We start from the raw sequence: 223,871 nt of genomic DNA, 5'->3' as shown, positions 1-223,871 counted from the left end.
TCTGCGCGCCCGTCTACCCGAAGTCGCGGGCCAGAAAAACCCCGGCTTTCGCCCAGATGTCATTTTCGACACGCAGAGGCGGTGAAAACGCAAGGTGCACAGGGTTTCGAATTGCGCCCGACTGGCAAGGCACAATACCCATAAGTTGTATAGTGGAATCACAACCTCTTGAATTTGCGCGATGAGTACCCATCTATTGGGTATACAAAAGTATACAATAGACGAGGGCAACCTGCTGATGTTTGACTTTTTGCTTGAGGGTGCGTTTGCGCCCTTTACCTTTGCGCTTGCGCTGCTGTTCGGCCTGCTGGCGCTTGAACTGGTGGCGCTGGTCATCGGTGGCAGCCTGCTGGCGGGTGAGGGCGAGGTCGATCTGGATATTGACGCCCCCGATCTGGACGTGGCCGATCTGGATCTGGATATCGATGCCGATATTGATCTGGGCGACTATGAGCTGGCCGAGGTTGAGGCAGACGCTCCCGGTGGCGCGCCCTCAGGGCCGCTGTCTTGGCTGGGGATCGGCAAAATGCCCTTCATGATCTGGCTGGCCGTGCTGCTGGCGGGGTTCGGCCTGTCGGGCATGGGTCTGCAACTGGCGCTGCGCGATCTGCTGGGCTTTGACCTGCCGTCCTGGATGGCCGCAATCCCGGCGGGTGCCTTTGGTCTGTGGTTCGCGCGCGGCTTTGGCGGTGTCTTCGCCCGCCTTCTGCCCAAGACCGAGACCGAGGCTATGTCGGAACGGATGCTTGCCCGCAGGCGTGGCGTGATCACGCAGGGCACCGCCTCCCGCGGGCGTCCGGCCGAGGTGCGCATCATGGATCGCTTTGGCAACACCCATTACCTGCGCGCTGAGCCGCTGCAGGATAACGAGACGCTGGAGCAGGGCACAGAAGTCCTTGTTCTGCGCGACAGACGGCGCGACCGGTTCGTTCTGGTCGGCTTGTCAGTCTAACCAAATTTCAAACCCCAACTCGGAGGATTTTGCATGGAACTTCCATTCCTGGCCGTCACAATTGTGACCATTCTGGCCGTACTCTTGTTCATTGGCCTTGTTCTTGGCCGTCTTTACCGCCGCGCGACCCGTGAGATCAGTCTGGTGAAAACCGGTGCAGGCGGTAAGAAAGTCATCATGGATGGCGGCGTCATCATCGTGCCGCTGCTGCATGAGGTCAGCCCCGTCAACATGAAGACCCTGCGCCTTGAGGTGCAGCGCAGCGGCGAGGCTGCCTTGATCACCAAGGACCGGATGCGCGTGGATGTGGGCGTTGAGTTCTACGTCTCGGTCATGGCGACCGAAGAGGGCATCGCGCGCGCCGCGCAGACACTTGGCGACCGTACCTTTGATGTCGAGCAACTGCGCGAGATGATCGAAGGTAAGCTGATCGATGGTCTGCGCGCCGTGGCTGCTCAGATGACCATGGACGGGCTGCATGAAAACCGCGCCGACTTTGTGCAAGAAGTGCAGAATGCCGTGTCCGAAGATCTGCTGAAAAACGGTCTGTCGCTGGAATCCGTCTCGCTGACCGCGCTGGACCAGACGCCGTTCGAAGCTCTGGATGAGAACAACGCGTTTAACGCCGTGGGTATGCGCAAGCTGGCCGAGGTAATTGCAACCTCGAAGAAAGAGCGCGCGCAGATCGATGCCGAGGCTGAGGTTGAGGTGCGCCGCGCCGCCATGGAAGCAGAACGTCAGAAGCTGCTGATCGAACAGGATGAGGCGCAGGCGCGGATTGAGCAGACCCAGAAAGTTGAAACCATGCGTGTCGCGCAAGAGGCCGAGATCGCGGCCCGGACCGAAGACTCGGTACGTGAAACCGAGCGCGCCCGGATCGCCCGCGAAGAGGCCATTCGTTCGGCAGATATTGAGCGGGAACGCAAAATCCGCGACGCCGAGATCGCCAAAGAGCGTGAGATCGAAGTGGCCGAACAGGAACGCCAGATCATCATCGCGCAGAAATCCGAAGAGGAAAGCCGCGCGCGTGCATCTGCTGATCTTGCCCGTGCCGAGGCGACCAAGGCGACCGAAGCCGTGGCGACCGCCCGTGAGGTGGCCGAGGCCGAGCGTCAGAAGCAGATCGCCCTGATCGAAGCCACCCGCGAGGCGGAACGTCAGGCCACCGCCATCCGTCTGGCCGCACAGGCCGAGAAAGAGGCCGCCGCCGACCGCGCCGAAGCCCGCCGTGAAGAGGCACAGGCCGAGGCGGATGCGCTGAACATCCGGGCCGAGGCCAAGAAGAACGACATGCTGGCCGAAGCGGAAGGTAAGCGCGCGATTGTCGAGGCCGACAATGTCCTGTCCGCGGCGCAGATCCGCATGAAGGTTGATCTGGCTCGGATCGAAACCATGCCCTCGATCATCTCGGAAATGGTCAAGCCTGCGGAAAAGATCGACTCGATCAAGATCCATCAGGTGGGCGGTATCGGGGCAGGTGCCTCGGGTGGCGCGGCCAACAGCGACAAGCCGGTTGTCAATCAGGCGCTGGATTCGATCATGGGTATGGCGGTGCAGATGCCCGCGCTCAAGAAACTGGGCGAAGAACTGGGCCTGTCGATGGAGAATGGCGTCGGCGGCGTGGTGAACGGGGCGTTGGAGCAAACGCAGGACCCCGCCGAGGGGTCAGAGGATGAGACCTCTCCGATCCAGTAACAAATGGAAGGGCCGGGATTTCCCGGCCCTTTATTCTTCGCGCGACCGTTTCAGCAAGCGCCCGATGGTAAAGGACGTGCGCGGCGCATAGACATAATTCGTACGCGCATCCGGTGTCGGGCGCGAGCGCATTCGGGCAAGGCCGAACAGGATAAGCCCCAGATGGCCGACTGCGACAAAGGCGAACAGCGCGCCCGGCCCAAACTGCTGGATCAGCGTGGATGAAATATAGGGCGATGCAATCGCCCCCAGCGCGTACCAGAACATCAGTGCGGCCGACAGCTCAACCCGCTGTTCGGTGGTGGCAAAGTCATTGGCGTGGGCAGAAGAGACCGAGAAGATCGGGAAAGTGGTCAGCCCAAAGAATCCGGCCGCCAGCATGACGCCCAAGGTGCCCGAGCCGCTGGCCGCCATGGTGATGCCGCAGCTGAGCACGGCGGCGGCTGACAGCCAGATCAGCACCCACCGCCGGTCATATTTGTCGGCCAGCCATCCCAGCGGATATTGCGCCAGCGCGCCGCCGAGAACGAAAGACGCCAGGAAAAAGGCGATCTGATCCACGCCCAGGCCCACCTCTTGCCCATAGACCGGGCCGACCATGCGAAACGAGGCTGAGCTGAGCGCCGACACAATCACCCCGGCCACGGCCAGGGGCGAATTGGCCCAGGCCAGTCTGGGCCGCAGGCGCGGTGCCTCGGGTGTCTTGGGTTGGCTGGCCCGCGTCAGGGCCAGGGGCAGCAGCGAGGCACAGCACAAAATGGCCAGCAGGTTGTATGATACGTAAGAGGCAGGCGGCAGCACCGCGATGATTAACTGCGCGCAGAGCGACGCACCCAGATCGGCGATGCGGTAGCTACCCATGACACGACCGCGCGACTCGTTTGTGACCTTGGCGTTCAGCCATGCTTCGATCACCGTATAACACCCGGCCACACAGGTGCCCGATGCGATCCGCAGGATGGCCCAGATATTCGGGTTCTCGGTCAGGGTATGGCCCAGCAGACCCATCGCGCCCAAGGCCGTGCACACGGCAAAGGCGCGGGAATGGCCGACACTGCCCATCAGACGCGGGGCCCACCAGCATCCGACAAAGAACCCGATGAAATGCGCAGAACCCAGCAGACCGATCTGCTCGGTCGAAAAGTCCAGCGTCAGCCCCGATATGGCATCCAGAGGCCCAACGCCTCCGGTCGACAGCTGCAAGAGAATGACCGACAGAAACAAGGCTGCAAAGGAAATGATCGTGCGCATAGTGACACCAGCTTGTGGCTTTCGGGGTGAAATGCGCGCGGCTTATCGACCTGTCGGCGTCGTTTTTGACCTATTCCGCGCGTTTGATTTCGGCCCGGATGTCCAGCCCCACGGTGTCCTGCACCAGATCGGGATAGCCGGATGCCCCGAAATCATGACGGTTCAACGCGCCGGTCAGGCGAATGGACAGATCGTCGAGATTGTCGGCGGCGCTGCCGGGGGGGCGGTGCAGGGCGGCCCTTAGGACAATCGGTCGGGTGACGCCGCGCACCGTCAGCTCACCCGTTATCGTGGCCCCGCCCGAGATGCGCCCGCTTTCGCCAAGCTGCACGTCGGTCGAAACGAATTGGATCACTGGAAACTCCTTGGCGTCCAGCACGCTTTCGCTAAGCATAGGTTTGCGCGCAAAGGGCAGTTTTGTGCGGGCTTTGGCCACGTTCAGAACGACGTCCACGCGGCTGTTGAGCAAGTCGTTCAGGTCGATCTCGATCTCGGCGGACTCGATCGGCATGGTGCCTGATTGCGATATGCCTGACAGGTCAAAGGTGAAATCGACCGATGTCTCATCCGGGACAAGCTCATAGGCGTCGGGGGCGGCAAATGCAGGCCCGGTCAGGGCAAGCCCGGTCAGAATGGCAAGCAATGTGCGTCGTGTCGGGTGTATCATGCGAGAACCTCTTGCCTGCGGGGCCGTGAGCGGTGGAGCAGCATCAGCAGAATGGCGATATTGATCCCGTTCCAGAGAATGCCGTTGATAAAGGCCAGTTGGTAATTTCCGGTGACGTCGTAAATCCAGCCGGACATCCATCCGCCCAGTGCCATGCCCATGATTGTCATCATCATCACAAAGCCGACCCGCGCTCCGGCCTCTTGCGGGGGCATGTATTCGCGGACCACCAAAGCATAGCTGGGAACGATGCCACCCTGAGCCAGACCGAACATCAGACTGATGATATAAAGCGAAACCATGCCGTCATAGGGCAGGAACAGGAACAGGGCGATACATTGCAGGACCGAGCCGATCAGCAGGGTCATCAGCCCGCCCAGCTTATCCGCAACCACGCCTGAGATGACGCGGCTGACCACACCGCCCAGCAGCATCAGAGACAGCATCTCGGCCCCCACGGCAGGGCCATAGCCCAGTCCGACACAATAGGACACGATATGAACTTGGGGCATCGACATCGCCACGCAGCAGCCGATCCCGGCCAGACCCAGAATATATTGCAGGGCGCGGGGTGATATGCCGACGCTGCGCGCGTTGAGCTGGGCATTGGCGGCGGCGGTCCGGTGCGCCTCGGCCGGTACCTGACGGCGCAGCAGCAGGGACAGGGGGATCACCACGATCAGGGTCATCAGGGCAAGCGTCAGATACACCTGCTCCCACCCGTCTCGGGCCAGAATGCCGGACAGCATGGTGGGCCAGATAGCGCCCGACAGATAATTGCCGCTGGCCACCAGAGCGACGGCAATGCCGCGCCGTTTCATGAACCAGTGCGAGATATCGGCGATCAGCGGCCCGAACCCGATCGAAGTGCCCAACCCCAGCAACAGATGCGCCAGCGACAACAGCAGCATGTTTGGGGCCAGCGTCGCCAGCAGATAGCTGATGGCGCTTAGAATGGCAGCACCGATCAGTGCTTTGGTCACGCCCATGCGGTCGACCAGCTGGCCCAGCCACATGTTTCCCAGCGCAAAGCCGATCATCGAAAGGACATAAGGCAGCGAGGCTTCGGCCCGACCGGCATCGAACTGTGTCTCGATGGCGGGCATCACCACGATAACCGCCCACATTCCCACATTCGCCACCATGGCAATTGCCAGAGTGATCAGCAGGCGCAGCCAGGAATAGCGGCTATCGTGGATCGCGTGGGTCATCCCGGAACGCTAGGGCGGGGGCGGGGGTTTTGCCAGTCACAAGTTTTGTGAACCGCGTGAGGTGTCACGCCATTACATCGTCAGCCCCGATCTGTGTCAGGTTCAGACCAGCGCGCGCTTTGGTCTGGGTGGCCTGCCATGTGACCGGGGGCAGGGCGCGGGCACGGCGGCGGGTCAAACGCCAGCGGCGGGCCTCTCCGGCATGATCAGCGGCCATGTGCCAGCGCGTCTCAATTCCCTGTGCGCCACCATCGCCGGGCGTCAGCAGCAGACCCAGCGGTGCTCGCCCCAGTGTGCCGCCCTGTTCGGCGGCCAGATGCATGCGCCGCACGGGTGTCAGCCCCGGTGCGCCCGGCAGGTCGCCGATGATCAGCGGGATCGCCCCGCTGCGCAGGGCTTCTTCCAGACACCATAGAATATCTTCGGCGCGGGTGGGGCGAACAAAGATGAACCGGGCGGGATCGGCAAAGGGCATCATACCATCGGGGTTCAGCTGGCCCGGCTCCCACGCGGGGGCAATCCACAACACCGGGCCCTGTGCCTGACCGGCCAGCCACATGGCAAAGCTGCGCCGGGCCGGGCCACATGCTTCGTGCACGCGGCCCGTTTGCAGGGTGATCTGAGGGTTCAGCGCCAGCCCCTGCGCCTTGTGCGATGGCTTGCGGTCAGTCAGGTGGATGGACATGCCGTCAGGTTAGCATGTTCTTACTTTGTTCTCAATAATGGAATGCTGTCACCGCGACAGGATCATGCGGCCATTAGTGAACTGGATATTCGAAAACCGGTGCAGGTAATCCATGCCCAGCAGGGACTGGCGCAGATCGCCCTCATTCACCCAGGCCGAGACACCGTGATCAGTGATCGGCCCCAGTTCAAGACTGTCCAGCCGGACGGGTGCAGTGCGCACCTCTCCGTTCGCGGTAAAGGCGCGGCCGAAATAGTTCAGTTGATCGGGGTCGACTCCGATACGCCGGGCGTCCTGATCGCTGAGAACGATCTGACTGGCACCGGTATCGACGAGAAAGGTGATCGGCTCTCCGTTCACGATCACGGGTAGGTAATAGTGACCATCGCTGGCGCGCGGAACCTCGATCGCTTCTCCGGTCACGGTCATCTGCGGGGCAGGGCCTACGGTCGAGCGGATGTCTTCCCACAGTCCGACAACCGCAATGACGCCGACAAAGATAAACACCCAGGCCATGGCTTGTTGCAGGGTTTTATTCAGCGACTGACGGTTTTGCGACACGAACCAGAACACCACGGCCGTCCCAAGCACAACCAGATATACCAAACGCCCGATGTTGTCGCCGTCCATACCGTTTTCCTAAACACTTACCTGTTGGATATATGGGGGGTCAGGAGGCAAATCCAAAGGCCTTGAGGCCATCCAGAATGAATTGAACCGACAAGGCCGCCAGCAACATTCCCAGCAGGCGGGTCAATACGTTCAGACCGGTTTTGCCCAGAATGCGCGCAATCAGACCGCCTGACAGGAAAAAGGTCAGAACCACCGCCATGACCGCCAGCATGACCAGACAGGCCTCGACAATGCCCAGAACACCAGGATGTTGCCCTGCCAGCAGAATGATCGTTGCAATCGATCCCGGGCCCGCGATCAGCGGAATGGCCAGAGGGAACACGGAAGGGTCGGGGTGTTCCTCTTCCTCGGCGCGGTCCTCGCGCCGTTTGGTGCGGCGGTCAAACAGCATGTCCAGCGCGGTCAGAAACAGCAGCGCCCCACCGGCAACGCGGAAGGCGGCCATTGAGATACCGACGAACCCCAAAAGCGCCTCGCCAAAGGCGGCAAAGGCAATCAGGATGCCAACAGCCGTCAGACAACTGCGGATCGCGGTTTTGCGCCGGGTTCTGGCATCCATGTCCTGCGTCAGCGCCACGAAAATCGGCGTGGTGCCGAACGGGTCGATCACCACGAACAGGGTGGTGAAGGCGGTGATGAAAAAGGCAAAATCCATCATGTGGTCGTCTCGGCTTGTTCAAGGCGCTCGGCGGCGGCGACCCACAGGGTTTCGGCCTTTTGCATGGCTTCGACCACCTCGGCAAATTTGCGGTTCCAGGTTTCCAGATCGTTGATCTTGTCGTCTTCGTACAGCGCCGGGTCCGCCAGCTTGGCCGAGAGCTTGTCGTGCATATCGGTCAGCTTTTCGATCCGGTCCTCGCATTTGCGCAGATCGGCGCGCAGGGCCAGAATAGTGTCGCGGGATGGGCGTTTGGGCTTGGCCGCCGCGGGCTTTTCTTTGACCGGCTTGTCCCGGGCCAACAGCAGGGCGCGGTAGGCTTCCAGATCGCCCTCAAACGGCTTGACCGTCCCGTCCGAGACCAGCCAAAGCCGGTCCGCCACCAGCGACAGCAGGTGCATATCATGGCTGACCAGCACAACCGCGCCAGAATAAGCGGTCAGCGCCTCGACCAGCGCCTCGCGGCTTTCGATGTCGAGGTGGTTGGTCGGCTCATCCAGGATCAGCATATGCGGCGCGTCGATGGTGGCCAGCAGCAGCGACAGGCGCGCTTTCTGGCCGCCCGACAGACGTCCGACCTGCGTATCTGCCTGATCCGCGTTCAGTCCGAACCCCGCCAGCCGCGACCGCCATTTGCCCGGGGCCTCATCGGGGCGCAGGCGGCGCAAATGGTCCAGCGGCGTTTCGTCCACATAAAGCTCATCCACCTGATGCTGCGCAAAATACCCGATGCGCAGCTTGGAGCTGCGGGTCATCTTGCCCGCCATCAGGGGCAGGCGATCCGAGAGCAGCTTGGAGAGCGTAGACTTGCCCTGACCGTTCTTGCCCAGCAGCGCGATCCGGTCGTCCTGATCGATGCGCAGGTTCAGGCGGCGCAGCACTTCGGTGTCGCCATAGCCGGTCACGCCGCCCTCAATATGGATGATCGGGGGCGACAGTTCCTCGGGCTCGGGGAAGGAAAACGCGCGCAGGGCGGCCTCTTGCGGGGTCGAGACCAACTGGATGCGCTCGATCATCTTCAGGCGCGACTGGGCCTGCACAGCCTTGGTGGCCTTAGCGCGGAACCGGTCGACAAAGCTTTGCAGATGGGCGATGCGCGCCTTGGCCTTTGCGTTTTCCGATTCTGCCTGCGCAATACGTTCGGCGCGGCGTTCGGCGAATTTGTCGTAAGGCACCGCGTAATAGGTCAGCTTGCGGTCTTCCAGATGCAGGATCGATCCCACCGCGCGGTTAAGCAGCCCGCGGTCGTGGCTGATGATGATGACCGTATGAGGGTACTTGGCCAGATAGCTTTCCAGCCACAGCGCGCCTTCAAGGTCCAGATAGTTGGTTGGTTCGTCCAGCAACAGCAGATCGGGCTGCGAAAACAGCACCGCCGCCAGCGCCACGCGCATCCTCCACCCGCCCGAGAAATCGGAACAGGGTTTCAGCCGATCCTCATCATCGAACCCCAGCCCTTTGAGGATCGAGGCCGCGCGCGCCTCGGCTGACCAGGCGTCGATATCGGCCAGACGGGTCTGGATCTCGGCAATGCGCGTGGGGTCTTGGGCGCTTTCTGCCTCGGCCATTAGGGTACTACGTTCGATATCGGCGGCCAGAACCGTGTTGATCAGCGAGACATCGGACGAGGGCACCTCTTGCGCCACGCCACCGATCCGCGCGCGTTTGGGCAGCACGATATTGCCCGATTCCAGTGCCAGTTCCCCCCGGATCAGGCGAAACAGGGTGGTCTTGCCGGTGCCATTGCGGCCCACAAGCCCGACCTTGTGCCCATCGGGAATGGTTGCACTGGCCCCGTCGAACAAAGGGCGACCTTCGACGGCGTAATTGATGTCTTCGATCCGTAACATGCGCCGCTCTTAGCAGAGCCGTGATGCCGCCGCCAGCCGCTTGGCATGTTCAATGCGCGGCGGATGTGTTAGCGCTGGTCCGGTTGGATTTCAGACGGTTATTTGCCCCATGCGCGCGGCCCGGACGCCCCCATCCCTGGTGACACTGATCTGCGCGACGGCCCTGTCGGTGCTGTCGCTGAACATGTTCCTGCCGTCACTGGCGCGGATGGCCGAGGATTTTCAGGTCGATTATGCCTTGGTGAACTTTTCGCTGGCCGGGTATCTGGCGATTTCGGCCTGCCTGCAACTGATCCTTGGCCCCTTGTCAGACCGGTTCGGACGCAGGCCCATTTTACTGATCGGGATGGGTGTCTTTGCGATCGCCTCACTGGGCTGCGTTCTGGCCGAGTCGATCTGGGTCTTTCTGGGGTTCCGCATGTTGCAGGCGGCGGTGGTGGCAGGACCGGTGTTGTCCAGCGCCTCGATCCGTGACCAGTTCGCGCCGAATGAGGCTGCCAGCAAGCTGGGCTATGTGGCGATGGCGATGGCGTTGGCGCCTATGCTGGGTCCGATGCTGGGCGGTGCGCTGGACATGCTGTTTGGCTGGCGGGCGGGGTTCGTCCTGTATTCGGTGTTCGGGGCAGGGATGTTCATGCTCCTCTGGCTGGATATGGGAGAGACCAATACCAACCGATCCGCCACCTTCGCCGCGCAGCTGCGCGAATACCCGCATCTGTTTCGCGCCCGCCGGTTCTGGGGCTATGCGCTGTGTGCTGCGTTCTCGATCGGCGGGTTCTACAGCTTTATCACCGGCGCGCCGCTTGTTGCCGCTGCATGGTTCGATCTGAGCCCGGCCATGCTGGGCCTTGGGATCGGCATCATCACGGGTGGCTTCATGGTGGGGAACTTCATCACCGGGCGCATCGCCAAACGCACCCGGCTGACGACGATGATCCTGACAGGGCGCATCGTGGCCTCAACCGGGCCCTTCATCGGGTTGTTGCTGTTTTTGGCAGGGATGGGATCGGTCTGGGTGTTTTTCGGCTCGGCCATTTGCGTGGGCTTCGGGAATGGGTTGACCAACGCCAACGCCTCGGCCGGGGTGATGTCGGTACGGCCCAAGCTGGCGGGCAGCGCGGCGGGTCTGTCCGGCGCAATGGTCGTTGCATTGGGGGCGATCCTGACGACTGTGACGGGCACATTTGTCAGCCCCGAAAACGCCCCGTTCCTTGTGCTGGGTATGATGAGCGCCAGCAGTTTCGCGGGCCTTCTGGCCATTCTTTATGTGCGCAGGCTGGATCGTATCGACCCGTTGCCGGACACGATCTGAAACTGAGGCCATCATAGTGCTTTTCTTGCGCCGCATACCGTGTTACGCGGCGCGCGATGGATTTCGGCGCACACCAAGCGCCACATTGTAAGGAGAGGCCGACATGGCACTGGAACGCACATTCTCGATCATCAAACCCGATGCAACCCGCCGCAACCTGACTGGCAAGATCAACGCCAAGTTCGAAGACGCCGGCCTGCGCATCGTCGCGCAAAAGCGCATCCACATGACCAAAGAACAAGCCGGCAAGTTCTACGAAGTCCATGCCGAGCGTCCGTTCTATGACGAACTGTGCGAATTCATGTCGTCGGCTCCGGTCGTTGTGCAGGTTCTGGAAGGCGAAGGCGCCATTGCCAAGAACCGCGAAGTCATGGGCGCAACCAATCCCGCAGACGCCGCCGCCGGCACCATCCGCGCCGAGTTCGCTGAATCGGTTGGCGAAAACTCGGTCCACGGTTCCGACGCACCGGAAACCGCAGCAGTTGAGATCGCCTATTTCTTCTCGGGCATCGAACTGGTCGGCTAAGCCGGTTTCAGCTTTGACTGACAGGCCGCTCCCTTTAACGGGGGCGGCTTTTTTATGCGAGTTTGAGGTCTGTGGCCGAGATCCTAACTCCAATTGCATCCAAATCCGCAATCATCTGGGTCTCGGGTGCTGTGGTTGCACTGGCTTTGATGGCGTCAAACCGCGCGCGCAGGGCCTTTTTCTCATCACCTTTGCAGTCGTTCCACGGGCGTCCCTGCAACCCCATCACCAGCACGTAATAGCCAATGAAATGTGGGCGCGACCCGTTTCGCAGCAATTTGGCATAGGCTGCATCTGCCCCCATTTCGCGCAGGTGCTGGGCCGAGTGGATACCTGCCCGCGCGCAGGCTTGCTCGAACGCGGGGCCGAGGTTGCGGATGGAAGAGACGGGATCAGGCATGGGCACGTTCTAACGGGGCATTGCGTTCCTGTCGACATGACGTAGGGTCATTTTGAGATCGGACTTGCCAGATAACAGGCCGTTCGATTTCATGATGTTAAGCTGTCACGAGGATGCCAATGTCCGAGGTTCAGAAAGCCGCCAAGACACTGGTGAAGGGCCATGTTCATGCGCCGCGAAAGGCCCGGTTGTGATGGCGGGGTTCGTTGCCGTGCTCGGCCCGATTAATTTTAGCGGATTATCGAATGATTTGAATGGTCTGTCGGTAGAGGCTGACGCACCCGGGCCAGCGCAAAGCTTTGACCTGTTGGACAGCCATGATCAGGATTTGCGCGCTGATGGCCGGATGCTGGTTCAGGTCGGCGGGGCGCTGCATTTGTTTGACGATGATGCGCTTTCGCAGGCCTGCTCTGGCAAAGGACGGTTCGTTCAGGATTTGCCAGACGGGCCAGTGCGCGCGGCGTTGAAAGGTTTTCCCAAGTTGCGCGCGTTGATGAGCATCGGGTCGGGCGCAATGACAACCACCCGTTTCGCCGTGTTGGATGAGCTGCAAAAAACGCAAGTGCGCGGTGACATGGTCGTTCTGAAAACCGACGAAGGGCAGGCGACGCTGTTGCAGGTGCGGGCCATGCGTGGATATGACCGCGCCCATGAGGCCGTTTGCGATAAATTGGTAACGAAGGCCGCAGATATTAAGGCAGTAGTTCAACACCTGTTCCCCGAGGCCGTTCCCTATACCTCCAAGCCCGAGGTTCAGCTGGGCACGCGGGAACCCTCGGTCGAGGTGGCGGTAGACATTATCCGCACATTCATCTCCGTCGCCCGCCAGAATGAGGCTGGCGTGATCGCCGACATCGACACGGAATTTCTGCATGACTATCGCGTCGCGTTGCGGCGTGTCCGATCAGTGCTGAGCTTGTTCAAGGGTGTGTTCTCTTCCGATCAGACCATCGCGTTAAAGCGGGTTTTCTCTGACCTTATGGCCCCCACAGGGCGGTTGCGGGATCTGGATGTCTATCTTTTGGAGAAAGATAATTATTTCAATCTTATACCGTCTAATCTTCACACGGGCGCCGAGGCTATGTTTGCGCAGTTTGCCCAAGAGCGCGCGCAGGTTTTGGCCACCTTGTCCCGCCGGTTTCGCAGTGCAACTTATGATCGGCAGATGCAGGAACTCTCGGCCCAGTTTTCGGACGCAAAGAACCTTCAGCCGGGGCCAAATGCAGACCGCGCAGCCTATGACTATGCTTGCGCGCTGATTTGGAAGCGGTACCGCAAGGTGTGCAAACAGGCGCGGCGTATCACGCCTGACACGCCGGACGATGCGGTGCACGCGCTACGGATCGATTGCAAAAAGCTGCGCTATCTGATGGAGTTCTTTGGCCCGCTTTTTGACAAAAGCGATTTCAAGACGCTCATCAAGCCATTGAAAAAGCTTCAGGATAACCTTGGCCTGTTCAACGACTATTCCGTCCAACAAGTCGCGCTGTTGCAATTTCTTGACGGGCAAAGCAACACTCAAGGGCGGGCAGATGCGCAGTTTGCCATGTCTGTTGGCGGGCTGATCGCCGTCCTTGATCAGCGCCAAAAGGCCGAGCGCGCCCGCGTCATCGCAAATTTCAGGCATTTCGACAGCCCGGACATCCAAAACCTGTTCCGAACCCTGTTTCACCACAAGGAGGACTGAGGCGTGAAGATCATAGCGTGTTACAGTAACAAGGGCGGCGTGGGCAAAACCGCGACCTCGGTGAACCTCGCCTATGCCTATGCGCAGGCGGGGTACAAGGTGCTGCTGTGCGATCTTGATCCGCAGGGGGCGTCGGGCTTTTACTTTCGGGTGAAACCTTCGAAAAAACTGACAGATGCGCGGTTCTTTGAGGATGTCGCGCGGTTCACCAAATCGATCCGTGCCAGTGACTTCGAAGGGCTGGACGTGCTGCCCGCAAACCTGACCTTTCGCGATTTCGACGTGTTCCTGTCGCGGATGCGAAACAAACGCTCAAGGCTGAAAAAGGCTCTGGTCACGGCGGGCAGTGATTACGACATCGTCCTTCTGGATTGCCCGCCGAATTTCTCGACCCTGTCCGAGAATATCTTCAAAGCCGCCGATCAGATATTGGTCCCGGTGATCCCGACGACCCTTTCAGAGCGCACATTCGATCAACTGGTCAGCTTTTTTGAGGCGAAAAACCTGCCAAAGAAAAAGCTGCGCGCGTTCTTTTCGATGGTGCAGCGGCGCAAAACCCTGCATCTGGATACGATGGAGCAGATGCGCAAGCTCTATAAGAAACGCTTCCTTGCGTCCGAAATACCTTTTGCCGCCGATATTGAACGTATGGGTCAAAACCGCGCGCCGGTAAGCCTTTATGCCGGGCGCAGCGCGGCGAGTACGGCTTATGAAAACCTGTTCAAAGAATTGGAAAACGGAGTGAGTTCAGGGAAATGAGTGCCGAAATTGAACGTAAATTCCTGGTCGCAGAGATGCCGGACCTCAGTACTGCGGAAAAAGCTGTGGTGCGTCAGGGCTATCTGACGGCCGCCGAGGATTCGACCGAACTGCGGCTGCGTCAAAAGAACGACCGGTATTTTCTGACCCTGAAAGGCAGCGGTGCGTTGGTCCGGGTTGAGCGTGAGGCCGAGATTTCATCGCAGCAGTTCGAAACCTTCTGGCCCGAAACCGAAGGCCGACGGGTTGAGAAGGAACGCTACACAGGTGAGTTGCCGGATGGCCGGGTGTTTGAGCTGGATGTTTTCACCGGGGATCTGGCCCCGTTGCGTCTGGTCGAGGTCGAGTTCGAGACCGAAGATGAAGCCCGCAGCTATACGCCGCCCGCGTGGTTTGGTGCGGATGTGACGGCGGATAAACGTTATAAGAACAAGACAATGGCGACCGAAGGCATTCCTGGCTGACCCTAGTGGCTCAGCTGGATGATCGCCTCAAGACCCGGGTTGGCATTGCGGGCCTGAAACCCGCCTTCGTGCATATGGGCGATGGCCGCGACCAAAGCCAGACCCAGCCCCGCATTGCGTTCGGTTCGGGCCGGATCAAGGGTCACAAAGGGCATTTGCAGGCGCTTCAAATCCTCTTGCGGGACACCGGGGCCCTGATCGCGCACGCTCAGATTGGTAAAGGGCCCATCCTCGCTAAGGGTGATGGTGATCGTCGTATCCTCGGGCGCGTAGCGCATCGCGTTTTCCAGCAGGTTGGACAGCGCCTGAGACAACAGGGGGCGGTGTCCGGGGATGGGTGCGGCGGTGCCCGTTACCTCAAGCTGAATGCCCTGATCGTTTGCGACGGGCTCATACAGCTCGACCACATCAGCCACCAATTGCCCAAGGTCCACGGTTTCGAACTGATCGCGGCCCACGCCAGCCTCGGCGCGTGAGATGTCCGTCAACTGCCCTAAAACGCGCAGCACGTGGTCGATTTCGGTACTGGCCCGAATGACGTCGATCTGCCGGTCCTGCTCGGACTTGTCCGGGTCGGACAGCGCCTCGACCCGTTGTTTGAGGCGCGACAGGGGCGAGCGCAGGTCGTGGGCGATGGAATTCGAAGTGGTGCGCAGGTTGCTGACCAGTTCTTCGATCCTGTCCAGCATGGTGTTGAGCGTTCCTGACACCTGATCGAACTCATCACCTGTGCCACGCAAGGGCATGCGGCGGGACAAGTCGCCCGAGACGATGTTTTCGGCCGTGCTGGCAATGTCGGACAGGCGGGAAAATACGAGGCGGGTAAACAGCCACCCGGTCAGGACACTCAACGCGAGTGCAATGGCCAGCGCGATCCCGACCGAGCGCAGCAGGACCCGGTCGAATTGCTCGCGGGCCAAAGCATCGCGCCCGACCAGCAGACGTTCGCCGCCCGGAAGGCGGATCGAGGCGGCTGAAATCGGCACCAACTGGTCGTTATCCGCGCGGCGCAGCTCAAGATCGACCCAGCCGCTGCCTGCCGCAATATCATTGGGCCATTGCTTCAGGTTGCCGGCCAGTTTCGCGCCAAAGCGGTCGGTCAGCAGATACAGCGCATCGCGTTCCGAGGCCGAGGGCAGGCGGCGTTCTATCGCGGTCAGCAGGCCGATCAGACCCCGGCGTTCATATTCATCGGCCAGCCCGGTCAGTTCGGCGGACACGACGGATCGTGTCTCGCCTTCGATACTGCGGTTCGCCGTGACATACACCAGCGCCAGCACTGTCGCGGTCAGCAACGTGCTGAGCACCATACTGGCCAGAACAAGACGCGTACGTGAATTGTTGAACGATAGCCGCAGGTTATCCATCTGAGATCATATAGCCGGCACCCCGGACGGTTTCAATCAGCGGCACGTCGCCCCCTTCGTCCAGCTGACGGCGCAGCTTGGAGATATGGACGTCCACCACATTGGTGTTGGGGTCGAAATGGTAATCCCACACACCTTCCAGCAGCATGGTGCGCGACACCACGCGGTTTTTCCGGCGCAGAAAGAACTCTAGGATCTGGAACTCGCGCGGGGTCAGGGTGATCTCGCGCCCGTTGCGGGTGACTTTGCGGGTCAGCAAATCCATCTCAAGATCGCGGCAGGTCAGGGTCGGGCTTTCCTCGGCCTCTTGCGGGCGGCGCAGCAGCGCTTCGATCCGGGCATGCAGTTCCTGAAAGGAAAACGGTTTGACCAGATAGTCATCCGCACCGGCGCGCAGCCCTTTGACACGCTCGTCAACCGCGCTCATGGCGGTCAGCATCAGAACCGGGGTTTTCACCCCCGCCGCGCGCATGGATTTGATCAGCGATAGACCATCCAGCCCCGGCAACATCCGGTCCAAAACGATGGCATCAAACCCACCATCCGTGGCGTGATACAGGCCCTCGCGCCCGTCTTCGGCGGCTTCGACGATATAGCCCTCTTCGCCAAACCCTTTGGCGATGAACTCCCGTGTTTCTTCGTCATCTTCGACGACCAGCAAGCGACGGCTCATGATCAGAGTTCCTTTCGTAACGGGAGTAAAGCACAAGTTACCAACCAAAACACGTGGTTGTATGGGGAATTACGTGCCGGGTGCGTCACTGCGCACCCGGCAGTCCCGGCGGTTTGCGGACAATTCAAACCCGCCAGGGAGGCGCCCGCCAGATTTCCCCATCACGTGGCGCGCGCAGATGAGCGATCAGGCGACTTCGACAGCCACGAAGATCTGGTTGCCGCCGCGGTTGATCAAAACCAGGGCAGGGTCCGTCTTTTCGCTGTCCAGAGCCGCTTTCAGCGCGTCCGGAGTCGCAGTTTCCTGGCTGCCCAGCTTGACGATCACGTCACCCCGCTGCAGACCGGCTTTGGCCGCCGGGCTGTCAGGGTTCAGATCGGTGACGATCACGCCGTCGACATTTTTACCGACCCCAAGGTCAGCGCGGTTTGTGTCGGTCAAAGGGGCCACCGTGACACCCAACGCGGTGCCCGAGACGGTTTCGTCGACGGATTTGTCAATCTCGGCCGAAGCGCTTTGATGCTGACCTATGGTCAGTTCGATCTGCTGTTCCGTGCCATCCCGCAGAACGGTCAGAACGCTGTCGCTGCCGACTTTGGTGGTGCCAACAAGGATGGGCAGATCACTGCTGGACTCGACGGCCTCGTCATTGAAAGACAGGATGACATCACCCTGCTTCAACACGCCATCCGCCGGGCTGCCGTCAACGACATCGGACACAAGCGCACCGTTGGCGACATCGATCCCCATGGCCGCCGCAATCTCGGGGCTGACATTCTGGATCGACACGCCCAGCCAGCCACGGCTGACCTGACCGTCGTCGCGCAGATCGGCTGCGATGTGTTCAACAATGTTCGATGTCACGGCAAAGCCCAGGCCTACCGACCCGCCGGTGGGTGAGTAGATGGCCGAGTTCACGCCAATCACTTCGCCTTCCATGTTAAACAGCGGCCCGCCTGAATTGCCCTTGTTGATTGCAGCATCGGTCTGAATGAACTCGGCATAGGGCCCTTGCGAGATGTTGCGCCCCTTGGCCGACACGATGCCGGTGGTCACGGTAGAATGCAGGCCGAACGGGTTGCCAATAGCCACCACGTCTTCGCCCACACGGATCACGTCGCTGTCGCCCAGTTCGACGGCCTGCAGCGTGTCACCCGCGTCGATCTTGAGAACGGCGATATCGGTCAGCGGGTCGGTGCCGATAACTTCGGCGTCAAAGCTGCGATCATCCGACAGGCGGACGGTCACGCTGTCCGCGTTTTCGACAACATGGTGGTTGGTGATGATGTAGCCGTCTTGATCCAGCACAAATCCCGAACCCAGACCCTGCGAAGGTCCGCGCTGCGGTGCGTTAAACCCTTCGGGCGCGCCAAAGCGTTTGAAGAATTCTCCAAACGGGTGCTGTTCCGGCAAGAATTCCTGACCTTGTGCCTGTACCGGAGCTGCGCTTTGCTCGGCGATGATGGTGACGACCGACGGGGATACGGTCTCGACCAGATCGGCAAGGGCTTCGTCAGCCATGGACGGCAGGGCAGTGGTGGCCAGCAAAGCTGCGCTGAGTGCGCCGGCGCCAACCCAAGCTGCTGTCCCGGGCAAAAGAAGCGAGGTTTTGCGGATGCTCATTTTTATCTCCTGTTTATCCCACGCGAGTGCGGTCGCGCGTTGAAACAGGAGATGCGCACACAGTCTGAGAGTTTCCTGAGCGAATTGTTAAGAAAACTTAATTTTGCCACAAATGGATCGTTTTATGTGCGCCGTGTAGCCGAGCAGATCGGAGGATTTGCGCGAATCGCTGTGTGTCGAATCGGTGGATTGTTGCCGATCTGAAATACAACACTCGAAAAGAGTTGAATTGAATCATTTTCGTTAACAAAGCACCCACCCAAATCCCGACCTGATAGCCGAACACCTTTGGGTTGTGGCTCGCTTGGTGCAAGTTTGGGCTTATCAAAAACAAATTATAGCAAATGGACCGGATAGCTAACTGAGTTTATGTTTAACGGTAGTTGCCAAGATTCTGCCCTCAAAACAGATTCACTCTTAGGTTGATTCAGATTTTCAGAATGTTGCGGAAAAACCATTCTGATACGCGCAAAATTAACCGCTATTTCCAATTTTACGTTGTTTGAATCCATCAGATGGGTGACGATGAAGGTGCCCAAGCGAGGGGGAGCCGAACGGCACTAGGGGGTGCCTAAGGCTTGTCACAGTTGCTGGAAACGCTGAGCGGCATGTTAACGAGGGGGTCTTGTTTAGGTTCGGCGGCGGAATAGCCAGAATGTCGATTGACGTTATTGGCCGCGTTTCCGGGATTGATGAAAAGTGGTAGTCCTAATTTGGGTACCGGCCCGGTCTTTGCAGACCGGGCCGTGTTTCTTTTACAGACCCCGTTTTGCGCGCCAAGCGGCCCAATCCTCGGGCGTATCCAGATCCATCAACGCATTCTGACCGGGCAGGGTTTGCAAGTGCACTTTGTCCGCGTTTTCACGAACAACGGATTGAGCACCCTCATCGCCGGTCAGGTCGCTGACCCGTGCAAACAGGCGGCGGTCGAACACGACCGGGTGTCCGGGTTTGCTATTGGCCGTCGCACCGCGCCAGATCAGATGGTCAGGGTGTGCCGTCACCGACGCCAGCACGGTTTCAATGTCTTGTGTCGTGATCTCGGGCAGGTCGGCCAGCAGGATCATGGCGGCGGGGGCGTGGTCGGGGACATGGACAAGCGCACCGCGCAAGCTGGCATTCATACCTTCGCTGGCATTGGGGATTTCCACGCCCTGTACGTCCAGATCGCGCAGCACCTCGTATCTGGGATGCGGGGCAGGCGGCAGGGCGACAATCACGGGTGCCGCGCGCCTGGCAATCTGAGTTGCACGGCGCAGCAATGGTTGACCGTCCACAATCTGCATCAGCTTGTCCTGCGCGCCCATGCGGCTGGACTGTCCGGCGGCCAGCAGAAGAATTGGTATATCTGTCATGCGCTTACCATGCCCGCACTTGGGCGCGGTGTCATCCCCGCATGCGTGCACCATCCGCGTCAAACAGCGGGTCCGAGATTACGCGGGCATCGCGCAACTGGCCGAGAATTTCGATCTGAACCTCTAATCCGTCCGCCACGCGGTCAGCGGGCAGAAAGCCCATCGCGATGGATTTGCCCGCATAGTGCGAATAGCCGCCCGAAGTGCAGAACCCGACAACCGCGCCGTCCAGCCATATCGGCTCATAGGCGTTTACATCGGCATCTTCTGCGTCGACCTCAAAGGCGACCAGTTTGCGAGAAGACCCTTCGTCCCGGTCCCGTTCGGCGGCTGTGCGGCCAATGAAATCGGCGTCTTTTGAAAAGGCAATGAACCGGTCCAACCCTGTTTCTGCTGCGGTGTAATCCGGAGAAAACTCTCGCATCCACGAGCCAAAGAACTTGTCCAGCCGCAGGCTCATCATCGCGCGCATGCCAAAGGGGACCATCCCATGCGGCTGTCCGGCCTGCCACAGAGTCCACCACAGCTGTCTTTGCGCCATGGGATCGCAGTAAATCTCAAACCCCAGGTCACCTGTATAGCTGACGCGTTGTACGATGCAGTCGGTCATGCCAACCGTCATGCGCCGCACATCCAGAAACCGCATGTTCGAAACATCGTCGCGGGTGCAGGCGGCCAGCACCTCGGCGGCCTTTGGGCCCGCGATCTGAAATCCATTCAGACGGTCGCTGATGTTGTCGATCTGCACGCCGTCTTGGGCGTTTTGCAGGAACCAGCGCATGTGAAACGCTTGGCTTCCGTATGACGCCGTCAGCCTGAATTCTGTGTCAGTCAGGCAGGATACGGTGAAGTCTCCGATCAACTTGCCCTTCGGCGACAGCATGGGGGTCAAGGATACCCGTCCCGGTTGCGAAATGCGTCCGGCCATGATCCGGTCCAGCCATGCGCGGGCCATGGGTCCGGTGATGCGGTATTTGCCAAAATTGTGCACCTCATTGATGCCGACTGCGGTGCGCACGGCCTGTACCTCGCGCCCTGTTGCGTCAAACGCATCCGAGCGCCGGAACGAAGGCGTCTCATACCCCGGCTCATCGCCCTGCGCGAAATAGTTCGCGACTTCCAGCCCGTATTGCTGCCCCCAGACCGCGCCCAGATCGCTGAAGATGTCATACATCGGAGTGGTGCGATTGGGGCGCGCGGCGGGCAGTTCTTCGTTAGGATAGGCGACGCTGAACCGTTTTTGATAATTCTCGATCACCTTGGGGCGGGTATAGCCGGGGCTGATCCAGTCCCCGAACCGCGCCACGTCCATCGCAAAGACATCGCGCTCTGGCTCACCCTCGATCATCCATTGTGCCAGCGTCAGGCCAACACCACCGCCTTGACTGAAGCCCGCCATCACGCCGCAGGCCGACCAGTAATTCCGCACCCCCGGCACCGGCCCGACCAGAGGGTTCCCGTCTGGTGCAAAGGTGAAGGGCCCGTGGATCACCGATTTCACCCCGGCTTCGGCCAGAACGGGAAAGCGGCGATAGGCGAACTCAATGCTGTCGGTGATCTTGTCATAGTCGTCGGGCAGCAGTTCATGCCCGAACTCCCACGGGGTGCCGTCCACCGCCCATGGTTTGCAGGGTTGTTCATAGAACCCGATGCACAGCCCGCGCCCTTCCTGCCGCAGATAGCTTTCACCGGCGGGGTCCATCACATGGGGATGCTCTCCGCCCGCGTCGATAATCGCCTCGATCTGCGGGATGTTATCGGTGACCAGATACTGATGCTCCATCGGGTGCAGCGGGAAATAGACGCCGGCCATCGCGCCGACCTCACGCGCCCAGAGACCGCCTGCGTTAACCACATGCTCGGCGTGAACCGTGCCTTTGTCGGTCACCACATCCCAACTGCCATCCGGGCGCTGATTGGTTTCTCGCACCATACAATGGGTTTCGATCGTGGCCCCACCCATCCGGGCTGCTTTGGCATAGGCATGGGTGGTGCCCGACGGATCAAGATGCCCGTCCAGCGGATCATACAGCGCACCGATGATGCCGTCCGTATTTGTGATAGGGGCGATCTTCTTGATCTCATCGGGTCCGACAATCTCGGTCTCTAACCCCATGAACCGGTGCTTGGCGCGTTCTGCCAGCAGCATGTCGAACCGATCCTGATTGTCGGCCAGCGTAACCCCGCCCACATGGTGCAAGCCGCAGGACATGCTGGTGATCTCTTCTAGCTCTTTGTACAGGCGGATCGTATAACCCTGCAGCGCGGCCATATTGGTGTCGCCGTTCAGCGTATGAAACCCGCCCGCCGCATGCCAGGTTGAGCCGCTGGTCAGCTCCGAGCGCTCCAACAGCATAACATCGGACCAGCCCAGCTTGGTCAGGTGATACAGAACCGAACAGCCAACAACGCCGCCCCCGATGACGGCTACCCGAGTTGTGGTCTGCATTTCTGTACCTCCTGTGTCTTTTGATCGAAGACTGCGGGCAGGGGGCAGGGCTGACTGTTCCGTTCACGACATGGCATGTCGCGGACCGGGTGTCACAGGGGGCGGATCTTCAGCTCGGTGATCCGGTTGCCCTCGCGTGCGGTGACTTCGAAACGGAACCCATGGAACGCAAAGACCTGTCCGGTGACGGGGATCATCTGCGCCTCGTGGATGACAAGGCCCGCGATGGTGTTGGCCTCTTCGTCAGGCAGGGACCAGTCCATCGCGCGGTTGGCGTCGCGGATGGTCATTGCGCCTTCGACCAGGAACTGCCCGTCATCGGTGCGGGTGACAGGAACGTCTTCTTCGATGTCGAACTCATCAGCGATCTCACCCACAATCTCTTCCAGAATATCCTCAAGCGTGATCAGGCCGCGCAGCGATCCGTATTCGTCCACCACCAGCGCAAAATGGCTGTGCATGCGCAGGAATTCCCGCATCTGATCGTCCAGAGTGGTGGTTTCCGGCACGAAATACGGATCATTTGCGACCTTCGAGATGTCGAAGGTCTCTAACCGGTTCGCGTCATTTTCCGTGCCGCCCGCATGGGCGTACATGGCGCGGAACAGGTCTTTGGCATGGACCACGCCCACGATATTCTCAGGCTCATCCCGGAAAACGGGCAGGCGGGTATGCGGGCTTTTGAGGCATTGCTGAAGGATCGTTTCAGGCGCGTCATCGGCGTCGATCATCTCAATATTCGAGCGATGCAGCATGATCTCTTCGACCGTGCGGTCACCCAGATCCAGCGCGCCCAGAATGCGGTCGCGGTCTTCTTTTTCGACCACGCCCTCGGAATGGCCCAGTTGCAGGGCCCCGGCGATTTCTTCGCGCACCGCCAGAATGTTGCTGTCGGGGTCGATCTGTACGCCAAACAGGCGCAACACGCCGCGCACCAGCACACGCACCGCTGCCACCACGGGGGAAAAGACGGTAACCACAACGCTGATGATCGGGGCCACCAGCGAGGCGGCTTTTTCGGCATTGGTGATGGCGTAGGTCTTGGGCAGAACCTCGGCAAAGATCAGAACCAGCAGGGTCATCACCAGCGTCGCCAGCGCCACGCCGCTTTCGCCAAACAGGCGCGTGAACAGGGCCGTCGCCAGCGAGGCCGCAAGGATGTTCACCAGGTTGTTGCCCAGCAGGACCGAGCCGATCAGCCGTTCATTGTCATCGGTGATGTCCAGCGCCTTTTGCGCCCCGCGCGAGCCTTTATCGGCCTGCGCCCGCAACTTACCGCGCGATGAGGCGGTCAAAGCCGTTTCAGAACCCGAGAAAAAGCCCGACAGGACAAGCAAAAGCAGAATGGCGCCTGTGGTAAACCAGAATGCGCCGTCGATCAGAGAAGGTGAGGGTTCCATCGGTCCTTGATTGTAGGTGTTGCTGCATCCGTTATGGGGCCGCGCCCTCTGCGGATCAAGGGGTTAGCCCTTGTCTTCGGGGTCTTTCGCCAGCGGGTGATGCTCAAGCACCAGTTCCGCAAGGCGTTCGTCCAGAACATGGGTGTAAATCTCGGTTGTGGCGACATCTGCGTGGCCCAGCAGGGTTTGGATGGATCGCAGATCGGCCCCGTTGGCCAAAAGATGGGTGGCAAAGGCATGGCGCAGCGTGTGTGGTGTGACCTTTTCCGGTGAGACGCCGCCCTGAACGGCAAGCTCTTTGACCAGCAGAAAGAACATGTGACGGGTCAGGTGTCCGGACTTGCCGCGTGACGGGAACAGGAATTTTGATCGCTGACCGCCTTTGGCCACTGTGTCATCTTCGGCCTCGTCCCGCAGGACCAACCAAACGGCCAGCGCCTCACGCGCGGGGGGGGACAGGGGCACCATCCGCTCTTTCCCGCCTTTACCCATCACCAACAGCATCCGCGGATCGCCGCGCGCGGACGAGACGGGCAATGAGACCAACTCGGTCACGCGCATGCCAGTGGCGTAAAGCACCTCCATCAGGCAGGTGTTACGCACGCGGTCGGCCTTGGTGCGGCCGGTTTCGCGGGCGGCTTGCAGCAACCGGTCGACCTCGGGCACGTCCAGCGTTTTGGGCAGGCGTTTCTGACGTCCGGGGCCCTTGATCTGAATGGCGGGGTTTGCCTCGCGCCAGCCTTCTTCAAAGGCAAAGCGGTAAATCTGCTTGATCGCAGACAGCCGCCGCGCGCGGGTGGATTGGGCCAGCCCCTGCGCATCGCAATCGATCAGATAGTTTTCGATCTGATCACGCTCGGCGTCGGCAAAGCCGGTTTTACGCCGCGCCAGCCAGGCTGCGAAATCCTTGAGGTCGCGCCCATAGGCCAAAAGGGTGTTGTTGGCCGCGCCCAACTCGGCCGCCTGCGCCTGCAGGAAGGTGGAAATCCAAAGGTCCGATGTTGCGGGGGCCGTCATGATCAGCTGTCCTGCAGGATCAATAGGTTCAGCGCAGCGCGGCGGGCGGTATCCTCAAGCCCCACGCGGCGCAGCGTTGCCACCGCGGCCGTCAGGTCCACGAGGTTGCCGCGTGCGCCATGGGCAAACAGTTCCATCGTTTCCAGAATGGCTTCGCCCAGCTGGTCATTGGCCAGCATTGCGTCAATGTCCGAGGGCACAGGCGCGGCCCAAGCAAAGCCCTGCGCGACTGCGTCTGCCATGGGTGACGGGCTGCGGGCGCGCCCCGGATCACCCTGCGCCAGAGCGGCCAGGAACTGCGTGTCCACCGATTGATCAGGCGGGGACAGAGCCGCTGTTTCATAGAGGTCAGACAAAAGCAAAATACGCCACCGCAAGTCCTCTGCCGCCGGATCCGGCAGGGTGGTCTGCGACAGGCGACCGGCGAACAGTTCCGCGAAAGGAACCTCAAGCCCGACGCTGCGCATTTGTTCCCAGACAACGGGCAGGGCTTTGGCCACCGCGCCGGGCTTGCCGGAATTCAGGGCGCTTTCGAATTTCTGTATGGCGGAAACACGGTCCCAGACCGCGCCGGATGCTGCCGGAGAACGCTCGGTATAAAGGCCCAGCAACTGGTTGGGGGTCAGGGCACCGATCCGCGTCAAACGTTCGGCTGCTTCGATCTGAGCTTTCCAGCCTGCCACGTCGCGCAGGTCCGCATTGGCAAAGGCGCGCGGCAACGGGGCCGAAGGCAAACGTTCCCCAATCGCCTCAAACAGGCGAAAACTCAGCGGGTCGGGGTGGTCGGGTTGCGGCAGATATTCGGCGTCTTCAAACAGTTCCGGGCTAAGGAAGCGGTCCAGCACATCCAGATCCTCGGGCGGGAGAACCTGTAGCGCGTGCGCGGCCTCAAGCGTCAATGCGGCAGAGGCCCAGTCGCCGCGCCGTGCCTTACAGAAAATCTGCGCGGCATAGTCCTGTGACAGATGGGGTTGGGCGATCAGGGCGGTGCAGCTGCGGTCTTCGTCACCGGTCAGCAGGGTTGCATCAAACCAGCGCTGAAACCTTTCGCGGCTGTCGGTCGGACCGGCCAGTTGGACGAGGGACTGAACCGGGTCAGCGGCCCCCAGTTGCATCAGCCGGTCCAGCCGCGCCAACAGCAGCGTTTCTTCGGCACCGGGCCCGGCTGGCGCGCGGGCTTCGGACAGCAGCAGGGTGAACAGCAGCCGCTGCATGGCTGGGTTGTATTTGACGGGAACGCGGGCAATTAGCTGTGCCAACCGGTCGGGATCACTGTTTTGCCACAAGCCCACCGGCAGCCCCGTGACCGAGGAGGACACCAGCCCCAACGGCTGTGACAGGGCCTCAAGCGGTGTGACCTCAACATCCGGCTGCACACCGCTTTGCGTTACTGGTGGTTCCAGCAACACTGTGCCCGGCAGGTTCTCGGTCGGAGTGTTCAACCACTCGATCACCGACAGCGGCTCCTGCTGTGCCTGCGCTGATCCGGCCAGAAACAGCGCGACCAGTGTGGCCTTATTCGACATTCAGGATGACCGGCTCACGAATCTCGTCCTGCGGCGCGGAAAAATCGGCGCCGAAAAACGGCCCCAGATAGGCATATGCCACAAGCCCGATGAAACACAGGCAAATCAGATATAACAGGAACTTGATAAGACGACCCATTGCTCAACGCTGCCCCAATTTTCTCTTTTGTCATAGTTATAGCTAGCATTTTTCTTAAGATCACGTCATTCACGGTGAAATGAGCGAAATTAAGCATAACACCTCTGACCTGGCCCCTGATCAGCGCTTTGCACTGCACAAAACGGTGGTTCTTGTGGGCATGATGGGCGCAGGGAAGACGGCAGTGGGTCGTGCTTTGGCCGCGCGGCTGGATGTTCCCTTTCTCGACAGCGATGCCGAGATCGAATCAGCGGCCAATATGACCATCCCCGAGATCTTTGCCCGCGATGGTGAGGCGTTTTTCCGAACCAAGGAAAGCCAGGTTATAGGGCGACTGCTGGATGAGAAAAAAGGCATTCTGTCCACAGGCGGCGGTGCGTTTCTATCCGAACAAAACCGCGCGATGATCACCGACCGGGGCGTCTCGGTCTGGTTGCGGGCCGATCTGGATGTGCTTTGGAACCGCGTCAAACATAAAGATACGCGCCCTTTGCTGCGCACGGACGATCCCTATGCGACGCTGCGCGGTCTGTATGAACAGCGCGTGCCGATTTATGAGCAAGCGGATCTGATCGCCGAATCCGACGGCGAAACCTCGATCGACAATATGGTGAACCGGGTGGTGGACGCGCTGGCGACACGCCCCGACGTTTTGGAACTTAGGTAAATGCACCAAACCGTACATGTAGAGCTGGGCGAACGCTCGTATAACGTGGAAATCGGCCCGGACCTGCTGGCCGAGGCTGGAACCCGAATTGCCCCGTTGCTGCACCGGTCCAAGGTTGCCGTTGTAACGGATGAGAATGTGGGTGCCCTGCATCTGGACGCCCTGCGCGATGGTTTGGCCACGGCGGGCATTGAGATGACGGCACTGACCTTGCCTGCGGGCGAGGCGACGAAAAGCTGGCCGCATTTTGAGCGCACGGTCGAATGGCTGCTGGCCGAAAAGGTTGAACGCCGGGATGTGGTCGTTGCCCTTGGGGGCGGCGTGATTGGCGACCTTGTAGGCTTTGCCGCAGCGGTTCTGCGGCGCGGAGTGCGGTTTGTGCAAATCCCCACCTCATTGCTGGCACAGGTCGACAGCTCGGTCGGGGGGAAGACCGGAATCAATGCTCCGCAGGGCAAGAACCTGATCGGTGCGTTTCATCAGCCGTCACTGGTGCTGGCCGATACCTCGGTTCTGGGCACCATGACCCAGCGCGATTTCCTGTCGGGCTATGGCGAGGTGGTGAAATACGGTCTGCTGGGGGACGCGGCCTTTTTTGAATGGCTTGAGCAGAACGGAACGGATGTGTCCGGCGGTGATATGGCCGCGCGGGTGCGGGCCGTGACACGCTCGGTCCAGATGAAGGCCGACATCGTGGCACGGGATGAGACCGAACAGGGCGACCGCGCGCTGCTGAACCTGGGCCATACCTTCTGTCATGCGCTTGAGGCCGCGACCGGTTATTCTGATCGTCTTTTGCATGGTGAGGGCGTGGCCATCGGCTGTGCGCTGGCCTTTGAACTGTCCTCGCGCCTTAGCCTGTGTTCGCAGGAAGACCCAAGCCGTGTCCGCGCCCATCTGCGCGCGATGGGGATGAAGACCGATCTGGCCGACATCCCCGGAGAGTTGCCGGATGCCGAGGCCCTCGTCGATCTGATGGCACAGGATAAAAAGGTCATCGACGGCCAGTTGCGCTTCATTCTCGCGCGCGGGATCGGAGAGGCGTTTGTCACCTCGGACGTCCCGCGTGAGGCGGTGATTTTGGTGCTGCAAGACGCTCTGGCAACGGCCTGATCAGCGGCTGCGGATCACCATCAACTCACCGATATTCTCGCGAGTGATATATCCGACCATGGCCCCGGACTGCGCGCAGACTGCGATGGCCGGGGCACCTTTGCGCAGACCGTCCAGCACGGTCTCAAGCCCGCTCGTCAGTCGCACCTGCGGGATGTCGGTCACCATGATCGACGTCGCGGAGTCGGACCTTGGGTGATCACCTGCCAGCGCGGCAAACAGCCGATCCCGTGTCACGAAGCCCATCAGTTGACCGTCCGCACCAAGCACCGGAAACTCGTGCTGTGTCGTATGAATAACTGCCTGTGCCGCTGTCGCCAGCGTGTCGGACGGGGTCAAGGCATGAAACTCGGTGATCATCGCATCCCGCGCCAAGACCCGCCGCGCGATTGACCGCATCGCAACATCCTGGCTTTCGGAATTGGCGGCGAAAAAGACAAAGACCGCGATCAGAACGAGGATCGGATTGCCGGTGCTCAGCCCCCAGAAACCAAATCCAACCGCAACAACTTGGCCACTTATTGCAGCCATCTTGGTGGCCCGCACCCGGTCCATCCTGAGGCACAAAAGCGCGCGGAAAACACGGCCGCCATCCATGGGAAAGGCGGGGATCATGTTGAAGGCAGCCAGCAGCAGGTTCACATAGGCCAGCCGGTTCAACAATCCGGGTTCGGTTGAATCGATCTGTGCCATCGTCTCCAACGGCATGCCAGCGCCCAGAACCACCAGGATACCCCAGATCACGATATTCACTGCGGGTCCGGCAAGCGCCACCCAGATTTCCTGTTTGGGATTGTCCGGCATCCGTTCCAACCGCGCCAGACCGCCGATCGGCAGCAATGTGATGTCAGGGGTTTTGATCCCAAAGCGCCGGGCCATCAGCGCATGGCCGAACTCATGCGCCACAACGCAGGCAAACAGCGCCAGCACAAAGATCAGGTTTTCAATGGCTGCCGGGATGCCGCCGCTGGAATAGGCCGCAAATCCAACCCACGCCATTAGCAGAAAAAAGGTGACATGGACCCTCAGTTCCGACCCGAGTATGCGGCCGAGGGTGAAGGACCATGTCATGATATGTCTCCGTTTTGTTTAGAACGGAATCTCGTCGTCGTCGATTCCGCCGGATGCGGGGGCAGGGGCGCTGGAGGGCGCACCATAGGGGTCGCCATATCCACCGCCGGCCTGACCACCGCCATAGCCGCCCGATTGGCCGCCATAGCCACCACCGCCGCCGCCTTCACCACGGGCATCCAGCATTGTCAGTTCGCTGCGATATGGTCTCAGGACGACCTCTGTCGTGTATCTGTCCTGACCTGATTGATCCTGCCATTTGCGGGTTTCCAGCTGACCTTCAATGTAGACCTTGCTGCCTTTGCGCAGATATTGCTCTGCAACGCGCACCAGCGGTTCTGAGAAGATTGCAACCGAGTGCCATTGTGTTCGATCCTTACGCTCGCCCGTGTTGCGGTCTTTCCAGGTCTCGGACGTGGCGATGCGCAGGTTGCAAACTTTCCCACCATTCTGAAACGACCTTACCTCGGGGTCCGCACCGAGATTGCCTATAAGAATGACTTTGTTGACTGAACCCGCCATGTATTTCCCCGTTCTGAAGTAACGTACGCGCGCCGAATCTGACGCAGAGTTTCCCCGCGACCCTATACCGCCTGCGCCGTGGTTAAAACAAAGTTCATACGAGGGGTTTCAGGCAAGAAAATACACTGTTTCTGTTTACCAAGCTTTCATTGTTCACTGAAATATCTATACTCGTCAGAGTTCAGAATGGGCGAGATTGGCTTTAATGCGTTTTCTGGTTGGTGGTTTTTTGGTGGTTTGTTTCGCATTGGTCTCGGTTCCGGTGACCGCACAGACTTTGTCGACCAAAAGCCGCAAGGACATCTTCCTCAAACAATCCAAGGTTTTGGACAATCGCGCCGCCTCGCAGTACCGCGATTCCGAGCGGTTAAAGCCCAAGCGGGAAAAACCCCAGTTCGTACAGCGCTATACTGGTAAATACCGGGGCGAATACATCGCGCTTGCCCGTCAGGCCGCGCGCAAACACAATGTGCCCGAGGACCTGTTCCTGCGCCTTGTGCAGCAGGAAAGCGGCTGGAACCCCCGCGCGAAATCCCACAAAGGTGCGTTGGGTCTGGCCCAACTGATGCCCGGAACCGCGCAGCTATTGGGCGTGAACCCGCATGATCCAAAGCAGAATCTGGAAGGCGGCGCACGCTATCTGTCGTGGCAGTACCGCAAGTTCAAATCCTGGCGCCTGGCATTGGCAGCGTATAACGCAGGGCCCGGAGCGGTCGAAAAGCACGGCGGCATCCCGCCCTATAAGGAAACCCAGAATTACGTGAGGGTTATCTGGGGCGGGTAGTTTGACTACGCGATTGTTGCGGTGCCAGTGGGTTCCCCCGAAATGTCCTTGGTTTAGTAGCATTTGAATTGGCTCTGGTCGGAAGTCATGATTCCCTCCTGAAAATCTGTTGATGGTGCGCCAACGGGTTCACCAACAGTGACGCCTTATCGTCGGGTTCAGGTCAAACAAAGGAATCCTTGGCGAGATAGCTGAGGACAACTTTAGTGTTGAGGATCCGGGTTCGTTGACGCACAGTGAAGGCAGGCCCTGCTCGGGCCTCCGCCCTCCATACGGGAAGCATCAGTCATGTAGAGCGAAATTGTCTGAACCTGTCTCGTTCGAGCGCACGCATTAGGAGGGATTGCAGAAGCAGCTCGAAAGAGGAGGAACAAACATGCGATTTTCTGCACCCATTTATGTGTTGAAACGTAAAGCCAAGCTTTTGTCGCGGGACCGTGACGTCGCTCTGCATCGGGCGCTGGACAAGATTGCCACTGATGAGGGATTTCAGAATTGGAGTCATCTCATTTCATCAAAGGCGAATGAAGGCTCTGTCGGAGGTGTTCTTTCGAAATTAGACCCCGGCGACCTGGTGCTCGTCGGAGCAAGACCACGACAGGGAAAAACTCTTCTGGGGCTCGAACTGGCGGCGTCGGCATCGCAGCTTAAACGCAAAGGCTATTTCTTCACGCTGGATTACCATAAACGCGATCTTGCAGATCGGTTCTCAGATATTGGAATTGCCCCAAGCACCGGCGAAAAGCTGGTTGTGCTTGATACATCTGATGATGTTTCTGCGGACTATGTCATCCATCGCCTCAAGGCAGTGAGTGAACCTGTGCTGATTGTTCTGGATTATCTTCAGCTCCTTGATCAGAAGCGTACTAATCCAAGCCTCGACGATCAGATCAAGTCTCTTCAGAGGTATGCGATGGAGACAGGCGCAATTTGCGTCGTAATCTCACAAATCGACAGATCATTCGATTTAGGCGGGAAACCAATACCGGATGTATCAGACATACGCTTGCCAAACCCGCTTGATCTGTCCGTTTTCCGCAAGCTCATTTTCTTGCACGAGGGCAAAATCCGGTTTGAACGAGCCGCATAGGCCATTGAGCAACCGTTGTGAGGGCATATGATGAAAGTTCGCATATTACCCACGGCCTAATGTCGAAATGAAAACACCCTCGCAAAGTTCTGCGAGGGTGGGTTGTTCTATACGCCTTCGGTCGTTTTTTGACCTTGCAACACGCTTCGCCAAACTCCAGCGATCTCAGCCTTACTCTGCAGCCACTTTGATGACCGGTTCCATACGGGCAAGGATTTCCTCTGACAGGTGGCATTTCACCTGATGCCCATCGGCCAGAGTTTTCACCGGCGGCACGTCGCGTTCGCACATCCCGCCCGGCACCTCGGATTTCCAGCGGCAGCGGGTTTGGAACGGACATCCCGGCGGTGGGTTCATCGCCGACGGAATATCGCCCTCCAAAACGATGTGCTGTTTTTCGATCGAAGTATCCGCGATGGGCACCGCGCTCAGCAGGGCTTCGGTATAGGGGTGATAGGGCGGGGCAAAGACCTGATCGGTCGTGCCCAGCTCGACCACGTGACCCAGATACATCACCATCACCCGGTCGCTGAGATAGCGCACGATTGATAGGTCATGGCTGATGAACAGCAACGTGGTTTTGTGCTCGCGCTGAATTTCCATCAGCAGGTCCGTCACCGCCGCCTGAACCGAAACGTCCAGCGCCGAGACGGGTTCATCCGCCACCACAATCCTTGCGTCCCCGGCAAAGGCCCGCGCGATACCGACACGCTGTTTCTGCCCGCCTGACAGCTGGCGCGGCATCCGCTCCGCAAAGGCGCGGGGCAGTTTCACCAGGTCCAAAAGCTCCAGCATCCGTTTCTTGCGCTCGGCCTCGGACTTGCCGACGCCAAAGATTTCCAGCGCGCGGATGATCTGACGCCCAACGGTCATCGACGGGTTCAGTGTGTCAAACGGGTTCTGGAAGACCATCTGAACTTCGCCAACGGTCTTGGCATCACGTTCTTCGATGGGCACGTCCTCGATCGAGCGGTTGTCCAGCAGGATCTGACCATCCGTGGCCGTTTCAAGCCCCATCAGCACCTTGGCAAAGGTGGACTTGCCGCACCCGGATTCCCCCACGATGGCCAGCGTTTCGGATTCATGCGCCTCGAAACTCAGCGTTTCATTGGCTTTGACCACCTTGGTCTCGCCACCTCCGAACAAGGCGTTGGCGGCGACCTCATAGTATTTCTTGAGGTTGTCCATCTTCAGGACGGTGCGCCCGATCTCGGCCTTTTCTTTCTGTTCGCCCACCGTAATCGGCGCGTTCCAGTCGATTTCCTTGAACTTCAGACAGCGCGTGTGATGGCGGTCATTGCCGGGCACAGGCTCCATCAGGATGTTTTGGGCGTCACAACGGCCTTCTTCGAAATAGTCGCAGCGCGGGCCAAAGTTACAGCCCGGAGGACGCTCGTGTGGCAGAGGGAAGTTCCCCGGAATCGCCACCAGCGGCCGTGCGTTCTTGTCCGCACCGGGCAGGGGGATCGAACGGAACAGCGCCTGCGTGTAAGGGTGCTGCATTTCGTCGAACACATCCTTGATCGAGCCGCGTTCAACCGCTTCACCGGAATACATTACGCACAGCCGGTCGCAGGTTTCCAGAACCAGCCCGAGGTTGTGCGAGATAAACAGCATCGAAGTGCCGTATTTCTTGCCCAGATCCTTGACCAGTTCGACCACCGCAGCCTCAACGGTTACGTCAAGCGCGGTGGTGGGTTCGTCAAGGATCAGCAGCGCCGGCTTCGACATCAGCGCCATGGCGATGACGATCCGTTGTTGCTGGCCACCCGACAACTGGTGCGGGAACGAGTTCAGCATCCGCTCGGGGTCGGGCAGGCGCACATCCGTGACCACTTCCAGCGCGCGGGCATAGGCTTCTTCTGCGCCGACGCCTTCGTGGATCATCGGCACTTCCATCAACTGCTTGCCGATCTTCATGGCGGGGTTCAGCGAGGCCATCGGCTCTTGATAGATCATCGCGATTTCATTGCCGCGAATGTCGCGCAGCTCATCCGAGGTCATCTCGGACAGGTCGCGCCCCTTGAACTTGATCGAGCCGCCCACGATCCGCCCGTTCTTACCGAGGTCCTGCATGACCCCCAGCGCCACGGTGGATTTGCCGCAACCGGATTCACCAACCAACCCAACCGCTTCGCCCGGTTGCACACTGACCGAAAAATCCATAACGGCCGGAATTTCGCGCAAACGGGTGAAAAACGAAATCGACAGTTTATCGATCTCAAGAATTGGCCCGTCATACTCCGCCAGTTTATTCATCTTGCTTACTCCTCGCGAGAGTCAGGGGATCCCCTTCATCTGGCTAAAAATATCCTGGGGGTCCGGGGGCAAAGCCCCCGGCCGCTTTCACATTAGTCCTTCAGGCTCTCTTCACGCAGACCGTCTGCCAGCAGGTTCAGACCAAGAACCAGTGTCAGCAGCGCCAGCGCGGGCGGCAGGGCCGGGTGCAGGTAGATCGACAAGAGCTTACGCCCCTCGTTGATCGTCGACCCCCAGTCCGGGCTTTCCGGTGGCAGCCCAAGACCAAAGAAGCCCAAGGTGCCCAGAAGGATGGTGGTATAGCCAATACGCAGACAGAAATCGACGATCAGAGGCCCACGTGCGTTTGGCAGGATCTCCCACAGCATGATGTACCAGGGGCCTTCGCCCCGGGTCTGGGCTGCGGCCACGTAGTCACGGGTTTTGATATCCAGTGCCAGTCCCCGAACGATGCGGAACACGGTGGGCGAATTCACAAAGACCACTGACACAAACACCACCAGAATGCCGCCCGGTATGTCGAACAGGTCCAGATATGTGGGCAGACCCCAAATGCTATAGCTGTCCGTGTTGATGACGTACCCACCTGAGGAGATCAGCGACAAGTACAGCCAACCAGCAATTCCCAGTACTCCGATCAACAGCGGCGTACGGAATGTCGGCCTTGTGTAAAAGCGCGAATTCAGCAGAACCGCCAGGAACAGGATCGGGAAGACGAACAAGACGGCCGCCATATAGTTCGGCACCCCGGTTGCCACGATTTCCGGCGTGACCAGCAGGTAGAACAGCAAGATCACGGGGAAGGCGAGGATCAGGTTGGCCAGGAACGACAGGAACGTATCGAGGCGCCCACCATAGAACCCTGCGGGAAGACCCAGAGTGATGCCAACCATAAAGGCAAACATGGTGGCCAGCGGTGCGATCTGAACCACGATCCAAGCGCCTTTGACCATACGGCTAAAGACATCGCGGGCCAGGTTGTCACCGCCCAGCAGGTACCAGGCGTATTCCCCATCTGCGGTCGAGGGCACGGGCGTTCCGGGGACCTTGTTCTTCATGCCCGACACCTGTGACAGCGGGTCATGCGTGACGATCAGGTCCATTGCACCAAAGATGCCGGTAAACACCCAGAACATCACCAGGCCAAATCCGATCATCCCAATGGGGCTGTCGAACAGTTTGCCGTAAAGGCCCAGCTTGCGTTTGAACGCAATCGACATGGCGAACAGGATCACCAAAGACATCCAAACGGGCAGGAATTGTTGCGAAATCGCTCCGATAATTCCGGCGCTGGTGCCCAGTAGAACGCCCAGCACGATATAGGCCAGCAAAAGGGCGACACAGGCGGTAAAGCTGTAGCGCAAGGCCTTTTGTGTCAGCCCGCGCAGGCCAGTGCCCGAGCTCAGCGTACCGTCAATATTCACGCTGACCGGAGTTTCCGGCAGCACCATGCTACCGACCATCCAGACCACGATTGACACCACAAGGGCCGCAAGCGCGATCATCAGCAACGGGTTCAGGAGGGCGATAGAGCCGGTCCAGGTAAGAGGTTCCATGTCCTATCCTCCCTTATGAAATGCGAATGCGCGGGTTGAGGTAGACATAGCCGATATCCGAGATCAGCTGCGTCACCAGCACCACAAAGACCGATACGACCGAGATCGCCAGCAACAGCTGAATGTCGTTGTTGCCCGCCGCCTGTACCAGCGCCCAGCCGAAACCCTTGTAGTTGAACAGGGTCTCAACGATCACCACGCCGTTCAGCAGCCACGGGAACTGCAGCATGATAACAGTGAAAGGCGCGATCAGCGCATTGCGCAACGCGTGTTTCATGACAATGTTCGAAAATGAAACACCCTTCAGACGCGCGGTCCGGATGTATTGCGCTGTCATCACCTCGGTCATCGAGGCGCGGGTCATCCGGGCGATATAGCCCATCCCGTATAGCGCAATGGTTAACACCGGCAGGAAGAAGTTTTCAAAGTTCGGGTTCTCCATCGCTTGCGTCGCCGTCCCCTTGAACCATTTGAGGCCCACAGCGGATGAGGTGAAGATCGCGATGAAAATCACACCAGACACATATTCGGGTGTGGCCGTGGTGGTGATGGCAAAGGTCGACAGGGTCCGGTCCGTGGCCGAGCCCTCTTTCATACCAGCCAGAACACCAAGGATCAGCGCCGACGGGACCATCAGCAGCATCACCCACAGCATCAAACGACCGGTCAGTGCCAGACGGTTTCCGACAACAGTTGCGACCTCTTCTTTGAAGACTGTGGAATAGCCCCAATAGCCCTGCAGGATACCACAGAAATTGGGGGCCTCTTCAGCGGATTGACCCGGCAGGATACATCTGCCCTGAACCGTGCCATCCTCGTTCGTGTGGCGATAGGATGGCAGCACGCCCAGCCATTCGCCATATTTGATAGGCGTCGACTGGAGGTATCCGTTCTTTTCCAGAAAGCTCTCAACCTGCTCATCCGACATCCGGAAATTGCCTTGCGTTTTAGCAAGCTTTTCCAGGTTTGGATAAAGGTTGGTGAGGAAGAAGACCAAGAATGTCAGGCACAATGCTGTCATGAGCATAATGCCGACACGCTTTAGTATGAAAAGTCCCATAATGGCCCCTGTTGGTAGGCTAGCGCGCAGATTGTCTGCTTGTCGCGTCGCTGTTTTTTTCGGGTCGCCGCTGTTAGGGCGAAAAGGCCGCGCCTATTAGACGCGGCCTGATAAAAGTCAGCTTAGCCGACGATGCCGAACTTATAGAGCTGGGGCAGATCAGCGATGTGCTTTTCAACACCCACCAGATTGTCGCGGTGGTGACGCATTGCGGTGCGCCAGTAAGGCTGAATGACCACACCTTCGTCGATCATGATCGCCTGCAGTTTGGCCATCACCTCGCGGCGCTTGTCCACATCGGCGATCGAGTTCGCCTCGGCCAGCAGGGCATCGAACTCGGCATTTGCAAAGCCGGATTCGTTCCAGGCAACACCCGATTTGTAGGCCAGCGCCAGAACCTGCGTGCCCAGCGGACGGTGGTTCCAGTTGGTCGACGAATAGGCGTATTTGGTCCAGTCGTTCCAGAAGGTCGAACCGGGCAGAACGGTGTGCTTGGCCTTGATGCCCGCATCGTTCAGCTGCGCAACGACAGCCGCGGTGGTATTGCGACGCCAATCATCGTCGATCGACTGCACTTCGTGCTCATAGTCGCCCATTCCGGCCTCGTCCATCAGCGCCTTGGCGGCTGCCGGATCATAGGGGATACGGGTGACTTCCGAGTCGTATTCCGGGTGCATCGGACCGACATGGCTGTTTTCGGCGGCGATGCCGTAGCCTGACATGCCCAATTCCAGACAGACCGAATTGTCGACGGCCATGGCAAGCGCCTGACGCACGCGTTTGTCGCCATAGATCTTGTTGCCGTTTTCGTCTTCGGCCAGCTGGTTGGGGCGGATTACGATGGTAAAGCCTGACGGAATTTCCGAACGGGTCAGGCCAATGCCGTCAAAGATGTCGACGAATTCACCAACCGATTCCCAGTTCATGTCGATCTCTTCCGCCTCATAGGCGGCCAGGAACGCGGCAGGGTCGGTACCATAGTCGATGAATTCGATCCGATCGATGTAACCACCTTTGCCTGCAGCATAGCCCCACCATTCAAAGTCCTCGTTGCGGACCAGAACGCTTTTGACGCCCACTTCGTGGCTTTCGGGCAGCATGAAGCCAGTGCCGACGGGGTTGTCCAGCATGGTGTTGGGGTCAAAGCTGCTGTGCACGATGGCTGCAGGATAGTCTGCCATACCCGGGATCACGGTGATGTCCGGTGCATTGCACTTCAGCTTCACGGTATGAGAGTCGACAACAGTGATCGCGCCTTCGGATGCTTTCTGAGTGGCCTCATCAACCAGGCTGGCCATGCGCGAGGCCATCGAGTTGCCTTCCAGCGACATGTCACACCAGCCTTCGATGTTGCGCGCAACATCTTCGGCGGTGAAGTCGTCACCGTTGTTCCACTTTACGCCTTTGCGGACGTTCAGAGTGTACTCGGTGGCGTCTTCGTTCGCTTCCCAACTTTCAAGAAGCATCGGTTTGAACGAACCGTCATTGTTGTATTCAACCAGATACTCCAGCCAGCCTGCCGAGATCGTCGCCATCTGCGTCCAGTCATAGGTGCGCGGATCTTTCAGTGCGCGCACTTCCATCTGATAGCGGATGGTGCCGCCACGCTGAGGCTCCTGCGCCGCAGCGGGTGAGGACAGTCCGATCATTCCATAGGCTGCGGGCACAGCAACACCCAACGCGGTCGCGCGGGCCAGGAATTCCCGACGGTTCAGTTTGCCGTCGCGATATTCCTGAGCGTGCATTTCTGCGGCCCAGTGAACCGATGCTCCGGTAACAGTTTCATTTCGCATTAATGTCTCTCCCTGATGACATGTTATTATTGAAGAGGGTCAGGAACCGCTCAGACCGGAAGGCACCGGACGGCAGGTTCTCGCGTTTTCTGTTGGATACTCAACATCCCCATGCACCCATTCGGCCCCAGATTTTGAAATAGGTCAATGTTCGAAATCGTCATCCAAAGCACAAAAACGACATTGTTCGGCAATGTGTGGGGTAACCGGGCACCGGACCGGCGGCGATTCAGCGATGTATACAATCGTGAACCGGAGAATTGCTGTGATTAAGGGAATCGCTTGGGAAAATTCACTGAAGGTCGCGGCGTATCATTTTGAGAAATCTATGTGATTCCATTTTTTCATGCGCGCGCGGAACCATGTACGCTGGCGTTTGGCGAACTGACGGGTGGATATCGTCGCGCGTTCGCGGGCGGTGTCCAGGGTCATCTGTCCGTCAAGGTAGGCCAGCAGCTCTGGAACCCCGATGGCCTTGAAGGCGGGAAGGGCGGGATCATAGCGGTCACGCATCGCCTCAACCTCTTGCAAGGCACCGGTGTCCAGCATCTGATCAAAGCGTCGGGTGATACGGTCCAGCAGCCAGTCTTTGTCGACGTCAAACACGATGGGAACGGTGTCGGCCACGTCCAGAATCGGAGGCGGCGTATCGCTTTGCCAATCGCGCAGGCTGCGCCCAGTGGCATGCTGAACCTCCCATGCGCGCTGAACACGGGCGCGGTTTTGGGTGTCGATCCCCCTAAGCGTTGCGTCATCCACGCCCGCAATCAGAGCGGACAGGTCCATCTGATCGGCCCGGGCCCGAAGCTCGGGCGGGGTTGGGGGGATGTCTGCCATACCCTCTGTCAGAGCCGAGAAATACAGACCGGTCCCACCCACGATGATCGGGCGCTGATCCGCCGATAGCAGCGGCGTGACCTCTCGCAGCCAGTGACCGGTTGAATAGGTCTGATCATAACCGATGTGACCATAGAGCAGATGCGGTGCGCGGGCTTCTTCCTGAACCGAGGGGCGGGCCGAAATCACGCGCCAGCAATCGTAAACCTGACTGGCATCGGCATTGACGATCACGCCGCCAAAGGTCTCGGCAATCTCCAGCGCCAAAGCCGATTTCCCCGAGGCGGTTGGCCCCGCAATCAAGACCGGTATGCCATCGGGAATTGGCGGTAAGTAATCCCAGAGTCGCGATGTTTTGACATTGGCCATTCGCCTGTGCCCCAATCCTACGCATCCGCATTGAACCTGCGGAGTTTTTGCTTCATTTTGCGCCGGAAAATAAACCCGTGCCAGCCCGGAGCGCAACATGAGCCTTTCCCAGACATCAGAGACCCCCAAAACGAAATACAGCCGTGTGATGCTGAAGATCTCGGGCGAGGCCCTGATGGGGGACCAGGGGTTCGGACTGCACCCGCCCACCGTTCAGCGCATCGCGCAAGAGGTCAAGTCGGTGCATGATCTGGGGGTCGAGATTTGTATGGTCATCGGCGGCGGCAACATTTTCCGCGGTCTTAGCGGCTCGGCCCAGGGGATGGAGCGGACAACGGCCGACTATATGGGCATGCTGGCAACGGTCATGAATGCGCTTGGGATGCAGTCGGCGCTGGAAGAGGTCGGGGTCTTCACTCGTGTGATCTCGGCTATTCGAATGGACGAAGTGTGTGAGCCCTATATCCGCCGCCGCGCTGTGCGCCACCTGGAAAAGAAGCGGGTTTGTATCTTTGCGGCGGGCACCGGCAACCCATACTTCACCACCGATACCGCCGCCACCCTGCGCGCCAATGAGATGGCCTGTGAGGCGATCTTTATGGGTAAGAACGGCGTGGACGGTGTTTATGATAAAGACCCCAAAGAGCACGCGGATGCGGTGCGCTATGACACCGTCAGCTATGACGATGTGCTGGCAAAGCGGCTGAGGGTGATGGACGCCTCGGCCATCGCGCTGGCGCGGGATAATAACCTGCCGCTGATCGTGTTCGGGCTGGATGAACCCGGCGGGTTTCGCGGCATTCTGGCCGGTGAGGGGACCTATACCAAGGTTCAGGGCTGACACGCCTGCCAGAACTTGCAAAACCGGGCCCTGCGCCCGGTTTTTTTCTTGCACGCTTGTGCGCTTGACGACCGGGCTGGACCTATGCACTTTGGCGCGGTTCCTGCCGGGCGCAGGGGCTGCGGGGCCAGTGGCCTTCGCTGGGCTGGAAGACCTGCCATGATTTCCGAGGGTTCCGAAATCATGCTCGGGCACCTCGTTGACCAAGACGCATGATCAAGGAGGCACGCTATGAGCAGTTTGGATATCAATTTCGTTCGGTCCCAGTTCCCGGCCTTTTCCGAACCCGGTCTGCAAGGGCAGGCATTCTTTGAAAACGCTGGCGGATCATATACCTGCAAGCCGGTTCTGGATCGTCTGATGCGCTATTACACTCAGCGCAAAGTCCAGCCCTATGGCCCCTACGACGCCAGCCGTCTTGCGGGCGAAGAGATGGACGAGGCCCGGGTTCGGATGGCTGCGATTCTGGGCGTGGACAGTGATGAGCTGAGCTTTGGCCCGTCAACCACGCAGAACACCTATGTTCTGGCGCAGGCATTCCGCCAGTGGATGCAACCGGGCGAGGCCATTGTTGTCACCAATCAGGATCATGAGGCGAATTCCGGCCCGTGGCGGCGTCTGGCCGACGAGGGCATCGAAGTCCGCGAATGGCAGATCGACCCGGACACCGGATCGCTGAATCCGCAGGACCTTGAGAACCTGCTGGACGAAAAAGTGCGTCTGGTCTGTTTCCCGCATTGTTCGAATGTGATCGGCGAGATCAACCCGGTGACCGAAATCACCGCCATCGCACATGCGGCGGGTGCGTTTGTTTGTGTCGACGGTGTCTCTTACGCGCCGCACGGGTTTCCGAATGTGGGTGATCTGGGGCCGGATATCTATTTGTTCTCGGCCTATAAAACCTATGGCCCGCATCAGGGCTGCATGGTGATCCGCCGCTCAATCGGGGAATTGCTGCCCAATCAGGCGCATTATTTCAATGGGGATGTTCTGTACAAACGGTTTACCCCGGCGGGTCCCGATCATGCCCAGATCGCGGCAAGCGCGGGTATGGCGGATTACGTCGATCTGCTGTGCGATCATCACGGCGGCCCAAAGGGCAGCGCGACCGAGCGGGGCGCCTTTGTCCACGATTTGATGCGCGGGCAAGAGGTGGCGCTGTTGCAGCCGGTGCTGGATGCGGTCAAAGATCGGAACGCGGTCCGCCTGATCGGCACATCCGACGCCGCGCGCCGTGCGCCGACGGTGGCCCTTTCCCTGAACCGCAACGCCGAAGCGGTGGCCGCCGAACTGGTGGATCACGGTGTCATGGCAGGTGGAGGAGATTTCTACGCCCTACGCCCGCTGCAGGCGATGGGGGAGGATATGGCGCAGGGTGTGCTGCGGGTCAGCTTCACGCACTATACCTCTCAACAGGAAATTGATCAGTTATTGAATGCACTTGACGCCGTTTTGTGATCCGGTTCCCGGCGGGCTGCGTAATGCGGTCTAAAACACCGGGCGGTCATGGAACACAGTCATTCTCCGATCATCATCTGGTTCCGACGGGATTTGCGCCTGTCGGATCATCCAGCATTGGCCGAGGCCGCAAGATCGGGTCGTCCGGTCATTCCAGTGTTCATTCTGGACGACCTGACAGCCGCTCTGGGCGCGGCCCCGAAATGGCGGTTGGAGCAGGGGGTGCAGAGCTTCGCGCGCACGCTGGAACAGGCGGGCAGCCGGCTGATCCTGCGCAAGGGCGGTGCGCTGAGTGTACTGCGGGCCTTGATCGCGGAAACCGGCGCGACTTCGGTTTTCTGGTCGCGCGCTTATGACCCTGACGCCATCAATCGTGATACAGCGGTCAAGTCCGCGCTGACGCAGCAGGGGATCGACGCCCGGTCCTTTGCGGGGCATCTGCTGTTCGAACCCTGGACCGTCGCCACCAAAACCGGCCAGCCGTTTCGGGTGTTCACACCCATGTGGCGCGCGGTGCAGGGGCGGGATGTTGCGGCACCCGAAGCGCCGCCTGCATCTATACCAGCACCGACGCATTGGCCTGCATCCGACGATCTTACCGCGTGGCGATTGGGGGCTGCGATGAATCGCGGCGGCGCAGTAGTTTCGGCGCATGTCAGACCCGGAGAAGCCGCTGCTTTCGACATATTGCACGAGTTTCTGGACCGAATCCCGGCCTATTCCGAGGATCGAAACCGTCTGGATGTGGACGGGACCTCGGACCTTGCAGAATACCTGTCGTTGGGTGAGATCAGCCCCCCCAGCGTTTGGCACGTGGTTCAAAACGCGGCCCAGAATGGTGTACAGGGCACGGATGCCTATCTGCGTCAGCTGGTCTGGCGCGAATTTGCCTATCACCTGATGTTTCACACGCCGCAGCTGCTGACCGGCAATTGGAAACCCGAATGGGATACGTTCGGCTGGAACACGGATGCGGATCATCCCGATGTTGTGGCCTGGCGGCAGGCCCGGACCGGAGTTCCCGCCGTAGATGCCGGTTTGCGGCAAATGTACGTGACCGGCCGCATGCACAACCGCGCCCGGATGATTGTGGCCAGTTACCTGACCAAGCATCTGATGACGCACTGGAAAATTGGCATGAACTGGTTCGCCGACTGTCTTGTCGATTGGGACCCGGCATCAAACGCGATGGGCTGGCAATGGGTTGCGGGATCAGGGCCGGACGCGGCCCCGTTTTTTCGCATCTTCAACCCGCAGACGCAGTTGGAAAAGTTCGATCCAAACGGGGATTACAAAAACCGCTGGATTGCCGAAGGACAAAGCGCGCCACCACCGACCGCCTTGTCCTATTTCGATGCGGTTCCACGATCCTGGGCCCTCGATCCTGGCTCGGCTTATCCTGAGCCGGTCGTTGATCTTGCGACGGGTCGTGCGCGCGCGCTGGCGGCGTATGAAAACCGAAAAACCGGGTAAGGAACTGAAAACTTGCCACAAACACAATCTCGGCCTAGCCTTGAGCGACGGCCGCAAAGGGGAGAGCGGATGATCCTTACAACGACTGACGGGCAGAAAAACCTGCCCAGATACTTTGCCCAAGTGTTCAAGATGCTGAACCGGATGGAGTTCGGCAGGTTGGACATCGCGCTGCAAGACGGGCGCGTCTTCCGCTCTGAAGGGGCCAAACCGGGGCCGGTGGCGCAGGTTGATATTCATGATGAGGACGTATTTGCGCGCCTGATCCGCGAGGGTGAGCTGGGATTCTCGGACTCCTATTTGGAAGGCGGTTGGAGCACCCCAGATCTGCGGTCCTTTATGGACTTGGTGCATCTGGGCACCGAAACCGTCTATGACGATTTTACCGGCAAGTTCCTGGTCCAGGCCTATGAAAGGCTGCGGTTCTGGCTGCATCGCAACAACCGGCGGCAGGCGAAAAAGAACATCTCATACCACTACGATCTGGGGAATGATTTCTACAGTCTGTGGCTGGATGAAACCATGACCTATTCCAGCGCTCTGTTCGAAACCGGGCAGGAAAGTCTGGAAAAAGCGCAGACGGCAAAATATGCCAGCCTTGTCGATGAAATGGGCGCAAAGCCCGGAGATCATATCCTTGAGATCGGCTGCGGCTGGGGTGGATTTGCCGAATATGCCGCGAAAGAGCGTGGCCTTCGGGTCACAGGTCTGACCATCAGCGAGGAGCAGTTGAAGTTTGCGCGGCAAAGAATTGAAAAAGCGGGGCTTTCTGATCTGGTAGAGTTCAAATTGCAGGATTACCGCGATGAACAGGGTCAATATGACGGAATCGCCTCGATCGAGATGTTCGAAGCCGTGGGGCAGAAATACTGGCCGGTCTACTTTGAGACCGTGCGCGAGCGACTTCGGCCCGGCGCGCAGGCGACGCTGCAGATCATTACCGTCGCGGATCACCGCTGGGATGTCTACAAGAACGGCGTTGATTTCATTCAGAAATATATCTTTCCGGGTGGAATGCTTCCGGCGCCTTCTGTACTGAAACAGCAGGTTGAGGATGCGGGTTTGGACGTGGTGAAATCGCGGGAGTTCGGCAAAAGCTATGATCTGACCCTGCGGCGTTGGTACGAAACGTTCAACGACAAATGGGACGAAATCGCGGACATGGGCTTTGACGAGCGTTTTCGCCGCATGTGGAACTATTATTTGACGGCCTGCGGCGCAGCCTTTGACACTGGCAACTGCGATGTGACACAGATCACTATAGCAAAACCCAGTTAACAAACGGAAATTCCGAATGCCCAGTGCTCCGCGTCTCGTTGCTGCAATTTGTCTTTTGGTCGTGGCCTTTGTCGTTTCAAGCATGATCATCAACAACGGCGAAGAAGGCAAAGACTATGGATCGTTTACCATGGTCAATATGATCATTGGCGTTGTCTGTGGCTGGACGGTGATGGGGCGTCGGGTCGGTCGTGGATGGACCAGCGCGATCAATAACGGTCTGACGGGCATTGTCTCGATGGTGTTCTGGGCGCTGTTCGTGCAGGGCTGCTATGAGATGTTCCGCCTGGCCATGCGCCACCGGTACGATGGCCCGTTCGAAGCACTGATCTCGATCTTTCAGATCGGTGTGGATTATAGCAAGCAATTGTGGTCGCCGGAAATTCTGTGGACGTTGGTGATCGGTGCGGTTATCGCCGGTCTTGCAACCGAAGAAGCTGGCCGCCGCTGGCGGTAATCTCCATCTACTCAGCAAGAGACACTGATTTTGTCCGATTTGTTTTTCTATGGCACGCTTCGGCATCAGCCACTGCTGGAGCTTGTGATTGGCCGACCGCTTTCGCAACTGACCGTGTCCCAGGCCGTTTTGCCTGATCACGCGGTTTATGCGGTGGCGGGGCAGGCTTTCCCTATGATCGCAGCGCAGGACGGTGGCCGGGCCCAGGGACTTTTGGTTCAGGGATTTACGCCCGAAGACCTGAAACGGCTGGCCTTTTACGAAGGCGGGTTCGAATATGACACCACTCTGCGCGATGTAGAATTGGCGGATGGATCGTCGACTCAGGCCCATGTGTTCTTTCCCAAAGCCGGTCTTTGGACGGCAGACGGACCTTGGCGCTTGCAGGATTGGGTTAAGACATGGGCTGAGGTCACTTTGGTCGCGGCAGAGGAAGAACTGGCCTACTACGGTCGGATCGACGCGCCCGAGATTGCCCGAAATTTCACCCCGATCCGCACCCGTGCCTGGGCCAAGCTGGCCGCGCGCAAGCGCCAGACAGGGGATACGCGGGACACGGCCAAAGATGTCATCGTGCGAAGCCACAGGCGCGCATATCTGAACTATTTCGGCATGGAAGAGTTGGAGGTACAGCACCGCCAGCACGACGGAACCATGGGCCCGGTTCTGCATCGCAGTGGGATGATGCAGGGGGCCGCCGTCGTCGTGTTGCCCTATGACCCGGTGCGTGACGCGGTTCTGCTGGTCGAACAGTTTCGCGCGCCGGTCTTCTTGATCGAAGACCCCGAGCCTTGGATGTGGGAGCCGGTGGCAGGCATGATCGACGCAGGCGAAACGCCCGAACAGGCCGCCTATCGCGAGGCTGAGGAAGAGGCACGCGTCACGCTGCGCGGCCTTGAATACGCGGGTGGGGCCTATTCTTCGAGCGGGTCATCGACCGAGTACATTTACCTCTATGTGGGCTTGGGTGATTTGACCCAGACCATCGACAATGGTGGTCTGGCGTCCGAGGGCGAAGATATCCGAACGCAAATCCTGCCTTATGACACCTTTATGCAGATGGTGGATCGCCACGAATTCAAGGATTTACCCATGCTGACGCTGGCCCATTGGCTGGCGCGTAACCGTGCGCGGCTGCGCGGGTAGGGATCGCCGCTTGTGGTTGCCGCACGGCATCTGTACATCTTCGATGATACGAAATGAAATGAGGGTGCCATGCGCATTGCACGAGACCTTGCCGACGCAGTCGGGAAAACGCCGCTGATCCGTTTGAAACGCATTAGCGAGGAAACCGGGTGTGAGATCCTTGGCAAGGCCGAGTTCATGAATCCTGGCCAATCGGTCAAGGATCGCGCGGCGCTCTATATCATTCGTGATGCGGTTGCGCGGGGCGAATTGAAACCGGGTGGCACCATTGTGGAAGGCACCGCAGGCAACACCGGTATCGGTCTTGCGCTGGTCGGGGCCTCGATGGGGTTCAAAACCGTGATCGTGATCCCGGAAACGCAGTCCGAAGAAAAAAAGGACATGCTGCGTTTGGCGGGGGCCCAGCTGGTGCAGGTTCCGGCGGCACCCTATCGCAACCCCAACAACTTTGTGCATTATTCGCGCCGTCTGGCCGAAGAACTGGCGCAGACCGAGCCCAACGGCGCGATCTGGGCGAACCAGTTCGACAACGTTGCCAACCGCCAATCGCATGTGGAAACCACCGGCCCCGAGATCTGGGAACAGACCGGCGGCAAAGTGGATGGGTTTGTCTGTGCCGTGGGCTCGGGCGGGACGTTGGCCGGTGTGGCCGACGCGCTTCAGCCCAAAGGAGTCAAAATCGGTCTGGTCGATCCGATGGGCGCAGGGCTCTATTCCTATTACACCACTGGTGAAATCGCGATGGAGGGCAGCTCGATCGCCGAGGGCATCGGGCAGGTTCGGATCACCAAGAACCTCGACGGGTTCAAGCCCGACTTCTCGTACCAGATGACCGATAACGAGGCGCTGCCTTATATCTTTGATCTGCTGCGCGAAGAGGGGTTGGTCATGGGTGGCTCGACCGCGATCAACATGGCGGGCGCGGTGCGTCTGGCCAAGGATCTTGGGCCCGGCCATACCATCGTGACGATTCTGTGCGACTATGGCACGCGCTATCAGTCCAAACTATTCAACCCTGAGTTCTTGCGGGAAAAAGAGTTGCCCGTTCCGGATTGGATGACCGAGGCCCCCCGCAGCATTCCGGGCGTGTTCGAGGATATCTGATGCTGCGGCCGGTCCGCCTGTTTCTTGCGTTTTTACTGCTGTGCTGCGCCTTGTTGGGTGGCCCCGCGGCCGCCGAGCTGACGGATCGTCAAAGCGAGTACTATCAGAATTGGCTGGACACGGCGAGCCGGGCTGAAACCGATATCGCAGAAGATCGGACATCGAACGCCGCGCTTGAAAACCTGCGGGCCGAGATTTTCGACTACCGCGAGGATTTCAACACCGCCCGAGGCGCCAATACCGACCGCATCCAGACGCTGGAGGCGCAGATCAAAGCGCTGGGGCCCGCACCCGAGGGGGATGCGTCAGAGCCCGAAGAGATCGCCAAGCTGCGCGAGCATCTCGAAGATCAACTGACCAGCCTGCAGGTCCCCCGGATCATCTCGGAAGAGGCGTTCAGCCGCGCAAATGGACTGATCAGCGAGATCGATCAGTTGCTGCGGGACAGGCAAACCAAAGAACTGCTGGAGCGCGGCGTTTCCCCGCTGAACCCGGTCTATTGGGGCCCGGCCTGGACAGATATCGTCGAGGCGCTGCGGGGATTGGTCAATGAATCTGCCTTTAATCTGAAATCCAACATCGTCCAAACCCGTCTGAGCGAGCGGGGTTTGGGAATTCTGTTCCTGGTCGCTGCGGCGGGAATCCTGCTGTATTACGGGCGCTTCTGGTCCGAACGGGCAGGGGAATACCTGCGCAATTTCGGGGGACGGGGCAGTGGGGTCTGGTCCTTTCTGGTGTCGCTGTTGCGTATTGCTTTGCCCTGGTTTGGGGTCTGGCTATTGGTTCAGGCAATCACCATGACCAGCCTGCTTGGATTGCGCGGCACACTGATCATTCAAAACGTGCCATTTTGGGCGGCTTTGATCTTTTACTACGACTGGATAGGGCGTCAGCTCTACGTCACGCAAGCGGCGCAAAGCTTTGCCCGCCTGTCGCGCAAGACTGTGACTGAACTGCGGGTCTATCTGGATATTCTGGCGGTTCTTCTGATCCTCTATGAGTTCGGGCTGCTCTTTGACCAGATCGAGAATATCTCGGACGCCACTCGTGCGGTCATCAGCTTTCCAGTGGTGGTGGCCACGGCGTTGATCTTGTTGCGCATACGCCGGATCAGAACCACTCAGCCTCAGGACGGTGATGCAGAGGTCAGCGAACCCGCACGCAGCGCGGGTTTGTCACAGGTGGTGGATTTCCTGCGTAAGGCGCTGTTCCTGCTGGGTATCGCAAGCCCCATCCTTGCCGCTGTGGGATACACAAACGCAGCCGAAGCGATTGTCTTTCCGGCCGTCAAAACACTGGTTCTGTTTGCCGCGCTGGCGATTTTCCACCGGTTCCTGACGTCGGTTTATGGCTGGATCAGCGGTCAGGGCGACGGCGCACGGGATTCGCTTTTCGCTGTGTTGGCGGGCTTTGTTATTGCCATCATGACTTTGCCGGTCATCGCCCTCTATTGGGGCGCGCGTGAAACGGACCTGCTTGAGCTTTGGTCGCGCCTGTTGATCGGGTTTGACATTGGCGGGGTGACGATTTCGCCCAGGAATTTCTTTACCTTCATTGTGGTCTTTGCAATCGGCTACGGGCTGACGCGGCTGCTGCAAAGCGGGCTCAGGACCTCATTGCTGCCAAAGACCAGCATTGATCCGGGCGGTCAGAACGCGATTGCGGCAGGCACCGGCTATGTGGGGGTTTTCCTGGCTGCGCTGGTGGCCATCATGATTGCAGGTTTCGACCTGTCGTCACTGGCCATCGTTGCCGGCGCTTTGTCGGTTGGTATCGGGTTTGGCCTGCAAACCATTGTGTCCAACTTTGTCTCGGGGATCATCTTGCTTGTTGAACGGCCGATCTCAAAAGGCGATTGGATCGATGTGAACGGGATGATGGGCTATGTGCGCGACATCTCGGTGCGGTCGACACGGATTGAGACGTTTGACCGTACGGATGTGATCGTCCCCAATTCGGACCTGATCAGCGGTGTGGTGACAAACTACACGCGCGGCAACACGATTGGCCGCGTCATTGTACCGGTTGGCGTGGCTTATGGGACCGATACGCGGTTGATTGAAAAGATACTGGGTGAGATCGCCAATGCGCACCCCATGGTTCTGGCCAACCCCGCGCCCAGCGTCGTGTTCAAGGGGTTCGGTGCGGATTCGCTGGATTTCGAGATTCGCGCCATTTTGCGGGATGTGAACTGGGTTCTGTCCGTGACCTCGGACATGAACCACGAGATCAACCGCCGTTTCGTCGAAGAAGGCATCGAGATTCCCTTTGCCCAGCGCGATGTCTGGCTGCGCAATCCTCAGGCGTTGCAGACGCAGCCCGGTGGAAAACCGCCCAAGCCCGAGGTGGCAGAAACGCCGCGGACGCAACCAGTTGAGATGACTGAGACTGATCTGTCGGGTGCCGATGGGGACGAGGTCTGACCCCACGTTCAACCTGTCTGAGACTGGTTGAATTTTCGCGATAATCGCCCCTTGCAAATTCCCCGGCGATGGTCCAAGTATCGCGCCCACGGAGAGGTGGCCGAGTGGTCGAAGGCGCACGCCTGGAAAGTGTGTAGGCGGGAAACCGTCTCCAGGGTTCGAATCCCTGTCTCTCCGCCATTCCCCCAGCTTAAGTACTGTCTGACGCGAAACCCGGTCTGGTGTTTTGGGCTGCTGCGCACCTGATCAATGCCCTAGTAAGGGCGCATTGCTGCCATATCGTTCAGGTAACGTCCGGCCGTTCTTCAGCTGCCTACTGGGATCGCAAAGCTACCCGCAGGAATGTGTCGCACCGGTAACGACCCTTCGATTTCTTGCGCCAGCCAATTCGCGAAACCGGCGTGTTGGGGTAACAAGGGCCGTAAGTAAAAGTGGAACAAAAACCATGAGCAGCCAGTTCCGGACACGTGCGGGCGCGTCGCCCAAAGTCGGACACAGAACCACGGTCGGAGGTACAATGCTATTGTCCGTTGTCGTTCCATGTATGAACGAAGAAGCCTCGATCCCGATGCTGGTCGATCGTCTGGTCGCCGCAACGCAGGCGTGGCAGGGCGAGGCCGAGATCGTGCTGGTCGATGATGGCTCGACCGATGGAACGTGGAACGAGATTTGCAAACAGTGCCAACAGCATTCAGCAATCCGCGGGTTGAAGCTGTCGATGAACCGCGGCCATCAGGTTGCTTTGACGGCCGGGCTTATGGCTGCAAAGGGCAAGCGGATATTCATGCTGGACGCCGACCTTCAGGACCCGCCCGAATTGCTGTCTGACATGATGGCGATGATGGATCGCGGCTATGATGTGGTCTATGGGCGGCGCAGTGAGCGCAAGGGCGAAAGCTGGTTCAAAAAGGTGACGGCGCACGGGTTCTACCGCGTGCTCAACCGGTTGTCAGATGTTCCTATTCCGAACGACACGGGTGACTTCCGGCTGGTCAGCAGGCGGGCTTTGGATGCGGTTCTGCAAATGCCCGAACGCGCGCGTTTTATCCGGGGGATGTTCGCCTGGGCAGGCTTCCGGCAGATCGGTATCGAGTATGTTCGCGACCCGCGCGTCGCCGGTGAAACCAAGTACCCGATGTCCAAGATGATCCGGTTCGCCTTTGACGCCCTGGCGAGCTTTTCGATCAAACCGCTGCAAATCGCGACACGGTTGGCGTTTCTGACCCTGTTTGTTGCTGTTCTGATGGCGATCTATGTGTTCGGCTCGTTGATTTTGTACAGTACCGTCGCAGGTTGGGCTTCGACCGTATTGGTGATCAGCTTTTTCTCAGGCATTCAGTTGCTGACGCTTGGTATCATCGGCGAATACCTTGGACGTCTTTATGTCGAGGCCAAAGGTCGCCCTCTGTACTTTGTCGATGAAGAGGCGGGGCAGGAGATTGAATCCGTAGGCGAAGCGAATATAGAACGCATCGCTGGGAACCGATGAGCGAACACCGCCGCATATTCCGCTTTGCAGTCGTCGGAACCGGAGTGGCCGCCTACTATATGGTGGTCTACCTGGGGCTGCTTTACCTGCTTGGCTCTCCTTGGATTGCCAATCTACTGGCTTTTGGGTCCGCGATCCTGATCCAGTATGTTGCCCAAACCGCCTGGACATTCGGCAAGCCTCTTGCAGCCCCGGCGCAGTTCGGTCGTTTTCTGTGCATGATCGGTGTGGGCCTGATCGTGTCCTCGGCACTGACCGGGATCATAGGGCCGCGCCTTGGCGTGTCTGAGACTATCTCGGCCGCATCCGTCGTCGTGGTCTTACCTGTACTGAACTTTATGATCCTGCGCTTGTGGGTCTACCGTGAGCAAAATTCAATCTAGAGAACCGTTATGACGCATGTTTATTCTAATGAATTCTTTGACTATATCGACCAAGGTGCACGGCGCTCGGCCAACCGTTTGATCGACTGCTTGCAGACTTGGATCAAACCGGAAAGCGTTGTTGATTTCGGGTGCGGGCGCGGTGTCTGGTTGTCTGAATGGACGGCGGCGGGTTGTGCCGATATTGCGGGGATAGATGGCGACTATGTGGACCGCGACCGCCTAGCCATCCCGCCCGAGGCATTTTTTGGCAAGGATCTTGTGCAACCGATAGATCTGGGGCGCCGCTTCGATCTGGCCCAATCTCTGGAAGTTGGCGAGCACTTGCCAAATGAGGCGTCAATCAGTCTGGTGCAAAGCCTGACAACACATTCCGATCTTGTCCTGTTCTCGGCAGCCGTGCCGGGTCAGGGCGGCGAATTTCACATCAATGAGCAACCACTGGCATTCTGGCAGGGGCTGTTCGAGGGTCACGGGTATGCGGCCTATGATTGTCTGCGCCCGGTCCTGTTCAGTGAAACCAGTATTGAGCCTTGGTATCGTTATAATTCGGTGCTGTACGCCAAATCAGAGGGAGCAGCCAAACTGCCGCCCGAGGTCCTCAAGACCAAGGTTGAGGCCCCCTTGAAAGAGGCCGGGTCGTTCAGCTGGAAACTGCGCAAGCAGATTGTGCGCCATCTGCCAGTCAAGACAGTAACGGCCATCGCACAGGCCCGTGCTGCGATCATCGCCCGGTCTTACGAGGGTAAGTGATGACCGCTCAACCTTTGGGGCGCGAGTTGCTGCGCCTTTCAATCCTGTGCTTTTCGGCCCTTATTTTGGTTTATTTGCCGCTGATTGAGGATCCTTTTGTCCGGCATGACGATTTCGCGGCGCTGTTGGGGACACATGAGGCCGCTTGGCAAAAAGCCTTGGATGAGGGGCGTTGGCTGAACTATTGGTGGCAATTCCGCCCTGTCTTTCTTTCCGCATCGTCGAACTTTCTTCTGTACCTAGCTGGTCAGTCGATTTTTGCGGCTGCAACAGCGCTGGCGATGCTCGATCGTGAGACGGGCGGATGGTACAAGGGGTTTTTAGCCTTATTCGTGGCGCTTTCGATCCCCGCCAGCCTGATCAGTTACTGGTTCAATACGATGCTGCCGGGGGCGTGGGTGATCGCTTTCTTTGCGATGGCCGTTGTCTTTCTGTCTCATCGTGTGGCCCTTATGCTTTTAGTCGTAGCTGTGCCGCTGTCCTTTATGGCCTACACGACCTATCCTTTCCTTTTGCTGTCTCTGGTGTTGCTGTCTCGAAAAGCGCCGAAAACCTGGCAGAGTGTGCTTTTGACCTTAATCGTCTTCATGTGCGCGCTCGCGCTTGGGGTCTTGGCGGTGTATTCCTTGAACTACATTCATCACGGCGTTTTTGGTATTCCCGTAGCCTCATGGCGCGAACCGACCGAAGTGCAGAGCTGGACGGATCTGCTGTCCAATCTGGATAAGCAAAAGGAATACTTGCAGACGATGTTCCTGCAGATGGGTGGGGGGGTTACCGCTCTGGGCTGGTGCATCCCTGTCTTGTATCTGGTGTTTTGGGGGGGCTTGTTTTTCCTCAACCGATTTTCTGCGATCACCGTTCTTGTGGCGGTAGCCGTAGGATTGGCGCCGTTGTTGGAAAAAGCGCTGATGTCCGGCCTGCAGGTGCCGCTGAGAACGCTTGGCTGGGTATGGCTATTGCTAGGGTACTGCCTTGTGTCCGTAGTAGTGGAATTATCCAGAACGCGGGGGAAGATTTTTCAGGCTACACGGGTTGTGAGCGTCTGTTTTCTTGTGTTCCAGTTTCTGGCACTTGCGACCTTTCCCTATGGATTTCTGCCTCTCTGGCAGGTTACGACAAAGGAAATGGCCGAGGCCGTTCCGGCGAATACGCAAACGGTCTATGTCTATGGGGATTACAAGAAAATCCCCGGTGCTCGGCAGGCAGCCATTCAGGACGTCCGGGGATTGCGCGCACGGCTGGAGTATTTAACGGGTGCAACTGTTGTTGTGTGTGACGATGCTCCTGAAGACTGTGCAGAGCTTGCACCGCCGTTCGATCCAGAGGACCGGGTTGCTGATGCCGTGGTGGCTGCTGATGGAGCGGAGGTTTTCATTCTGCTCTCCATCGCTAAAGAGGCGCTTTGACAAAGTCGTGAGCCTTTTGCAGATGCTTAGCCCGGTTGGAAAAACGTCAATTGTGTTGAATGTGATAAGCTCTTATGAAGAGGGCTGTCTGGCGCGCGCGTCATTTGGACAGGACCATCAAATATGATTGACCTGAATGGGCTTTCTCCTTTGCGTGAAAGCCGCAACTACAAGATTTTCCAGCACCCCGATATCGCCGGGGCCTTGTTGAAGGTTCGCGTGGATGAGCCTGAGCGGTCTCGTCTGATTCCGCGCTATTCTGAATGGCGGTATGGTCGGCTGCGGCAATGGCAGCGTGAGGCAAATGAGTATCTGGCTGCGCTGAACCGGGGATGTCCCGAAATTGAGCGTCTGGCGCGGTTCATGGGGTATGCGCGCACCTCCGAAGGGCCCGCGCTTGTCGTGGAAAAGCTCACCGGGCCAGATGGGCAACTTGCCCCCACGGTTCAGAAAGAATTTGAAACTCTGCAGAACGACCGGGCAGGGCGGCAAAAGCTGCATGATGAATTCATGGAACTGCTGGACGATCTGGAAAGGGGTCAGATCATCGTGGGCGATATGGGCACATTGAATATCGTTCGCGCGCAGGAAAGGGGCGGGAAGCTGGTCATTATTGATGGCCTGGGCGAACGCGTGATGTTTCCGCTGACGCTGTTCAGCAAGCGGGCCTTTCGCCATTCGATTCAGCGCCGTCGTCGGCGTATGGCCGGTTCCTTTGGGTTGGACAGGGCGTAACACGGCGCTTTGGGGCCAGCCATGATCCTGCCCGCCGTGCTTTGGGTGACGGGCTGGTGCCCTTGGCCTCAGTCTCCTGAGTTACGCAGCGAAGAGGTCATGGCGCGCCGGTTTGGAATACGCTAAGCCTATGACAATACAAGGGGGAGAGCGCTGATGAAACTGGAGAAACCGAACTTTGCGGCGCCGGACGATGCTAAGGATCGCAAGGCTATCCCTCCGGTCATCTGCTATCCGCCGGACACGCTGCAACAACCCGATCTGACCGCCTTGGCCAAGCTGCGGGCCGGGGCAAAGAAAACCGCCGAGGCTGTGGCAGCCCCCCGTGACGCCACATGTATCGATGTTCCTGCCGGCGCGTTTGTTCGGGTTTTGTCGGTCGATGGCCCTCAGGTCGGGGACCTGAACATGTGGAACAGGCACGACCTGACAGAGCGTTTTTATTCCGGCAAAACCCGTGCGCTGCATGGCACGCATTTGTCGACTGGGGACCGGATGTGGTCCAGCTTTCCCAATATGCGCCCGATGGCGACGGTGGTGGATGATACGCTGGATTGGTACGGGTTCGATGCCTATGGCGGCTCGGTCCATGATGTGATCGGCACGCGCTGCGATCCTTATACGGGGCGGCTTTTGTCCGGGGATGATTACCACTATTGCTGCCATTCGAACCTGACCCGGGCCTTGTCGGGCCATTGCGATTTGCCACTGCACGAGGCCGAGATGTTGGTGCATGATGTGCTGAACGTCTTTATGTGCACCGGGTTCACCCGTGACACCGGGCAGTATTTCATGAAGGCCAGCCCGGTGCGCCCAGGCGATTACCTTGAGTTCTATGCCGAGATTGATCTGATCGTGGGCCTGTCCGCCTGTCCGGGTGGCGATTGCTCGTCCGAGCATTCCTCGGACACGGCCGCCTGTTACCCGCTGGTGATGGAGGTTTATGATCCGGTTGAGGACGCCCGCGCCGCCCATATGCAGCCCGTGCGGTCCGCCTATGACCGGACGCATGGGACAGGCTAGGCGATCAGGCGACGACCCAACCGGTCCAGCATCCGGCAGCACAGATCAAGCTGCTCGACCTCAACATATTCGTCCGCTTTATGCGCCTGAGTGATCGATCCCGGGCCGCAGACAATCGCATGAACGCCCAGTTGCTGAAACAGCCCCGCCTCAGTGGCAAAAGCCACGGTGCCGGTGCCATTGGCGCCGGTCAGTTCAGCCACCAGTTCACGTGCGGCGTTTTCCTCCATGGGTTCCAACCCTTCGACCTCGGCAATAGCCTCTTGGGTGATGCTGGCCTCGGGGTGTACGGCGTGCATTTCAGGCAACAACGTGTGCCGGACGTAATCCGACAGGGTTTTGCGAACCAGATCGGCATCGCTGGACTGAACCGGGCGCATTTCCCAGGCCACTTCGGCCTTGCTGGCAATGACGTTATGGGCGACGCCGCCTGAGATGCGGCCGACATTGATGGTGGTCCAGGGCGGCTCAAACAGGCTGTCCTGCGGCGCGCGCGATTTCAGGATATGACGCAGCTCAAGCAGTTTGCCGATATAGCGCGCGGCATATTCGGCCGCGTTGACACCGTCGTCGGGGGCCGAGCTGTGTCCTTCGAGCCCGACAAAGCTGGTGGTGTATTCAAAGCAGCCTTTGTGCCCCTCGACCACGCGCATTTCGGTTGGCTCTCCGATGATGGCGATGTCGGGTACGATGCCGCGGTCTGACAGATCGGCCACAAGGGTCTGCGCGCCCAGGCATCCGACCTCTTCATCATAGGTGAAGGCAAAGTGCAGCGGTTGCTTTAGGTTACGGGGATCCAGCGTTTCGGCAAAGGCGAGGGCGGCGGCGATGAAGCCCTTCATGTCACAGGTGCCGCGCCCATAAAGCCGGCCCTCTCGCTCAACCATCTCAAATGGATCGGTGGTCCAGTCCTGATCGGCCACCGGCACCACGTCCGTGTGACCGGATAGCAGAACACCGCCCGGCATCTCGGGGCCCAGTGTGGCAAAGACATTGGCTTTTTTGCCGGACGCATCGCGGGTTTCGATACAGCGCGCGCCCAGTGCTTGAAGGCGGTCGGAAAGATAGCGGATGATCTCAAGATTGCTGTCGGCCGAGACCGTTTCAAATGCGATCAAATCCGCAAGAATGTCTTTGGTTCTGGTCAAACTCATGGTTTCACAAACAGTTTTCTGGGCCGGTCGCAAAAACAGGTCGCGGGTCCGGTGTCAGTGATCAGGATGGACTCGGTGATTTCAAGCCCCCAATCGTCCATCCAGAGGCCGGGCATGAAGTGAAAGGTCATGCCGGGTTCCAGAACGGTTTCATCTTCGGGGCGCAGGGATATGGTGCGTTCCCCCCAATCCGGGGGATAGCTTAGGCCAACAGGATAGCCACAGCGCGCGCCGCGTTCGATCCCTGCACGTTCCAGCGGGGCGGCCAGAGCTTGCGCAATGTCCCGCGCCTGATTACCCGCGCAGGCGGCATCGAGCCCTGCCTCAAGCCCTTCGACCAACGCGGCCTCGGCCCGTAGCAAGTGGTCCGGGGGCTGCCCCAGAAAGATCGAACGGCAGAGCGGCGCGTGATAGCGGCGATAGCAGCCTGACAGCTCAAAGAACGTGCATTCCCCGGATTTGAAGGGCGCACCGTCCCATGTCAGATGCGGGGCGGCGGCATCGGCACCCGAGGGCAGCAGTGGAACGATGGCCGCGTAATCCCCCCAGTCGTCACCCACGCCGGAAATCGCATCGTGGTAAATCTGGGCTACCAGTTCATTCTTGCGCAGCCCCGGTTCGATCCGCTCCAGCACGCCATCGACCAGCTTTTCTGAAATCCGCGCGGCCTTTTGCATCAGGGCGATTTCCTCGCCCGACTTTACGGCGCGTTGCCAGTTGACCAGCGCATTGGCATCGACCAGCCGGGCCTCGGGTAACTCGGATGTAAGGGTCAGATGCGCCTTGGCCGAGTAATAATAGTTGTCCAGCTCGACGCCGATGCGGGCTTTGGTCAGGCCGCAGTCGCGGATCAATTCCGCAAGGTCCTGCATCGGATGGCGAATGGTCGATTGCACATAGTGGTCGGCATAACCCCGAATGCGATCATCGGGCATCCAGACCGTCCGGCGCGCGCCGTTGGCATCTTGTTTCCTGCCCCACCAGATCGGGTCCTGATCCTGCAAAACCAGAACGCCTTGGTGGACGTAGAACGACCAGCCTTCATACCCCGTCAGCCACGCCATGTTCGAAGGATCCTCGACAAACAGCGCATCCAGTCCAGCCGCGGCCATGGCTGCACGTGTTTTCGCCAACCGGCGGTCGTATTCCGCCTGACTGAAGGCCGGGTTGGTATGGGCCATCGGGTGCTCCTGCGGTGAGTGAGTTTCGTTGACAGAACTTCACGAATCCGGTCACGTCAATGGGCAACATAGGAAAGACGCTCAGTTGAAAATCACATCGAATCCGTATCGCGCAGGTCAGAAACTGATTGAGGATGCCCCGTACCCGTCCACCAATGTCGCACGGGCATCCGACGTGATCGCCCGTTGCCTGTCGGACGAGGAAACGCCACTGCGCGATGTGGCCGGGCTGGCCGATGTCGAAAACCTGTGGGTCAAGGATGAACGGGGGCGTATGGGGCTGGGCTCGTTCAAGGCGCTGGGGGCCGCCTATGTGATCGCGCGCCATGCGGTTGACCTGAGCGAAACACCTGATGCCACGACCTTACAGGGGCGGACATATGTGACCGCCAGCGCCGGCAATCATGGCCTCAGCGTCGCCTCGGGCGCGCGCAGGTTCGGCGCCGATGCGGTGGTCTATATCGCTGACACCGTGCCCGAAAGCTTTGCAGATCGGCTGCGCGAGCAGGGGGCAAGGGTCGCGCGCGAAGGGGTGGACTATGCCGCCAGTATGGAGGCCGCCAGTAAGGCCGCCGAGGATAACGGTTGGATACTCCTGTCGGACAGTTCGTGGGAGGGGTACTATGATCTGCCCTACACGCTGATGGAGGGGTATTTGCAGATGGCCTCTGAGGCCGTGCACCAATGCCCGCAGGTTCCGACCCATGTCATGTTGCAGGCCGGAGTGGGCGGAATGGCCTGCGCCGTTGCGGCCTATGTCCGAACGGCTTGGGGCGACGCGCCGCAGATCGTCGTGGTTGAGCCGGAGGCCGCCCCGGCGTTGCAGGCCAGTATTGAGGCTGGTGCCTGCGTCTTTGCCGACGGCCCCGACAGTGTGATGGGGCGGCTGGACTGCAAAGAGCCTTCGCTGATCGCCCTGAATGGTCTGGCGCGGGATGCCGATGCGTTTCTGACCTTGTCCGATACGCAGGTGACCGCGCAGCTTCCGGCCATGGCCAAGGCGGGTATGGCAACTACAGCGTCAGGCGGGGCAGGGGTTGCCGCCGTTATGACGGAAGATGCGCGCGAGGCCCTCGGCATCTGCCCCGACGCGCGTGTGTTGTGCTTCCTGTCGGAGATCGCGGAATGAGGGGGTTTGAAGCCTCCGAATTTCACGCGCGGACAGCACGCGCGCAGGAGAGGATGGCGCAGGCCGGTCTTTCCGCCTTACTGCTGACCACAGAGCCAGAGGTCCGGTATTTCACCGGGTATCTGACCAGATTTTGGGAAAGCCCCACGCGGCCCTGGTTTCTGATTGTTCCTGCGTCGGGCAAGCCGATTGCTGTGATCCCGTCGATAGGTGCCGCGTTGATGGCGCAGACCTGGGTTGACGACATCCGCACCTGGAGCGCCCCGGACCTGTCAGATGACGGGATCAGTCTGCTGGCCGAAACTCTGCGTGAAATCTGCCCGTCTGGGGAAGTGATCGGGGTGCCGGACGGGCATGAAAGCTATGTCCGCATGCCCTTGGCGGATCTGCAGCGGCTTCAAAATATGCTCGGCGACAGAAGTCTGGGCAGCGATGGCGGGATTTTACGTGCGCTTCGCATGGTGAAATCGCCCGCCGAGATTACCAAGATCGAAACCGCCTGTACGATTGCCAACCGGGCGTTTGACCGCGTGCCCGAAATCGCGCAACCCGGTGTCGCGCTGGATGAGGTCTTCCGCAGGTTCCAAATGCTGTGTCTTGAGGAGGGCGCCGATTGGGTGCCGTATCTGGCCGGCGGGGCCGAGCAGGGTGGGTATACCGACGTGATCTCACCCGCACGGTCGGATGCGCTGCGGTCGGGCGATGTGTTGATGCTGGATACGGGCCTCGTGTGGGACGGCTATTTCTGCGATTTTGATCGCAATTGGTCGGTTGGATCGGCCTCATCGCTGGTGCGCGATGCCTATGCGGCCCTGATCGACGCCTCGGATGCGGCGTTTGAGGTGGCGCGACCCGGCGCGACCGCAGCGGACTTGTTCCACGCCATGAACGCGGTCCTGTCACGCGTTGCAGGCGATACGGGGGCCGGTCGGTTGGGGCATGGTCTGGGCATGTCCTTGACTGAATGGCCGTCTTTGATCCCAACCGATCACACGGTTTTGGAACCGGGGATGGTGTTGACACTGGAACCCGGTATTGCCGTGGGCGACAAAATCCTGGTCCACGAAGAGAACATTGTCATCACAGAAGCCGAACCCCGTTTTCTCAGTGCCCGTGTCGGGCCGGAGTTGCCGCAGATATGAGTTATTTGCCCTATACGCTTGATCCAGACGACCCCAAGGCCACGCCAATGGGGCTGATCGTTTTGCAGACCGATGAGACGATCGAATCCGAATTCAACGCCCATTTCACGGATGACCCCGCGCCGGTTTATGTGTCGCGTATCCCAAGCGGGGCTGAGGTCACCACCGACACGCTGGCCCAAATGGAAAACGCATTGCCTGCGGCAGCAGACCTTTTGCCCAAGGCACGGCCTTACAACGTGGTCGGTTATGGCTGTACCTCGGCCAGTTCCGTGATCGGGTCCAAGCGGGTGGAGCAATTGGTGCAACAGACCTGCAATGTGGCCCATGTGACAAACCCATTGCGGGCGGCCTCGGCTTGTGCGGCGGAATTGGGTGTTTCCCGTTTTGCTCTGCTGTCACCTTACATCGAGGATGTGAACGAACCCCTGCGCCGCGCATTTGCGGAAAACGGGGTGTTCATGGATGTCTTCGGCTCATTCGGAGAGGCCGAGGAATCCAAGGTTGTACGTATCTCGCGGCAATCCGTCGTCGATGCCGCGTTGAAATTGGGCGCAGATACATCGGTTGAAGCTGTTTTCATAAGCTGCACAAATCTAAGAACTTTTGATGCGATCCCCGAGGTTCAGGCCCAACTTAAAAAGCCGGTTTTGTCCAGTAATCAAAGCCTTGCGTGGCATATGCGGGCCCTGAATTCTGCTTAACGGTGCAGCAGACCTTCGGGAATTTGAGCAAAAACTGTCATATTTTGGTTGCACGTCACCTGCCGCTTGTCCTTAAATGTGGACAATAGGTCTGCCAGATCCGGATAAACCGGGCAAATAGCGGGCCGCACAGGGAGCCAAGTCGGTATATGTCCAATGACGCAGCGTTCGTCGAATTTCAACGTGTGCAAAAATCCTATGATGGTGAAATACTCGTTGTAAAAGATCTCAATCTCTCAATGCCAAAGGGCGAGTTTCTGACGATGCTCGGCCCGTCAGGGTCGGGTAAGACTACCTGTCTTATGATGCTGGCCGGGTTCGAAACCGCCACGCATGGCGAGATCATGTTGGACGGGCGACCGATCAACAACATTCCGCCGCATAAGCGTGGGATCGGGATGGTATTCCAGAACTATGCCCTTTTTCCGCACATGACGGTGGCCGAAAACCTCGCATTTCCGCTGGAAGTTCGCAAAATCGGCAAGGATGAACGCGAGGCCAAGGTCAAACGTGCCCTCGATATGGTGCAGATGGGCGCCTTTGGCAGCCGCCGCCCGGCGCAATTGTCGGGTGGTCAGCAGCAACGGATCGCACTGGCTCGCGCGCTTGTGTTCGAACCCGAGCTGGTCCTGATGGACGAACCGCTGGGCGCGCTGGACAAACAGCTGCGCGAACATATGCAGTTCGAAATCACCCGTCTGGCCCATGAGCTGGGGATCACCACGGTCTACGTCACGCACGACCAGACCGAGGCCCTGACCATGTCGGATCGGGTCGCGGTCTTTGACGATGGTCGCATTCAGCAGCTGGCCCCGCCGGACCTGTTGTACGAAGAGCCGGAAAACAGTTTTGTTGCCCAATTCATTGGCGAAAACAACACACTGGAAGGCGTTCTTAAGTCGATCGACGGGGACTCGTGTGTGGTGGCGTTGGACGATGGGTCGGAAATCGACGCCAAGCCGGTGAACGTACATACGCCGGGGGAGCGGACAAAGGTGTCGATCCGCCCGGAACGGGTGGAGTTCAACAAAGACCGTCTGCACGAGGATGCGCATACGCTGAAGGCGACGGTCAAGGAATTCATCTACATGGGTGACGTGTTCCGTTTCCGTGTGTCTGTGGCCGGGAACGATGATTTCATCATCAAGACACGGAATGCGCCTGACGCAGTCAAACTGCATCCGGGGGAAGAGGTCGAAATAGGCTGGCTTGCCCATGATTGTCGGGCGCTGGACGCCTGACACAGGAATTCCCGCGCAATCCGCCCGGATGCGCGGCGCTCACGGTCATCGGGAGACCCCGTGCCCCAATGATCAAAAGTAAATTTAACGGGTATAACAGGGAGTTAACAATGAAAGTTACCAAAACCACTCTGCTGGCAAGTGCAGTTGCCGCAGTCGCTGGCGGTGCAATGGCCGAAGAGATGACCATCGTCTCGTGGGGCGGTGCCTATTCCAAATCGCAGCTCAAGGCGTATCACGAGCCCTATTCGGAAAAGACCGGCGTTACGATTCTGAACGATGACAGTTCGGCCGAGGCGGTTGCCAAGCTGCGCGCAATGAACGAAGCGGGCAACATCACCTGGGATGTGGTGGATGTTGTTGCGGCGGATGCGATCCGCCTGTGCGACGAAGGTCTGGCGATGGAAATCGACTTTGACTCGCAGCTTGCGGCCGCACCGGATGGCACGCCCGCGTCCGAGGACTTTGGCGATCTGCTGGTCAGTGACTGCTTTATCCCGCAGATCGTGTATTCGACCACCTTCGGCTATCGCACCGATCTGGTGGGCGACAACCCTCCCACCGAGATTTGCGCGGTGTTCGATCTGGAAAACTATCCGGGCAAGCGTTCGCTGGAAAAGCGTCCGATCAACAACATGGAATGGGCGCTGCTGTGCGACGGCGTAGCCAAGGACGACGTTTATGACGTGCTGGCGACCCCGGAAGGGCAGGATCAGGCGCTGGCCAAGCTGGATACCATCAAGGACAGCGTTGTCTGGTGGTCCGCCGGTGCCGACACGCCGCAGTTGCTTGCCGATGGCGAGGTCATCATGGGGTCGACCTATAACGGCCGTTTGTTCAGCGTGATCGAAGAGCAGAAGCAGCCCGTTGCCATGCTGTGGGACGCGCAGGTGTTCGATCTGGACGGTTGGATCATCCCCGCCGGTCTGAGCGAAGAGCGTCAGCAGCGCGCGCTGGACTACATCATGTTCGCGACCGACACCCAACGTCTGGCGGATCAGGCCAAGTACATCTCTTACGGTCCGGCCCGTGCATCTTCGGCCCCGCTGGTGGGGCAGCACGCTGACCTGGGCATCGACATGGCACCGCACATGCCGACCGATCCGGAAAACGCCAAGAACACGTTCCTGTACAACTACGAGTTCTGGGCCGACTACCGTGACGATATCGACGCCAAATTCCAGGCGTGGCTGGCACAATAAGCCTGTCTTACTCGATTGGTTGGGGCCTGCGCGGGCCCCAACCCACCAAAAGACCAAGGGACGCAGATGACTGACGCAACTCAATCCGGTCCGATGCTGGCTGCCGATGGCACGCCTCTGAAGAAATCTCTGGCACGGTCTCTGCGCCGCCGCAAATTGCGGGCTTTGGCCCTGATTGCGCCGCTGCTTTTGTTCGTTCTGCTATCCTTTGTAATCCCGATTGTGTCGATGCTGTTCCGCTCGGTTGAAAACAGCATTGTCGAAAATACTCTGCCGCTGACGGTGGTCGAACTGCGAAATTGGGACGCTGAAAGCGGTGACTTACCCGGGGAAGAAGTATACGCCGCCTTCACCAAGGACATGATTGCGGCGATTGATGCGAAAACGCACACGCGTCTGGGCTCGCGCCTGAACTATGAACAAACTGGCATGTCGTCGATGTTCCGCCGGTCGGGCCGCCAGATCAAAAAGATCGACCCTGAGACCGACGCGCCGTTCAAAGACAAGCTGATTGAGATTCACGATGGCTGGGGGGATGTCGACACCTGGCGCACGATCAAGACCCATGCGGTTCCCATCACCAATGGCTATTTCCTGAACGCCGTCGACATGCGCCGAACGCCCGAAGGCGCGCAGGCGCAGCCCGAAGACAAACAAATCCTGATCAAGCTGTTTGGCCGCACCTTGATGATGTCGCTGATCATTACCGGGGCCTGTATCCTGCTGGCTTATCCGGTGTCGTACATTCTGGCGACACTGCCGATGCGCGTTTCGAACCTTCTGATGATCCTTGTGCTGTTGCCCTTCTGGACCTCGCTTCTGGTGCGAACCTCGGCGTGGAAGGTGATGTTGCAGCAGCAGGGGGTGATCAACGAAACGCTTGTCTGGCTTGGGTTGGTGGCCGATGACGCCCGATTGGTGATTATCAACAACCAATTCGGAACGATCATCGCGATGACGCATATCCTGCTGCCGTTCATGATCCTGCCGATGTATTCGGTGATGCAGACGATACCTGAATCCTACACCCGCGCCGCGAAATCGATGGGCGCGACCAACTGGACGACCTTCTGGCGCATCTACTTCCCGCAATCCATTCCGGGCATTGGCGCGGGCTCGATCCTCGTGTTCATCCTTGCCATCGGCTACTATATCACGCCCGAGATCGTAGGCGGCACCAAAGGTGTCTTTATCTCGAACCGGATCGCCTATCACATCTCGTCCTCGCTGAACTGGGGCTTGGCAGCGGCGTTGGGGACGATCCTGCTGGCGGTCGTTCTGTTGCTTTACTGGTGTTACGACAAGATCGTGGGCATCGATAACGTGAAACTGGGATAAAGATCATGGCAGCACTTACACCTATATCCCGCAAACCACTGTCGGTTGTCCTGCCCGCTGTGGCCATTGCCGGAGGCTTCGTCGGCATGTTCGTCGGCGCAGGGCAGGGCAGTGTCCTGTTGGGCATCGTAATCGGGGCCGCCCTGATGGCAGGTCTGGCCTGGGTTTACATGAACGTTTTGGATAACGAGCGTGTGGCCCGGTGGATCACGATTCTCGGAATAGGTGGGCTTGGTCTGCTGTTTGCTGGAATGATGGGGCTGATCGTGGGCCTGCTGGTGGGGTGGTTCTTCGCCTTCTTTATCTTTTGGCTGTACGAGGGGCGCTATCGGCGGAAACTGCTGCCGTATATGACCGGCGGGCAGGTGCTTTGGCACTATACGTTCCGGGTGATTTGCGGTGCGATCTTCGTGTTCCTGATCACACCGATCCTTGTGGTTCTGCCGCTGTCCTTCAATGCGCAGGATTTCTTTACCTTCACGCCCGAAATGCTGCGGCTGGACCCCGAGGGGTATTCGCTAAAGCATTACCGCGATTTCTTCACCAACAATGAATGGCAGCGCAGCTTCAAGAACTCGCTGATCATTGCGCCGATTGCGACGATCATCTCAGTGTCGCTGGGGACGTTGGCCGCCATTGGCCTGAGCCAGAGTCACGTGCCCGGCAAACGGGCGATCATGGGTATCCTGATCTCGCCCATGATCGTGCCGCTGATCATCTCGGCCACCGGCATGTTCTTTTTCTACAGCGATATCGGGCGTTTCCTTGAGGGCACGCTGGGCATGGACAAGAACTTTGTGGGCTATGTGAAGGTCATCCTTGCGCATGCGGTTCTGGGTATTCCGTTCGTGATCATCACGGTGACGGCGACACTGGTTGGCTTTGATCAATCGCTGACCCGCGCGGCGGCGAATATGGGGGCAGGGCCGGTGCGGACCTTCTTCAAGATCCAGATGCCGCTGATCCTGCCGGGCGTGATCTCGGGCGGGCTGTTCGCCTTCATCACCTCGTTTGACGAAGTGGTTGTGGTGCTGTTTGTCGGCTCGGCCAGTCAGAAAACGCTGCCGTGGCAGATGTTCACGGGTCTGCGCGAACAGATCAGCCCGACCATTCTGGCGGTGGCGACGATCCTTGTGGTGATCTCAATCGCGCTGCTGACGACGGTTGAATTGCTGCGCCGCCGGTCCGAGCGTCTGCGGGGCCTTTCCCCCGCTTGACGCACGCCGCGGCGTGATTTAGCCCTATCCTTGTGTAGCCCGGTCACGATGGCGTCGTGACGGTCAAACGGGCGCATGGCTCTCGGTTCCCGAGGCCGCTTGTCCTGAACGCCGGGACTTGTGGCCGGGCACCCATCGTCCGGCATTGCAGGAGAGAGCATGATGACAGACCTGACCAACCGCCCCGAGTTCTTCACCAGCCACAATGGCGACAAGGCCCCGCTGCCGTTCAGCAAGGCCGAATATCAACGCCGCCTGTCGGGACTGCGCGCCATGATGGCGGCGCGGGATATTCCGGCGGTGTTGCTGACCTCGATGCACAATATCGCCTATTACTCAGGCTTTCTGTATTGCGCCTTTGGCCGCCCTTATGGCTGCGTGGTGACGCAGGAGGCATGCACCACGGTGTCGGCGAATATCGACGCGGGCCAGCCATGGCGGCGCTCGGTAGAGGAAAACGTGATCTACACCGACTGGAAACGCGACAATTACTGGCGCGCGGTGGCCAGCCTGATCGGTGATGCCAGGAGGATCGGGATCGAAGGCGATCACATGACGCTGGCCGCGCGTGACACAGCGCTGGCGATGCTGGGTCAGCCGGAACTGGTGGATGTGGCCGCTGATACGATGGCCGCCCGGATGGTGAAATCGGCAGAAGAGATCGAACTGATCAAGGGCGGTGCGCGTACCGCGGATGTGGGTGGTGCCGCCATCCACGCCGCGATCCGCGAAGGCGCGACCGAGATCGAGATCGCCATGGCCGGGCGCGACGCGATGGAGGCCGAGATTGCGCGCGCCTATCCCAATGCCGAATACCGCGATACCTGGGTCTGGTTCCAGTCTGGCCTGAACACCGACGGCGCGCATAACCCGGTGACCAAGCGGGCGTTGCAAAAGGGCGATATTCTGTCGCTGAACACCTTCCCGATGATCTCGGGCTATTACACCGCGCTGGAACGCACCCTGTTTCTGGGCGAGCCGGACGCCGAAAGCCTGCGCATCTGGAAGGCCAATGTGGCCGCGCATGAGTTGGGGCTGAGCCTGATCAAACCCGGCGCGACTTGTTCTGGCATCACGGCCGAAATCAACCGGTTCTTTGCCGATGAAGGGCTGCTGCAATATCGGTCCTTCGGCTATGGTCACTCCTTCGGCGTCCTCAGCCATTATTATGGCCGCGAGGCCGGGTTGGAACTGCGCGAGGACATCGACACGGTGCTGGAGCCCGGTATGGTCGTCTCAATCGAGCCGATGCTGTGGATTCCCGAGGGCCAGCCCGGCGCCGGTGGTTATCGTGAGCATGACATTCTGGTGGTCGAAGAAAACGGCGCCGAGAACATCACCGGCTTTCCCTACGGGCCAGAGCACAACACAATCAGCGCATGATCTGGCAAGCGGGAATGGGTGTCCTTTCCCGCCGTCCTTCGGCCCGTTGTTTAGGGCGGGGTTGATTGTCCGGTTCAGCGACGTGTATCTGGCGTAAGCACTGGAAAAGGACAAACCGTGGGACATTTCGAACTGCCGCCGGGAACGGGTGCCTATTTTATCAACCTTGACCGTGTGCCTCAACGGGCCGCGTTCATGGATGATCAATTCGCCCATGCCGGTCTGGCGGGCGCGCAACGGTTCAGTGCAACCGATGGTCAGAAACCCGGCGGATTGGATGGCAACCGCTATGTCGCCGGAACCGGCAGCCGCTGGGGCCTGACGCAAAGCGAGATCGCCTGTTTCGAAAGCCACCGTGCCATTTGGCGAATGGTTATTGAGCAAGAGCTGCAAGCGGTCGCGATCTTTGAAGATGACGTTGAGTTTTCTGCGCAGGCTGGGGGTGTGATTGCGGCGCTGCTGAGTGGGGCAGACGGATTCGATCTGATCAAGCTGGACTATTCCCCGCGCCCGATGCGGTTCGGACCCTTGCAGCATATGGCCGATATACCGGTCCGGCCCATGTTGGAAATGGCCCCAAGCTCGGCCGCGTATATCGTGACGCAGGCGGCGTGTCGTAAGCTGCTATCGTGGTCTGACGTGTATTCTGACCATCTGGACGACTTTATCTCTTACCCCCGCCCGGATTGGCAGATGTACCAGTGTTTTCCGGCGGTGGGGGTGCAGATGATGTGGTCCAAACAGCAAGAGGCCGCCGAGGCGGTCAAGGTCAGCGAACGCTCGCAGGATCAAAAGACCAATAGCGGGCTGGACAAGGGGCCAATGTGGTTCCGCATCCGTCGGGAATTGCAGGCTACACGTCGCAAACTGTATTGGCGCGCTGGTGGGCAAAGCCGGTTGCTGGCCAATGGCGGTTTTGCGGGGTTTATACCCTGCGCTGAGGATCTGAACGTTTGAACCGCTAGCCGCAGTCACTCATCCTGCGGCACCAGCCCTAAACCGCGCAAATAGATGCCAATTCCCGTCTCCAGCAAATCTTCGGGCGGGAAGGGGGAACTGGCGCCGGTATTGCGCGCGAACAGTTCGACAACTCCGTGGCTCATGGCCCAGATATGCGCGCTGAACATCGAAGCGGGTGGGCGTTTTTCAGGCGGGATGTGCTGAGACAGGTCCGATGCCGCCTTTTCAAGAACTGCCTTGGCCCGGTTCGCCGCCAGTGCCAGTTCAGGCGTGCGGTTCACGGAAATCCCGCTTTCGAACATCGCGATATAGTGGCCGGGGTGCTTGCGGGCAAAAGCAAGATAGGCGCGGCCCGTCGCCTCAAACGCGGCGAGCGCTGAAGGCTGGCCCTTGTCATAGGCGTATTGCATCAGGTCGGCGAACATCTCAAACCCCTGGCGGGCGGCCTCGGCAATCAGATCCTCGCGCCCTTGATAATGCCGGTAAACCGCCGCAGGCGTGACCCCGGCGGTTTTGGCAGCCTCAGACAGGGTAAAGCCGGTTGGGCCTTTTTCTTCGATCAAAGACAGCGCAGCCTCGATCAGCGCCTGTTTCAGGTTTCCGTGGTGATACCCGCGTTTTGTCATCCCTGTGTCAGGCGTCCTTGTTGCTTAAGGGGTCGGAATACCAGACATAATCCCCCATCGGCGTTTCGTCCACCGTCGCTCATGCGTCCCAGATTTCCGGTCCGCCGCAGATTTTGTCATCAATCGCGCCAATCGCGTCTTCGTCTTTTTCTGCATAGTCCAGCGTATGCAAAACGGTGCGAATGGCCGCCAGACGCGCCCGTTTCTTGTCGTCTGACCTTACAATTGTCCACGGACAATGCTCTGAGTGGCTGCGGGTCAGGGTTTCTGAAATCGATTGGCTGTACTCATCCCACTTGTCCAATCCGGCAACGTCAATCGGGCTGAGTTTCCATTGCTTTAGCGGGTCCGTCTCACGCGCCAGAAAGCGGTTCAATTGCTCGGCGCGCCCCACGTTCAGCCAGAATTTGAACAGGGTGATCCCGTCATTGACCAACCCGGTTTCCAGCGGCATGACCTGCCGGAAAAAGCGTTCGCGTTCTTCTGCTGTGCAAAACCCAAAGACGTTTTCCACCACCCCGCGATTATACCAGCTGCGGTCAAAGAACACGATTTCACCGGCCGAGGGCAAATGCTGGATATAGCGCTGGAAATACCATTGGCTGCGTTCCGTGTCCGACGGTTTGCTGAGCGCCACGTTCCGCGCACCACGCGGGTTCAGGTTTTCGCGAAACCGCTTGATCGTGCCGCCTTTGCCAGCCGCATCGCGCCCTTCAAAGATCAGTGCAACGCGTTGATCGGTGTCTTTGATCCACGACTGCATCTTGACCAGTTCGATCTGCAGTTGCTCCATTTCCGTTTCATACTCCTTGCGTTTCATACGCTCGTCATAGGGGTATGAGGGGTTCAGGATGTCGCCCTTGTCAGATTTCTCGATCGCCTCCCGGACATCTTTCGGAGCCTTCTTTTCGAAATAGTTCTGAATTGAGCCTTTGGGGGACCGGGCCATGCGTCACCTCGCCATAAAATCCATATCCTACTATGGATTAGCGGCGGGCTTAACGCAAACCTGCACGTTGTGCGGCGCGGTCTATTGCTGCGGCAACCTCAGGGGCGGCGACGACCTGCGGCATGTGGCCAATGCCGGGCAGCTCGATCAGTTCAGCCCCCGGGATATCGTCGATCAGGCGGTGCGAATGCCATTCAAGACCGACGGTGTCATCGGCGGTGCCGTGCACGATCTCGGTCGGGACGGCAATCTCACCATACCGGGATTGCAGGGCGCGTACCTCTTCCAGAAGGTTGGCGCGTTGTTTGCCGTTGGCATGCATGGAACCGCGCCGGATGGTCAGGCCGGTGCCAAAGTGATCGGCATAGCCTTCGGGCGCGGTTTGGGGGGCAAACACCTTGTCCAGGGCCTTTTCAACGTACCACTCAGGAACAAATGCGGTGATCAGGGGCAGGACGATTGCGTTCCCGACCGAGGTTGCGGCCATTTGGTTGAACCCATCCAGCGGGGTTTCCCACGGTATCGCCGCCGGGGCGATCAGGACCAACCCCGAGATGTTTTCCGGCCGCGTCACCGCCCACGCAAGCGAGACCGACCCGCCATAGCTCTGGCCAGCGACGATGGGCTTTTCAGCACCCAGCTGAGCAGCGACCTTTTGCAGGATGTCGGCCTGTTCTTCGATTGTCTCTCCATCGGGGTTGAAGCTGTCACTATAGCCCAGCCCGGGACGGTCGAACACGATCACCCGGTAGCTCTCGGCAAGGATCGGAGCCAGGGCAAAGGTCATGTCACGCGTGTTGCCGCTGGAGCCATGGATCAGAACAACGTCGGGACCTTCGCCCATGACAACCGCGTGTACGCTGATACCATCAACATCGACGATCTGCCCTTCGGGGGGAAAGGTAGCTTCAGCCCGGGCTTCGTTGCGAGAGGCGCGCCAGACAGCGACGACCCATAGCAAAAGCAGCAGGGTCAAGAGGATGAGACCAAAGCGCAGCATGATCTCAGGCCCTCAGATCTGTTTTCTCGACCCCGATCCGACGGATGTCATACGGGGTTGTTCCGTAAATTTCGCTGATCCAGTTGCCATAAAGCAGATGCGCATGGCTGCGCCAACGGTTCTGCGGAGTTTGGCTTGGGTCGTCGTCCGGGTAGTAGTTCATCGGCACGTTAATGGGCGTGCCGTTGGCAACGTCGCGATCATATTCCTGTTTCAGCGTGTCGCTGTCATATTCGAAATGGTTGAAGATATAGAGCGCGCGATGCGCCGGATCTTCGACCAGACAGGGGCCGACATCGTCGCTGCCCAGCAGCGTCACCAAACCATTGGCGGCGTCGATTTCGCCTTGTTTCATCTCAGTCCAGCGGCTGACCGGAATTACGCAATCATCCGAGAACCCCCGCAGGAATGGCGAGGCGGGGTCAAGATTGGCATGACGGAAACACCCGAACGCCTTGGCGTCCAGCATGTGCTTTTTGACGCCATGGAAATGGTTGATCATGGCCATACCGCCCCAGCAGACGCCAAAGGTCGAATGCACATTGGTCTGTGTCCATTCAAAAACTTCGCGCAATTCGTCCCAATAGGTGACGTCATCAAACTCCAGATGCTCTATCGGGGCACCGGTGATGATCAGTCCGTCGAACTTCTCGTCCTTTACCTCCTGAAAGGGGCGGTAGAACTCGGCCATATGTGCGGCGGCTGTGTTCTTGGTGCGGTGCTCGGTCATGCGGATCAACGACAGGTCGATCTGCAGCGGCGTCGCTCCAATCAGGCGCGCAAACTGGTTTTCAGTCTGAATCTTCTTGGGCATCAGATTCAGTAACCCGATCCGCAGGGGGCGGATGTCCTGACGCATTGCCTGATCCTCGGCCATGACCGAGACGCCCTCTTTCGAGAGGACATCAAACGCAGGAAGGTCGGCGGGAATCTTGATTGGCATCAGGTGCAAGCCTTTGGAGTTACAGTGTAGAGGCGGAAGTTAAGCGCGGTTGGCGCGGGTCTCAAGGGTGCGCTCGATCAACTCGTCGAAATCCGCGGCGTCACGCACCTTGTGCATGTCGTCCGCGGTGACCGCAACTCCCCAGTTCTCGGCCATCGCCTCATACCGTGGCTGGCGATGCGCCAGCGCCTGCGCATAGGTCCATCGGATAAAGGCGTCTGGATTCACCTCTTCGGCCTGACAGGCGTTCTGGGTCAGATACTCCTCCCAAACGCGTGTCAGGAACTCGGGCTGGTAAGACATCGGTTTTGGGGCCTTGTCAAAGCGGCGGATCAACTCGGCCGTATGATCCTCGTCACCTTGAATCCAGATCATCAGGGCTTGGCGGGACAGCTCTGACAGGACGTGATCTGCGGGATCATTCGGGTCCACCCATTCACAGATCGACCCGCCCGTGTCGCAGATGAAATTTGGGTACTGATACAAACGTTCGGCGCGGTCGATGAAGTATTCGGTGTCCAGCAGCGCGTGTATTTCGGCCAAACGGAACTGTTCCTGACGGCGTCTGTACTCTACCAGATCCAACCCGCCCAGATCGGGGTTTCCTGGCTTACCAAGATAGGCCGCCACCGGCGTCAGGTTCTCGAATGAGATGTTCGAGCCGATATAGATCGAATCCGTCAGAAGCAGATCACGCAGAAACGGGACCTTCATCGCCTCGGCCTTGGCGTTGTCGGCGATGTACTCGCCCATGTACCGCGTGCCGATGCGGTAATCGATCGAATAGTGGAACCAGTCGCCGGAATCGCGCAGTACATTCGAGACATAGGTCTTGCCCAGGCCCGACATGCCGAAGAACAGTACTTTTTTGCGCGCGGCCTCGCGCCAGTCTTTTGCCGAGCTGTAGATCATGATCCGCGGTCCCTTTTTCCGACCTAGCTAAATCGGGCAGAGGACGGCGTCAATTGCGCGGCGCAGCGCGGTTAAGGATCAGCAGCCCCAGTGCCAGAATTGCAAAACCCAGATAAGCCTGCGGCGGCAGAGCTTCATTCCGCAGCAGGGCGCCCAGAATGATCGCGACGGGTGGGATGACCAGGGTGACCAACATCAGATTACCCGCACCTGCCATGGCCAGAACGCGGTAATACAGCAGGTAAGCCCCGGCGGTGGCAATCAGAGAGTAATAGGCAATCGCCCCCCAGGTGATTGGTGAGAGGTCCAGGTTGGGAACCCCGTCTGTCAGTAAGGTCAGGGGCAGGATCAGCAAGGTCGATCCGCTCAGCATACCCGCCGCGGCCACCACGGGCGGCAGATCCGACAAGTAGGCGCGGGCCCATGCTCCGGCCAAAGCGTAAGAGAGGGTTCCGGCAATCACTGCAAGTTGGGCAATGCTTTGAAGGTTGAAATCCGCAAAACTCCGAAGGCCGATGGCGACCGTGACGCCCACAAACCCGAGCGTGACCCCCATCAGCCGCGATGGGCTGAGCCGCTCGTCTTGAAAGAACAGCGCGGCGATGAGCACGCCAAAGATGGCTGTTGCCGCATTGAGGATCGAGGTCAGGCCGACCTCAATATGCAACTGCCCCCACGCCATCAGGGAAAATGGGATTGCGTTGTTCAGCGCGCCCATGATCAGAAAGGCCAGCCATATTCTGGGGCTGCGCGGAACCGGCAGGCGTCGAAACCAGACCACCAGCCAAAGCGCCAGCATTGCCCAGAAGACGCGATGAAATACCGAAGTCATCACCGGAATCTCGTCCAGAGCGATGCGGATCGAGACGAAGGACCCGCCCCAGATCACGCCCAGCAAGACAAGCTCGGCCCAGGCTTTTGGCGTTAGGTGTTTCTGCGTGGTCATAGGGTCTTTTCACATGGCTGGTGAATTTGTTCGACCCGAATCCTGCGCAAAGAAAACCCCGCCGATGGGCGGGGTTTTACAGATGGTATGGGCGTTGGGATCAACCCAGCGAGTAGGTGATCTGCAAACCGACGCTCCAGGCGCTGTTGCCGCTGAATTCGCCACCGGTTGTGGTGGTGGCATCGCCAATATCGGTATAGCGAACGCCGCCCGAAATCTGCGCCTTGTCAATAGTGTACGTTCCGCCGAGACCGACGCTCCAGAAACCGTCCGTCGGGCCGAGGTTCGAAACTTCGGAACCGGTGCTTTTTTCGTAACCAAAAGAGACAGCGCCCGAGAATTCATCCGAGAACTGATAACCCATGCCCAACGTGTAGGTGAATGTGTCATCCTCGAAGTTCACCAGATCGGTGCCGCCGGTCAGAGCCGAGAAAGTCGCAGGCGCAACCGCAGCTTGCGGCCAGTCAACCCAACGGATCGAGCCGAAGACAAGGGTCTTGGGTGCAACACCGGTCTGGAAGTCCAGGTTCACCGATTGCGGCGTTTCGACCTGAGTTGTGCTTTCCTGCGTCACAGGAACCACGCCAGCTGGCGGGGCTCCGGGCGGGACGGGCAGATCAAATCTCTCGGTCGTGCCAAGGTCATGGGTGATCTTGGAGTTGTAGACCAGCGAAACACGTGCCGCGATTTCCGGACGTTCCCATGCCACGCCGACGAGATAGCCAAAATCGATCTCTTGGTCGAAATCAACTTCGTAGCCCGCGACGAACGGCACGGAGACGTTGGCCTCGACCCGCTGACCGCGAATACCGCCGATGGCGCTAAAGCCGTTGCCGACCTTGTAGCGCAACACAGCCGTAAGTGCGTCGATATCTGCATCGGCGCTTAGAACACCGGTGCGGCCGCCAACCGGGGCGAGGGGGTTGATCGACAGAGGGAAGTTAGCCGGATAGGCAATATCCGCGCCGAACGGCTCATCATAGATAAGGGCAAAGTCCAGCTTGTCGTTGAACGCGTGTTTATAGCCCAAGCCCGGCGAGAAAAAGCTCTCGGATACGTCGCCGGATTCGACGCCGTTCTGTTCACCGCTCACATCCGGGGTTGTGTACCCCAGCCGAAGCTGTACGGCCGATCCTTCTTCGAAGATCAGGTTGATGCCTTGGCCGCTGCGGTCAAGACCGCCTGCCACGGCCCCTGTCGCCCCAACACTGAGTGCGCACGCCTGCAATAGCGCTTTTTTCATTGAGTCCTCCCTAACGATGTCCTGTTGGTCAGATCAGTTTATTGAGTGATTGAGATCGACCTGACTGATGGTGCCCGATACTTTCTTAAGCAATAATGAACCGTCAACCGGTGACGGTACGTTATTATTGTTCTGTATCACGGGAACGTGTTGCCAAACTGTTACGGTTCTCGGCGCTAACATTCAGAAAGATACCTGAGAAGATCACGGCAGCGCCCAAAAGCGTCCAGTGGTCCAGCGGCTCGTGATACAGAATCATGCCTACAACGGCGATCGTTGGCAGGCGGGCAAAGTCGAACGGCACCACCACCGTTGCGGGTGCAATGGCCAGGGCGTTGGTGATACAGTAATGCGCCAGCAAACCAGCCAGACCTACGAGCAGCAGAAATGGCGTCGTTGCCGCCGTTGGCAATGTGATCTGGCCGTCGATCCCGGCGGCGATCAACCCCAGCACGGCCTGCATCACCGTCAGCCAGAACATGATGCAGCCGATGCTTGCGAAACGGGTCAATTTCTTGGTGGAGATCGTGGTCAGCGCGAAGAAAACAGCTGAAAGCGCAGCGGCCAGAACTCCGGCGTTCATCGGCACCGCGCCGGGGCGGGCCACGATCAATATCCCTGCAAAACCAATCAGCGCGGACATAACGCGCACTGTTGTCAGCCGCTCTCCCAACAGCAGCGGAGACAGCAGGATCACCCAGATCGGTTGCGTGAATTCCAGCGCAAAAACCTGTGCCAAAGGGATGATCGACACCGCATAGAACCACAGATTCTGACCGGTGAAGTGCACAATGTTTCGAATTCCGTGCAGGCCCAGCCTATGGGTCGTGACTTGCGCCCATTTGCCTGTCACCGTCAGAATCGCCGCCACGACACAGATACCGACGAGGCTGCGGAAAAACATGATTTCGAACGTGTCATGGGTCACGCTCAGTTCCCGGCCTGCGACAGCCATCGAGGAAAATGAGGCGATAGCACCCGTCATCCAAAGCGCGGCCTTGCCGATCTGAGGTTTGCTGCTGTCCATTTACCTGCCTGCGGGAATCGCGGTTTCTGACATGAAACCTATGGGTTTCTGGGCAGAGTTAAACAAAAAAGCCGGGACAGAGCCCGGCTTTGAAGGTTATTCCCACTCGATCGTTCCGGGGGGTTTTGAGGTGATGTCATATGTGCAGCGGTTGATGCCCTTGACCTCATTGATGATCCGCGTGGCAGTTTCGCCGAGGAATTCATGGGTGAAAGGGTAGTAATCGGCGGTCATGCCATCGACCGAGGTCACGGCCCGCAGCGCGCAGGCGTAATCATAGGTCCGCCCGTCACCCATCACACCGACGGTGCGCACAGGCAGGATGGCCACGAAGGCTTGCCAGATGTCATCATAAAGCCCGTGCTTGCGAATCTGGTCGATATAGACCGCGTCGGCCTCGCGCAGAATCTCAAGCTTTTCGCGGGTGATCTCACCGGGGCAGCGGATCGCCAGACCGGGGCCGGGGAAGGGGTGGCGTCCGATGAAACTCTGCGGCAGGCCCAGTTCGCGGCCCAAGGCGCGGACCTCGTCCTTGAACAGCTCACGCAGGGGTTCGACCAGTTTCAGGCCCATCTTTTCGGGCAGGCCACCCACATTGTGGTGCGACTTGATGGTGACCGACGGGCCGCCCGAGAACGAAACCGATTCGATCACGTCAGGATAGAGCGTGCCCTGCGCCAGAAACTCGGCCCCATCGATGGTGTCGGCGTGTTTCTGGAACACGTCGATGAATAGCTTGCCGATGATCTTGCGCTTGGTCTCGGGGTCGGATTGGCCCTCCAACTCACCCAGGAACAGCGCGCTTTCATCCGCGTGGATCAGTTGGATGTTGTAGTTGTCGCGGAACATGCCGACAACTTCTTCGGCCTCGTTCTTGCGCAGCAGCCCGTGGTCGACGAACACACAGGTCAGCTGATCACCGATTGCCTCATGGATCAGAATTGCCGCGACCGAGCTGTCGACACCGCCGGACAGGCCGCAGATGACCTTTTTGTCGCCCACCTGTTCGCGGATTTTCTCAATCATCTGTTCGCGATAGGCGCCCATGGTCCAGTCGCCGCTGAACCCGGCCAGCTTTACGAAATTCTCATACAGTTTCGCGCCTTTGGGGGTGTGGTGCACCTCGGGGTGGAATTGTACCGCATAGAAATGTCGACCGGGGTCGCCCGTGATGGCAAAGGGCGCGTTCGGAGAGGTCCCGAACACCTCAAACCCCGGGGCGATTTCGCTGACATGGTCGCCGTGGCTCATCCAGACCTGCTCGTCCCCCTCGGCAAACCAGCCGTCCAGAATATCCAGCTGACCCTTGGGCGTGACAAAGGCGCGTCCGAACTCGGCGGTGCCGTGGCCGCTTTCGACCTTGCCGCCCAATTGGTGCATCATCACTTGCTGGCCGTAGCAAATGCCCAGAATCGGCGCGCCGTAGTCGAAAATCTCTTGCGGCGCGCGGGGCGATCCCTCACGCGTCACGCTGTCCGGCCCGCCCGAGAAGATCACGGCCTTGGGCGCCATCTGGCGCACAAAGTCCATCGTGACATTCTGATAGGGGTGGATTTCGCAATAGACGTTCAGCTCGCGCAGGCGGCGGGCGATCAGCTGCGTTACCTGGCTGCCGAAGTCGATGATCAGAAGGCGGTCATGGGTGTCTTGGGTCATGGGTGGCTATTATGGCGCAAGCCGTGCATGTGCAAGAGTTATGACGCGAGGGCCTGACGTTGAGAGGCGGGCGAATGTCGCTTTTTCTCCGATAGCGCCGTTATCCAGATGCTGGCGCGCTTTTGTGTCCTGTAACACGGCTGGTGAACCTAGAAACAGACGGGAGATCTCAATGTCTGAGGCAAACGCCCGGCGTCGGTCAAGGGGTGGCGGTGGCGCTGCTCGCCGCGCTGAACGCACCGCAGTGCGTATCGAGACAGCAAAGTATATCGAGCGGAACATTCCGAACTTTGAAGTTCTGAATGAAGAAGCGTTGCAGATCATCGAAGCGAATGCGGAAACGATTCTGGCCGAGGTCGGTGTCAACTTCGTCGACAATCCGGCAGCTCTGGAACGCTGGAAAAACGCCGGTGCCGATGTGGATAGCGAGCGGGTGCGCATCCCGCGTGGTCTGGCGCGCGAGCTGATCAAAACGGCCCCCAGCGAATTCACCCAGCACGCCCGTAATCCGGAAAAGTCGGTTGTGATCGGCGGTCGAAACATGGTTCTGGCCCCCGTCTACGGCCCGCCTTTCGTGCGCGATGCGCAAGGTGGCCGCCGCTATGCGACCATGGACGATTTCAACAAGTTCGTGAAACTGGCCTATATGTCCAAATGGCTGCACCACTCGGGCGGGACGGTTTGTGAACCCACGGATATCCCGGTGAACAAGCGTCACCTGGATATGCTGATGGCGCATATGACCCTGTCGGACAAACCGTTCATGGGCTCGGTCACCGATCCCAGCCGCGCGCAGGATTCGGTTGAAATGTGCGAGATTCTGTTCGGCAAAGAGTTCGTGCAGGAAAACACTGTCATGACTTCGCTGACCAACATCAACTCGCCGATGACCTTCGACGATGTGATGATGGGCGCGCTGGAAGTGTATGCGGCCAACAATCAGGCCTGCATCATTTCGCCCTTTATCGTCGGCGGTGCGATGGCTCCGGTTTCGGTTGCGGGTACGCTGACACAGGTTCTGGCCGAAGTTCTGGCCGGTGTCGCATACAGCCAAATCGTTCGTCCGGGAGCGCCCGCGATTTTTGGTGCGTTTGTGTCGTCGATCGACATGAACTCGGGCGCGCCGACCTTTGGTACGCCCGAAGCGTCGATGGTCACCTACGGCGCGGGTCAGCTGGCGCGGCGTCTGAACCTGCCGTTCCGCTCGGCCGGGTCGTTCTGCGGCTCGAAACTGCCGGATGCACAGGCAGCGTACGAGACTGCGAACTCGCTGAACATGGGTCTTATGTCAGGCGTGAACTTCATGTTGCACTCGTGCGGCTGGCTGGAAGGCGGTCTGGTGGCTGACTTTGAAAAGTTCGTCATGGATGCCGACCAGTTGGGCGTCCTGCACGGTCTGGCCAAAGGCGTGGCTTATGACGAGAACGCGCAAGCGATGGACGCGATCCGCGAGGTTGGGCCCGGTGGCCACTATCTGGGATGTGCCCACACACAGGCGAACTTTAAAGAAGCCTTCTGGAAGAGCGAGATGCTCGACTACAAACCCTTTGAAACATGGGTTGATGAAGGTGAGCGTGACACACGGCAGCTGGCCTCGGCCCGGGTCGAGCATCTGCTGGCCAACTACCAGCAACCGCAGCTCGATCCCGGCATCCACGCGGCTCTGACCGAATATGTCGAGAAGAAAAAGGCCTCCATGCCGGATGCCTTTACCTGATCAATGAATCTGCGGGGCGCGGCTGGCCTGATACAGCTGCGCCTCACCCAGCAACGCGATTAACAGGTCCAGGTGACGGACCAGGGAATAGGCGGCGTCTTCGGCCAGTCGCTGCGCGTTAACCTCTCGCTCCATCTCCAATAACCGAACCAGGGCCGCACCGGTTCCGGGCAACGCGCCATATCCCAAAATGCGTTGCAGATGGCGTTCCCGATCATAATCCTGAACTCCGTGTTTTGCGGTCCGGGCCAGCAGGCGGGGACGGCGGAGTGTGGTAATCATGGTCATGAGATCCTGCATTTTCTTGGTTTCCTTGATCGAATGGAAGTTGCCCTTTTGTGGCACAACCTACGCGGGTGTTGCCTTGATCAAGATCGCCCCGAACTCTGACTTCATGAGTGTTTATGATTTTGAACCAAATCTGGTTCTTACCTCTGCGGGTTAACGAACGAGTAACGAAAGCAACTCTAGTTAGAATTGGTTAACGAACTCATCAGGGGCGTTTGAGAACAGAGTGTTGTGGCGACAAGGGCAAGGAACTATGGAAAATAACATGGCTTTCACCATTCCGGCTTGGGTACCTGAAGGGGCGCAGAGGTATCTGGCCCATACCGAAACCGGGCGGTCGATCCGCGACATTGCGCGATCTGCCGGATGCCATGCGTCCACCATACTCAGACAGATCAGACGTATCGAAACACGGCGGGATGACCCGTTGGTGGACGCTGCGCTGCAGTCTCTGGCAGAAACGCATTTTGCGGATACGGATCGCTTTTCGGATTTTGCGTCATCGCGTTTCACGGATGAGGACGCGGCGGCAAAGGATGATGTGTTCAACAGCGAGGCGCTGCGAATTCTGCGCCGTCTGTGTGAAACCGGGTCCGTTCTCGCAGTGGCCGAGGAAATGGACAAAGCTGTTGTCGTTCGAGACAGCGGCGACAGCGCAGCGACCCGGACGGCGGTTGTGGATTGTGCCATCGCGCAGGCGCTGGCGTTGAATGACTGGATATCCTGCGACAAGCCAGGCCGAATTTCCCGGTATCGTATATCAGCCTCTGGTCGGACAGCCCTCAGCCGGTTGATTGCCGAAGCCGAAAACAAGGCACGCGAACGCAATGAGTTCGGCATGGCCGAGGCGCAGGCCCCGTTTCAATCCCAGATGAGGTCGGGGCAGGGCGACAGCCCAAAAACCGACCGGCCACGGCGCATTCGATACAGCGCCGCCGAAAGCCCGCTGATCGCACTGGCGCGTCGGCGTGACCGGGACGGCAAGCCGTTTCTGGATGAAACGCTCGTGGCCGCAGGTGAGCGTTTGCGCGAGGATTTCGAACTGGCGCAAATCGGGCCTCAGGTGGCGCAGAACTGGGATCACTTCCTGACCGCTGGGGGGCGCGGCAGCTTTAAGACCGAGTCCTTCGGCGGGCAGGGCGCGTCGGACGCGAGGGATCGTGTCGAGAGCGCCTTGTCCGACCTTGGCCCTGGTCTCAGCGATGTGGCTTTGCGTTGCTGCTGTTATCTCGAAGGCCTGGAATTGGCGGAAAAGCGGATGGGATGGTCGGCCCGTTCGGGTAAGATCGTCCTGCGGATCGCATTGCAGCGGCTGAAACGGCACTACGAAGCCCAGTCCGAGCGCAATCGCATGATCGGTTGATATGTTTATCTTGCGTATGTGGAGGTAAGTGATAGTCAGGGGTTATGAATTTCACCCTTAGACAATTGCAGTATTTCGCCGCCGTCGCCGAACAGCGGAACTTTGGCCGGGCTGCGCAGAAATGCCATGTTTCGCAGCCTGCCTTGTCCGTGCAGATCAAGGCGCTGGAAGACAGTTTGGGCGGGCCTTTGTTCGAACGTCAGGCGCGGGATATTCTGCTGACCCCTCTGGGGCGCGACGTTCTGGGATTTGCCCGCGAAATCCTGGGGGCATCTGACAGGTTGGATCAATTCGCCCGGGATCGGTCGGGTGGTCACAGGTCGCTGTCGATTGGAATCATTCCGACAATCGCACCCTATTTGCTGCCGGGCGTCCTGGCCGGGCTCAGGACATCTGACGTCTCGCTGCGGGTCCAGATACGCGAGGCACGGACCGAGCGACTATTGGACATGCTGCGCGTGGGTGAGATTGACGCCGGTGTCATGGCCTTGCCGTCCGGGGGGCGCGAGTTGTTTGAGCTGCCCTTGTTTCAGGATCGGTTTCTATTGGCTGGCAGCTCTGCGCGCTTGAGAGGAATGGCTTCAAATCCCCAGGCGCTTCACCCGCTGGATCTGAAGACGACGCAGTTGATGCTGTTGGATGACGGGCACTGCCTGACCGATCAGGCGCTGGAAGTGTGCGGCCAGGATCGCAGCAGCGGTTTGATCAATATGGGGGCGTCGTCGCTGGCGACGCTGTCGCGATTGGTGGCCGAAGGGTTTGGCGTCACGTTGATGCCTGAACTGGCGGCACGCGCGGAATCCGACGCCGTGCAGGGGCTTGAGTTGATGCGATTCAGCGCGCCGCAACCCGCCCGAACAGTTGGTCTGGTACGCCGCGCCTCCACCAGCCCGGACAATTGGTTCGATGAATTGGCCGAAGTGATCCGCCGGGTTGGCGAAGAGATCGTCTCAGCCACGCGCGCCTGACACGAAAAAGGCCCGCGCATGGCGGGCCTTTGAATGGGAATGACGATATCTGTTAGGCCAGAGCGGGCTCTTTCGCCTCGTCCAGATGTTTCTTCAGGTTTTCCGGCGACGACACGCCATAAGGATCCTCGGGGCAGTTATCCATCAGGCCGGGTTCTTCGAACCACGCTTCGACTACGCCGTCGGTGATGATCGCCGCATAGCGCCACGACCGCATGCCGAATCCCAGATTGTCCTTGTCGACAAGCATGCCCATCTTACGAGTGAACTCACCCGACCCATCGGGGATGACCTTAACGTTCTGCAGACCCTGATCCTGTGCCCATTTGTTCATCACAAAGCTGTCGTTGACCGACATGCAGTAGATGTCATCAATGCCCTTGTCCTTGAATTCAGCATAGCCGTTTTCAAATCCGGGCAGCTGATAGGTTGAGCACGTGGGCGTGAACGCACCGGGCAGCGAAAACAGGATCACGCGCTTGCCAGCAAAGTAGTCTGCGGTGGTTTTGTCTTCCCAGCGGAACGGGTTGGGGCCGTCGATGGCCTCATCGCGCACACGGGTGTGGAAGGTGACATCAGGCAGTTTAGTCCCGGACTTCATATTCAAATTCCTGTGATTCATACGTGAACTCTCGCGGCTTTAAAACAGTTCTAAATTGGCTTCAATGCGAATAATTCGGTGATCTGAAAAACTTCTGAATGCCACTTAAGACTATGGTTTTCTTTGGGTTCAGGGCGAAATATTCCATGTTTTTCTGCACTTGCATACTGCGCTGTTATGGCAGCTATGCATGGGTGGCGTAGCTTGGACCTGCAGTTTATATTATGTGGAAGCAAAGTGACCCAAAGTCAGGAAAGCCGACCGTGCGTGATCTGAAGATCCCAGAACAAAGACATCCCGAAAAAGCGCATCGTCAGGACAATGCGCAACCAAAAAAGCCGAAATGGATTCGCGTCAAGGCTCCGGGCGGGAAAGGGTATGCCGATACCCACAAGATCATGCGCGAGAACAATCTGGTGACTGTCTGCGAAGAGGCCGGGTGCCCCAACGTGGGCGAATGCTGGAGCCAGGGCCACGCCACCATGATGATCATGGGCGAGATTTGTACCCGCGGTTGTACCTTCTGCAACATCGCCACAGGCCGACCGGATGATCTGGACGCGTTTGAGCCGGGCCGGGTTGCCCACGCAGTGCAGAAGCTGGGGCTGAACCATGTGGTCATTACTTCGGTAGACCGCGATGACCTGAAAGATGGCGGGGCCGAGCATTTCGCCCAGACCATTCGGGCGGTCCGTCACCGGTCACCCAAAACAACGATCGAAATTCTGACGCCTGACTTTTTGAAATGTGATCCTTCGGTTCTGGAAGTTGTGGTCGAAGCGAAGCCGGACGTGTTTAACCACAACCTTGAAACTGTTCCGGGCCTTTATCCCGAAGTGCGTCCTGGTGCGCGCTATTTCCACTCTCTGCGTCTGTTGCAACGGGTTAAAGAGATGGACCCGTCGATCTTCACCAAATCGGGTATCATGGTCGGCCTTGGCGAAGATGAACAGCAGGTGCGTCAGGTCATGGACGACATGCGCGCGGCTGATATCGATTTCCTGACCATCGGTCAGTATTTGCAACCCACTCCAAAGCACCACGGTGTCCATCGTTTCGTAACGCCTGAAGAATTCGCGTCCTACGAAAAGGCGGCCTTTGGCAAAGGGTTCCTGATGGTATCGGCGACGCCGTTGACCCGGTCGTCTTATCACGCGGGCGATGACTTTGCCCGCCTGCGCGACGCGCGCCAGAAAAAGCTGGAGCAGGGGTGACACCCGACACGATTGCGCGGCTGACCCGGCTGCGTCACGACTTGCACAGATATCCCGAGATTTCGGGGCAAGAGGTCGAAACGGCCGCACGGATCGCAGATGAGCTGCGCGCGCGTGGCGCGGATCAGGTGCTGACCGGGATCGGAGGGCACGGCGTTGCCGCTGTGTTCGACAGCGGGCAGGCGGGGCCTATCGTTGGTATCCGGTGTGAGCTTGACGGGCTGCCGATTCAGGAAATGTCCGACGCGGCTTATGCCTCGCGCGTACCGGGCAAGGGGCACTTGTGCGGCCATGACGGTCATATGGTGATGGTGTTGGGCGTGGCTGAACATTTGGCGCAGTCCCATCCGGATACGGGCCGCGTGGTGTTGATCTTTCAACCCGCCGAGGAAACGGGCCAGGGCGCAATCGCGTTTCAGAATGATCCTCAATTCTCGGATATTGCGCCAGATTATGTGTTTTCTTTGCACAATCTGCCAGGGCTGGCGCGGGGCGAGGTCTCTTTGTGCAAGGACGCGACCAACTGCGCGTCGCGCGGGATGAAAATTGCTCTGACCGGCAAGACATCCCATGCTGCCGCGCCGCAGGATGGGATTTCTCCGGCTGGCGCGCTGGCTGTTTTGATGCCTCAATTGGCGGGTTTGGGGCAGGGCGGTACTTTGGATGCCGAATTCGCCCTGACCACCGTCACACATGCCAATCTGGGCGAGCCAACGTTCGGCGTGACTCCGGGCCGGGCTGAGCTGTGGGTGACCCTGCGCACAGTGGCCGACGCGCGTATGCAGCGCCTGATGCAAGAGGCCGAGGCCCTGGTCGCTCAGGCCGCATCGGCCCATGGGTTGGGGGTTGAGATCAGCTATGAGGATGTGTTCGAAGCCTGCACAAACGACCCCGAAGCCGTTGAAGTCTTGCGGCAATCCTGTGATCAGGCGGGCATCAAATATACGCTGACGCCCAACCCGCAGAAATTCTCAGAGGATTTCGGGCAGTTCGGCAAAGGGGCCAAATCGGCGATGTTCTGGCTGGGGTCCGGCGCAGGTCATCCGCAGTTGCACAACCCCGACTATGACTTTCCCGATGCCTTGATCCCGGTCGGAACCGGGATTTTCCTTGCGGCGATCCAGCAGGTTCTGGGGCCGTTTACCCCTCGGTAAAGCGCACCTTGCCGATGAAGGGCAGGTTGCGGTTGCGCTGTGCAAAGTCGATCCCGTAACCCACGACAAATTCATCCGGAATCTCGAACCCGATCCAGTCAGAGCGGAAATCAACCTCGCGCCGGCTGGGTTTGTCCAGCAGGGCGATGGATTTCAGCCGTGCGGGTTTGCGGCTGCGCAACAGCTTGGTGACGTGGTTCAGCGTGTGGCCGGTGTCGACGATATCTTCGACCACCAGCACGTCACGCCCTTCAATCGCGCCGCGCAAGTCTTTGAGAATACGCACCTCTCGGCTACTTTCCATCGCATCTCCGTAAGATGACGCCTCAAGGAAATCGACCTCGATCGGCAGGTCAAGCTCGCGCACCAGGTCGGCGATAAAGACGAAGCTGCCGCGCAGCAGGCCGACCACAACCAGCTTGTCGGTATTGCCAAACTCGCGCGTGATCTCGCGGCACAGCTCCTCGATCCGCGCGGCGATGGCCTTGGCCGAGATCATCTCATCTATCACATATGCGCGGTCCGTCATTGCATCCCCCTTGATCTTTGGCGCGCAACATACGACATGACGCGCTATTGTCACCTGCAAATACCGGACGCCATGCCCACTCATTCGGAAACCCGCCACCTGCCGTATACAGCGCAGCAGATGTACGACCTGATCGCGGATGTGGCCAAATACCCCGAGTTTCTGCCTTGGTGTGCCGCCGCCCGTATCCGCCGGACCTACGCCGCCGGTGAGGCGCAGGTGATGGAGGCGGATCTGGTGATCTCGTTCAAGGTTTTCCGCGAACGGTTCGGCAGCCGCGTGACCCTGTTCCCCGATCAGATGAAGATCGACACCGAATATCTGGACGGTCCGTTCAAATACATGAAATCCGACTGGCAATTTGAGGACGCGCCCGAGGGTGGCTGCAACGTCTCGTTCCACGTGGATTTCGAATTCAAGAACGCCATCCTGCAAGGCATCATCGGCGTCGTCTTCAACGAGGCGATGCACCGGATCGTTCAGGCGTTCGAGACACGCGCCGCGGATTTGTACAGCTAAGGCTTTACCCGCAAACGGCGCACGCTAGACTGCGCGCATGAGCGATTTTTCTTCTTCCTTGGCCGCATTTGCGGCTGGCCCTGTTGAAACGACCAAGCAGGCGCGGATCGTCACCTCTCTGTCCGTTCTGGACTGGATCGCGGTTGGGCGCGCGGGCGTGGATGAGCCGGTGTCGCATGCGGTGCGCGATCTGGTATTGGGTGAGGCAGGGGCCGCACAAGCCCACCTGTTTGGCGGGGGTGCCGCCCCTTTGCGCGGGGCAGCGTTGGTCAATGGCACGGTATCTCACGCGCTGGATTATGACGACACGCATTTTGCCCATATCGGCCACCCCTCGGTCGCCATTCTGCCCGCTGCCCTTGCGCTGAGCGAATTGGATGATCGCATTCTTGTCGATTTCCTTGAGGCTTCCTTGGTTGGGATGGAGGTTTCGATCCGTGTGGGCCTGTGGCTGGGGCGCGATCACTATCAGGCGGGGTTTCACCAGACAGCCACCGCTGGCGCCTTTGGGGCCGCCGTCGCAGCGGGGCGTGTTCTGCGCTTTGACGCTGCAAAGATGCGCAAGGTTCTGGGCCTGACGGCGACACGCGCCGCCGGGCTCAAGGCGCAGTTCGGCACGATGGGCAAACCCTACAACGCGGGGCTTGCAGCCTCGGCCGGGGTCGAGGCCGCCTTGCTGATCGCCAAAGGGTTTGAGCCCAATATGGACGCGCTGGAAGGGCCCTATGGGTTTGGCGCGACACATCAGGGCGAAGGGGACGCCCAGACCGCCTTGGCGGGGTTGGGCGAGGAATGGCTGTTCGAAACTGTCAGCCACAAGTTTCATGCCTGCTGCCACGGCCTGCATGCCGCGCTTGAGGCCGCACGTGAATTGGACATTGCCGAACCCGAAGTGGCCGAGATCAAAATCAAAACCCATCCCCGCTGGATGAGCGTCTGCAATCAGACCTCTCCGACCACCGGACTGGGGGCCAAATTCTCATATCGGACCGTGATTGCGATGCAGGCGCTGGGGTACGATACGGCGCTGCCCACCAGCTATTCCGATAAAACCTGCGCCGACCCGCGTGTGCAATCCCTGCGGGATCGGATTGTGGTTGAAGCGGATGAGAGCCTGTCGGAAACGCAGGCCCATCTGTCCCTGCTGCGCCGTGACGGTGCGCGGCCCGAGGCGACGCATGATCTGCTGGCTCCGATGCCGTTGTCAGACCGAGAGGATCGCGTGCGCGGCAAAGCATCCAAACTGATCGGGGGCGATGCAGCGGACGCGATCTGGTCGATGCTGCGCACCGGAGGCCGCGCCCGCGATCTGTCAAAAATGGTGGTGGGTTAGGCCACGCGCCAGTGCAACGGGAACCCGGGGTCGAACACGGTGACAGGGCCGTCACCGGTTTCGATCTTGTCGGGATAATCCACCACATCCCCTTTGATCAGGGTGATCGTCTCTTCATTCACCGGCAGGCGATAGAATTGCGGACCGTGCACCGATGCAAAGCCTTCCAGCTTGTCCAGCGCATCCTCACCTTCGAACATTTCCGCCAAAAGTGACATCGTATTCGTGGCCGTGAAACAGCCCGCACAGCCGCAGGGCAACAGCTTGTTTTCATCCGTATGCGGCGCGCTGTCCGTGCCAAGGAAGTACCGCGCATCGCCCGAGGTCGCAGCGGCCAGCAGGGCCAGGCGGTGCTCCTCGCGCTTGGCGACGGGCAGGCAGTAGTAATGCGGCTTGATGCCGCCTGCCAGAATGTGGTTGCGGGTGATGATCAGATGGTGCGTCGTGATGGTCGCCCCCAGATCGCTGTCATTTGCCTTGACGTAATCGACGCCGTTCTTGGTGGTGATATGTTCCATCACCACGCGCAGGCCGGGTGTCGCCTTGCGGATCGGGTCCAGAACGCGGTCGATAAAAACGGCCTCGCGGTCAAAGATGTCGATATCGGCATCCGTGACCTCACCGTGCACGCACATGGGCAGGCCGATCTCGGCCATCTTCTCCAGCACCGGGCGCACCTTGTCGAAATCCCGCACACCCGAGGCCGAGTTGGTCGTCGCCCCCGCCGGATATAGCTTGACCGCCTTGACCAGACCGCTGGCATGGGCGGCTGCCACATCCTCGGGATCGGTGTCCTCGGTCAGGTACAGGGTCATCAGCGGCTCGAACGTCATGCCGTCGGGCAGGGCGGCCATGATCCGGTCGCGATAGGCGGCGGCCTGATCGCCGCGCACGACTGGCGGTACAAGGTTCGGCATGATGATCGCACGGGCAAAATGGCGCGCGGTTTCGGGCAGGACGGCCTGCAACATCGCGCCATCGCGCAGATGCAGATGCCAGTCGTCGGGGCGGCGGATCGTGATGCTATCGGTCATGCGCCCCCGCTAGCACAGAGGCCGCGCCCGGAAAAGACCTTGTCAACACGTCGGAACGTCGTAGGTCACATTGGGCGCGTGGCCTTGACGCAAAGGCTCGGCCATGACCTTTTGAGGCCAAGGAGAGATTTGCCCATGACCCAGCCCACATCCATCGACGCCGTTCAAACCATGCTGGGCGCGCAAGGCTATGTCTGCGGGCGGGCGCTGGCCACGGTGGTGTTCCTGTCGCTGAAACTGGGCCGTCCCCTGTTTCTGGAAGGTGAGGCTGGCGTCGGCAAGACCGAGATCGCCAAGGCGTTGGCCGCAGGCCTGAACCGCCGACTGATCCGGCTGCAGTGTTATGAAGGGCTGGATGCGTCCTCGGCCGTCTATGAATGGAACTTCCCGGCGCAAATGGTGGCCATCCGCACCGCCGAAGCCTCAGGCGGTGCCGAACGCGGCGCGCTGCAAACCGAGCTTTTTTCGGACGACTACCTGATCGAACGCCCGCTGCTGCAGGCGATGCGCCCGGACGCCCACGGCGCGCCCGTTCTGCTGATTGATGAGCTTGACCGCACCGACGAACCGTTTGAAGCTTTCCTGCTCGAAGCGCTCAGCGATTTCCAGGTCACGATCCCCGAACTTGGCACCGTCAAAGCACCCGAGCCGCCCATCGTCATCGTCACCTCAAACCGCACGCGCGAGGTGCATGACGCCCTTAAGCGCCGCTGCCTCTACCACTGGGTCGACTACCCCGATTTTGACCGTGAGATCGAAATCCTGAACGCCCGCGCGCCCGAAGCGGCGCAGGCGCTCAGCCGCGAAGTGGTGGCCTTTGTCCAACACCTGCGCACCGAAGACCTGTTCAAGAAACCCGGCGTTGCCGAAACTATCGACTGGGCCAAATGCCTGCTGGCACTGGACGTGATCAACCTCAGCCCCGAAGTGATCGGCGACACGCTTGGCGCAATCCTGAAATACCAGGACGACATCCAGAAACTGCAAGGATCCGAGGCCAAACGCATTCTGGACGAAGCCAAAGCCACCTTAGAACCGGCCTGATGCTTCTTCTTGTTGGAAATACGGCGGGGGTATGGGGGCAGCGCCCCCATGACAGGTAATGGCAGAACAACTCCCACTCGATATCCCCGACAACCCGAAACTGGCACAAAACATCACTCATTTCGCCCGCGCATTGCGCAAGGCGGGCTTGCCAATCGGAACGGGCCGTGTCGTCGATGCGATCCGCGCTGTACAGGCCGCCGGGTTCTCGGAAAAGCGGGATTTCTACTGGACGCTGCACGCCTGTTTCGTGAACCGGCCCGAACATCGGACGGTCTTTGCGCAGGTCTTCCGCATGTATTGGCGCGATCCGCGTTACATGGAACATATGATGGCCATGATGCTGCCTGCCATCCGCGGCGTGCAGGAGGATCGCAAAGCCGAGGCCGGGGAAAAACGCGCAGCCGAGGCTCTGTTGGATGGTGTGCAGCACGACCCGCCGGACATAACAGAATCAGAGGAAGATACCGAGCTTGAGATTGATGCTTCGCAAACTGCATCGACCGAGGAACGCCTGCGCAGCCTTGATTTCGAACAGATGAGCACGGCCGAGATCGCCCTGGCAAAACGCATGCTGGCGCGGATGACTCTGCCGGTGAAACCCATTGAATCGCGGCGGGGTCAGCCCAGCCATCTTGGGCAGCGCATAGACCGGGCCAGAACCCTGCGCGCCGCCATGCGGCAGGGCGGAGAGCTGCACGAAATTGCCCGGCAAAAGCCCAGACACCGCTGGCCAAATCTGGTGGTGCTGTGTGACATCTCAGGTTCGATGAGCCAATACAGCCGGATCATCCTGCATTTCCTGCACACGGTCTCCAACGCCAAGGGCGCAGGATGGGCCAAAGTCCATGCCTTTACCTTCGGCACGCGCCTGACCAATATCACCCGCCACCTGCAACAGCGCGATGTGGATGCCGCACTGGCCGCAGCCGGGGCCGAGGCGCAGGATTGGGAGGGCGGCACACGGATCGGGGAATGCCTGCATGCGTTCAACCGGGATTGGTCGCGGCGTGTCATGGGACAGGGGGCGGTGGTCCTGCTGATCTCGGACGGGCTGGATCGTGGAGAGCCCGAAGCGCTTGGAAAAGAGATGGAGCGGCTGCACCTCTCTGCCCGTCGCCTGATCTGGCTGAACCCGCTGCTGCGCTGGGATGGGTTCGCGCCCAAGGCACAAGGCGTCGCGGCCATGCTGCCGCATGTGGACAGCTTCCGCGCGGGTCACTCAATCGCGTCGCTGGAGGACCTGGCCAATGTCATCTCAAAACCAGATGACGTGGGAGAGAAAGCGCGGCTGATGACCGCGCTTTCGGGCTGATCAGCCGTCCAGTTGTTCCTGATTGCACTTCCGCGCCATTTCCATGGCCTTGAAGGTGCCGGTCAGGTCGACGGTGAAGGCGAATTCCTTTTCAGGAAACACAACCATGACTTTTTGTTTTGCAATGTCTTCGGCAAACTGCGGATCATCGGACAGGACATAGCCGCCGGAATACCCTTTGGTGATGTTACCCTTCATGCCGGTGGCTTCGCCTACATAGATATTGTCGCCCAGCAGAATCGCCACGCCTTCGGTCTCGCCACGTTTGATGTCGGTCTCGGCTTTGGTGAAGACGCCGACATAGCCCACTCCGCGGTCTTCAGTCAGGCCCATCTGCACAACGTTTTCCGAGTCGTCCACAGCCTCGATCAGGCAGGATTTCTTGTCCTGATCAATAAAGACCTTCCATCCTTCAACTTCGCCATATCGCAGGAAAGTGTCGGCGCTGACGGCGGTCGACGCCAGCAGTCCAAGGCCCACTCCCAATGTAAAAATGCGTTTCAACTCTTTGTCTCCTTTGTGAAAATGAAACATGCGCATTTGCGAATGTTGCAACTGCGCGTGTAGGCTAGAATCGGGTCGGATGACAATCAATGCCGGACGCAAATACCGGAATTCCGGGCCAAATTGCGCCGATCTGCCAGCCGGTGCGGGATTATGACTTCCTTTTATTCCGGTCAAACCTGCCTATGTTGATCGAAAGGACTTCGGGAGGGGTCAATGGATAGATTCGACTGCAGCCCAGAAACCGCGTTGCGCTGGTTTGATGCGGGCAAGCCAACGGCCTTGGCCACGGTGGTACAGACCTGGGGCAGCGCTCCGCGCCGTGTGGGGGCACAGCTTGTGATCGGCGGCGATGGCCGGATCGAAGGGTCGGTCTCGGGCGGGTGTGTCGAAGGCGCTGTCGTGGTCGAGGCGCTTGAGGCGATCGACGAAGGCGACGCACGCCTGCTGGAGTTCGGCGTGAGTGATGAGGACGCCTTTGCCGTTGGTCTGGCCTGTGGCGGCACCATCCGCGTTCTGGTGGAACCTGTGGGCAAAGTGCTGCCCGAACCCATGCTGCGCGAACTGGTCGAGGCCCGCGCCCGACGCGAACCCATAGCCTATGAGGTCAATACCGAAACCGGCCACCGCGCGCTGCGGCGCAATGCCTACCCCGAGCGGCTGCGCATGGACAAGTCCGGGTTCGAGGAAGACGGGCAGACCTTTGTCGCCGTCCACAACCCGCCGCTACGGTTGATCATCGTTGGTGCGGTACACATCGCGCAGGCGCTGGTGCCCATGGCGCGGATCGCGGGCTATGATCCGGCGATCATTGATCCGCGCGATGCGTTCGCCTCGGATGCGCGCTTTCCCGGCGAAAAGATTCTGACGGACTGGCCAGACGAGGCCGTCGCAAAACTGGGCATGGATTCGCGCACGGCGGTGGTTCTGCTGACCCATGACCCCAAACTGGACGATCCGGCGCTTGAGGCCGCATTGCAGGCAGGGGTGTTCTATATCGGTGCGCTCGGGTCGACCCGCACCCATGCCAAGCGAGTGGCGCGGATGAAAGAGGCCGGGTTTACCGACGATCAGATCGCGCGCATCCATGGACCCATCGGGTTGAATATCGGCGCGACGGGCCCCTCTGAAATTGCGGTGGCCATTCTGGCGCAAATGACCGCCGTTCTGAGGGGTAAGGCGTGAAATTTGGCGAAGTTGCTGTTGATGAGGCCATAGGCGCGATCCTGGCGCATTCCGTGCAGGCCGGCGACACCAAGCTGCGCAAAGGTCTGACGCTGACGCCCGATCATATCAAGGCGCTTACAGCAGCCGGGCACAGCGCAGTGACAGTTGCGCGTCTGGGCCCCGACGATTGTCACGAGGATGAGGCCGCCGGGCTGTTGGCCGCCGCTCTGGTCCCCGATGCCCAAGAGGCCGCGTTGCGTGTGACACAGGCTTTCACCGGGCGGGTGAACCTGTTGGCGGACAGGCCGGGTATCGCAGTTCTGGACGTCGCAGCGCTTGAGGCGTTCAATCAGGTCAATCCCATGATCACTGTGGCAACGGTGCCGCAATACCAACAGATGACCGCCGGAGGCATGGTCGCAACCATCAAGGTAATTTCCTATGCCGTGCCGAGGGCCGATGTGGAAAAGGTCGCCCAGCTGGCACATGGTGCGATCCGTCTGCGCCCCCCGATTTATCGGACCGCGGGTCTGGTCGTGACGGACATCCCCGGCGGGCCTCCGAACGAAAAGGGCATCGCAGCCATTCGGGGTCGGGTCGAAGCGTTGGGGATGGAACTGACAGATGTGTGTGTCGTACCGCACCAGACCGATGCGCTGTCCCGGGCCGTCCGTGAAATGGGGGGCGAGTTGCGGATGATCCTGACCGGCTCGGCCACCTCGGATGTGTCGGATGTCGCACCCGAAGCCGTGCGGCAGGCTGGGGGTCAGGTGGATCGCTTTGGGATGCCGGTTGATCCGGGCAACCTGCTGTTTCTGGGCTCATTGGATCAAAGGCCGGTCATCGGGTTACCGGGCTGCGCGCGCTCGCCCGCGCTGAACGGGGCCGATTGGGTCCTGTCGCGCGTGGCCTGCGGGATCGAGACGACCGGGGCGGATATTGCCGCCATGGGCGTTGGCGGGCTTTTGAAAGAAATTCCGACCCGCCCTCAACCAAGGGCATCGCGCAAGCGATAATCCGCGGGCACGGGTTTCATCCCTCCGTCGAAGCCTGTTCGCAAACGCTCCTACCCTGCATTCGCAGAGACCGGGTGCTTTTGTTACGTCCGGCGCAGCCTTGGGGGTTTCGAGGGCTGCCAATAAGCGCCTGTATCCTCGCGGGCCTTTTGGTAGGCGTCAGTTCTTTGCCGGGCGGTGTCGCCTCCGGCGTCGAACAGATGGCCCAGCAGGCATTCCAGAACGGCCATCGCGCCGGTATAGCAGGCAAACGGATGCAGGGCGCGGGTGCTGACGGTGAAGGCGACATCGGGTTCGACACCGGGTGCGATCACGTCGCTGTCGGAGATCAGGATCAGCCGCAGCCCGCGCTGTTTGGCAAAGCGCATCGACTGGATCGTGTCGGCGGAATAAGGATGGACGGTGATGGCGACGAGACAATCCTGCGCGTCCGCATCCAATAGATCATCCGTTGCTGATCCGACATGGCGCGGAATCAGTTGCATGCCGGGAAAGGCCATGCGGCCTGTGTAGGAAAAGTAATAGGCCAAGGCATAGCTTGCGCGCGTTGCTGTCACAAAACACCGGCGCGAGGATGTGATGTGCTGGACCGCTGCGCGCACCTGCTCGGGCTTCATCAGGCGCAGGGATCGCGTGACCACGTTTTGTTCGTTCTGTGCAAGTCTGGCCTGTGTCTGGTGAAAAGCATCTTCGCCTTGCAGGGAAGTCATCCAATCCTGGCCCAGTTCAGCTTCGCGGTCAGTGACCAGCGCGGTGCGGAATGGCGCGCGGAAGGTTTCGAAACTGTCGAAACCCAGACGTTGCGCCAAGCGCACCAGCACGTTTGAGCTGACACCTATGCGGGCAGCGGTCGTTCGGATCGGGTTCAGGCCGAAATCCCCGGGATGATCGATGACGTATTTCGCGGCGGCCTGCAGGGCCGGAGGCATCTGAGCGATGCCTTGCCGCAATCGATCCGTGATTTGGTTTGGTGTGGTCTTCATCTGCACAGAAAAACAAATGTTTTGAAGAAGGCAACTTAAAAACACTGCACAGCTGGTTAAATAGCGGGCGAGACAAGAGGTACGCGAATGGCTGACATGAATCGCCCCTATGTTCTGGTGGCTCCGAATGGTGCACGTCGAGGTGTGTCAGATCACCCGGCATTGCCGGTCTCCGTGGACCAGATCGTGGCCACCGCACTTGCCTGTTTTGACGCAGGTGTAGACGGGCTGCATTTGCATGTGCGGGACAATGCCGGTCAGCATTCATTGGATGCTGGGCGATACCGAGAGGCTCTTGCGGCGCTTGGGGAAACTGTACCGGGGATGGATGTGCAGATTACCACGGAATCGGCGGGTATGTTCGATGTACCGGCCCAGCTTGGGTGCCTTGAAAGGGTGCGGCCCGAATGGGCGTCGGTTTCCGTTCGTGAAATAGCGCGGGTGCCCGAACTGGCCCCTAAGGTCTACGGTCTTTGCGCCGAACAGGGGACGCGGGTTCAGCACATCCTTTATAATGCGGACGACGCGGCCTTGCTGAAACAATGGCAGGATTCGGGAATTGTATGCGCGGGGCAGGTTGAGCGGATTCTGGTGCTGGGCCGGTATGCGTCCGGTCAGCAATCCGCGCCGCAGGATTTGGACCAGTTTCCGCAAGATACTGCGCCTTGGATGATCTGTGCCTTTGGCGCGCAGGAACATGCCTGTTTGCTTCATGCTGCTGCACGCGGCGGCGATGTGCGGGTCGGGTTTGAAAACAGCCTGACGGATGAAGCTGGGACCCTTTGGAAAGACAATGCCGCGTCTGTCGCCGCGTTGGTTGCAAAATTGCAAGGAGCAGTCAAATGAGTCACGTATTTCCACGCCACACCAAATCCGATCTGCCTGTCGCGGCGGGCGGGGACGGCTGTTACCTGATCGATGCGCAGGGGCGGCGTTATCTGGATTGTGGTGATGCGGCTGTCTCGTGTCTGGGTCATTCCAACCCGTCCGTCATACGCGCGGTGCAAGAGCAGGTGGAAAAGATTGCCTTTGCGCATTCCGGGTTCATGACCTCGGAACCGGCCGAGGCGCTGGCGGATCTGTTGGTGAAACACGCGCCGGGGGATCTGGACCGGGTGTATTTCGTCTCGGGTGGGTCCGAGGCGACCGAGGCTGCGATCAAACTGGCGCGGCAGTATTTTCTTGAGGTCGGTCAGCCGGACCGCCGCCACGTGATTGCCCGGCGGCAGAGCTATCATGGGAACACGCTGGGCGCTTTGTCGGCTGGTGGCAACGCGTGGCGGCGGGCGCAGTTTGCGCCGATGCTGATCGACATGACCCATATCGCGCCCTGTTATGAATATGCCGAGAAGCCTGATGGCGAAAGCACCCATGACTACGGTCAACGCGTCGCCAATGAGCTTGAGGCCGAGATTCTACGCCTTGGTCCGGATACCGTGATGGCCTTTATCGCCGAGCCCGTAGTGGGGGCGACCCTTGGCGCGGTGCCTGCGGTTGAAGGGTACTACAAACGTATTCGTGAAATCTGCGACCAATATGGCGTATTGCTGATTCTTGATGAGGTGATGTGCGGCATGGGGCGGACAGGGCATCTGTTTGCCTGCGACCATGACAGGGTCGCGCCGGATATTTTGTGCATTGCCAAAGGGTTGGGGGCAGGGTATCAGCCAATCGGCGCGATGATGTGCACCAGTGAAATCTACGATGCGATCCGCGACGGGTCGGGGTTCTTTCAGCACGGCCACACCTATATCGGCCATCCGGTTGCCACAGCCGCTGCATTGGCCGTGGTGGGGGAACTCACTGAACGTGCTCTGCCGGACCGGGCCCGCGTCATGGGGGACAAGGTGCAAACGGCGCTTGAAGCCACCTTTGGCCAACATCCCAATGTCGGTGATTTGCGCGGGCGCGGGTTGTTTCGAGGGATCGAGTTGGTGGCTGATCGCGGGACTAAGGCTCCGTTCGATCCGGCGCTTGGAGTTGCGGGAAAGATCAAAAAAGCCGCCTTGGCCGAAGGTCTGATTTGCTACCCGATGTCCGGTACGCGCGATGGGAGGCAGGGGGATCACATCCTGCTGGCACCACCTTTCATCATCGACGACACGCAGGTTGACGAAATGGTCGGCAAACTGGACACGGCGATCCGTTCCGTGATCTGAGAAACTTGCGGACAGGCTTTGTGTTTGCGATCAATACGGTACACCAAGAAAAGGGGCCGACCGCATGATCACGGATATCTGGACGAGTTTTAGGGCCCTCCCGCTGTGGGTGCAGGTTTGGGTCGCCGTGATCCTGGTGCCTGTCAACCTTGCGCCTGTCGCGTTTCTGGGCCAGCCGAACGCGGATATCATCGCACTGTTCTCGATCGGGGGGATGGCGCTGAACCTGCCGATCATGATCGCCGCGCGGGGGATGAGCAAAGCCATGGCCATACCGCATTTGCTGTTGTGGGGACCGATGATTGCCATCGTGGGGATCACGCTGACCGGCGCGCCCATTTTGCCGCAAAGCTATGTCACCTTTTTGATCATCCTGCTGATCGTCGACCTGATTTCGTTGGGCTTCGACTTCAACGACGCCCTCCAATGGCGGAAAGAACGGCGGGCAAAATAAAAGCCCCCTCGGGCAGAGGAGGCTTAAAGCTGTTCAACTTTTGCCGATCTTACTTCTGCGGCAGAGGTCCGATCATCATGATCATCTGACGGCCTTCCATCTTGGGCATGTTTTCAATCTTGCCCAGTTCTTTGATGTCCTCGGCCACGCGTTCCAGCAGCTCGCGCCCAAGGTTCTGGTGGGCCATCTCGCGGCCACGGAAGCGCAGAGTCACTTTTACCTTGTCGCCATTCTCAAGAAACTTGAACACGTTGCGCATCTTGACGTCATAGTCGTGCGTGTCGGTGTTGGGCCGGAACTTGACCTCTTTCACCTCGATGATCTTTTGTTTCTTGCGGGCTTCGCTTTCGCGTTTCTGCTGTTCGTACTTGAACTTGCCGAAATCCATGATTTTGCAGACTGGCGGGTTCGCGTTGGGCGAAATCTCAACCAGATCGAGACCGACATCGGCGGCCATCTGCATGGCTTTGGCGGGATGAACCACCCCGACGTTTTCACCTTCGGCGCCGATCAGGCGAATTTCGGGGGCACGGATCTTTTCATTGACGCGCGGGCCAGTGTCTCTCTGCGGCGGCGCGTTGTGAGGTCTGCGGGCTATGGGTTCATTCCTTTGATGATTGCAGAATTTCGAGCCCGAAATTTAGACCGCCCTGCGTGTTGATTCAAGCGTGATCAACGCCGAAACCGCTGAAATCCGCAGGTTTTGCAGCAGGTTTATGCCCGGGCCGCAGTCAGTACCACGACCCGGGCGTGTAGATCAGCCGACAAAGGCCTTTTCGATGACGAATTCCTTGGGCTCGGAATTTGCACCTTCGCGCAGGCCGAACTCTTCCAGGATCGCTTTGATGTCCAGGTTGAAGGCCAAGGAGCCACAGACCATCGCGCGGTCGGTTTCCGGCTTGATACCGCCTTCGATGCCCAGATCGGCAAAGACTGTTCCGTCTTTCAGCAGGTTGGTGATACGGCCCATCTTGGGGCTCTCTTCCCGCGTGGTGGTCGGGTAATAGCGGATCTTGTCGGCAAAACCTTCACCGATCAGCTCGGCCAGCAACTCATCCTGTCGGATGTCTTCGATCAACTGGCGACCGAATTCCAGCTCGGCCACTTCGCGGCAGGTATGGGTGATGATGACCTCATCGTAATCCTCATAGGTCTGCGGTTCGCGCAGCAACGAGGCAAAGGGCGCAAAGCCGGTGCCGGTGGCAAAGAACCACAGGCGTTTGCCCGGCAGCAGGGCATCATGCACCAATGTGCCAACGGGTTTGGGCCGCAGGATGATCTGATCACCGGGGTTGATGTGCTGCAGCTTGGATGTCAGCGGACCGTCCTGTACCTTGATCGAGTAGAATTCCAGCTCTTCGTCCCAGGACGGCGAGGCGATGGAATAAGCGCGCAACAGCGGCTTTTGCTTGCCGGTCTTGGGATCGGGATCGCCCATCAGGCCGATCATCACAAACTCACCCGAGCGGAACCGCAGCGTCGCGGGGCGCGTCACCTTGAAGGAAAATAGGCTGTCGGTCCAGTGCTTGACCTCGGTCACGGTCTGGGCGTCCGGCAGTACGGGGGCCTTTACGGCGGTTGCTTCGGTCACGGGCTTCATCTCTGTCATCGTTGTCACAGCCGGTTGGGTAAACCGACATCTCCGTTTAATCTTTGATCCAAGTCAGGAAAAGGGGGCAGTTGCCCCCACGTCCTGTTTCACGGCTGGCGATAGGCGGACTTAGCCGCGCAGGCGGGCCTGATAGTTGTTGTCCTGCCAGTTCGAGCGCGCAAGCCACTGATCTTCGGGCTGACGCTGGGCAAGCGAGTCGTCGATCTCGATCTCATCAAAGCCGCTGCGGCGTGCCATGGCGTATTGATCCGCCAGCACATGGCCACGGGCGCGCAACCGCCCCTTGTAGCCTTTCAGGCGCAGGATGCGAGCGATGGTAAAGCCGCGCCCGTCTGCGGACGAGGGGAAATCCACGCGCACCATCTGGGCATTGCCCAGCCGGTCGACCAGCTCATCCGGGTCGGTGTCCGAGCTTACGTCCAGCGCGACCACATCATTTGCGGCGTCTTCCAGGGTGACGAACCCATCGGTCCAGTCATCAAGGCCAAAGCCTTCATCCGTTACGATTACACTCATGTTGTCTCTCCGGCGCGCACCATTTTGCCATCTACAAAATGAATGCCGCATTCTTCCTTGTTCTGATCGCGCCAGCGTCCGGCGCGAGGGTCTTCGCCCTCTTTGACCGGCGAAGTGCAGGGCGCACACCCGATCGAAGGGTATCCTTTTGCCACCAGCGGATGCCGGGGCAGGTTGTTCTCTTCCATATAGGCGCGCACGTCTTCGGGCGCCCAATGGGCCAGCGGGTTGACCTTGATCCGGCCTGTGCCGTCTTCAACCTCAAAGAACTCAAGCGCGGCGCGGGTGCCGGCCTGAAACCGCTTGCGCCCGGTGATCCAGCCACAATACCCCGTCAGCGCCTTTTGCAACGGAAAGGTCTTGCGCAAGTTGCAGCAGGCATCCGTATCCCGAAGGCGCAATGCGCCATAGGGGTCTTCGCGTTGCACGTCCTCGTCCTCGGCGCGGATGATCTGCACGTTTTTCAGGCCCAGACGTTCGCTGACCTCGTGCTGATACTCCAACGTTTCCACGAACAGCATCTGCGTATCGACAAACAGAACCGGGGTCATCTTGTCGACCACGGCGGCCATATGCAGCAACACCACGGACTCGGCGCCAAAGCTTGAGACCAGCGCCAGCGCGTCGATCTCATCAATGGCACCGTGCATGACATCATGCGCCGAGTGGTGCCGGAACCGGGCATTCAGCGCCTCGACCCGTTCGGTCAGTTCGCTACGGTCTTTGCCCAGTTCCGTCTGGATCAGATCAAGCGGCATTCGCCTGCGCCTCGGGGTAGAGGGCTGCTTTGAACGGAGCCATGCCAACACGGCGATAGGTCTGCAAGAACTCTTCCTCGGGGCTGTCGCGCTGTTCCAGATAGGTGTTCACGATCCGCTCGACTGCCGGAACGATCTCATCATAGGCAAAGCCCGGGCCGGTGCGGTCGCCAATGGCTGCCGTTTCCGTACCGTCGCCGCCCAGAGTGATCTGGTAGTTCTCGACGCCCGCGCGATCCAGTCCCAAGATGCCGATATGGCCCACGTGGTGGTGACCACAGGCGTTGATGCAGCCCGAGATCTTGATCTTCAGGTGACCGATATCATGTTCCAGCTTCAGGTCGTCAAAGCGGTTGGCGATTTCCTGTGCAACCGGGATCGAACGGGCCGTCGCCAGCGCGCAGTAATCCATGCCGGGGCAGGCGATGATGTCGCTGATCAGGCCGATATTGGCGGTCGCTAACTCATATTCTTTCAGCTTGGCGTGGATCGCGGGCAGGTCCGACTTGTGGACATGCGGCAGGATCACGTTCTGTTCGTGGCTGATGCGCAGTTCGTCATAGGCGAACTCTTCGGCCAGATCGGCCATCACGCGCATCTGTTCACCGGTTGCATCACCGGGCGTCGCGCCGTGCTTTTTGATCGAGATCGTCACGATCGCATGATCCGCATTCTTGTGCGGCGCGATGTTGGTATCGACCCACGAGCGGAAGACCGGATCGTTGATATAGGCGCTTTCAAAAGACGCAACCGAGCCCTGACGGAAATCAGGTGCCGCGAAGTGGCCCTTGATCTCTTCCAGCAGGGCCATGTCCGCGCCTTTGAACTGCGGGCGAACCTGCAGGAAACGCTCGTTGACCTTGGCGCGAATGGTGTCGATACCGTTCTCGTGCACGGTGATCTTGATGCGCGCTTTGTACTTGTTGTCGCGACGACCGATCTGGTTCCAGACGGACACAGTCGCTTCAAGATAGGCCAGAAGGTCGTCGAAGGCGACGAAATCGGACAGTTCTTTGCCGATCATGGGTGTACGGCCCAGACCACCGCCCACGATGACGCGAGCACCCAGAACGCCGTCGCGTTCAACCAGCTGCAGGCCGATATCGTGCGCCTTGATCACGGCGCGGTCATTTTCCGAACCGGTGATCGCGATCTTGAACTTACGCGGCATGAACTGGAATTCCGGGTGGTCGGTCGACCACTGGCGCAGCAGCTCGGCATAAGGGCGCGGATCGGCGACCTCATCCGCGGCAGCACCGGCGAAATGGTCAGCGGTCACGTTGCGGATGGTGTTGCCCGAAGTCTGAATGGCGTGCATACCAACCTCGGCCAGCGCGTCCAGCATATCCGGCACGTCTTTCAGTTTCGGCCAGTTGTACTGGATGTTCTGACGGGTGGTGAAGTGGCCGTAACCTTTGTCCCACTTTTCAGCCAGCAGGGCCAGCTGACGCATCTGCGCGCTGGACAGCGTGCCATAAGGGATTGCAACCCGCAGCATATAGGCGTGCAGCTGCAGATAAAGCCCGTTCATCAGGCGCAAGGGTTTGAATTCATCCTCGGTGAGCGAGCCGTCAATGCGGCGCTCGACCTGTGCGCGGAATTGTTTGTTGCGCTCTTCCAGGAATGCTGTGTCGAACTCGGAGTAGCGATACATGTCTAGCTGTCCTTAGTTGCAGCCCCGAAACCTTGGGGCCTTGAAGGGGAGAGAGAGGGCCGAAGATCAGGCCCGGGGCTGCGTTTCTGTTTCCTGCTTGCCATGGGCATAGTTGGACGGGCCGGTGCGGCGGAAGTCCTCGCGGAAATGGGTGGGTTCGGGACCGTTCTCGCCTGCGACGGCATCAGCCAGATAGGCGCCGACGATCTTGTTGGCCTGACGCGATGCATCCAGCAGACGAACCTGCGCGTGGGCCTCATCGGTGATCAGTTCGGCCTCGGCCAGCTCACGCGACCAGCGGTCGTCTTCGGTCAAGTAGATAACGTCGCCTTCCAGCAGGTCATTGGCGGTGACGACTTTGGGGGTAAAAGCGCGGGCCATCAGGCGTGCTCCTTCTTGAATTCGGTCAGGGCCTTGGCCGCTTGGCGCGGGGCGAGGCCATAAAAGGTCAGGGTTGGGCCGTCCATTTCGGCGGCGGACAAATCGTTGGGCAACTGGTCCAGTTTGGTCGCCAGAACGCGTTGATCGGGTCGCGAGGCGTTTTCGATCAGCGTCACGGGCGTGTCGCGATCCGCGCCGTGCATGATCAGACGGCCCTGAATGAATCGGGCGGATTTCTTGCCCATGTAAATCGCGGCCACCGACCCGTGGCGCGCCAGCGCGGCCCAATCGTGATCTGCAAAACCCTTCATGTCGTGGCCGGTCAGAAACCGCACCGAGGAATTGCGGCCCCGGCGTGTCAGGCTTTGACCAATGCCTGCGACAGCAGCCGAAGCAGCCGTGATTCCAGGCACGATCTGCCAGGGGATGCCAGCGGCATCGACCGCTTCGATCTCTTCATCCAGACGGCCAAATACGGTGGGATCACCCGACTTCAGGCGCACAACGCGGTGGCCCTTTGCGGCGTAGTCGACCAGCAGGGCGTCAATGTCTTCCTGCTTCCACGATGGCCCGAAGCCCGCCTTGCCGACATCGACCAGCCGGGCGGATTTACCGGCCAGTTCCAGAACCTCGGGGCTGATCAGGCGGTCATGCAGAACGACGTCAGCCCGCTCAAACGCGCGCAGCGCCTTGAGGGTCAGCAACTCCGGATCGCCCGGTCCCGCGCCGACAAAGTCGACATGGCCAGTGCCATCATGTGAATGCGTAAGCTGCATGGTTCGTTCCGCTTGTTTGACTTGACCTGCAATATAGGAAATATTCCCGGTATTGCGCCATACGGGCGCTTAAATAAGAACAAGCGTTCCGTCAATTCACGAAACTGGAACGCTGGTTTTGAAACGAAGGAAAAATTGGAATGTCGGTGCGGATTGATGACACGGATCGGAAAATTCTGGTTGAGCTACAGCGCGATGCCAGCCAATCGCTGGACGAAATAGCAGCCCGTGTCGGCAGTTCCAAGACCCCGGTTTGGAATCGCATACGCAAGCTGAAAGGGGCCGGAGTCATCGGCCAGCAGACCGTTCTGCTGGATGCCGAAGCGCTGGGATTTGAGGCGACATTCTTTGTGCTGATCCGCACCTCGGAACATGAGGCGGACTGGCAGCGAAAATTCCTTAAGGCCCTGCGGGATCGGCCCGAGGTGCAAGAGGCGCACCGGCTGGCGGGCGACATTGACTATATCCTAAAGGTCCGGGTCAAGAACGCGCGGGCCTATGATGAATTCTACCAGACCCTGATTTCAGAAGTGCGGGTGCATAACGTCACCGCCCTGTTGTCTATGGAAGAGATCAAGTCGACCACCATGTTGCCACTGACCGCGTTGATTGAAGGCTAGGTCACACCTGCACCATCAGGCGGGTCAGTCCGTGGAAATGGTAGGTGTTGGAATACTCCGGCGCGGCGCTCAGGCGCAGGTTGGGGCAACGGTCGAACAAGGCCGTCAGCGCGATCCGCATTTCCATCCGTGCCAAGGGGGCACCAACACAGAAATGCAGGCCGCCGCCGAAACTGGTATTGGTGACGACAGGGCGGGCCGGATCGAACTTGTCCGGCTGTGCCCAGACCGCCGGGTCGCGGTTCGCGGCCCCCAGCAGCAGCGCAACCTCATCCCCGCGTTTGAATTTGTGACCGAAAGCCTCGACATCCTCATAGGCATAGCGGGTGAATATATGCAGTGGCGGGTCATAGCGCAGGATTTCTTCGACCAGACCGTCCGTTTCAAAGGGCGATGGATCAAGCCCCAGCTGCAGGATCGTTTTCACCCCGTTGGCCAGCGAATGCACCGTCGCCTCGTGCCCGGCATTCAACAGCAGGATACAGGTCGCGACCAGTTCATCGCGGGACAGTTTCTCGCCATCTTCCTCGGCGGCGATCAGCCTTGTGATCAGGTCGTCCTGCGGGTCCGTGCGGCGTTGCTCGATATAGCCGGTCAGAAATGCGGTGAAATCCTGCGACGCCGCCGCGGCGGCGTCTTCGGTCTGGCGCGTGCGGCTGGCCTGATACATGGCCACCATGGCGTGTGACCAGCGCAGCAGATCGGGTGACATCTCGGCCGGCACACCCAGAAGGCGGCAGATGGTGACCACGGGGACCTGAGTACAAAACGCATCCAACAGGTCAAACGGGTCCTGCGGGAATCGGTCGATCAGGCTGTGGCTGAGATCATGGATGAACGGCTCCAACGCGGTGATCGCGCGGGAGGTAAAGGCACGCATGACCAATGCGCGCAGGCGGGTGTGCCGGGGCGGTTCCGCCTCAAGCAGCGAATGCGCCTCAACCGCCAGCCACGGGGCCAGATGGGCAGGGCCGGGGCGCTGCATCTCAGCCGGGACCTCTCGGCCAAAGCGGCGGTCTTTCAACAATGCCTGAACGGCCCGGTGCGACACGGCAGCGACTTTGCGGTAATCACCCCAATAAACTAGGTCCCCATGCGCGCGGGCCGCATCATAGAACGGATAGGGATTTTGCACGAATTCCGGATCAACCGGAGACTGGAATACGGTCTTCATGCCGCGCAGACTTGCCATGCGGCGCGTCGAATGCAAGACCCTATGGTATGCAAAGGCTTTGGGTCATCCTTGGATTTCTGTTTGCCGTCGGGCTGTTGTCCGCAGGCGTCTGGTCTTATGGCTACCGGCAGGCGCTGTCTCAGCTGAGCGAAAAGGCCGAGGCCGACCTGGAACTGGCCGCCGACCGGCTGAGCACACAGATGCAGGTCTATCAGGAACTGGCCGTGCTGATGGCAAGTCACCCGGCCTTTACCGAACTGGCGTCCCCCGGCGGGCAACAACAGGCGCGGGCCATTCTGCTGGATGTGGCGGATAAAACCGCTGCCGTGAACATGATGTATCTGGACCGATCCGGGCGCGTTCTGGTGTCGGCACAACCGGTTGAGCAAAACGACATGGCCGCGCATCCCGCCTTTCAGCGCGCGATGCAGGGGGCGTTGGGCAACGCGCATGGGGTTCTTCCGATCAGCGGCAACCGTACCTATTCCTACGCAGCCCCGGCCTTTGACGAAACGGGGCGGGTAAAAGGCGCGCTGATGGTCGTGGCCGATGTGCAGGACGTCGAGCAAACATGGCGCGGCAGTACCGAGGCCGTGTTCTTTATCGACAGTGACGGGATTGTTTTCATCTCGAACCGGTCGGATCTGTTGTTCTGGCGGCGTGCCGAGGGCGAGTTGGGGTTATCCCCGCCCCAAGGGGGTAAGGTCGCGTTCTCCTCGACCTATGTTGGACCGCATGAGTTGTGGCGGCTGAATTGGGGCCGCTATCTGCCCAGCCGTGCCTTGCATCTGATGTTGGATTTGCCAGTGATCGACATGACCGCTGAGGTTCTGGTGGATGTTGCGCCCGCCCGCCGTTTGGCTGGGCTGCAGGCGGCGACCGTGGCGGCGATCTGTCTGGCTTTCGGTGCCTTGTTGTTCCTGGCGACCGAGCGCAGGCGCACGCTGGCTCAGGCCAATGCGGTGCTGGAAAGCCGTGTCGCCAAGCGCACACGCGCTCTGACCGCGGCAAACACCGCGTTGCGCCGTGAGGTGCATGAGCGGCAAGAGGCTGAGACAGCCCTGAAACATGCGCAGGAAGAGTTGATCCAGGCCGGCAAACTCAGCGCTTTGGGGCAGATGTCGGCCGGCATCAGTCATGAACTGAACCAGCCGCTGATGGCGATCCGGCAATTTGCCGACAATGGAACCGCCTTCCTGTCGCGGGGGCGCGAGGAAAAGGCCGCTGAGAACCTGACCCGGATCTCGGACATGGCGGCCCGGATGGCGCGGATCATCAAGAACCTGCGCGCCTTTGCCCGCAACGAAAGCGAGCCGATGGGCAAGGTCGATCTGGTGCAGGTGATCGACACCGCCGTGGAACTGACCGAGGCCCGTTTGAAGGATGAAGGTGTAGGGCTGGACTGGCAGCCTCCGGGCGCGCCGGTTTATGCATGGGGTGGTGAGGTCCGGTTGGTGCAGGTGTTTGTAAACCTGATCAACAACGCCGCAGACGCCATGAGCCAGCAGAATGACCGCCTGATCGAGATTGCGATTGAGGCGGGCGACATTCTGGCAGTGACCGTCCGCGATATTGGTCCGGGGATCGAGAATACCGAGAAACTGTTTGAACCTTTCTACACCACCAAGGCGGTGGGATCGTCCGAAGGTATGGGGTTGGGCCTTTCGATCTCATATGGTCTGGTTCAGAGTTTCGGGGGAAATATCCGGGGCACCAATGCCAGCAATGGTGCGGTGTTTACGGTCGAGCTTGAATATTATCGGGAAGATGACGTGGCATGACGCGCAAGGTTCTGTTGGTCGATGATGATTCCGCCGTGCGCGAGGCGCTGGCACAGACGCTGGAACTGGCCGACTATCACCCGGTGACCGCGGGGTCGTTTGTTGCGGCCAAGGATCATATCCGCGCTGATTTTTCCGGGGTGATCGTCTCGGATATACGGATGCCGGGCAGGGACGGGTTTCACCTGCTGACCTATGCGCATGAGGTCGACCCCGAACTGCCGGTGATCCTGCTGACTGGCGAAGGGGACATACCGATGGCCGTGAAGGCCATGGGGCAGGGCGCATTTGATTTTCTGGAAAAGCCCTGTGCGGCAGCCGATCTGCTAGATGTTCTGGGTAAGGCGTTCACGGCGCGCGATCAGGTTCTGGAACAGCGCGCGTTGAAACACGAACTGGAACGCGGAGACCCCGCCGCGCGTCTGTTGTTTGGATTGTCGCCGCAGGCCGAGGCGCTGCGTGAACGTGTGCGGACCGTGGCCCCCACCGGGATTGAGGTTTTGGTCACCGGACCCGCAGGCAGTGGGATTTCCAAAGTTGCCGAAGTGGTGCATCTGATGTCGCCACAGGGGCAGGGGCCGTTTGTCAAAAGACCCTCATCAGGTCTGACGCCGGATGCTTTGTTGCAGGTCTGTGAAGATGCGGCAGGCGGGTCTTTGTTTCTGGACGAAATCTCGGCCATGCCCGAGGCCACGCAATTCGCGGTGCTTGAGGTGTTGGAACAAGGGCCGGATGTGCGGATTCTGGCGGGATCGACAGCCGATTTGGGAGCCTTGTCCGCCGAAGGCCGTTTTCATGCTGAACTGTTTTACCGACTGGACGTGATGCGGGTGCGCATCCCATCGCTGGCGGAACGCCCCGAAGATATTCCGGTGATCTTTCGCCACTATGTCGCTCAGGCCGCAGAGCAGGCTGGAATTGCCGAACCTGAGATCTCTTCGGAATATCTGGCGTCTCTGATGGCCAGTGATTGGCCGGGTAATGCGCGGTCTCTGATGTCAGCCGCGATGCGGTTTGTCTTGGGTATGCCCGAAGAGGTTGCCCAGGCCACTGATCTGGGGCTGAGCGAGCAGATGGCGCGGGTGGAACGGTCCTTGCTGATCGCCGCGCTGGGGCGGCACAATGGCAAAGCGTCGGACGCGGCCAAGGCTTTGAAACTGCCGCGCAAGACCTTTTACGACAAGCTGGCGCGCTATCAAATTCGCCCCGAGGATTACCGCCGGTAGCCGCTGGCTCTCCCGCCCCCTTTGGCCGCATTTGCATGCGTTCAAAGGCGTTGGGCCGGGCAGCCCGCTGGCGCGGGCTGCAGTTGCGCTGTGTGATTCCCAGAGCTGATTCGAGAAGAGTGCGGAAATCCGCACAAGGGCCATTGCGCCTGTGCGAATTTCCGCACAACGCGTTTTGGTGTTAATTCCTGCATTTGGTGTGGTTGTTTTAAGTATCAGATAATATGCGGAAAAATAGATTCCTTCTGTGCCCTTAACAAATTATTGAGCCGCGCCAGTTGATTCGGTTCACTGCAGCCCATGCGGCACTGAAGGGGTGTCGACTCGATTGTTTGAGGAAGTCTGGGAGGAAGAGACTGATGAAAATCCTGACAACGGCTGCAACGGCCTTGGCGCTGACTGTTACTGCAACAGCAGGGATGGCTGCCTGTGACGATGGTGAAATCGTCGTAAAATTCGCGCATGTGACCAACACCGATAAACACCCAAAGGGGATCGCCGCATCGCTGCTGGAGCAGCGCGTGAATGATGAGATGAACGGTGTGATGTGCGTTGAGGTCTACCCGAACTCGACCCTCTATAACGACGACAAGGTTCTTGAGGCGATGCTGCAGGGTGACGTGCAACTGGCCGCGCCGTCGCTGTCGAAGTTTGAGAAGTTCACCAAGCAATTCCGCCTGTTCGACCTGCCGTTCATGTTCAAGAATATCGATGCCGTGGACGCATTCCAGGCATCGGACCAAGGCCAGGCAATGAAAGACAGCATGCAGCGCCGCGGCCTGCAGGGCCTGGCGTTCTGGCACAATGGCATGAAGCAGATGTCGGCGAATCAGCCTTTGGTTGATCCCTCGGATGCGGATGGCCTGAAATTCCGCGTTCAGTCCTCGGACGTTCTGGTGGCGCAGATGGAAGCCATCGGTGGCAGCCCGCAGAAAATGGCCTTCTCAGAAGTTTATGGCGCGCTGCAGCAGGGCGTTGTGGACGGGCAGGAGAACACCTGGTCGAACATCTACGGCAAGAAGTTCTTTGAGGTGCAGGACGGCATCACCGAGACCAACCACGGCATCATCGACTATCTGGTCGTGACCTCGGTCGATTGGTTGGACAGCCTTGATCCGGAGGTCCGCGATCAGTTCCTGACCATTCTGTCTGAGGTCACTGAGACGCGGAACAAAGAAGCCTTTGCCGTGAACGAAGTGGCCAAAGCCTCGATCACCGATGCGGGTGGCATCATCCGCGAACTGAACCCTGAACAGCGTCAGGCTTGGGTCGATGCGATGAAGCCCGTTTGGGACAAGTTCGCTGACGACGTAGGTCAGGACAAGATCGACGCCGCTCAGGCCATTAACGCCGGGTTCTGATCCCGGTTCAGCCCGCGCGTCTTGGGGCTGGGGAGTTACCGACGCGCAGGCCGGGCGGGCCGAACACAGGCCCGCCCCCATTCTTCTCATCACAAAAATATGGGGACAGAGATATGTCTGGTGCGAAACCCGGCCAAGGCGGGCTGGTCGACCATATCGAAGAAACCCTGATCGCATTGCTGCTGGGCCTTATGACGGCCGTGACCTTTGCCAATGTGATCGCGCGTTTTTTCTTTAATTCCAATATTCTGTGGGCGCTTGAACTGACCGTGTTCATGTTCGGCTGGCTTGTGTTGCTGGGCGCGTCTTATGCGGTCAAGAAACACGCGCATCTGGGGGTGGACGCGATCCTTAACATGCTGCCCCAGGCACCGCGCCGCGTTTTGGCTTTGATTGCCGTGGCGTGCTGCCTGGTGTTTTCACTGCTGCTGCTGAAGGGCTCATACGACTACTGGGCCGTATTCGCGGACCTGCCGCCCACATCCGGTCGCTGGTTCCCCACTGGGTTCAATGTCGATGCGCGCAGCCAGAGTTTCTATGAGGTGGACGACATCCCAATGGTCGCGCCGCTGCGCTTTCTGGAAGATATGATCAACTATGGCGAAGGGTACGAGAAGCTGCCCAAGGTGGTGCCGTATCTGGTGTTGCCGGTGTCGATGCTGTTGCTGGTGATCCGGTTCGCGCAGGTCGCCGTTCAAATCTGGCGCGGTGAAACCGATCGCCTTGTCGCCAGCCACGAAGTCGAGGACGAGATTGAAGAAGTCCGCGCACAACAAGGGGTGCATGACTAATGGACGTCGTTCTTCTTTTCTCAATGGTCATTGGCCTGCTGCTGATCGGGGTTCCGATTGCGGTGGCGCTTGGCCTCAGCTCGACCCTGTTCCTGTTGATCTATTCCGACAGCTCTCTGGCCTCGGTTGCAGGTACGCTGTTCGAAGCGTTCGAAGGGCACTTTACCCTGCTGGCAATCCCGTTCTTTATCCTTGCGTCGTCCTTCATGACGACCGGCGGCGTGGCGCGTCGGATCATCCGGTTCTCGATTGCCTGCGTGGGGCATCTGCCCGGCGGTCTGGCGATTGCGGGCGTGTTCGCCTGTATGCTGTTTGCTGCGCTTTCTGGCTCGTCCCCGGCGACTGTTGTGGCCATCGGGTCCATCGTGATCGCGGGTATGCGTCAGGTGGGCTATTCCAAGGAATTCGCCGCGGGTGTGATCTGTAACGCCGGTACGCTGGGCATCCTGATCCCGCCCTCAATCGTGATGGTCGTCTACGCCGCCGCTGTTGAGGTCTCGGTCGGACGCATGTTCCTGGCCGGTGTCATTCCGGGTTTGATGGCCGGTCTGATGCTGATGGTCACGATCTACATCATGGCCAAGGTCAAGAACCTGCCCAAAGGCGAATGGAAAGGGTGGGGCGAAATCTTTACCTCGGCCCGCGAGGCCGGTTGGGGTCTGTTCCTGATCGTGATCATTCTGGGCGGTATCTACGGCGGCATCTTTACCCCGACCGAGGCCGCTGCGGTGGCTGCTGTCTATGCGTTCTTCATCGCCAGCTTTGTCTATAAAGACATGGGTCCGCTCAGCACCGAAGAGGGTGTGCAGAACCTGCCATTGATGAAAAAGCCCTATGCACTGCTGACGGCGTTTTTCCATCCCGACACCAAACACACGCTGTTTGAGGCGGGTAAGCTGACCGTCACGCTGCTGTTCGTGATCGCCAACGCGCTGATCCTGAAGCATGTGCTGACCGATGAGCAGGTGCCGCAGCACATCGCCAACGCCATGCTGTCAGCGGGTCTGGGTCCGGTGACCTTCTTGATTGTGGTCAACGTGATCCTGCTGATCGGTGGTCAGTTCATGGAGCCTTCGGGCCTGCTGGTGATCGTGGCGCCCTTGGTGTTCCCGATTGCCATCGAGCTGGGCATCGATCCGATCCATCTGGGCATCATCATGGTGGTGAATATGGAGATCGGGATGATCACACCTCCGGTCGGGCTGAACCTGTTCGTGACCTCGGGCGTTGCGGGCATGCCGATGATGGGTGTGGTCAAGGCGGCGCTGCCGTTCCTGGCGGTGCTGTTCGTCTTCCTGATCATGGTGACGTACATCCCGTGGATTTCGACCTTCCTGCCCAATACGTTCATGGGCCCGGAAATCGTGACCAATTAGCGAGTTACATATAGTGCTGGTAAAGCCGGGCCCTGATCAGGGCCCGGCTATTTTCATTTCTTCCAAAGTGTTTAATACCTGCCGACCTTGGTCAAAGCCTTGATCAGAATTGGGTAGACGTCCTGCGGTTGAATCGGGGTTTGGAATGCTTAGATCAGGTAGCAGAGGACGACCTCCCCGCAACGGGTGATCACTCGGGACGACCCGAGCAAGGTTTGAGGTGTCCCAATGCCCTGGATTTTTCTTCTCTTTGCTGGCCTGCTGGAAATTGTGTGGGCCGTCGCCATGAAACAATCGGCCGGTTTCACGCGCATGTGGCCTACGGCGGTGATGGGTGTGTCGATGATTGGCTCATTCGCACTGTTGGCCATGGCGATGCGCACGCTGCCGCTGGGAACAGCCTATGTCATCTGGACCGGGATCGGCGCGGTCGGAGCCTTTGCCGTTGGCGCGATGTTTCTGGGCGAGGCGATCACCCCATTGCGGGTGTTTGCGGCCGTTCTGATCGTATCAGGGCTTGTCGCGATGAAGATTGCCTGAGGTCATGACGACGCCACCCCCTAAGGAGGGTTGGGCCGAGACGTGGGCCTAACCTTGGTTGCGCAAGTCGTCACTTTTTTCCAAACAGACGGGCAAGACCGCGTTTTTTGCGAACTGGCGCTTCCGCAGGAGCAGCCTCTTGCGGAGACTCTTCCGTTTTTTCTGGCGCGGGCTTTTTGTCACCTGGCTGGTAATTGTGCCATTTGTCGATTGAAAATCCGCCCTTCAATACATCGGTGAAATGAGGCGGGGCGTAAGCAGGATTCACAAACACAAGATCAACTTGCCACATATAGCCGTCGTAGTAAGAGAAATCGATAATATCCAGCAGCTCAAACCCGGCGGCCAGCATCAACTGGATCCGTCTGGTAATTGTAATCCGGGGTGCTTCGAGGATCAGAACAGAACAGTTTTTGAGAGCCTCCTGCGCGCCCTCAAGGATCATCTCTTCGGCTCCGTCCACGTCGATCTTCAGCAGAAACGGAGCCGCCGGTTTTTCATTGGCGACGAACGTGTCCAGTTTCAGCGTAGGAACTGTGCGCAATGACTTGGTAGGCGATTCTTCCTTGGCAAAGCGCGCATGTGTGACGTCGTGCCCATCCATAACGGTCGATACGGTTAGTTCTGCCGTTCCATCCGAATTGGACACAGCAACTTTGTTCAGTTCGTAATCGATGCCAGCTTTGGTGTAGATTCTCTCGATCGCTTCGAAGTGTTCTTCAATGGGTTCAAAAAGATGATGCTTTTTGTCCCGAAAAGCAGCCATCAACTCATGCGTGCCGAAATGGATACCGACATCCAAAACACACTCGATTGGAAACTCGGCGTCGCGCAGATGCGCGAGGAGCGAGGGCTTGTTTGGGTGGCGCTGACTACTTTGCATGTCATTCCTGAAATTGGCACAATTTAATTGGTTCGGATCGACGCGCGTCTTTCGAAAGTTGAGCTTGCCTGCGCGATCAATGCCGGGCGATTGTTTGATCAAAGGTCTGGGGAATACAACCTGTTCTTTTCCCGCGCGACAAATTCAGTCAGTTCACGCCTATGCGGTTTCCAGCGCTTTTATGATGCCGGAAAAATCTGCCGCCTTCAGGCTGGCCCCGCCAACAAGGGCGCCATCCACGTTCGACACCGCAAAAATCTCGGCCGCGTTTGAAGGCTTGACCGAGCCACCATAGAGCAATCGTACCGAACGCCCCACACCTTCGCCAAAGCGGCGTTCCAGACGGGCGCGGATAAAGTCGTGGACCTCTCCGATTTCGTTCAGGGTGGGCACCTTGCCTGTGCCAATGGCCCAGATCGGTTCATAGGCGACAACCAGATTTTCCCCGGTGGATTGATCCGGGATTGAGCCCGACATCTGTCCGCCGATGATATCCAGCGTGTTTGCGGCTTCGCGCTGTTCCAGGCTCTCGCCGACGCAGATGATGGCTTTCAATCCGGCATCCATCGCGGCCCGCGCCTTGGCGCGGATGTCCTCGTTTTGCTCATCGTGATCTTCGCGCCGCTCAGAATGACCCAAAATGACTGATGTCGCTCCGGCATCCAGCAGCATGTCGGCGCTGATATCGCCTGTATGCGCACCCGTGCTTGCCGCATGGCAATCCTGACCGCCGACCGCGATGCCTGTGCCGTTGGTGACTGTAGATGCGCGGTGCAGCAACGTGGCAGGCGGGCAGATCAGCACGTCCACATCGGGCGAGGGGAAGGCGTCGGCCAAAGCTTGCAGTTCGCTCAGCGATTCTGCGGTTCCATTCATCTTCCAGTTGCCAGCCGCCAGCTTGCGCCTCATATCAAAATCCCCCTGAAATATCCCTGTTCTGCTGCCCCGGATAGCATCGCCAGACCGGGGTGACAATTCCGGTTGCAGCGCCCTGCAATAAACGGCAGTTTGCGCGCGCAGAAAGGAACGTCTTAATGATCGATAATCTCGACCTGAAGAAACTGGATCAACGCGACCCGGATGAGCTGAGCAAGCTGTTGCATGCGGTCGGTCAGATCGGGTTCCTCACCGTCTCGAATACGGGCTTGGATGCTGACCGGATCCAGCAGGTGATTGCGATGTATCGCGCCTTTTTCCATTTGCCGGCCTCGCAAAAGGCAAGCGTCGACATGGCTGCAACCGGCTCAAATCGGGGTTGGGGGGCGTCGCAATCCGAGCAGGTCGATCCCAATGCAAACCCGGACTACAAAGAGGTGTTCGATTGCGGGTATGAGCTACCGGCAAACAGCCCATATTCGGGGTCGAATCTGGGCGTCTACGCCCCGAACCAGTGGCCCGACACACCAGCACAGTTCAAACAGACGATACAGGCGTATTACACCGATGCCTGCGCGGTTGCGATGCGTGTTCTTCGGGCGATCGCCGTTGCACTGGGGCGGCCGGAAAACAGCTTTGATGCGGCGTTCGGTACACCGATGGCGCTGCTGCGCGGCAATTACTATCCCAAGCGGCCTGCCTGGGCGGGCGAGAGCGATTTTGGGATCGGGGCGCACACGGATTATGGTTGTTTGACCCTGCTGGCAACGGACGGAACTTCGGGGCTCGAAGTGCGTATGCCGGATAACTCATGGGAGATGGTTCAGACCAAGCCGGGCACGTTTGTTATCAACTTCGGGGAAATGCTGGAGTTCTGGACGGCAGGCCGGGTGAAGGCCACGCTGCACCGCGTGGTCGGAGATTCGCAGGAGCGCCTGTCTGTACCGCTGTTTTTCAACCCGTCTTACGACACCAATGTCGCACCGCCGAATTCAGGCCAGAGCATCACCGCAGGTGACCACCTGACCCGTCGGTACAATGAGACCTATGTGCACCTTCAAACGGCTTAAGGGGCGAGATTTTCGTCGAACTTAATGGATTCACCGCAACCGCAGGCGTCAACGACATTGGGGTTGCGGAACTTGAAGCCGGATTCCAGCAGGGATACTTCGTAGTCGATTTCAGTACCGAACAGGAACATCTGCGCCATCGGGGCGATGATGACACGGGCACCATCCTGCTCGACAACCTCATCATGGGTGTCGACCTGATCCACATAGTCCATGGTGTATTCCATACCCGCGCATCCGCCCTTTTTGACGCCGATGCGTAGGCCAGCATGGCCACCTGTTTCCATCAGGCGCACAATCTGCTGTGCCGCCTTTGATGTCATGGTGACTGCCTGTTTGCCGGGAATGCCAAACATTGTGTTCTCCGTTGTCGCGCGTAACTTATAACTTAGTGCTGACGGGGCGCTGGCTCAAGGCATAGCAGCCATGCTGACCTTACTTTTCCGGACAAGTGTGAATGTCGCTTGCCTTTTGACAGAAGCTGGACTTTGCTGCTGTTACGGTCTTTTGGCAGTTCGAGGCAAGGTGAGCAATATGAAAAATCCGACAAAACTGTTTAATTGCATGTTGTTGGCGTCCGTTCTTGGCGTTGTCGCAAGCGCCGGTATGGCAGAGGAAGCGCCGAAAACGCATCCGGTCAACTGCAATACAGCCGAAGGCGATCTGCGCGCGATTGCTGCCGAGAAAAAACACGCACAGGACCAGCAGGTTGAAAGCGTTACCGCGATTACTCCGGCCGGCGCGCTGTTGGGGCTGATTACCGGGACCGAGAACAAGAAGTTGTCCATGCTGTCAGGCGATTACGTCAAAGCGCTGGATGAGCGGGCAGTAGAAATCAAAACCAAGTGCGGCGTTCAGTAAGTATTTGATGCGAAAATGAAAAAGACCGCTCTCGGGCAAGAGCGGTCTACATTTTCAATGTGTATCCCGAACGCAGCTTTGGGGAGGGTGCCGTTCGGGTTTGTACAGCGTGCTCAATGGGATGCGAGCTTTGACGCACCAGGACTATGATCGGGATGCGTAACGGATTTCCAACAAGCACATGACAGAAAAATAAACCTTTTGCGACACAGGGTTGTGCCGCGCGGTCTACATAAAGCCCAGTTCCAGACGGGCTTCGTCCGACATCATCTCCATCCCCCAAGGCGGTTCCCATGTCAGTTCCACGTCGACCTCTTTGACCCCGGCGACAGGTTCAATCGCCTCAACGATCCAGCCAGGCATTTCACCAGCGACCGGGCAACCCGGTGCTGTCAGGGTCATGATCACCTTGACCGCGTTTTCCTGAGAAATCTCAATCGTGTAGATCAGGCCCAGATCGTAGATATTCACAGGAATTTCGGGGTCAAAAATGGTCCGGCAGGCTTCGACCACCGAGTCGTACAGGGGATGCTCGATAGACGAAGGCGCGATCAGCGGCGTGCCTTCCAGATGTTCGCTCGGATGAGTCATGCGGGCCTCGGGTCAGTTTCTGAGCATTTATATAGGGAATGCCACCGGCAGCGTCCAGAGGCGCAATGGCGCCCGCAGGGGGCGCCATGTTGGCTTATTCGTTGATGTCGTGTCGAAAGGTTTTCACCTGACCATGGGGCAGGGCGAAAATGCGCCGCAATGCCAGCCAGGCGACCAACGACAAGGCTGCAAAGATCAACAGCAGCACAGGCAGCGAGGGCGCGATCCCCGGAACGGCCAGCAACAGACCCGTAATGGCCGCCCCGATCGCAAAGCCCAGAAAGATGAAACCGGGCAAAACGATTTCGAGTATCCCAAGCGCCAGAGCGGCAGCCAACCAAATCCACCAGGTCAGCCAGAAGGGATCAGCCATTACTTGCCTCCTTTCAGCATATTGAAGGCGTTACCAAAGGCCTCCAGCGCATTTGCGGGCACCACGATGGTTTGCGAGCCGGTGCCATTGCCCAAAGCATTCAACGCCTCAACCTGCTTCAAGGCAACCTGATACTGCGCGGCCTCGATGCCATTGTCCTGAATGGCCTTGGCGACCACGCCGGTGGCATAGGCTTCGGCCTCGGCCTGAATGCGGCGGGCTTTGGCAGTTTGTTCCGCGGCATACAGCTCGGCATCGGCGTTCAGCTCGACCGCGCGTTTCTGGCCTTCGGCCTCGGTCACCTGTGCCCGGCGGGCGCGTTCGGCGTTCAGCTGCTGCAACATCGCATCGCGGGTGGCCTGATCCAGATTCACGTCCAGAATCTCGGCCCGGGTCACTTCGATGCCCCAGTCATCGACAGCGGTTTCAACGCTTTCCTGAATGCGCGTGATCAACTGGGCGCGGTTCGATTGCACCTCATCCAGATCCATTTTACCTATCTCGGCCCGCACGATCCCTGCCACGGTGGTCGCAATCGCGCCATCGACGTCGCGGATACGGTACACCGTCTTTTCCGGCTCAAGAATGCGATAAAACACCGAGGTATCGATCTGCACCAACACGTTGTCCTTGGTGATCGCGTCCTGTGTCGCATTGGGCAACTGACGTTCCAGAATGGATATCTTGTGGCGTGCAACGTCCAGAAACGGAACGATAAAGTTAATGCCCGGCCCCAGGACCGAGTGCAGGCGGCCGAACCGTTCGACCACGTATTTCTCGGATTGTGGAACGATCTTGATGCCTTTGAACGTGACGACGATCAGCAGCACCGCCCCAAGCACAAAGATGATGTTCGAGGTCAACAGCCCAATAATCTGTTCTTCTGTCATAACTGTCCTCTTATTATTGTGTACTATTGTATACATATGGGGATCGAGTCGCCCGATTTCAACTTTGGTATGAGGCGATCTGGTGCGGATGCAAATCTTTGAGATGCCCGGTTTCCTGCGGAAGTTTCAAATTGTGACCGCTTTGCATCCCACCTTGTTTGCGGTATCGCGCTGGGATGAAACTGATCATCGATACAGACCCCGGCATCGACGATGCCATGGCCATCGCCTATGCAGCCGCAGCACCCGAGATTGAACTGATCGGGTTGACCACGGTGTTCGGCAATACGCATGTGCACCAATCCAGCCGCAACGCGCGATTTTTGTTGGATAAACTGGGGTTGACGATACCCGTGGCCGAAGGCGCCTCGGTACCGATGGGTCGGGATTTCCACGCTCCGTCCGAGCATGTGCATGGTCCCGAAGGCTTTGGCGATATCATAGATATTCCCGAGATCGGCGCCAATCATGATCTCTCTGCTGCCGAGTTCCTCGTCGACATGGCGCGCCGTCACAAGAGTGAGGTGGTGGTTTGCGCCGTGGGACCATTGACCAATATCGCAGCAGCGATGGAGCTGGATGCGGAGTTCGCGCGCAACATCAAACGCTTGGTCATCATGGGTGGCGCGGTTTATTGCTCCGGTAATATCACGTCTCATGCCGAGGCGAATATCTATCACGATGCGCAGGCGGCAGATATCGTCTTTGCTACTCCGCCGGAAACGGTGCTGGTGGGGTTAGATGTGACTTTGAAAACGCTTTACGAAGCTGCCGATTTTAAAGCTCTGGCGCAGCGATCCCCCGGGATGGGCGGATTTCTACGGGACATTTCCCTTTTTTATCTGAAATTCTACAAAGAGATTGGCGGTTTGGAAGGCTGCGGCCTGCACGATTCAACCGCGGTGATAGCCTGCACCCATGAACCCCTGTTCGACATGGTGCAAACCGGCCTGAACGTTGTGACCGAAGGCCCCGAGATCGGTGCGACGCGCCCGGACCCTGCGCGGCCTGCGGTCCGGGTCTGTCAGGATGTTGACGGGGCAGGGGTGGTACAACTGTTTACGGAACGTGTCGCCTCGTTGCCCTGACCGCTTGCAAAGATCGGACAGATCGGGCAAATGCTGCCCGGTTCAGCGACCCCGAGGCATCCCATGACCGAGCGTTTTTCTTTTGACCTGAAAGCCACCGACGGCAAGGCGAGAACCGGCGTGATCAACACGCCGCGGGGCGAGGTGCGAACGCCCGCTTTTATGCCTGTGGGGACGGCAGCGACGGTCAAGGCGATGATGCCGGAAAGCGTGCGCGCGACGGGGGCAGATATTCTGCTGGGCAACACCTATCACCTGATGCTGCGCCCAACGGCTGAGCGGATCGACCGGCTGGGCGGGTTGCACACGTTCATGAATTGGGAACGGCCGATCCTGACGGACTCGGGCGGGTTTCAGGTCATGTCGCTGGCCGGGCTTCGCAAGCTGACCGAAAAGGGCGTGACCTTCAAATCCCATGTGGACGGCTCAAAACACGAGTTGACGCCGGAGCGGTCGATGGAAATTCAGCGCCTGCTGGGGTCCGACATCGTGATGTGTTTCGACGAATGCCCGGCGCTGCCCGCAGATCGCGACCGGATCGCTGAATCCATGCGCCTGTCGATGCGGTGGGCCGAGCGTTCGCGTGAGGCGTTCGGAGATCGCCCCGGCCATGCTCTGTTCGGCATCATGCAGGGTGGTCTGGAACAAGACCTGCGCGAAGAAAGCGCCGAGGCGCTGAAACAGATCGGTTTTGAGGGCTACGCCGTGGGTGGTCTGGCCGTGGGCGAAGGGCAGGAGGCCATGTTCGGCTGCCTGGACTATGCGCCCGATTTCCTGCCCGCCGACAGGCCCCGCTATCTGATGGGCGTGGGCAAGCCCGATGACATCGTTGGCGCTGTGGCGCGCGGGATCGACATGATGGACTGCGTTCTGCCCTCACGTTCAGGGCGCACGGGGCAGGTTTTCACGCGCTATGGCGTGGTCAACATCAAGAACGCCCGCCACGCTGATGACCCGCGCCCGTTGGACGAACACTGCACATGTCCGGCCTGTTCCAACTATTCGCGGGCCTACCTGCACCACGTATTCCGCTCGAACGAGATGATCTCGGGCATGCTGCTGACCTGGCACAACCTGCACTACTTCCAAGAGATCATGCAGGGCATGCGCGACGCGATTGCGGCGGGCACGTTTGGCGCTTGGCAGGCCACGTTCCATGCGCAACGCGCGCAGGGCGATATCGAACCACTTTGATCGCCCGGAAATTGCCCGGCGGTACAAAATCGGTGGATATGTCGTTCGGGTGCCTTGCAGTCCGGAAAACCTCGGGTCATTCTGATCCCTGAGACATGGCGGTAAGGTTGAAAAAGGGCGATGAGGCCCCACCTTTACCGTCCAAGACAGGAGATGGCCGAGCGTTGCCTTATTCAGGGACCGGAGCCATCTTGCCAACGATAAGGATTGAGCATGCAAGAGCCCCTTAATTCCTCATACCCCGTACTTCCGCTGCGCGATATTGTGGTGTTCCCACACATGATCGTGCCGCTGTTCGTGGGTCGGGAAAAATCCGTCCGTGCACTGGAAGAAGTGATGCAGGACGACAAGCAGATTTTGCTGTCCAGCCAGATTGACCCAGGTGATGATGACCCGGCTGTTGATGGCATTTACAACGCTGGTGTTCTGGCCAACGTTCTGCAATTGCTGAAACTGCCCGATGGCACTGTGAAGGTGCTGGTTGAAGGGCAAGCCCGGGTGAAGATCACGGAATTTCTTGAAAACGATCAGTTTTTCGAAGCTCGTGCAGAATACCTGACGGAAATCCCCGGCGACGTCACCACGACCGAGGCGCTGCTGCGCACTGTCGCGGATGAGTTCGAGCGTTACGCCAAAGTGCGCAAGAACATCCCCGAAGAAGCGCTGACCGCCGTGGGTGAGACCACCGAACCCGCCAAGTTGGCCGATCTGGTTTCGGGCCATCTGGGCATTGAGGTCGAACAAAAGCAGGAATTGCTTGAGACGCTGTCGGTCAGTGAGCGGCTGGAGAAGGTCTATGGCCTGATGCAGGGCGAAATGTCGGTTCTGCAGGTCGAGAAAAAGATCAAGACCCGCGTCAAATCCCAGATGGAGAAGACCCAGCGCGAATACTATCTGAATGAGCAGATGAAGGCCATTCAGAAAGAGCTGGGCGACGGCGAAGACGGCAGCAACGAGGTTGCTGAGCTGGAAGAGAAAATCGCCGAGACCAAGCTGTCGAAAGAGGCCCGCGAAAAGGCCGAAGGTGAGCTGAAAAAGCTCAAGAACATGTCGCCGATGTCGGCCGAGGCCACGGTTGTGCGTAACTACCTCGACTGGATTCTGGCCTTGCCGTGGGGCACCAAATCCCGCGTCAAAAAGGACCTGGGCCGTGCGCAGGACATTCTGGACGCCGATCACTACGGGCTTGAGAAGGTCAAAGAGCGGATCGTTGAATATCTGGCGGTTCAGCAGCGTTCGAAAAAGCTGAAAGGCCCGATCCTGTGCCTTGTTGGTCCTCCGGGTGTGGGTAAAACCTCGCTGGGCAAGTCGGTTGCCAAAGCCACGGGGCGCGAGTTCATTCGCATCTCGTTGGGTGGTGTGCGTGATGAATCCGAGATCCGGGGCCACCGTCGGACCTATATCGGGTCGATGCCGGGTAAGATCATCCAGTCGCTGAAAAAGGCGAAAACTACGAACCCGCTGATCTTGCTGGATGAAATCGACAAGATGGGCCAGGATTTCCGTGGCGACCCGGCCTCGGCCATGTTGGAAGTGTTGGACCCGGAACAGAACAGCACGTTCATGGACCACTACTTGGAGGTCGAATATGACCTATCCAACGTGATGTTCCTGACCACGTCGAACAGCTATAACATGCCCGGGCCTCTGCTGGACCGGATGGAGATCATTCCGCTTGCCGGTTACACCGAGGAAGAAAAGAGCGAAATCGCGAAACAGCACCTGATCAGCAAGCAGGTCAAGAACCATGGCTTGAAAGCCAAGGAGTTTGAGCTGACCGACGAGGCGCTGCAATCCATCATCCGCACCTATACCCGTGAGGCGGGTGTGCGGAATCTGGAGCGTGAGATCGCCAAGGTGGCCCGGAAATCGCTGACCAAGATCATCAAGAAAGAGGCCGACTCCGTCACGGTGACGCCTGACAATCTGGATGAGTTCCTTGGCGTGCCCAAATACCGCTATGGTCTGGCCGAACAGGACGATCAGGTCGGCGTTGTGACCGGTCTGGCCTATACGTCGGTCGGCGGCGATCTGCTGCATATCGAGGCGCTGAAACTGCCCGGCAAGGGGCGAATGAAGACGACAGGTAAGCTGGGCGATGTGATGAAGGAATCCATCGATGCGGCGTCGTCTTATGTGCGGTCAATCTCACCTCAGATCGGGGTAAAACCGCCCAAATTCGACTCGTTGGACATCCACGTCCACGTGCCGGATGGGGCAACGCCCAAGGATGGTCCGTCTGCGGGGTTGGCGATGGTGACGTCGATCGTCTCGGTGCTGACAGGCATTCCGGTCCGCAAGGACATCGCGATGACGGGTGAGGTGTCCTTGCGCGGTAACGCGATGCCGATCGGCGGGTTGAAGGAAAAACTGCTGGCGGCGCTGCGTGGTGGCATCAAGACCGTTCTGATCCCGGAAGAAAACGAAAAGGATCTGGCGGACATCCCTGACAACGTGAAGGAAGGGTTGGAGATCATTCCAGTGACCCACGTGTCTGAGGTGCTGAAACGGGCCCTTGTTCGTGAACCGGAGCCGATTGAATGGGATGAGGCGGCCGAAGAAGCTGCGGCGGCAGCGGCCAAAGCCGCCGAGAGCACAAGCCCATCTGCCACAGCGCACTAACCAAACAAAAGGCGGGGACGACCCCGCCTTTTCTTTTCGCACCAGACGTTCTGGCGCGCGGGGGCCGCAAAGTGCTTCATAGCTTCTTCTGAAAAAACAGCGATTAACGCGCTGATATTGATGCGTTCTTGCTGTTTTGGAATTCCCAAAAAAGAAATACACAGCGAAACAGTCGCACTATTTTTCGTAAGACTCTAAAGGGAAGAATGGTGGGTGATAAGAGATTTGAACTCCTGACATCTTCGATGTGAACGAAGCGCTCTACCACTGAGCTAATCACCCTTGGACCCGGCTGTTATAGCGAGTCCGAACGTTCTGCAAGAGTCGATTTCCATTTTCGACCAAAGCGGGCAGTCAAAACACAAGCGCCCGACATTTTGCCGGGCGCTGGCCTGATTTTTGGGGGAGTCAGAGGATGAAATCGTCAGCCGTCAGGTCGATTGCACCCTTTAGCTTGATGACCATCTCTGGTTCGCTGTCGCCATCTGTGTCGATAAAGACAATCGTCTGATCAAGGGCGGAATTGGCGTAGTCTTGCTTGATATAGTAGATTTCGCCGTCATCCGATGTGCTGATCGGAGAGGTGCCGTTGAAGACAAATTCCTGATCACCGCTCAGCGTTGCGTTGGCGTCGATTGCGCTCAGGTCGATTTTGTCCTGACCCTGTGTGAAGTCAGTGATGACGTCCGCCAGTTTCCCGCGGTCGCCACTGTCGGTGACGGCGTTGAAGACAAATGTGTCGGTGCCGTTGCCACCGCCCATGATATCAAGCCCTTCGCCGCCGGTGACTGTGTCGGCGCCTCTGCGGCCGTAGATCTTGTCATCACCGTCACCGCCTGAGATCGTATCTGCACCTCTGCCGGCCCAGATGGTATCTGCTCCATTACCGCCAGTGACGTCGTCATTGCCATCGCCAGTGTAAATAGTGTCTGAACCATCGCCGCCCGAGACCTGGTCGTTGCCGATGCCTGCGTCGATTGTGTCCCAGCCATTGCCGCCCGAGATGTTGTCGTCGCCGTCGCCGGAAATGATATTGTCCCAACCGTTGTCGCCGCTGATGGTATCGTTTCCAAGACCTCCGCGGATGACGTCCCAGCCGAGACCACCAGAGATGGTGTCATTGCCGCCGCCGCCGTAAAGCGTATCTACCCCATCCAGACCGTTCAGAGTGTCGTCGCCATTGTAACCATAGAACGTATTCGCAGATGCGTTTCCGGTGAACTGGTCGCCTTGCGCGGTACCGGACAGGTTTTCGATCCCAGAGATCGTGTCATTGCCATACCCTGTGTTTTGCGCAGTGGTGATGGAAAGGTTTACGCTTGCAGCGGCCGTCCCGGTGAACACCAGCGTATCGGTACCTTCGCCCCCGGCAATAAGATCGTTGCCGTCACCATTTTTCGCAATGAACTTGTCCCAGCCTTGGCCGCCTGAGATGTCGTCGTTCCCCAATCCACCGTTCAGAGAGTCATTGCCTTTTCCGCCCCGGACAATGTCATTGCCGCCGTCTGACGAGATGACATCGTTTCCGCCATTACCGGCAATGTAGTTTGCAGAGGAGTTTCCATACAGGAAATCGCCAGCGTGCCCGCCGATTGCGTTTTCGATGACAACGCCATTGGCAATCGTAAACCCGCCGCTGACGCCGAATGCGTGCGAGGGGGATCCACCTGCGTCGTGCCCTTCCAGATCGGCGGCTTTCAGGTTGATCTTAACGCCTTTCCAAAGTCCCGCGGCCGAAATCGTATCATTGCCGCCGGTGTCCCAAATGGCTTGCCAGAAGGTACCGGCAGCGTTGGCGCCTTTCAGCGAATAGACATTGTTGCCTGTGTTATGCGCCTTGGTTCCATAGATCGCCTGAAGGGCCGCGATATCCAGCGCCATGGGCCCCCCGACGCCGCCGAAGTTGTTGGACGGCAGCGGCATAACCTGAGGGTAGCCCGAGTTATAGGACATGATCGTGAAAATGGCCTGATTCTGACCGTCGGTGCCGTAGTCGCCGAACTCTCCGGTCACTCCCGGGAAAACGGACGAGCCACCGCCATTGTCATGAGGGTGCGCCAGCCCCAGGCCATGCAGGATCTCATGAACAATGGTTGCAAAACCTTCGCCACCTCTGCCAAGGGCCGCAGGCGCAAAAAGGGGCGTTTCGTAATTGAAGAAGCCAAACAGGGTGTTGATGCCAAAATCATCCTGCAGCACGGGTTTATCTCCGGGAACCTGATGGGCGCCCAGGACCCCCGGTGAACCAAAGAAATCGTCCGCTACCAAACCCCAGGAGATGTTTTCATAATTCGCGCCTTGGGGGGTGAGGAAGGGAACCTCGACAAAGGTAACGGGAATGAAGGTTTCGATCAGATCAAGCGCTTTGCGAAAGGCCTGTTTTTCGAAATTCGACATATTCTTGAAGGCGCTAACGGAATTGTTCCCAAAAGAATATGTAATTGTTCCGGCAGGTCCACCGACATTGGTGTTCACATCCCAAGAGTTGCCCCAAATCAGACCGTCGACGTAGACGTGCCCGGTTAGGGTTCCACCCGGATTGGTTGTTGCTACAGCCATAACTATAACCTTCGTTGCTTATAACGCAGACGATAACGCCTCATGAAACAACATTTTCGAATGCGTTGATTTTACCTACTTTTCCCGCGAAAAACCCACGGATGTTTTCTGATCCCACTTTCAATTCGAAACCAGGAGATGCAAGCCCATAGAGTGTTTTTCTGTTGTTTTGGCGCCTCGTGTAACCTGTTGCACACGCATTGTGGCTGAAAAATGGCGACCCAATAAACGTGATCGAAACGCGGTGTACATAGCCTGGAATTAAAGGGCGGTTATGTATGGGCTTGTTTCGCGCCATACACTTTTTACGTGTCCTTGTCGGAGGTGCCGGTGCCCGGATTCGGATCCCGCTCTGAGGCATCCGATCCAGGTTTGAAATGGGGTGTCATGGAAACCAAAGTGCTGACATCTGGCCACATCCGCAAATCGTTAGGCGTTGAGCGGTCTGGAAACAAAATCACCGTTCGACGAAAAAACTTCAAAACGCCGCTTGACGATGTCGGGGCGTGGCCATAATACACCCCAACGTTCAGCAACGAACGGGCAGCGGGCGGTTGTAGCTCAGTTGGTTAGAGTACCGGCCTGTCACGCCGGGGGTCGCGGGTTCGAGCCCCGTCAACCGCGCCATCGCTGCCATCCTTGGTCCAGGATAAAGGCCATGAAATAGATGCGCGGTTGTAGCTCAGTTGGTTAGAGTACCGGCCTGTCACGCCGGGGGTCGCGGGTTCGAGCCCCGTCAACCGCGCCATTTCATTCTTCAAATGACAAATAGAATATCTAATGGTCGGCTCAGCGCGCCGGATCGATAATCCCGTGTCAGGAGATGTCGGCAATAATCCTTCAGTTCACACTTTGTTCTAACTTTTCTGTTGGAGACTCGGTGCCGCTCGCCTATTTCTAGGACACTTGTGTGTTGGGGGCCAAAATGGCTGAGCTGAAGAATATCGAGGTGCGCGGCGCGCGTGAACATAACCTCAAGGGCATCGATGTAGACATCCCGCGGGATCAGCTGGTGGTGATTACCGGTCTGTCCGGGTCGGGTAAGTCGTCTTTGGCGTTTGACACGATCTATGCCGAAGGGCAGCGGCGCTATGTCGAAAGCCTGTCGGCCTATGCGCGGCAGTTTCTGGATATGATGGAAAAGCCGGATGTCGATCACATCAGCGGCCTGTCCCCGGCGATTTCGATTGAACAGAAAACCACGTCGAAAAACCCGCGCTCGACCGTTGGCACGGTGACTGAGATTTACGACTACCTGCGCCTTTTGTTTGCCCGCGCAGGAACGCCTTACAGCCCCGCCACAGGCCAGCCGATTGAGGCCCAGCAGGTGCAGGACATGGTCGACCGCATCATGACGATGGAGGAGGGCACGCGCGGCTATCTTCTGGCCCCCATCGTGCGGGACCGGAAAGGGGAATACAAAAAAGAATTCCTCGAACTGCGCAAACAGGGTTTTCAGCGCGTGAAGGTGGATGGTGAGTTTTATGAACTCGACACGCCGCCCACGCTGGACAAGAAGTTCCGCCACGACATCGACGTGGTTGTTGATCGCCTTGTCGTGCGCGAAGGGATGGAGACGCGGCTGGCCGACAGTCTGCGCACCGCTTTGGATCTGGCGGATGGCATTGCGATTCTGGAAACCGCCCCGAAAGAGGGTGACCCGGAGCGGATTACCTTCAGCGAAAATTTTGCCTGTCCGGTCAGTGGCTTCACGATTCCTGAAATCGAACCCCGCCTGTTTTCGTTCAACGCGCCCTTCGGGGCCTGCCCGGATTGCGACGGTTTGGGGGTTGAGCTGTTCTTTGACGAACGTCTCGTGGTGCCGGACCAGACACTGAAACTCTATGACGGGGCCTTAGCGCCCTGGCGCAAGGGCAAGTCCCCGTATTTCCTGCAAACCATCGAGGCCATCGCGCGCCACTACGAGTTCGACAAGAATACGCCCTGGAAAGACCTGCCTGCGAAGGTGCAGCAGGTGTTTTTGCGCGGGTCCGGGGATGAGGAAATCCAGTTCCGCTATGACGAAGGCGGGCGGGTGTATCAGGTTACACGCAGCTTTGAAGGCGTGATTCCCAATATGGAACGCCGCTATCGCGAAACCGACAGCGCGTGGATTCGCGAGGAATTTGAACGTTATCAGAACAACCGTCCTTGCGGGGCCTGCGAGGGCTATCGCCTGCGTCCCGAGGCGCTGGCAGTCAAGATTGCGGGTCTGCATGTGGGGCAGGTGGTTCAGATGTCGATCCGCGAGGCTTTGGCCTGGGTCGAGGACGCCCCGAACCATCTGAGCGTGCAGAAAAACGAAATCGCGCGGGCGATTTTGAAAGAGATTCGCGAGCGTTTGGGTTTCCTGAATAATGTGGGTTTGGAATATCTTACGCTGTCACGTTCAAGCGGCACGCTCTCGGGCGGTGAGAGTCAGCGTATCCGTCTGGCCAGCCAGATCGGCTCGGGCCTGACAGGCGTTCTGTATGTTCTTGACGAGCCTTCTATCGGCTTGCATCAGCGCGACAATGACCGGTTGCTCGGCACGCTCAAGAACCTGCGCGATCAGGGCAATACGGTGATCGTGGTCGAACATGACGAAGAAGCGATCCGCGAGGCGGACTACGTATTCGACATCGGCCCCGGTGCTGGTGTGCATGGCGGGCAGGTCGTCAGCGAGGGCACACCGGCTGAGATCGCGGCGGACGCGGCCTCAATGACCGGACAATACCTTTCAGGCACGCGAGAGATTGCGGTTCCGACCACCCGGCGTAAGGGCAACAAGAAGAAGGTCAAGGTCGTCAAGGCGACGGGCAACAACCTCAAAAACGTCACGGCCGAGTTTCCGCTGGGCAAGTTTGTCTGTGTGACTGGCGTGTCCGGCGGCGGGAAGTCGACGCTTACGATCGAGACACTGTTCAAGACCGCCTCAATGCGCTTGAACGGCGCGCGTCAAACGCCCGCGCCTTGTGAAACGATCAAAGGGTTGGAGCATCTGGACAAGGTCATCGACATTGACCAACGTCCGATCGGGCGGACTCCGCGTTCGAATCCAGCAACTTACACCGGGGCCTTCACCCCGATTCGCGACTGGTTCGCCGGTCTGCCCGAGGCCAAGGCACGCGGTTATAAGCCGGGGCGGTTCAGCTTTAACGTCAAGGGTGGTCGGTGCGAGGCCTGTCAGGGCGACGGTGTCATCAAGATCGAGATGCACTTTCTGCCCGACGTCTATGTGACCTGCGAAACCTGCAAAGGCGCGCGCTACAACCGCGAAACGCTTGAGATCAAATTCAAGGGCAAGTCCATCGCTGATGTCCTTGATATGACAGTGGAAGACGCGCAGGACTTCTTCAAGGCCGTGCCCTCGATCCGGGACAAGATGGATGCTTTGGCGCGGGTTGGGCTGGGCTATATCAAAGTCGGTCAGCAGGCGACGACCCTGTCCGGCGGTGAAGCGCAGCGGGTGAAGCTGTCCAAGGAGCTTTCCAAACGCTCAACCGGGCGGACACTGTATATTCTGGACGAGCCGACAACGGGTCTGCATTTCGAAGATGTGCGCAAGCTGTTGGAAGTACTGCATGAACTGGTTGATCAGGGTAACACCGTCGTGGTGATCGAGCACAATCTGGACGTGGTGAAGACTGCAGACCACATTATCGACATCGGCCCCGAAGGCGGTGACGGAGGCGGTGAGATTGTCGCAACCGGCACCCCCGAGGATGTGGCCGCGGTCGAGCGCAGCCACACTGGGCGGTATCTGAAACCGATGCTGGACAGCGCTCGGGTAGCAGCTGAGTGAGTGTTATCAGTTCGAATTTTGCGAGGCTCTGCCTCGCGCTCCGGGATATTTTTGGACAGATGAACAGGGGATCGGGGGACTTTAACCCCGTCCCCGTTTTTCGAACCGGGGCAGCATTGCACTGAAGTCTTTGCCTAGCCCGTTCTCGGATTCGACAAACTGTTCATAGAGCGCGGTTGCGATCTGCCCCATTGGCGTATCCGCATCCGCGCTTTCGGCAGCCTGCTGGCTGAGGCGCAGGTCTTTCATCATCAGTTCCGCGGCGAATCCGGGTTGGTAATCGTTATCGGCGGGGCTGCTAGGGCCAACGCCCGGAGCTGGGCAATAGGCATTCATGGTCCAGCTATAGCCCGAGGACGTGCTGACGACATCGAACATCTTTTGCCGGTCCAATCCCAGCTTGTCGGCGAGGGCAAAGGCTTCGCAGGTGGCAATCATTGTGACACCCAAAATCATGTTGTTGCAGATTTTCGCCGCCTGACCTGCGCCGGATTCGCCGCAATGCACCGCTTTTTGGCCCATGATGTCGAACAGGGGCTCAGCCTTGGCAAAGGCTTGAGCACTGCCGCCGGCCATGAAGGTCAGCGTCCCGGCGGCTGCACCGCCAATTCCGCCTGACACAGGCGCGTCGACGGCCAGAATTCCGGCCTTGCCCGCCTGATCCGCGACGGCGCGGGCGCTGTCCACGTCCACGGTTGAACAGTCGATCCAGACGGCACCGGATTGCATCGCCGGGACGATCTGATCCGCGACGGCCCGCAGGATCTGCCCATTCGGAAGCATGGTGATGACGATCTCGGCCTCCGCAGCGGCCTCGGCCCCGGAATTTGCCATGCTGACACCTGCGACGTCGACATCCGCCATGTCAAAGCCCGTGACCTCATGCCCGGCTTTGGCCAGATTGGCAGCCATGGGGTTGCCCATGTTGCCCAAGCCGATAAATCCGATTTTCATCTCTTACGTCTCCTCAAAAGTCAGCATGTCCTTGCCCAGTGGTTGCAGCATCTTGGACACTGCAACGCTGGGAATAGGCTGATCGGCATATTTCCACTGCGGGTTTCTGTCTTTGTCGATGATCTGGGCGCGGATGCCTTCCAGAAAATCGCCATGCTCCATCGCGCGGAATGTATAGCGGTACTCCATTTCCAACGCCTTGCGCTGGGTCAGGCTGGGTCCGCGCAGACGGTGGAGCGCCTCAACCGTGCAGGCCATCGACAGCGGCGCGTTGCGATCCATGAGCTTGCGGGCGTCTGCCGCGATGGCGCGGTCGGAACGGGACAGGTTGTTCAGGATGTCCGTCAAGGTTTCCCCGTCAAAGCAAGTGTCGATGTCTGCCTGCATCCGCTCCAGATCGCCGCCTGGGGGCGGGCAGGCGTGCTTTTGCAAAATCTCGGGGTCGCCTGATGCCTCAAGCAGTTCGATCAGATCAGGCCAGTCTGCAAGCGGAATGTAGTGATCGGCGAAGCCCGCAAAGATGGCGTCTGCGGGCCCCATGCGATGGCCCGTGGTGCCAAGGTATTCGCCCAACCGCCCCGGCGCCAGCGCCAGCATCAGCGTGCTGCCCACATCTGGAATCAAGCCGATTGAGCATTCAGGCAAAGCAATTCTTGAGCTTTCGCCAACGATCCGGTGGCTGCCGTGACAGCCGATGCCGACGCCGCCACCCATTGTGAACCCTTGCAGGAAACTGACGATCGGTTTGGGGTATTCAAAGATCAGCGCGTTCAGGCGGTACTCATCCCGCCAGAAGGTGCGGCCATAGTCGTAGTCCCCTTTGATGCCCGAGGCATAAAGGTCAGCAATATCACCCCCGGCGCAAAAGGCTTTGTCACCCTCGGCGTCCAGAATGACCACATCTACCGTGTCATCTTCGCGCCAGTTGCGCAGCGCGGTGTCGATTGCCATGCACATGTCATAGGTCAGCGCATTCAGCGCCTTGGGGCGGGTCAGGGTGATGCGCCCGGCGCGGCCCGTGATGCGGATGTCGATGTCAGGCATATGCCCCTCAGCGTTCGGCAAGCAGTTGGCGGGCAACGATGACCCGCATGATTTCATTGGTGCCTTCCAGAATCTGGTGCACCCGCAGATCGCGGACCAGCTTTTCGATCCCGTAATCGGCCAGATAGCCGTAGCCACCATGCAGTTGCAGGCACCGGTCCACAACCTTTGAGCCGGTCTCGGTCACGAATTTCTTGGCCATGGCGCAGAACTTGGTGGCGTCGGGCGCGCCCTGATCCAGCTTCCACGCGGCCTGCCGCAGAAAGGTGCGGGCGGCTTGTAGCTCGATCTCCATATCGGCCAGCCGGAATTGCAGCGCCTGGAACTGGTCGATGGACTGACCGAATGCCTTGCGTTCGGACATGTATTGCAGCGTCATGTTCAGCCCGGCCTGCGCCGCGCCCAGCGAGCATGAGGCGATGTTCAGCCGCCCGCCGTCCAGACCCATCATCGCATATTTGAACCCGTCGCCTTCGGTGCCGATAAGATTGCCTGCGGGGATATGGCAATCGTCGAACTGAACCTGCGCCGTGGGCTGGCTTTTCCAGCCCATTTTCTGTTCCAGCGCGCCAAAGGACAGGCCGGGGGTGCCATCCTCGACATAGACTGTTGAGATGCCCTTGGGACCATCCTGTCCAGTGCGCACCATGCAGACATAGGCGTCAGAATAGCCACCGCCCGAGATAAACGCCTTGGTGCCGTTCAGCGTGTAGCCCTCGTTGGTTCGGTCAGCGCGCGTTTTCAGGGCGGCCGCGTCCGAGCCTGATCCGGGTTCCGTCAGGCAATAGCTGAGCACGGTGTTCAGGCTGAGTATGTCGGGCATGATGCGCGACTTCAGGTCCTCGCTGGCAAAGCTGTCCAGCATCTTGGCGCACATGTTGTGGATCGACAGAAACGCCGCGACCGAGGGGCAGGCCATCGACAATGCCTCAAACACCAGGGTGGCGTCCAGACGCGACAGGCCAGACCCGCCGCCATCTTCTGAGACATAAAGGGCGCCAAAGCCCAGCTCTCCGACTTGGGGCCATAGCTCTTTTGGGATGGTTCCATCCGATTCCCATTGGCGGGCATGTGGGGCGATGTTGTCCTGGCCGAAATCATAGGCCATGTCGAAGATCGCGGTTTGCTCTTCTGTCAGTGCAAAATCCAAGGCTTGCCTCCCACGCTGCCGAATGAATTGAACGACTGTTTATTTCCGAATTCTTACAGAAATTTTGCACGGCCAGCAATTGCGCTGTCTGGTCACAGATCGTGGTGAAATTCGTCGATCAGGTGCTGCACAACGGCTTTGCCGGGATCCTCGTGCTTGGCGACGGCTTCGGCATAGATACGGCGTTGGCGGGTGGCAGAGGTGCCGGTTTGGGCAATCTGCAAAAGGCGCGCAAGTTCGGTCATGGTGCCCAGCGCTTCGGCATCTTCGGCCAGCATGCCCATCAGTTCGCCCATCAGCTCGGGCATTGGTTTGATCGAACGGTCGCCGAAATCGATCAGACCTTCACCCACGCCATAGCGCTGTGCCCGCCAACGGTTTTCGCCGATCAGGAACTGGTCATAGTGCCGCCAGCGCAGGTTGCGATCCTTCAGCCGACACAGCATCCGGGTCAGTGCCTGCACCAAGGCGGCCAAAGACAAGGCATGCTCAAGCCGGGGCTGCACATCCATGATCCGGGTTTCCAGCGTTGGAAATCGGTGCGACGGCCGCAAATCCCACCAGATTTTCGTCGTGTCCTCGATCACGCCGAGTTCCACCAGAATACCTGTCGTTCGCTCATAATCCGCCCAGCTGGCCAAAACGGGCGGCAATCCGGTGCGCGGCAGGTTGTCAAATACGGTCAGACGGTATGAGGACAGGCCCGTATCCTCTCCGTTCCAATAGGGCGAGGAGGTGGACAGCGCCAGCAGGTGCGGCAGGAAGTAAGACAGCTGAGGCATCAGATCGGCGCGCAGGGCAGGGTCCTGAACCCCGACATGAACATGCATGCCGCAAATCAGCATCCGTCGGGCAACCCCGCCCAATGCGTGTTGCAAGGCGTCATAGCGGTCTTTGCGGGTGTGGTGCTGCTTCTTCCAATCGGCAAACGGGTGACAGGATACGGCGATCGGGGCCAGATTATACTCGGCTGCGCGTTCGGCTACGCAGGATCGCAGGCGCTTCAGGTCCTCGCGGGCGGATTTGATGGTTGTATGGGGGCGGGTGCCGACCTCAATCTGGCATTGCAGGAATTCCGGGCTGACCTGACCCTCGAAATCGGCCTGGCAGGCGTCCATCAGCGCGGCTGGGGCTTCGGCAAGTTGCAGGCTGTCGCGATCGACCAGCAGATATTCCTCTTCGATGCCCAGCGTAAAATCTTGCTGCATGGCGGCCCTCGTTTACCTAGAGCGTTTCGGGTTTTACCTGAATCACTCTGTGACACGAATGTCCCGAGAACGCCGCAGGCGTGGCAGGGTATTCGCGTCTCAAGTTAAACCCGAAATGCTTTATTCCGACCAGTGAATACGGAAAATGGCGTTTTGCCAAGCGTTTGACGCGGCACCGCTTGCAGAGGTCGGGCGAGCAGCGGTAAGGAACGGGTCAGATGACAGTGGAGCCGCCCGTGAAACCCAGAAAATTCCCCAAGATCAATGAGGCCCTGGACGAGCTGGGGGTAAAGCTGATCGACAAGGCCCCGGAACAGGACGAGCGCGCCCGTCTTGAGGCGTTCGAACGGGCAGGCGGGCTGACCCGTCCGGCTTATGCCCTGTCACCGGGGATGGAGGGGTTCGATATTGCGCCCTTGGTGGCTGAATATACAGAATATGCTGACGCATTGGCCGCGCTGAAAGACCCTGCGCGCAACCAGACGGGTTACAGAATCGGGAATGGTTACTACGACAGCCCCGACGCGGATGCGCTGTATCTGATGATCCGCCGGTTCAAACCGAAACGCGTGATCGAGGTCGGTTGCGGCAATTCCACCCGCGTGACGCGGCAGGCGATCATAGATGGCGGGTTGGACACGCAGATCACCGCGATTGACCCATATCCGCGCGCAGACATCGCGCATGTGGTGGATCACTTCGAGCAAAAACGGCTGGAAGAGGTCGACCCCGCGCTGTTCGATCAGCTTGAGGCCGGCGACGTTCTGTTCATCGATTCCAGCCATGTTGTACGGATGAGCAATGACGTCGCCCATCTGTTCTGCCGGATCATACCCGCGCTGAAACCCGGTGTCGTGATCCATGTGCACGATGTTTTTTTACCCTACGAATATCCCAAGCGGTTCTTCTATGACTGCCCGGGCTGGGGGGAGCAGTATATGCTCCACGCTTTGTTGCAATCCGGCGCGTTTACAATGCTTTGGCCGGGATATTTCCTGCAACAGGATCGCCCAGATGCGATGGATGCTTTGCCGTTTCTCAGGAACGGTCGGGCGCAGAGCATCTGGGTGCAGATCAAGAAAACATGATGTCAAAGTGATCCGGCTGTGATGAGGCCCCGTACCCCTTTTCATAACCAACTGGAGAGGAGTTCACAGTTATGTTCCGTCGTACACTTATGGGTGCCGCCGCCGCACTGGCCCTGACACTGCCGATGAAAGCTCAGGCCGCTGACATCGTGGATACTGCCGTATCGGCCGGGTCGTTTGAAACCCTTGTGGCCGCTGTTCAGGCGGCTGGTCTGGTCGACACGCTGAAGGGCGATGGCCCGTTCACCGTTTTCGCCCCCACGGATGAGGCATTTGCCGCGCTACCCGAAGGCACGGTGGAAACCCTGCTGCTGCCCGAAAACAAGGACCAGTTGGTTGAGATTCTGACCTATCACGTGGTTCCGGCCAAGGTGATGTCGGGCGACATTGCAGGCAAGCGCGCCAAGGTTCTGACCGTACAGGGCGACCGTCTGAGCGTGAATGCCAAGAACGGCGTCAAGGTCAATGACGCCAAGGTGGTTCAGGCCGATATCGAAACCAGCAATGGTGTGATCCACGTGGTCGATACGGTGATCCTGCCGGAATAAGGCCCCCTCGACAAGAAAAAGCCCCGGTCCTTTTGGCCGGGGCTTTGCGTTTCAGACCAGTCGGACCTGAGTTCCGATCTGGACCAGGGGATACAATTCCTCAACATGTTGGTTGTAAAGACCGATGCAACCTGACGAGCTTTGACGTCCGATCTTGCGCGTGTCGTGGGTGCCGTGGACCAGATAAGCTGGCCAGCCCAAATACATGGCACGCGTACCCAGCGGGTTTCCGGGTTCTCCGCCGTCCATTCGGATTGGAAGGCTCGGGTCACGCTCGCGCATGGATGCGGTCGGTGTCCAGCTTGGGTTTTCGCGCTTGCGTACAACTTCAGTATAGCCGCGCTTGGTCAGCTCTTCGCTCATGGGAACCGAGCTTGGGTAGAGTTTGTAAGTTCCATCCGGGCCCCAGTAGTGGACCGCGCGGCTGGTGATGTCGGCCAGCAGGCAACCTGCGCCCAGCTCATCAAAGTGATCCTGCCAGTTCTGCTGCGAGAACGAGGATACGTTTCGGCGCACCGGCAGTTGCGTGCTGATCGCTTCTTCATCCGTGGGGAAAGCATCCAGACTTTGGGCGCGCACGATCGCGGGCGTTGCCAGCAGAGATGCCGCGCCCAACAATGCGGTGCGGCGGGTCATACGAGGTTTCGACAAATTGGCCTCCGGTCCAGGAACTGCTCACTCAAACATTTTGCCGATAAAATATTCAGGTGAGACCTGTTTTTCCAGATGGTGCGGCCTGAATTTATCGTGAAGCGTGCGAAAAGACGCCGTTCCGAACGCCCAGACACAAAAAAACCGGCCCATTTGGGCCGGTTTTCTGTGTTGTTTGGGTTTAATCCATCGCTTTGAAGTTGAACTCGCCACCTTCTTTGATGCCCGATGGCCAGCGCGCCGTGACGGTTTTGGTCCGGGTATAGAATTTGAAGCTGTCCGGGCCATGTTGGTTCAGATCGCCGAACATGGATTTCTTCCAGCCGCCAAAGGTGTGATAGGCCAACGGAACCGGGATCGGGACGTTGACACCGACCATGCCAATATTGACACGGCTGGCAAAGTCACGCGCGGTGTCACCGTCACGCGTAAAGATCGCAGTGCCGTTGCCATATTCATGGTCCATCGCCAGTTTCAGCGCCTCTTCGTAGGACCCTGCACGAACGGTCGACAGGACCGGGCCAAAGATCTCTTGCTTGTAGATGTCCATGTCCGGGGTCACGTGGTCAAACAGGTGCGGTCCGACAAAGAAGCCGTCCTCATAGCCCTGCAGGCTAAAGTCGCGATTGTCGACGACCAGCTTGGCACCCTGTTCGATGCCCGAGTTGATCAGGCCCAGAATACGCTCTTTCGCGGCGCCGGTCACAACCGGGCCCATGTCCACGTCATCGCCTGCGGTGTAGGGGCCAACTTTCAGTTTCTCGATGCGCGGCACCAGCTTTTCGATCAGCGCGTCGGCGGTCTCCTCGCCAACCGGCACTGCGACCGATACGGCCATGCAGCGTTCGCCTGCCGCGCCGAAACCCGCACCGACGAGCGCGTCGGCGGCCTGATCCATGTCCGCGTCGGGCATGACGATCATGTGGTTCTTCGCGCCGCCAAAACACTGCGCGCGCTTGCCGTTCGCGGTTGCGCGGGAATAGATATATTGCGCAATCGGGGTCGAGCCTACGAAGGACACGCCCTGAATGATCTCGCTGTCCAGCAGAGTGTCCACGGCCTCTTTATCGCCATTGACCACCTGGAACACACCTGCGGGCAGACCAGCCTCGACAAACAGTTCCGCCAGCATCAGCGGGACCGAGGGGTCGCGTTCGGACGGTTTCAGAACCACGGCATTGCCGCAGGCCAGCGCCGGGCCAACGTGCCACAGGGGCATCATGGCCGGGAAGTTGAACGGCATGATCGAGGCCACAACGCCGAGCGGCTGGCGCATGGAATACATGTCAATGCCGGGGCCTGCGCTGTCGGTGTATTCACCCTTGAGCATCTGCGGAGCACCGATGCAGTATTCGATCACTTCCAGACCACGCTGAAGGTCGCCCTTGGCATCAGGGATGGTCTTGCCGTGTTCACGGCTGAGCGCCTCGGCCAGCTTGTCCATGTCGCGGTTCATCAGACCGACCATGGCCATCATGACGCGCGCTCGTTTCTGTGGGTTCGTCGCGCCCCAGGCGGGTTGCGCGATTGCGGCTTGTTCGATCGCGGCGGTGGTTTCCGCTGCGCTTGCCATCGGGCATTTGTACTGTACCTCGCCGGTCGCTGGGTTGAACACATCATCAAACCGGCCCGAGGAACCGGCCACATATTCGCCATTCAGAAAGTGGGTCAGGTCTTGCATCGAAAACTCCTCCGATAGATTTGCGCGCAGAATAGGCTTGCAGAAATCTCACGAACAGAGGCAATGTCTCAAAAGAGCTTTGCAAAAATGCAAAAGGACGATCATGAACCCGAATTGGGATGACATGCGTGTTTTCCTGGCCGTCGCGCGTGAGGAAAGCCTGTCTTCGGCCGGTCGTATCCTTAAAATCGACCCGGCCACGGTGGGGCGACGCATCGCGCGGCTGGAAACAACGCTGGATACAAGCCTGTTCACCAAGTCTCAGCAAGGCTATCTGCTGACCGCTGCCGGCGAACGCCTGTTGGACCACGGCCTGCAGGCCGAAGAGGCGATGCGCGCAGCGGCGGGGGCGGTTGTAGGCTCGACCAAATCGCTGAGCGGGCAGATTCGGATCGGTGCGCCGGATGGCAGCGCCAATTACCTGTTGCCGCAGGTCTGCGCGAAGATCAGCGATGAAAATCCTGATCTGGATATTCAGATTCTGGCCCTGCCACGGGTCATCAACCTGTCGCGGCGCGAGGCGGATATGGCCTTGACCGTCAGCGCGCCAACCGCAGGCAAGCTGCTGGTTCAACGTGTCTGTGACTATAGGCTGCACATGGTCGCGACCGAGGGGTACCTGCGCCAGCATGGCCCCTTCCACTCGGTCGCTGATCTGAAGGGGCATCGGTTGATCGGCTATATTCCCGACATGATCTTTGACCGCGAACTGGATTACCTCAGCGACATTGGCATTGACCGCGTTGCGCTTGCGTCGAATTCCGTCTCGGTTCAGTTGCGGCAGGTCACGCTGGGCACCGGGGTTTGTGTTGCGCATGATTTTACCCTGCCATTCCACCCAAATCTGCGGAAACTGCTGACGGATCAGGTCAGTCTGACCCGCAGTTTTCACCTTGTCCGGCACGAAGGTGATCAACGGAATGAACGCCTGAACCGCTTTGCCGAGGCGCTGTCACACGGCATCCGTGACGAAGTTGCGCGGCTTGAAGCCGAGGCTGACGCTTGACAGGTGGGCCCATTCCGGCAACGCTTTAAAAAACAGTACGTTATTATCCGGAGGTTTTTTGCATGCTCGTTCAGGCCATTCTGACATCCAAGGCTGCCAACGGGGTGGTGACAGTGCCGCCATCTGCAACGGTGTCCGAAGCCGCAAAGATTTTGGCGGCAAAACGGATCGGTACAGTGATCGTGTCCGAGGACGAGGGCAAAACCGCCATGGGCATCCTGTCGGAGCGCGATATCGTGCGCGAGCTTGCCGCCAGCGGCAGCGGCTGTCTGGACCAGCCGGTCGACAGCTATATGACCCGCGATCTGGTCACCGCCACACGGCAGGAAAGCGTTCAGGACATTATGACCCGTATGACCGAGGGCCGGTTTCGTCACATGCCGATCGTCGAAGACGGTGAACTCGTGGGCATCGTGACCATCGGCGATGTGGTCAAGGCGCAGCTGACGGAATTGGCGATGGAAAAAGACGCGCTGCAGGGCATGATTATGGGCCACTGAAGGCCGCGACCGACGCACAGGCCACTTGCACCTGCATCCAAGTTATGTTTGCGTGCGCAGAAATATTATTGCGCAGGAGGGCGCGATGCGGGTGGCATTGTATCCGGGAACTTTTGACCCCATCACCATGGGTCATATCGACATTATCCGTCGTGCCTCGGCGCTGGTGGACAAGCTGGTGATCGGTGTAGCCATCAATCGCGACAAGGGTCCGCTGTTTTCCTTGGAAGAACGCGTTGCCATGATCGAGGCCGAATGCGCCCATCTGTCCCAGCAGACCGGGACTGAAATCGTGGCCCATCCGTTTGAAAACCTGCTGATCGACTGTGCCCGCGATGTGGGTGCGCAGATCATCGTGCGCGGCCTGCGGGCCGTTGCTGATTTTGAATATGAATTCCAGATGGTTGGCATGAATCGCGCGCTGGACGATTCAATTGAAACCGTGTTTCTGATGGCCGAAGCGCGGCATCAGGCGATTGCATCCAAGCTTGTGAAAGAGATCGCCCGGTTGAACGGGGACGTGTCGAAATTCGTCACGCCCCGCGTCAACGACGCCCTGAAAGAGCGTTTAGGATAGCGCGCCCATCGCGGCGGCTGTGTCCAGCATCCGGTTCGAGAAGCCCCATTCATTGTCATACCACGCCAGCACGCGCACCAGCGTGCCGTCGGTTACTTTGGTCTCGGCCAGCGACACGGTCGAGCTGTGGGCGTCGTGGTTGAAATCCATCGACACAAGCGGGCGGGTTTCTGCCGCCAGAACGCCGGGGATTTTGGCCGCAGCCTCAACAAACAGCGCGTTCACTTCGTCTTCGGTTGTGGGGCGCGCCACTTCGGCGACCAGATCAACGACCGACACGTTTGGCGTGGGGACGCGGATCGCCTGACCCGTCAGTTTGCCTGACAGTTGCGGCAGAACCAGACCTACTGCAGCGGCTGCGCCGGTTGTGGTAGGGATCATCGAAAGAGCGGCGGCGCGCGATAGATAGGGGTCTTTGCCCGCTGTGTCATGCACCGGCTGGCTGGCCGTATAGGCGTGAACCGTGGTCATGTTGCCGTGGACGATACCCAGCCCATCATCCAAGGCGGCTGCGACCGGCGACAGACAGTTCGTGGTGCACGAGGCGTTGGAAACGACGGTATCCTGCGCCGTTAGCTCATGGTCGTTCACACCGAACACGATTGTTTTGACCCCGCCATCCCCGCGTGCGGGCGCCGAGATCAGGACCTTTTTCGCACCGTTCTTCAGGTGGCGCTCTGCCGCTTCGCGCGTGCGGAAAACGCCAGTGCACTCCAGAACCACGTCAACGTCGGACCATTCCAGCGCCTCGGGGTCGCGTTCGCTGGTCAGACGAATGGGGCCTGCGCCCACATCCAAACCGGCCTCGGACAAGGTCACTTTGTTCGGATAGCGGCCGTGTACGCTGTCGAATTCGAACAGATGGGCGTTCATTTCAGGTTTGGCCAAATCGTTTATCGCCACGATCTCAACATCTGTGCGACCGCTTTCCATCACGGCGCGCAAAACGCCGCGCCCGATCCGTCCAAAACCGTTGATTGCCAATTTGAGTGTCATGTTCTGCTCCGTCCGAATAGCGGCCAAGTTTGGTTAGCGCTAACATCGCGGGATCGGTCAAAATGTCAAGCAAAACCTCAATCAACGCCAGAAAGCGAGCCAGTCCAGAAAGGAGTAGAGCTTTTTGCCCAGGAACACCAAATGCTCGGGTCCAAAGATCAGCACGTCCAAAAGGACCGCGCCAAGGATAAGCGCGCCAAGCCAGAGAGCAATTTGGTTGGTCATGGTGGCCCCGAACGAAAATGCCCGCCCAGATAACCTGAGCGGGCAAAAAACTTCAAGAATTCAAACTGGTCTTAGTTAAGCCGGCCCATTGCCACGGCAACATCGGCCATGCGGACCGAGAAGGCCCACTCGTTGTCATACCAGGCCAGAACACGCACCAGACGGCCATCGACAACGCGGGTCTGATCCGGCGCGAAGATCGAGCTTTCTTCGGTGTGGTTGAAATCGGTCGACACCAGCGGAGCGGGTTCATAGCCCAGAACACGCTGCATCGGACCCTGCGAGGCTTCGCGGACGATTTCGTTCACTTCTTCCACGGTCACGTCGCGACCGGCACGGAAGGTCAGGTCAACGGCCGAGACATTCGGGGTGGGCACGCGGATGGCCGAGCCATCCAGACGACCTTTGAGGTTCGGCAGAACTTCACCCAGCGCCTTGGCGGCACCGGTCGAGGTTGGGATCATCGACATCGCAGCAGCGCGGGCGCGGTACAGGTCGCTGTGGCGGCGATCCAGGGTCGGTTGGTCGCCTGTGTAGGCGTGGATCGTGGTCATGATGCCGTTTTCGATGCCGATACCTTCGTCCAGAACCTTGGCAAGCGGAGCAAGGCAGTTCGTGGTGCAGGACCCGTTCGAGACCATGTTGTCATTTGCAGTCAGCGTGTTGTGATTCACACCGAACACGATGGTCTTGTCGACATTCTTGCCGGGGGCAGACAGCAGAACCTTTGCCGCGCCACGCTCAAGATGCGTCTTGGCTTTCAGGCCGTCGTTGAATTTGCCGGTGCATTCCAGAACGACGTCGCAGCCTTCCCAGTCCAGCTCGTTCATGTCGTAGGTCGAGAACATCTCCATCGGGCCCCGGCCCAAATCCAGAGTATTGCCATTGACGGCGATGTCGCGCGGGAAACGGCCATGGACGCTGTCATATTTCAACAGATGCGCGGTTGTTTCCAACGGGCCGGTCGCGTTGACCTTGATCACTTCGATGTCGTTACGGCCTGACGCGGCGATGTGCGACAGGGTGCAGCGGCCGATGCGGCCAAAACCATTGATACCGACCTTGATGGTCATGTGACGTCTCCAAATGCGCTTGCGATGCAGGCCATATAGCCCTGATTGCTGAATCTCAAAAGAGCAAAAGCGGCATATTTTTAAGGTGTTAGCGCAAACCTGCGGCGGTTGCGCTAACGCTTGCGCTAGCTGACGGATCGGGTAGGGTCCGCATACGGTGCAAGACAGGAAAGGATGCGCGATGAGCGGTCTGTTGGCCCTTTTGGACGATGTGGCGGGGATCGCCAAGGTGGCAGCGGCCTCGGTCGATGACGTGGTTGCTGCTGCGGGCAAGGCCGGGGCCAAGACGGCGGGTGTGATCATCGATGACGCGGCAGTGACGCCGAAATACGTTCAGGGCTTTGCGCCTGCGCGCGAATTGCCGATCATCTGGCGGATTGCGCGCGGGTCGATTTTTAACAAGATCGTTTTACTGCTGCCGGTCGCTTTGCTGCTGGCCAATTTCGCGCCGTGGCTGATCACGCCTTTGCTGATGCTGGGGGGATCGTATCTGTGTTTTGAGGGGGCAGAGAAGATTTTTCATGTCCTTTTCCCGCATGGCAGCAAGGCCATCGAAGACGACATGAATGTACGCGACCCCGGCCATCTGGAGGAGCAGAAGGTCAAGGGTGCGATCAAGACGGATTTCATATTGTCGGCCGAAATCATGACCATCGCTTTAGCGGCGATTGAGGCTCCGAACCTTTGGATGCAGGCAGCCACGCTTGCGGTTGTGGGGATCGGGGTGACGGTCGCGGTCTATGGCTCGGTCGCGTTGATCGTGAAAATGGATGATGTCGGGCTGTTTCTGGCGCAGAACGCACCAACGCCTGTGGGCAGGGGCCTAGGTCGCGGCTTGGTCAAGGCGATGCCGGGCGTGATGAAAACCCTGTCAATTGTCGGCACGGCAGCCATGTTGTGGGTGGGCGGATCGATTGTCATTCACGGGATGGAGGTTCTGGGCTTTGGCTGGCTGGGCCATCATATCCATGACTGGGCCTATGCGCTTGGCCACATGGTATCCGCGCAATACGAAGCAGCTGTTGAGTGGATTGCCAAAGCCACCATGGATGGCATTTTCGGCTTGGCCTGGGGATTCGTCCTGATCCCCCTGGCGACCAAATTGCTGAAAAAGCACTAAGTATTCGCCAAAGGGCAGGGTGCGTCAGTAGTCGTTTGGGTTGCCTTTCACGACAACGCCCGATCCGTCGACCTTGCCATCCTTGTATAGGGTCACGGCAGCCCCATCGATTTTGAGGTCCCAGCAATTCTTGGGGTCCGTGCCGTATTGAAAGCACATGCCATTGTCGGTGGCCGTCCAGACACCGGTATAGCCATCGCCTTTGATCGTGCCGTCTGCTGCGTAATACTCGGTGAATGCGCCCGACAGCATGCCACCCTGATAGGTGTGGTCGCTCATGGTGTTTTGGATTTCATCTTTGGACGCGAAAGCCTCGGCGCTGGCGGATGAGGCCGCGACGATCGTGGCCAATACGAATGCGGTGGTGCGTATCATGTCTGTTCTCCCTGTTCCTGAAAGCCTTTGGCTGACCTAGCGGGTGGCGGGTAGGAGGAAAGACACGATACGGTCACGATGACTCACCGGCCCGTGAGGGTGCGGGAAAGAAAAAAGGCGACCAAGGAGGCCGCCTTTTCAATGTGATTTGCAGTGGGGATTAACCCAGCAATTCTTCGACCTTCGCAACTGTCGCCTCGGCGGTGATGCCGAAATGCTTGTACAGCTCACCCGCCGGGGCGGATGCGCCAAAGCTGGACATGCCGATAAAGCCTGCTTTTGCTTCGCGGCCACGCTCGCCCAGCAGCCAACGGTCCCAGCCACCGGCGCGCACGGCGGCCTCGATGCCGACGCGGACCGGCCCACCGGGCAGAACGCGTTTGCGATAGGCTTCGTCCTGTTGCGCGAACAGTTCCATGCAAGGCATGGACACAACGCGTGTGCCGATACCGTCTGCCTCAAGCATCGCTTTTGCTTCCATCGCCAGCGAAACCTCAGAGCCGGTTGCGATCAGGATGGCCTGACGCTTGCCCTCGGCCTCGGCCAGAACATAAGCGCCCTGCGCAACTAGGTTCTTGGTCTTGTGATCTTTACGCACGGTCGGAACGCCCTGACGGGTCAACGACAGGACCGAGGGGCTTTCCTTGAAGGTCAGCGCCAATTCCCATGCCTCGGCCGTTTCAATGGTGTCAGCGGGGCGGAACACATAGGTGTTGGGTGTTGCGCGGCTGATGGCCAGATGCTCGACCGGTTGATGGGTCGGACCGTCTTCGCCCAGACCGATGGAATCGTGGGTCATCACGAAAACCGACGGGATTTTCATCAGCGCGGCCAGGCGCATGGAGGGGCGGGCATAGTCGGTGAAGGCCATGAACGTACCGCCATAGGGGCGGATGCCACCATGCAGCGCCATGCCGTTCATCGCGGCAGCCATACCGTGTTCTCGGATACCGTAGTGAATGTAACGGCCCTTGCGGTTTTCCGGCAGGAACACGCCCATATCGGCCGATTTGGTGTTGTTCGACCCGGTCAGGTCTGCCGAGCCGCCCACGGTCTCGGTCATGATCGGGTTAACGACGTTCAGAACCTTTTCCGACGAGGCGCGGGTGGCCAGTTTCGGTTGCTCTTCCGAGGCTTGTTTCTTGAACGAACGGATCGCACCGGCCAGTTTCTTCGGGGCTTCAAACGCATAAGCGCGGTTGAACTCGGCCTGTTTACGCTCAGAGATTTGCGCGAAACGCTCTTCCCATGCAGCGCGCTCGGCAGCGCCGCGGGTGCCGATGGCCTCCCATGCGGATTTCACATCTGCCGGGATTTCGAACGCGCCATGCGGCCAGCCATAGCCGTCCTTGGCGGCTTTCAGCTGCTCCTGATCGGTCAGCGCGCCGTGGCCTTTCGACGTGTCCTGCGCCGCGTGGCCCAGAGCGATATGGCTTTCACACGCGATCATGGTCGGCTTGTTCGACTTTTTCGCCTGGGTGATGGCCGCGTCGATGGCCTGCGGATCATGACCGTCAATCTCGATCACATGCCAGCCCGAGGCCGCGAAACGGCGCACCTGATCGGTGCGGTCGGCAATGTCGACGGTGCCGTCGATGGTGATGTTGTTGTTGTCCCAGAAGACGATCAGCTTGCTCAGCTCATGGCGACCGGCGAGGGTGATCGCCTCTTGGCTGACGCCCTCCATCAGGCAACCGTCGCCTGCGATCACATAGGTATAATGGTCGACGATCTTTTTGCCGTAATGCGCGCGCTGGATTTCTTCGGCCATGGCAAAGCCCACAGCGTTCGAAATACCCTGACCCAGAGGGCCGGTTGTGGTTTCGATCCCGTCGACCAGAAAGTTCTCGGGGTGGCCTGCGGTTTTGGCGCCCAGCTGGCGGAAGTTCTTGATCTCTTCCAGCGTCACATCGCCATGGCCGGTGAGATAGAGCAGCGAATAGATCAGCATCGAGCCATGGCCTGCCGACAGGATGAACCGGTCGCGGTCGGGCCAATTCGGGGCCGAGGCGTCGAATTTCAGGTGCTTTTCGAACAGCACGGTCGCAACATCGGCCATGCCCATGGGCATACCGGAATGGCCGGAATTGGCGGCAGCGACGGCATCAAGGGTCAAGGTGCGGATGGCCGCAGCTTTGTCCCAGTGTTCAGGATTGGCATTGCGCAGCGCAGTCAGGTCCACGGGCGTTGTTCCTTTGGATTACAGGCAGATGGGCGCTCAATACCATCCACCCTCCAAAGTGCAAGCAGAACCCTTTATTTTGCGGCCGGGCAGGATCAAGAAAGCGGCCCAAGTGATTGAAAGCAAACAGTGGGTATTTTTGTGTGTGTTGGGTTAGACTGGGCCAAGAAGCGGAGTAAGTTGATTCGGACAATCCCGCGTGACAAGGAACCTTGGTAAAGAGGTGGCAGGGGCATGAGCCAGATCGAAGAATTACATCGCCGCATCATCACCGCGATGGAGCGCATCGGAACCGGTGTTGAGGCGCTGCGGGATGCGGCCCCGTCCAATGCTGGTGCAGACGACACGTTGCAGGCCGCGCTTGAGGATGAGCGCGTTGCCAATGCGCAATTGGAAGAGCGTCTGAAATCCCTCAAAGAGCGCCACGAACAGGAAGTCGACGCCATGCGCGCCGATATGGAAAGCCTGCGCGCGGCGCCGGTTGAAGATCCCGAAAACGGCGCGCTGCGCGAACAATTGGCCGAAGCCACAGCCAAGCTTGCTTCGGTCGAAGCTGCGCGGGCTGAACTGGCCGCTGCAAAGGCTGCGTTGGAAAACCAGGATGAGCTGGACGCGTTAAAGGCTGAAAACGAACAGCTGAAATCCGCTGCGGCCTCACTGCAAAAGATTGAAGCGGAAAATGCTCAGCTGCGTTCGGAACTCGCCGATAGCGAGCGCGTGGCTGAATTGAGCGCAGAGCTTGATATGTTGCGCGCGGAACGGTCGAGCCATGGTGCGGCAATGTCGCGTCTGGATGACGATCTGCAGCGGATGCGCAAGGCCAATGAGCAGCTTCGGCAATCGGTCGATGAATTGCGTGCGGCCACGCAGGATGGCGTGCTGGATGCCGAATTGCTCAACCGCGCCACTGTGGCCGAGCTTGAGGCGACACGTGCCGCGCAAGCCACGGACGCTGCCGAAGCGCACGCGGTTCTGGCCCGGCTGGAACCGTTGCTGTCCAAGGCGAAACTGGCAGAAGGAGAGGTTGAATAATGCCCGAAGTGACCATTCAAATCGGTGGGCGCGGCTTCGATGTCTCGTGCCAGGAAGGCGAAGAGGCGTTTCTGCACTCTGCCGCAAAACTGCTGGATGACGAGGCGCAGGTTCTGTCCGATCAAATCGGTCGTATGCCGGAATCGCGGATGCTGTTGATGGCCGGGCTGATGCTGGCAGACAAAGCGGCGGGAACCGATGACAAGATCAGGTCGCTTGAGGCCAAACTTTCCGCGGTTGAGGCCGAGCTGCACCAGATCAAAACCATGCCGCAGCCCGAACCTGAAAGAATCGAAGTGGCCGTGGTCCCGCCATCGGTGACCGACACACTGGCCGAGTTGGCAGCACGCGCGGAAGCCTTGGCTTCCGTGATCGAAGAAAGGTCTGCGAAATGAGAACCCTGATCTGTTCCGCTGCTTTTGCCCTGTCGGGTGGTATGGCTTTGGCTGAGATTGACATCCTGCCGGTCACGTTCACCTGTTCGAACGGCGTGCCCCTTCAGGTTGCGTATTTCAACGCGCCAGACGGGTCCAGCGCTGCGGCGATGATGGTAGACAATCAGTTGGTTACGCTGCGCCAGACCGAAAGCGGGTCCGGCATCCGATATGAATCCGAGGGCGGTCCGGGGACATATATCCTGCGCTCAAAGGGCTGGGAGGCGACTGTGGGTTATCTGGCGGCAGGTGCGGATGCCGCCAGTGAACAGATTATCGTGCAGAACTGTGTCAGCCGCTGATCAGGCGTTCGCTTCGCGGATCTTGTCAGCGGCGTCCTTGTTGTAGCCGACACCGTTGTCGTCAAACAGCGTGTCCAACTCACCCGACAGGGTCATTTCGGTGATGATGTCGCAACCGCCAACGAACTCGCCTTTGACATAGAGTTGGGGCACGGTCGGCCAGTCCGAGTAATCCTTGATGCCCTGACGAACGTTTTCATCGGCCAGAACGTTCACATCGGTATAATCCACGCCCATATAGTTGAGAACACCGGCCACGCGGGACGAGAATCCGCATTGCGGCATCTCTTTGGTGCCTTTCATATACAGCACCACATCGTTGGCTTTGACGGTTTCGTCGATCTGGGTCTTAACGTCGCTCATCTTGCTTGTCCTCTTTGCCCGCATCCGGGCCGGTTGTTGCGTGTTTTGACGGGGTTGAGGTCCAGCCTTCGTCCTCTAACCGTCTTTGTTCGGCTTGCGCCAGGGCCAATGGGTCAAGCCCGTATCTTTCGATGCCGCCCACCTTGCTGATTTTGTCCGGGTCCGGGCGCATATCGACAAGGTTTCGTTTTCTGTGCCGTTTCAGATAGGCCTCAAGCAGCGCGGCGGCAACCACCAATGCCGCGATGACGGCTATCCAGAACAGCCAGCCACTCATTTTTTGGGTGCCATGGCTTTGGCGTATTCCTGAGGATCGCGTGGAATTACGATCGCAGAAGATTGATCACTGTTTGAGCCTGCATAGTTCGAAGACACGACCGCCGCGTTTTGACTTGGTGTCGTGCCTCGGCCCGCTCTTTTGTGAGTTTTCCCAAGAGCATTTCGAACGATCAGCACACTGCCAACAATCGCAATGGCTGCGCAGATCAAGTAAATCCAAAACGTAACCGTCATTCAGGTACTTTTGTGGTCAGGGCCAGCGCGTGCAACTCTCCGTCCGGACCGTCCATCTTGCCTTTCAGCGCCGCGTAGACCGCGCGCTGCTGCTGAACCCGGTTCTTGCCGCGAAAGCTTTCGTCCACGACCATAGCGGACATATGTACGCCGTCATGCCCGCCGACCTGAATTTCCGCATCGGGAAAGGCTTCGCGCAGCAGGTGTTCGATATCATTGGCGCTCATCGGCATGTAGGTAACTCCTGAAAGTCTTTCCCAAGATGTAGAGCGATGCGGGAGAGGGTGCAAGGTGGCACGAATGTGCAAAATGGCAAAACCCGCGCCTGTGGAGGGCGCGGGTTTTTCCGTATTTGGAACGAGAAGAAGGGCAGGCGCGCCCTTAGGCCACGGCAGCCGCAAAGCTGTTGCGGAAGGTTTCGGTCAACTCGGTCAGCGGGGCCTCGGAATTGCCGATTTTCACGCTGTCCCCGGTGAACCGACCGACCGAGACCAGCGGCACACCTGCCTGACCGGCGGCGATCATCAGCGCCTCGGCCTGGTCAAAGTTGCAGGCGACCAGATAGCGGGCCTGGTCCTCGCCGAACAGGAACTCGGTCGCGGCATCGTCAAGGCAGACGCCCACGCCTGCGGCCTCGGCCAGTTCGAAGGCGGCCAGCGCCAGGCCGCCATCGCCCAGATCGGTGCAGGCTTTGATCATCTCACGATTGGCGCGGATGAAATCGCCGTTGCGCTTTTCGGCGTCCAGATCGACATGAGGGGCGTCGCCGTCTTCGCGGTTGAAGACTTCGGCCAGCAGGGCGGATTGGCCCAGATGACCGTTGGTTTCGCCGATAACCAGCGCCACGTGACCTTCGCGAACCTCGTTGCCGATGATCTCGTCCGTGTGGGTCAGCAAGCCCACCGCGCCGATGGTTGGCGTGGGCAGGATCGCCTGACCGTCAGTTTCGTTATACAGCGAGACGTTGCCTGAAACGATGGGCATGTCCAGCGCGGCGACCGCCTCACCAATGCCTTGGATCGCGCCGACGAACTGGCCCATGATCTCGGGCTTTTCGGGGTTGCCGAAGTTCAGGTTGTCGGTGGTGGCCAGAGGTTTGGCACCTACGGCGGTCAGGTTGCGATAGGCTTCGGCCACAGCTTGCTTGCCGCCCTCAATCGGGTTGGCGCGGACATAGCGCGGGGTCACGTCGGACGTGAAGGCCAGCGCCTTGTCGGTGCCATGCACGCGGACCATGCCAGCGCCCAAACCGGGGGTTCGCGCGCTGTCGGCCATAACCATGGTGTCGTATTGTTCGTACACCCACTGCTTGCCCGCATAGTTGGGCGAAGCGAGCAGGGCGCGCAGGCCGTCGATTGGGTCGATCTGAGGGACCTCGGCCAATTCCTCGGCCTCGGGCGTGGCCACCCAGGGGCGGTCATATTCGGGTGCGGTCGAAGAGAGTTTGGACAGGACCAGATCGGCTTTGACCTCGCCATTATGGACGATCAGAAAGCGGTCTTCGGCGATGGTCTCGCCTACGATGGCGAAGTCCAGATCCCATTTCTCGAACACGGCGCGGGCTTCGGCCTCAAGCTCGGGTTTGAGGACCATCAGCATGCGTTCCTGAGATTCCGAAAGCATCATCTCATAAGCCGTCATGTTCTCTTCGCGCTGGGGGACGTTTTCCAGATCAAGGCGCACGCCAAGGCCGCCTTTGTCGCCCATCTCAACGGCGGAACAGGTCAGGCCCGCAGCGCCCATATCCTGAATCGAGATCACGGCGCCGGTCTGCATCAGTTCCAGCGTCGCCTCCATCAGGCGCTTTTCGGTGAAGGGGTCGCCGACCTGAACGGTGGGGCGTTTTTCTTCGATCGTGTCGTCGAACTCGGCCGAGGCCATGGTCGCGCCGCCCACGCCGTCGCGGCCGGTTTTGGCGCCCAGATAAACGACGGGCATGCCGACGCCCGAGGCGGCCGAGTAGAAAATCTTGTCACTGTCGGCCAGACCGGCGGCGAAGGCGTTTACAAGGCAGTTGCCGTTATAGGCGGGGTGGAAACGAACCTCGCCACCCACGCAGGGTACGCCGAAACAGTTGCCATAGCCGCCGATGCCTTCGACCACACCGTTGACCAACTGGCGGGTTTTGTGATGGTCGGGTTCACCGAAGGACAGGGCGTTCATCGACGCAATGGGGCGGGCCCCCATGGTGAAGACGTCGCGCAGAATGCCGCCCACACCGGTCGCCGCACCCTGATAAGGCTCGATATACGAGGGGTGGTTGTGGCTTTCCATCTTGAACACCACAGCCTGACCATCACCGATATCGACCACACCCGCATTCTCACCCGGTCCACAGATCACCTGCGGGCCAGAGGTCGGCAGAGTGCGCAGCCATTTCTTGGAGGATTTGTACGAGCAGTGCTCGTTCCACATGGCGGAAAAAATGCCAAGCTCGGTAAAGGTCGGCTCGCGCCCGATGATCTCAAGGATCATGTCGTATTCTTCGGGCTTCAGCCCGTGTGAGGCGATCAGATCGGGGGTGATTGCGGGCTCTTGCATCTTCTGTCCTGTGTCCAAGTGGGCCGAGATTGCGCGCCTTGTAGGGCAAGGGCGCGCCCGTGGGAAGGGTCAAGTGACCGCAGGCGGGCCCTGACAAAGAAAAACGGAACCGACCTAGGGCCGGTTCCGCCTATTTTTCAGCCATAGCTTCGGCTCAGGCCGGGTTTTGCTGCTGGTTCGCCGCGTCGGCGGCTGCGGCCCCAACGGCGGCCTTCTGCTCTTCAGTCAAGTGGTCGGCTTCCTCCAGACCGGGAATGGCAACGCGCACTTCGCGGCGGGCAAAGTCGATCCCGTTTTCCTTGAAGGCGGCCTTGACCCGGTTGAAGATTTCCTTGCGCAGGGTGAACTGCTTGCCCGGTTTGGCCATGAACTTGCCGCGGATGATCATGCCCACATCGTCAAAGTCGAACACGCCTTGCGATTTGAACGGCTGCAGGAAGCCATCCTTGTGCAGCTCATCTGCCATCATCTCGGCCCCGATCTTTTTGAAGATCTTCTTGACCTTGTTGGGATCGGTATCAAACGGCACGGTGAATTTCAGCTTCATGATGACCCAGTCGCGGCTGTAATTGGTCAGCTTCTGAATCTCACCATAAGGAATGGTGTGCACCGGGCCGCGATGGTGGCGCAGTTGCATGGACCGGATCGAGATCTTTTCGACCGTACCCGTTGTGCCGCCGACATCGACATATTCGCCAACGCGGAAGGCGTCATCGACCAGAAAGAAGATGCCGCCGACGATATCTGCGACCAGTTTCTGCGCGCCAAAACCGATGGCCAGGCCCAGAACACCGGCACCGGCCAGCAGCGGGGTGATGTTGATGCCAAGCGCTCCCAGCGCCAGCAGCACAAAGATCACAGCAATTGCGGCCTGCGCAGTGACGCGCAGCAACGGCAGGACAGTCGCCAGACGCGAGCCGCCCGATCCACCGCCTTCGCCAGCCTCTTCGTCGGGGCTTTGATCTGCGGCGGTCTGTTCCTTGGCCAGACGGCGGTTGATCCAAAGCGAGACGACCTCATTCAGGATGTAGCCGATCGCAATGATGATGAAGAACTGGATCAGCTTGCTGCCGGATTCAGCGCCACCTCCGGCAATCTCCTGCAGGTCGAGATCCCAGGCGCGGGCGACCATCAGGATGATCAGGATGCCCGCAAGAACCCGACCGATGCGGATATAGCTGCGCTTGGTCGATTTATAGGCGCGCTCGGCCACTGGGCCTTCGCCGAGCATTGGCGGCTGCAGATGCCGCACAAGGCCGCGGATCAACGTATCCAGAGCAGGTGCGATCAGCAGCCAGAACATGGTCTGGAAATGAGCCCCCTGAACCAGCAGTTGCAGCGATACCGGGTTGCGCTGCGCCACCAGAAACTCGACCAGCAGCCATGTCAGGGCGGACACACCGATGGCGAAATAGGGGTAATAGTGGGCCACCTCTTCATCGAACTTTGTATGATCGGGATCTGTGCCCAGCATCATCTGGGTCAGCCCCTCGCGCGCGGTCCAGGCGATCAGGCCGATATAGATATGAATGCCTGCGTTCAGCCAGAATCCAATGCGCGTTTCACCCGGGGTGATGCCGTTCAACTGGTTGAAATGGATGATGAACAGGGTGAACCCGATCAGCAACAGCAGGCCAATCAGGTTGCGATGCAGGTATTGTGCCCAGTGGTCGTCAATATTCACCAGCCGGAAATGAGGTTTCATCGGGGCCAGCACAAAGCGCGAGACTGCAGCACCCAGGCGCGGAACCCAGATCAGATAGAACACGAAGGGCGCGGCATAGGTGATCTGCTCGGTGGTCAGAATAGCGTTTCCGAGGGCGCGAATGACCACGTAGAAAACCACAAGCCCTGCGATCTCATGGCAAAAGCGGACAAACAGGTATTTGACCGCGCCCCTAAGATCGTTTTCATCTTCGGGCTCAACCGGGCTGTGCCATTTGCGCGTGATCAGACCAAACAGCTTTTCCGCCACATATCCAGCGACCAGAACGCTCAGAACCAATCCAAGCAGGACCAGCGCGCCATTGCCGCCGAACGTGCCGATGAAGTTGTCGACCGCGTGAACCTGGGCGCTAAAGAGGTTCGGGATGGTCATCAGCACGTGCTTCCACGAGGTCATCATTTCTGCCCAAATCTCGTTGAGCTCAGTGATTGGGTCTTCGTGGTCGGCGGCTTCGGCAGCCTTTTTTTCGGCCACTGCATCCAGACGCTCCAACAGGATGGCGCGGACCTGATCGTCGGACATACGTGCCACCAGATCGTCCACTTGTTCCGGTGTCAGATCATCGGGAATAGTTACGGTGTATGTCGAACCGTTTGAACCGGTGCTTTGTGCAAGGACCGGGCTGGTCAGACACAAAGCGCAAAGGACCGCCATCAACAGGCGAAGGGGGTGAAACATCGAATCTGTCCTCGATCACACGTTTTTGTGAATTTTGCGCGATCATAGGGCTAAGTGCCCGAGTTTCCCAGATGTTTTGCCGACTTATTCAAATGTATACTGCCTACCGGCAAAAAAAAGGCCGAGCACTAAGCTCGGCCATAGTCCAACAGGGAGGTATGAAGATGATGAGCGTTTCAGCATCACCGCCTTCATGTGCCCATTTAGGGATCACTTTGCGCACGATCAAGATGTTTCAGACTGATCTGTGATCATGCCCGCTATGCTGCAGGCGCATGGCTAAAGTTTTCCCATCTGCTTCAGCTGTTTGCGTTGCGCGACGATCTCATCCTGCACGAAGTCTCTGAAGGCCGCGACGCGTTTGGAATGGCGCAGTTCCTCGGGGTAGGCCAGGTAAACAGGAACATCAGCCGTTTCGATATCTGACAGGATCGGAACCAGATGCGGAAAGTCCTGCGTGACATAGTCCGGCAGGACACCAATGCCCAAATTATGCAGAACGCCCTGCAGAACGCCAAAGTAGTTGTTCACTGTCAGCAAAGAGCCTGGGTTGTAGGTCATCAGATGCCGTACCATTGCCGCGCTTGCCCCGACCTGCGGGGCCGAGGGGGTTTGGCAGATCAATCGATGATCCTTGATCTCATCCAGTGACTGCAGCATGCCACCATGCGTTTCGAGGTATTCCCGGGTCGCGTACAGCGTCATCTGCACGGTCATTAGCCGCTTGCGCACCAGATCGGCCTGGCTGGGTTCTTTCATGCGGATGGCCACGTCGGCTTCGCGCATAGGCAGGTCCAGCACGCGTTCTTCCAGCATCAGGTCGATGTTGAGATCAGGGTATTGCTCATAGAGTTTTGGCAGGCGCGGGGCGAGCCACAGCGTGCCAAATCCAAATGTGGTGGTGACGCGCAGGACGCCGAAAACCTCTTCTTCGCTGTCGCGGATGCGTGCGGCGGCGGCATCCAGACGCTTGGACATGGCCGAGGTTGCATCGAACAGCAGCTCGCCCTGTTCGGTCAGGATAAGCCCGCGCGCATGGCGGTGAAACAAGGTCGAATCAAGCGACTCTTCCAGTGCTCTGATCTGTCTGCTGACTGCGGACTGCGACAGGTTCAGCTTGTCCCCGGCATGGGTCAGGCTGCCCGCATCCGCCACTGCATGAAATATCCTAAGCTTATCCCAATCCATTGCCGCAACTTTCATTATTTTTCGGAACGCCTATATGAAATAGGTGACAACTTCCACAATCAAACACTGAAATCCCTAGGTTTTATGGGATAAACCCTATGCAGGTCAGAATTTATGACCTAATATGGGTGGAAATGTAGCACACTGATCTGACGAGGGGAGGCGTCTGATGAGTCAGCCACAAATATCGCTGAATGACCGGTTCGATCTTGAGAAAAATCCTGTTCTTCTGAACGGCACTCAGGCGCTTGTGCGTCTGATGATGATCCAGAAAGAAAGGGACAGGCTGGCCGGGTTGAACACCGCTGGTCTGGTGACCGGGTACCGAGGCTCTCCGCTAGGGGCTGTGGACCAGCAGATGATGCGGGCGCAAAAGCAGCTGGTCGAAAGCGACGTCACCTTTCAATACGGTTTGAACGAAGATCTTGCCGCCACCGCCTTGTGGGGCAGCCAGCAGGCTGGACTGCGCGGGGATGGCAAGTTCGATGGCGTCTTTGGCTTGTGGTATGGCAAGGGCCCCGGCGTGGACCGGTCTGGCGATGTCATGCGCCACGCCAATATGGCCGGAACGGCAGAACATGGTGGTGTTCTGGTGGCCATGGGGGACGACCACACCGGCGAAAGCTCAACCGTGTTGCACCAGTCCGAATGGTCTTTGGTCGACATGTACATGCCGATTGTCAGCCCGGCAGGTGTGCAGGAGATTCTGGATTACGGCGTTTACGGGTTTGCGCTCAGCCGGTTTGCCGGTGTCTGGGTCGGGCTGAAGACGATGAAGGACACGATTGAGGTTACCTCGGTCGTGGATGGCAGCTTTGACCGGATGAATGTGGTCAACCCCGCCTTTGATATGCCCGAGGGTGGTTTGAACATCCGTCTGGCCGATACCCCGCACCTGCAAGAGGCGCGGATTATTGACTATAAACGTTTTGCTGCCGAAACCTTCTCGCGCGCCAATGGGATGGACCGGCGTGTCTGGGGCAAGCCCGGTGCCAAGATCGGGTTCGTCGCGGCGGGCAAAAACTGGCTGGACCTGACGCACGCCCTGTCTTTGCTGAACATCGATGAACCCGAGGCAGAGCGGCTGGGCATCACCACCTACAAGATCGGGCAGACCTTTCCGCTGGACATGGCCGGGTTCCATAACTGGGCCGAGGGGCTGGACCTGATCGTGATCGTCGAAGAAAAGCGCAAGCTGATCGAGGTGCAGGTCAAAGAGGCTATCTTTGATGACCGTCGGGGCCGCCGTGTCTATGGCTGGTACAAAGGCGGGGCCGGGACGCTGCACCGCGAAGAGTTGTTCCCGACCCGAGGTGCGCTCGATCCGATCATGATAGCCGAGAAACTGGGCCAGATCCTGATCGAAGAGGGCCGCGAAACCGATGGCGTACGCGCCGGGCTTAACAGTCTGGCCGAGGCACGCCGGGCCGACAACGCTGAAGAGATCGCAACCCGCCTTCCGTATTTCTGTTCTGGATGCCCGCATAACAGCTCAACCAAGATACCGGATGGCAGCCGCGCCTATGCCGGGATCGGCTGTCACTACATGGTGCAGTGGATGGACCGGGAAACCACCGGTTTCACTCAGATGGGCGGCGAAGGCGCGAACTGGATCGGTGAGGCGCCGTTTTCAACTACGAAACACGTGTTCCAGAACCTTGGCGACGGGACCTACAATCATTCCGGCGTTCAGGCGATCCGGGCCGCGCTGTCAGCGGGGACGAACATCACCTTCAAAATCCTGTTCAACGATGCGGTCGCCATGACTGGCGGGCAGGGGAATGAGGGCGATCTCACCGCCGAGCGGATCGTGGCCGAGGTCAAGGCCATGGGTGTGCAGCATATCGCCGTGGTTTATGACGAGAAAGAAGACCTGAATTTCAATGCGCTGCCAGCCGGCGTTGATAGCTTTGAGCGCGCTGATCTGATGAAGGTGCAAGAGCGGTTTCGCGAGATTGAGGGGGTCTCGGTCATCGTCTATGTGCAAACCTGTGCGGCTGAGAAACGGCGTCGACGCAAAAAGGGGGCGTTTCCTGATCCCGACAAGCGCGTCTTCATCAACACTGATATATGCGAAGGCTGCGGCGATTGCGGGGTTCAGTCCAACTGCGTGTCAATCGTGCCGAAGGAAACCGAACTGGGCCGCAAGCGGGCCATTGATCAGTCCAGCTGCAACAAGGATTTCTCGTGCCTGAACGGATTTTGCCCGTCTTTCGTAACGCTGGAAGGCGCGAAAATCCGAAAGGAAGCCACCACCGAGATTGATCTGCCGGATCTGCCTGACCCTGTGCTGCCCGAGATCCGCGGCACGCACAACGTGGTCATCACCGGCGTCGGCGGCACCGGGGTTGTGACCCTCGGGGCGATCCTGGCGCAGGCTGCGCAGATCGATGGCAAGGGTGCAGGCATGATGGAGATGGCCGGTTTGGCCCAAAAAGGCGGCGCTGTGTATATCAATTGCCGCCTCGCCAACCGTCCCGAAGACGTCAGCGCCATTCGCGTGGCCACGGGCGAGGCGCATGCGCTGATCGGCGGCGATCTGGTCGTGTCTGCGGGTGCTAAAACGTTGGGTCTGACGCGCGCAGGCCGGACCGGCGCGGTCGTGAACAGCCATGAGACGGTCACCGGCGATTTCACCCGGGACACCGAATTCCGTATACCGGGCGACCGGCTGGAGCTTGCTTTGCAGGCACGCCTGAAAGACGATGTATCCCTGTTTGACGCCACTGATCTGGCGCGCGCGGTGATGGGGGACTCGATCTATTCCAACATGATGATCTTCGGCGCGGCGTGGCAGCGCGGCCTGTTGCCGGTCAGTCATGAGGCGATCCTGGCCGCAATCGAACTGAACGGCACGGCGATTGAACGCAACAAACGCGCCTTTGACATTGGACGTTGGGCTGTTTTGCACCCGCAAGAGGTTGCTGCAATTCTTGAACCGAACACGACGGACCTGCCAAAGACTCTGACACAAAAGATCGACTTTCGCGCGCAACACCTGACGGCGTATCAAAGCGGTCGCCTTGCGAAACGGTATCTCAAAGTGGTCAACGCGTTTGAAGATGACGGCGTACGTGAAGCGGTGGCCAAAGGCTATCATAAGCTGTTGTCTTACAAGGACGAATACGAAGTCGCGCGACTAATGCTGACCAGCCGCGACAGGGCAGCGGTCGAGTTTGACGGGGATTTCAAAATGACCTTTCACCTCGCGCCGCCTATCCTCGGAGGGACCGGTCCGAATGGCCGCCCGAAAAAACGCACTTACGGTGACTGGATGTTAGGGCCGATGAAGGTTTTGGCCCGGCTGAAGGTTCTGCGCGGAACTCCACTGGACATCTTCAGCTACAGCGCCGAGCGTCGGATGGAGCGGGCACTGATCAAACAATATGAGCGTGATCTCAAAGAGATCACTCCGCTTGTTAACGCGGCAACCCGTGATGCGTTCATTGCCTTGGCGCAACTGCCTTTGGACATTCGCGGGTTTGGTCCGGTCCTGCAGGCCAATGAGGCCAAAGCCGCAAAACGGCGCGAGGAATTGCTGGCCACCATTCGCAACGGTGGCCCCGAGATGCGCGCAGCGGCGGAATAAATCGTCACGGTTTTGTCACGATAACTGGTCAAAATTGCTGTCTGCACATATCTTGCAGCCAGCAATGTTGGAGAGTTGAATGCCCTCGCGCCGCCATGTCGCACGTGACATATCCTATGCCTACTCTGCCGAGACCAAGGGCGGGCGTATGCTGATCAAGCTGATGGAGAACACCACCGGCCGGATGCGACTGATCAAACGTGCGGATGGGTATGAAAGAGAGGTCGCTCAGGGCCGTGATTTCTGGTCGGTTATGGTGGAGCGCTATGGCCTGTCATTGGATGTGGTGGGGGGCTCTCTGCAGAATATTCCTCAAACCGGGCCATTGATCCTGATCGCCAATCATCCCTATGGCATTCTCGACGGGATGATGATGGGTCACATCCTGTCTCAGGCCCGCGGCGACTTTCGCATTCTGGCAAATCATGTTTTCCGCAAGGCAGAAGATTTGAATCGCATCATCCTGCCGATCTCGTTTGATGAAACGAAAGAGGCGGTGAAACTGAACCTTGAGACCCGCAAAACCGCGCTGAACTATCTGGGAGAGGGCGGCGCAGTCGGGATTTTTCCGGGGGGCACGGTCAGCACCGGGGTCAAACCGTTCTCGCATCCCATGGACCCGGGCTGGCGCGGCTTTACCGCGCGGATGGTGGCCAAATCGAATGCGACCGTGGTGCCGGTTTTCTTTGACGGCCACACCTCGCGCCTGTTTCAGATCGCCAGTCATTTGCACAGTACGTTGCGCATGGGTTTGTTGATCAAAGAATTCAAGAAACGCGTGGATACCCCCGTTCAGGTGGTGATCGGAGAGCCCATCGGGCGCGACGTTTTGGACCCTCTCTCGACGGATACGCGCAAGATGATGGATTTCTTGCGCAAAGCCACGTATGAGCTGTCTCCGACGCCGTTAGAGTCCTATGACTACGGCTATGAATTTGAGGAACGGCATCGCGCCTAAAGGGGCATATGGCAGTAGGCATCTTTGATTCTGGATTGGGCGGTCTGACCGTTCTGGACGCCGCGCAGAAACGTCTGCCGGACGTGGATTTTCTGTATTTCGCGGACAGCGCGCATGCGCCATATGGCGTGCGCGATGCCGAGAATATCTATGATCTGACACGCCGCGCCGTTTACGACCTGTGGAACCGGGGTTGCGATCTGGTGATTCTGGCCTGCAACACCGCCAGCGCCGCCGCGCTGCGTCGGATGCAGGAAGAGGGCGTGCCCGAGGGTAAACGCGTACTGGGCGTCTTTGTCCCCCTGATCGAAGCTCTGACCGAGCGGCAATGGGGCGACAACAGCCCCCCGCGTGAGGTTGCGGTGAAACATGTGGCCCTGTTTGCGACACCCGCGACAGTTTCCAGCCGCGCGTTCCAGCGTGAGCTGGCGTTCCGTGCGATTGGCGTGGATGTTGAGGCCCAAGCCTGCGGCGGTGTTGTGGATGCCATCGAAGACGGCGATCTGATCCTGGCCGAGGCGCTGGTACGCAGCCACGTGGATGCGCTGAAACGCAAGATGCCCGAACCGCAGGCCGCGATCCTGGGCTGCACGCACTACCCGTTGATGGCGGATGCCTTTCAGGCTGCCTTGGGCGCGGACGTGCAGGTGTTCAGCCAGGGCGCGCTGGTGGCGGAAAGCCTTGCGGATTACCTGCAACGCCATCCGAATATGCAAGGAACCGGGCAGGGCGGTTTTGTGACAACTGGCAAACCCGGCACCGTAAGCGACCGCGCAACACAGTTCCTTCGACGACAAATCACGTTCGAAGCCGCCTGATTTAGGTCAAGGACGGCACTGCGTACTCTCTTCTATTCAAAGACCGTCACATGGCGGTCGTGAAATGTGACACCATCAATCAAGAGGTCTGACATGACCCATAAAATCGCAATCCTGGGTGCTTCGGGCTATACCGGCGCAGAACTGGTGCGGCTGATCGCCGAGCACCCGAACATGGAAATCACCGCTCTGGCCGCCGAGCGTAAGGCCGGGATGTCGATGGCTCAGGTGTTTCCGCATCTGCGCCACATGGACCTGCCGGACCTTTGCAAAATTTCCGAGATCGACTTTTCGCAGATCGATCTGTGCTTTTGCGCGTTGCCGCACAAGACAAGCCAGGAAGTCATTCGGGACCTGCCGAAATCCCTGAAAATTGTCGATCTGTCCGCAGATTTCCGTCTGCGTGAGGCGGATGAATATCAAAAGTGGTACGGCAACGCCCATGTCGCGCTGGAACAGCAGGAAGAGGCTGTCTATGGCCTGACCGAGTTCTACCGCGACGACATTCGCAACGCGCGGTTGGTGGCGGGCACGGGCTGTAATGCGGCCACGGGGCAATATGTGCTGCGGCCTTTGATCTCGGCCGGGGTGATCGATCTGGATGACATCATCCTGGACCTGAAATGCGCTGTGTCCGGTGCGGGCCGGTCGCTTAAGGAAAACCTGCTGCATGCGGAGCTGAGCGAGGGATACAACGCCTACGCTGTGGGTGGCACCCATCGGCATCTGGGTGAGTTCGATCAGGAGTTCTCGGCCCTTGCGGGTCGTCCGGTGCATGTGCAGTTCACGCCTCATCTGATCCCCGCCAACCGGGGCATTCTGGCGACCACTTACGTCAAGGGCGATCCGGCCAGTGTATATGAGGCGCTGGCGAAAACCTATGAAAACGAACCCTTTATCCAGATGCTGCCCTTTGGTGAAACGCCGTCAACCCACCATGTGCGGGGCTCGAACTATTGCCATATTGGGGTGGTTGGCGACCGGATCGAACGTCGCGCCATTGTGATCGGCGCTTTGGATAACCTGACAAAAGGTAGCAGTGGCCAAGCCTTGCAGAACGCCAACCTGATGTTAGGTGAGGATGAAACCCGGGGCCTGATGATGGCCCCTCTATTCCCGTGAGGACGGTATGAAAACGCTCAAGAAACGTCGTCGAGTTCAAGTCATTTTGCTGGCCGTTGTGGCCTTGGTCTTGGCTACGGGGTTGATTGGGTACGCAATGCGTGACGGCATCAACTTTTTCCGTTCGCCCAGCGAAGTGATTGCAGAACCGCCTCTGCCGAACGAGGTGTTCCGCATCGGTGGTCTGGTTGAAGAAGGCTCGATCATCCGCGGACAGGGTGAAACAGTTCATTTCGTGGTGACAGATGGTGGCGAAAGCGTGCCGGTTGCGTTTACGGGTGTTCTGCCGGACCTGTTTTCGGAAAATCAGGGGATGGTCGGCACCGGATCTTACAAAAACGGCGTGTTTGAAGCCACTGAAATCCTTGCGAAACACGATGAGACCTACATGCCGAAAGAGGTTGTAGACGCATTGAAGGAACAAGGGGTTTACAAGGAATCTGGCGACAGCTGATCTTAGCATATTTCGGAGTTTTCGAGCAGGGCGTTGCACAAGCAGCGCCCTATTTCGTTGCCCGTCTTTAACCGGTTTCGCCCAGCGTTTGCCCAACGGCAATCGGAGGGTACGATGCAGACCGTCAGGCAAATTGCGACACAGATAGTGGCCCGGGAAGGTGGGTTCGTAAATGACCCGGACGATCCCGGCGGGCCAACAAAGTTTGGCGTTACAATTCACACTATGCGTGGGTTGGGTATGGATATTTCAGGCGACGGGCAGATCACGTCGCAGGACGTGAAGATGCTGAGCCAATCGCAAGCGGTCGACATCTTCGTCAAACACTATTTTGAACAGCCGAGGCTTGGGAGCCTGCCGGAGGTTCTACATGCGTCTGTATTTGACATGTACGTCAACGCAGGCGGTCAGGCTGTCAAAATCCTTCAACGGCTGTTGCGTGATATGGGTTTTAAGATCGTGGTGGACGGCGTGGTCGGTCCTGAAACCGCGCAAGCCTGCCATGCTGCGGCCGACTCGGGTGCGAAAGCGCTGAGAGACGCCTATGGGATAGCCCGGCGCAATTATTATTTTCGGGTGGCCGACAACAGGCCTGCGTCCCGCAAATACGCGCGGACCCGCGCCGGGGGCAAGGGCGGGTGGATTCGCCGTGCCGAAGAATTTGTCTCACCCGTCTATCACCTGAACGAAGCCGAATTTCAAAAGAGGGTCGCCGCATGGGATTGATTTCAAGCGTTTTGGGCATTCTGTTTGGCAGTGGTCGCAATATCGTAAGCGAAACCGCCGAAGTGTTTCGCGAAAATGCCGAAAACAGCGCGGAACGAGGCCTCGCCTTGCAACATCAGGCGATGGTTCAGATGGGGCAGGAGTTTCAGGCCAATCAGAAAAGCGCGTTTGATCGGTTTATGGATGGCTTGAACCGTTTGCCGCGCCCTGCGATGGCATTGGGGACGCTGGGGCTATTCCTTGCCGCCATGGTCGATCCGCTATGGTTTGCTGCGCGCATGCAGGGGATTGCGCTGGTGCCCGAGCCCTTGTGGTGGTTGCTTGGGGTGATCGTCTCATTCTACTTTGGCGCACGACACCAGACCAAGGTTCAGAACCTCCAGCGAGAGCTTGCTGTCTCAATGGCGCGCACCCCGCAGGTGTTGGACAATCTTCGGGCTTTGGACATCATGCGCAGTGACGGAATCGGAGCGGCTGACACCAAGGGGGACGCCGCCCTGTCCGAACGTGCCGTACAGCCCGAGCACAACCCGGCGCTGGACGATTGGCGGCGCACGCGCGGGGCCTGAACCGCGACACTATGCTCGCCCCGTAGGGGCGAAAGTGATTGGTGCTTGCCCCGGAACCGGAATATGGTCCGGGGCATGATTACAGAACTCGGTCACTTCGCCCTCATCCTCGCTTTTTTGGTTGCAATTGTGCAGTCGGTTGTACCGCTTGTCGGTGCGGCTAAGCGATGGCCTGGATGGATGTCTTTTGCCGAACCGGCGGCGATCTTGCAGTTCCTTCTGGTCGGGTTTTCCTTCTGGGCACTGGTCTGGGCGTTCGTGACGTCTGACTTCTCTCTGCGCGTGGTGGTCGAGAACAGCCATTCGGCCAAGCCGATGCTCTACAAGATCAGCGGTACTTGGGGAAACCACGAAGGCTCCATGCTGCTGTGGGTGCTGATCGTGTCGTTGTTCGGCGCAATGGCCGCGTTTTTCGGCGGGGGACTTCCGCCGACCTTGAAGGCGCGCGTTCTGGCTGTTCAGGCATCGATAGCGGTCGCTTTCTTTGCCTTCATCCTGTTCACGTCCAACCCGTTTGACCGGTTGATCGTGGCCCCGTTTGACGGCCGCGACCTGAACCCGCTGTTGCAGGATCCCGGTTTGGCCTTCCACCCGCCGTTCCTGTATTTGGGCTACGTGGGCCTCAGCATGGCGTTCAGCTTTGCCGTCGCCGCCCTGATCGAGGGCCGCGTGGATGCGGCGTGGGGGCGCTGGGTGCGGCCATGGACGCTGGCCGCCTGGGTATTTCTGACGATCGGGATCGCACTGGGATCGTGGTGGGCCTATTATGAGCTGGGCTGGGGCGGTTTCTGGTTCTGGGACCCGGTTGAGAACGCCTCGTTCATGCCGTGGTTGCTGGCGGCGGCGCTACTCCATTCCGCCATCGTGGTCGAAAAGCGCGAGGCGTTGAAAAGCTGGACCATTCTGCTGGCGATCATTGCCTTTGGGTTCTCGTTGATTGGCACGTTTATCGTGCGGTCGGGCCTTTTGACATCCGTTCATGCCTTTGCCAATGACCCCGAGCGTGGTGTGTTCATCCTGCTTATTCTGGTGTTCTTCATGGGCGGCGCGCTGACCCTGTTTGCCGCGCGCGCGCAGGCGATGGAGGCCAAGGGCGTCTTTGGCATGGTCAGCCGTGAAAGCGGTCTGATACTGAACAACATCCTGCTGGCCGTTAGCTGTTTCGTCGTGTTCGTGGGTACGATGTGGCCGATGGTCGCCGAGATGGCCTTTGACCGGAAACTCTCGGTCGGCGCGCCGTTTTTCAACGCAGCCTTCACTCCGTTCATGGTGGCATTGGGGCTGGTCTTGCCCGTCGGTGCGATGCTGCCGTGGAAGCGCGGTAAGCTGGGTAAAACCGCTTATTCGCTGCGATATGCCTTTGCGCTGGCGGTGGCGTTGGCGCTGCTTGTCTGGGCGATGCAGACGGGGCGTAGCGCGCTGGGACCGGTTGGCCTGTTCCTGGGCGCGTGGGTGACCTTCGGCGCTGCTGTCGATCTTTGGAGCCGCACGGGCCGCAATGGCAGTCTGAAACGTCTGTTCCGTCTGCCCGGTGCAGACTGGGGCAAGGCTGTGGCCCATACCGGATTGGGCGTGACTATATTCGCCATTGCCGGCCTGACCGCGTGGGAGGTCGAAGACATTCGCGTCGCGCAGCCGGGCCAGCCGTTCGAAGTGGGTCAGTTCACCCTGACGCTGGAAGACGTGCGGCGTGTAGAGGGGCCGAACTATTTCTCGACCACCGCTGATGTGCGGGTGGAAAAGAATGGCCGCGACATGGGGACGCTCCATCCTGAAAAACGCGACTATCCGGTCGCGCGGATGCCGACGACCGAGGCGGCGATTGACTACCGGTTCCTTGGTGATCTTTACGTGGTGATCGGGGATCAGCAGGCGGATGGGGGCTGGGTGATGCGCACCTATATCAAACCTCTGGCCAACTGGATCTGGGGTGGCTGTATCCTGATGGCTCTGGGCGGCTTGCTCAGCCTGTCGGATCGGCGGTTCCGTGTGGCGGCAGGTGCGCGCAAGGCCCCTGCGGGCGGAGTACCTGCGGAATGAAACGTCTGATTTTGATCCTGACGCTGATCGCCTCGCCCTTGTTCGCGGTGCAGCCTGACGAGGTGCTGGATGACCCGGTCCTGGAACAACGCGCCCGTGACCTCAGCACCGGCTTGCGCTGTCTGGTCTGCCGCAACGAAAGCATCGACGAAAGCAACGCTGAACTGGCCCGCGATCTGCGCCTGCTGCTGCGGGAGCGGCTGGTGGCGGGCGATACCGATCAGGAGGCGATTGCCTTCATCGTGGATCGCTATGGCGAATATGTACTGCTCAAACCCAAGGTGACGGGATCAAACCTGATGCTTTGGCTGGCAGGACCGATCATGTTGCTGATCGCCGCCGCAGTGGGCTTCAGCTTTATGCGCAAGCGATCGCAGGTTCAGGCCATTGGCGAAAACGATGCGCTGAGCGAGGCCGAGAAAGAGCGTTTGCGCCAAATTCTGGAAGACTGACCCAGGGTTCTGCTTTTCCTCTGCGGTGAATTCCGTCAGGGTTCCCAAAACTCTGGACTGTTTTGGGGAGGGGTAGATGGACTACGAAACGATCCTGTTGGACGTCACTGACAATTTGGCGGTTGTAACCCTGAACCGCCCTGACAAGATGAACGCCATGACGGCGCAGATGCGGGCCGAGGTCACGCACGCGATGAAGCATGCCGCACGCCACGCTCGGGCGATTGTTCTGACCGGGGCGGGCGCTGCGTTCTGTTCGGGTCAGGACCTGGGCGATGCTTCAAGCACCGGTAAGATCGATCTTGAGCGGACCTTGCGCGATGAATACGAGCCGATGCTTGAGACAATCCACGACTGCCCGGTTCCCACTATTGCGGCGGTCAACGGCGCGGCGGCCGGGGCAGGGGCGAACCTTGCGCTATGTGCGGATGTGGTGATCGCGACCGAAAGCGCTTATTTCCTGCAAGCCTTTGCGCGGATCGGTCTGCTGCCCGATGCGGGTGGAACGTGGTTCATGCCGCGCCAGATGGGGTTTGCCAAGGCGATGGGGGCGGCTCTGTTCGCCGACAAGATCAGCGCACGTCAGGCGGATGAATGGGGTTTGATTTGGGAAGCCGTGCCGGATGACGCGTTCGAGGCGCATTGGCGCAAGCGTGCCGCTTATCTGGCCAATGGCCCCACTGCCGGGTTCGGTGCGATCAAAAAGGCCATCCGCGGCACTTACGAAAAGACACTGACGCAACAACTGACGGTCGAGGCGCATCTGCAAGGCGATTGCGGCCGGACCCGCGATTTTGCCGAAGGTGTGGTGGCCTTCATGGAAAAACGCCCCCCGAAATTCGAGGGGCGCTAAGGATCAGGCGCGGCGGCGGCGGCGTGTCCGGCGCTCGGGCATGGCGTCTTCTTCGGTACCGTCTGAGGTAGACGAAAACGGCCCCAGCGCGTTGGTGATCTGATCCAGCGTCGGGCGTGACCCGCGCGGGCGCGTATCCAGTGCCTCGCGCATTTTGCGCAGGTGGGCTGGCATGGTGCCACAGCAACCGCCGATGATAGTGGCCCCGGCATCACGGGCCATGGCGGCATAATCGCCCATCAGCTCGGGCGTGCCGTCATAGTGGATGTGGCCGTCAACATATTTCGGAATACCCGCATTGCCTTTGGAGATCACGGGACGTTCGGTCCCTTGCGCGGCAAAGCCCAGCACAGTGCGCAGGATGTCGGACGCGCCGGTTCCGCAATTTGCACCAAAGGCCACCGGCGGGTTCGGCAGGGTTTCGACCAGCTGCGCCAGATCGGCAGATGTCACACCCATCATGGTGCGTCCGGCGGTGTCAAAGCTCATGGTGCCACACCAGGGCATATCGGCCAGGGCAAAAGCCTCAGCCGCGGCGCGGAATTCTTCGGGCGCGCTGATGGTTTCCAGCCACAGCACATCCGCGCCACCGGCTTTCAGCGCATCTGCCTGTTCATGGAACATCTCAACCGCCTCAGCATGCGACAGGCTGCCTACAGGCTCCATGATCTCACCGGTAGGGCCGACCGAGCCTGCAACGATAACGGTGCGCCCGGCCTTGTCGGCCACTTCACGGCCCAACTCTGCGCCGATCCGGTTCAGCTCGGCCACGCGGCTCTGGGCGTCGTGCAGTTTTAGGCGCGCCGAAGTGCCGCCGAAGGTGTTGGTCAGAAACAGATCGCTGCCTGCATCCACCGAACCCTGGTACAGCGCACGGATCTTGTCGGCTTCGTCGACATTCCACAATTCAGGCGTATCACCCGATTGCAGACCCATATTGAACAGGTTAGTGCCCGTTGCACCATCGGCCAGAATGGCATCGGTGGTTTCAAGAAGCTGGCTCAGTGCATTTGTCATTGGGGTATTCCGGAAAAAGGCGCAATTGGCCCGATAAAATCAGAGACGCCCCATGTCTCATGACAGGGGCGTCAAATCAAATTCATAAAACTCATGAAGATCATGAGGCAGGCGTGAAAGCCTTATTCCGTCTCGCTGAGAACCTGCGCTTTGGCCTCGGGCAGCAGCTCGGCCATCTTGGCGCGGATTTCGTCGTCAGAGGACAACGCGCCCAGATCACCTGCGACCTTGCGCACGACATCCTCGTGCCCGACCTCTTCCATGTCGGCGATCACAACGGTTTTGGCATAGTCATCGGCCTCAGAGCCGGATTTTCCCAGCTTTTCTGCCGCCCAAAGGCCCAGCAGTTTGTTGCAGCGGGCCTGAGCTTTGAACTGCATTTCCTCATCATGCGCAAACTTGGCTTCAAAGGCGTTTTCGCGTTCGTCAAACGTGGTCATTGGTTGGGGACCTCTTGGATTACATCTTCTTGTTTGAAGATATGACTATTGCAGCGCCCGTGCGCAAGGGATTTGCCCTGCGTCAAACCCCCTCGGGTCAAGTAAACTTGCGGGACCGGGGGGCTTGCACTATGAGAACGCCAACGTGAGGGGACTCATTCCCTCTGATCAGAGTGGAAAGGTCGCTTATGGCGCGTCGCAAGAAAATCTACGAAGGTAAGGCCAAGATCCTGTATGAAGGCACCGAACCGGGCACCATCGTGCAGTATTTCAAGGATGATGCCACCGCGTTCAACGCCGAGAAAAAGGATGTGATCGACGGCAAGGGCGTGCTGAACAACCGCCTGAGCGAGTTCTTCATGAACGGTCTGGCCCAGATCGGCGTGCCGACCCACTTTATCCGCCGTCTGAACATGCGTGAACAACTGGTGCGCAGCTGCGAAATCGTGCCGCTGGAAGTCATCGTGCGCAATTATGCTGCCGGGTCGATGTCCAAACGTCTGGGCATCGCCGAAGGCACGCAATTGCCGCGCCCGATCGTCGAATACTGCTATAAAGACGACGCCCTGGGCGATCCGCTGGTCACCGAGGAACATATCGCCGCCTTTGGCTGGGCCAGCCAGCAGGACATGGAAGACATCCTGAGCCTCGCACTGCGCGTGAACGATTTCATGAGCGGCGTGATGCTGGCCGTGGGTATCCGTTTGGTGGATTTCAAAATCGAAATCGGTCGCGTCTATGACGGCGACTTCCAACGCCTGATCATCGCCGATGAGATCAGCCCCGACAGCTGCCGCCTGTGGGACATTGAGACCGGTCAGAAGCTGGACAAAGACGTGTTCCGTCGCGATCTGGGCAGCCTGACCGACGCTTATTCCGAGGTCGCGCGCCGTCTGGGCGTTCTGCCGCAAAGCAATGTGGCAAAGCCTACGCTGATCAACTGACCGTTTGCTCGGTTTAAGAAAGCATCGAAAAGCGCCGTATATCCAACGGCGCTTTTTTCGTTCCGGCAGGTCCGCGCGTTCATTGCAAAAGCACTTCGACGCGCTACAACGGTGTTGATCCATCAACCTGCGTCAAACTGTGTGCGGACAAGGGTTGTCGAACGCCGTTTCCCACGCTATCCCCGCGCAACGGAACGGGCCGGGAACCGCGGCCCTCAGCTGGAGTTGCAGGAATGAAAGCACGGGTGCATGTGATGCTGAAGAACGGGGTCCTTGACCCTCAGGGTGAGGCTGTGCGGCACGCCTTGGGCGCCATGGGCTTTGATCAGGTCGAAGGCGTGCGTCAGGGCAAGGTGATCGACCTTGAGCTGGCCGAAGGCGCGACCGAGGCCGACATCACCGAGATGTGCGAAAAGCTGTTGGCCAACACCGTCATCGAACGTTACGAGATCGAACTGGTCTGAACGGATGCGGGCAGCGCGTCTGATCACCTATCGTCAGCCGCTTGAGCTGACGACCATTCCCGACCCTGAACCGGCCGAGGACGGCGTTGTCGTCCGCGTGCTGGCTTGTGGCGTTTGCCGGTCGGATTGGCATGCGTGGTCAGGCTCGGACCCGGACGTGGTTCTGCCGATGACCCCCGGACACGAATATTGCGGCGAGGTTGTCGCTGTGGGCGCGCGGGTCAATCGGTGGAAGGTGGGGGACCGGGTGATTGCGCCCTTTATTCTGGCCTGTGGCCACTGCCCGGATTGCGCGCAGGGGCATCAGACTATCTGCGCCGATCAGGTGGTGCCCGGTTTCACCTGTGACGGGGCGTTTGCCGAATACATCGCCGTTGCCCATGCCGATGCCAACCTGACCGCTTTGCCCGATACGCTCGCCCCGGACATCGCGGCGGCGCTGGGATGCCGCGTCACGACCGCCTGGCAGGCTCTGGTCGGGCGCGCGCAGATACAGGGTGGCGAGTGGCTGGCGGTTTTTGGCGGCGGTGGCGTCGGGATTTCCACGTTGCTGCTGGGCAAGGCGCTGGGGGCCCGCGTTGTCGTCGTGGATATTGCCGACGATAAGCTGGACTATGCCAAAGGTCTGGGCGCGGACGCGGTTGTCAACGCAGCGACTTGCGACGCGCCGCAAGCGGTCAAAGACCTCACCGGTGGCGGGGCTCATGTCGCGATTGAAGCGCTAGGGATCGAGACAACGACCGTGGCCGCCATGAAATCCCTGCGCAAGCTGGGTCGAATGGTGCAGATCGGTATGCCTGCGGGCGATCATGCGGTCATGTCGCTGCCAATGGATGCGCTTTATTCCGGCCAACTGTCTGTCTTCGGTACGCGTGGCATGCCCAGTTGGCGCTATCCGTCGCTGTTGTCATTGCTGTCTGGGGGCTCTGTCGACCTCAGCCCGCTGGTGACGCGAAACATAACTCTTAGTCAGGTAAGCGATGAGCTTGCCGCCTTTGATCACCCGACGCCTCCGGGCGTGGCGGTGGTCACCGATTTTGTCCTGTAGGAGGGTCCGCATATGCGCGCAGCCGTCATCGTTTTCCCCGGGTCCAACTGTGACCGGGACCTTGCAGTGGCCTTTGAACAGGCCGGGTTTCAGGTCGACATGGTCTGGCACAAGGACGCCGCCTTGCCCCAGGGTGTGGATATTGTCGGTGTACCCGGCGGATTTTCCTATGGCGATTACCTGCGATGCGGGGCCATTGCCGCGCAATCTCCGATCTGCAAAGCGGTGGTCGAACATACCGAGCGTGGCGGCTATGCCGTTGGGGTCTGCAACGGGTTCCAGATCCTGACTGAAACGGGCATTCTGCCCGGTGCGCTGCTGCGGAATGCGGGGCTGAAATACATCTGCAAGACTGTCGGTCTAAAGGTCGAAACCAGCGACAGCGCCTTTACCCAGGGCTACAACGCGGGCGATGTGATCGGTATTCCGATTGCACACCATGATGGAAACTATTTCGCGAATGAGGCAACATTGTCCGCGCTTCGTGATCAGGACCGGGTGGCATTCACCTATACCGAGAATCCGAATGGCTCGGTTGGGGACATTGCCGGCATCCTGTCGGAAAACCGCAGGGTTCTAGGGATGATGCCGCACCCGGAACGCGCGGCGGACGAAGGGCATGGTGGCACCGACGGGACGGCATTGTTCCGCGCATTGTCAGGCGTTCTTGCCCCGGCGTGACTTGAGCTTGATCTGAACCCCGCGTAGTTTCGCTGCATGAGTTCTGATGTTCGCTCTGGCTGGTCCATTCTGACAAAACCGTTTCGTGGTGCGCCGCTTGGCTGGCGCCTGCGAATTGCCGTTTTCGTTTTGCTGGTGGCGGCCTTTGCCACGATCTGGATCACGAACAGCCTGCTGACCGACAGGTTCACCGAATCCACCCGGAACAGGGCCGAGGTTCGGCTGGCCCTTTATTCGGGCAACCTGCTGAGCGAGCTGCGCCGGAACGCGATTGTTCCACAGCTCTTGTCCCGTGACCCGACGCTAATCTCGGCCTTGCAGTCGAGCGATTATTCCCTGTCCAGTCAGCGCCTGATTTCGTTCGTGGAAGAGATCGGCGCGGCCTCGCTTGTGCTATTGGATCGCGATGGTCTGACCCGGGCGGCGACGGACAGAAACCGACTGGGCGAGGCGCACAGAAACTCACCTTATTTCATTGATGCAGTGCGGTCGAATGCCACGATTTTCTCGGTGATCCCCAAGGAATCCGGCGGCTATAGCTTTATCTATTCCCGTCGTATCGACGCGAACGGAGAGATGCTGGGCGTGATCCTGGTTGAGGTCGACCTGCATAAATTCGAGCTGACCTGGGCCGGGATTTCAGATGCGGTGATGGTCACGGACAGCACCGGTACAATCATCCTGTCGACCGAGCCACAATGGCGCGGTGTGGATGAGGCCGAAGCGATGCTGCGCCAGCCGCCCGAAAGCGCCATTCAACGCGCCATCCGGGCCACGACCGATTGGAACGCGCTGCCACCTGACGCCTATTTGCAGGGCGAGGCGGTGATGCGGATGGAAACGCGCATCCCGTTCCGGGGTTGGCAGATGACCTCGTTCACCACCTACGCGTCGATCCGGGAAAAGGTGAACAGCGTTCTGGCGCTTGAGATTATGGGCTTTGCGATTCTGTTGGCGCTGGCCTTCTATGCGCTTAGCCGTCGGGCCACGTTCCGCATGGCCCTGTTCCAGCGCGAGTCGGCAGAGCTTCGCGCATTGAACGCAAGGCTACAGCGGGAAATTGCTGAACGTGAACGGGTCGAAAAGACGCTGGAAGTGGCCGAACAGACGCTGGCGCAAAGTTCAAAACTGGCGGCGTTGGGCGAGATGTCGGCCGCCGTCAGTCACGAGTTGAATCAACCACTGGCTGCAATGAAAACCTATCTGGCGGGGGCGCGCCTTTTGCTGCGCCGAAACCGGCCCGAAGAGGCGCTGGCCAGCTTTGGCCGCATCGACGGTCTGATTGAACGGATGGGGGCGATCACCCGGCAGCTCAAGTCTTATGCGCGCAAGGGCGCGGACGCGTTTTCCCCTGTAAATCTTGGCGACGCGCTGGCCTCATCCCTGTCGATGATGGAGCCGCAACTGCGCCAGCGGCATGTGAAAATCACCCAGATTCTGCCCGAGGAACCGGTGATCGCGATGGGCGACCGGATGCGGATCGAACAGGTGATGGTCAACCTCTTGCGCAATGCCCTGGACGCCACCAAATCTATATCAGAGCCGGATGTGGAGATCATTCTGGCAGCGGGCGATACGGCGGTGCTGACGGTGCGCGACAACGGGCATGGAATCGAAGATATCGAGAACCTGTTCGAGCCGTTCTACACCACCAAGCAGCCGGGCGATGGCGTCGGGTTGGGGCTTGCTATCTCATCCGGTATCGTAAACGACCACGGGGGTCGGCTGACGGCGCGCAACGGCCAACATGGGGGCGCGGTGTTCGAGATGCAGCTGCCGATACTGGGAAGCGACGGCCTTGAGGCCGCTGAGTAACAAAGGAAAGACTATGGCACAGGCCATGAAAATCGCCATTGTGGATGACGAACAGGACATGCGCCAGTCGATCAGCCAATGGCTTGCCTTGTCGGGATATGACACCGAGACGTTCTCAAGCGCCGAGGACGCGCTGAAAGTGCTGGGGCCGGATTATCCGGGGATTGTGATCTCGGACATCAAGATGCCAGGCATGGATGGTATTCAGTTGCTGAAGAAACTGATGGGCGCGGACAGCACCTTGCCTGTGATCATGATCACCGGGCATGGCGATGTGCCCATGGCGGTTGAGGCGATGCGCGTGGGCGCGTTCGACTTTCTGGAAAAGCCTTTCAACCCGGATCGCATGTCGGAACTGGCCAAACGCGCCAGCAATGCGCGCCGTCTGACTCTCGACAACCGGGCTCTGCGGCGCGAGCTGTCCGGTGGCACGCAGATCATGAACAAACTGATCGGCGCGAGCCCTGTGATGGAGCGTCTGCGTGAGGATATTCTGGACCTCGGGCAGGCGGACGGCCATGTTCTGATCGACGGTGAGACCGGCACTGGCAAAACGCTGGTGGCGCATGCACTGCATGCGGTGGGCAGCCGAGCAGGCAAGAAATTCGTTCTGGTTTCCTGCGCGGCACTGGAAGAGGACGCGTTATCGAAACGTCTGTTTGGCCCGATGTTGCCCGAGGATACGCAACTGCCCGCTATCGAAGAAGCGCGCGGCGGGACGCTGGTTCTGGAAGATGTCGAAGCGCTGAGCGATACGTTGCAGGCGCGGCTGCTGAGCGTGATGAACGATCAGGGCACCCCGGCTGAAACGCGGATCGTGGCAATCTCGAACCTGCAAGAGGCGGGGAAGACCAGCGAAGACGTGCTGCGCCCGGACCTGTTCTATCGTCTGGCGGCTTTGCGGATCACCATGCCGCCGCTGCGGCAGCGTGGCGAGGATATTCTGACGCTGTTCACCCGCCTGAGCGAGCAATTTGCCGAGGAATATGGCTGTGATGCACCTCAGGTCAGCGCGCAGGAAGCAGCGCAATTGCTACAGGCTCCGTGGCCGGGCAATGTACGCCAGTTGATCAATATTGCTGAGCGTGCCGTGCTGCAATCGCGCCGAGGCTCGGGCACGATTGCGTCGCTGTTGATGTCGGATCACGAAGAGATGCAGCCCGTGATGACGACCGAAGGCAAGCCCTTGAAGGAGTACGTCGAAGCGTTCGAGCGGATGCTGATCGACAATACGATGCGCCGCCACAAGGGCTCGATTGCGTCGGTGATGGATGAGCTGTGCCTGCCACGGCGGACGCTGAATGAGAAAATGGCGAAATACAGCCTGCAGCGTTCGGATTACCTGTAACCGGCAGAGAGGGGGCCGGCCCCCTCTCTTGGCCCGTAGGGCCAATTCACTCCCTCGAGATATTTATGGCCAGATGAAGTGATCCCTGCGTCCTTGAGGCCAGGGAATGCAGTTTGCCCATTGTCTTTTCTACAGGACTGCTTTTATTGTAACCGGACGGGCAGGGCCGATTTTGTGCTCTTAAGCCCCGAATCTTTGAGTTTCGCTGCGATGCCGCAGGTGGTGACCTAATCCCGCATTGGCTGAGCAGACCGATTGTGCCCCGAAATGGGGCAGATGAACGCCTGAGCCCGCCGCGTGTGGGCGAAAGGAATAAATGGGCAGGTTGCGGTGAGCCGCGCCTGTCGGAGAAGAACCGCGATGACGCGCGCGCAACGAACGACTATACGGGCAGGGGGCCACAGCGCCAGACCCTGCCGCGCGCCGTCCGAAATCGCCCGTACAAGACACCTCCCCAAATGCGCCTGTCCCCCCGGACGGGTAAGGACAACGCGTTTGGCGCGGTGCACCAAGGACACATGGCTAAGAAAATGCTTATCGATGCCACCCACGCGGAGGAAACCCGCGTTGTGGTGGTCGACGGAAACAAGGTTGAGGAGTTTGACTTTGAATCCGAAAACAAACGCCAGCTTGCTGGCAACATATATCTTGCAAAAGTAACGCGGGTTGAGCCGTCGCTGCAGGCGGCGTTTGTGGATTACGGCGGAAACCGGCATGGGTTCCTGGCGTTTTCCGAGATTCATCCGGATTATTACCAGATCCCGGTCGCTGATCGCGAAGCGCTTATGGAAGAAGAGCGCGCCTATGCTGAGGCGATGAAGGCGCGCGATGAGGCGGAAGAAGCCAAGCCCAAAAAACGCCGGTCGCGGTCGCGCACCAAGGCGGCGGATGTAAAATCGGACGATCCGGTCGAAACGCTTGAGGTTTCGACCGAGCCGACAGGCATGGAAACCATCGATCTGGCCGATGGTGAAGAAGCCGCTGATCTGGAGGTCCCGGAAGGAAGCTCTCCGATGGAGACGGTGGCCGAGACGCCGGTTGAAGAGCCGGTGGATGAAGTTGAGGCGGCGGCAGAGTCCGATGCGCCGGCTGAAGATGTCGAACAGCCGTCGGAAGCAGTTGAAATCGCGGCAGACGCGAATGGCGGCGAAGCGCCTGAAGAGGCTGCGCAAGCTGGCGAGGACGCCGAAGCTGTTGCTGAGACCGAAGCCACGGTCGAAGTGACTGACGCGGTGGAAGAGGCGGCAGCGCCTGAAGCCGAGGACAAAGCTGAGTCGGACGAGGAAGAAGACGCTCCGGCCCGTGCGGATGCTGCGGCCAAGGATGACAGCATCGAGTCGGTTGCTGACGAGGATGACAGCGACGATATTCGCCCGCCGCGCAAACCGCGCCCGCGCCGGTACAAAATTCAGGAAGTCATCAAGGTCCGCCAGGTTCTGCTGGTGCAGGTCGTCAAGGAAGAGCGCGGCAACAAGGGCGCAGCGCTGACCACCTATCTGTCGCTGGCCGGTCGCTATTGCGTTCTGATGCCCAACACCGCGCGCGGCGGCGGAATCAGCCGCAAGATCACCAATGCGCCGGATCGCAAGAAACTGAAAGAGATCGCCGCTGAGATCGACGTGCCCACCGGCGCGGGTCTGATCATTCGGACCGCAGGCGCCAAGCGCACCAAATCCGAGATCAAGCGCGACTATGAATACCTGCAGCGAATGTGGGAGCAGATCCGCGAGCTGACGCTGAAATCCATTGCGCCCGCGAAAATCTACGAAGAAGGCGACCTGATCAAACGCTCGATCCGCGATCTCTATAACCGCGAAATCGACGAGGTTCTGGTTGAGGGCGAGGGCGGTTACCGCATCGCCAAGGACTTCATGAAGATGATCATGCCGTCCCACGCCAAGAACGTGAAACGGTATGAGGACGCGCTACCGCTGTTCGCGCGCTATCAGGTGGAAAGCTACCTTACGGGCATGTTCAACCCGACGGTACAGCTGAAATCCGGCGGATATATCGTGATCGGCGTCACCGAGGCGCTGGTGGCAATCGACGTGAACTCAGGCCGGGCGACCAAGGAAGGCTCGATCGAGGAAACCGCGCTCAAGACGAATCTTGAGGCCGCAGAAGAGGTCGCACGCCAGCTGCGGCTGCGCGATCTGGCGGGGCTGATCGTCATCGATTTCATCGATATGGACGAGCGCAAGAACAATGCCGCTGTTGAAAAGCGTCTTAAGGAAAAGCTGAAAACCGACCGTGCGCGTATTCAGGTTGGCCGGATTTCGGGCTTTGGCCTGATGGAGATGAGCCGTCAGCGCCTGCGTCCCGGTATGCTTGAGGCGACGACGCAGCCTTGCCCGGCCTGCCATGGTACCGGCCTGATCCGTTCGGACGACAACATGGCCCTGGCAATCCTGCGTCAGATTGAAGAAGAAGGCACTCGCCGTCGTTCGCGCGAGGTTCTGGTGCGTTGCCCGGTCAGTATCGCGAACTTCCTGATGAACCAGAAGCGCGAGCATATTGCGCAAATCGAAGCGCGCTATGGTATGTCGGTTCGGATTGAAGGCGATGTGCATCTGGTAAGCCCGGATTTCTCACTGGAGAAGTTCAAGACGGCCAGCCGGATTGTGCCCGAAGCCAGTGCGCCGGTCGTGTCGGTGGACGCGTCCCTCATGGATATGGTCGACGCCGACGAGGAAGAGACCGTGTCGGAAGATACGGTGCAGGCCGAGGAAGAGAACAAACCCAAGCGCAAACGCCGCCGTCGTCGTCGCAAGAAGAGCAACGGTGGTGCGGAAGCGTCTGAGGCTGCAGGTGATGAGACCGGCGAGGCTGAAGCACCGGCTGAGGTGGCGGACGAAGCTGCGCCTGAGGTGGCAGAGGCCGAAACAGAGGAGAAGGCGGAAAAAACCAAGCGCCGCCGGGCACCCCGTCGCAAGAAGAAAGAACCTGAGGTCGCAGAGGCTACCGAGGCGTCAGACGACGCCGTCGTATCCGAGGATATTGCTGCGGCTGACGGCGCGGTAAAGGTCGATGAGGTGGCGGAGGTTCAGGCCGAAGACGCTCAGGAGGCAGATACCGCGCCCGTTGAGGCAGAAGCTGAGGCCGAACCTGCCGTTGAAGCGCTTGCTGAAGAAACAGCCGAGCCAGTGGTTGAAAAGGTGGCCGAACCTGTCGCCGAAACCGCCGATGAAACACCTGCTGAAGCAACGGCCGAACCGGCAGTAGAAGACGTGGCAGAGCCGGTTGCTGAACCTGTCGAAACCGTCGAAGTCGCTGTGGAAGACGTGGTTGAAGAGGCCCCTGAACCCGTGCTTGAGACGGTCGCGGAAGAGCCAGAGCAATCCAACGAACCACCCAAGCCGAAACGGCGTGGCTGGTGGTCCTTGGGGCAATAAACGCATAAAGGCGGGTCTGGGACCCGCCTTTTTCTTGTAACAATTCAGGTCTCAGCTCAGCCCGATTTTTCGATCAGATAGACCTGATGGCCGTCGGTTTCTTCTTGCGACAACAGGCGGTGACCGCTTTCCGAACAGAAATGCGGCACGTCAATTATGGCCGCCGGGTCATCCGCCAGAACGCGCAATACCGCCCCGGAAGGCATTGATTTCAGGCGCTTTCTGGCCTTCAGAACCGGCAGTGGACACAGCAGGCCCAGCGCGTCGAGTGTTTCAGTGACATTTGACATGAACCTGAGATATTTCGACTTGGTCACGGTGTCCAGCGCGCAACCACGAGGATGTGACCGATTGGCCCCGTGACGCGGCAGGTAGGATACCATATGTGCTGATACATGTTCGGAATAGACATCATAGACGCGGGCCTGCTGCCTGCCATGTTCATCGCAATGCTGGGTGGGTTGATCAGTTTCCTGTCGCCCTGCGTGTTGCCCATCGTTCCCCCGTATCTTGCCTACATGAGCGGTGTGTCGATCAATGAGATGCAGGACGAATCTGCAGCCCGTCGCAAGGCCACGCTGACCGCGCTGTTTTTTGTTCTGGGACTGTCCACGGTGTTCCTGCTGTTGGGGTTCACGGCCTCGGCCTTTGGGGCGTTTGTGCTGCAGAATCAGGTGCTGTTCGCCAAACTGTCAGGTGCGGTGGTGATTGTGTTTGGTCTGCATTTTCTGAACGTATTCCGCATTCCTTTCCTCGACCGCGAAGCGCGGATCGAGACGGGTGATTCCGGCGGATCGGTTTTCGGTGCCTATATCCTTGGTCTGGCCTTTGCCTTTGGCTGGACGCCCTGCATTGGCCCGCAGTTGGGCGCCATCCTGTCGCTGGCAGCGTCCGAGGCGTCGGTGGCCCGTGGCACCCTGCTGCTGGGTGTCTACGCGGCGGGTCTTGGAATTCCGTTCCTGTTGGCCGCGATGTTCCTGAACCGCTCTATGTCGGTGATGAACAAGATCAAGCCCCACATGGCGTTGATCGAAAAGATCATGGGTGGATTGCTGTTGTTTGTGGGCATCATGCTGATCACCGGCCTGTTTACCGAGTTTAGCTGGTGGTTGCTGGAAACCTTCCCGGCGCTCGCCAATTTCGGGTGATGTGCTGATCTGACTTACCTTGTCGGTAAGGCTGCGCTAACCTGCGCAGCAGAAGGTAAGGGCATGAGCAGTCATACAAATCAGCCGCAGGTGCGCAGGCGTCGGGTGTTCTATATCCCCGGCTACGATCCTATTCCCCCGCGAAGATACCGAGAGCTGTACCGCAAAGAAGCACAGGCGCAGGCGGCGATCTCGGGCTATGAGGTTTCGCTTTCGGCCAAAACCGGGGATGGCCCTTATGGGTGGCATGTCCGATCCCATCAGGATGGGCAGGATGTGGATGCTGATGTCGAGGTTCTGGTGTGGTCCGACATTGTTCAGGACAGCATGATGACGTCGATCCCGGCGACCTACCTGCAACTTTTGCGCACCGCTTGGATCTATATCGGGACGGGGACGTTGCGCCGCCTGATGCGCTTGCGCAAAGGCCCCGTGATTGCCGCACTCTATCCTGTTGCGATGCTGATGGGGCAGTTGCTGATTGCCTTTGGTCTGGCGTGGGCGGTGTCGGCGGTGCTTTGGGCGTTTCTCGGCTGGGTTGCTCTGATCCCGGCGGGTGGTTTGGCCTACGCGGTTCTGCATTGGTTTCGCAAAATCGACCATCGGCTTTTTGCCTATTACCTGATGCACGACTACGCCTATTCTGCCGCTTCGCAAGGGGAGACGCCCACCGAGCTGCGCGCGCGGTTGCGCCAGTTCACCGACCGCATCCGGGAAGCGCTGGACAGTGACGTTGATGAGGTTCTGGTCGTCGGCCACTCCTCGGGCGCGCATCTTGGGGTGTCTGTTCTGGCGGATTTGCTGCGGTCTCAACCAGAGCGACCTGGCCCGGCCTTGTCCTTTTTGACACTGGGGCAGGTGGTGCCCATGGTCTCTTTCCTGCCCGACGCACACGAGTTGCGCCGTGATCTGCATTACCTGTCGACGCAGGACCGGATCAGCTGGGTCGATGTGTCTGCACCGGGGGATGGTTGCGCGTTTGCCCTGTGCGACCCTGTGGGCGTGACCGGGGTGGCGACGGATCAGAAACGCTGGCCTTTGATCCTGTCGGCGGCCTTTACGCAGACCTTGTCACAGGCACGATGGCAACAGCTGCGCTGGCGCTTTTTCCGCCTGCATTTTCAGTACCTTTGCGCGTTCGACCGCCCGTCGGACTATGACTATTTCCGCATTACTGCGGGTCCGCTGACACTGGGCGACAGGTTCCGCAACCGCAAGCCGTCGAAATCGCGCATCGAAGATCCGGTGTCGAAATACCGCTCGGTGACACCATGACGCCGCCCAAGCCGACACCGCGCCCGGATAAGGTCTCGCTCTGGCGGTATCTCAAACTGTTTCGCAAGGATCTGCTGTCGGCGCAGCCGCAGCGCCTCTACCGCGCGTGGATGGCTGAATTTCGAACGCCGTTCTTCCGATCGTACATGATCAACCAGCCCGAGCTTGTGGACACGGTTCTGAAACAACGACCCGATGACTTTCCCAAATCTGGGCGTATCAGCGAGGGGCTGCGACCCTTGCTGGGCGAGTCGGTCTTTCTGACCAATGGCGAGACATGGAAACGCCAGCGCCGCATCATTGATCCAGCGTTTGAGGGCGGTCGGCTGAGGGATACCTTCCCCGCGATGCGTGCGGCGGCCGAGGCGTGCGTTGAACGGCTGCAAGGGCAGGCGGGTCAGGTCATCGAGGTGGAAGAGGTCACCAGCCACGCGGCGGCGGACGTGATTTTCCGAACCCTGTTTTCAGTCCCCATCGATCATGAGGTCGCCGCGCAGGTTTTCGAAAAATTCCGCGCCTATCAACGGCAACAACCGCTGCTGAATCTGGCCGCTTTCATCCCGGTTCCGCGCTGGTTTCCCCGTCTGCACGCGCGCAACACGCGCAAGAACGCCCGCGACATCCGCGCGTTGATCGGGCGGCTCACAGCCGAACGCGCTGACATGATTGCTGCGGGGCGGGCACCCGATGATCTGGCAACCAAGATCATGACCACGCCCGATCCCGAAACCGGTCAGTGTTTCGACACGCAGGAAATGGTCGATCAGGTCGCGATTTTCTTTCTTGCCGGGCATGAGACCAGCGCGTCGGCTCTGGCCTGGACGCTGTACCTGATGGCGCTTTATCCCGATTGGCAGGAAAAACTCAGCGCGGAATCGCAGGCTTTGGACGACCCAGGCTTTGGGGCCGTTTCGAAACTGAAGCTTAGCCGGGATGTATTCCGCGAGGCGCTGCGCCTGTACCCGCCGGTGCCCATGATGGTGCGCGAGGCGACGTGCCCCGAACATTTCCGCGACCGCGATGTGCCCAAGGGGTCACAGATCGTTATCAGCCCCTGGCACCTGCACCGGCAGGAACGCCTGTGGGATGACCCGGACGCGTTTGATCCGACCCGATGGGCGACGGAAAACGGCAAGACCTGCCAGCGCAACGCCTATATCCCGTTTTCCGCCGGTCCCCGCGTTTGCACCGGGGCCGGGTTTGCGATGGTCGAGGGGCCGCTTTTGTTGTCGATGCTATTGCGCCGATACCGGTTTGAACTGGTCCAGGGGCGCCCGCCCGTTCCCGTGGCGCATCTGACGGTGCGATCCAAAGACGGCATTTGGTTGCGCGTGGTTGAGCGCTAACAAGCTACCATCGCCCGTTTCCTTGCTGTATGCGGTTGCCAAACGCGGAATCATCATTGAACGGGAAAGTCTTATGTCCAAAGCAGAACAGCGCGAGCAAATGTCCACCGGTGCGGGTTTCATCGCGGCCCTGGATCAAAGCGGCGGCTCGACGCCCAAGGCGCTGGCGCTTTATGGGGTTGAGGCATCGGACTACAGCTCGGACGAAGAGATGTTCGGTGAAATCCAGAAAATGCGTGCGCGGATTATTCTGGCGGAGGATTTCACCAAGGATAAAGTGATCGGCGCGATCCTGTTCGAACGCACTCTGGGCGAAGAGATCGACGGTCAGAAAGTGGCCGACTATCTGTGGTCGCAAAAGGGCATCGTGCCGTTCCTGAAGATCGACAAAGGTCTGGAAGATGAGGCCAATGGCGTTCAGATGATGAAGCCGATCCCCGGTCTGGCGGACACTCTGGCCAAGGCCGACGGCGTGTTTGGCACCAAAGAACGCTCGGTCATCCATGAGGTCAACGCCGAAGGCATCGCCGCCGTTGTGGCGCAGCAATTCGACGTGGCCCGCGAAGTGATCGCGGCAGGCATGGTCCCGATTGTCGAGCCTGAGGTGAACATCAACTCGTCCACCAAGGCCGAGGCCGAAGACATCCTGAAGGCTGAAATCCTGAAAAACCTGGATCAACTGGCCGACGGTCAGGACGTGATGCTGAAACTGACCATTCCCAGCACTGCGAACCTGTATGATGCGCTGGCCGATCACCCGCGCGTTGTGCGTGTTGTGGCGCTGTCGGGCGGCTATTCCACCGAGCAGGCCTGTGATCTGCTGGGCCAGAATGGCAAGATGATCGCCTCCTTCTCGCGCGCGCTGACTGAGGGGCTATCGAAACAGCAGTCGGATGTGGAATTCAACGCGGCGTTGGGTGGAAACATTGACAAAATCTTCCGCGCCTCGGTCTAAAGGGCGCTAAGCCGGTTTGGTGAATTCGCGGCGCATCTGCGCCGCTTTTTCACGTTTGGAACACCCGATCGCATGGTCGTTGACCAAACCCATGGCCTGCATGAACGCAAAGACCGTGGTGGGTCCAACAAATTTCCAGCCGCGTTTTTTCAGGTCCTTCGACATGGCGATGGACTCTGGCGAGGTTGACGCCGTTTGAGGCGCGGGCGGCGTTTCAGCCTCGTACCGCCAGACATACCCGGCGATCGAGCCCTCAGTGGTCACCAGGTCCTGCGCGCGGCGGGCATTGTTGATCACGGCCTCGATCTTACCACAATGGCGGATGATGCCCGCATCCTGCAAAAGGCGTTCAACATCCGCTTGATCAAATTTCGCGACTGCGTTGAAATCAAACTGTTTAAACGCCTTTCGAAAATTCTCGCGCTTGGCCAGAATGGTGCGCCAGCTTAAGCCGGACTGAAAACTCTCAAGACACAGCTTTTCGAACAAGCGTTGATCGTCCGCGACTGGATAGCCCCATTCGCGGTCATGATAGTCAAAGAATTCGGGTGCTGATTGACACCATGCACAGCGCGGCTGCCCGTCAGGGCCGGGAACGGTTTGGCTCATTAATGTACCCCTTTTGTTCCCGCGCAGGATAAGGTCATCCAAGCGGCGGGTGCAAGCGTTAGCTGCGATACCAGTTCAGGATAAAAACGCGGATGGCTGAGGCCAAACCAATCTCAGGGTCACGGGAGACGTCAATTTCAGCGGCCAGGGCATTGATCGGAAGGTCTTTTTCCTTAGCGATGTCCCGAAAAGCTTGCCAGAACTCATCTTCCAAAGACACCGACGTCCGATGCCCTTTCAACGTGAGGGATCGTTTGATCGGACGGCCGCTCATTCATCCAGCTCTTTGTTGTCCAGATCGCGGCTCTGTTTTTCCTGTTCGAACCGATCCTCGATTTTTTCCACCTTGGAGCGTCCGAATTTCACAGCGTTCTGATCCGCGCGGGCCTTCTTTTCGGCCCGCGCTTTTTGTTTTCGATACCGGTTCAGGTTGACCGGCTTACCCATCAGTCTTTTGGACCGATCATGTGTTCGGGGCGGACGACAGCGTTAAAGGTGTCCTCATCCACAAAGCCCAGCGCGATGGCCTCTTCCTTGAGGGTGGTGCCGTTCTTATGCGCTGTTTTCGCAACCGTTGTGGCGTTGTCATAGCCAATGGTCGGCGCCAGTGCGGTGACCAGCATCAGCGATTCCTTCATCAGCTTGTCGATGCGCGGCTCATTGGCCTTGATGCCCAGCAGCATGCGTTCGGTAAAGCTGTCGATGGCATCGCCCAGCAGTTGGATAGACTGCAGCAGGTTGTAGGACATCATCGGGTTGTAGACGTTCAGCTGGAAATGCCCTTGCGAGCCTGCAAATTTCATCGCGGCGTCATTGCCCATCACGTGGGCGGCGACCTGAGTCAGCGCTTCGGCCTGCGTTGGGTTCACCTTGCCGGGCATGATGGACGAGCCGGGCTCGTTTTCCGGCAGGATCAGCTCACCCAGACCCGAGCGGGGGCCAGAGCCCAGAAAGCGGATGTCATTGGCGATTTTATAACAAGACCCGGCAATCGTCGCCAACGCGCCGGACAGGAAGACCATCGCGTCATGCGCGGCCAGCGCCTCAAACTTGTTGGGTGCGGTGACGAAGGGCAGGCCGGTGATGTCGGCCATGTTCTTTGCAACCGCCGTGTCCCAACCGGGGCTTGTGTTCAGACCGGTGCCGACTGCTGTGCCACCTTGGGCCAGTTCGTAAATGCCCGGCATCGCTGCCTGAACCCGCGCGATTCCCTGACGGATCTGGTGGGCGTAGCCGCCGAATTCCTGTTCCAACGTCAGTGGCGTTGCGTCCTGCGTATGGGTGCGGCCGATCTTGATGATACCGGCGAATTCCTTGGCCTTGGCCTCAAGTGCTGATGCGAATTTCTCAAGCCCCGGCATCAGAACGTCGCGCACGCTCATGGCGGTGGCGATATGCATGGCGGTGGGGAAGGTGTCGTTGGACGACTGCCCCATGTTGCAGTGATCGTTCGGGTGTACCGGCTCTTTCGAGCCGATCACGCCACCCAGAATCTCAATCGCGCGGTTGGCGATCACCTCGTTCGAGTTCATGTTCGACTGGGTGCCCGATCCGGTCTGCCAGACGACCAGAGGGAAGTTGTCGTCGAACTTACCCTCGATCACCTCACCCGCGGCCTGAATGACCGCATTCGCAATTTTCGCGTCCAGCTTTCCGGTGGCCTTGTTTTCCATCGCGCAGGCCTTTTTGATCACGCCCAGCGCGCGTACGATGGCCACGGGCTGTTTTTCCCAACCAATCGGGAAGTTCATGATCGAACGCTGCGTCTGAGCGCCCCAATACTTGTCAGAAGGGACCTCAAGCGGGCCAAAGCTGTCGGATTCGGTGCGGGTCTGAGACATCTGTCACTCCGTCATGTATACAGTCGCATGCCGTTTACCCGTAACAGAGTTGTCGCGCAATCGGCCAGTTGCGCGCACCATAAACTCAAGGGGGCCAGAGGTATAGCCGGAAGCTCACGCGTTTTTTTGTTGTGAAACACGTTGTGCGCGCCAGTGGGTCAGCTACAGTAAGTTGATCACCATCATGGAGGTTTCGGTGGGCATATCGGTTCGAAGATTAACCCTGAAATCTATTGTGTTGTCCCTGGGCTGGATGATCACTGTGGCCCTGATGACGTCACAGGCCCATGCAACAAGCATTGAACCTTTTGTCGGTGACTATACCGGCTCAGCCAATGTGGTTGATGCGGACGGGAGCGAGATGGCCCGCGACATGAGCGTTTCGATCCATGAAACGCGAAACGGCTTTAACGTCAGTTGGACAACCACGACCTACCGGGCCGATGGTCGGGTCAAGAACCAGAAATTCTCGATTGATTTCAATCAGTCCGAGCGCGCCGATGTCTATTCCGCTGCTATGAAGCGCAACGTGTTCGGACATGAGGTGCCCCTTGACCCGATGCAAGGCGAACCCTTTGTCTGGGGCCGGATCGAAGGGGATACTCTGACCGTGTTTTCGTTGTTTATCGACGAGAACGGGGATTATGAGTTGCAGCAGTTCGACCGCACCCTCGCTGAGGGCGGTCTGAACCTGTCGTTTTCACGGTTCCGCAACGGTGTGAAGTCACGATCAATCGAGACTTTCCTGAAGCGGCAGTAGCCGCAAGCACCTATTACTTTCGGAAACTGTCCAGCGAGACGACCTCGGCATCGTGCTGCTCGGGGTCTTCTTCAACTTCGATCGACTCTTCGGTGATGCTGTCCAGATCTTCGTCGTCTTCGGGGCTTTCGAACCGCAGCCCGAACTCGACCGACGGATCAACAAATGTCTTGATCGCGGAATAGGGGATGTACAGCGGCTCGGGCGCGTCGCCAAAGTTCAGCGTGATGGCAAAACCGTCATCACCGACCTGCAGGTTTTCGAACCAGTGCTGCATGACGATGGTCATTTCCTCGGGATACCGGTCGCGCAGCCAATCGGCCAGTTCGACCCCGTCCTCACGGGTGTCGAAGGTGATAAAGAAATGATGTGCGCCGGGCAGGCCGGTTTCGGAAACACCGGTCAGAACGGTCTTGATGAGCCCGCGCATCGCGGTGTGCATCAGGTTTCCATAGTCGATGTCTTGCGACATGTGTCATCCTCAAAAGTGGTCCCCCTCAGCATAGGGGATTTCATCGGAAACGAAAGACCGGCTGAGTCGGGATTGTTCAAAGAAAGTGGAGGCCGGTTCCAATCGCTGCCATAATCACAACTGTGCTGGCCATTCTAAATTTGAGCTTAAAAATCAAGAGCCCAGCCAAAAGAGTCAAACCAAGCGCCGCCGGTGACAGGCTACCAATCTCTGGCAAGGGCAGCGTGATCAGCCCCCATGACAATTGGGTTATGTTTCCAAACAGAACGTTCAGGCTGAACCACAAGGACAGGTTGAGAATCACACCGACCACTGCGGCGGTGATTCCGTGAAGGGCAGCAGCCAGCCGTGGGCGGGCGGCCAGTTGGTCCAGGTAGGGGGCGGCCAGAAAAATCCAAAGAAAGCACGGCACAAACGTGGCCCACAACGCGACAGCGCCTGCGGCCAGTGCCATGGGCACGCCGCCGTTGATCTGACCTGTCAGCATCGCGACAAACTGCGTCACCAGGATCAGCGGGCCGGGTGTCGTCTCAGCCAGGCCAAGCGCATCAATCATCTGATCGGTACTGATCCAGTTATACTGATCGACAACGGTTTGCGTCATATAGGCCAGAACGGCATAGGCCCCGCCGAAGGTGACAACAGCGAGACGCGCAAAGAACCATCCCAGATCGCTGAGCAGTTTCTGGCCCGAGAAAGTGAGCGCCAGCAAAGGTCCGAGCCAAAGCAACAACCAGATGAGGGCGGTGCGCATCGTCCCCAATGTATTGGGACGCGCCCGTGTCTGTTCGTCCGGCACATCGCCGTCAAAGCCGAAATATCCCCAAACAGCTGCCAGTAGAATGATCAGCGGAAAGGGCAGGTTCAGCGCAAAGATGGCCAGAAATCCCAGCCCGGCAATGGCACGGTGTTGAGTGTTTGTCAGCGCCTTACGCGACAGGTTTCTGAGTGCCTGCAGTACAATGATGATCACCGTGGCCTTGATGCCCAGAAACCCGGCCTGAACCGCCGGCAGGTCGCCAAACGCGGCATATAGCCCGACCAGCGTCGCGATCACGACCGCTCCGGGCAGAACAAACAGGGCGCCTGCAATCAGTCCTCCGGTCACTCCGCGCAGTTTCCAGCCTGCATAGGTGGCCAGTTGCATGGCCTCGGGGCCGGGCAGCAGCATGCACAGCGACAGGGCCCTCAGATAGGTTTGTTCGTCCAGCCAGGGACGTTTTTCTACCAGCTCCTGATGCATCAGCGAGATTTGGGCCGCCGGACCGCCAAAAGACAGCAGGCCGATGCGGCCGAAGACGCGGATCAGGTCTTGGACCGTCGGGCTCATGCCCTGGACCCCCGCGGGCAGTCGTGCGTTTCGTCAAATCCGTCGCGAGCCCAGCGGTAAAGCGCGTCATACAGGTGCAGGCCCGCGTCAAGGTTCTGATGATCGTCCCGGTACTGCCGCGACAAGCCGACCGAGATGGCCAGCAGTCCGGCAGCCTCGGGCGCGAGATCGTGGCGGTTGGTATCAGCGGCCCGGATGACCCTGGCAAGGCGATCGAGGGCAGGGGTATGCAGCTGAAACTCATCCAACATGGTGTCAAAAGTGCATCGCTCACCCCGATGGGACCAGAACGTGCCGTCAATATCGAACGGGGTTGCGCCAAAGGCTTCTGCGGCGGCCTCGACCTCGGCCGGAGCGACGAACAGGAACTGCGCTTGTGGGTCGACAAACCGACGGATCAGCCAGGGGCAGGCGATCCGGTCTATCTTGGGCCTATGCCGTGTGATCCAAAGCGACACACCATCGCGTGGCTTCGGCATGGCAGATGCTGGTATGCGCGGGGCATCAACCACGTCTCGCCAGCCAAGCATGCCGCCTTCCAGAAACTCTGCAGCGCAGCCCTTGCCGCGTAACCAGGACACGACCGCCTGACTGAGTTTTTTGCCTTTTTGACAAATGATGACGGCTTTTTGCGTGCCGACGATTCGTTCCAACCCTCCCAAATCCGTCGCTGGATGACGTCGGGAGCCGGGGATCAGAAAAGGATCGGCCTCAAAGTCTTCATCAACGCATATGTCGATCAAGACCGGGGCGTCCGGTGTTCCGATCAGGCGTAGCAATTGTTTTGGAGTTATGGAATTCGGCGCAGGCATGGCATGTCTCCTGTGATCAACGGATACATGCGAAACTTGGGCTGGCGCCTCACGGGGCGTTCGCAATCTTACCCCATGGTCTTTGATTACGGTTAAGCGCCATGGGGGTCAAGATTTCTGAAGGTCCTTCAGGCCCAGTCCAGTCTTTGGCCGGTCATACACACTGGCAATGTGTCCTGCGGGAACTGACCCAATTGTTCGAACAAGGCGATGAAGTCGAACTGGTTATACGCCTCGACCATACGTCCGTCTTTCATGCGCGCCAGAACGCTGCCGGTGGCCTCTAGCGGGGCACCATTGTCGGCGCGGGTGGTCTTGAGGTGCAGGATCGCCGACACCCAATCGCCATCTTCGACGATCTTCGGCAGATCAACCTTGATGTCGCCCAGGATATGGCGAAAGGCCATCACGAGGTCGCGAAAATCATCCGCGCCCACCTGCATTTCAGGAATCAAACCTTCGGCCATGGTATCCGGGGCAAAGAACTGATCGATCGCATCCGTGTTCCCGTTTTCCCAAACCTCGGCATACCAGTTTCTGAGTATATCTGCGTTTGACATCCCAGCTCTCCTTTTCCTGTCGGGGTCAGCATGAGACGAAAGGGTGAAGAAACCCTGAACGTGAACAAGTTCAGCGAAAACAGCAGACATTTGGTGGGAAATGCAGGTTTCTGTTGCCAGGTACCTGCGAACCCCGCCTTACGCGGCTAGGCGCAAGGGCTTAAGTTTCGGTCTTGCTACTGCTTACGCAGCAACTGCAACCGGAGCACGATTGTCGTTTGCAATTGTACTGTTTTCGCCGGTAACGGTGGCAGACAGCCGAGACAAAGCTAACCCCTTTAGACGTTCGTCGATCCTATTTCGGCCCCAAGATCCCCAAACGAAGGATGGTTGGTGGAGCCGCCGGGTACCGCCCCCGGGTCCGATCCGCTTATTACGAGCGCGTTTATGTCCATAGTCCCGAAGGACATGTCTTATATAGGTGAGGCCGTGCGCGGATGCAAACAGGGAATGCCTATTTTGCATCACACTAAATCAATGGGTTAAGCGGCTCTGTTGATGTTCGCCAGGATGAGCCACAGTGCCAGAGCCAGTTCGATTCCTCCGAACGTAAGCGCTTTGACCATCGGCGGGTTGTCCAGAACGACCGAGACGAACCGCCCAAGGGCCGCTCCGGCATAAACAACACCCAACATGGCATAGGCCATCGGATTGTTCAGCCACAGGGCGACCGCGCCGGTGACGACAAACAGTCCACCGACCGAGGCGCGCATTTCGCTGAGGCCCATGGTGCTGTCGGTCGGCGCCAGATCCAGCGCGTTGGCCGTATGGGCCGGGGCCAGAAAGCCGAAAAGACCAAAGCCGATGGTCAACAAGGCGGCGATTACATTCAGCGCTGTGGTCATCATACCCTCGCTCAAGCTGGTTTGCGGCGTTGTTGTGCCACGTCCTGAGCTAGCTTGCGTGTGTAGTTTTCAAGCTCAACCAGCGTTGTGTCGACCTTTTCTGCGTCGCGGGCCTCTAGCGCATCGGCGATCTGTGCGTGCAGGGCGATGATTTCTTCGCGGGACCGGGCGGTGAAGGTGATCATGTTCATCAACGGCTGCATCGCCTCGACCGCTCCTGCCAGTTGGTAAGACAGAACCGGGTTACCCGCACCGTCGACCAGAGCGCGGTGAAAGGCGACGTCCGAGGCGCAAAACGCCTCATCCGTCAGGCCGGGCTGGGCCTGACGAAAGATCTCGGCCCGCATGGTGGCCAGTTGATCCGCCGTGCGACGCTGCGCCGACAAAGGCGCACAGGCGCGTTCCAGCGCAAACCGGGCCTCGCACGCGGTATCAAAGCTGATCGCGTTCATCGACAGCAATAGGGTCGAGGTGGTGATCTGCTGCGAATAGGCGTCCTCGAAACTGATCCGGTTGACAAAGGCACCGCCACTGGCGCCACGCTGTGTGCGGATCAGAGACTGCGCTGCAAGCCGTTTCAACGCCTCGCGCACGGTCGGGCGTGAGACTTTGAACTGGTCTGACAGTTCGGCCTCGGACGGCAAACGTTCATCCACGATCAACTGACCCGAGATGATGGCGTCACGGATGGCTTGCGCGATCTGCGCAGACAGATCAGCAGGGTTTTGCGGGTCGATTTTCATATTCCGGAGACCGTTGGTGAGATTTTATTTGTCTGACATTTAAAAGTCTGACATTTGAAAAGCAAGCACTGAGTCGGGAGGGCCAACGTGAGTCGCGCAGTTCTACGCAGCGGATTATGGCTGGGGTTCTACATTCTGATCCTGTGGGCGTGGTGGATGATGTTCACCATGAGCCGTGACATGGATCTGGATTGGATTGGTCGCCCGGGCCCGATGGGTCAGGCCATGGCGGCAATGGACCCGCGCATGGACATGTATATGCCCATGGCCGAGTTCGGGCCGCTGTTCTGGATGTGGGCGATCATGATGGCGGCGATGATGCTGCCGACACTCGTGCCGACCCTGCGCAGCTATGAGGACCTGATCCGCAGCGCCAATGGCACGCGCGCGGGGTGGATCGGCGTTTTGACCGGGTATTTCATCGTCTGGGTCGGGTTTGCGGCCTTGATCACCGGTGTACAGCTTGGCCTGCTTTTCGGTGGTGTGGTCGATATGCTGGGCATCGCAAAATCCACCTGGTTCGCCGGGGGGCTGATGATCGCTGTTGGCGCCTTTCAGTTCACCCGAGCGAAAGAGGTCTGCCATGGCGTCTGCCACGCGCCGATGACCTATTTCCTGGGCCACTGGAAAACCGGTTTCGCCGGTGGTGTGCGTATGGGGCTTGGCCTTGGGGCCTTTTGCGTCGGTTGCTGCTGGGGCTTCATGGCGCTGGGGTTTGTTGGTGGCGTCATGAGCTTGCTTTGGATGGGTCTTGCGACGCTGTTCATGGTTCTTGAGAAACTTCCCCAAATCGGTCACGCGGTGACGCGACCGATGGGGTTTGCATTGATCGCAGGTGGTCTTCTCCTGCTGATCTATCCCTTTACTTTCGGAGGATAAGTGTATGGCTAAAAACAGGAAACCCGAAGCCGACCGGCTGCCGATCAGCCAGCGCATTGACAGCCGGATGCCCAACCCCAAACGGCGCGAGATGAGCCCGACAGACTGGGCCATCAAGGGTGAGTTGATCCTGAACTGCTCCTGCGATGTGTTCTGCCCCTGCGTTGTGTCGCTGGGCGCGCATCCTCCGACCGAAGGGCATTGCCACGCGTGGATGGGCGTGATCATCGATGAGGGCCATTATGAGGGCGAGGATCTGTCGGGCCTGAACGTGGGCCTGCTGGTTGATATTCCGGGCCGCATGGGCGAGGGGCAATGGAAGGTTGCCGCCTATGTGGACGAGCGCGCCAGCGGCAAGGCGTATAACGGGTTGCTGCAGATTTTCAGCGGTCAGGCAGGCGGCACCACCGGACTGTTCACCATGCTGGTCAGCGAGATCATCGGGGCCGAGCGTGCTCCGGTCCAGATTGAGCGAGATGGCACCAAGCGCCGTATCATGATCGGGCGCAAGATTCAGGGTGAGATCGAGATGATGGCAGGCAAAGACGCCGATCATCCTGTCATGGTCAGCAACTCCAAATACTGGATGGGCGCGGACATTATCGTGGCGCGCGGCACCAAATCCAAGGTGCGTGACTATGGCCGGGTCTGGGATTTCGGTGGCAAATCCGCCGAAATCTGCCCGATCGACTGGCATGGTCCTAAGTGATGATCAGCGGCGCATATGCGCAGGAGATGGCGCGCTATAACCGATGGCAAAACAGTCAATTATCGGGTTTTCTGCAAGCGCTTTCCTCTGGCGATCTGACCAAAGAACGGGGCGCGTTCTTTGGCTCGATCATGGGAACGGCGAACCATCTGTTGTGGGGCAACTGGATCTGGATCTCGCGCTTTGACAAAGGCCAAGGGCCGGGCGGAGGTATTCCGGAAAGCGTCTCGCTTTGTGATGATCTGTCAAGCTGGGTGCCGTTATGCGAACAGATCGATGCACGTATTTCAGACTGGGCCAAGACCCTTGGTGATGCGCCTTTGACCGGTGAATTCACCTGGTTCTCAGCCGCAAAAGAAGCTGATGTTACATTGCCTTACGCGCAATGCGTCATCCACATGTTTAACCATCAAACTCACCATCGTGGGCAGTTGCACCAGATGCTGACCGAAACTGGATCAGCCGCACCTGTCAGCGATCTTGTCTTCATGCCGCAGGAGGTATGACATGCCGCAAATTTCCCTGTCCCGCCGGTTGCGCCGCACGCCGTTCTCAGACGGTGTCGAGGCCGCAGGTGTCAAAGGGTACACCGTCTATAACCGCATGCTGCTGCCGACGGTTTTTGAAAGTGTTGAGGCCGATTACCGGCATCTCAAGACCCATGTTCAGGTCTGGGATGTAGCCTGTGAACGGCAGGTCGAACTGCGCGGACCGGATGCTGCGCGCCTGATGCAGATGCTGACGCCGCGTGATTTGCGGGGGATGCTGCCGGGCCAGTGTTTCTATGTGCCGATTGTCGATGAAACCGGCGGTATGCTGAATGACCCGGTGGCCGTGAAACTGTCTGATGACCGCTGGTGGATTTCCATTGCGGACAGTGACTTGTTGCTGTGGGTTAAAGGGATTGCGGCGGGCTATCGGCTGGATGTTCTGGTGGATGAGCCGGACGTGTCGCCCTTGGCCATTCAGGGACCGAAGGCGGATGATCTGATGGCGCGGGTTTTTGGCGACCGCGTACGCGATATCCGGTTCTTCAAGTTCGACATGTTCCAGTTCGAAGGCCGTGATCTGGCCGTCGCGCGGTCGGGCTATTCGAAACAGGGCGGGTTCGAGATTTATGTCGAAGGCTCGGACATTGGTATGCCGCTGTGGAACGCGTTGTTTGCGGCGGGCGAAGATTTGCAGGTGCGGGCGGGCTGTCCGAACCTGATTGAGCGGATCGAGGGCGGGTTGCTGTCCTATGGCAATGACATGACCGACGACAATACGCCCCACGAATGTGGGCTGGGCAAGTTCTGCAATACCCATACGGCTATCGGATGTATCGGACGGGATGCGTTGCTGCGTGTGGCCAAGGAGGGGCCGGTGCAGCAGATTCGTCCGATTGCGATTGAGGGGGACGCCGTGCCGCCCTGTGATCGTCCATGGCCGGTTCTGGCGGATGGCAAGCAGGTCGGGCAAGTCACCTCGGCCGCGTGGTCCCCAGATTTTCAGACGAACGTCTCTATCGGGATGATGCGGCTGAGCCATTGGGATGCGGGCACAGGTGTTGAGGTTGAAACGCCGGACGGTCTGCGCCGAGCCACTATTCAGGAGAAGTTCTGGATCTGAGGGCGGTTGGGGGCGCTGCCCCCGCCGCTGTGCGGCTCCCCCGGGATATTTTTAGACAGGTGAAGAACGGGGCCTGTCGCCAGGGAAAGAAAGGGAAAAAAGATGTTCAATGCGTTGGTTATGGAAAAGGACGAGGAAAGCGGTCTGGCCAGCCCGGCGGTCAAGCAGCTGTCTGCGGATGATCTGCCACAGGGTGAGGTCACGGTGGCGGTTGAGTACTCGACCGTGAACTATAAGGATGGTTTGTGCCTGTCTCCCAAAGGTGGCGGCCTGGTGCGCAACTATCCGCATGTTCCCGGCATTGACTATGCGGGTACGGTCGAGGCGTCCTCGGACGATCGCTATAAGCCCGGCGATAAGGTGGTTCTGACCGGTTGGCGCGTGGGTGAGGCCCATTGGGGCGGCTATTCGCAAAAGGCCAACGCGCGTGCGGATTGGCTGGTGCCTTTGCCCGATGGTCTGGATGCGCGGCAGGCGATGGCGGTTGGGACCGCTGGGTTTACTGCGATGCTCGCCGTAATGGCGCTGGAAGATCAGGGAATGCAAAAGGATCACGGGCCGGTTCTGGTCACCGGCGCTGCGGGTGGCGTGGGATCAGTGGCTACGGCGATTTTGGCCAATCTGGGGTATGAAGTTGCAGCCGTTACAGGCCGCCCTGAAACCGGTGACTACCTGAATTCCCTGGGGGCCACCACGATTGTTCCGCGCGAAGAGCTGAACGAGACCACCAAGCGCCCGTTGGAGAGTGAAACCTGGGCCGGCTGTGTGGACGCCGTCGGGGGCGAGATGCTGGCGCGTGTGCTGGGGCAGATGAAGTATGGCGCGTCAGTTGCGGCGGTCGGTCTGGCGGGAGGCGCGGCCTTGCCTGCAACCGTGATTCCGTTCCTGCTGCGCGGGGTCAACCTGCTGGGCATCGACAGCGTGATGCAGCCCTATGACAATCGCCTGCGCGCATGGCAGCGTGTGGCCACCGATCTGCCGATGGACAAGCTTGAGGCGATGGTCGTTCCGGCAACCCTGAGTGATCTGCCGCAATTGGGTGCCGACATCCTGAAAGGTCAGGTCAAAGGGCGCGTCGTTGTGGATGTAAACGCCTGATCGACAGGGCGCTTTCATGGACCGGCCGGATTCTTTGCCGACCGGTCTATTTATCTCTGAAACTTCGCGAAAATGCCGGAAACACCTCTGGTCATTGACGCATTTCCCCATCATCATTGCTATACATCCCAATTGCGATGGCTTAAGAGCCATGCCAACAGCACCTGAAGACGGGGAGTGAGCAGCATGTCTGACGATTTCGAACTGGATACCGATGATCTGAAACGGCGCATGGACGGCGCCATGTCCAACCTCAGAACTGAATTTGCCTCGCTCAGAACCGGGCGGGCCTCGGCCTCGATGCTGGAGCCGGTGATGGTGGATGCTTATGGGTCAATGACGCCCATCAACCAAGTGGGTACCGTGAACGTGCCGGAACCGCGGATGGTAACGGTTAATGTTTGGGACAAAGGCTTGGTCGGTAAAGTCGAAAAAGCTATTCGGGAAAGTGGGTTGGGGATCAACCCTCAGCTGAACGGTACGATCATCATGCTGCCGATCCCGGAACTGAACGAAGAACGCCGTCGTGAGCTGGGCAAGGTTGCCGGTCAGTACGCCGAGCATGCGCGGGTTTCGATCCGCAACGTGCGCCGTGACGGGATGGACCAGATCAAGAAAGCCAAGTCGGACGGTATGTCCGAGGATGACCAGAAATTCTGGGAAGCCGAGGTTCAGGATCTGACCGACGAGATGATCAAGGCCGTCGATTCTGCACTTGAGACCAAGCAAGCCGAGATCATGCAGGTCTGAGTCCCGGATATGCGCAAAGCCCCAGATACCGAGACTGTGGCCGGGCCGCGCCATGTCGCCATCATCATGGATGGCAATGGACGTTGGGCGCAGGCGCGGGGGCGGCCTCGGCTTTTCGGCCACCATGCGGGTGCGCGGCGCGTGCGCGAGGTGGTCGAGGCTTGTCCGGGGCTGGGCGTTAAATATCTGACGGTTTTTGCCTTTTCGACCGAGAACTGGAAACGGACGCAGGCCGAAGTTGCCGGGCTGATGAGCCTGTTCCGCCGCTATATCATCAAGGAAACCCGGACCCTCAAGGAAAACGGGATTCGCGTGCGCTTTATCGGGGATCGGGTTCGACTGGATTCCAAGCTGACGAACCTGATGGACATGCTGGAAGAGGAAACCAGAGATAACGATCTGGTGCACCTGACCATCGCCCTGAACTATGGCGGTCGTGATGAGGTGGCGCGCGCAACCAAGCGTTTGGCACGCGACGTGGCCGAAGGGCGGTTGCGCCCCGAGGATGTGGATGAAGAGACGCTGCCTAAGTATCTGGATACCCACGTTCTTCCTGATCCTGATCTGGTCATTCGCACCAGCGGCGAGGCGCGGATTTCCAACTTTTTGCTGTGGCAATCGGCCTATTCGGAGTATGAATTCATCGACACGCTGTGGCCTGATTTCACCGCAACCGAACTCGAACGGCTGTGCCGGAGTTTCGGCTCGCGCGAGCGACGGTTTGGAGCCGTTCCCGCATGACGGACAGCCGTTGGTCTGATCTGACCGCCCGAGTGCTTTCGGCGGCTGTACTTGTGGCGATTGGTGCTGTCGAGGTTTGGCTGGGCGGTTTATGGTTTGAAACCTTCATCGCCGTTGCCTGCGGTCTGATGACCTGGGAGCTGGTCCGGATGATCGACCAGGACAAAACCGGACTTGCGGTGCAGCTTGGAATTCTGACCGGTGTCGCGGTTCTGATCAGTTATCACGTACCGCCACTTTACAAGCTGCCATTTCTGGTGGCCCCGGCGCTGGTTGGGGCAGGGCAGGTCAGCCGCTCCAAAGGCATCTATGCGTTGTTTGCCATCTGGATCGCCGCCTCGGGGCTGGGCTTTATCGCGATCCGCGAAAACATGGGTTTTGTCTGGATGGTCTGGCTGATCTCGGTCGTCGTGGCGACCGATGTGGCAGGGTACTTTGTCGGCAAAGCTGTCGGCGGGCCCAAGTTCTGGCCGCGCGTCAGCCCCAAGAAAACCTGGTCGGGAACCGCCGGTGGCTGGGCCGCCGCCGCCGTGGTGGGCATTGTGTTTGCCGCATATGGCGGGTTCGGAGCCACGTTCGTTTTGATCTCGGTTCTGGCGTCGATGGCCAGTCAGGCGGGCGACATTGTCGAAAGCGCGACCAAGCGGAAGTTTGGGGTCAAGGACAGCTCGAACCTGATCCCAGGCCATGGCGGGTTCCTGGATCGGTTCGACGGCATGATGGGGGCGGCTCTGTTCGTTCTGATCGCGGGGCTGTTCTATGGCCCCGGCAGCATGTGATGCGTATGGCGATCTCTGGGCCTTTGCCCCGGATCACATTTGCGATGGGTCGACCTGTGGTTGTCTTACTATTATGGGGCGTGGGGCGGCTTGATGTTTCCAGCGCTAAATTGAACCTTGATAACGCCTTAAACACGGGCCATTTGGCAGATAACAGCGACACAACCTCCGCCATTCAGTCAGCAGGATAAAAACTTGGACTTCATTTCTCTGATCCCTTCCTTCGGCAACCTGCTTTACACTGTCGGCGCGTTCGTGATCGCGCTGTCGGTGATCGTAGCGGTCCATGAATACGGCCACTATATCGTGGGCCGTTGGTCCGGCATCCACGCCGAGGTGTTCTCGATCGGATTTGGCCCTGTTTTGCTGAGCCGCGTCGACAAGCGCGGGACACGCTGGCAATTGGCAGCATTGCCCTTTGGGGGTTATGTGAAATTTCTGGGCGATGCCAATGCCGCGTCTGGCAAAGACGAAGAGGCGATGGAGGAAATCAGCCAGCAAAGCCCCGAGGAACTGCGCCGTACAATGCATGGCGCGCCTTTATGGGCCCGTGCTGCAACGGTTGCTGCGGGCCCTGTGTTCAATTTTGTGATGTCGATTCTGGTGTTTGGCCTGATTTTCCTGTCGCAAGGTGTCACCAAAGAACCTTTGACCGTTGGCACACTGCACCCGCTGCCGGGCACAGTGCAAGAGCTGCGCGACGGTGATGAGATCGTTGCCATTGACGGGATCGCCGTGCCCGATTTCGATCAGCAAGGGGCCTGGGCGGATTTTACCGAAGCTCTGCCGGTCGAGCCTGCGCTAACCTATAGCGTGATCCGTGACGGGCAGGCTTTGGATGTGTCGGGCCCCTGGCTGTTTCCGCCGTTGATCCAACAGGTTGTTCCGCGCAGTGCAGCCATGGATATCGATCTGAAAGCCGGGGATGTGATTACTGCGGTCAACGGTGACAGCATTTTTGCGTTCGATCAGTTGAAGGATTACGTCGAAGGGTCGGACGGAAAGGCTTTGCTGTTGAATGTCTGGCGGGATGGGGCGGATCTTGAGTTCGCATTGGTGCCGCGTCGAACAGATGAGCCAACACCTGAGGGTGGCTTCGTAACCCATTGGCGTATAGGAATTGTCGGGGGAATGGCGCTTGAACCAGCGACTGAGCCTGCGGGTGTCTGGTCATCTTTGTCAGGCGGTGTCCAGCAAACATGGCGCATTGTCGATGGCTCATTGTCGGGGGTCTGGCATATGATCACCGGTGCGATCAGCACATGCAATATATCCGGTCCCATCGGAATCGCCGAGACTTCGGGTGCGATGGCCAGCCAGGGGGCCCAGAACTTTATCTTTTTCATTGCAGTTCTTTCGACTGCCGTGGGGTTGCTAAACCTGTTCCCGATCCCAGCGCTGGATGGCGGGCATCTGGTGTTTTACGCATATGAAGCCGTTACCGGCAAACCACCCAGCGATGGTGCATTGCGTATCCTGATGGGCGTTGGGGTGTCCTTGATTTTAGGGCTGATGGTGTTTTCGGTTACGAACGATCTGTTCTGCTGAATGTGACGCGGACCTCACGAAAAAGCCGCATTTCCGCCGCAATTCACGGTTAATTTATGCTGCGTTCTTCGTTTTGAGTCCGAGGGTCCTATGGCAAAGGTACTGCGAAAGTCTGCTGAAAGTGTCGGCTACCTGTTCGTGTTGAACTGGGACATGTTGTTGTTCTTTGGGGCCACGGCTGTCGCCATTGGCGGGTGGGCCTATCTGATCACCATGTGATTCTAAATCTCTGTTGTGAAAACCACACGAGGCGGCCCTAGCGGCCGCTTTCTGTTTTGGTCTTTTGACAAGATTCAATAATCTCGCTACTCAGCAATAAAGTCCAAAAATATTGGGTAGTGAAAAAAATGACTCATAGCCGAGGCGCGGGCACATCCTGCGGGGGACAAAAGCCAGAAAACAAGATTTTGTGGCGGTCACTAACGTTAATTTTCTTTTTGTCGATAGTAAGCTTTGCGCCCTTTCCACAAGCGGCCCGGGCGCAGACTTTCGTCATCAATTCGTTTGATGTCGAAGGCAACCAACGCATAGAAAGCTCGACCATCATCGCCCGAACAGGGATTGAACCGGGTCAGACAGTGACCGGTGGTGAGCTTAACGATGCCTTTCAGCGTTTGCTTGACAGTGGTGTTTTTGAAACAGTTGAGCTGACCCCGCAAGGCAACACGCTGCTGATCACGGTTGAAGAATATCCAACGATCAACCAGATCAGCGTCGAGGGGAACCAGCGCGTCAAGGACGATGTTTTGCTTGAGGCGATCACCTCACAGCCGCGCCGGGTATTCACCCCTCAAATGGCCGAAGCCGATGCCGATCTGATTGCCGAGATTTATTCGGCGCAGGGTCGTGTCTCGGCCACTGTTATTCCGCGCATCATCCGCCGTAACGACAACCGGGTCGATTTGGTCTTTGAAGTGGCAGAGGGAACAACGATCGAAGTTGAACGCGTCAGCTTTGTCGGCAACCGCGCCTACTCGGACCGGCGTCTGCGCCGTGTGCTGCAGACCAAGCAGGCCAACGTGCTTCGGACATTCCTGAGCGGTGATACATTCATCGCCGACCGGATCGAGTTCGATAAGCAGGTCATCCGGGATTTCTACCTGTCCCGTGGCTATGTGGATTTCCGGGTCAACAGCGCGAATGTAGAATTTACCCGCGAACGTGATGCGTTTTTCCTGGTGATGAACATCACCGAAGGGCAGAAATTTTCGTTCGGTCAGATCAGCACGGTCAGCGAAATTCCGGGCGTTGACCCGGCAGCTTACCAGGCGGCGTTGAAAATCAAGCCGGGTGTGACCTACACGCCTTCGCTGGTTGAAAACTCCATCGCCCGTATGGAGCGTCTGGGGATCAAACAGGGCGTCGACTTTCTGCGCGTGGAACCACGTGTCACCCGCAATGCGCGGGATCTGACACTGGACGTGCAATTCGTGCTGACACGCGGCCCGCGCATCTTTGTTGAGCGCATCGATATCGAAGGCAATACCACAACGCTGGACCGCGTGATCCGTCGTCAGTTCGACACCGTGGAAGGTGATCCCTTCAATCCGCGTGAAATTCGTCAGGCCGCCGAACGTATCCGTGCGCTTGGCTTCTTTACCGTGGCCGATGTTGAACCGCGCGAGGGTTCGACCCCCAGTCAGGTGATCGTCGATGTGGACGTGGAGGAGCAACCGACCGGCTCGCTGAGCCTGGGTGGTAGCTTTTCGGCTGCTGACGGTTTTGGTATTGCGGTTGGTCTGCGTGAATCCAACTTCCTGGGTCGTGGCCAGACGATTGGTCTCAACCTGTCGACAGCGCAGGACTCTGAGCAGTATACCATCAACTTCTCGGAACCCTATCTGCTGGGGCGCAGATTGCGCTTTGATCTGGGTCTGGGTCTGGCGACCACGAACTCAAGCTTCGCCAGCTATGACACCGATACATTGTTCTTCCGTCCTCAGCTAAGCTACGCGATTGGTGAGCTGTCCTCGCTGCGCCTGCGCTATGGCTGGGAAAACAGCGAAATGACCCAGCAGGATGACGAGATCAACGGTGCCGTCATCTCGTCGGAAATCGCACAGGGTGAACGGACAACTAGCCTGCTGGGCGTATCTTATGTCTATGACAGTCGTCTTGGTGGTCTGAACCCCAATGCAGGTGTTCTGTTCGAAGCGGGTGTCGATGCGGCCGGTCTGGGCGGTGACAATGAATTCTTCAAAACGACCCTGCGCAGCATTGCGCAGAAGCGGGTCTGGAACGAAGAAGTTGTTCTGCGCGCCACGCTTGAGGCCGGTGCGCTGCATTGGCGCGGCGGTGACTTTAGCCGTACAATCGACCGTTTCGTCCTTGGGCCCAGCGTGTTCCGCGGTTTTGAACCCGCTGGTATCGGTCCGCGCGATCTGTCGAACGGGCAGGACGATGCGATTGGCGGCAACTACTACTGGGTTGTTCGTCTGGAATCCGATTTCCCCTTGGGTCTGCCCGAAGAGTTGGGCCTGCGCGGTGGTGTCTTCTATGACTTCGGGAACCTCTACAACCTGAGCGATGTGAACACGGCAGGTGCTGATATCGTGGGCGAAGATGGCTCGATCCGTCACGTGCTGGGTGTCTCGGTGCTGTGGGAAACTCCGTTTGGTCCGCTGCGCTTTAACTTCTCGAAAGCGATCAAAAAGGAAGATTTCGACAACGAGCAGAACTTTGACCTGACGGTTCAGGCACGGTTCTGATCACGGATGCCGAAGACGTTTCTCATGAAACTACAGGGCCCTTTTTGGGCCCTGTGTACTTTTCTGACACTGGCCTGTGTGGCGCCCTTGCATGCACAGCAACTGGGTGTCCCGCAGAGCAGTGTTGTAACGCTGTCCACCGATCAACTGTTCACGGACTCTGCCTTTGGTCAGCGTATCCTGCGAGAGTTCGAGGCCGAAGGCTCGTTACTGGGCGAAGAAAACGAGCAGATTGTTGAACAGCTGAGCCGGGAAGAGAAGGACCTGACCGAACAACGTGCGACCTTGAGTGCGGAAGAGTTTCGCCCCTTGGCCGAAGCATTCGACGCCAAGGTACAGTCGCACCGGGAAAGCCAGCGCGCCAAGTTGGATGCACTGTCGCAGCGAAGCGAAGAGGCACGACAAACGTTCTATGAGCTGGTTCAGCCCATCCTGATCGACCTGTTGCGCGAATCCGGCGCATCGATCCTTATGGAACGGTCGAATGTAATCATCAGCCTTGAAAGCGCCGACATCACCGAGGCGGCGATTGCGCGGATCGACGCTGCAATCGGTGATGGCAGCACCGGCGAAACCGGGGCTAGCGAATAGGTTTGCTTGCCCTTGACGCGCGGTATTGCTAACCACGCGCAAATTGAAATCCAGAACGGGACGACTTCATCATGAGCACGGAAACCCAAAGCGCCGACATTCAGCTGATCCAGCGCATATTGCCGCACCGCTATCCGTTTCTGCTGGTCGACAAGGTGGTCGATATCTCGGGGTATCAGTCGGCAGTTGGCATCAAGAACGTCACCATGAACGAGCCGCATTTCCAGGGCCATTTCCCGGGAACTCCGATCATGCCGGGCGTAACGATTGTTGAGGCAATGGCGCAGACTGCGGGTGTGATGCTGGGCGTAGGCATGGACGTGATCGACAGCGAGCTGCTGATCTACTTCATGAATATCGACAAGTGCAAATTCCGCCGCAAAGTGATCCCGGGCGATGTGCTGGAAATGCACGTCGAAACCGTGCGCGGCAAGAAGGGCGGCAAAATCTTCAAGTTTGCCGGTCGCGCAACCGTTGAGGGCGAAGTGGCTGCCGAGGCGGAATTCTCGGCCTATGTTGACTGGGATATGGAAAAAACGACATGAGCGGCATTCATCCAAGCGCAATCATCGAAGACGGTGCGCAGGTCGGTGAAGGCTGTGTCATAGGACCGTTCTGTTATGTCGGCGCGCAGGTCAAACTGGGCGACAGGGTTGAGCTGAAGTCGCATGTTGTGGTGACCGGCGATACCTCGATCGGGGATGAGACAGTCATCTTCAATTTCTCGGTGATTGGTGAGATCCCGCAAGACCTGAAATTCGGAGGCGAAAATACCCGGCTTGAGATTGGCAAGCGCAACCGCATCCGCGAGCATGTGACAGTGAATACCGGCACCGATGGCGGTGGCGGTGTGACACGCATCGGGGATGATTGCCTGCTGATGGCCGGTGTGCATGTGGCGCATGACGTCCAGATCGGCAACCGTGTGATCATGGTAAACCACGCGGGTGCAGCCGGGCATTGCATCATCGAAGATGACGTGATCGTGGGCGGCATTTCGGGCCTGCACCAATGGGTGCGCGTGGGCCGTGGCGCGATCATTGGCGCGTTGACCATGGTGCCCAATGATGTGATCCCCTATGGCCTGGTTCAGGCTCCGCGGGGTGAACTGGACGGGCTCAATCTGGTCGGGTTGAAACGCAAGGGCGTCTCGCGCGAGGATATCTCGGCCCTGCGTGCGGCCTTCCGTGAACTCACGGACGGGGAAGGCACGTTTATGGAACGGGCGCACCGTGTCGGCGCAGACAACCAAAGCGAATATGTGCAACGGATCGTCGATTTCGTCACTGGACAATCGGATCGATCCTTCCTGACCCCGAGGAAGTAACCCATGCTGGCGCTGATTGCGGGAACGGGTGCTTTGCCGGACGAGGTGGTGAACCACCTGTCGGACCGGCCAATCGTCTGCGCGATGGAGGGGTTTACGCCCGACACGCTGACTCCGGATGTTGTCTTCCCGCTGGAACAGCTGGGCAGCTTCATCGCGGATATCAAATCGCGCGGCGTGACCGATATTTGTTTGGCGGGCGCAGTGCGGCGCCCGGCGATTGATCCGGCGCGTATTGATGCGGCGACAATGCCTTTGGTGCCCGTGTTGCAGCAGGCGTTGATGTTTGGCGATGACGGCGCGCTGCGTGCCGTGATCGGGATATTCGAGCAAGCGGGTCTGGCCGTGCGCGCCGCGCATGAAATCGCGCCGAGCTTGCTTCCGCAATTGGGCTGCCTGACCGAAGCACAGCCATCTGACGCTGAACTGGGCGACGCGGACCGGGCGGCGGGCATCCTGCGCGCCATGGGGGCAGCTGATATAGGACAGGCATGTGCCGTATCCAAAGGGCAGGCGCTGGCGGTGGAAAGTATCTTTGGTACCGACTGGATGCTGCAATCCCTGACCCAGCGTCCCGATGCGGGCGGAGGGGTCTTGTTCAAAGCCCCGAAACCCGATCAGGATCGCCGCGCCGATCTGCCCACCATTGGTCCTGATACCGTGGCAGGCGCGGTCGCGGCAGGGCTGACCGGGATTTTCATCGAAAAGGGTGGCGTTATTGTCCTGAACCAGGAACAGGTCATCGAGGACTGCAATCGTCTGGGCTTGTTCTTATACGTGCGAGAGCGGGCCAGCTGATGAAAGTATTCGTGGTCGCCGGCGAACCTTCGGGCGACCGACTGGGCGGTGCGCTGATGGAGGGGCTGCGCAGCCTAGTGCCAGATGTGCAGTTTGATGGGGTCGGCGGGCCACTGATGCAGGCGCAGGGTTTGGACACCCTTTTTCCCATGGCCGAGCTTTCGGTGATGGGACTGGTAGAGGTGCTGCCCAAGTTCTTCCACCTCAAACGCCGGATCGCCGAGACGGCGCAGGCCGTTTTGGACACGCAGCCAGATGTGCTGATTACGATCGACAGTCCAGACTTCTCGCTGCGCGTTGCAAAGATCGTCAAAGCGCACAGCAATATTCGCACTGTACATTACGTCGCCCCCAGTGTCTGGGCCTGGAGACCGGGCCGGGCGGATAAGATGGCCAAGGTCATAGACCATGTCCTTGCGCTGCTTCCGTTTGAGCCGCCCTATATGGAACGTGCCGGCATGGAGTGCGATTTCGTCGGCCATCCCGTCGCAACCGAGCACGTGGCCACGCAAGACGATATTCAGGCGTTTCGTGCAGCATATGGTCTGGGTGATGCACCGATCCTTCTGGCGCTGCCCGGCTCACGCGGTGGAGAGGTCGCACGGCTTGCTCCGGTGTTTGGTGAGGCACTGAAACTCTATCTGAATGACCGGCCAGATGCGCGTGTGGTTGTGCCTGCGGTTGCGCATATGATTGAAACAGTGTCGCAGCATGTCCAAAGCTGGCCGGGTGATCCTGTTGTCGTTGATCCGCGCGATATGCCGTCGGATCAGGCGGTCAGCCAGAAACGCGCGGCATTTGCAGCCGCGGAACTGGCGCTGGCGGCGTCCGGGACTGTTTCGCTTGAGCTGGCGGCGCAATCCACGCCGATGGTGATTGCCTACAACCTCAACTGGCTCACCACCCTGATCGCCAAGAAAATGGTCAAGCTGGATACGGTGACGCTGGTTAATCTGGTTTCAGAAACCCGAACCGTGCCTGAATGTCTGCTGGATGAGTGCCAGCCCGACAACATTGCATCGGCGCTGAAGGCGGTTGCCGCGTCCCCGAATGCGCAGCAAGACGCGATGGCCGTTACCATGGAGCGTTTGGGACGTGGGGGCGAAGCCCCCGGACTGCGCGCAGCCAAGGCCGTGTTGAACCGGATGGGCGCGTGATGCTGGATTTCGTGCTGTTTGGGCTGTCGGCTTTTATGGCGCAGGTTCTGACCAATCTGGACAACCTCGCAGCGCTGCTGGCGTTGTCGCTGGTGTCGGGTGCCAAACGGTCGGTCACCGGGTTCCTTTTGGCACAGGTCATAGTGATTGGGGCCGCGTTGCTGCTGGCCCTTGGGGTTGATGATGTGGTACCCCATTGGGCCGGGTATCTGGGCCTGATCCCGCTGAGCCTGGGTGCGCTGGCCCTGATCCGGCGCAAAATGGGCGCAGAAGCTGACGCGAACCCAAAGCTGGACACCGGAGCATCGGTGATCATGGTGACGCTACTGTTTATCAGCCTGTCGATGGACACCTTCGCCGTGCTTGCGCCATTGCTGGCGGATTCTGCACCGGGCTTCCGATCTGCTGGTGTCATCGGAGCAGGCTGCGCTGCGGCGAGTCTGGCCTCAGTCGCGATGTTGGGGGCAAAAGCCCCTTTCATGAGCGGAACCCTGGCCCGCCGGTTAGAGAGCCTTGTGCCCTATGTAATGATTTGCGCCGGGCTATATATCCTCAGCAACTCGTGGACGGACGCGGTTTAGTACCCGCGCCAGATCCAGCCACCACCAAAGATGCGGCTGCCCTCTGAAGCATAGAACACACAGGCTTGCCCGGGCGAGACACCTTCTTCGGGCGTCAGCAACTCGATCTCGGCAGTGGTGTCCGAGAGGGGGCGGATAATCGCCTCACGCGGGGGGCGGGTCGAGCGGACTTTGACCTTCAGGTGCCATTCCTTGCGCGACGTGAACGGCTCATCCCCCAGCCAGTTGATCTCACGCACAGGAATGGTGCGGGTGGCCAGCATCTCTTTGGGGCCAACGACGACCTGTTTCTTGTCGACGTCCAGCTTGACCACATAAAGCGGCTCGCTCAGGCCACCGATCCCCAAACCGCGGCGCTGACCGATGGTGTAGTGAATCACGCCATCATGCTGGGCCAATACACGACCATCCGCGTGGACGATCTCACCCGGTTCCGCAGCGCCAGGGCGCAGCTTCTCGATCACGCTGGCATAGTTGCCATTGGGCACGAAACAGATGTCCTGACTGTCGGGTTTGTCCGCCACGGCCAGCCCGTATTGTGCCGCCATCTCTCGGGTTGCGTCCTTCGAGGGTAGGTGGCCCAGCGGAAAGCGCAGGAAGTCCAGCTGTTCGGGCGTGGTCGAGAACAGGAAGTAGGACTGATCGCGGTTCGCATCCTCGGCGCTGTGCAGTTCGGGGCCGTTGGCACCCATCATGCGCTGAATATAGTGACCGGTGGCCATGCAATCCGCTTCAAGGTCCTTGGCGGTTTCCAGCAGGTCCTTGAATTTCACCCGCTCATTGCAACGGATGCAGGGAACAGGGGTCGCACCCGCAAGATAGCTGTCGGCGAATTCATCAATCACGGCGTCCTTGAAGATATTCTCATAATCCAGAACGTAATGCGGAAACCCGCGCTCCTCGGCCACGCGGCGCGCGTCGTGGATGTCGATCCCCGCACAACACGCGCCTTTTTTGGCCAGCGCCGCGCCATGGTCGTACAGCTGCAACGTGACGCCCACGACATCATAGCCCTGATCGGCCAGATGGGCCGCCACAACGGAACTGTCCACGCCACCGGACATGGCCACAACCACCCGTGTTTCCGACGGGGGTTTGGCAAAGCCAAGCGAGTTCAGCGGTGTCTCGGTATCGAGGGCCATGATGATTCCAGCGCGGGTTAAGAAAGACCGGCAGAATATAGGAAAATTCTACACACTCTCAAGGGGCGGTTTCACCCTGCATTAAGTAGGCTGGTGTCAGCTTTGTCGCAGCACGAAGAGGACCGAAAGATGTATTTGCACAAAGTAGAGGGACCAAGGTCTGTAACCCTGCCGGATGGAACGGTTTTATCCCGGGCGGACTTGCCCCCAAAGGACACGACCCGGTGGGTCGCATCGCGCAAGGCAATCGTAGTGCGTGGGGTCGTCTATGGGTTGATCTCCCTGTCGGACGCCAAAAAACGCTATGGGCTGAGCGATGAAGAGTTCAATTCCTGGGTTTCTGCTGTGGCAGAGCACGGAACCGAGGCTTTGAAGGTCACAGCGTTAAAAAAATATCGACAACCTAAAGGTGAAAGTGAATAAATGATTCAACGGTAACGTCAGATTAACCATTTTTGATCAGGCTCAGTTTGAATTGGTAAATTGACCCGAATTGGAGCAGTAAATGCGTATACTTCTTGTCGAGGATGATCCGACCACGTCCAAAAGCATCGAACTGATGCTGACGCACGCCAACCTTAACGTCTATGCGACGGACCTTGGCGAGGAAGGCATCGATCTGGCAAAGCTTTATGACTATGACCTGATCCTTCTGGACCTGAACCTGCCGGACATGAACGGACACGAAGTTCTGCGTCAATTGCGCATGGCGCGGGTCGAAACGCCGATCCTGATCCTGTCCGGTGCGGACGATACCGAGAACAAAATCAAGGGCTTCGGATTTGGCGCCGATGATTACATGACCAAGCCATTCCACCGCGAAGAACTGGTGGCCCGCATTCATGCCATCATTCGCCGCTCGAAAGGGCACTCTCAGTCGATCATACACACTGGGCAGGTCGCGGTGAATCTGGATGCCAAAACGGTTGAGGTCGAAGGCAAAGCGGTGCATCTGACCGGCAAGGAATACCAGATGCTGGAGTTGCTGAGCCTTCGTAAGGGCACCACGCTGACCAAAGAGATGTTCTTGAACCACCTTTATGGCGGCATGGATGAGCCTGAACTGAAGATTATCGACGTCTTTATCTGCAAACTGCGCAAAAAGCTCAGCAACGCCACTGGTGGCGACAACTATATTGAAACGGTCTGGGGGCGGGGATATGTGCTGCGCGATCCCCAAAGCAACAGCCTTGACGAAACGCGGATGGCCGTTGGCGCCTGATTGGAACATAGGTCGCCGGTGGTCCGGGGCGACCTGCCGCACTCACTGAACAGCACATCTGGACCTAGCCATGGCCTCGCCCTATCACTGAGGTCCAAGAAGACTTGACAGGGCGAGGCCATGAGCAATTTGATTCCGGTATCTGAGCTGACTGAGGACGCCGCGAAGACGGAACTGGCGCAATTGGCGCAACAGCTGGCGCGGGCAAACACGCTGTATCACGCAGAAGACGCGCCCGAGATTTCCGATGCCGAATACGACGCGCTCAAACGCCGCAACGCAGAAATTGAGGCGCGTTTCCCTCATCTTAAACGGGGGGACAGCCCTTCAGATCAGGTTGGCGCGCGCCCGGCCGAAGGATTCTCGAAAGTCACCCATGCCGTGCGCATGATGTCGCTGGGCAATGCGTTCGATGACGAAGATGTTCAGGATTTTGACCGGTCTATCCGCAAATATCTGGGGCTTACGGATTCTGAGCCTCTGGCCTTTACAGCCGAACCAAAGATCGACGGCTTGTCTCTGTCTCTGCGCTATGAGGGCGGTCAGTTGGTGCAGGCCGCCACCCGCGGCGATGGGGAGGTCGGCGAAAACGTCACCGCCAATGCGCGAACGATCTCGGACATTCCCCAAACGATCCCGGATGCGCCGGATGTTCTGGAGGTTCGGGGCGAGGTCTATATGTCCCACAAGGATTTCGATGCTCTGAACGCCCGGCAAGAAGAGGCGGGCGAAAAGCCCTTTGCCAACCCGCGCAATGCAGCAGCCGGGTCTTTGCGACAGCTGGATTCCGCAATCACCCGCGCCCGTCCGCTGCGGTTTTTTGCTTATGCATGGGGGGAATTGTCCGCGCCGCTGGCCGACACGCAAATGGATGCGATCGGGCAATTGAAAGCGTTTGGGTTCACGATCAATCCGTTGACCCGGCTGTGCGAAACGACCGAGCAGATGCTTGCGCATTACCGTGACATCGAAACCCAGCGCGCGACTTTGGGCTATGACATCGATGGTGTGGTCTACAAGGTTAATGATCTGGCCTTGCAGGGGCGCCTTGGGTTCCGCTCGACCACTCCGCGTTGGGCGATTGCGCATAAATTCCCCGCCGAACTGGCCTGGACCCGGCTTGAAGCAATCGAAATTCAGGTGGGCCGCACTGGGGCGCTCAGCCCCGTGGCGCGGCTGCATCCGGTCACTGTTGGCGGTGTCGTTGTCTCGAACGCCACGCTGCACAATGAGGATTATATCGCCGGACGCGATGCCAGGGGCGGCATAATCCGCGACGGTAAGGACATCCGTGTTGGCGATTGGGTGCAAGTCTACCGCGCGGGCGACGTGATCCCGAAGCTGGCTGACGTTGACGTCTCGAAACGCCCCGACGACGCGCAACCTTTCGTGTTCCCCACCAAATGCCCCGAATGCGGCAGTGACGCGGTGCGGGAAGAAGGGGATGCCGTGCGCCGCTGCACGGGTGGGATGATCTGCCCGGCGCAAGCGGTGGAAAAGCTGAAGCATTTCGTCTCGCGCAAGGCGTTTGACATCGAAGGTCTGGGCGCAAAACAGATTGAGATGTTCTATGACGATCCGGACCTGCCGATCAGAACTCCGGTTGATATTTTTACACTTCAGACGCGCGATTCCGCGAACCTGAATAAACTGGCCAACCGCAAGGGCTGGGGCGCGCAAAGTGCCGGAAATCTATGGGCGGCGATTGATGAAAAGCGCAAGATACCCTTTGGGCGGCTGCTGTTTGCCCTGGGCATTCGGCATATGGGTGAGGCCGCGTCGAACCTGGTCGCAACCCATTACGGCACGTGGTCCGAATTTGAGACAGCCGTCACCGCCGCCGGTCATTTCGAAGGCCCTGAATGGGAGGACTTGCTGGGTGTCGACGGCGTAGGTGAAGTTATGGCGCGGGCGCTCGTCTCGGCCTTTGCGCAAGAGGCTGAGCGCGCCAGTATCGACGCGTTGGTCGCGCAGTTGGACGTACAGGATGCCAAACGCCCCGACACCGCGGGCAGCCCGGTCGCCGGCAAAACCGTTGTCTTCACTGGCACGTTGGAAAAGATGACCCGCGCCGAGGCCAAAGCCCGGGCTGAGGCTTTGGGCGCCAAGGTTTCAGGCTCGGTCAGCAAAAAGACCGACATTCTTGTGGCAGGCCCGGGCGCGGGATCCAAGGCGAAAAAGGCGGCTGAACTGGGCATCGAAACATTGGATGAGGATGGCTGGCTACAGCTGATCGGCACCGCATGAGTGGCCGTCCCGAGCAGTTGTTCCCGCTTTTTGCCGGGCTGGAAACGCTTGACGGTGTGGGGCCCAAAACAGCGCAGGCCTTTCGGCAGGCGGGCATCGAATCTCCTCGGGATCTGGTGTTCAGCCTACCGTATGCCGTGATTGACCGCAGGCGTCGCGATACCATTCAGGGCGCTGATCTGCCGACGACTTTGACCGTAGAAATCACTGTTGGCCCGCACCGTCCCCCGCGCAACAAAGGGGGCGCTTACCGTATTCATGTTGAGGACGCTCAGGCCGATTTCCAGTTGGTGTTCTTCCACGCACGCGGGGATTACCTGAAGCGTATGCTGCCGGAAGGGGCGCGGCGGGTCGTATCGGGCAAGCTGGAACTGTTCGACGGCATGGCGCAGATGGTCCACCCCGATCACATGTTGCCGCCCGAACAGGCGCAGGACATACCAGAGTTCGAGCCGATCTATCACCTGACGCAGGGGATCACGCAGAAAACGGCGTATAAGGCAGCGCGCAGTGCGTTGGCGCGCGCTCCGACGCTGGACGAATGGATCGATCCGGCGTTGATCGCCAAGCAGGGGTGGGGAGATTGGTCCTCGGCCATCGAAGCGGCGCACAACCCCAAAGGTGCGGATGATGTAGCGGCCTTTGCGCCTGCGCGGGAACGACTGGCCTATGATGAGCTGTTTGCCCATCAAATGACGCTCGCTTTGGCCCGTCAACGAGAACGAAAATCCAAGGGTGTTGTCAGCGTCGGCACCGGGCGTTTGCAGGCCCGGGTTCTGGGCAGCCTGCCATATAAGCCAACCGGAGCCCAGATGCGGGCGATTGATGAGATCACCGCCGACATGGGTTCGGACGCGCGGATGAACCGGCTTTTGCAGGGGGATGTTGGGGCCGGCAAAACCCTGGTGGCCTTCATGGCGCTGCTTGTCGCCGTTGAGGCCGGCGGGCAGGGCGTGATGATGGCTCCGACCGAGATTTTGGCCCGCCAGCATCTGGAGGGCCTGCGCCCGCTGGCCGAAGAGGCGGGCGTTTTTCTGGAAATACTGACAGGCCGGGACAAGGGGGCTGAGCGTCGGGCCAAGCTGGCGGCTTTGAAAAACGGGGATATTCACATTCTGGTCGGCACCCACGCCGTTTTCCAAAGCGATGTAGAGTTCCACGCGCTGAGGCTGGCCATCGTGGACGAACAGCACCGCTTTGGCGTGCGCCAGCGGATGGAGCTGTCGGAAAAGGGGCAGGGCGCTGATGTTCTGGTGATGACGGCCACGCCGATCCCGCGCAGCCTGGCGCTGGCGCAATATGGCGATATGGACGTGTCTGTGCTGGACGAGAAACCGCCCGGGCGGAAACCGATCAAAACCGCCATCGTCAGCACCGACCGCATGGATGAGGTGGTCAGCCACCTGCGTCGGGCCATTGAAGAGGGGCGTCAGTGTTATTGGGTCTGCCCGCTGGTCGACGAATCCGAGGTGTCCGATCTGACTGCGGCTGAGGAACGGTTCAAACGGCTGCGCGCGATCCTGGGTGAAGGCACGGTGGGGCTGGTCCATGGGCAAATGCCCTCGTCCGACAAAGACGCCGCGATGAAGGCGTTCCAAGAGGGTCAAACCAAGGTTTTGGTGGCCACCACGGTGATCGAAGTTGGGGTCAACGTGCCCAATGCCTCGATCATGGTGATTGAGCGGGCCGAGATTTTCGGGCTGGCCCAGCTACACCAGCTGCGCGGGCGTGTTGGCCGGGGCGAGGCGGATTCGACCTGTTTGCTGATGTATCAGCCTCCGCTCAGCGAAGGGGGCCGGAAACGGCTGGAGGTCCTGCGGGAAACCGAGGACGGGTTTCGGATCTCGGAAACGGATCTGCAGATGCGCGGGGCCGGGGATCTGATTGGCACGGCCCAATCGGGACTTCCACGGTTTCAGATCGCTGATTTGGAAAGACAGGCCGGGTTGATGGCCGTGGCACAATCTGATGCGCGGGCCTTATTGAATGCAGACCCCCAGCTGAAAACAGAACGGGGGCAGGCGGCCCGCGTTCTTTTGTGGCTTATGAAACAGGATCAGGCAATTCGTTTGATTTCAGTGGGTTAGGATTTTTGTTCCTGTAAGTTCGCAAATGTTCTCAAAAAGTTCTTTACCGACTCGGGAAAATATGAGAACAAAAGGTCAACAAAGGATTAAATCTCGACCGGAGGTGAGACCATGCTGACCCAGATCAAAACCGCCCTGTGCCGTTCGCAATCGACGATTTTGCAGGATGCCGCAGGGGCCGTGTCTTTGATCGTGATGCTGATGGTTGCCCTTCACCTGCCGGGGACGTTCTAAGCCTTTCTGCCTGCGATCTCGTGCCGAAAATACCGCGCTGTCATCCCCATTTCAGTCAAGGGTGACCTGCCTGTCCCAATTCCCTTGAGAGGCCCGCCTCGGCCTCGTGCGGCTATCCGGACCCCACATGAGAAACGCACAACCTGCCGCCGCCCTTTCCGCCCGGAAGGTGCGGCGGTTTTTTTATAGCTGACCGGTCCGAATTATCTCGATCATCGCAGACAGGACCGAGTTGACCGCGACCGAGGCCAGGATCATCCCCATCACGCGGCTGATAATCGCGGCCCCGGAATAGCGGATCAATCGGATGATCGGATCGGCCAGCAGCATCAGCACAAAGGCAATCAGCACAACTGTCAGCATGACCAGCGCTGTGATCCCCTGATCTGCGGCGCTGTAGCGATGGTTGTCGGTCAGGATGACAATGGCCAGCATCGCGCCGGGCGAGGCCAGTGACGGAACAGCCAACGGAAAAATCGCCGGATTTGGCTTATTGGCAGATTTCTCCATCTCTTCTTCGGCTTCGTGCTGCTCTACAACCTGTTTGCTTTCGCCAAAGATCATGGTCAGGGCAAACAGGAACAGGATAATGCCGCCCGCGACCTGGAAGGAATTCAATCCGATATCCAGTGCCTCAATCAGCAATTGGCCAAAGACGAGGAAGAACAGCAAAACACCAGCACTGACCAGGGCCGCCAGCAGGGCGGTTTTGCGCCGGGCTTTTGTGGACAGACCTGCCGTGACGGCGATGAAAACAGGGATGGTTCCGATCGGGTCGATGACGACCCAAAGCGTAACGAAATGTTCAAGCAGCTTTTCCAAACCAATCCCCCGGCGTTATCTGTGACTACCTCGGATTGGCGAAAAATGCTATTGTTATGCGCAATTAGCCTGTTCGGCTTGCTCCATCGCCTCGGCCGCAGCCTCAAGCGACAACAGGATCGAAGCATGGCGATTTTTATAGTCGCGCGCAGGCATCAGGACCTCAAGCCCGTCAAAAGGCGCGTCCGGCGCGGGCCCGTCTTTTTTCAGCATCGCAGACAACTGATCGCGCGCGGTTTCCACCTGTGAGCGCGTCGCGCCGACAATTGCGCCCCCAACAACCGAGGCAGACGCCTGACCCAGCGCGCAGGCTTTCACATCCTGACCAAACTCTGCCACCCGGCCGTCCTGCATCTTGACATCGACAGTGACGGTAGACCCACACAGGGGCGAGCGCTTTTTGACCGTGGCATCGGCATCCTTGAGCCGGTCGAGATGTGGGATATCCGCAGCCAGTGCCAGAATGCGGCTGGAATAGAGCTTGATCAGATCGTTCTCGCCAGACATGGCTTTCCCTCGTTGTCCGTTCCTCATACATAGTGAGCATCCACCGGGATGCAAAAGGTTTTTCTTATGTCCGCCACTGCTACTTTCGACCCATCCGCTCTGAAGTTTAACGAGGCTGGTCTGATCCCCGCGATTGCACAGGATGCGCAGTCGGGCGAGGTGCTGATGATGGCCTGGATGAATGTTGAGGCCATTGAAAAGACGTTGGAAACCGGGCGCGTCACCTATTGGTCGCGGTCGCGCCAGTCATTTTGGATCAAGGGCGAGACCTCGGGCCATACGCAAGAACTGGTGGATTTCCGCTTTGACTGCGACAGTGATTGCATTTTGGTTCTGATCAACCAGACCGGTGCGGCCTGTCACACCAACCGGCGGACCTGCTTTTACACCGCAGTGCGGGACGGGCAGCAGGTTGAACTGATGTCCCCGATGGAGTGATCGGGTCAGAGGCCCACCATGCGTCGAATATCAGCGGGCGAGGCCCCCTCGGCCCGGTATTTCGAAATCGCCCGCGCGTCGTCGCGTTTTGCCAGTCGTTTGCCTGCGTCGTCGCGGATCAGGCGATGGTGCAGGTATTGTGGGGTCGACAAGCCAAGCAGAGCCTGCAGGACAACGTGAATGCGGGTGGCTTCGAACAGATCCTGACCGCGAATGACATGGGTTATCCCTTGGGCTGCGTCATCCAACACGACGGACAGGTGATAGGACGTTCCCATGTCGCGCCGGGACAGCACGACGTCACCGATCGTTTCTGTCAATTCATCTGGTGTGAACAGGATCGTTCCGGTTTCTCCGTCTCCGTTTTCCAGAAAAGAACCCATAGGTTCTGCGTTTTGTGACAGGATCAAACGACCTGCCGCAGCCATGTTCAGGCGCAATGGGATGTCTTTAGGGCGCGGCTCTTGCGCCATCGCATCGCGCCATTTTGTCCGGCACGTTCCGGGATAGATGATCCCATCCGGCCCAAGCAGTGGTGCACCTTCCTGCGGAGCGCTTGCGGCGGCGGCAATGTCCTTGCGGTTGCAGGTGCAGGGATAAAGCAGCCCACGCGCCCACAGATCGTCCAGAGCGGCATCATAGGCCCCGGACCGCTCAGACTGACGCATCACGGGTTCGGGCCAGTCCAGACCCAGCCATTGCAGATCATCGTAAATCTGCTCTTCCCAATCGGGGCGAGAGCGGGACTGATCGATGTCTTCAATGCGCAGCAAAAATTCACCGCCCCGAACCGTTGCCAAATCATGGGCCAGCAGCGCCGAGTAGGCGTGCCCCAAATGCAAAGGTCCTGTGGGGGATGGCGCAAACCGGGTTCTAAATGTCACGCTTTCTCAACAATATAGACGTCTGACTTCAAGTCCATCCCGGGCAGGTGAGGACCATATTCCCGAAACAGCAACCGGGCTGCGCCCATGTCCAGCCAGTCATTCAGGCGACAGGTATAGGACACGTCCTTAAGCGTTTGATCGTTGAAGGAAAACGCCAAAAGCCCGTTTTTAGGCAGCGCATGCATCAACATGTCTAAAACACTGGGCGGTGCGGCCCCCGCGCCGATCACACCAATCGCGGCAATAGCTTTGTAAGCATCTTTTTCCAAAGGGTTCGGATCGGTGATCTCAAACGTGGACAAGGTGCGGTAGATACCTTTGGCCTCAGCACCCTCAAGCATCTTGGGCGTCGGATCTACCCCGTCGATCACCTGAAATCCGGCGGCCTTCAGGGCCTCGCCCGACAGGCCGGTGCCACATCCGTAGTCCAGCAGAGGTGTCTGAGGTTCCGGCATTTTTGACCACAACGCTTCGGCCACCCGACCTGGGGTGGCGTAGCCGTGTGCGCCAACTTCAGCGTCATAAGAGGCTGCCCATTTTTGATAGTGTGCATGTGTATCCTTGGGGTTTTCCAAGGCGTAGGCGTCTTTGAAGTTCTCGTCGCTCATGCACTGATGTTACGCCGGGCAGGCCCAAGACGTCCAGTCAGCAATGCGACAGCCAGCTTTTCCATTCGGCTTTGGCGCGATCCGTATAGGCTTTGTACCGGTCCTTACGCCCACGGCGACCGCCTTTCAGCCCATCGACAGGACGGAACAGGCCAAAATTGACGTTCATCGGCTGAAAGGTCTTGGCCTCGGCGCCACCGGTGATGTGGTGGATCAAGGCCCCCATGGCGCTGTCCTGCGGCACTTCGGGCAGCGTTTGGCCCATGATTTCAGCCGCTGCCAGCCGGCCTGCCAACAACCCCATGGCCGCACTTTCCACATAGCCCTCAACCCCGGTGATCTGCCCGGCAAAGCGGATGTTGGGCTTGGATTTCAACCGCATCTGCGCGTCCAAAAGGGTGGGAGAGTTGATGAACGTATTCCGGTGAATTCCGCCCAACCGCGCAAAGCTGGCGTTTTCCAGACCCGGGATCATACGGAACACCTCGGTCTGCGCGCCGTATTTCATCTTGGTCTGAAAGCCCACGATATTGAACAGCGTGCCAAGCGCATTGTCCCGGCGCAACTGCACCACCGCATGCGGTTTGACGTCCGGCTGGTGCGGGTTCGTCAGGCCAACCGGCTTCATCGGGCCATGGCGCAGGGTTTCGCGGCCACGTTCCGACATCACCTCGATCGGCAGGCAACCATCGAAATAGCCTGCGGTTTCGCCCTCGTGGAACTCGGTCTTGTCGGCGGCCAGAAGGGCATCGATGAACGCCTCGTACTGATCGCGATCCATCGGGCAGTTGAGATAGGCGGTACGTTCTTCCTCGGTCTCACCCTTGTCATAGCGCGATTGCATCCACGCTTTGCTCATGTCGATGCTGTCGGCGTAGACGATGGGGGCAATGGCATCAAAGAACGCCAGGGACTCGGCGCCGGTTTCGAGGCGAATAGCCTCACCCAGCGCGGCCGAGGTCAGCGGGCCGGTTGCAAAGATCCAATGGCCGTCGTCGGGCAGGGCGGTGACCTCTTCATCCGTAACCTCGACGCGGGGGTGTGCGCGCAGCTTGGCTGTAACGGCCTCGGCAAAGGGGTCGCGGTCCACGGCCAGCGCGCCGCCAGCGGGCAGGCGATGCGCATCGGCGGTGGTCATGATCAAACCGTTTGCGGCACGCATTTCCCAATGCAGCAGACCAACCGCGTTTTGTTCGTCATCGTCGGAGCGGAAAGAGTTTGAACACACCATCTCGGCCAGGTTGCCGGTTTGGTGCGCAAAGGTGCCGACCTTGGGGCGCATTTCGTGGATCACCACATCCACGCCCATTTCCGCCGCCTGCCATGCGGCCTCGGACCCGGCCATCCCGCCGCCCACGATATGCAATTTCTGTGTCATGGGCTGCCACATAGGGCACAGCACAGCACAACGCAACGGATCAGGTCAGGAAATTGAGAGAGGGGATTTTGGGGTCGCCGCTGCGGGTATGTCAACGCCGGTGAGAGAAACCAGCTTGGAGGGACCTTCCGCCCACGGCGACCCAAAAAATGTATCCAAGGCTTTCGCCCTGTCCCAGCTTTGCCACAGTGTTGCCTTTTTGAAAAGTGCAAAAATGCGAACAGTCCTTAAAAATGTTGACAACAATCGCCTCATTGATGCCAATTTGGCGGTCTTTTTTCGATAAATGCAGATATTCCTTCTTCGGTATCCCTATGCAGCATATTCTGTGCCATTACCTCTCCGGTGTAGGAATAGGCCTGTTCAATGGGCATATCGAGCTGCTGGTAAAAGGCTTGTTTGCCGATCTTTACCGCCGATTCCAGCTTGGACGCCAACTGATCCGCAAGGGCCGAGGTTTCATGCTCCAGCAGCATTTCCGGCACAACACGGTTGATCAGCCCCAGTTCAGCCGCTTTTTCGGCTGATATGAAATCGCCAGTGGTCAGCATCTCAAACGCGCGTTTGCGTGGGATGTTGCGGCTCAGCGCCACCATGGGGGTCGAGCAGAACAGGCCGATATTCACACCGTTGACGCCAAATCGCGTACCTTCAGCCGCAACCGCAAGATCGCAGGTGGCCACCAGCTGACAGCCCGCAGCGGTGGCGATGCCGTGGACTTGCGCGATAACGGGCTGGGGCAGGGACTGGATCGACAGCATCATCCTGGCGCATCGGGAAAACAGGTCCTCGAAATAAGCTTTGCCGCCATCTTCGGCCTGCCGCCCAGCCGTCATCTGTTTCAGATCGTGACCCGCGCAGAACGCCTTGCCTTCGCCCCTGAGGATCACGGCGCGAATCGTGCTGTCGTCGCGCAGGGCGTTGAATTCTGTCTGAAGGGCGGCCAGCATCTCGTCGCTGAGGGCATTCAGACGTTCGGGTGCGTTCATTTTCAGGGTCGCCACCGCGTCTTTGTCGTTACGTTCCAGAATTGCCATCTTGCCCTCCGATCTGATGTCAGGCCAACTCTAGGTCGGCAGAGCACGGAGGGGAAGCATGGCGTTGGCAATGGATCGGGACGGGTTGATGGATTACCTGCGGCAGGTCTTTCCTCAGGTCCATAGCGACTTCGTGGTCGAGGACCTGACCGACGATACGATCGTCATGCGCCTGATCGTTCAGGACAAACACCTGCGCCCCGGCGGAACGGTCTCGGGGCCGTCCATGTTCGGGCTGGCGGATGTCTGTGTCTATGCCATGGTGCTGGCGCGCAAGGGGCGGCAATCGCTGGCGGTGACCACCAACAGCTCATTGGATTTCCTGCGAAAACCCGAAGGGGGCAAGGATATGATCGCCCATTGCCGGTTGCTGAAACTGGGGCGCAGCCTTGCGGTTGGCGATGTGCTGATGTTCTCGGAAGGATCAGACAAGCCCGTGGCGCGGGCCGCAATGACCTATTCCCTTCCGCCCGAAGGGTCCGCAGCGGCAGCGTTCGGATAAAAAAGGCCGGGCAATGCCCGGCCAGGAAGAGGTCCCGAAATGGGACTGGGGAAGCTTAGTCCTGCCAGAAATAGCGGCTGTATTCCTGACGGGCCTGGTATCTGGTCAGCCCGACATCCTTGAGCATCCGGTCATCCAGATTTGACAGGTTCACACGGCTGCGGCGTTGGCGTTCCCACTTTGTCACAGTCGCCGCAAACCGTACTGCCAGCGATGCGACCAGCGGCAGCCGGGGGCTGTCGTTCAGCAACATAAGGGCGGGGGTGTGCATAGCGCGTGTCATAGTGGGTATCCTTTCAAATTGTATTGACACAAAGCGTAAATGTTCGGTACATATATTTGATACATTCTTGATTGTGTCAAAATCAAAGGAAGAATTGTAATGGATACAATTTGGCCCGACTCCCTGCCAAAGTCCAAAGGTCCTAAATACACATTGGTGGCCGACACAATCCGAAAAGCCATTGATAACAAGCTGCTGGAAGTTGGTACGAAACTGCCGCCGGTGCGGGAACTGGCGTATCGGTTACAAATAACACCGGGAACAGTTGCGCGAGCCTACACGATTCTGACCGATGAAGGTTTGCTACAGGCCGAGGTCGGACGTGGTACATTTGTCGCCCAGCCGCGCACTCCGGTCCTGGATGATATTTGGGCGCGGCAGACCGAACCGCCCGAGACCGACGCTGTTCGCCTGTTCAGCCCATTGCTGCCAGACGTAGGGCAGGTGAGTGCGGTCCGTGCCGCCCTTGTCGAAACCTCCAAAGGCCCGGCCGAGGATTTTCTGAACTACCCCAGCCGGGACGCGTACAGACCGGTCCGGCAGGCCGTCGTCGATTGGTTGAGCGATGTGCCCTTGGGCGTTCTCAACGAAAGCGACGTGGTCCTGTCCCATGGCGGGCAGAATGCGATTTCGCTGGTGTTGCAAACGGTACTGAAAGGCCCCGCGCCAACAATTCTGGTCGAAGACCTTTCTTATGCAGGATTTCGGCGCTCGGCCCAGATTTTGCGGGCCGATGTGGTTGGGGTGCCGATGGACGAACATGGCGTCCTGCCCGAAGCGCTGGATGCCTTGGCGCGGCAAACCAAGGCGCAGGTGTTTTGCACCTCGCCCGAAGTGCAAAATCCCACGGCGACGCACACTCCGATCGAACGGCGGCAGGCGTTGGTGCGTGTCGCACGCAAGCATGGGATGGAGATATTGGAGGACGATTGTTATCGCATCGGCGATGCCCGCGCGCCCGGCTATCGGGCTTTGATGCCGGAAAGTGGTTGGCATGTGAGTTCGATCTCGAAAACCCTAACCCCGGCTCTGCGGGTCGGCTTTGCCATCGCGCCGCGAGGCCGGGGCAGCGAGTTGCGGCAAGTCGCCGAATACGGCTTTTTTGGCCTTGCGCATCCGCTGGCCGAGGTCACGCGCATATTGCTGTCCGACCCCCGCAGTCGGCAATTGGCCCAAAGTGTTCGGGACGGCGTTGCAAAATACGTCATGATCGCCGTGAATACACTGGGCGGCTTTGATCTGACTTGGCATTACGAAGTGCCGTTCGTGTGGCTCAAACTGCCCTCGGGTTGGCGCTCTGCCGCGTTTTGCCGTGCCGCTGCGGCAGAAGGGGTGCAAATCCGCTCCGCCGACGAGTTTGCTTTGCGCGATGGTCGGGCCCCACATGCGGTACGGATTGCCATCAATGCGCGTGTGGCGAAAAGCTCATTCGAAAATGCGATGCAGCGGCTGCGCGGCCTTTTGGACAATCCACCCGAGCAAATCAGCGTCTAATAGTGGGGTAAAATAATACCTTTTTTTTAAGGTATTGTTTTTGCTTAACTTAAAAGGCATTGCTGTTGTTGACCTACACCGCGCTCCCCTCTAAATACGCTCCATCGAATTCGGGCCGCTCCGACCTATGGGGCGGTCTTTCACATCAAACAGGACTATCCTGCCATGAAAACCTTTTCTGCAACACCTGCAGACATCGACAAGAAATGGATCCTGATCGACGCCGAGGGCGTTGTTCTGGGCCGTCTTGCCTCGATCGTCGCCATGCGTCTGCGTGGCAAGCACAAAGCGTCGTTCACCCCGAACATGGACATGGGCGACAATGTCATCGTGATCAACGCTGACAAAATCCAGATGACCGGCAAGAAGCGCGAAGAAAACTTCTACTGGCACACGGGTCACCCGGGCGGCATCAAGTCGCGCACCAAGCAGCAGATCCTCGAAGGCGCACACCCCGAGCGCGTCGTGACCCAGGCGGTCAAGCGCATGCTGCCGGGCAACCGTCTGGCGCGCCAGCAGATGACCAACCTGCGCGTTTACGCCGGTGCCGAGCATCCCCATGAGGCGCAAGCGCCCGAAGTTCTGGACGTTAAGTCCATGAACAAGAAAAACACCCGGAGCTAATGACCATGGCTGATCAGATCAATACTCTCGAAGAGCTGAGCGCCGTTGCAGGCGTCGAAGCCGTCGCCGAAGAAGTCATCGTGCGCGAGCCCGTCCGTGACGAACTGGGCCGCTCCTACGCCACCGGCAAGCGTAAAGACGCTGTTGCCCGCGTTTGGATCAAGCCGGGTTCCGGCAAGGTCACCGTGAACGGCAAAGACCAGGACAAGTACTTTGCGCGTCCCGTTCTGCAGCTGATCCTGCGCCAGCCGTTCCAGGTTGCCGGTGTAGAAGGTGAGTTCGACGTTGTTGCAACCGTCAAAGGCGGTGGCCTGACCGGTCAGGCCGGTGCGGTCAAGCACGGCATCTCGAAAGCGCTGCAGCTGTACGATCCCAGCCTGCGTGGTGCCCTGAAAGCCGCTGGCTTCCTGACCCGCGACAGCCGCGTTGTGGAACGTAAGAAATACGGTAAGCGCAAAGCGCGTCGTTCGTTCCAGTTCTCCAAGCGTTAATCGCTGCGGAATACGACTTTCAAAGGGCTCGCAAATGCGAGCCCTTTTTTGTTGGCTTATTCCTCGTAAACCAGCTTCCAGGCACCGTTTTCGACCACATTGACGAAAACCGTGTCAGCCCCTTGATGGTCATCGGGACCATAGGTGATCTCATTGCCGACCAGCTCATCCGTGTAGTTCAACGACTCCATCGCGGCGATAAAGCTTTCATGTGTCAGGTCGGGGCCTGCGGCCTCAAGCGCTTTGACCATCATCTCGGCGGCGGAATAGCCCAGCATGGCAAAACCGACGGGGTCTTCTCCGGTCGCGGCTTTGTATTCCTCAATGAACGCGGCCGGCGCGGGCTCATCAGCACGTGCCCACAGGTCCTGCCAGGACGCCGCGGCGTAGAACCCATCCGTCACCCCGCCGGGAACTTGCGCCACGACGGTCAGGAAACTGGCCGATGTGCCCAGGAATTTCATATCCGTCAGGCCCATCTTCTTGGCCGTGCCAACGACGGTGATTGCCTGACGCACGCCAAGGGCCATGGTGACGATATCGCAGCCTTCTTCCTTGAGCTTGCTCAACGAGCCCACAAAATCGGTTTCATCAGGTTTATGCGTGGTCTCGGACACAAAGGCGATCCCGGCCTCTTCGGCACCGGCCTGACTGCCCTCGAGGATCTCTTCACCAAAATCGGTGGGCAGGTACATGGTGCAGACGCTTTGCGACCCGAACGTGTCAGCCAAGTATTTCACACCAACGCGGCTTTGATCGAAATAGGTCGAGAACGAGGTGAACTTGTTATCCATCGGTTCCTGCAACATCTGCCGCGCAGCGGTCAGCGGGGCAACGTTTGGAATACCCTTTGGGTCCAACAGCTTAAATCCCGCCATATTCATGGGCGTGCCCAGCGATTGCATCATGGCAAACACCTTGTCGCGATTGAGCAGTTTGTTATAACCCTGCATAGCGCGCGGCATTTGATAGCCGTTATCCTCAACCACAAAGCGGATGGTGCGCCCATGCACGCCGCCCTCGGCGTTGACACGGTCAAACACGACATTGGCCCCTTTGGTGGCGGGAACGCCGACGGCGGCGAAAATACCGCTCAGGTCATTGACCGAGCCGATGACGATCTCATCGTCGGTTACACCCTGCGTTTGTGCGTTGGCCATCGTGGCAGCGGCGGCCAAAGCGGTGGCGGCAGTCAACCGTTGGATCACGTTCCTCATGTTTCTCCTCCCTTTGGGTAAACCCTTTTCTATTTGTACATGTCTTCAATGAGATGTGCGTGTTTCTTTTCGACAAAGCTGCGCTTGAGCTTCATCGTGGCCGTCAGCTCATCATCGTCGGCGGTTAGCAGCACGTTGATCAGGCGGAAATCCTTGATCTGTTCAACCCGCGCGAAGTCTCTGTTGACGGCTTCCACCTCTGCGCCGATCCGGTCCCGAACCTCCGTCGCGGCGCAGAGCGAGGCAAAGTTCGAAAACGGAACCTTGCGATCCTGTGCGAATTTCTCAACGTTTTCCTGATCGATCATTATTAGCGCCGTCAGGTATTTGCGTTGATCACCGATAACGACTGCATCCGAGATATAGGGGCTGAATTTCAACCGGCTTTCGATCTCGGCCGGGGTGATGTTCTTGCCGCCCGCTGTGATGATGATGTCTTTCAGGCGGCCGGTGATGGTGACATAGCCGTCGCTGTCGATTTGCCCCATATCACCGGTGCGCAGCCAGCCATCGGCAGTGAAGGTCTCGGCGGTTTTGGCGTTGTTGCGCCAATAGCCCTGAAAGACATTCAGACCCTTGATCTGGATTTCACCGTCGTCTGAGATGCGCACGTCATTGCCGGGCACCGCGCGCCCGATGGTGCCAACCTTGTTGTTCTGCGTCGTGTTCAGGGTGGCCAGACCCGAGGTTTCGGTCATGCCAAATCCTTCGACCAGTGGCACACCAATGGCCCAATACCATTTCAGCAAATCCGCTGAAATGGGCGCGGCCCCGGAACCGCCCCGGCGCAGCCGATCCAACCCCAGCATCCGCCGCAGATTGCGCAGGACCAGCCTGTCCCACAGCCAGAATTGCGCGGCAATCGCAGGGGGAACGGGCTGCGCCGACAGGATGTATTCGGCGCGGGCAAAGCCAGCCTTCAACGCCATGCGAAACGCGGTGCGCCCAGCAGGGGTTGCGTCCTGTGTCAGGATTTGGACATAGGAATAAATCTTCTCCCACACGCGCGGAACCGCGGTGAAGGTCGAGGGCGAGACCTCTTGCAGGTTGGCAAACACGGTCTCGGGGCTTTCGGCGAAATTCACCACACATTTCGAAGCCAGCGGCAAATAGACCGACACGTCGCGCTCAAGAATATGGCAGAGCGGCAGAAAACAAAGCTGCTCATCACTTTCCAAAGTGGGCAGGGCATGCGCTCCAGCCTCGATCGCAGCCAGAATGTTTTCATGGCTCAGCATCGCCCCTTTGGGCATGCCGGTCGTGCCAGAGGTATAGACCAAAAGGGCGGTATCCTGCGGCGAGGCCAGGGCGATTTCACTCTGGAACCGGCTGGGATCGTCTGCCTTGGCCTGACGTCCGAGGTCATAGAGATCGCCGATCATCACACAGCGGTCGTGGTGTAGATCGTGCAGGCCTTCGTCCTCAAGAACGATGACGTTCAGCAGGCCCGGCACCTCGTCTTCGATTTCTAGGAACTTGTCCAGCTGCTCTTCATTCTCGACGACAAGAAAGCGGCTGTCGCTGTCATTGATCAGGTATTTCAATTGCTTGGCGGAATCGGTGGTGTAGACGCCCGAGGTAATCCCGCCGACCCCCTGAATACCCATATCGAACCACGCCCATTCCTTGCGGTCCTCGGACAGGATCGAGACGACCTCGCCCCGTTGCAGCCCCAGCTTGCGCAGGGCCAGTCCGATCCATGTCGCATGCTGCCAGTAGTCGGCCCAGCTGTAGGATTTCCAGATGCCGAGGTCTTTTTCACGATGCGCCGTCCGCGCCCCCAGATCGGCGCAGCGTTTCTGAAACAGTTCGCAGATGGTCCTGCATTCGTCGACCAGAACGGGCCGTTGTCCGGGCGTCGCGTTGTATTGCACGCCGTTGATCCGGGCTTGTGGGGGCAGGGTGCTGATGTTCATGCCACTTACCTCCAGGTCTTTTTGCGTTTCCAGCGGCGGTTTTCCCGCGTGCCTTCTTCCTGCACGCCCAGGTAGAAGTTCTGGATGTCTTCGGATTGCATCAACATATCCGCCGCACCGTCCATGACGATGCGCCCGACCTCCATCACGTACCCATGGTGGGCCAGTTCCAGCGCTGCATTGGCGTTCTGCTCAACCAGCATCATGGTCATGCCCTGTTCGTCATTCAGGCGTTTGAGGATGCCGAAAATTTCCTGCACCAGCAGCGGCGACAGACCCAGCGAGGGTTCGTCCAGCAGCATGATCTTGGGGCTCGCCATCAGCCCACGCCCGATGGCTAGCATCTGCTGCTGTCCGCCAGACAGGGTTCCGGCCTCTTGGGTGCGGCGTTCTTTCAGGATCGGGAAATAGGAAAAGACCAGCTCGCGATCATGATCGATCTGGCCTTTGTCCGAGGCGGTATAGGCCCCTAGGCTGAGGTTCTCGTCTACCGTCAGCAGGGGGAAGACCTCGCGCCCCTCAGGCACGTGGACGATGCCTTTTTGCACAACCTTATGGGGCTCGGACCCTTGGATTTCTTCACCGTCAAAGGTGATCTTGCCCTTTTCTGGGTCCATCACGCCCGACACGGTCTTCATCAGCGTTGTCTTGCCAGCGCCATTCGCGCCAAGGATCGAGACGATCTGCCCCGGATGCACGTCCAGCGACACACCGCGAATGGCCATGATCGGGCCATAAAAGCTTTCGACATTGCGGATGGTCAGGATCGGCGCGTTCATGAAGCTTTGCCTAGATAAGCTTCGACGACCGCCG

216 protein-coding genes, 4 tRNA genes, 1 other RNA gene and 1 pseudogene (1 of these 222 only partly in view) are annotated in these 223,871 nt (G+C 58.9%); 122 read left to right on the top strand and 100 right to left on the bottom strand.

The window, feature by feature from the left end; genetic code table 11:
- The first annotated feature begins 238 nt into the window (after positions 1-238).
- Positions 239-952, top strand: coding sequence for an OB-fold-containig protein (locus ACRZ94_RS01680; protein ID WP_480796528.1), 714 nt, complete (start codon positions 239-241; stop codon positions 950-952).
- A 33-nt stretch (positions 953-985) separates the two neighbouring features.
- On the top strand, positions 986-2,647 hold the full coding sequence (locus ACRZ94_RS01675) for a flotillin family protein (protein ID WP_480796527.1): 1,662 nt from the start codon (positions 986-988) through the stop codon (positions 2,645-2,647).
- Between the two features lie 30 nt (positions 2,648-2,677).
- Here the strand turns inward: ACRZ94_RS01675 and ACRZ94_RS01670 are convergent, their stop codons facing one another.
- The 7 genes from ACRZ94_RS01670 to ACRZ94_RS01640 form a co-directional block, all read right to left on the bottom strand.
- On the bottom strand, positions 2,678-3,898 hold the full coding sequence (locus tag ACRZ94_RS01670; protein WP_480650821.1) for an MFS transporter: 1,221 nt from the start codon (positions 3,896-3,898) through the stop codon (positions 2,678-2,680).
- Between the two features lie 70 nt (positions 3,899-3,968).
- A complete protein-coding gene (locus tag ACRZ94_RS01665) occupies positions 3,969-4,565 on the bottom strand; it encodes a YceI family protein (RefSeq protein WP_480796526.1) in 597 nt (198 codons plus the stop codon).
- Positions 4,562-5,776 carry an MFS transporter gene (locus ACRZ94_RS01660; RefSeq protein WP_480796525.1) on the bottom strand — a complete coding sequence of 405 codons (1,215 nt, stop codon included), beginning with the start codon at positions 5,774-5,776 and terminating at the stop codon, positions 4,562-4,564. Before ACRZ94_RS01660 ends, ACRZ94_RS01665 begins: the two co-directional genes overlap by 4 nt.
- Before the next feature lie 64 nt (positions 5,777-5,840).
- On the bottom strand, positions 5,841-6,461 hold the full coding sequence (locus ACRZ94_RS01655; protein ID WP_480796524.1) for an ImuA family protein: 621 nt from the start codon (positions 6,459-6,461) through the stop codon (positions 5,841-5,843).
- Positions 6,462-6,509: 48 nt separating this feature from the next.
- The gene (locus tag ACRZ94_RS01650; RefSeq protein ID WP_480796523.1) at positions 6,510-7,091 is read right to left on the bottom strand and encodes a retropepsin-like aspartic protease family protein; all 582 of its coding nucleotides are present in this window, start codon (positions 7,089-7,091) and stop codon (positions 6,510-6,512) included.
- Positions 7,092-7,131: 40 nt separating this feature from the next.
- Positions 7,132-7,752 carry a MarC family protein gene (locus ACRZ94_RS01645; protein ID WP_480650831.1) on the bottom strand — a complete coding sequence of 207 codons (621 nt, stop codon included), beginning with the start codon at positions 7,750-7,752 and terminating at the stop codon, positions 7,132-7,134.
- Positions 7,749-9,602 (bottom strand): ABC-F family ATP-binding cassette domain-containing protein, encoded by a 1,854-nt coding sequence (locus ACRZ94_RS01640; protein ID WP_480796522.1) that lies wholly within the window; start codon positions 9,600-9,602, stop codon positions 7,749-7,751. The genes ACRZ94_RS01645 and ACRZ94_RS01640 overlap by 4 nt, the downstream gene beginning before the upstream one ends.
- Positions 9,603-9,711: 109 nt before the next feature.
- Between ACRZ94_RS01640 and ACRZ94_RS01635 the strand changes: the two genes are divergently transcribed.
- Positions 9,712-10,914: a multidrug effflux MFS transporter gene (locus tag ACRZ94_RS01635; RefSeq protein WP_480650835.1), complete on the top strand. Its 1,203-nt coding sequence runs from the start codon at positions 9,712-9,714 to the stop codon at positions 10,912-10,914.
- A gap of 103 nt (positions 10,915-11,017) precedes the next feature.
- Complete coding sequence (gene ndk / locus ACRZ94_RS01630; RefSeq protein ID WP_170352964.1) at positions 11,018-11,440, top strand: nucleoside-diphosphate kinase; 423 nt, start codon at positions 11,018-11,020, stop codon at positions 11,438-11,440.
- Between the two features lie 52 nt (positions 11,441-11,492).
- Here the strand turns inward: ndk and ACRZ94_RS01625 are convergent, their stop codons facing one another.
- The gene (locus ACRZ94_RS01625; RefSeq protein ID WP_480650838.1) at positions 11,493-11,840 is read right to left on the bottom strand and encodes a TfoX/Sxy family protein; all 348 of its coding nucleotides are present in this window, start codon (positions 11,838-11,840) and stop codon (positions 11,493-11,495) included.
- A 250-nt stretch (positions 11,841-12,090) separates the two neighbouring features.
- Between ACRZ94_RS01625 and ACRZ94_RS01620 the strand changes: the two genes are divergently transcribed.
- Genes ACRZ94_RS01620 through ACRZ94_RS01610 form a run of 3 tightly spaced genes read left to right on the top strand, consistent with a single transcriptional unit; the run spans position 12,091 to position 14,750 of the window.
- On the top strand, positions 12,091-13,527 hold the full coding sequence (locus ACRZ94_RS01620; RefSeq protein WP_480650840.1) for a CHAD domain-containing protein: 1,437 nt from the start codon (positions 12,091-12,093) through the stop codon (positions 13,525-13,527).
- Positions 13,528-13,530: 3 nt separating this feature from the next.
- Entirely contained in the window at positions 13,531-14,286 is a 756-nt protein-coding gene (locus tag ACRZ94_RS01615; protein ID WP_480650842.1) for a ParA family protein, read from the top strand.
- A complete protein-coding gene (locus ACRZ94_RS01610) occupies positions 14,283-14,750 on the top strand; it encodes a CYTH domain-containing protein (RefSeq protein WP_480650844.1) in 468 nt (155 codons plus the stop codon). Before ACRZ94_RS01615 ends, ACRZ94_RS01610 begins: the two co-directional genes overlap by 4 nt.
- Positions 14,751-14,752: 2 nt before the next feature.
- Here ACRZ94_RS01610 and ACRZ94_RS01605 read toward each other — a convergent pair whose 3' ends face one another.
- The 9 genes from ACRZ94_RS01605 to ACRZ94_RS01565 form a co-directional block, all read right to left on the bottom strand.
- On the bottom strand, positions 14,753-16,117 hold the full coding sequence (locus ACRZ94_RS01605; protein ID WP_480650846.1) for a sensor histidine kinase: 1,365 nt from the start codon (positions 16,115-16,117) through the stop codon (positions 14,753-14,755).
- Positions 16,110-16,790: a response regulator transcription factor gene (locus ACRZ94_RS01600; protein ID WP_480650847.1), complete on the bottom strand. Its 681-nt coding sequence runs from the start codon at positions 16,788-16,790 to the stop codon at positions 16,110-16,112. The genes ACRZ94_RS01605 and ACRZ94_RS01600 overlap by 8 nt, the downstream gene beginning before the upstream one ends.
- Before the next feature lie 186 nt (positions 16,791-16,976).
- Positions 16,977-18,413: a Do family serine endopeptidase gene (locus tag ACRZ94_RS01595; protein ID WP_480796521.1), complete on the bottom strand. Its 1,437-nt coding sequence runs from the start codon at positions 18,411-18,413 to the stop codon at positions 16,977-16,979.
- Between the two features lie 755 nt (positions 18,414-19,168).
- Entirely contained in the window at positions 19,169-19,768 is a 600-nt protein-coding gene (locus ACRZ94_RS01590) for a nucleotidyltransferase family protein (protein WP_480796520.1), read from the bottom strand.
- Positions 19,769-19,799: 31 nt separating this feature from the next.
- On the bottom strand, positions 19,800-22,217 hold the full coding sequence (locus tag ACRZ94_RS01585; protein WP_480796519.1) for a GcvT family protein: 2,418 nt from the start codon (positions 22,215-22,217) through the stop codon (positions 19,800-19,802).
- Between the two features lie 92 nt (positions 22,218-22,309).
- On the bottom strand, positions 22,310-23,617 hold the full coding sequence (locus ACRZ94_RS01580; protein WP_480796518.1) for an HlyC/CorC family transporter: 1,308 nt from the start codon (positions 23,615-23,617) through the stop codon (positions 22,310-22,312).
- A gap of 63 nt (positions 23,618-23,680) precedes the next feature.
- On the bottom strand, positions 23,681-24,634 hold the full coding sequence (locus tag ACRZ94_RS01575) for a tyrosine recombinase (RefSeq protein WP_480796517.1): 954 nt from the start codon (positions 24,632-24,634) through the stop codon (positions 23,681-23,683).
- Between the two features lie 2 nt (positions 24,635-24,636).
- Positions 24,637-26,160 carry a hypothetical protein gene (locus ACRZ94_RS01570; RefSeq protein WP_480796516.1) on the bottom strand — a complete coding sequence of 508 codons (1,524 nt, stop codon included), beginning with the start codon at positions 26,158-26,160 and terminating at the stop codon, positions 24,637-24,639.
- Positions 26,150-26,299 (bottom strand): hypothetical protein, encoded by a 150-nt coding sequence (locus ACRZ94_RS01565; protein WP_170742601.1) that lies wholly within the window; start codon positions 26,297-26,299, stop codon positions 26,150-26,152. The genes ACRZ94_RS01570 and ACRZ94_RS01565 overlap by 11 nt, the downstream gene beginning before the upstream one ends.
- 79 nt (positions 26,300-26,378) lie before the next feature.
- Between ACRZ94_RS01565 and ACRZ94_RS01560 the strand changes: the two genes are divergently transcribed.
- Positions 26,379-26,966, top strand: coding sequence for a shikimate kinase (locus tag ACRZ94_RS01560; protein ID WP_480650861.1), 588 nt, complete (start codon positions 26,379-26,381; stop codon positions 26,964-26,966).
- On the top strand, positions 26,967-28,079 hold the full coding sequence (gene aroB / locus ACRZ94_RS01555) for a 3-dehydroquinate synthase (RefSeq protein ID WP_480650863.1): 1,113 nt from the start codon (positions 26,967-26,969) through the stop codon (positions 28,077-28,079).
- Here the strand turns inward: aroB and ACRZ94_RS01550 are convergent, their stop codons facing one another.
- Positions 28,080-29,150 (bottom strand): site-2 protease family protein, encoded by a 1,071-nt coding sequence (locus ACRZ94_RS01550; RefSeq protein ID WP_480650864.1) that lies wholly within the window; start codon positions 29,148-29,150, stop codon positions 28,080-28,082. It abuts the gene before it with no gap.
- An 18-nt stretch (positions 29,151-29,168) separates the two neighbouring features.
- Entirely contained in the window at positions 29,169-29,672 is a 504-nt protein-coding gene (ssb, locus tag ACRZ94_RS01545) for a single-stranded DNA-binding protein (RefSeq protein ID WP_480650866.1), read from the bottom strand.
- Positions 29,673-29,877: 205 nt separating this feature from the next.
- Here ssb and ACRZ94_RS01540 point away from each other — a divergent pair, with 205 nt between their 5' ends.
- Complete coding sequence (locus ACRZ94_RS01540) at positions 29,878-30,456, top strand: lytic transglycosylase domain-containing protein (RefSeq protein ID WP_480796515.1); 579 nt, start codon at positions 29,878-29,880, stop codon at positions 30,454-30,456.
- A 376-nt stretch (positions 30,457-30,832) separates the two neighbouring features.
- Complete coding sequence (locus ACRZ94_RS01535) at positions 30,833-31,546, top strand: DNA helicase (protein WP_480650870.1); 714 nt, start codon at positions 30,833-30,835, stop codon at positions 31,544-31,546.
- Between the two features lie 171 nt (positions 31,547-31,717).
- Here ACRZ94_RS01535 and ACRZ94_RS01530 read toward each other — a convergent pair whose 3' ends face one another.
- The 5 genes from ACRZ94_RS01530 to miaA all read right to left on the bottom strand — a co-directional run bounded on the left by ACRZ94_RS01530 (position 31,718) and on the right by miaA (position 39,420).
- Positions 31,718-33,805 carry a dipeptide ABC transporter ATP-binding protein gene (locus ACRZ94_RS01530; protein WP_480796514.1) on the bottom strand — a complete coding sequence of 696 codons (2,088 nt, stop codon included), beginning with the start codon at positions 33,803-33,805 and terminating at the stop codon, positions 31,718-31,720.
- A 92-nt stretch (positions 33,806-33,897) separates the two neighbouring features.
- Entirely contained in the window at positions 33,898-35,361 is a 1,464-nt protein-coding gene (locus ACRZ94_RS01525; protein WP_480796513.1) for an ABC transporter permease, read from the bottom strand.
- Between the two features lie 13 nt (positions 35,362-35,374).
- Positions 35,375-36,421, bottom strand: coding sequence for an ABC transporter permease (locus ACRZ94_RS01520; protein WP_480796512.1), 1,047 nt, complete (start codon positions 36,419-36,421; stop codon positions 35,375-35,377).
- A 122-nt stretch (positions 36,422-36,543) separates the two neighbouring features.
- Positions 36,544-38,214 carry an ABC transporter substrate-binding protein gene (locus ACRZ94_RS01515; protein ID WP_480650878.1) on the bottom strand — a complete coding sequence of 557 codons (1,671 nt, stop codon included), beginning with the start codon at positions 38,212-38,214 and terminating at the stop codon, positions 36,544-36,546.
- Positions 38,215-38,526: 312 nt separating this feature from the next.
- Positions 38,527-39,420 carry a tRNA (adenosine(37)-N6)-dimethylallyltransferase MiaA gene (miaA, locus tag ACRZ94_RS01510; protein WP_480650880.1) on the bottom strand — a complete coding sequence of 298 codons (894 nt, stop codon included), beginning with the start codon at positions 39,418-39,420 and terminating at the stop codon, positions 38,527-38,529.
- 97 nt (positions 39,421-39,517) lie between these two features.
- On the opposite strand from miaA, the gene pyrH reads away from it, so the two are divergent.
- The 15 genes from pyrH (at position 39,518) to ACRZ94_RS01435 (ending at position 55,392) form a co-directional block, all read left to right on the top strand.
- A complete protein-coding gene (gene pyrH / locus ACRZ94_RS01505; RefSeq protein WP_480650882.1) occupies positions 39,518-40,261 on the top strand; it encodes a UMP kinase in 744 nt (247 codons plus the stop codon).
- A 231-nt stretch (positions 40,262-40,492) separates the two neighbouring features.
- Positions 40,493-41,719 (top strand): aminotransferase class V-fold PLP-dependent enzyme, encoded by a 1,227-nt coding sequence (locus tag ACRZ94_RS01500; protein ID WP_480650884.1) that lies wholly within the window; start codon positions 40,493-40,495, stop codon positions 41,717-41,719.
- Positions 41,720-41,767: 48 nt separating this feature from the next.
- Complete coding sequence (locus ACRZ94_RS01495; RefSeq protein WP_480650886.1) at positions 41,768-43,192, top strand: cryptochrome/photolyase family protein; 1,425 nt, start codon at positions 41,768-41,770, stop codon at positions 43,190-43,192.
- 69 nt (positions 43,193-43,261) lie between these two features.
- On the top strand, positions 43,262-44,470 hold the full coding sequence (locus ACRZ94_RS01490) for a class I SAM-dependent methyltransferase (protein WP_480650888.1): 1,209 nt from the start codon (positions 43,262-43,264) through the stop codon (positions 44,468-44,470).
- 16 nt (positions 44,471-44,486) lie between these two features.
- Positions 44,487-44,927, top strand: a complete 441-nt coding sequence (locus ACRZ94_RS01485) for a TrgA family protein (protein ID WP_480650890.1) — start codon at positions 44,487-44,489, stop codon at positions 44,925-44,927.
- 30 nt (positions 44,928-44,957) lie between these two features.
- Positions 44,958-46,073: an NUDIX domain-containing protein gene (locus tag ACRZ94_RS01480; protein ID WP_480650892.1), complete on the top strand. Its 1,116-nt coding sequence runs from the start codon at positions 44,958-44,960 to the stop codon at positions 46,071-46,073.
- 69 nt (positions 46,074-46,142) lie between these two features.
- Entirely contained in the window at positions 46,143-47,177 is a 1,035-nt protein-coding gene (locus ACRZ94_RS01475; protein WP_480650894.1) for a cysteine synthase A, read from the top strand.
- Positions 47,177-49,600: a DUF3772 domain-containing protein gene (locus tag ACRZ94_RS01470; protein ID WP_480796511.1), complete on the top strand. Its 2,424-nt coding sequence runs from the start codon at positions 47,177-47,179 to the stop codon at positions 49,598-49,600. The genes ACRZ94_RS01475 and ACRZ94_RS01470 overlap by 1 nt, the downstream gene beginning before the upstream one ends.
- Before the next feature lie 90 nt (positions 49,601-49,690).
- A tRNA-Ser gene (locus ACRZ94_RS01465) sits at positions 49,691-49,780 on the top strand.
- A gap of 337 nt (positions 49,781-50,117) precedes the next feature.
- The gene (locus ACRZ94_RS01460) at positions 50,118-51,089 is read left to right on the top strand and encodes a glycosyltransferase family 2 protein (protein ID WP_480651437.1); all 972 of its coding nucleotides are present in this window, start codon (positions 50,118-50,120) and stop codon (positions 51,087-51,089) included.
- Positions 51,086-51,472 (top strand): GtrA family protein, encoded by a 387-nt coding sequence (locus ACRZ94_RS01455; RefSeq protein ID WP_480650898.1) that lies wholly within the window; start codon positions 51,086-51,088, stop codon positions 51,470-51,472. The genes ACRZ94_RS01460 and ACRZ94_RS01455 overlap by 4 nt, the downstream gene beginning before the upstream one ends.
- 9 nt (positions 51,473-51,481) lie before the next feature.
- Positions 51,482-52,225: a methyltransferase domain-containing protein gene (locus ACRZ94_RS01450; RefSeq protein ID WP_480650900.1), complete on the top strand. Its 744-nt coding sequence runs from the start codon at positions 51,482-51,484 to the stop codon at positions 52,223-52,225.
- Positions 52,225-53,634 carry a hypothetical protein gene (locus tag ACRZ94_RS01445; RefSeq protein ID WP_480796510.1) on the top strand — a complete coding sequence of 470 codons (1,410 nt, stop codon included), beginning with the start codon at positions 52,225-52,227 and terminating at the stop codon, positions 53,632-53,634. The genes ACRZ94_RS01450 and ACRZ94_RS01445 overlap by 1 nt, the downstream gene beginning before the upstream one ends.
- Positions 53,635-53,757: 123 nt before the next feature.
- Positions 53,758-54,369, top strand: coding sequence for a YrbL family protein (locus ACRZ94_RS01440; protein ID WP_480796509.1), 612 nt, complete (start codon positions 53,758-53,760; stop codon positions 54,367-54,369).
- 156 nt (positions 54,370-54,525) lie between these two features.
- Positions 54,526-55,392 (top strand): urea carboxylase-associated family protein, encoded by an 867-nt coding sequence (locus ACRZ94_RS01435; protein WP_480650906.1) that lies wholly within the window; start codon positions 54,526-54,528, stop codon positions 55,390-55,392.
- Here the strand turns inward: ACRZ94_RS01435 and argE are convergent.
- Complete coding sequence (gene argE, locus ACRZ94_RS01430) at positions 55,389-56,546, bottom strand: acetylornithine deacetylase (protein ID WP_480796508.1); 1,158 nt, start codon at positions 56,544-56,546, stop codon at positions 55,389-55,391. The genes ACRZ94_RS01435 and argE overlap by 4 nt on opposite strands.
- Complete coding sequence (locus tag ACRZ94_RS01425) at positions 56,543-57,727, bottom strand: M24 family metallopeptidase (RefSeq protein ID WP_480796507.1); 1,185 nt, start codon at positions 57,725-57,727, stop codon at positions 56,543-56,545. Before ACRZ94_RS01425 ends, argE begins: the two co-directional genes overlap by 4 nt.
- Positions 57,728-57,812: 85 nt before the next feature.
- Between ACRZ94_RS01425 and ACRZ94_RS01420 the strand changes: the two genes are divergently transcribed.
- The 9 genes from ACRZ94_RS01420 to ACRZ94_RS01380 all read left to right on the top strand — a co-directional run bounded on the left by ACRZ94_RS01420 (position 57,813) and on the right by ACRZ94_RS01380 (position 68,040).
- On the top strand, positions 57,813-58,856 hold the full coding sequence (locus tag ACRZ94_RS01420; protein WP_480650912.1) for a pyridoxal-phosphate dependent enzyme: 1,044 nt from the start codon (positions 57,813-57,815) through the stop codon (positions 58,854-58,856).
- Positions 58,853-59,998, top strand: a complete 1,146-nt coding sequence (locus tag ACRZ94_RS01415) for a M24 family metallopeptidase (protein ID WP_480650914.1) — start codon at positions 58,853-58,855, stop codon at positions 59,996-59,998. Before ACRZ94_RS01420 ends, ACRZ94_RS01415 begins: the two co-directional genes overlap by 4 nt.
- Positions 59,995-60,702 carry a maleate cis-trans isomerase family protein gene (locus ACRZ94_RS01410; RefSeq protein WP_480650916.1) on the top strand — a complete coding sequence of 236 codons (708 nt, stop codon included), beginning with the start codon at positions 59,995-59,997 and terminating at the stop codon, positions 60,700-60,702. The genes ACRZ94_RS01415 and ACRZ94_RS01410 overlap by 4 nt, the downstream gene beginning before the upstream one ends.
- A 149-nt stretch (positions 60,703-60,851) precedes the next feature.
- Positions 60,852-61,943: an ABC transporter ATP-binding protein gene (locus ACRZ94_RS01405; protein WP_480650918.1), complete on the top strand. Its 1,092-nt coding sequence runs from the start codon at positions 60,852-60,854 to the stop codon at positions 61,941-61,943.
- 110 nt (positions 61,944-62,053) lie between these two features.
- Entirely contained in the window at positions 62,054-63,145 is a 1,092-nt protein-coding gene (locus ACRZ94_RS01400; RefSeq protein WP_480650920.1) for an extracellular solute-binding protein, read from the top strand.
- A gap of 66 nt (positions 63,146-63,211) precedes the next feature.
- Positions 63,212-64,483, top strand: coding sequence for an ABC transporter permease (locus ACRZ94_RS01395; protein WP_480650922.1), 1,272 nt, complete (start codon positions 63,212-63,214; stop codon positions 64,481-64,483).
- A 5-nt stretch (positions 64,484-64,488) separates the two neighbouring features.
- Positions 64,489-65,700: an ABC transporter permease gene (locus ACRZ94_RS01390; RefSeq protein WP_480796506.1), complete on the top strand. Its 1,212-nt coding sequence runs from the start codon at positions 64,489-64,491 to the stop codon at positions 65,698-65,700.
- Between the two features lie 162 nt (positions 65,701-65,862).
- On the top strand, positions 65,863-67,083 hold the full coding sequence (locus tag ACRZ94_RS01385) for an aminopeptidase P family protein (protein WP_480796911.1): 1,221 nt from the start codon (positions 65,863-65,865) through the stop codon (positions 67,081-67,083).
- Between the two features lie 117 nt (positions 67,084-67,200).
- Positions 67,201-68,040, top strand: coding sequence for a glycosyltransferase family 25 protein (locus ACRZ94_RS01380; protein ID WP_480796505.1), 840 nt, complete (start codon positions 67,201-67,203; stop codon positions 68,038-68,040).
- Positions 68,041-68,054: 14 nt separating this feature from the next.
- On the opposite strand, the gene ACRZ94_RS01375 is transcribed toward ACRZ94_RS01380, so the two are convergent.
- The 9 genes from ACRZ94_RS01375 to guaA all read right to left on the bottom strand — a co-directional run bounded on the left by ACRZ94_RS01375 (position 68,055) and on the right by guaA (position 77,345).
- Complete coding sequence (locus ACRZ94_RS01375; protein ID WP_480650930.1) at positions 68,055-68,669, bottom strand: TetR/AcrR family transcriptional regulator; 615 nt, start codon at positions 68,667-68,669, stop codon at positions 68,055-68,057.
- A 79-nt stretch (positions 68,670-68,748) separates the two neighbouring features.
- A complete protein-coding gene (gene ppk2, locus ACRZ94_RS01370) occupies positions 68,749-69,618 on the bottom strand; it encodes a polyphosphate kinase 2 (RefSeq protein WP_480796504.1) in 870 nt (289 codons plus the stop codon).
- 49 nt (positions 69,619-69,667) lie between these two features.
- Positions 69,668-70,618, bottom strand: coding sequence for an alpha/beta fold hydrolase (locus tag ACRZ94_RS01365; protein WP_480650934.1), 951 nt, complete (start codon positions 70,616-70,618; stop codon positions 69,668-69,670).
- Between the two features lie 4 nt (positions 70,619-70,622).
- Entirely contained in the window at positions 70,623-71,561 is a 939-nt protein-coding gene (gene metA, locus ACRZ94_RS01360) for a homoserine O-acetyltransferase MetA (protein ID WP_480650936.1), read from the bottom strand.
- Between the two features lie 39 nt (positions 71,562-71,600).
- Complete coding sequence (locus ACRZ94_RS01355; protein ID WP_480650938.1) at positions 71,601-72,473, bottom strand: ATPase; 873 nt, start codon at positions 72,471-72,473, stop codon at positions 71,601-71,603.
- A 49-nt stretch (positions 72,474-72,522) separates the two neighbouring features.
- The gene (locus tag ACRZ94_RS01350; RefSeq protein WP_480650940.1) at positions 72,523-73,419 is read right to left on the bottom strand and encodes a DMT family transporter; all 897 of its coding nucleotides are present in this window, start codon (positions 73,417-73,419) and stop codon (positions 72,523-72,525) included.
- A 100-nt stretch (positions 73,420-73,519) separates the two neighbouring features.
- Entirely contained in the window at positions 73,520-74,662 is a 1,143-nt protein-coding gene (locus tag ACRZ94_RS01345; RefSeq protein WP_480650942.1) for an OmpP1/FadL family transporter, read from the bottom strand.
- A gap of 124 nt (positions 74,663-74,786) precedes the next feature.
- Positions 74,787-75,689 carry a DMT family transporter gene (locus ACRZ94_RS01340; protein ID WP_480796503.1) on the bottom strand — a complete coding sequence of 301 codons (903 nt, stop codon included), beginning with the start codon at positions 75,687-75,689 and terminating at the stop codon, positions 74,787-74,789.
- Between the two features lie 96 nt (positions 75,690-75,785).
- Positions 75,786-77,345, bottom strand: a complete 1,560-nt coding sequence (gene guaA, locus ACRZ94_RS01335; RefSeq protein ID WP_480650946.1) for a glutamine-hydrolyzing GMP synthase — start codon at positions 77,343-77,345, stop codon at positions 75,786-75,788.
- A 172-nt stretch (positions 77,346-77,517) separates the two neighbouring features.
- Here guaA and ACRZ94_RS01330 point away from each other — a divergent pair, with 172 nt between their 5' ends.
- On the top strand, positions 77,518-79,062 hold the full coding sequence (locus ACRZ94_RS01330; RefSeq protein ID WP_480650948.1) for a trimethylamine methyltransferase family protein: 1,545 nt from the start codon (positions 77,518-77,520) through the stop codon (positions 79,060-79,062).
- On the opposite strand, the gene ACRZ94_RS01325 is transcribed toward ACRZ94_RS01330, so the two are convergent.
- Entirely contained in the window at positions 79,063-79,362 is a 300-nt protein-coding gene (locus ACRZ94_RS01325) for a DUF6477 family protein (protein ID WP_480650950.1), read from the bottom strand. It abuts the gene before it with no gap.
- 241 nt (positions 79,363-79,603) lie between these two features.
- On the opposite strand from ACRZ94_RS01325, the gene ACRZ94_RS01320 reads away from it, so the two are divergent.
- Both ACRZ94_RS01320 and ACRZ94_RS01315 read left to right on the top strand, forming a co-directional pair.
- Positions 79,604-80,713, top strand: a complete 1,110-nt coding sequence (locus tag ACRZ94_RS01320) for a DUF6456 domain-containing protein (RefSeq protein WP_480650952.1) — start codon at positions 79,604-79,606, stop codon at positions 80,711-80,713.
- Positions 80,714-80,757: 44 nt separating this feature from the next.
- A complete protein-coding gene (locus tag ACRZ94_RS01315; protein ID WP_480650954.1) occupies positions 80,758-81,681 on the top strand; it encodes a LysR substrate-binding domain-containing protein in 924 nt (307 codons plus the stop codon).
- Between the two features lie 52 nt (positions 81,682-81,733).
- On the opposite strand, the gene ACRZ94_RS01310 is transcribed toward ACRZ94_RS01315, so the two are convergent.
- The gene (locus ACRZ94_RS01310) at positions 81,734-82,282 is read right to left on the bottom strand and encodes a redoxin family protein (protein ID WP_480650956.1); all 549 of its coding nucleotides are present in this window, start codon (positions 82,280-82,282) and stop codon (positions 81,734-81,736) included.
- Between the two features lie 263 nt (positions 82,283-82,545).
- Between ACRZ94_RS01310 and lipA the strand changes: the two genes are divergently transcribed.
- Together lipA and ACRZ94_RS01300 are read left to right on the top strand one after the other, a co-directional pair.
- Entirely contained in the window at positions 82,546-83,496 is a 951-nt protein-coding gene (lipA, locus tag ACRZ94_RS01305; RefSeq protein ID WP_480796502.1) for a lipoyl synthase, read from the top strand.
- The gene (locus ACRZ94_RS01300; protein ID WP_480796501.1) at positions 83,493-84,650 is read left to right on the top strand and encodes an amidohydrolase; all 1,158 of its coding nucleotides are present in this window, start codon (positions 83,493-83,495) and stop codon (positions 84,648-84,650) included. Before lipA ends, ACRZ94_RS01300 begins: the two co-directional genes overlap by 4 nt.
- Here ACRZ94_RS01300 and hpt read toward each other — a convergent pair.
- The gene (gene hpt / locus ACRZ94_RS01295; protein ID WP_480650961.1) at positions 84,637-85,179 is read right to left on the bottom strand and encodes a hypoxanthine phosphoribosyltransferase; all 543 of its coding nucleotides are present in this window, start codon (positions 85,177-85,179) and stop codon (positions 84,637-84,639) included. The genes ACRZ94_RS01300 and hpt overlap by 14 nt on opposite strands.
- Before the next feature lie 72 nt (positions 85,180-85,251).
- Here hpt and ACRZ94_RS01290 point away from each other — a divergent pair, with 72 nt between their 5' ends.
- Positions 85,252-85,698 (top strand): type II toxin-antitoxin system RatA family toxin, encoded by a 447-nt coding sequence (locus ACRZ94_RS01290; protein ID WP_480651439.1) that lies wholly within the window; start codon positions 85,252-85,254, stop codon positions 85,696-85,698.
- Between the two features lie 37 nt (positions 85,699-85,735).
- On the top strand, positions 85,736-87,031 hold the full coding sequence (locus ACRZ94_RS01285; protein WP_480796500.1) for an MmgE/PrpD family protein: 1,296 nt from the start codon (positions 85,736-85,738) through the stop codon (positions 87,029-87,031).
- Here the strand turns inward: ACRZ94_RS01285 and pyrC are convergent.
- Positions 87,028-88,065, bottom strand: a complete 1,038-nt coding sequence (pyrC, locus tag ACRZ94_RS01280; RefSeq protein WP_480796499.1) for a dihydroorotase — start codon at positions 88,063-88,065, stop codon at positions 87,028-87,030. The genes ACRZ94_RS01285 and pyrC overlap by 4 nt on opposite strands.
- 135 nt (positions 88,066-88,200) lie before the next feature.
- Here pyrC and ACRZ94_RS01275 point away from each other — a divergent pair, with 135 nt between their 5' ends.
- Both ACRZ94_RS01275 and ACRZ94_RS01270 read left to right on the top strand, forming a co-directional pair.
- Positions 88,201-89,109 (top strand): AAA family ATPase, encoded by a 909-nt coding sequence (locus ACRZ94_RS01275; RefSeq protein ID WP_480650967.1) that lies wholly within the window; start codon positions 88,201-88,203, stop codon positions 89,107-89,109.
- A 58-nt stretch (positions 89,110-89,167) separates the two neighbouring features.
- Positions 89,168-90,424: a vWA domain-containing protein gene (locus ACRZ94_RS01270; protein ID WP_480650970.1), complete on the top strand. Its 1,257-nt coding sequence runs from the start codon at positions 89,168-89,170 to the stop codon at positions 90,422-90,424.
- Here the strand turns inward: ACRZ94_RS01270 and ACRZ94_RS01265 are convergent, their stop codons facing one another.
- On the bottom strand, positions 90,425-90,928 hold the full coding sequence (locus ACRZ94_RS01265; RefSeq protein WP_480796498.1) for a hypothetical protein: 504 nt from the start codon (positions 90,926-90,928) through the stop codon (positions 90,425-90,427). It lies immediately after the preceding gene.
- 216 nt (positions 90,929-91,144) lie between these two features.
- Here ACRZ94_RS01265 and ACRZ94_RS01260 point away from each other — a divergent pair, with 216 nt between their 5' ends.
- Together ACRZ94_RS01260 and ACRZ94_RS01255 are read left to right on the top strand one after the other, a co-directional pair.
- Positions 91,145-92,113, top strand: a complete 969-nt coding sequence (locus ACRZ94_RS01260) for an XdhC family protein (protein ID WP_480796497.1) — start codon at positions 91,145-91,147, stop codon at positions 92,111-92,113.
- The gene (locus ACRZ94_RS01255) at positions 92,110-93,111 is read left to right on the top strand and encodes a molybdopterin-binding protein (protein ID WP_480796496.1); all 1,002 of its coding nucleotides are present in this window, start codon (positions 92,110-92,112) and stop codon (positions 93,109-93,111) included. Before ACRZ94_RS01260 ends, ACRZ94_RS01255 begins: the two co-directional genes overlap by 4 nt.
- Positions 93,112-93,194: 83 nt before the next feature.
- Here the strand turns inward: ACRZ94_RS01255 and ACRZ94_RS01250 are convergent, their stop codons facing one another.
- Positions 93,195-94,094, bottom strand: a complete 900-nt coding sequence (locus tag ACRZ94_RS01250; RefSeq protein ID WP_480796495.1) for a MurR/RpiR family transcriptional regulator — start codon at positions 94,092-94,094, stop codon at positions 93,195-93,197.
- An 87-nt stretch (positions 94,095-94,181) separates the two neighbouring features.
- Here ACRZ94_RS01250 and ACRZ94_RS01245 point away from each other — a divergent pair, with 87 nt between their 5' ends.
- From ACRZ94_RS01245 to ACRZ94_RS01235, 3 genes are all read left to right on the top strand, one after another.
- The gene (locus ACRZ94_RS01245) at positions 94,182-94,940 is read left to right on the top strand and encodes a beta-keto acid cleavage family enzyme (protein ID WP_480796494.1); all 759 of its coding nucleotides are present in this window, start codon (positions 94,182-94,184) and stop codon (positions 94,938-94,940) included.
- Positions 94,937-96,253 carry an aspartate aminotransferase family protein gene (locus ACRZ94_RS01240; RefSeq protein ID WP_480796493.1) on the top strand — a complete coding sequence of 439 codons (1,317 nt, stop codon included), beginning with the start codon at positions 94,937-94,939 and terminating at the stop codon, positions 96,251-96,253. Before ACRZ94_RS01245 ends, ACRZ94_RS01240 begins: the two co-directional genes overlap by 4 nt.
- Positions 96,254-96,317: 64 nt before the next feature.
- On the top strand, positions 96,318-96,707 hold the full coding sequence (locus ACRZ94_RS01235; RefSeq protein WP_480650982.1) for a hypothetical protein: 390 nt from the start codon (positions 96,318-96,320) through the stop codon (positions 96,705-96,707).
- A gap of 49 nt (positions 96,708-96,756) precedes the next feature.
- On the opposite strand, the gene infC is transcribed toward ACRZ94_RS01235, so the two are convergent.
- From infC to cobA, 7 genes and pseudogenes are all read right to left on the bottom strand, one after another.
- Positions 96,757-97,218, bottom strand: a complete 462-nt coding sequence (infC, locus tag ACRZ94_RS01230; RefSeq protein ID WP_243470737.1) for a translation initiation factor IF-3 — start codon at positions 97,216-97,218, stop codon at positions 96,757-96,759.
- Positions 97,219-97,464: 246 nt separating this feature from the next.
- Positions 97,465-98,316 carry a ferredoxin--NADP reductase gene (locus ACRZ94_RS01225; RefSeq protein WP_480650984.1) on the bottom strand — a complete coding sequence of 284 codons (852 nt, stop codon included), beginning with the start codon at positions 98,314-98,316 and terminating at the stop codon, positions 97,465-97,467.
- A gap of 111 nt (positions 98,317-98,427) precedes the next feature.
- Positions 98,428-98,835 (bottom strand): DUF934 domain-containing protein, encoded by a 408-nt coding sequence (locus ACRZ94_RS01220; protein ID WP_480650986.1) that lies wholly within the window; start codon positions 98,833-98,835, stop codon positions 98,428-98,430.
- Positions 98,832-99,593 (bottom strand): phosphoadenylyl-sulfate reductase, encoded by a 762-nt coding sequence (locus ACRZ94_RS01215; RefSeq protein WP_480796492.1) that lies wholly within the window; start codon positions 99,591-99,593, stop codon positions 98,832-98,834. Before ACRZ94_RS01215 ends, ACRZ94_RS01220 begins: the two co-directional genes overlap by 4 nt.
- Complete coding sequence (locus ACRZ94_RS01210) at positions 99,583-101,247, bottom strand: nitrite/sulfite reductase (protein WP_480796491.1); 1,665 nt, start codon at positions 101,245-101,247, stop codon at positions 99,583-99,585. Before ACRZ94_RS01210 ends, ACRZ94_RS01215 begins: the two co-directional genes overlap by 11 nt.
- A gap of 66 nt (positions 101,248-101,313) precedes the next feature.
- A complete protein-coding gene (locus ACRZ94_RS01205) occupies positions 101,314-101,628 on the bottom strand; it encodes a DUF2849 domain-containing protein (RefSeq protein WP_480650992.1) in 315 nt (104 codons plus the stop codon).
- Positions 101,628-102,374, bottom strand: a pseudogene (cobA, locus tag ACRZ94_RS01200) (uroporphyrinogen-III C-methyltransferase); the annotation flags it as partial. The pseudogene cobA and the gene ACRZ94_RS01205, both read right to left, overlap by 1 nt.
- 170 nt (positions 102,375-102,544) lie before the next feature.
- Here cobA and ACRZ94_RS01195 point away from each other — a divergent pair.
- Positions 102,545-103,024: an Lrp/AsnC family transcriptional regulator gene (locus ACRZ94_RS01195; protein WP_480650994.1), complete on the top strand. Its 480-nt coding sequence runs from the start codon at positions 102,545-102,547 to the stop codon at positions 103,022-103,024.
- Position 103,025: 1 nt separating this feature from the next.
- On the opposite strand, the gene ACRZ94_RS01190 is transcribed toward ACRZ94_RS01195, so the two are convergent.
- Positions 103,026-104,198, bottom strand: a complete 1,173-nt coding sequence (locus tag ACRZ94_RS01190; RefSeq protein WP_480796910.1) for a cytochrome P450 — start codon at positions 104,196-104,198, stop codon at positions 103,026-103,028.
- A 47-nt stretch (positions 104,199-104,245) separates the two neighbouring features.
- On the opposite strand from ACRZ94_RS01190, the gene ACRZ94_RS01185 reads away from it, so the two are divergent.
- The 6 genes from ACRZ94_RS01185 to ACRZ94_RS01160 all read left to right on the top strand — a co-directional run bounded on the left by ACRZ94_RS01185 (position 104,246) and on the right by ACRZ94_RS01160 (position 111,273).
- Complete coding sequence (locus ACRZ94_RS01185) at positions 104,246-105,979, top strand: sensor histidine kinase (protein ID WP_480796490.1); 1,734 nt, start codon at positions 104,246-104,248, stop codon at positions 105,977-105,979.
- The gene (locus tag ACRZ94_RS01180) at positions 105,976-107,205 is read left to right on the top strand and encodes a sigma-54-dependent transcriptional regulator (RefSeq protein ID WP_480650998.1); all 1,230 of its coding nucleotides are present in this window, start codon (positions 105,976-105,978) and stop codon (positions 107,203-107,205) included. Before ACRZ94_RS01185 ends, ACRZ94_RS01180 begins: the two co-directional genes overlap by 4 nt.
- Before the next feature lie 359 nt (positions 107,206-107,564).
- Positions 107,565-108,566 (top strand): DctP family TRAP transporter solute-binding subunit, encoded by a 1,002-nt coding sequence (locus tag ACRZ94_RS01175; RefSeq protein ID WP_480796489.1) that lies wholly within the window; start codon positions 107,565-107,567, stop codon positions 108,564-108,566.
- A gap of 113 nt (positions 108,567-108,679) precedes the next feature.
- The gene (locus ACRZ94_RS01170; RefSeq protein ID WP_480796488.1) at positions 108,680-109,357 is read left to right on the top strand and encodes a TRAP transporter small permease; all 678 of its coding nucleotides are present in this window, start codon (positions 108,680-108,682) and stop codon (positions 109,355-109,357) included.
- Complete coding sequence (locus ACRZ94_RS01165) at positions 109,357-110,733, top strand: TRAP transporter large permease (protein ID WP_480651004.1); 1,377 nt, start codon at positions 109,357-109,359, stop codon at positions 110,731-110,733. Before ACRZ94_RS01170 ends, ACRZ94_RS01165 begins: the two co-directional genes overlap by 1 nt.
- Positions 110,734-110,961: 228 nt before the next feature.
- Positions 110,962-111,273 carry a DMT family transporter gene (locus ACRZ94_RS01160; protein ID WP_480651006.1) on the top strand — a complete coding sequence of 104 codons (312 nt, stop codon included), beginning with the start codon at positions 110,962-110,964 and terminating at the stop codon, positions 111,271-111,273.
- A 70-nt stretch (positions 111,274-111,343) separates the two neighbouring features.
- On the opposite strand, the gene ACRZ94_RS01155 is transcribed toward ACRZ94_RS01160, so the two are convergent.
- Both ACRZ94_RS01155 and tpiA read right to left on the bottom strand, forming a co-directional pair.
- A complete protein-coding gene (locus ACRZ94_RS01155) occupies positions 111,344-112,258 on the bottom strand; it encodes an FkbM family methyltransferase (RefSeq protein WP_480796487.1) in 915 nt (304 codons plus the stop codon).
- Between the two features lie 57 nt (positions 112,259-112,315).
- Entirely contained in the window at positions 112,316-113,065 is a 750-nt protein-coding gene (gene tpiA, locus ACRZ94_RS01150) for a triose-phosphate isomerase (RefSeq protein WP_480796486.1), read from the bottom strand.
- A 125-nt stretch (positions 113,066-113,190) separates the two neighbouring features.
- Here tpiA and ACRZ94_RS01145 point away from each other — a divergent pair, with 125 nt between their 5' ends.
- A complete protein-coding gene (locus ACRZ94_RS01145) occupies positions 113,191-114,102 on the top strand; it encodes an isopenicillin N synthase family dioxygenase (RefSeq protein WP_480796485.1) in 912 nt (303 codons plus the stop codon).
- On the opposite strand, the gene ACRZ94_RS01140 is transcribed toward ACRZ94_RS01145, so the two are convergent.
- Entirely contained in the window at positions 114,099-114,458 is a 360-nt protein-coding gene (locus ACRZ94_RS01140; protein WP_480651014.1) for a HesB/IscA family protein, read from the bottom strand. The genes ACRZ94_RS01145 and ACRZ94_RS01140 overlap by 4 nt on opposite strands.
- Before the next feature lie 70 nt (positions 114,459-114,528).
- Here ACRZ94_RS01140 and ACRZ94_RS01135 point away from each other — a divergent pair, with 70 nt between their 5' ends.
- Positions 114,529-114,963: a hypothetical protein gene (locus ACRZ94_RS01135; RefSeq protein ID WP_480796484.1), complete on the top strand. Its 435-nt coding sequence runs from the start codon at positions 114,529-114,531 to the stop codon at positions 114,961-114,963.
- Positions 114,964-115,191: 228 nt separating this feature from the next.
- Here the strand turns inward: ACRZ94_RS01135 and ACRZ94_RS01130 are convergent, their stop codons facing one another.
- From ACRZ94_RS01130 to ACRZ94_RS01120, 3 genes are all read right to left on the bottom strand, one after another.
- Positions 115,192-115,554, bottom strand: a complete 363-nt coding sequence (locus ACRZ94_RS01130; RefSeq protein ID WP_480651017.1) for an SUF system Fe-S cluster assembly protein — start codon at positions 115,552-115,554, stop codon at positions 115,192-115,194.
- A 94-nt stretch (positions 115,555-115,648) separates the two neighbouring features.
- Positions 115,649-115,927 (bottom strand): NfeD family protein, encoded by a 279-nt coding sequence (locus ACRZ94_RS01125; RefSeq protein ID WP_480651019.1) that lies wholly within the window; start codon positions 115,925-115,927, stop codon positions 115,649-115,651.
- On the bottom strand, positions 115,927-116,817 hold the full coding sequence (locus ACRZ94_RS01120; RefSeq protein WP_480796483.1) for an SPFH domain-containing protein: 891 nt from the start codon (positions 116,815-116,817) through the stop codon (positions 115,927-115,929). The genes ACRZ94_RS01125 and ACRZ94_RS01120 overlap by 1 nt, the downstream gene beginning before the upstream one ends.
- A 176-nt stretch (positions 116,818-116,993) precedes the next feature.
- On the opposite strand from ACRZ94_RS01120, the gene ACRZ94_RS01115 reads away from it, so the two are divergent.
- The 3 genes from ACRZ94_RS01115 (at position 116,994) to lon (ending at position 121,721) form a co-directional block, all read left to right on the top strand.
- Entirely contained in the window at positions 116,994-117,905 is a 912-nt protein-coding gene (locus ACRZ94_RS01115) for a nucleoside hydrolase (protein WP_480796482.1), read from the top strand.
- A gap of 63 nt (positions 117,906-117,968) precedes the next feature.
- Positions 117,969-119,099: a tRNA guanosine(34) transglycosylase Tgt gene (tgt, locus tag ACRZ94_RS01110; RefSeq protein WP_480651025.1), complete on the top strand. Its 1,131-nt coding sequence runs from the start codon at positions 117,969-117,971 to the stop codon at positions 119,097-119,099.
- Positions 119,100-119,312: 213 nt separating this feature from the next.
- Complete coding sequence (gene lon, locus ACRZ94_RS01105) at positions 119,313-121,721, top strand: endopeptidase La (RefSeq protein WP_480651027.1); 2,409 nt, start codon at positions 119,313-119,315, stop codon at positions 121,719-121,721.
- A gap of 207 nt (positions 121,722-121,928) precedes the next feature.
- Here lon and ACRZ94_RS01100 read toward each other — a convergent pair.
- Positions 121,929-122,003: transfer RNA gene (locus ACRZ94_RS01100), tRNA-Val, on the bottom strand.
- A 126-nt stretch (positions 122,004-122,129) separates the two neighbouring features.
- A complete protein-coding gene (locus ACRZ94_RS01095; protein ID WP_480796481.1) occupies positions 122,130-124,280 on the bottom strand; it encodes a M10 family metallopeptidase C-terminal domain-containing protein in 2,151 nt (716 codons plus the stop codon).
- Between the two features lie 550 nt (positions 124,281-124,830).
- On the opposite strand from ACRZ94_RS01095, the gene ACRZ94_RS01090 reads away from it, so the two are divergent.
- The 3 genes from ACRZ94_RS01090 (at position 124,831) to uvrA (ending at position 128,064) form a co-directional block, all read left to right on the top strand.
- Positions 124,831-124,907, top strand: a tRNA-Asp gene (locus tag ACRZ94_RS01090).
- Between the two features lie 44 nt (positions 124,908-124,951).
- Positions 124,952-125,028: transfer RNA gene (locus ACRZ94_RS01085), tRNA-Asp, on the top strand.
- Positions 125,029-125,205: 177 nt separating this feature from the next.
- Positions 125,206-128,064: an excinuclease ABC subunit UvrA gene (gene uvrA / locus ACRZ94_RS01080; protein WP_480651031.1), complete on the top strand. Its 2,859-nt coding sequence runs from the start codon at positions 125,206-125,208 to the stop codon at positions 128,062-128,064.
- Positions 128,065-128,145: 81 nt separating this feature from the next.
- On the opposite strand, the gene mmsB is transcribed toward uvrA, so the two are convergent.
- The 4 genes from mmsB to ACRZ94_RS01060 all read right to left on the bottom strand — a co-directional run bounded on the left by mmsB (position 128,146) and on the right by ACRZ94_RS01060 (position 132,420).
- Entirely contained in the window at positions 128,146-129,018 is an 873-nt protein-coding gene (mmsB, locus tag ACRZ94_RS01075) for a 3-hydroxyisobutyrate dehydrogenase (protein WP_480796480.1), read from the bottom strand.
- Between the two features lie 3 nt (positions 129,019-129,021).
- Positions 129,022-130,062, bottom strand: coding sequence for an enoyl-CoA hydratase/isomerase family protein (locus ACRZ94_RS01070; protein WP_480796479.1), 1,041 nt, complete (start codon positions 130,060-130,062; stop codon positions 129,022-129,024).
- Between the two features lie 7 nt (positions 130,063-130,069).
- Positions 130,070-131,212 carry an acyl-CoA dehydrogenase family protein gene (locus ACRZ94_RS01065; protein WP_480796478.1) on the bottom strand — a complete coding sequence of 381 codons (1,143 nt, stop codon included), beginning with the start codon at positions 131,210-131,212 and terminating at the stop codon, positions 130,070-130,072.
- Positions 131,213-131,304: 92 nt separating this feature from the next.
- Complete coding sequence (locus tag ACRZ94_RS01060; protein ID WP_480651039.1) at positions 131,305-132,420, bottom strand: carboxylate-amine ligase; 1,116 nt, start codon at positions 132,418-132,420, stop codon at positions 131,305-131,307.
- Between the two features lie 236 nt (positions 132,421-132,656).
- On the opposite strand from ACRZ94_RS01060, the gene ACRZ94_RS01055 reads away from it, so the two are divergent.
- Positions 132,657-133,508, top strand: a complete 852-nt coding sequence (locus tag ACRZ94_RS01055; RefSeq protein ID WP_480796477.1) for a class I SAM-dependent methyltransferase — start codon at positions 132,657-132,659, stop codon at positions 133,506-133,508.
- 71 nt (positions 133,509-133,579) lie between these two features.
- Complete coding sequence (locus ACRZ94_RS01050) at positions 133,580-134,056, top strand: fasciclin domain-containing protein (protein WP_480651043.1); 477 nt, start codon at positions 133,580-133,582, stop codon at positions 134,054-134,056.
- Between the two features lie 51 nt (positions 134,057-134,107).
- Here the strand turns inward: ACRZ94_RS01050 and ACRZ94_RS01045 are convergent, their stop codons facing one another.
- Positions 134,108-134,692 carry a L,D-transpeptidase gene (locus tag ACRZ94_RS01045; RefSeq protein ID WP_480651447.1) on the bottom strand — a complete coding sequence of 195 codons (585 nt, stop codon included), beginning with the start codon at positions 134,690-134,692 and terminating at the stop codon, positions 134,108-134,110.
- A 196-nt stretch (positions 134,693-134,888) separates the two neighbouring features.
- Positions 134,889-136,388, bottom strand: a complete 1,500-nt coding sequence (locus ACRZ94_RS01040) for a CoA-acylating methylmalonate-semialdehyde dehydrogenase (RefSeq protein ID WP_480651045.1) — start codon at positions 136,386-136,388, stop codon at positions 134,889-134,891.
- 103 nt (positions 136,389-136,491) lie between these two features.
- On the opposite strand from ACRZ94_RS01040, the gene ACRZ94_RS01035 reads away from it, so the two are divergent.
- The 3 genes from ACRZ94_RS01035 (at position 136,492) to coaD (ending at position 138,471) form a co-directional block, all read left to right on the top strand.
- Positions 136,492-137,394: a LysR family transcriptional regulator gene (locus ACRZ94_RS01035; RefSeq protein WP_480796476.1), complete on the top strand. Its 903-nt coding sequence runs from the start codon at positions 136,492-136,494 to the stop codon at positions 137,392-137,394.
- A 62-nt stretch (positions 137,395-137,456) separates the two neighbouring features.
- Positions 137,457-137,894 (top strand): CBS domain-containing protein, encoded by a 438-nt coding sequence (locus ACRZ94_RS01030; protein WP_480796475.1) that lies wholly within the window; start codon positions 137,457-137,459, stop codon positions 137,892-137,894.
- Positions 137,895-137,979: 85 nt separating this feature from the next.
- On the top strand, positions 137,980-138,471 hold the full coding sequence (coaD, locus tag ACRZ94_RS01025; RefSeq protein ID WP_480796474.1) for a pantetheine-phosphate adenylyltransferase: 492 nt from the start codon (positions 137,980-137,982) through the stop codon (positions 138,469-138,471).
- On the opposite strand, the gene gap (ACRZ94_RS01020) is transcribed toward coaD, so the two are convergent.
- From gap (ACRZ94_RS01020) to gap (ACRZ94_RS01010), 3 genes are all read right to left on the bottom strand, one after another.
- A complete protein-coding gene (gap, locus tag ACRZ94_RS01020; protein ID WP_480651053.1) occupies positions 138,463-139,467 on the bottom strand; it encodes a type I glyceraldehyde-3-phosphate dehydrogenase in 1,005 nt (334 codons plus the stop codon). The genes coaD and gap (ACRZ94_RS01020) overlap by 9 nt on opposite strands.
- A gap of 81 nt (positions 139,468-139,548) precedes the next feature.
- Positions 139,549-139,692, bottom strand: a complete 144-nt coding sequence (locus ACRZ94_RS01015; protein WP_480651055.1) for a hypothetical protein — start codon at positions 139,690-139,692, stop codon at positions 139,549-139,551.
- A gap of 71 nt (positions 139,693-139,763) precedes the next feature.
- Positions 139,764-140,765 carry a type I glyceraldehyde-3-phosphate dehydrogenase gene (gap, locus tag ACRZ94_RS01010; RefSeq protein ID WP_480651057.1) on the bottom strand — a complete coding sequence of 334 codons (1,002 nt, stop codon included), beginning with the start codon at positions 140,763-140,765 and terminating at the stop codon, positions 139,764-139,766.
- 181 nt (positions 140,766-140,946) lie between these two features.
- Between gap (ACRZ94_RS01010) and ACRZ94_RS01005 the strand changes: the two genes are divergently transcribed.
- Positions 140,947-141,885, top strand: a complete 939-nt coding sequence (locus ACRZ94_RS01005; RefSeq protein ID WP_480651059.1) for a DUF808 domain-containing protein — start codon at positions 140,947-140,949, stop codon at positions 141,883-141,885.
- Between the two features lie 24 nt (positions 141,886-141,909).
- On the opposite strand, the gene ACRZ94_RS01000 is transcribed toward ACRZ94_RS01005, so the two are convergent.
- Together ACRZ94_RS01000 and tkt are read right to left on the bottom strand one after the other, a co-directional pair.
- Positions 141,910-142,260 (bottom strand): hypothetical protein, encoded by a 351-nt coding sequence (locus ACRZ94_RS01000; protein ID WP_480651061.1) that lies wholly within the window; start codon positions 142,258-142,260, stop codon positions 141,910-141,912.
- A gap of 160 nt (positions 142,261-142,420) precedes the next feature.
- Complete coding sequence (tkt, locus tag ACRZ94_RS00995; protein ID WP_480651063.1) at positions 142,421-144,442, bottom strand: transketolase; 2,022 nt, start codon at positions 144,440-144,442, stop codon at positions 142,421-142,423.
- 234 nt (positions 144,443-144,676) lie between these two features.
- Here tkt and ACRZ94_RS00990 point away from each other — a divergent pair, with 234 nt between their 5' ends.
- The 3 genes from ACRZ94_RS00990 to ACRZ94_RS00980 are packed head-to-tail and all read left to right on the top strand — an operon-like array spanning position 144,677 to position 146,210.
- The gene (locus tag ACRZ94_RS00990; protein ID WP_480651064.1) at positions 144,677-145,474 is read left to right on the top strand and encodes a hypothetical protein; all 798 of its coding nucleotides are present in this window, start codon (positions 144,677-144,679) and stop codon (positions 145,472-145,474) included.
- A complete protein-coding gene (locus tag ACRZ94_RS00985) occupies positions 145,474-145,869 on the top strand; it encodes a cell division protein ZapA (RefSeq protein ID WP_480651066.1) in 396 nt (131 codons plus the stop codon). Before ACRZ94_RS00990 ends, ACRZ94_RS00985 begins: the two co-directional genes overlap by 1 nt.
- Entirely contained in the window at positions 145,866-146,210 is a 345-nt protein-coding gene (locus ACRZ94_RS00980; RefSeq protein WP_480651068.1) for an MliC family protein, read from the top strand. The genes ACRZ94_RS00985 and ACRZ94_RS00980 overlap by 4 nt, the downstream gene beginning before the upstream one ends.
- Here ACRZ94_RS00980 and grxD read toward each other — a convergent pair whose 3' ends face one another.
- From grxD to ACRZ94_RS00950, 6 genes are all read right to left on the bottom strand, one after another.
- Entirely contained in the window at positions 146,211-146,573 is a 363-nt protein-coding gene (gene grxD, locus ACRZ94_RS00975; RefSeq protein ID WP_480651070.1) for a Grx4 family monothiol glutaredoxin, read from the bottom strand.
- Positions 146,560-146,850, bottom strand: a complete 291-nt coding sequence (locus ACRZ94_RS00970) for a hypothetical protein (protein ID WP_480651071.1) — start codon at positions 146,848-146,850, stop codon at positions 146,560-146,562. The genes grxD and ACRZ94_RS00970 overlap by 14 nt, the downstream gene beginning before the upstream one ends.
- Before the next feature lie 232 nt (positions 146,851-147,082).
- The gene (locus ACRZ94_RS00965; protein ID WP_058281391.1) at positions 147,083-147,319 is read right to left on the bottom strand and encodes a BolA family protein; all 237 of its coding nucleotides are present in this window, start codon (positions 147,317-147,319) and stop codon (positions 147,083-147,085) included.
- A gap of 148 nt (positions 147,320-147,467) precedes the next feature.
- A complete protein-coding gene (gene purL, locus ACRZ94_RS00960) occupies positions 147,468-149,627 on the bottom strand; it encodes a phosphoribosylformylglycinamidine synthase subunit PurL (RefSeq protein WP_480796473.1) in 2,160 nt (719 codons plus the stop codon).
- 154 nt (positions 149,628-149,781) lie between these two features.
- Positions 149,782-152,031, bottom strand: coding sequence for a mechanosensitive ion channel family protein (locus ACRZ94_RS00955; RefSeq protein WP_480796472.1), 2,250 nt, complete (start codon positions 152,029-152,031; stop codon positions 149,782-149,784).
- A 279-nt stretch (positions 152,032-152,310) separates the two neighbouring features.
- Positions 152,311-153,219, bottom strand: coding sequence for a LysR family transcriptional regulator (locus ACRZ94_RS00950; RefSeq protein ID WP_480651448.1), 909 nt, complete (start codon positions 153,217-153,219; stop codon positions 152,311-152,313).
- A 169-nt stretch (positions 153,220-153,388) separates the two neighbouring features.
- Between ACRZ94_RS00950 and ACRZ94_RS00945 the strand changes: the two genes are divergently transcribed.
- The 10 genes from ACRZ94_RS00945 to ACRZ94_RS00900 all read left to right on the top strand — a co-directional run bounded on the left by ACRZ94_RS00945 (position 153,389) and on the right by ACRZ94_RS00900 (position 164,800).
- Positions 153,389-156,808 (top strand): indolepyruvate ferredoxin oxidoreductase family protein, encoded by a 3,420-nt coding sequence (locus ACRZ94_RS00945; RefSeq protein WP_480796471.1) that lies wholly within the window; start codon positions 153,389-153,391, stop codon positions 156,806-156,808.
- Positions 156,809-156,887: 79 nt separating this feature from the next.
- The gene (locus ACRZ94_RS00940) at positions 156,888-157,766 is read left to right on the top strand and encodes a lysophospholipid acyltransferase family protein (protein WP_480651081.1); all 879 of its coding nucleotides are present in this window, start codon (positions 156,888-156,890) and stop codon (positions 157,764-157,766) included.
- A gap of 8 nt (positions 157,767-157,774) precedes the next feature.
- Positions 157,775-158,584 carry a glutamate racemase gene (locus tag ACRZ94_RS00935; RefSeq protein ID WP_480651083.1) on the top strand — a complete coding sequence of 270 codons (810 nt, stop codon included), beginning with the start codon at positions 157,775-157,777 and terminating at the stop codon, positions 158,582-158,584.
- A gap of 93 nt (positions 158,585-158,677) precedes the next feature.
- Positions 158,678-159,706 carry an N-acetyl-gamma-glutamyl-phosphate reductase gene (argC, locus tag ACRZ94_RS00930; RefSeq protein ID WP_480796470.1) on the top strand — a complete coding sequence of 343 codons (1,029 nt, stop codon included), beginning with the start codon at positions 158,678-158,680 and terminating at the stop codon, positions 159,704-159,706.
- 7 nt (positions 159,707-159,713) lie between these two features.
- On the top strand, positions 159,714-160,160 hold the full coding sequence (gene ccmE, locus ACRZ94_RS00925; protein ID WP_480796469.1) for a cytochrome c maturation protein CcmE: 447 nt from the start codon (positions 159,714-159,716) through the stop codon (positions 160,158-160,160).
- 114 nt (positions 160,161-160,274) lie between these two features.
- Positions 160,275-160,886 (top strand): holin-associated N-acetylmuramidase, encoded by a 612-nt coding sequence (locus tag ACRZ94_RS00920; RefSeq protein WP_480796468.1) that lies wholly within the window; start codon positions 160,275-160,277, stop codon positions 160,884-160,886.
- Positions 160,877-161,455: a holin family protein gene (locus tag ACRZ94_RS00915; RefSeq protein WP_480796467.1), complete on the top strand. Its 579-nt coding sequence runs from the start codon at positions 160,877-160,879 to the stop codon at positions 161,453-161,455. The genes ACRZ94_RS00920 and ACRZ94_RS00915 overlap by 10 nt, the downstream gene beginning before the upstream one ends.
- Positions 161,456-161,530: 75 nt before the next feature.
- Positions 161,531-163,495 (top strand): heme lyase CcmF/NrfE family subunit, encoded by a 1,965-nt coding sequence (locus ACRZ94_RS00910; RefSeq protein WP_480651092.1) that lies wholly within the window; start codon positions 161,531-161,533, stop codon positions 163,493-163,495.
- Positions 163,492-163,947 carry a cytochrome c-type biogenesis protein gene (locus ACRZ94_RS00905; protein ID WP_480651094.1) on the top strand — a complete coding sequence of 152 codons (456 nt, stop codon included), beginning with the start codon at positions 163,492-163,494 and terminating at the stop codon, positions 163,945-163,947. The genes ACRZ94_RS00910 and ACRZ94_RS00905 overlap by 4 nt, the downstream gene beginning before the upstream one ends.
- 76 nt (positions 163,948-164,023) lie before the next feature.
- Positions 164,024-164,800, top strand: a complete 777-nt coding sequence (locus ACRZ94_RS00900) for an enoyl-CoA hydratase-related protein (RefSeq protein ID WP_480651096.1) — start codon at positions 164,024-164,026, stop codon at positions 164,798-164,800.
- 3 nt (positions 164,801-164,803) lie between these two features.
- Here the strand turns inward: ACRZ94_RS00900 and bmt are convergent, their stop codons facing one another.
- Positions 164,804-165,817 (bottom strand): betaine--homocysteine S-methyltransferase, encoded by a 1,014-nt coding sequence (bmt, locus tag ACRZ94_RS00895; protein ID WP_480796466.1) that lies wholly within the window; start codon positions 165,815-165,817, stop codon positions 164,804-164,806.
- A gap of 122 nt (positions 165,818-165,939) precedes the next feature.
- A complete protein-coding gene (locus ACRZ94_RS00890; protein WP_480651100.1) occupies positions 165,940-166,257 on the bottom strand; it encodes a DUF1476 domain-containing protein in 318 nt (105 codons plus the stop codon).
- A 188-nt stretch (positions 166,258-166,445) separates the two neighbouring features.
- On the opposite strand from ACRZ94_RS00890, the gene purC reads away from it, so the two are divergent.
- The 7 genes from purC to ACRZ94_RS00855 all read left to right on the top strand — a co-directional run bounded on the left by purC (position 166,446) and on the right by ACRZ94_RS00855 (position 175,949).
- Complete coding sequence (gene purC / locus ACRZ94_RS00885) at positions 166,446-167,201, top strand: phosphoribosylaminoimidazolesuccinocarboxamide synthase (protein ID WP_480651102.1); 756 nt, start codon at positions 166,446-166,448, stop codon at positions 167,199-167,201.
- A gap of 233 nt (positions 167,202-167,434) precedes the next feature.
- Positions 167,435-167,665: a phosphoribosylformylglycinamidine synthase subunit PurS gene (gene purS / locus ACRZ94_RS00880; protein WP_109311572.1), complete on the top strand. Its 231-nt coding sequence runs from the start codon at positions 167,435-167,437 to the stop codon at positions 167,663-167,665.
- Between the two features lie 4 nt (positions 167,666-167,669).
- On the top strand, positions 167,670-168,713 hold the full coding sequence (locus ACRZ94_RS00875) for a zinc-dependent alcohol dehydrogenase family protein (protein WP_480651104.1): 1,044 nt from the start codon (positions 167,670-167,672) through the stop codon (positions 168,711-168,713).
- Positions 168,714-168,725: 12 nt separating this feature from the next.
- Positions 168,726-169,394, top strand: coding sequence for a phosphoribosylformylglycinamidine synthase subunit PurQ (gene purQ / locus ACRZ94_RS00870; RefSeq protein WP_480651106.1), 669 nt, complete (start codon positions 168,726-168,728; stop codon positions 169,392-169,394).
- A gap of 36 nt (positions 169,395-169,430) precedes the next feature.
- Positions 169,431-171,209: a sensor histidine kinase gene (locus ACRZ94_RS00865; RefSeq protein ID WP_480651108.1), complete on the top strand. Its 1,779-nt coding sequence runs from the start codon at positions 169,431-169,433 to the stop codon at positions 171,207-171,209.
- Between the two features lie 13 nt (positions 171,210-171,222).
- Complete coding sequence (locus ACRZ94_RS00860; protein WP_480651110.1) at positions 171,223-172,557, top strand: sigma-54-dependent transcriptional regulator; 1,335 nt, start codon at positions 171,223-171,225, stop codon at positions 172,555-172,557.
- Positions 172,558-173,075: 518 nt separating this feature from the next.
- Positions 173,076-175,949 carry an Rne/Rng family ribonuclease gene (locus ACRZ94_RS00855; RefSeq protein WP_480651112.1) on the top strand — a complete coding sequence of 958 codons (2,874 nt, stop codon included), beginning with the start codon at positions 173,076-173,078 and terminating at the stop codon, positions 175,947-175,949.
- A gap of 56 nt (positions 175,950-176,005) precedes the next feature.
- On the opposite strand, the gene ACRZ94_RS00850 is transcribed toward ACRZ94_RS00855, so the two are convergent.
- Complete coding sequence (locus ACRZ94_RS00850) at positions 176,006-176,239, bottom strand: sulfurtransferase TusA family protein (RefSeq protein WP_480651114.1); 234 nt, start codon at positions 176,237-176,239, stop codon at positions 176,006-176,008.
- Positions 176,240-176,344: 105 nt separating this feature from the next.
- On the opposite strand from ACRZ94_RS00850, the gene ACRZ94_RS00845 reads away from it, so the two are divergent.
- The 4 genes from ACRZ94_RS00845 to ACRZ94_RS00830 all read left to right on the top strand — a co-directional run bounded on the left by ACRZ94_RS00845 (position 176,345) and on the right by ACRZ94_RS00830 (position 180,673).
- Entirely contained in the window at positions 176,345-177,097 is a 753-nt protein-coding gene (locus ACRZ94_RS00845; RefSeq protein ID WP_480651116.1) for a cytochrome c biogenesis CcdA family protein, read from the top strand.
- A 63-nt stretch (positions 177,098-177,160) separates the two neighbouring features.
- Positions 177,161-178,372, top strand: a complete 1,212-nt coding sequence (locus ACRZ94_RS00840; RefSeq protein ID WP_480796465.1) for a hypothetical protein — start codon at positions 177,161-177,163, stop codon at positions 178,370-178,372.
- Complete coding sequence (locus ACRZ94_RS00835) at positions 178,369-179,718, top strand: cytochrome P450 (protein ID WP_480651119.1); 1,350 nt, start codon at positions 178,369-178,371, stop codon at positions 179,716-179,718. The genes ACRZ94_RS00840 and ACRZ94_RS00835 overlap by 4 nt, the downstream gene beginning before the upstream one ends.
- A gap of 73 nt (positions 179,719-179,791) precedes the next feature.
- Positions 179,792-180,673, top strand: a complete 882-nt coding sequence (locus ACRZ94_RS00830; RefSeq protein WP_480796464.1) for a fructose bisphosphate aldolase — start codon at positions 179,792-179,794, stop codon at positions 180,671-180,673.
- A 6-nt stretch (positions 180,674-180,679) separates the two neighbouring features.
- On the opposite strand, the gene ACRZ94_RS00825 is transcribed toward ACRZ94_RS00830, so the two are convergent.
- The 4 genes from ACRZ94_RS00825 to fumC are packed head-to-tail and all read right to left on the bottom strand — an operon-like array spanning position 180,680 to position 183,123.
- Positions 180,680-181,282 (bottom strand): DNA-3-methyladenine glycosylase I, encoded by a 603-nt coding sequence (locus ACRZ94_RS00825; protein ID WP_480651123.1) that lies wholly within the window; start codon positions 181,280-181,282, stop codon positions 180,680-180,682.
- A gap of 58 nt (positions 181,283-181,340) precedes the next feature.
- On the bottom strand, positions 181,341-181,556 hold the full coding sequence (locus tag ACRZ94_RS00820; RefSeq protein ID WP_480651125.1) for a ribbon-helix-helix domain-containing protein: 216 nt from the start codon (positions 181,554-181,556) through the stop codon (positions 181,341-181,343).
- Positions 181,553-181,729, bottom strand: a complete 177-nt coding sequence (locus ACRZ94_RS00815; RefSeq protein WP_480651127.1) for a DUF4169 family protein — start codon at positions 181,727-181,729, stop codon at positions 181,553-181,555. Before ACRZ94_RS00815 ends, ACRZ94_RS00820 begins: the two co-directional genes overlap by 4 nt.
- Entirely contained in the window at positions 181,729-183,123 is a 1,395-nt protein-coding gene (gene fumC, locus ACRZ94_RS00810; RefSeq protein WP_480651128.1) for a class II fumarate hydratase, read from the bottom strand. The genes ACRZ94_RS00815 and fumC overlap by 1 nt, the downstream gene beginning before the upstream one ends.
- Positions 183,124-183,376: 253 nt before the next feature.
- Here fumC and ACRZ94_RS00805 point away from each other — a divergent pair, with 253 nt between their 5' ends.
- Entirely contained in the window at positions 183,377-183,883 is a 507-nt protein-coding gene (locus tag ACRZ94_RS00805) for a hypothetical protein (RefSeq protein ID WP_480651130.1), read from the top strand.
- A 13-nt stretch (positions 183,884-183,896) separates the two neighbouring features.
- Here the strand turns inward: ACRZ94_RS00805 and ACRZ94_RS00800 are convergent, their stop codons facing one another.
- The 7 genes from ACRZ94_RS00800 to ACRZ94_RS00770 all read right to left on the bottom strand — a co-directional run bounded on the left by ACRZ94_RS00800 (position 183,897) and on the right by ACRZ94_RS00770 (position 188,645).
- Positions 183,897-184,355, bottom strand: a complete 459-nt coding sequence (locus ACRZ94_RS00800; RefSeq protein ID WP_480796463.1) for an SspB family protein — start codon at positions 184,353-184,355, stop codon at positions 183,897-183,899.
- A 76-nt stretch (positions 184,356-184,431) separates the two neighbouring features.
- Positions 184,432-185,685 (bottom strand): chromate efflux transporter, encoded by a 1,254-nt coding sequence (gene chrA / locus ACRZ94_RS00795; protein WP_480796462.1) that lies wholly within the window; start codon positions 185,683-185,685, stop codon positions 184,432-184,434.
- Entirely contained in the window at positions 185,682-186,497 is an 816-nt protein-coding gene (locus ACRZ94_RS00790) for a chromate resistance protein ChrB domain-containing protein (protein ID WP_480796461.1), read from the bottom strand. The genes chrA and ACRZ94_RS00790 overlap by 4 nt, the downstream gene beginning before the upstream one ends.
- A 128-nt stretch (positions 186,498-186,625) precedes the next feature.
- Positions 186,626-187,057 carry an ester cyclase gene (locus tag ACRZ94_RS00785; RefSeq protein WP_480651137.1) on the bottom strand — a complete coding sequence of 144 codons (432 nt, stop codon included), beginning with the start codon at positions 187,055-187,057 and terminating at the stop codon, positions 186,626-186,628.
- A gap of 99 nt (positions 187,058-187,156) precedes the next feature.
- Positions 187,157-187,504: a transfer-messenger RNA gene (gene ssrA, locus ACRZ94_RS00780) on the bottom strand.
- A gap of 35 nt (positions 187,505-187,539) precedes the next feature.
- Positions 187,540-187,902, bottom strand: a complete 363-nt coding sequence (locus tag ACRZ94_RS00775) for a DUF4345 family protein (protein ID WP_480796909.1) — start codon at positions 187,900-187,902, stop codon at positions 187,540-187,542.
- Between the two features lie 11 nt (positions 187,903-187,913).
- A complete protein-coding gene (locus tag ACRZ94_RS00770; protein ID WP_480651141.1) occupies positions 187,914-188,645 on the bottom strand; it encodes a FadR/GntR family transcriptional regulator in 732 nt (243 codons plus the stop codon).
- Positions 188,646-188,732: 87 nt separating this feature from the next.
- Between ACRZ94_RS00770 and ACRZ94_RS00765 the strand changes: the two genes are divergently transcribed.
- From ACRZ94_RS00765 to ACRZ94_RS00685, 17 genes are all read left to right on the top strand, one after another.
- Entirely contained in the window at positions 188,733-189,524 is a 792-nt protein-coding gene (locus ACRZ94_RS00765) for a DUF2182 domain-containing protein (protein WP_480651143.1), read from the top strand.
- A gap of 4 nt (positions 189,525-189,528) precedes the next feature.
- Positions 189,529-190,233: a DUF1326 domain-containing protein gene (locus ACRZ94_RS00760; protein ID WP_480796460.1), complete on the top strand. Its 705-nt coding sequence runs from the start codon at positions 189,529-189,531 to the stop codon at positions 190,231-190,233.
- Positions 190,233-190,739 (top strand): DinB family protein, encoded by a 507-nt coding sequence (locus ACRZ94_RS00755; protein ID WP_480796908.1) that lies wholly within the window; start codon positions 190,233-190,235, stop codon positions 190,737-190,739. The genes ACRZ94_RS00760 and ACRZ94_RS00755 overlap by 1 nt, the downstream gene beginning before the upstream one ends.
- A 1-nt stretch (position 190,740) precedes the next feature.
- Positions 190,741-191,844 (top strand): dimethylsulfoniopropionate demethylase, encoded by a 1,104-nt coding sequence (locus tag ACRZ94_RS00750; protein ID WP_480651147.1) that lies wholly within the window; start codon positions 190,741-190,743, stop codon positions 191,842-191,844.
- Between the two features lie 102 nt (positions 191,845-191,946).
- The gene (gene acuI, locus ACRZ94_RS00745) at positions 191,947-192,942 is read left to right on the top strand and encodes an acryloyl-CoA reductase (RefSeq protein WP_480651149.1); all 996 of its coding nucleotides are present in this window, start codon (positions 191,947-191,949) and stop codon (positions 192,940-192,942) included.
- Between the two features lie 186 nt (positions 192,943-193,128).
- Positions 193,129-193,692 carry a ribosome recycling factor gene (gene frr / locus ACRZ94_RS00740; protein WP_480651151.1) on the top strand — a complete coding sequence of 188 codons (564 nt, stop codon included), beginning with the start codon at positions 193,129-193,131 and terminating at the stop codon, positions 193,690-193,692.
- 9 nt (positions 193,693-193,701) lie between these two features.
- Positions 193,702-194,433 (top strand): isoprenyl transferase, encoded by a 732-nt coding sequence (locus ACRZ94_RS00735; protein ID WP_480651153.1) that lies wholly within the window; start codon positions 193,702-193,704, stop codon positions 194,431-194,433.
- Entirely contained in the window at positions 194,430-195,212 is a 783-nt protein-coding gene (locus tag ACRZ94_RS00730) for a phosphatidate cytidylyltransferase (protein WP_480651154.1), read from the top strand. Before ACRZ94_RS00735 ends, ACRZ94_RS00730 begins: the two co-directional genes overlap by 4 nt.
- Positions 195,213-195,407: 195 nt before the next feature.
- Complete coding sequence (gene rseP, locus ACRZ94_RS00725; RefSeq protein ID WP_480796459.1) at positions 195,408-196,760, top strand: RIP metalloprotease RseP; 1,353 nt, start codon at positions 195,408-195,410, stop codon at positions 196,758-196,760.
- 90 nt (positions 196,761-196,850) lie between these two features.
- Positions 196,851-196,979, top strand: coding sequence for a hypothetical protein (locus ACRZ94_RS00720; protein WP_480651157.1), 129 nt, complete (start codon positions 196,851-196,853; stop codon positions 196,977-196,979).
- A gap of 128 nt (positions 196,980-197,107) precedes the next feature.
- On the top strand, positions 197,108-199,468 hold the full coding sequence (gene bamA / locus ACRZ94_RS00715) for an outer membrane protein assembly factor BamA (protein WP_480796458.1): 2,361 nt from the start codon (positions 197,108-197,110) through the stop codon (positions 199,466-199,468).
- Positions 199,469-199,492: 24 nt separating this feature from the next.
- Complete coding sequence (locus ACRZ94_RS00710; protein WP_480651161.1) at positions 199,493-200,059, top strand: OmpH/Skp family outer membrane protein; 567 nt, start codon at positions 199,493-199,495, stop codon at positions 200,057-200,059.
- Positions 200,060-200,130: 71 nt separating this feature from the next.
- The gene (fabZ, locus tag ACRZ94_RS00705; RefSeq protein ID WP_480651163.1) at positions 200,131-200,604 is read left to right on the top strand and encodes a 3-hydroxyacyl-ACP dehydratase FabZ; all 474 of its coding nucleotides are present in this window, start codon (positions 200,131-200,133) and stop codon (positions 200,602-200,604) included.
- Positions 200,601-201,386: an acyl-ACP--UDP-N-acetylglucosamine O-acyltransferase gene (gene lpxA / locus ACRZ94_RS00700; RefSeq protein WP_480651165.1), complete on the top strand. Its 786-nt coding sequence runs from the start codon at positions 200,601-200,603 to the stop codon at positions 201,384-201,386. The genes fabZ and lpxA overlap by 4 nt, the downstream gene beginning before the upstream one ends.
- Positions 201,387-201,389: 3 nt before the next feature.
- On the top strand, positions 201,390-202,184 hold the full coding sequence (locus ACRZ94_RS00695; RefSeq protein WP_480651167.1) for an LpxI family protein: 795 nt from the start codon (positions 201,390-201,392) through the stop codon (positions 202,182-202,184).
- On the top strand, positions 202,184-203,341 hold the full coding sequence (lpxB, locus tag ACRZ94_RS00690) for a lipid-A-disaccharide synthase (protein WP_480796457.1): 1,158 nt from the start codon (positions 202,184-202,186) through the stop codon (positions 203,339-203,341). The genes ACRZ94_RS00695 and lpxB overlap by 1 nt, the downstream gene beginning before the upstream one ends.
- A complete protein-coding gene (locus ACRZ94_RS00685) occupies positions 203,341-203,922 on the top strand; it encodes a cadmium resistance transporter (RefSeq protein ID WP_480796456.1) in 582 nt (193 codons plus the stop codon). The genes lpxB and ACRZ94_RS00685 overlap by 1 nt, the downstream gene beginning before the upstream one ends.
- Here the strand turns inward: ACRZ94_RS00685 and mnmA are convergent.
- Complete coding sequence (gene mnmA, locus ACRZ94_RS00680; RefSeq protein WP_480796455.1) at positions 203,919-205,064, bottom strand: tRNA 2-thiouridine(34) synthase MnmA; 1,146 nt, start codon at positions 205,062-205,064, stop codon at positions 203,919-203,921. The two genes, ACRZ94_RS00685 and mnmA, sit on opposite strands and share 4 nt — an antisense overlap.
- Before the next feature lie 129 nt (positions 205,065-205,193).
- Here mnmA and sciP point away from each other — a divergent pair, with 129 nt between their 5' ends.
- From sciP to ACRZ94_RS00655, 5 genes are all read left to right on the top strand, one after another.
- Positions 205,194-205,487 carry a CtrA inhibitor SciP gene (sciP, locus tag ACRZ94_RS00675; RefSeq protein ID WP_480796454.1) on the top strand — a complete coding sequence of 98 codons (294 nt, stop codon included), beginning with the start codon at positions 205,194-205,196 and terminating at the stop codon, positions 205,485-205,487.
- 82 nt (positions 205,488-205,569) lie between these two features.
- On the top strand, positions 205,570-206,286 hold the full coding sequence (ctrA, locus tag ACRZ94_RS00670; RefSeq protein WP_480651176.1) for a response regulator transcription factor CtrA: 717 nt from the start codon (positions 205,570-205,572) through the stop codon (positions 206,284-206,286).
- Between the two features lie 120 nt (positions 206,287-206,406).
- Positions 206,407-208,533 carry an NAD-dependent DNA ligase LigA gene (gene ligA / locus ACRZ94_RS00665; RefSeq protein ID WP_480796453.1) on the top strand — a complete coding sequence of 709 codons (2,127 nt, stop codon included), beginning with the start codon at positions 206,407-206,409 and terminating at the stop codon, positions 208,531-208,533.
- Positions 208,530-210,620, top strand: coding sequence for an ATP-dependent DNA helicase RecG (recG, locus tag ACRZ94_RS00660; protein WP_480796452.1), 2,091 nt, complete (start codon positions 208,530-208,532; stop codon positions 210,618-210,620). The genes ligA and recG overlap by 4 nt, the downstream gene beginning before the upstream one ends.
- A gap of 111 nt (positions 210,621-210,731) precedes the next feature.
- The gene (locus tag ACRZ94_RS00655; protein ID WP_480796451.1) at positions 210,732-210,854 is read left to right on the top strand and encodes a hypothetical protein; all 123 of its coding nucleotides are present in this window, start codon (positions 210,732-210,734) and stop codon (positions 210,852-210,854) included.
- 183 nt (positions 210,855-211,037) lie between these two features.
- Here the strand turns inward: ACRZ94_RS00655 and ACRZ94_RS00650 are convergent, their stop codons facing one another.
- Positions 211,038-211,676 carry a MarC family protein gene (locus ACRZ94_RS00650; protein ID WP_480796450.1) on the bottom strand — a complete coding sequence of 213 codons (639 nt, stop codon included), beginning with the start codon at positions 211,674-211,676 and terminating at the stop codon, positions 211,038-211,040.
- Between the two features lie 54 nt (positions 211,677-211,730).
- Positions 211,731-212,183 carry an iron-sulfur cluster assembly scaffold protein gene (locus ACRZ94_RS00645; protein WP_480796449.1) on the bottom strand — a complete coding sequence of 151 codons (453 nt, stop codon included), beginning with the start codon at positions 212,181-212,183 and terminating at the stop codon, positions 211,731-211,733.
- Between the two features lie 48 nt (positions 212,184-212,231).
- On the opposite strand from ACRZ94_RS00645, the gene hisI reads away from it, so the two are divergent.
- Positions 212,232-212,621, top strand: a complete 390-nt coding sequence (hisI, locus tag ACRZ94_RS00640) for a phosphoribosyl-AMP cyclohydrolase (protein WP_480796448.1) — start codon at positions 212,232-212,234, stop codon at positions 212,619-212,621.
- 5 nt (positions 212,622-212,626) lie between these two features.
- Here the strand turns inward: hisI and gluQRS are convergent, their stop codons facing one another.
- From gluQRS to ACRZ94_RS00620, 4 genes are all read right to left on the bottom strand, one after another.
- Entirely contained in the window at positions 212,627-213,505 is an 879-nt protein-coding gene (gene gluQRS / locus ACRZ94_RS00635) for a tRNA glutamyl-Q(34) synthetase GluQRS (RefSeq protein ID WP_480796447.1), read from the bottom strand.
- Positions 213,502-214,116 (bottom strand): class I SAM-dependent DNA methyltransferase, encoded by a 615-nt coding sequence (locus tag ACRZ94_RS00630; RefSeq protein WP_480796446.1) that lies wholly within the window; start codon positions 214,114-214,116, stop codon positions 213,502-213,504. Before ACRZ94_RS00630 ends, gluQRS begins: the two co-directional genes overlap by 4 nt.
- 37 nt (positions 214,117-214,153) lie before the next feature.
- The gene (gene trmFO / locus ACRZ94_RS00625) at positions 214,154-215,494 is read right to left on the bottom strand and encodes a methylenetetrahydrofolate--tRNA-(uracil(54)-C(5))-methyltransferase (FADH(2)-oxidizing) TrmFO (protein WP_480796445.1); all 1,341 of its coding nucleotides are present in this window, start codon (positions 215,492-215,494) and stop codon (positions 214,154-214,156) included.
- Positions 215,495-215,745: 251 nt separating this feature from the next.
- Positions 215,746-216,531, bottom strand: a complete 786-nt coding sequence (locus ACRZ94_RS00620) for an enoyl-CoA hydratase (protein WP_480796444.1) — start codon at positions 216,529-216,531, stop codon at positions 215,746-215,748.
- Positions 216,532-216,589: 58 nt separating this feature from the next.
- Here ACRZ94_RS00620 and ACRZ94_RS00615 point away from each other — a divergent pair, with 58 nt between their 5' ends.
- Positions 216,590-217,033 (top strand): PaaI family thioesterase, encoded by a 444-nt coding sequence (locus tag ACRZ94_RS00615; protein ID WP_480796443.1) that lies wholly within the window; start codon positions 216,590-216,592, stop codon positions 217,031-217,033.
- A 55-nt stretch (positions 217,034-217,088) separates the two neighbouring features.
- Here ACRZ94_RS00615 and ACRZ94_RS00610 read toward each other — a convergent pair whose 3' ends face one another.
- On the bottom strand, positions 217,089-217,316 hold the full coding sequence (locus tag ACRZ94_RS00610; protein WP_480651199.1) for a DUF1127 domain-containing protein: 228 nt from the start codon (positions 217,314-217,316) through the stop codon (positions 217,089-217,091).
- Between the two features lie 99 nt (positions 217,317-217,415).
- Between ACRZ94_RS00610 and ACRZ94_RS00605 the strand changes: the two genes are divergently transcribed.
- From ACRZ94_RS00605 to rpsI, 3 genes are all read left to right on the top strand, one after another.
- Positions 217,416-218,810: an aminotransferase-like domain-containing protein gene (locus ACRZ94_RS00605; RefSeq protein WP_480651201.1), complete on the top strand. Its 1,395-nt coding sequence runs from the start codon at positions 217,416-217,418 to the stop codon at positions 218,808-218,810.
- A 165-nt stretch (positions 218,811-218,975) separates the two neighbouring features.
- Entirely contained in the window at positions 218,976-219,434 is a 459-nt protein-coding gene (rplM, locus tag ACRZ94_RS00600; RefSeq protein WP_039536983.1) for a 50S ribosomal protein L13, read from the top strand.
- Between the two features lie 5 nt (positions 219,435-219,439).
- Positions 219,440-219,925 carry a 30S ribosomal protein S9 gene (rpsI, locus tag ACRZ94_RS00595; protein ID WP_480590939.1) on the top strand — a complete coding sequence of 162 codons (486 nt, stop codon included), beginning with the start codon at positions 219,440-219,442 and terminating at the stop codon, positions 219,923-219,925.
- Between the two features lie 56 nt (positions 219,926-219,981).
- Here rpsI and ACRZ94_RS00590 read toward each other — a convergent pair whose 3' ends face one another.
- The 4 genes in view from ACRZ94_RS00590 to ACRZ94_RS00575 are tightly spaced (at most 29 nt apart) and all read right to left on the bottom strand, a layout consistent with a single transcriptional unit that may run on beyond the window.
- Positions 219,982-221,142, bottom strand: coding sequence for an ABC transporter substrate-binding protein (locus ACRZ94_RS00590; RefSeq protein WP_480796442.1), 1,161 nt, complete (start codon positions 221,140-221,142; stop codon positions 219,982-219,984).
- 29 nt (positions 221,143-221,171) lie between these two features.
- A complete protein-coding gene (locus tag ACRZ94_RS00585) occupies positions 221,172-223,058 on the bottom strand; it encodes an AMP-dependent synthetase/ligase (protein ID WP_480796441.1) in 1,887 nt (628 codons plus the stop codon).
- A 5-nt stretch (positions 223,059-223,063) separates the two neighbouring features.
- On the bottom strand, positions 223,064-223,837 hold the full coding sequence (locus ACRZ94_RS00580) for an ABC transporter ATP-binding protein (protein ID WP_480796440.1): 774 nt from the start codon (positions 223,835-223,837) through the stop codon (positions 223,064-223,066).
- Positions 223,834-223,871, bottom strand: the 3' portion of a protein-coding gene (locus tag ACRZ94_RS00575) for an ABC transporter ATP-binding protein (RefSeq protein ID WP_480796439.1). It continues 727 nt past the right edge of the window; 38 of the gene's 765 nt are visible here — the last part of the coding sequence; its start codon lies beyond the right edge, outside the window — the gene reads right to left on this strand; it ends in the stop codon at positions 223,834-223,836. Before ACRZ94_RS00575 ends, ACRZ94_RS00580 begins: the two co-directional genes overlap by 4 nt.

Source organism: Ruegeria sp. CH10 (assembly GCF_056537125.1).
The sequence above is the reverse complement of the archived record's forward strand: the minus strand, read 5'-3'. Positions and strand labels throughout refer to the sequence as shown.

What these genes read in the sequence shown, in the direction of transcription:
- ACRZ94_RS01390 (WP_480796506.1), top strand. Translation starts at nt 64,489, where the DNA reads ATGGCAGCACTTACACCTATATCCCGCAAACCACTGTCGGTTGTCCTG.
- ACRZ94_RS01180 (WP_480650998.1), top strand. Translation starts at nt 105,976, where the DNA reads ATGACGCGCAAGGTTCTGTTGGTCGATGATGATTCCGCCGTGCGCGAG.
- ACRZ94_RS01050 (WP_480651043.1), top strand. Translation starts at nt 133,580, where the DNA reads ATGTTCCGTCGTACACTTATGGGTGCCGCCGCCGCACTGGCCCTGACA.
- purC (WP_480651102.1), top strand. Translation starts at nt 166,446, where the DNA reads ATGGCGCGTCGCAAGAAAATCTACGAAGGTAAGGCCAAGATCCTGTAT.
- ACRZ94_RS01245 (WP_480796494.1), top strand. Translation starts at nt 94,182, where the DNA reads ATGGCTGACATGAATCGCCCCTATGTTCTGGTGGCTCCGAATGGTGCA.
- ACRZ94_RS01170 (WP_480796488.1), top strand. Translation starts at nt 108,680, where the DNA reads ATGTCTGGTGCGAAACCCGGCCAAGGCGGGCTGGTCGACCATATCGAA.
- ACRZ94_RS01645 (WP_480650831.1), bottom strand. Translation starts at nt 7,752, where the DNA reads ATGATGGATTTTGCCTTTTTCATCACCGCCTTCACCACCCTGTTCGTG.
- ACRZ94_RS01415 (WP_480650914.1), top strand. Translation starts at nt 58,853, where the DNA reads ATGAGGGGGTTTGAAGCCTCCGAATTTCACGCGCGGACAGCACGCGCG.
- ACRZ94_RS01550 (WP_480650864.1), bottom strand. Translation starts at nt 29,150, where the DNA reads ATGACATGGTCCTTCACCCTCGGCCGCATACTCGGGTCGGAACTGAGG.
- ACRZ94_RS00825 (WP_480651123.1), bottom strand. Translation starts at nt 181,282, where the DNA reads ATGAGCCAAACCGTTCCCGGCCCTGACGGGCAGCCGCGCTGTGCATGG.
- ACRZ94_RS01235 (WP_480650982.1), top strand. Translation starts at nt 96,318, where the DNA reads ATGATCACGGATATCTGGACGAGTTTTAGGGCCCTCCCGCTGTGGGTG.
- ccmE (WP_480796469.1), top strand. Translation starts at nt 159,714, where the DNA reads ATGAAAACGCTCAAGAAACGTCGTCGAGTTCAAGTCATTTTGCTGGCC.
- ACRZ94_RS01535 (WP_480650870.1), top strand. Translation starts at nt 30,833, where the DNA reads ATGCGATTTTCTGCACCCATTTATGTGTTGAAACGTAAAGCCAAGCTT.
- ACRZ94_RS00770 (WP_480651141.1), bottom strand. Translation starts at nt 188,645, where the DNA reads ATGAAAATCGACCCGCAAAACCCTGCTGATCTGTCTGCGCAGATCGCG.
- ACRZ94_RS01350 (WP_480650940.1), bottom strand. Translation starts at nt 73,419, where the DNA reads ATGACCACGCAGAAACACCTAACGCCAAAAGCCTGGGCCGAGCTTGTC.
- ACRZ94_RS01460 (WP_480651437.1), top strand. Translation starts at nt 50,118, where the DNA reads ATGCTATTGTCCGTTGTCGTTCCATGTATGAACGAAGAAGCCTCGATC.
- ACRZ94_RS00865 (WP_480651108.1), top strand. Translation starts at nt 169,431, where the DNA reads ATGAGTTCTGATGTTCGCTCTGGCTGGTCCATTCTGACAAAACCGTTT.
- ACRZ94_RS00605 (WP_480651201.1), top strand. Translation starts at nt 217,416, where the DNA reads ATGGATACAATTTGGCCCGACTCCCTGCCAAAGTCCAAAGGTCCTAAA.
- ACRZ94_RS00695 (WP_480651167.1), top strand. Translation starts at nt 201,390, where the DNA reads ATGCTGGCGCTGATTGCGGGAACGGGTGCTTTGCCGGACGAGGTGGTG.
- purQ (WP_480651106.1), top strand. Translation starts at nt 168,726, where the DNA reads ATGCGCGCAGCCGTCATCGTTTTCCCCGGGTCCAACTGTGACCGGGAC.
- ACRZ94_RS01515 (WP_480650878.1), bottom strand. Translation starts at nt 38,214, where the DNA reads ATGCGAAATGAAACTGTTACCGGAGCATCGGTTCACTGGGCCGCAGAA.
- purL (WP_480796473.1), bottom strand. Translation starts at nt 149,627, where the DNA reads ATGCAAGAGCCCGCAATCACCCCCGATCTGATCGCCTCACACGGGCTG.
- ACRZ94_RS01665 (WP_480796526.1), bottom strand. Translation starts at nt 4,565, where the DNA reads ATGATACACCCGACACGACGCACATTGCTTGCCATTCTGACCGGGCTT.
- gap (WP_480651057.1), bottom strand. Translation starts at nt 140,765, where the DNA reads ATGACCATCAAGGTCGGTATCAATGGTTTTGGCCGCATCGGCCGCTGC.
- ACRZ94_RS01290 (WP_480651439.1), top strand. Translation starts at nt 85,252, where the DNA reads ATGCCCACTCATTCGGAAACCCGCCACCTGCCGTATACAGCGCAGCAG.
- ACRZ94_RS01485 (WP_480650890.1), top strand. Translation starts at nt 44,487, where the DNA reads ATGCCCAGTGCTCCGCGTCTCGTTGCTGCAATTTGTCTTTTGGTCGTG.
- ACRZ94_RS00620 (WP_480796444.1), bottom strand. Translation starts at nt 216,531, where the DNA reads ATGGCAATTCTGGAACGTAACGACAAAGACGCGGTGGCGACCCTGAAA.
- ACRZ94_RS01450 (WP_480650900.1), top strand. Translation starts at nt 51,482, where the DNA reads ATGACGCATGTTTATTCTAATGAATTCTTTGACTATATCGACCAAGGT.
- ACRZ94_RS00860 (WP_480651110.1), top strand. Translation starts at nt 171,223, where the DNA reads ATGGCACAGGCCATGAAAATCGCCATTGTGGATGACGAACAGGACATG.
- ACRZ94_RS00805 (WP_480651130.1), top strand. Translation starts at nt 183,377, where the DNA reads ATGATCACTGTGGCCCTGATGACGTCACAGGCCCATGCAACAAGCATT.
- ACRZ94_RS00980 (WP_480651068.1), top strand. Translation starts at nt 145,866, where the DNA reads ATGAGAACCCTGATCTGTTCCGCTGCTTTTGCCCTGTCGGGTGGTATG.
- gap (WP_480651053.1), bottom strand. Translation starts at nt 139,467, where the DNA reads ATGACACTCAAATTGGCAATCAACGGTTTTGGACGGATCGGGCGCGGC.
- ACRZ94_RS01240 (WP_480796493.1), top strand. Translation starts at nt 94,937, where the DNA reads ATGAGTCACGTATTTCCACGCCACACCAAATCCGATCTGCCTGTCGCG.
- argC (WP_480796470.1), top strand. Translation starts at nt 158,678, where the DNA reads ATGACCCATAAAATCGCAATCCTGGGTGCTTCGGGCTATACCGGCGCA.
- ACRZ94_RS01095 (WP_480796481.1), bottom strand. Translation starts at nt 124,280, where the DNA reads ATGGCTGTAGCAACAACCAATCCGGGTGGAACCCTAACCGGGCACGTC.
- ACRZ94_RS00800 (WP_480796463.1), bottom strand. Translation starts at nt 184,355, where the DNA reads ATGTCGCAAGACATCGACTATGGAAACCTGATGCACACCGCGATGCGC.
- ACRZ94_RS01365 (WP_480650934.1), bottom strand. Translation starts at nt 70,618, where the DNA reads ATGCTGCGCTTTGGTCTCATCCTCTTGACCCTGCTGCTTTTGCTATGG.
- ACRZ94_RS00820 (WP_480651125.1), bottom strand. Translation starts at nt 181,556, where the DNA reads ATGAGCGGCCGTCCGATCAAACGATCCCTCACGTTGAAAGGGCATCGG.
- ACRZ94_RS01000 (WP_480651061.1), bottom strand. Translation starts at nt 142,260, where the DNA reads ATGATACGCACCACCGCATTCGTATTGGCCACGATCGTCGCGGCCTCA.
- tgt (WP_480651025.1), top strand. Translation starts at nt 117,969, where the DNA reads ATGACCGAGCGTTTTTCTTTTGACCTGAAAGCCACCGACGGCAAGGCG.
- ACRZ94_RS01160 (WP_480651006.1), top strand. Translation starts at nt 110,962, where the DNA reads ATGCCCTGGATTTTTCTTCTCTTTGCTGGCCTGCTGGAAATTGTGTGG.
- ACRZ94_RS01125 (WP_480651019.1), bottom strand. Translation starts at nt 115,927, where the DNA reads ATGGCTGATCCCTTCTGGCTGACCTGGTGGATTTGGTTGGCTGCCGCT.
- ACRZ94_RS01385 (WP_480796911.1), top strand. Translation starts at nt 65,863, where the DNA reads ATGACAGACCTGACCAACCGCCCCGAGTTCTTCACCAGCCACAATGGC.
- ACRZ94_RS00940 (WP_480651081.1), top strand. Translation starts at nt 156,888, where the DNA reads ATGCCCTCGCGCCGCCATGTCGCACGTGACATATCCTATGCCTACTCT.
- mmsB (WP_480796480.1), bottom strand. Translation starts at nt 129,018, where the DNA reads ATGAAAATCGGATTTATCGGCTTGGGCAACATGGGCAACCCCATGGCT.
- ACRZ94_RS01225 (WP_480650984.1), bottom strand. Translation starts at nt 98,316, where the DNA reads ATGACAGAGATGAAGCCCGTGACCGAAGCAACCGCCGTAAAGGCCCCC.
- ACRZ94_RS01640 (WP_480796522.1), bottom strand. Translation starts at nt 9,602, where the DNA reads ATGTTACGGATCGAAGACATCAATTACGCCGTCGAAGGTCGCCCTTTG.
- pyrH (WP_480650882.1), top strand. Translation starts at nt 39,518, where the DNA reads ATGAGCCTTTCCCAGACATCAGAGACCCCCAAAACGAAATACAGCCGT.
- ACRZ94_RS01205 (WP_480650992.1), bottom strand. Translation starts at nt 101,628, where the DNA reads ATGGCCCGCGCTTTTACCCCCAAAGTCGTCACCGCCAATGACCTGCTG.
- ACRZ94_RS01435 (WP_480650906.1), top strand. Translation starts at nt 54,526, where the DNA reads ATGAAACTGGAGAAACCGAACTTTGCGGCGCCGGACGATGCTAAGGAT.
- ACRZ94_RS00945 (WP_480796471.1), top strand. Translation starts at nt 153,389, where the DNA reads ATGAGTCAGCCACAAATATCGCTGAATGACCGGTTCGATCTTGAGAAA.
- coaD (WP_480796474.1), top strand. Translation starts at nt 137,980, where the DNA reads ATGCGGGTGGCATTGTATCCGGGAACTTTTGACCCCATCACCATGGGT.
- ACRZ94_RS01625 (WP_480650838.1), bottom strand. Translation starts at nt 11,840, where the DNA reads ATGCCTGATCCCGTCTCTTCCATCCGCAACCTCGGCCCCGCGTTCGAG.
- ACRZ94_RS01070 (WP_480796479.1), bottom strand. Translation starts at nt 130,062, where the DNA reads ATGCCTGACATCGACATCCGCATCACGGGCCGCGCCGGGCGCATCACC.
- ACRZ94_RS01210 (WP_480796491.1), bottom strand. Translation starts at nt 101,247, where the DNA reads ATGTATCGCTACTCCGAGTTCGACACAGCATTCCTGGAAGAGCGCAAC.
- ACRZ94_RS00950 (WP_480651448.1), bottom strand. Translation starts at nt 153,219, where the DNA reads ATGGATTGGGATAAGCTTAGGATATTTCATGCAGTGGCGGATGCGGGC.
- metA (WP_480650936.1), bottom strand. Translation starts at nt 71,561, where the DNA reads ATGCCAATCAAGATTCCCGCCGACCTTCCTGCGTTTGATGTCCTCTCG.
- ACRZ94_RS01445 (WP_480796510.1), top strand. Translation starts at nt 52,225, where the DNA reads ATGACCGCTCAACCTTTGGGGCGCGAGTTGCTGCGCCTTTCAATCCTG.
- ssb (WP_480650866.1), bottom strand. Translation starts at nt 29,672, where the DNA reads ATGGCGGGTTCAGTCAACAAAGTCATTCTTATAGGCAATCTCGGTGCG.
- ACRZ94_RS01650 (WP_480796523.1), bottom strand. Translation starts at nt 7,091, where the DNA reads ATGGACGGCGACAACATCGGGCGTTTGGTATATCTGGTTGTGCTTGGG.
- ppk2 (WP_480796504.1), bottom strand. Translation starts at nt 69,618, where the DNA reads ATGGCCCGGTCCCCCAAAGGCTCAATTCAGAACTATTTCGAAAAGAAG.
- ACRZ94_RS00875 (WP_480651104.1), top strand. Translation starts at nt 167,670, where the DNA reads ATGCGGGCAGCGCGTCTGATCACCTATCGTCAGCCGCTTGAGCTGACG.
- ACRZ94_RS01455 (WP_480650898.1), top strand. Translation starts at nt 51,086, where the DNA reads ATGAGCGAACACCGCCGCATATTCCGCTTTGCAGTCGTCGGAACCGGA.
- ACRZ94_RS01520 (WP_480796512.1), bottom strand. Translation starts at nt 36,421, where the DNA reads ATGGGACTTTTCATACTAAAGCGTGTCGGCATTATGCTCATGACAGCA.
- guaA (WP_480650946.1), bottom strand. Translation starts at nt 77,345, where the DNA reads ATGACCCAAGACACCCATGACCGCCTTCTGATCATCGACTTCGGCAGC.
- ACRZ94_RS00755 (WP_480796908.1), top strand. Translation starts at nt 190,233, where the DNA reads ATGATCAGCGGCGCATATGCGCAGGAGATGGCGCGCTATAACCGATGG.
- ACRZ94_RS01660 (WP_480796525.1), bottom strand. Translation starts at nt 5,776, where the DNA reads ATGACCCACGCGATCCACGATAGCCGCTATTCCTGGCTGCGCCTGCTG.
- ACRZ94_RS01675 (WP_480796527.1), top strand. Translation starts at nt 986, where the DNA reads ATGGAACTTCCATTCCTGGCCGTCACAATTGTGACCATTCTGGCCGTA.
- ACRZ94_RS00685 (WP_480796456.1), top strand. Translation starts at nt 203,341, where the DNA reads ATGCTGGATTTCGTGCTGTTTGGGCTGTCGGCTTTTATGGCGCAGGTT.
- ACRZ94_RS00580 (WP_480796440.1), bottom strand. Translation starts at nt 223,837, where the DNA reads ATGAACGCGCCGATCCTGACCATCCGCAATGTCGAAAGCTTTTATGGC.
- ACRZ94_RS01215 (WP_480796492.1), bottom strand. Translation starts at nt 99,593, where the DNA reads ATGCCGCTTGATCTGATCCAGACGGAACTGGGCAAAGACCGTAGCGAA.
- ACRZ94_RS00775 (WP_480796909.1), bottom strand. Translation starts at nt 187,902, where the DNA reads ATGACCACAGCGCTGAATGTAATCGCCGCCTTGTTGACCATCGGCTTT.
- ACRZ94_RS00790 (WP_480796461.1), bottom strand. Translation starts at nt 186,497, where the DNA reads ATGCCTGCGCCGAATTCCATAACTCCAAAACAATTGCTACGCCTGATC.
- ACRZ94_RS01285 (WP_480796500.1), top strand. Translation starts at nt 85,736, where the DNA reads ATGAGCGATTTTTCTTCTTCCTTGGCCGCATTTGCGGCTGGCCCTGTT.
- ACRZ94_RS01610 (WP_480650844.1), top strand. Translation starts at nt 14,283, where the DNA reads ATGAGTGCCGAAATTGAACGTAAATTCCTGGTCGCAGAGATGCCGGAC.
- ACRZ94_RS00760 (WP_480796460.1), top strand. Translation starts at nt 189,529, where the DNA reads ATGGCTAAAAACAGGAAACCCGAAGCCGACCGGCTGCCGATCAGCCAG.
- chrA (WP_480796462.1), bottom strand. Translation starts at nt 185,685, where the DNA reads ATGAGCCCGACGGTCCAAGACCTGATCCGCGTCTTCGGCCGCATCGGC.
- ACRZ94_RS01145 (WP_480796485.1), top strand. Translation starts at nt 113,191, where the DNA reads ATGATCGATAATCTCGACCTGAAGAAACTGGATCAACGCGACCCGGAT.
- ACRZ94_RS01600 (WP_480650847.1), bottom strand. Translation starts at nt 16,790, where the DNA reads ATGAGCCGTCGCTTGCTGGTCGTCGAAGATGACGAAGAAACACGGGAG.
- ACRZ94_RS01140 (WP_480651014.1), bottom strand. Translation starts at nt 114,458, where the DNA reads ATGTTTGGCATTCCCGGCAAACAGGCAGTCACCATGACATCAAAGGCG.
- aroB (WP_480650863.1), top strand. Translation starts at nt 26,967, where the DNA reads ATGCACCAAACCGTACATGTAGAGCTGGGCGAACGCTCGTATAACGTG.
- recG (WP_480796452.1), top strand. Translation starts at nt 208,530, where the DNA reads ATGAGTGGCCGTCCCGAGCAGTTGTTCCCGCTTTTTGCCGGGCTGGAA.
- ACRZ94_RS00915 (WP_480796467.1), top strand. Translation starts at nt 160,877, where the DNA reads ATGGGATTGATTTCAAGCGTTTTGGGCATTCTGTTTGGCAGTGGTCGC.
- acuI (WP_480651149.1), top strand. Translation starts at nt 191,947, where the DNA reads ATGTTCAATGCGTTGGTTATGGAAAAGGACGAGGAAAGCGGTCTGGCC.
- ACRZ94_RS01030 (WP_480796475.1), top strand. Translation starts at nt 137,457, where the DNA reads ATGCTCGTTCAGGCCATTCTGACATCCAAGGCTGCCAACGGGGTGGTG.
- pyrC (WP_480796499.1), bottom strand. Translation starts at nt 88,065, where the DNA reads ATGACCGATAGCATCACGATCCGCCGCCCCGACGACTGGCATCTGCAT.
- ACRZ94_RS00655 (WP_480796451.1), top strand. Translation starts at nt 210,732, where the DNA reads ATGCTGACCCAGATCAAAACCGCCCTGTGCCGTTCGCAATCGACGATT.
- ACRZ94_RS01035 (WP_480796476.1), top strand. Translation starts at nt 136,492, where the DNA reads ATGAACCCGAATTGGGATGACATGCGTGTTTTCCTGGCCGTCGCGCGT.
- ACRZ94_RS01130 (WP_480651017.1), bottom strand. Translation starts at nt 115,554, where the DNA reads ATGACTCATCCGAGCGAACATCTGGAAGGCACGCCGCTGATCGCGCCT.
- ACRZ94_RS01595 (WP_480796521.1), bottom strand. Translation starts at nt 18,413, where the DNA reads ATGAGCATCCGCAAAACCTCGCTTCTTTTGCCCGGGACAGCAGCTTGG.
- ACRZ94_RS00955 (WP_480796472.1), bottom strand. Translation starts at nt 152,031, where the DNA reads ATGTTTCACCCCCTTCGCCTGTTGATGGCGGTCCTTTGCGCTTTGTGT.
- ACRZ94_RS00735 (WP_480651153.1), top strand. Translation starts at nt 193,702, where the DNA reads ATGCGCAAAGCCCCAGATACCGAGACTGTGGCCGGGCCGCGCCATGTC.
- ACRZ94_RS00920 (WP_480796468.1), top strand. Translation starts at nt 160,275, where the DNA reads ATGCAGACCGTCAGGCAAATTGCGACACAGATAGTGGCCCGGGAAGGT.
- ACRZ94_RS01060 (WP_480651039.1), bottom strand. Translation starts at nt 132,420, where the DNA reads ATGCAGCAAGATTTTACGCTGGGCATCGAAGAGGAATATCTGCTGGTC.
- hpt (WP_480650961.1), bottom strand. Translation starts at nt 85,179, where the DNA reads ATGACGGACCGCGCATATGTGATAGATGAGATGATCTCGGCCAAGGCC.
- ACRZ94_RS01330 (WP_480650948.1), top strand. Translation starts at nt 77,518, where the DNA reads ATGTCTGAGGCAAACGCCCGGCGTCGGTCAAGGGGTGGCGGTGGCGCT.
- ACRZ94_RS01395 (WP_480650922.1), top strand. Translation starts at nt 63,212, where the DNA reads ATGACTGACGCAACTCAATCCGGTCCGATGCTGGCTGCCGATGGCACG.
- fumC (WP_480651128.1), bottom strand. Translation starts at nt 183,123, where the DNA reads ATGTCTCAGACCCGCACCGAATCCGACAGCTTTGGCCCGCTTGAGGTC.
- miaA (WP_480650880.1), bottom strand. Translation starts at nt 39,420, where the DNA reads ATGGCCAATGTCAAAACATCGCGACTCTGGGATTACTTACCGCCAATT.
- ACRZ94_RS01315 (WP_480650954.1), top strand. Translation starts at nt 80,758, where the DNA reads ATGAATTTCACCCTTAGACAATTGCAGTATTTCGCCGCCGTCGCCGAA.
- ACRZ94_RS01340 (WP_480796503.1), bottom strand. Translation starts at nt 75,689, where the DNA reads ATGGACAGCAGCAAACCTCAGATCGGCAAGGCCGCGCTTTGGATGACG.
- ACRZ94_RS00965 (WP_058281391.1), bottom strand. Translation starts at nt 147,319, where the DNA reads ATGCCGATGAGCGCCAATGATATCGAACACCTGCTGCGCGAAGCCTTT.
- sciP (WP_480796454.1), top strand. Translation starts at nt 205,194, where the DNA reads ATGTATTTGCACAAAGTAGAGGGACCAAGGTCTGTAACCCTGCCGGAT.
- ACRZ94_RS01425 (WP_480796507.1), bottom strand. Translation starts at nt 57,727, where the DNA reads ATGGCCCATACCAACCCGGCCTTCAGTCAGGCGGAATACGACCGCCGG.
- ACRZ94_RS01185 (WP_480796490.1), top strand. Translation starts at nt 104,246, where the DNA reads ATGCAAAGGCTTTGGGTCATCCTTGGATTTCTGTTTGCCGTCGGGCTG.
- ACRZ94_RS01560 (WP_480650861.1), top strand. Translation starts at nt 26,379, where the DNA reads ATGAGCGAAATTAAGCATAACACCTCTGACCTGGCCCCTGATCAGCGC.
- ACRZ94_RS01135 (WP_480796484.1), top strand. Translation starts at nt 114,529, where the DNA reads ATGCTGACCTTACTTTTCCGGACAAGTGTGAATGTCGCTTGCCTTTTG.
- ACRZ94_RS00900 (WP_480651096.1), top strand. Translation starts at nt 164,024, where the DNA reads ATGGACTACGAAACGATCCTGTTGGACGTCACTGACAATTTGGCGGTT.
- ctrA (WP_480651176.1), top strand. Translation starts at nt 205,570, where the DNA reads ATGCGTATACTTCTTGTCGAGGATGATCCGACCACGTCCAAAAGCATC.
- ACRZ94_RS00720 (WP_480651157.1), top strand. Translation starts at nt 196,851, where the DNA reads ATGGCAAAGGTACTGCGAAAGTCTGCTGAAAGTGTCGGCTACCTGTTC.
- ACRZ94_RS01220 (WP_480650986.1), bottom strand. Translation starts at nt 98,835, where the DNA reads ATGAGTGTAATCGTAACGGATGAAGGCTTTGGCCTTGATGACTGGACC.
- argE (WP_480796508.1), bottom strand. Translation starts at nt 56,546, where the DNA reads ATGAGTTTGACCAGAACCAAAGACATTCTTGCGGATTTGATCGCATTT.
- ACRZ94_RS01605 (WP_480650846.1), bottom strand. Translation starts at nt 16,117, where the DNA reads ATGGATAACCTGCGGCTATCGTTCAACAATTCACGTACGCGTCTTGTT.
- ACRZ94_RS01345 (WP_480650942.1), bottom strand. Translation starts at nt 74,662, where the DNA reads ATGAAAAAAGCGCTATTGCAGGCGTGCGCACTCAGTGTTGGGGCGACA.
- ACRZ94_RS01005 (WP_480651059.1), top strand. Translation starts at nt 140,947, where the DNA reads ATGAGCGGTCTGTTGGCCCTTTTGGACGATGTGGCGGGGATCGCCAAG.
- ndk (WP_170352964.1), top strand. Translation starts at nt 11,018, where the DNA reads ATGGCACTGGAACGCACATTCTCGATCATCAAACCCGATGCAACCCGC.
- ACRZ94_RS01355 (WP_480650938.1), bottom strand. Translation starts at nt 72,473, where the DNA reads ATGATCTACAGCTCGGCAAAAGACTGGCGCGAGGCCGCGCGCAAAAAA.
- ACRZ94_RS01375 (WP_480650930.1), bottom strand. Translation starts at nt 68,669, where the DNA reads ATGACAAAACGCGGGTATCACCACGGAAACCTGAAACAGGCGCTGATC.
- ACRZ94_RS00830 (WP_480796464.1), top strand. Translation starts at nt 179,792, where the DNA reads ATGTCCAAAGCAGAACAGCGCGAGCAAATGTCCACCGGTGCGGGTTTC.
- ACRZ94_RS01045 (WP_480651447.1), bottom strand. Translation starts at nt 134,692, where the DNA reads ATGACCCGCCGCACCGCATTGTTGGGCGCGGCATCTCTGCTGGCAACG.
- ACRZ94_RS01195 (WP_480650994.1), top strand. Translation starts at nt 102,545, where the DNA reads ATGTCGGTGCGGATTGATGACACGGATCGGAAAATTCTGGTTGAGCTA.
- ACRZ94_RS01570 (WP_480796516.1), bottom strand. Translation starts at nt 26,160, where the DNA reads ATGTCGAATAAGGCCACACTGGTCGCGCTGTTTCTGGCCGGATCAGCG.
- ACRZ94_RS01190 (WP_480796910.1), bottom strand. Translation starts at nt 104,198, where the DNA reads ATGAAGACCGTATTCCAGTCTCCGGTTGATCCGGAATTCGTGCAAAAT.
- fabZ (WP_480651163.1), top strand. Translation starts at nt 200,131, where the DNA reads ATGAGCACGGAAACCCAAAGCGCCGACATTCAGCTGATCCAGCGCATA.
- ACRZ94_RS01325 (WP_480650950.1), bottom strand. Translation starts at nt 79,362, where the DNA reads ATGCAGGATCTCATGACCATGATTACCACACTCCGCCGTCCCCGCCTG.
- ACRZ94_RS01115 (WP_480796482.1), top strand. Translation starts at nt 116,994, where the DNA reads ATGAAACTGATCATCGATACAGACCCCGGCATCGACGATGCCATGGCC.
- ACRZ94_RS01275 (WP_480650967.1), top strand. Translation starts at nt 88,201, where the DNA reads ATGACCCAGCCCACATCCATCGACGCCGTTCAAACCATGCTGGGCGCG.
- lpxA (WP_480651165.1), top strand. Translation starts at nt 200,601, where the DNA reads ATGAGCGGCATTCATCCAAGCGCAATCATCGAAGACGGTGCGCAGGTC.
- ACRZ94_RS00835 (WP_480651119.1), top strand. Translation starts at nt 178,369, where the DNA reads ATGACGCCGCCCAAGCCGACACCGCGCCCGGATAAGGTCTCGCTCTGG.
- lon (WP_480651027.1), top strand. Translation starts at nt 119,313, where the DNA reads ATGCAAGAGCCCCTTAATTCCTCATACCCCGTACTTCCGCTGCGCGAT.
- ACRZ94_RS01670 (WP_480650821.1), bottom strand. Translation starts at nt 3,898, where the DNA reads ATGCGCACGATCATTTCCTTTGCAGCCTTGTTTCTGTCGGTCATTCTC.
- ACRZ94_RS01120 (WP_480796483.1), bottom strand. Translation starts at nt 116,817, where the DNA reads ATGACAGAAGAACAGATTATTGGGCTGTTGACCTCGAACATCATCTTT.
- ACRZ94_RS01495 (WP_480650886.1), top strand. Translation starts at nt 41,768, where the DNA reads ATGGAACACAGTCATTCTCCGATCATCATCTGGTTCCGACGGGATTTG.
- ACRZ94_RS00910 (WP_480651092.1), top strand. Translation starts at nt 161,531, where the DNA reads ATGATTACAGAACTCGGTCACTTCGCCCTCATCCTCGCTTTTTTGGTT.
- ACRZ94_RS00645 (WP_480796449.1), bottom strand. Translation starts at nt 212,183, where the DNA reads ATGTCTGGCGAGAACGATCTGATCAAGCTCTATTCCAGCCGCATTCTG.
- ACRZ94_RS01475 (WP_480650894.1), top strand. Translation starts at nt 46,143, where the DNA reads ATGCGCATTGCACGAGACCTTGCCGACGCAGTCGGGAAAACGCCGCTG.
- ACRZ94_RS01530 (WP_480796514.1), bottom strand. Translation starts at nt 33,805, where the DNA reads ATGAATAAACTGGCGGAGTATGACGGGCCAATTCTTGAGATCGATAAA.
- ACRZ94_RS00935 (WP_480651083.1), top strand. Translation starts at nt 157,775, where the DNA reads ATGGCAGTAGGCATCTTTGATTCTGGATTGGGCGGTCTGACCGTTCTG.
- ACRZ94_RS01565 (WP_170742601.1), bottom strand. Translation starts at nt 26,299, where the DNA reads ATGGGTCGTCTTATCAAGTTCCTGTTATATCTGATTTGCCTGTGTTTC.
- bmt (WP_480796466.1), bottom strand. Translation starts at nt 165,817, where the DNA reads ATGACAAATGCACTGAGCCAGCTTCTTGAAACCACCGATGCCATTCTG.
- ACRZ94_RS01500 (WP_480650884.1), top strand. Translation starts at nt 40,493, where the DNA reads ATGAGCAGTTTGGATATCAATTTCGTTCGGTCCCAGTTCCCGGCCTTT.
- ACRZ94_RS00750 (WP_480651147.1), top strand. Translation starts at nt 190,741, where the DNA reads ATGCCGCAAATTTCCCTGTCCCGCCGGTTGCGCCGCACGCCGTTCTCA.
- ACRZ94_RS01585 (WP_480796519.1), bottom strand. Translation starts at nt 22,217, where the DNA reads ATGCAGACCACAACTCGGGTAGCCGTCATCGGGGGCGGCGTTGTTGGC.
- ACRZ94_RS00610 (WP_480651199.1), bottom strand. Translation starts at nt 217,316, where the DNA reads ATGACACGCGCTATGCACACCCCCGCCCTTATGTTGCTGAACGACAGC.
- frr (WP_480651151.1), top strand. Translation starts at nt 193,129, where the DNA reads ATGTCTGACGATTTCGAACTGGATACCGATGATCTGAAACGGCGCATG.
- ACRZ94_RS01590 (WP_480796520.1), bottom strand. Translation starts at nt 19,768, where the DNA reads ATGACAGATATACCAATTCTTCTGCTGGCCGCCGGACAGTCCAGCCGC.
- ACRZ94_RS01015 (WP_480651055.1), bottom strand. Translation starts at nt 139,692, where the DNA reads ATGACCAACCAAATTGCTCTCTGGCTTGGCGCGCTTATCCTTGGCGCG.
- ACRZ94_RS00905 (WP_480651094.1), top strand. Translation starts at nt 163,492, where the DNA reads ATGAAACGTCTGATTTTGATCCTGACGCTGATCGCCTCGCCCTTGTTC.
- rpsI (WP_480590939.1), top strand. Translation starts at nt 219,440, where the DNA reads ATGGCTGATCAGATCAATACTCTCGAAGAGCTGAGCGCCGTTGCAGGC.
- hisI (WP_480796448.1), top strand. Translation starts at nt 212,232, where the DNA reads ATGCAAAAGGTTTTTCTTATGTCCGCCACTGCTACTTTCGACCCATCC.
- purS (WP_109311572.1), top strand. Translation starts at nt 167,435, where the DNA reads ATGAAAGCACGGGTGCATGTGATGCTGAAGAACGGGGTCCTTGACCCT.
- ACRZ94_RS01040 (WP_480651045.1), bottom strand. Translation starts at nt 136,388, where the DNA reads ATGCAAGACCTGACCCACTTTCTGAATGGCGAATATGTGGCCGGTTCC.
- ACRZ94_RS01405 (WP_480650918.1), top strand. Translation starts at nt 60,852, where the DNA reads ATGTCCAATGACGCAGCGTTCGTCGAATTTCAACGTGTGCAAAAATCC.
- ACRZ94_RS00990 (WP_480651064.1), top strand. Translation starts at nt 144,677, where the DNA reads ATGAGCCAGATCGAAGAATTACATCGCCGCATCATCACCGCGATGGAG.
- ACRZ94_RS01490 (WP_480650888.1), top strand. Translation starts at nt 43,262, where the DNA reads ATGATCCTTACAACGACTGACGGGCAGAAAAACCTGCCCAGATACTTT.
- ACRZ94_RS01175 (WP_480796489.1), top strand. Translation starts at nt 107,565, where the DNA reads ATGAAAATCCTGACAACGGCTGCAACGGCCTTGGCGCTGACTGTTACT.
- ACRZ94_RS00855 (WP_480651112.1), top strand. Translation starts at nt 173,076, where the DNA reads ATGGCTAAGAAAATGCTTATCGATGCCACCCACGCGGAGGAAACCCGC.
- bamA (WP_480796458.1), top strand. Translation starts at nt 197,108, where the DNA reads ATGACTCATAGCCGAGGCGCGGGCACATCCTGCGGGGGACAAAAGCCA.
- ACRZ94_RS01250 (WP_480796495.1), bottom strand. Translation starts at nt 94,094, where the DNA reads ATGAAGACCACACCAAACCAAATCACGGATCGATTGCGGCAAGGCATC.
- ACRZ94_RS01440 (WP_480796509.1), top strand. Translation starts at nt 53,758, where the DNA reads ATGATTGACCTGAATGGGCTTTCTCCTTTGCGTGAAAGCCGCAACTAC.
- ACRZ94_RS00840 (WP_480796465.1), top strand. Translation starts at nt 177,161, where the DNA reads ATGAGCAGTCATACAAATCAGCCGCAGGTGCGCAGGCGTCGGGTGTTC.
- ACRZ94_RS01470 (WP_480796511.1), top strand. Translation starts at nt 47,177, where the DNA reads ATGCTGCGGCCGGTCCGCCTGTTTCTTGCGTTTTTACTGCTGTGCTGC.
- lpxB (WP_480796457.1), top strand. Translation starts at nt 202,184, where the DNA reads ATGAAAGTATTCGTGGTCGCCGGCGAACCTTCGGGCGACCGACTGGGC.
- ACRZ94_RS01270 (WP_480650970.1), top strand. Translation starts at nt 89,168, where the DNA reads ATGGCAGAACAACTCCCACTCGATATCCCCGACAACCCGAAACTGGCA.
- ACRZ94_RS00615 (WP_480796443.1), top strand. Translation starts at nt 216,590, where the DNA reads ATGGCGTTGGCAATGGATCGGGACGGGTTGATGGATTACCTGCGGCAG.
- ACRZ94_RS00970 (WP_480651071.1), bottom strand. Translation starts at nt 146,850, where the DNA reads ATGAGTGGCTGGCTGTTCTGGATAGCCGTCATCGCGGCATTGGTGGTT.
- ACRZ94_RS01165 (WP_480651004.1), top strand. Translation starts at nt 109,357, where the DNA reads ATGGACGTCGTTCTTCTTTTCTCAATGGTCATTGGCCTGCTGCTGATC.
- ACRZ94_RS01400 (WP_480650920.1), top strand. Translation starts at nt 62,054, where the DNA reads ATGAAAGTTACCAAAACCACTCTGCTGGCAAGTGCAGTTGCCGCAGTC.
- ACRZ94_RS00985 (WP_480651066.1), top strand. Translation starts at nt 145,474, where the DNA reads ATGCCCGAAGTGACCATTCAAATCGGTGGGCGCGGCTTCGATGTCTCG.
- ACRZ94_RS00730 (WP_480651154.1), top strand. Translation starts at nt 194,430, where the DNA reads ATGACGGACAGCCGTTGGTCTGATCTGACCGCCCGAGTGCTTTCGGCG.
- trmFO (WP_480796445.1), bottom strand. Translation starts at nt 215,494, where the DNA reads ATGACACAGAAATTGCATATCGTGGGCGGCGGGATGGCCGGGTCCGAG.
- ACRZ94_RS00590 (WP_480796442.1), bottom strand. Translation starts at nt 221,142, where the DNA reads ATGAGGAACGTGATCCAACGGTTGACTGCCGCCACCGCTTTGGCCGCC.
- ACRZ94_RS00585 (WP_480796441.1), bottom strand. Translation starts at nt 223,058, where the DNA reads ATGAACATCAGCACCCTGCCCCCACAAGCCCGGATCAACGGCGTGCAA.
- ACRZ94_RS01680 (WP_480796528.1), top strand. Translation starts at nt 239, where the DNA reads ATGTTTGACTTTTTGCTTGAGGGTGCGTTTGCGCCCTTTACCTTTGCG.
- ACRZ94_RS01540 (WP_480796515.1), top strand. Translation starts at nt 29,878, where the DNA reads ATGCGTTTTCTGGTTGGTGGTTTTTTGGTGGTTTGTTTCGCATTGGTC.
- rplM (WP_039536983.1), top strand. Translation starts at nt 218,976, where the DNA reads ATGAAAACCTTTTCTGCAACACCTGCAGACATCGACAAGAAATGGATC.
- uvrA (WP_480651031.1), top strand. Translation starts at nt 125,206, where the DNA reads ATGGCTGAGCTGAAGAATATCGAGGTGCGCGGCGCGCGTGAACATAAC.
- ACRZ94_RS01525 (WP_480796513.1), bottom strand. Translation starts at nt 35,361, where the DNA reads ATGGAACCTCTTACCTGGACCGGCTCTATCGCCCTCCTGAACCCGTTG.
- tpiA (WP_480796486.1), bottom strand. Translation starts at nt 113,065, where the DNA reads ATGAGGCGCAAGCTGGCGGCTGGCAACTGGAAGATGAATGGAACCGCA.
- grxD (WP_480651070.1), bottom strand. Translation starts at nt 146,573, where the DNA reads ATGAGCGACGTTAAGACCCAGATCGACGAAACCGTCAAAGCCAACGAT.
- ACRZ94_RS01655 (WP_480796524.1), bottom strand. Translation starts at nt 6,461, where the DNA reads ATGTCCATCCACCTGACTGACCGCAAGCCATCGCACAAGGCGCAGGGG.
- mnmA (WP_480796455.1), bottom strand. Translation starts at nt 205,064, where the DNA reads ATGGCCCTCGATACCGAGACACCGCTGAACTCGCTTGGCTTTGCCAAA.
- ACRZ94_RS00815 (WP_480651127.1), bottom strand. Translation starts at nt 181,729, where the DNA reads ATGGGTAAGCCGGTCAACCTGAACCGGTATCGAAAACAAAAAGCGCGG.
- ACRZ94_RS00845 (WP_480651116.1), top strand. Translation starts at nt 176,345, where the DNA reads ATGTTCGGAATAGACATCATAGACGCGGGCCTGCTGCCTGCCATGTTC.
- ligA (WP_480796453.1), top strand. Translation starts at nt 206,407, where the DNA reads ATGAGCAATTTGATTCCGGTATCTGAGCTGACTGAGGACGCCGCGAAG.
- ACRZ94_RS00710 (WP_480651161.1), top strand. Translation starts at nt 199,493, where the DNA reads ATGAAACTACAGGGCCCTTTTTGGGCCCTGTGTACTTTTCTGACACTG.
- ACRZ94_RS01410 (WP_480650916.1), top strand. Translation starts at nt 59,995, where the DNA reads ATGAGTTATTTGCCCTATACGCTTGATCCAGACGACCCCAAGGCCACG.
- ACRZ94_RS01635 (WP_480650835.1), top strand. Translation starts at nt 9,712, where the DNA reads ATGCGCGCGGCCCGGACGCCCCCATCCCTGGTGACACTGATCTGCGCG.
- ACRZ94_RS00850 (WP_480651114.1), bottom strand. Translation starts at nt 176,239, where the DNA reads ATGTCAAATGTCACTGAAACACTCGACGCGCTGGGCCTGCTGTGTCCA.
- ACRZ94_RS01260 (WP_480796497.1), top strand. Translation starts at nt 91,145, where the DNA reads ATGGATAGATTCGACTGCAGCCCAGAAACCGCGTTGCGCTGGTTTGAT.
- ACRZ94_RS01575 (WP_480796517.1), bottom strand. Translation starts at nt 24,634, where the DNA reads ATGACGGCCCCCGCAACATCGGACCTTTGGATTTCCACCTTCCTGCAG.
- ACRZ94_RS00630 (WP_480796446.1), bottom strand. Translation starts at nt 214,116, where the DNA reads ATGAGCGACGAGAACTTCAAAGACGCCTACGCCTTGGAAAACCCCAAG.
- ACRZ94_RS01320 (WP_480650952.1), top strand. Translation starts at nt 79,604, where the DNA reads ATGGAAAATAACATGGCTTTCACCATTCCGGCTTGGGTACCTGAAGGG.
- ACRZ94_RS01310 (WP_480650956.1), bottom strand. Translation starts at nt 82,282, where the DNA reads ATGAAGTCCGGGACTAAACTGCCTGATGTCACCTTCCACACCCGTGTG.
- ACRZ94_RS01580 (WP_480796518.1), bottom strand. Translation starts at nt 23,617, where the DNA reads ATGGAACCCTCACCTTCTCTGATCGACGGCGCATTCTGGTTTACCACA.
- ACRZ94_RS00785 (WP_480651137.1), bottom strand. Translation starts at nt 187,057, where the DNA reads ATGTCAAACGCAGATATACTCAGAAACTGGTATGCCGAGGTTTGGGAA.
- ACRZ94_RS00890 (WP_480651100.1), bottom strand. Translation starts at nt 166,257, where the DNA reads ATGACCACGTTTGACGAACGCGAAAACGCCTTTGAAGCCAAGTTTGCG.